This window comes from Pseudomonas sp. CVAP#3, assembly GCF_018986375.1.
In the GTDB taxonomy this organism is placed as follows: domain Bacteria; phylum Pseudomonadota; class Gammaproteobacteria; order Pseudomonadales; family Pseudomonadaceae; genus Aquipseudomonas; species Aquipseudomonas helvetica.
The window spans coordinates 339,277-515,556 of record NZ_JAHMSC010000002.1 but is presented as its reverse complement, the minus strand read 5'-3'; the positions used below and the strand labels follow the sequence as shown (position 1 = coordinate 515,556).

The window sequence follows — 176,280 nt, the reverse complement described above, 5'->3', positions numbered from 1 at the left end:
CCCGAGCGTTTTTTTGCTTACTTTTTTTAGGCGCTTGTAAAAAAAGTGAGTCGCCGTCAGGCGAAACCCTAAGCCGCCGTTACCGCAGGAATGGATATGTACACCTGCAGGAGATTGGTCGGCTGTCAGGCCGCCATCGCGGGCAAGCCCGGCTCCCACAATGGATTGATGTATATCTGCGAGAGATGGGTCGGCTATCAGGCCGCCAGGACCAAAAGATCGCAGCCTACGCTTGAGAGGTGGGCCCAAGCAGCAGCGCCTGCTCGCGATCACACAACCCCACGACATAATCCCACAACACCCGCAAGCGCACCGACTTGTGCAGCTCACGACGAGTACTGATCCAGTAACTACGCTGAATGCTTTCGGTCGGCAACAGCGGCACCAGCTCCGGGTCGTTACTGGCCATGTAACACGGCAGCACCGCAATCCCCAACCCCGAGCGCGCCGCCTGCTGCTGGGCAATCACGCTGGTGCTGTGAAACACCACCTGAGGGCTGCGGCAAAAACTGTTGAGGAACATCAACTCCTGACTAAACAACAGATCGTCGACATAACCGATCCACGCATGCCGAGCCAGATCTTCCCGGCTGCGCAACGGCGGCGAACGGTCCAGGTAAGCCTGACTGGCGTAAAGCGCCAAGCGGTAATCAGTGAGCTTGCGAGTGACCAGCATGTCAGCAGCCGGGCGCTCCAGATGAATACTGATCTCGGCTTCGCGATTGAGAATACTGACGAAACGCGGCACCGCCACCAGCTCCACTTCCAGCCCCGGATAGCGATCAAACAAACCCTGCATGCGACTGGCGAGAAACATGATCCCCAAACCTTCGGTCACCCCGACCCGAATCTTGCCCAGCGGCGCACTGGACTGAGTGATCTCCTCCTGTGCCAGTAAAGCCACGTTCTCCATGGCTTCAGCATGTTTGAGCAGCGCTTCACCAGCCGGAGTCAGCTGGTAACCCTGGGCTTGCTGGACGAACAGCGCGGTGCCGAGGCTCGTTTCAATCGCCTCGATGTGCCGCGCCACCGTAGCGTGGGTGGTTTTCAATCGCCGGGCGGCGGTCAGCAAGCGGCCGCTGCGTTGCAATTCGAGAAAAAACCGCAAGTCATTCCAGTCGAACATCAGCCTTCCTTGCATGCGTGGGAGTTGATCACTGTTTAAAAACGCACAGCAGCTGAGCAAAAACTAACATTCTTTTGCCGAAAACTAACAACTAGGATGGATCCCAATAAGAACAACACGCTGCGAGGTCATGGATGCAACCTGCCGTTGATGCATACGATTACATCGTGGTCGGCGCCGGGCCGGCCGGCTGCCTGCTGGCCAATCGGCTCTCCGCCAACCCGCAACACCGGGTGTTGCTGCTTGAAGCCGGCGGGCGCGATAGCTACCCGTGGATTCACATTCCGGTCGGTTACCTGTTTTGCATCGGCAACCCGCGCACCGACTGGTGCTTCAAGACCGAAGCGCAAACCGGCCTGCAAGGCCGCAGCCTGAGCTACCCGCGCGGCAAGGTGCTGGGCGGCAGCTCATCGATCAACGGCATGATCTACATGCGCGGCCAGGCTGGCGATTACGACCGCTGGGCCGCCGAAGGCAACCCTGGCTGGAACTGGAACGATGTGTTGCCGCTGTTCAAGCAAAGCGAAAACCATTTTGCCGGTGACTCGGCCTTTCACGGCGCCGCCGGGGAATGGCGCGTCGAGCGCCAGCGGCTGTCATGGCCGATTCTCGACGCCTTCCGCAGCGCCGCCGAACAAAGCGGCATCGCCAGCGTTGATGACTTCAACCAGGGCGATAACGAAGGCTGCGGCTACTTCCAGGTGAATCAGAAAGCCGGGGTGCGCTGGAATGCTGCCAAGGCCTTTCTCAAACCGGTTCGCCACCGTCCAAACCTTACCGTCCTGACCGGTGTCGACGTCGACCGCGTGCTGCTGGAAAACGGCCGGGCATCCAGGGTCAGCGCCCGCTGGCAAGGCCAGGAAAAAACCTTTGCGGCCCGTCGGGAGATCATCCTCAGCGCCGGTTCAGTCGGTTCGCCAAGCATCCTGCAACGCTCCGGCATCGGCCCAAGCAGTCTGCTCAAACGTCTGGGCATCGGCGTCGCCCACGAGCTCAATGGCGTGGGTGACAACCTGCAGGATCACTTGCAGTTGCGGCTGATCTATAAGCTGGAAAACGCCCGGACCCTGAACCAGATCGCCGGCAGCCTGTGGGGCAAAATCGGCATGGGCTTGCGCTATCTGTACGACCGCAGTGGCCCGCTGTCGATGGCCCCCAGTCAACTCGGCGCCTTCGCCCGCTCCGGACCGGAACAAACCTCGGCGAACCTCGAATACCACGTCCAGCCGCTGTCGCTCGAACGCTTTGGCGAACCCTTGCATGCGTTCCCGGCGTTTACCGCGTCGGTCTGCGACCTGCGCCCGCAAAGCCGTGGCCGCGTCGAGATTCGCTCGGCCGACCCGCAACAGCCGCCGCTGATTCAACCCAATTACCTGAGCCATCCCGAAGACCTGCGCGTGGCCGCCAATGCGATTCGCCTGACCCGGCGCATCGTTGCCACACCGGCCTTGCAGCCGTTCAACCCGATCGAATACCTGCCGGGCGCGGCCTTGCAAAGCGAAGAACAACTGCACGAAGCCGCCGCGCGCATCGGCACGACGATTTTCCATCCGGTCGGCACCTGCCGCATGGGCAACGATGCCGATGCCGTGGTCGATGCCCAGTTGCGGGTCCACGGTATTCCCGGCCTGCGCATCGCCGACGCATCGATCATGCCGCACATCACCTCGGGCAATACCTGCTCACCGACACTGATGATCGCCGAAAAAGCGGCGCAACTGATTCTCGCCGCATCGACCTGGAACGCTACCTCGGAAATAGAACGGGTCACCGAGCCGCACCTGTAGGAGCCGAGCTTGCTCGCGATGAACGATGACGCGGATCACCGGATACACCGCGTCGCCTGCATCGCGAGCAAGCTCGGCTCCTACGAGGACCGCGCAGTACCAGCAGGAGCAGCGCCAGCCCATACGGCCAGCGCTGACAGTGGAACAACAATAAATAAACACTGTGAGGGATACCGACATGTCAGAACAGGCTCAAGCCATCGCCGCAACGCTCAGCGCCGGCACCAGCAAGGAAACCCGGACAGTCATCTTCGCCTCGTCCCTGGGGACGGTGTTCGAATGGTATGACTTCTTCCTCTACGGCGCCCTCGCGGCGGTGATCAGCAAACAGTTTTTCGCCGGGGTCAATGACACCACCGCCTTCATCTTCGCGTTGATGGCCTTCGCCGCCGGTTTCATCGTGCGGCCGTTCGGCGCTCTGCTGTTCGGTCGACTGGGGGACATGATCGGGCGCAAATACACCTTCCTCGCCACGATCATCCTGATGGGCCTGGCAACCTTCTCCGTTGGCTTGCTGCCGACCTACGCCAGCATCGGCATTGCTGCACCGATCATTCTGGTGGTGCTGCGCATGCTCCAGGGCCTGGCACTCGGCGGCGAGTACGGTGGTGCCGCGACCTACGTGGCAGAACACGCGCCCGTCGGCAAACGCGGTTTCCACACCAGCTGGATTCAGTCCACCGCGACCCTCGGTTTGCTACTGTCACTGCTGGTGGTGCTTGGCTGCCGCTACTTCACCGGTGATCAGTTCGAAGTCTGGGGCTGGCGCATTCCGTTCCTGCTGTCGATTGTCCTGCTGGGCATTTCGACCTGGATTCGCCTGAGCCTGCACGAGTCGCCGGCCTTCTTGAAAATGAAAGAAGAAGGTAAGTCCTGCAAAGCACCGATCCGCGAATCCTTCGGTAACTGGGAAAACCTAAAAGTCGTGCTGATTGCATTGTTCAGCATCAACGCCGGACAAGCGGTGACCTTCTATGCCGCACAGTTCTATGTGCTGTTCTTCCTCACCCAGTTCCTGAAAATGGACCCGGCCCTGGCCAATACCTTGCTGATTGTCAGCGTGGTGATCGGCGCGCCGTTCTTCATTTTCTTCGGCTGGTTGTCGGACCGGGTCGGGCGCAAACCGATCCTGATGATTGGCCTGTTGCTGGCGACCGTCCTGTACTTCCCGATCTTCAAAACCCTGGCCCATTACGCCAACCCGGCCATCGACCGCGCCAGTCAACAAGCGCCGATCAGCGTGCTGGCCGATCCGGCCACCTGCACCTTCCAGTTCGACCCGGTCGGCAAGGCGCGGTTTGACAGCCCCTGCGACAAGGTCAAAACCTTCCTGGTCAAACAAGGCCTGCCTTACAGCAGCAAAGCCGCCCCCGCTGGCAGCGCGGTGCAGGTCAGCGTTGGCGATGTCACTATCGACGGTTACGACGAAGCTGCCCTGCGCGGTGCCGTGACCCTGGCCGGCTACCCGCAACAGGCGGACACCCAGCAGATCAATAAACCGATGATCGTTGTGCTGATCGTCGCGCTGATCATCATTTCGGCGATGTGCTACGGACCGCTGGCGGCGCTGATGGTCGAACTGTTCCCGACGCGCATCCGCTACACCTCGATGTCCCTGCCGTATCACATCGGCAACGGCTGGTTTGGTGGTTTCCTGCCGACCGTATCGTTCGCGCTGGTGGTCTACACCGGGGATATTTTCTACGGGCTGTGGTACCCGATACTGATCACCGGGGTGAGCCTGGTGGTGGGCATGCTCTGCTTGCGCGAAACCAAGGACGTGGACCTGGAGAAAAACTGACGGCATAAAAAAGTCCGCCCATGTTGGCCCTGGGCGGACTTTCATTTCACTGCACAGAACCGCATCGGCGGTTCCTGTCAGCAGAGTTTAGGCGACAATGTCCGTGGTTGCCGCCTGACCGACCGTTCCCACGGCAAAATCCACCGCACCGTGGCCGGTGAGATCGATATACAAACTGGTCTGGTTGGTCTGTGCGAAGTACGTCAGGATCGCGTCGCCAGCATGGCCGGTGAAGCCACTGACGAAGTTCAGCGTGGCGGCGCCGGACGCGAACTGCGCGATGCCTGACAGGTCGATCTTGTCCTCACCGCTGGTGAAATCCATGATCCAGTCTGGCGCGGTCATGGTCGAATCGGATGCCGCACCGAACACGAAGGTGTCCGCCCCTGCCCCGCCCCACAAGCTATCGCCGCCACCGCCGCCGTAGAGGATGTCGTTACCGGCACCGCCTTCGAGCAGGTTGGCCACCGCGTTGCCGATCAGCAGGTCATTGCCCGAACCACCGATAGCGTTTTCCAGGGTTACGCCGTGGGCGATGGACACGTTGCCGACCAGGCCGCCAACGTCAGAGAACGAGCCTTGGTTGAGGTTGATCTTCTGGTTCTGGCTGAAACCCGAGAAGTCCAGGGTGTCATTGCCGCCACCGTCCCACACCGAGAACACCACTTTGGAATCAGCCGACGTGGCGCTGTAGAAGTCACGACCGGTGTTGGATTTGAAGCCATAGACCGTATCATCGGCACGGGTCTCGAGGTTGGCACCGTAGAGTTTTTGCACCGCGACAATGTCGTCCATCAACGGTGCCGAGGCATACGCGCCGCTGCCATCCTTGCTGAAATCCTGACCGGTGTTGCTCTCGCTCCAGTAGCTCATCAGGCTGTAGCCGCGTGTGTCCTGAGCGTAGGTCACGTCGTTATAGGTCGGGTTGCCGCTACCCGCGTTATAGACGCCCGGATGGGACAGGCCCAGGCTGTGACCGATTTCGTGGGTCAGGGTCTGACGCCCATAGTTGTTGGTGCCCGGAGTCTCGTTGACCCGGTACTGATCGTTGATCAGGTACCAGGACTGACCGTCGTAGCTGCCGCCCGACGGCAAGTAGGCGAACGCCGTGCCACCGGTGCTGACATCGTAGTTACCGAAGCTCAGGTGCCCGTCACCGCCTGCGATCCCTTCCTTGAAGGTGACATTGGCCACGTCCGACCACGATTGCAGAGAGAGTTTCGCCTGGGCTTTCTGCAGATCGCTGAACTCGCTGAAATGACCCAGCTTGGTGTTGTAGTTCGCCGGCGCCGAAGTCATGAAGCTGAAGCTCAGTTCGACTTTGCCATTGCCGTCCGTATCGTGCCAGGACAGGTTTTTACGCAGAATCTGATCAGCCGCCTGATCCGCGGTGAACGACGGTTTGCCGTTAATCAGCTCAGCGCCACCGCGATCATACAAATGGCTGAAGGCATCGACCTGACTGTAGGCCGAACTGACCTGCCCTGAAGAAATGAGCGCTTTTGCTTTGGCCTGTGACATCACTTACGTCCTTGTTTCAAATAGTCGGTTCCGATAGACCACGGCGACCCCTTCGCGAGATCGTCCTATCACTCGCCCTGTTGAAGGCGTAACGAAACTGACACAGTTTGAAGCGGCGGGCCTATTGAATTTTTAGATAGCGGGCCGCTCAAGGGCGAAGCGTCATGCTCTTTTTTTGACCGGACTGACGGTACGCCCCTTCATCGCCAGCTGATTGACGTCTGCCCCCTGCAAGCGCGAGATAACAGGTTCAGCAATGTTCGAACAAGGGGAGTTCAACATGGTCAATGTCACCGTTTTGGCAGGAGATTTTCAACAAGGCGATAGCGAGTACCGTGAAGGGGCGTTGCAGTTGAAAACCCTTTTCAACCCTAACCAGGAAATCAAAGTGCGGCCCTCGGCATTCAAAACCCTGGAAGTAGCAACCGAGGACAGCGTGACCAACAAGGATGCGATTGGCTACAGCATCGCCGGCGCCATGCTGCTCGGCCCCATCGGGGCAATCGCCGGCTACCTGATGGCGGGCAAGGAGACCGAGATTACGTTCATCGCCACGCTCAAGGATGGTCGCACGCTGTTGGCGGCAACGGACAGCGATACTTACCGGGATATTTCCCGGCACATGAGTCATTGAGTTTTACACAGCAATCCCTTGTGCTCATGACACTACGAGTGAATGTCATGAGCACTTCGCGCTTTAACATCGATCACTATCGACTGCAATTATTCTGACAGTCCCTTCCGCACTGTCTTTATCTGTCTAATTCCTTAACAACATGGATTTAAGGTTGACGTCAGCGGCCTGCCTGAGTACATTGCCCGGGCCGGTAACTCAGGCCTTTTTTTCAACTCACAAAAGAATCCAATGGACACAGTATCTAGACGCTGTCTGGCTGATGCGTTTTCGCAGAGCTGGGCACTTAACCCAGAAAATGACGGGACTCGACTCCTCGGTCGGGTGAGCTGCGCTAGGGCTTGACGCTCCATCGTAACTTGCCTCTCCGGCGTCAGTCCGGTTGCGAGGCATGTTATGAACTTCAAATCTACTGTAATGCCAGGTGTACGCGCCTTCGCCTCGACGATGCGCGTAAAGCCTTGCCGTGAGCGCCCTGTAGCGACTCACTCGCCGTTCTCCTCCCCTTCTTTGCGCACTCAGGCTCAGCTGCGTGCCACTTGGCGCGTCTGCCCGTCGACCGGCCAACTTCAGCAACGCTGGAGCCTCGACGAAAGCCAGGAACCACCGAGTTGGTGCTTTGCGCACCTCCTGCAGCAGGCCAGCGTATGGCTCGGCCTGCACCTCGGGGCGCGCACTTTCAGTTGATCTGAAAGTACTTCCAAGGGTGTATAACCAGCGTTTTCCTTAATAAGGAATTCGGCAACTTTCTATTGCCTATTTAACACACAAACTTCATGGGGTTCGTTATGGACGAGGCCAGTAGTAGGTTCGCTGCATACCGTTTTTTATTGGGTGTGCAGCGAACGTTAAACACTAAAAAACACAACAACTTGAATCGATCGCTTACTTGCGACTCGACCTACATTCGCTCGCCTTTAATTAGCTGAGTTTGCAGTGTGTCGTGCCGCAAGACTGCGGCAGGAGCACACGCAATGACCCTTGTAAAAGATCCGAAAAAGCACGTCCGGGGCGCCACGAACGACGACACCAAGCTGTCGATGCGCGCCGCCCGGGAGGCGCAAAACGGCCTCGCGGTTACCCTCGCCAACGTCAAGACTTCCGCCGACGGCCTGACCGAACTCGATGCCGAAGGCCGCCTGCAACGCGAAGGTTTCAACGAAGTGGCCCATGACAAGCCGCCTCACGCCATCGTCCAGTTTCTCCAGGCCCTCAACAATCCGTTCATCTATGTGCTGCTGGCGCTGGCCGGCATCAGCTTCGTGACCGATTACTGGCTCCCGCTCCAGGCAGGCGAAGAAGTCGACCTCACCAAAGTCATCATTATCATGACCATGGTGTCGCTCAGCAGCCTGCTGCGGTTCTGGCAGGAACACCGCTCGGCCAAGTCGGCTGAAGCGCTCAAGGCCATGGTCCGCACCACCGCCACCGTGCTGCGTCGCGAGCAAATGGGCATGAAGCCCAAACTGCGTGAAGTGCCGATGCGTGAACTGGTGGCCGGCGACGTCATTCAGCTGTCGGCCGGTGACATGATCCCGGCTGACATTCGCCTGATCGAATCCCGTGACCTGTTCATCAGCCAGGCGGTGCTGACCGGCGAAGCCTTGCCGGTGGAGAAATACGACACCCTGGGCAACGTCGCACAGAAGTCCGCCTCAGCAACAGCCGCCGACCAGTCAAACTTGCTGGACCTGCCGAACATCTGCTTCATGGGCACCAACGTGGTCAGCGGCACCGCCCGAGCGGTGGTGGTCGCGACTGGCCCACGCACCTACTTTGGATCGCTGGCCAAAGCCATCGTCGGCTCACGGGTGCAGACCGCTTTCGACCGGGGAGTAAACAGTGTCAGCTGGCTGCTGATCCGCTTCATGCTGGTCATGGTGCCGATCGTCTTCCTGCTCAACGGTTTCTCCAAAGGCGATTGGGCTGATGCGCTGATGTTTGCCCTGGCAGTGGCGGTTGGTCTGACCCCGGAAATGCTGCCGATGATCGTCAGCGCCAACCTCGCCAAGGGCGCGATGGCGATGGCCAAACGCAAAGTCGTGGTCAAGCGCCTCAACGCGATTCAGAACTTCGGCTCGATGGACGTGCTCTGCACCGACAAGACCGGCACCCTGACCCAGGACAAAATCATCCTCGAGCACCACGTCGACATCAGTGGCCGGCGCGACGATTCGATCCTTGAACTGGCCTGGCTCAACAGCCATCATCAGAGCGGTCTGCGCAACCTGATGGACCAGGCGGTGGTGCAGTTCGCCGAGCGCAACCCGAAATTCAAGATGCCGTTCGCCTACAGCAAAATCGATGAGCTGCCGTTCGACTTCATTCGTCGGCGCCTGTCGATCATCGTCAAGGACAGCCGCGACGATCATCTGCTGGTCTGCAAAGGCGCGGTCGAGGAAATGCTGAACATTTCCAGCCACATCCACGAGAACGGTGTGGTAATTGCACTGGATGAGCAGCGTCGCAAAGCGCTGCTGGCGCGGGCCTTTGAGTACAACGAAGACGGTTTCCGGGTGCTGGTGGTGGCGACTCGCGAGATCCCGAAAGCCCAGAGCAAAAACCAGTACAAAACCAGTGATGAACGCGAGCTGGTGATTCGCGGCTTCCTGACCTTCCTCGATCCGCCGAAGGAAACCGCTGGCCCGGCGATTGCCGCGCTGCGGGACATGGGCGTGACCGTCAAGGTGCTGACCGGCGACAACGCCGTGGTCACCAGCAAGATCTGCCGCGAAGTAGGCCTGGAACCCGGCACGCCGCTGCTCGGGCAAGACATCGAGAAGATGGACGAGTCGACCCTCAAACTGCGGGTTGAAGAACGCACGGTGTTTGCCAAGCTCACGCCGCTACAGAAATCCCGGGTACTGAAGGCGCTGCAGTCGAACGGTCACACCGTCGGGTTCCTCGGCGACGGCATCAACGACGCCCCTGCCTTGCGTGATGCCGACGTCGGTATTTCGGTCGACAGCGGCACCGATATTGCCAAGGAATCGGCCGATATCATCCTGCTGGAAAAGAGCCTGATGGTGCTCGAAGAAGGTGTGATCAAAGGTCGCGAGACCTTCGGCAACATCATGAAGTACCTGAACATGACCGCCAGTTCGAACTTCGGCAACGTCTTTTCGGTGTTGGTGGCCAGTGCCTTCATCCCGTTCCTGCCGATGCTGGCGATCCATCTGCTGCTGCAAAACCTGATGTACGACATCTCCCAGCTGGCGCTGCCGTGGGACAAGATGGACAAGGAATACCTGCGCAAACCGCGCAAGTGGGACGCCAAGAACATCGGGCGCTTCATGCTGTGGATCGGACCGACCTCGTCGATCTTCGACATCACTACCTTCGCCTTGATGTGGTACGTGTTCTCGGCCAACAGCGTCGAAATGCAGACCCTGTTCCAGTCCGGCTGGTTCATCGAAGGCTTGCTGTCGCAGACACTGGTGGTGCACATGCTGCGGACGCAGAAGATCCCGTTCTTCCAGAGCACCGCGGCATTGCCGGTGATCCTGATGACCGGGCTGGTGATGGTGCTGGGCATCTACATTCCGTTCTCGCCACTCGGCACCCTGGTTGGTCTGCAACCGTTGCCATGGCAGTACTTCCCATGGCTGGTGGGCACTCTGCTCAGCTACTGCGTGTTCGCCCAGTTGATGAAGACCTTCTACATCCGCCGCTTCAAGCAATGGTTCTGATCGTCTGAACGCCACAATCCCTGTGGGAGCGAGCTCCCACAGGTTTTTGTGTTCGCCGCATCTTTACGCCGCAATCCGGCTTTCGGGCCATCAATAAATGAAACAGCAAAGGGAGAGTCCTCATGTCGGGAACTACTCTATTGATCAACCTCGCCGGCTCCATCGCACTGATGCTCTGGGGCACCCATATGATTTCTTCGGCGCTGTTGCGCGGCTTCGGCACGCCACTGCGCCAGTGGCTGGGGAAAAACCTCAACAACCGCTGGATGGCCTTGCTGTCGGGCGTCGGGATCACCGGCATTTTACAAAGCAGCACCGCTGTCAGCCTGATGGCCACCTCCTTCACTGCCGCCGGAGCCCTGGGCCTTGCGCCAGCGTTGGCGGTGATGCTCGGGGCCAATATCGGCTCGACACTGGTGGTGCAGTTGCTCAGCTTTGATATTTCGATCGTTACCCCTATCGTCCTGCTGGCCGGGTTCATCGTCTTCCGCCTGCGCGATGACTCCCGCTACGAGAGCGTCGGTTGCGCACTGATTGGCCTGGGCTTGATGCTGCTGGCGCTACGCATGCTCGGGTCGACGCTGGGAGAGGTCGAAGGCACGCCGATCTTCCATGCACTCATGCACAGCCTCGATGGCGACATGATCATTGCCTTGCTGGTGGCGATGCTGCTGACCTGGATCTGCCATTCCAGCGTCGCGGTGGTGTTGCTGATCGCCTCGCTCGCCGGCACCGGTCTGCTCTCGCCGGTGACCAGCATGGCGCTGGTGCTCGGCGTGAACATCGGTGGCGCCCTGCCCTCGGTGCTCAACGCCAGTTCCGCCGTGGCCCGGCGCTTGCCGGTCGGCAACCTGCTGGTGCGGGTCATCGGTGCGCTGGTGTGCTTGCCGTTCGTGCCGATGCTGGCTCAGAGCAGCCCGATTGCGGAGCTGACACCTGCGCTGCGGGTGGTTTGCTTGCACACCAGCTTCAATCTGCTGCTGGCGCTGGTGTTCATCGGCCTGACAGAACCGCTGGCGAAACTCTTGACCCGCCTGCTGCCGTCACCTGCGCGGGATGTCGATCCCGGCATGCCGCTCTATCTGGATGAATCCGGCCTTGCGGTGGCGAACATCGGCCTGTCCAACGCGGCGCGCGAAGCCCTGCGGCTGGCCGACATGCTCTCGGTCATGCTCAACCGCGTGCTGCAACTGTTCCAGACCTCGGACCAGCGCAATGCCGATGAGGTACGACAGATCGACCAGTCCCTGGACCTGCTGAGCGCGGCGATTCGTGCCTACCTGGCGGACATCGGCCAGGAAGGCATCAGTGACAGCGACGCCGACCGCTCGCAGGAAATCCTGATGTTCGTGATCAACCTGGAGCACGCCGCCGACATCCTGTCCACCAGCCTTGCGCAGTTGGCGGCGCGTCGACTGCGGCGCGGTGAAAACTTCTCGGCCTTCGAACTGGGCACGCTCTATCCGTTGCACAACGAGTTGCTGGAAAGTCTGAGCCTGGCGATTACCGTGTTTCTTCGCGAAGACCTTGCAACCGCCCACTATCTGGTCAACCGCAAGGAATCGGTAAGAAGGCTCGAAGCTGCGGCCAGCCGGGCACACTTTCGCGCCCTGCGCGAAGACAAAAGCGCCTGGGCCGAGTCCGGCGATATTTTTCAACGGCTACTGCGCGACTACCGACGCGTGCATCACCACATCGCAGCGCTGGCCTACCCGGTACTCGAACGCGCCGGGGAACGCGATATCGAGAGCAGTTACCTGGCGGATGTTCATCCGCAACCGTCTGACGACAAGGATGAACTGCCATGCGCGTCCTGATCTGTGCCGGGCGCTATTACGCCGATACCCGTACCTGCCGCCGGGTGCTGGAAGCCTTCCAGTGCCTGCACGAAGTGCGCGTACTGATCCACGGCGGCAATCAGTTTTTGGGCGGCGAAATCGAAGACTGGGCCCGGGAACTGGGCGCGAACATCGTGCGCTACCCCGCCAACTGGCAACTGCACGGCAAGCTGGCGGAGCGTCTGCGCAACAGCTTCATGCTGCAAGACAGCCGACCCGACATCGTCATTGCGCTACCCGGTGGGGAGGACACTGAAGAGCTGATCGCGCAAGCCAGGACGGCCGGCATTCAAACGCTGCAGATGAACGAAGGGTTTAACCCGCCTTAACTGTACATCCATACAGATAAAGGTTGATCCACGCCGCTGTACCCCGCATGCTGTGCACCTTCAAACCCTGATGACTGATGGTGGTTATGCGGCTGTTTCTCTGTGAAAAACCTTCCCAGGCCAAAGACATTGCGACCGTGCTCGGTGCCAGCCGGCGCGGCGACGGCTGTTGGCTGGGAACGGACGTCACAGTGACCTGGTGCATCGGTCACCTACTGGAAACCGCGCCGCCGGATGCCTACGACGCCCGCTATAAACGCTGGGTCCTGGAAGACCTGCCGATCATTCCCGAGAAGTGGAAGATGCTGGTCAAACCCAAGACCGCCAGCCAGTTCAAAGCAGTCAAACGGCTACTCGGCGAAGCGGATGAACTGGTAATCGCCACCGATGCCGACCGTGAGGGCGAGATGATTGCCCGTGAGCTGGTGGAGCATTGCCGCTATCGCGGGCCGATCAAGCGCCTGTGGCTGTCGGCGCTGGACGATGCCTCGATTCGCAAGGCCCTGGCGGCGCTCAAACCGGGTGCCGAAACCTTCAGCCTCTATCACTCGGCACTCGGGCGCTCGCGCGCCGACTGGCTGATCGGCATGAACATGAGCCGCCTGTTCACCCTGCTCGGGCGTCAGTCCGGCTATCAAGGCGTGCTGCCGGTGGGTCGCGTGCAAACACCGACCTTGCGTCTGGTGGTCGATCGCGACCGCAGCATCGCCGACTTCGTACCCGTAGCGTATTGGGCCATCGACGTACAACTGCTGCATGACAACATCCCGTTCACCGCCCAATGGCGCGCGGCACCGGATGTCTGCGACGAGCATGACCGCTGCCTGAATCAGGCGCTGGCCCAGGAAGCGGCCACAGCCATGCGCAACGCCGCCAGTGCGCGACTGGTCAAACTGCGCACCGAGCGGGTCCGCGAAGCCGCCCCGCTGCCGTTCGACCTTGGCACGCTGCAAGAAATCTGTTCGAAAAAACTCGGCCTCGGCGCCCAGGAAACCCTGGACGTGGCCCAGGCGTTGTACGAAACCCACAAGGTCATCACTTACCCGCGCAGTGACTGCGGCTACTTGCCGCTGAGTCAGCACAGCGAAGCACCGAGCATCCTCGCCGCCCTTGGGCGTGCCGACCCCAGCCTCGGCGAGTTGCTCAAGCACCTTGAGCCACAACGCCGGTCGCGGGCCTGGAACGACGCCAAGGTCAGCGCCCACCACGGGATCATCCCCACGGCGGCGGCGAAAAACCTCGAACGCCTGACCGGCAAGCACCGTGCGGTCTACACCTTGATCCGGGCGCGGTATCTGGCGCAGTTCCTGCCCAATCACGAATACGACCGCACCCAGGCTGACTTCGACTGCGCCGGGCAAGCCTTGCGTGCGGTGGGCAAACTGATCGTCGAGCCAGGCTGGAAGCGCGCACTCCCCGAAGCGTTGGCCCCGGCCAAAGGACGGGAAGCCCCGGCGCCGCAGATGCTTCCGGCATTGGCTGAAGGACGGGATTACGCCGTCGCCAATGTGACACTGAAAGACCTCTGGACCCAGCCACCCAAGCCGTTTACCGAAGGCGACCTGATCAAGGCGATGAAGAACGTTGCCAAACTGGTGGAAGATCCGCTGCTCAAGCAAAAGCTCAAGGACACCACCGGCATCGGCACCGAGGCGACCCGCGCCGGGATCATTCAGGGATTGCTGGATCGAGGCTATCTGATCAAGAACGGCAAGGCCCTGGCCGCCACACCGCCGGCCTTCAGCCTGATCGACGCCGTGCCCCGGGCCATCGCCGACCCCGGCACCACAGCAATCTGGGAACAAGCCCTGGACATGGTGCAAAGCAGCGAAATGAGCCTTGAGGAATTCGTCGCCAAACAAGCCGCCTGGATGAGCAAGCAGGTCGGTCGCTGCACCGGCCTGCGCCTGACCATCAGCGGCCCGGCAAGCCCGGCCGGCAAGGGTGCGGCGCCCTGGAAGAACAAACGTAAAACCGCCAAACGCAAAACCGCGCCCGCCACCAAGCGCAAAGCGAAACCGGCCCTGTAGGAGCACGGCTTGCCGGCGATGGCGATCTCACGAGCCCCATCGCTGGCAAGCCATGCTCCTACGACGGCGGGCGGTCGCTATCAGTTGCCCGCACACGTCTATTGAAAACGCAAAAAAACGAACAGCCAATTACAGGGTCGCGCCCGTAGCAGCTGTCGAGCCCGCGAGGCTGCGTTCGGCTCGGTCCGCGCTCGGGCGAAGCAGTCGTAAAATCAGGCAACACGTTTTTTCAGACGAACCGCGTATACAGGATTGGCGAGGACTTCGTCCGAACGCGGCCCGAGCCGAACGCAGCCTCGCGGGCTCGGCAGCTGCTACGGGTGTTTAAGCTTGCCTACGCAGCGCCGATCAGAGGCTACAACGCCTTGCGTCACGGCCTACACCTGCGCCAGAATCCGCCGGCTTGTGCGTATTGGCCCTCGCCTCTATTGTTTCCGTGTCACTGCCTATCAGTGATCGGGCTTGGCGGCTCGGTATTCAAAGCGCGCAACAGCGTCCCAACCATGATTGACGGCACTTTTTAGTGCCTGCTCTCCTGTGTCATGGCGGGTTGCCCAAGGATCCCTTCGGGGATACCGGCATTTTTGCGCTTTGAGCCGGTCCGCCAAACTTGTGTAACCCGCCACCTAATCTGCTTGGCGGCAGACGGTGGTAACTCACAATGACAAAGCGAGGTTCACCATGTTCAAAGCCACTCCGAATCCCCCCGAAACCGATCCGGTTTCTCCCTACGCCTCCCGCGATTCAAAAGAACTCCACGCCGCCGCACACCGTGCGCTCGATCATTACCTGGTGCTGCCTGAAACCAAGGCATTGTTAACCGACCGCCGTCCCGGCTGCATTTTCGTCATCGCCCCCGACGTCGACTCTGAAACCCTACTGGCCCACGCCTGCGAAACCCTCGCCTCGGCCAATGTCATGGCCAGCGATCTGGCGTTCGACCTCGAAGGCCCCAAACGCAATACCGCGCTGGCGATTCAACAGATGATTTCCCTGGCCGAGTTGGCGGTGAATCGGGCGCTGGATAGTTTCGATCAGCCAGAACCGCAGTAACTGATCAACAGGCTACGTTGCCTTTGCCTAATCAGGCATTTTCCCGCCGTCTACGCGTCTGAACAATCAAGGCGGGGGCGAAGTGCAACACGACCATCCGCACCAAGTGGTGGGACAGAATGAACACCACATTCAGCCCGCCACTGAACGCGACGATCGCGATGGTTTCGATTGCCCCTGGCATGTACGCCAACCATGAAGCCAAGGGATCGCTGCCCAGCAACCGCCCCGCTACCCCGGCAAACGCCGCGGCGACCAGCAACATCAGCGCAACAGACATCAACCCGGCACGGCCGTGGCGCACGAGCTCCGCCGGGGTAATGTCCTTGAATTTCGAGCCGATCAGCACACCGAGGATGACGGCGGCGGCATCAACGCTCCATGCCGGCATGTGGAAGCCGTGCAGATAACCCAGTTTGACGTAGACGCCGGTAGCGACAATCGCTGTGAGCATGAACGGTGCCGGGACGCCGATGCGCAACAGCAGACGCCCGAGCACCAGGCACAGGGCGACCAGCGACAACAGCGTCAGCACGGTATTGATGCCCAGCGGGCTGCTCTCGACAAGCACTGCGTCGACAGGCCCGGGAATGCAAAAACTGACCAGCATGGTGATCGACAACAGACGGACCAGGTGCACGACGATCACCTTGCTCGACGCCCGCTCGGACTCCAGCAAATCGAATACCGCCGCGAGTGCACCCGGGTAAACGGCCAGCAGCGAGTCCTTGAGGTTCCATCCCGACACTTTGCGCAGCCACAAACCCGCCGCGACAATCTGCGCTGTCAGGCACAGCAGCAACAAACCCAGGCTGGGCAACAGCGCGGCGACTGTCTGGCTGTCCCAGGCCTCGAACATCAGGCCGGTGGCGATCCCCAATACGATTTGCACGTAGCCAAGACCGAGCGGCATCCTCGGCGAAAATGGGCGGTTGCTGACGATCAAGGCGCTCGCAAGTATCGAGCCCAGCAACAGGCCATGCGGGACGCCGGCATACTGAAAACCAGTGCCCACCGCAGTGGCAATCAGCAAACACAGTAAGGTTTTCATAGTTTCTCAAGCGCCTATTGCTGACCGCGTCCCCCCTGCGGTAGGGGCGCCGATTGCGAAGATGTCGTTGCGAAGGTGGGGGCAGTAACGAGAACTGCACAGCGTTGTGCCGGCGCGAGTATAGACGCTTCCTTAAGCTGGAGTGCGGCGAAAAAACTCGCCTGGAACGGCTCTAACTCGGCTCGTAACTCGCCGATGAGCAGTGCAACTGACAGGTTAATACGCTACTTCGTGGCTCGCTGTAGGATGCTTCCGACAATGATGGGCGCGAGCGAAATCTGTCGAGAGCTATCGCAGGTCACAATGGCCTCACCGCGGCGTATCTGAATAACCGCAGCGTGGCCATCGCGAGCAAGCTTTGCTCCTACGGGGGAGGTGGTGTGTGGGCGATTTATTGGTTTTCGGGTTTAGAACACCGACCAGCCAATGCGCTGGCTCAGCAACTCCAGCGCCGCCATGCCGGCCAGCGAGTTGCCCGCCGGGTTCAACTCCGGCGACCAGACGCACACGGTGAAACGCCCCGGCACCACGGCCACGATGCCACCACCCACGCCACTCTTGCCCGGTAGACCGACGCGATAGGCAAAGTTGCCGGCTTCGTCATACAGACCGCTGGTGGCCATGATCGAGTTGACCTGTTGGGTCTGGCGCGCGGTGAGGATCTGTTCGCCGCTGTGCTTGCAGAACCCGTCATTGGCCAGGAAGCAGAAGGCCCGGGCCAGATCGACACAGCTCATGCGCAGCGCACAATGGCTGAAGTAGCTGCGTAGCACCGCTTCCACATCATTATGAAAGTTGCCGAACGATTGCATCAGATACGCCATGGCCGCGTTGCGCGCGCGGTGCTGGTACTCCGACTCGGCGACTTTGCTGTCGACCATCACCTGCGGATTACCAGACAACCGCCGCACAAAATCACGCATCGACAGCGCGGGTGCGGCAAAGCGTGACTGGTTGATGTCGCAGATCACCAGCGCCCCGGCATTGATGAACGGATTGCGCGGTCGACCGCGTTCGAACTCCAGCTGCACCAGCGAGTTGAACGGCTGGCCGGAAGGCTCGTGACCGAGTCGCTCCCAGATCGCTTCACCGGAATGCTCGATGGCCTGCACCAAGCTGAATACCTTGGAAATGCTCTGCACCGAAAACGGCGTGTGCGCATCGCCAGCGCAATACAGCTCGCCGTCATTGCCATACACCGCAATGCCCAACTGATCGGCCGGCACACTGCCCAGCGCAGGAATGTAATTAGCCACCTTGCCCTGTCCGATCAGGGGGCGAACCGTGTCAAGAATCTCGTTCAACAATGCTTGCATGCCGGGTTCCGAATTCACGCCCCGTACCACCGCGGGGACACAGACGCTAGACGTCACAAACGCACGTCAGAGCACAGTTTTTCGCTCAACTGCCAACCCCTCGCAGTAGACCGGATAACAACTATCCTGCATCGTGTGGCGAAACCCGGCAACCGGAGCGCTGACCATGTTCGACAGCCCCATCCGCGAACAGCTTGATCACCTGCAGAACCTGATGGCCGACCAGCCATTGCTGGTGCTTACGGGCGCGGGCATCAGCACAGCGTCGGGCATTCCCGATTACCGCGACACCGATGGGGTGCGGCGCGGCCGGCAGCCGATGATGTATCAGGAGTTCCTGAAAGCCCCCGAGTCACGCCAGCGTTACTGGGCACGGGCGATGCTCGGTTGGCCACGGGTTCGACAAGCGCGGCCCAATACCGCCCACGAAGCCTTGGCCACGTTGCAAGCGCAGCGGAAGATTGCCGGGCTGATCACTCAAAATGTCGACACCTTGCACGATCAGGCCGGCAGCCCGGACGTGATCGAGCTGCATGGCAGCTTGCACCGGGTGTTGTGCCTGGATTGCGGACAACGCAGTGACCGGGACTCGATCCAGCGCCTCATGGAAGCGCAAAACCCCTATCTGGCGGGTGTCGATGCGATTCAGGCACCCGATGGTGACACCCTGCTCGACCCGGCCTTCGAGTCGCACTTTCAAGTCCCCCGTTGCCCAAACTGCGAAGGTGAGCGAATGAAACCGGACGTGGTGTTTTTCGGTGAAAACGTCGCGCACGCCACCGCCGCCAAGGCCATGGCCGCTGCCGAACAGGCAGCAGGTTTGCTGGTGGTGGGGTCATCGTTGATGGCATTTTCGGCGTTTCGCCTGTGTCGGGTGATCGCCGACCGCGGCAAACCGCTGATCGCTATCAACCTGGGCAAGACTCGCGCCGATGAGTTGCTGGACATGAAAATCGAGGCGTCCTGCGAACAGCTATTGCCGCTGCTCGCAGAACGCCTGAGCCAATTCAGGCCATTTCTGCCTGTTTGACCGCGACCGCTTTCTTCTCCTCAAACCGATCCGCCAGGAACGGTGTGATGTCCAGCGGTAACGCTTCGTTGTTCACCAGCTTGTCGAGCAACACCCCAGTGATCGCCGAGGTCAGGATGCCGGTGCGGAAATGCCCGCAGGCATTGAGATAGCCTTGAACCCCTTTCATCGGCCCGAGAATCGGCAGCTCATCCGGTGAGCCCGGCCGCAAGCCTGCCCAGCAGCGCTTGAGATTGATGTGTTCAAGCTCTGGAATGCAGCGGATCGCGCCTTGCACCAACCCATAGATTTCCGGGTAGGTGGTGGTCACGTCGAAGCCTTTGTCTTCGGTGGTGCTACCGATCAGAATCTCGCCGTTGTCCTTCTGCGCCAGATAGCAATCACTGGTGGTCAGGCAACCGCGCAAGATCTTCGGCATGCGCTCGGTCAGCAAAATCTGACCCTTGACCGGATTCACCGGAATGCTGACGCCCGTGGCTTTCAGGCTGAGCTCTGCGGCCCAGGCACCGGCGGCGTTGATCAAGGTGTCGCAACGGAACTTGCCGGCCTCGGCAGTCTGCACCCCGACCACCCGCGAACCCTGGTGCAACACCTCAGTGACGTTGGTGTTGAAGTACAGGTCGACGCCATTCTGCCGGGCGCCTTCGGTGTAGGCGTCTGCCAGGCGGAACGGGCTGACCTGATGGTCGCAGAGAAACTCCAGCGCCCCGCGCGCTTCATGGCTGACGCTTGGCTCGGCCTCGCGCAGTGCGGCCTGATCGAGCCAGCGCACCTGATCGGCCAGGTGCGGAATGCAGGCGACGATATGCTCGGCGTACAAGCGGTCCTCATCGTCGTAGATCACGAACTTCAGCCCGGTCTTTTCGAACTTGAAATCCATGCCGTGGTTTTCCTGCAACTCGTGGTGCAGGTCCGGGTACATCGCATTCGATTGCAGGGCAAAGTCAAAGAACGAATCCGGCAGGATGTGTGGCGTGCTGGAATCAACCGCCACCGCCGCGCCCTGGGCTTCGCGTTTGCGGCTGGCCGACATCATGCGAAAGAAAATGACCCCGCAGCCCAGCCCCACCGACTCGCCAATCGCCCAGAGGCCACCGGCCGACGCACGGGTCGCGTTGCCGGGGCGCTTGGCGTCGATCAGTGCGACTTTCAGGTTTTTGCGTTTCGACAGTTGATAGGCGCAAGAAGCCCCGATCACACCGCCACCGGCAATTACCACATCGTAGAACTTACTCATGATTTAACGCATCCGTGCCGAGGTTCTGGAAAGCCGAAAAAGGAATCGGCTCGATGGGGAAACGCGGTCGCAACCAGCCCACATCCTGGCGCCCGGTGGCTTCACGCAAGCGGTCGCTGCAATAACCGACACACATCCGCCCCTGACAATCGCCCATGCTCACCCGCGTGCGCATTTTCAGGCTGGCCATGTCTTGAACGCCTTGGGACAGCGCCCGATCGATGTCCGCCCGGGTGGCGTTTTCGCAACGGCAGATCAGCGTATCGGCAGCCGGCAACGCGGTCTGTCCGGCACCGCGCTCGGTGTAGCGATCCACCGCCGCGCGAAAGCGCACGATGGATTTGAGTTTCGCCAGATAGCGCTCGCGCAAGTGCAGCGCCTTTTCGGTGCTCAGCACATCGCGCTGCACAAGGATCGACAGCGCAGCGATTCGACCGCTGAGCATCGCTGCCTCACCACCGCGAATCCCGCCCATATCTCCGGCCAGGTGAACGTGCGGTTCGCTGCTTTGCTGCCAGATATTGGCTGTAGCGCGCAGATAACCGTCTTCGCTGAAGCCATGCTCCAGGCCCATTTGCTGACTGAGCTGGGTACGCGGAATAAAGCCATAGCCCACCGCCAGGGTCTGCGCCGGCACCTGCTCGGCGCGACTCAGGTCTGGTTGCCAGTTGCTGGAATACGGTGCGACCGTCACGCTGCGTAACTCGCCCTCGCCTTGCGCCTCGACCACGCCCCAACTGTAGCGCATCGAGATTCGGTGCAGTTTCAGATAGGCGAGCATGCTCAGCCCGTCGAGGAACAATTGGGGTTTGTTCAGCAAGGCCAGGCTTTCCTTGGCGATCTTGCCGAACGCGCAGGCCTCGAACACACCGGCAACCTTCACCCCGCTGGCATGCAATTGGCAGGCAACCAGCGGTAACAACGGACCGGTACCGGCGATCACCACCGGGCTTTGCGGCTTGACCACGCCACTTTTGATTTGCAGTTGCAGACCGCCCAGCAGTATCACCCCCGGCAATGTCCAGCCGGGGAACGGTACGCTGCGCTCATGGCATCCGGCGGCGAGCAACAATTGCGGGTAGGTGATTTCCTGCACGCGTTCGTCAGCGTCCAGCATGACCAGCGCCCGAGTCCCTTCTGCACCGACAACCCGCGTGTTCAAACACACATCGATCAGTGCGCAACGGTCCTGAAAGTCACCATGCAGTTTGGCCAGGGACTCGGCGTAACGCGGTCCCAGATAGTCCAGTTGTACGCCGTCGCGCAACGGCCCGCGATACACCACGCCGCCCAACCGCGAAGCTTCTTCGAGCAAGGTGCAGTGCACGCCGTGTCTGGCCAGTTCAATGGCCGCCGCCATACCCGCCGGGCCACCGCCGACGATGACCGGATGCAGGCTCATAGTGCCTCCTGCTCGACAATGCGGTTGACCGCCGTTTCGACCCGCATGCCCGGCTGCACCTGCGTCTGGCAGGCGCGGCGTTTGTGCCGACCGTTGATTTTTACCAGGCAGCATTGGCACACGCCCATGCCGCAATAGGCCCCGCTGATCTGATCGTGATCGTTACGTGCGACCTGACGCACGCCGAGGGCTTGAATGACCGTCAACACGGTTTCGCCGATCGCGGCGCTGACCGGCTGGCCATTGAGTTCGATGGTCATATCTGCCCGCATAAGCGGCTGGATATCAAAGGTACGGTCTAGGCGTTGCATGGCAGTTTTCATCCGTGAAAAGTCATTAAGAGGTGTCAGCATCCTGCTGCAGTCGTGCAATGACGCAACATTGCTGCGCCAAGACAATGTAGCTGACGGTGCTACAAGGCCCTGAAACCTTTACGTTACGTGATATGCCAAAGCAAAATATTGATCCAGGCCAGTGAACCGTACCGCGCCTCCTTCTGTCACAGGCGATGAAAAGTCGTGTCTGTCTGAAGTCGATCTACCCTGCATGAAAGTTTTTTTAGAACCTTCGCCGGCATTTCTTGGCACACTGCCACTCGTGCATTTCACTTATTCTCAGGCAAGCCCCATGACCCGAATCCTGACCATTGAAGACGACGCCGTCACTGCACGGGAGATCGTTGCCGAACTGAGCAGCCACGGCCTGCAGGTGGACTGGGTCGCCAATGGTCGAGAAGGCCTGGCACGAGCGGTCAGCGGTGACTACGACCTGATCACCCTTGACCGCATGCTGCCGGAGCTCGATGGCCTGGCGATTGTCACCACCTTGCGAACCATGGGCGTGTCGACGCCGATTCTGATGATCAGCGCCCTGTCCGACGTCGATGAACGTGTTCGCGGTCTGCGCGCCGGCGGTGACGATTACCTGACCAAACCCTTTGCCACCGACGAAATGGCCGCCCGCGTCGAAGTCCTGCTGCGACGCCAGAACACCGTCAAGGACTACACAACGACGCTGCGCGTGGCCGACCTCGAGCTCAACCTGATCAGCCGCGAAGCCAGCCGCGGTGGACAGTTGCTGAGCCTGCTGCCGACCGAATACAAACTGCTGGAGTTTCTGTTGCGCAATACCGGGCAGATCCTCACGCGGATGATGATTTTCGAAGAGGTCTGGGGCTATCACTTCGACCCCGGCACCAATCTGATCGATGTGCACATCGGACGTCTGCGCAAAAAAATCGACCTACCGGGCCAACTGCCGCTGATACGGACTGTGCGAGGCTCGGGTTATGTCATTGCTGAACCCGTCTAAAGGCTGGCGCTCCTCCAGCAGCCGCTTGCTGGCGCTCTACAGTTCGCTGTTCGTGGTCTGGAGCGGCCTGCTCATGGGGGTGATGTATTACGAGGTTTCCAGCTACCTGGAGAACCTTGCCAAACATTCGCTTATGCAGCGCCAGCACCTGTTTTCACGCTTCCACGGTGATCAGCTGGATGAGGCGCTGATTGCCAGCATCACCTTCGACCAGCGCGGTATCGACGCCTACGGGCTGTTCGACGAACAGCATCGCCCCCTGCACGGGCTGATTCGCAGGATCCCCGCTGGCCTGCCACTGGACGGCAAGATTCATTCACTGGGCGACTGCGCCGATCCGGATGACGCCAGCCTGCCATCCGACAGTTGCGACGCGGTGGCGACCCACACGCTGGATGGCCGCTGGCTGGTCCTGGTGCGTGACAACGGTTCGTTGTTTGCGGTCACACGGATCATCCTGCATGCCCTGTTCTGGGGAGTCTCGCTGACCATCATCCCCGGCATCGCCGGTTGGCATTTGTTGCGCCGTCGGCCGTTACAACGGATTCGCGCCTTGCAGGCGAGCGCCGAAGCCATCGTCGCCGGCAACCTCAACCACCGTTTGCCGCTGTCCAGCCGCCGCGATGAGCTGGACATGCTTGCGGCCATCGTCAACGCCATGCTCGAACGCATCGAGCGCCTGGTGAACGAGGTCAAGGGGGTTTGCGACAACATCGCCCACGACCTGCGCACCCCGCTCACCCGGCTACGTGCGCAGCTTTACCGCATTCAACAGCAGGCCGTCGAAGGTTCTGCCGAGGCGTTGCAGCTGGATCAGGTGATCGCCGAGACGGACACCCTGATGGCGCGCTTTCGCGGGCTGCTGCGGATTTCCGAGCTGGAGGATCAACAACGGCGTTCGGGCTTTGTGCTGTTCGATCCATTGCCGTTGCTGCAGGAACTGTACGATTTTTACCTGCCGCTGGCCGAAGAAGGTCAGCTGACATTAAGCCTGCAAACGCCACACACCTTACCGGCGCTGACCGGCGACCGGGCGCTGTTGTTTGAAGCCCTGTCGAACTTGCTGAGCAACTCGATCAAATTCACCCCGGCGGGCGGTCAGGTCATCGTGCGGGCAATCGACAATGCCGGCAGCACACGTATTGAAGTACTCGACTCCGGCCCCGGCATCCCGGCGGACAAACGCACAGCGGTGTTTCAACGTTTCTATCGCGTCGACGACAACGCCAAGAACGGTGGCTTCGGCCTCGGCTTATCGATTGTCGCGGCCATCGTGAACCTCCACGGGTTCGCCCTGGACGTTGGCAGCAGCGAACTCGGCGGCGCCCGCCTGACACTCGATTGCCGCCAGCGGTTACTGCCCGCCGATTAGGCGACTACAGAAATACGATCAACGTTTGAAGAGTCTGAACCTGACGCTATGCTTGCGTTTCCACTTCCAGGGAGGTAACCGGCCATGACGTCCACATCCGCTCAATCACACTGCGCCCTATTGGTCATTGATGTACAAAACGACTTCACTCCCGGTGGCCGCCTGGCGGTACCCGAGGGCGACCGGATCATTCCCTTGATCAATCGCCTTGCCGGTCAGTTCACCCAGGTGATCATTGCCCAGGACTGGCATCCGGCCGGGCACGCCTCGTTCGCGTCCAGCCACCCCGGACGCCAACCCTATGATGTGATTGAACTGCCTTACGGCGCCCAGACCCTGTGGCCTGAACATTGTGTGCAAGCCACCACTGGCGCCGAACTGCACGCCGAACTGAACCTGCCACACGCCCAGTTGATCATCCGCAAAGGCTGTAACCCGGACATCGACAGCTATTCGGCGTTTCTGGAAGCAGACCGCACCACCCCCACCGGCTTGGCCGGGTACCTGAGGGAGCGCGGGATCGATACGGTGTTCATGGTCGGACTCGCGCTGGATTTCTGCGTGATGTTCTCGGCGCTGGACGCCCGCGCAGCCGGGTTCAATGCCACGGTGGTGCTGGATGCGTGCCGGGCGATCGACCTGAACGGCTCGCTGGCCTCGGCCATGGAGCGGATGGACCGGGCTGGGGTGGGGTTGATCACCGCTGCTGAAGTTTCTGTTTGAAACCCGACCTTGTGGTGAGGGGGCTTGCCCCCGTTGGCCGGTCCGCGTTCGGGCGAAGCAGTCGTAAAACTGCCGAATGCGGTGTGTCTGGAGAAATGCATTGGCAGGTTTTGGGGTCGCTTCGCGGCCCAACGGGAGCAAGCTCCCTCGCCACAAGGTCAGTGCAAGCTCGAGTTACCGTTGAGTGTCAGTAAAAGACCTGAGATCAAACCGGGGTCGGCAGCCACAACCGGAACCGCGCCCCGCCCAGCGGCGAGGTTTCGGCTGTCAGTGTGCCGGCCTGGGCTTCCAGGGCCCGACGGCTGATCGCCAGCCCCAGGCCAAACCCGCCCGTGGCGCGGTCGCGGCTGCGGTCCAGGCGATAGAAAGGCTCGAAGATCCGCTCGCGTTCGTCTTCCGGAATGCCGATGCCGTCATCGTCGACCCAGATTTCACACCCTTTTGCGCAGACCTGCACGCCGATCTGAATCCGTTTTTCGCAGTAGCGCATGGCGTTGCGCAGCAGGTTCTGGATCGCTCGGGCGGTCAGGCGCGGGTCGAGGCTGAAGCGTTCGAGTTGGCCATGCAGCAACACGTCGATGACGATGTCCGGCGACTCCAGTTCTTCATCGACACTGCCCAGAATGCTGTCGATGAACTCATCCAGCGACACGTCCACCTGCTCCGGCACCCGTGCCGGATTCTGCAGACGGCTGTAGGAAAGCAATTCCAGCACCAGCCCATCCAGTTCACGAATGTGTGCAACCAACCCCTGCAAACGCTCGCGGCTGGCGGCCGGCAAGTCGTCGGACAATGCCAGTGCCAGGCCAAAGTCCAGTCGGGTCAACGGCGTGCGCAATTCGTGAGACACCGCATTGAGCAAGTCACGTTGCTGATTCAGGAGGTTTTCGATATCGCCGGCCATGGTGTCGAAAACGTTGGCCAGGCTGCCGATGTTCGAACTCGGCGGGATCTGTGTGCGCTCGCTCAAATGGCCCTTGCCGAAGCGCTCGGCGGTATTTTTCAGACGCTCCAGATCGCGCCAGTGCGGTCGCAGCCAGATCAGCAGGCAAGCCAGCAGCGCAGCGCCGATCAGTACGTTGATGCTCCAGTACAACAAATTGACGTCCAGCGGATCCGGCGGCACCACCAGTTTCACCGACAGTTGCTGATCCAGCGGTGACACCGCCAGCGTGCGCCAGCCCCAGTCGCCTATGCGGATGACGTTTTCACCGCGCTCCAGACGCTCACGTTCGTAGGGTGTGAAATCCGCGTCGTCATTACGCACCAGTGCCACGTGCAACGGGCTGAAGTCCTGATCCAGCTGCGCCGCCAGGTGGGTCCATTGCTCGGTCGGCACTCCGTGAAACTGTTTGCTGATCAGCTTCTGCAAGCCTCGGGAGTGATCAAGGTTGTAGTTCACGAATCGCTCGTGAAAAACCTTGATCACCAGATCCGGGATGAAATAAATCGCCGCGCTAAAGGTGACGATGGTGATCAGGTAGAGGCGGATCAGAATGCGCAGCATGTTCAGCATTCCCACTCGGAGCGGCTGAACAGATAGCCCTTGCCCCACACGGTTTTGATCTTGCGCGCTTCGCCGGCGTGGTCGTCGAATTTGCGCCGCAGCTTGGAAATCGCCACGTCCACCGAGCGGTCGGTGCCGTTGAATTCAATGCCGCGCAGGCGTTGCAGGATCTGGTCGCGGCTGAGCACTTCACCGGCGTGGCGAGCCAGTACTACCAACAGGTTGTATTCGCCGCTGGACAGTTCGACCAACTGCTCGCGCCAGGTCACAGTGCGCTCCGACAGATCGATGCAGAGATTGCCCATGAGGATTCGGTCGCTGGCGGTCTGCGGCTCGTTCAGGCTGCTGCGCCGCAGCAAAGTCCGCACCCGCGCCAGCAGCACGCGCGGCTCGCAAGGCTTGGTGACGTAATCGTCAGCGCCCATCTCCAGGCCCAGCACCTGGTCATGACTATCGTCGCGGGCGGTCAGCATCAGAATCGGCAGAGCCGCCGAATCGGCGCGCAGCAAGCGACAGACCTGCAAACCATCGAGGCCCGGCAACATCAGGTCGAGGATCACCAGATCCGGCGGATCGACCCGCGCCCGTTCGCGCACATGGTCGCCACGGCTGATCACACTGACCTGATAGCCATTGCGTTCAAGGTAGCTGGCAATCAATTCAGAGAGTGCGGAATCGTCTTCGACCAGGAGGATGTTGGGCATGGGTGTTTCCAGGGAATGCAATGGTGACCAGTGGATCGCTATCGCGGGCAAGCCTTGCTCCTACGGACAGGGGGCGTTCGCAAATATTGCGTCCGGCTCGATACCTGTAGGAGCAAGGCTTGCCCGCGATCGACTGCGAAGCAGGCGCCAAGGATATACGCCCTCGCACAGGCATGAGTAAAACCCTTACACAATTTCACACAGCACCTACAAAGCTTCACCGCTACGCTCGTCCCCTCCCCGTAGGATGCCGGGGTCATTATTGGGGTATTTACATGTCAAAGAACCTGTTTGCGAAGCTCGGCCTGATTGCCTTGGCAATGACGCTGAGTGCGTGCGACAAGTCCTCCACTGCCGAAGAAACAGCGCCGCTGGCCACGGTCCGGATCGAAACCATCGAAGCCCGGCCACTGTCGATCAGCAGCGAGCTGAGTGGGCGGATCGCCGCGCCGCGTATCGCCGAAGTCCGCGCCCGGGTGGCCGGCGTGGTCCTGCAACGGACCTTCCGCGAAGGCAGCGACGTCAAACAGGGCGACGTGCTGTTTCGCATCGATCCGGCACCGTTCAAGGCTGATCTGGACAGCGCCCAGGCGGCGCTGCGCAAAGCCGAGGCCAATGCCTTTCAGGCGCGCTTGCAAGAGCAGCGTTATGCACAGTTGATCGAAGGCAACGCCATCAGCGGCCAGGATTACGACAACGCCCGCGCCGCCGTCCGGCAGACCGCCGCCGATGTCGCGGCCAATCAGGCCGCTGTGCAGCGGGCGAAACTGAACCTCGGTTACGCCACTGTCACCGCTCCGATTTCCGGGCGGGTTGGCCGTGCGCTGGTCACCGAAGGCGCGCTGGTCGGGCAGAACGAAAGCACGCCATTGGCACTGATCCAGCAACTGGACCCGATCCACGCCGACCTGACCCAGTCGACCCGTGAACTCAACGAGTTGCGCCGGGCGTTTCGTGCCGGGCAACTGCAACAGGTCGGCCAGGATCAGGCCAAAGCCACGCTGATTCAGGACGACGGCAGTCTCTACCCATTGCCCGGTAAGCTGCTGTTCGCCGACATCAGTGTCGACCCGGGCACTGGCCAGATCATTCTGCGCAGCGAGTTCCCCAACCCGGACCTCGACCTGCTGCCGGGCAGTTTCATCCGCGTGCGCCTGGAGCAAGCGGTGAATCAGCACGGCATCAGCGTGCCGCAACGGGCGATCCTGCGTGACAGCGCCGGTATTGCTCAGGTGCTGTTGCTCGACGCCGACGCCCGTGTCAGCCAGCAACCGGTGCAGCTCGGCCAGGTGCAGAAGGATCGCTGGATCGTCACCGGCGGCCTCAAGCCCGGCGACCGCATTGTCATCGAAGGCCTGCAGCACGCCCGTCCCGGCGAGAAAGTAGAAATCGACGACGCCCCTCTTCCCCTTGCCCAGGTCACCGGGCAGTAGGCAGGACGCAGACTTTATGCCGCAATTCTTTATCGACCGCCCGGTGTTCGCCTGGGTGGTCGCACTGTTTATCCTGTTGGCCGGCGCGCTGGCTATCCCGCAGCTGCCCGTCGCGCAGTACCCCAATGTTGCACCGCCGAAGGTCGAGATCTATGCGGTGTACCCGGGCGCCTCGGCGCAAACCATCGACGAAAGCGTGGTCAGTCTGATCGAGGGCGAGCTCAACGGCGCCGACCACCTGCTGTATTTCGAATCCCAGAGCAGCCTTGGCACCGCGACCATCACCGCCACCTTCCAGCCCGGCACCGATCCGGAAATGGCCCAGGTTGATGTGCAAAACCGGCTCAAGGTGATCGAATCACGCCTGCCGCAAGCGGTGACCCAACAAGGTTTGCAGGTCGAGAAAGTCTCGGCCGGTTTCCTGCTGCTGATCACCCTCACCTCCAGCGACGGCAAGCTCAATGACGTGGCGCTCAGCGATTACCTGGCGCGCAACGTGATGAACGAGATCAAGCGTCTGGACGGCGTCGGCAAGGCTCAGCTGTATGGCGCCGAGCGAGCCATGCGGATCTGGATCGACCCGCAGAAACTGATCGGTTTCAACCTGACCCCGGCCGACGTCAATGCCGCGATTGTCGCGCAGAACGCCCAGGTCTCGGCCGGCAGCATCGGCGACTTGCCGGCTCGCACCACCCAGGAAATCACCGCCACCGTGCTGGTGAAAGGTCAGTTGTCGACCCCCGAAGAGTTCGCCGACATTGTGCTGCGGGCCAATCCCGACGGTTCCAGCGTGCGCGTAGGCGACGTGGCGCGGGTCGAAATCGGCAGTCAGGAATACCAGTTCTCCACCCGCCTCAACGGCAAGCCGTCGACAGCGGTCAGCGTGCAGCTGTCGCCCGGCGCCAACGCCTTGAGCACTGCAACGCTGGTGCGCGAGAAGATGGACGAGCTGGCGCGCTACTTCCCGGCCGGCGTCGAATACAAGATTCCATACGACACCTCGCCGTTCGTCAAAGTCTCGATCACCAAAGTGGTTTACACCCTCGGCGAGGCGATGCTGCTGGTGTTCGCGGTGATGTTCCTGTTCCTGCAGAACATCCGCTATACGCTGATCCCGACGTTGGTGGTGCCCGTGGCGTTGATGGGCACCTTTGGCGTCATGCTGGCATTGGGTTTCTCGATCAACGTACTGACCATGTTCGGCATGGTGCTGGCGATTGGCATTCTGGTCGACGACGCTATCGTCGTGGTCGAGAACGTCGAGCGGATCATGGTCAACGAAGGCCTGTCGCCCAAAGAAGCAACGCGCAAGGCGATGAGCCAGATCACCGGGGCGATCATCGGCATCACCCTGGTGCTGGTGGCGGTGTTCATCCCGATGGCGTTCATGCCGGGCTCGGTCGGGGTGATCTACCAGCAGTTCTCGCTGTCGATGGCGACGTCGATTCTGTTTTCGGCGTTCCTCGCCCTGACACTCACCCCGGCACTCTGCGCCACGCTGCTGAAACCGATCGCCAAAGGTGAACATCATGCCAAGGGCGGTTTCTTCGGCTGGTTCAACCAGCGCTTCGAGCAGATGACCGAGGGTTATCAGCGCTGGGTGGTTTATGCGCTGAAACGCAGTGGTCGTTATCTGCTGGTCTACGGGGTGTTGTTGATCGGCCTGGTTTTTTGCTTCAGTCGCTTGCCGTCTTCGTTCCTGCCGGTCGAAGACCAGGGTTACACCATCACCGACATTCAACTGCCACCGGGCGCCAGCAAGAACCGTACGGTGCAGGTGGTCGAGCAGATCGAAGCGCACAACGCCACTGAACCCGGTGTCGGCGACAGCACAGTGATTCTCGGCTTCAGCTTCTCCGGCAGCGGCCAGAACGCGGCCCTGGCGTTTACCACGCTCAAGGATTGGTCGGAGCGAGGCAGCGATGACTCGGCGGCCTCGATTGCCAATCGCGCCAACATTGCCCTGAGCCAGATCAAGGACGCCGTGGCCTTCTCGGTGCTGCCGCCTCCGGTTGACGGTCTCGGTACGTCGAGCGGTTTCGAGTTCCGCCTGCAAGACCGCGGAGGCCTGGGTCATGCGGCGCTGATGCAAGCGCGCAGTGCCTTGCTGGCGGCTGCCGAGAAAAGCCCGATCCTGATGAACGTGCGCGAAAGTGCCCTGGCGGAAGCACCGCAAGTGCAACTGGAGGTCGACCGCAAACAGGCCAATGCCTTGGGCGTTTCCTTCGCCGATATCGGCAACGTGCTGTCCACCGCCGTCGGTTCGGCGTACATCAACGACTTCCCCAATCAGGGGCGGATGCAGCGGGTGGTGGTTCAGGCTGAAGGCGATCAACGCAGTCAGGTCGACGACTTGCTGAAGATCCACGTACGCAACAACGCCGAAAAAATGGTGCCGTTGTCGGCATTCGTCCAGGCCACATGGACCCAGGGCCCGGCGCAGCTGACGCGCTACAACGGTTACCCGGCCATCAGCATTTCCGGTGAGCCGGCACCCGGTCACAGCACCGGCGAAGCGATGGCGGAAATCGAGCGTCTGGTCGCCCAAGGCCCGGCGGGACTGGGTCAGGAATGGACCGGTCTGTCATTGCAGGAGCGCTTGTCCGGCAGCCAGGCACCGATGCTGCTCGGCTTGTCGTTGCTGATCGTGTTCCTGTGCCTGGCGGCGTTGTACGAGAGCTGGTCGATCCCGACCTCGGTGCTGCTGGTGGTGCCGCTGGGCGTGCTCGGCGCGGTGCTGGCGGTGACCTTGCGCGGAATGCCCAACGACGTGTTCTTCAAGGTCGGGCTGATCACCATCATCGGGCTGTCGGCGAAAAACGCGATCCTGATCATCGAGTTCGCCAAGAGCCTGTACGACGAAGGCCATGACCTGATCGAGGCCACGGTGCAAGCCGCACGCTTGCGTCTGCGGCCGATCATCATGACCTCGCTGGCGTTCATTCTTGGCGTGGTGCCGCTGGCGATTGCCACCGGCGCCAGCTCGGCGAGTCAGCAGGCGATCGGCACTGGCGTGATCGGCGGAATGATCACCGCGACGTTGGCGGTGGTGTTTGTGCCAGTGTTTTTTGTGGTGGTGATGAAGTTGGTCAGGAAACGCCAAGCTAAACCCTGAACCAGACACAACCTTGTGGCGAGGGAGCTTGCTCCCGCTCGGCCGCGCAGCGGTCGTAAACCAGTCTATGAGTTTTATCTGACGGATAGCGGCTGCTGATATTGGGACCGCTTCGCGGTCCAGCGGGAGCAAGCTCCCTCGCCACAATGGACCGCGCTGCGCTATGGTGGTTAAAACCTGTCCTATCGAGTGACCATGCCACACCTCCTGCGTACCCACCCTCGACTGACCGCCGCCGCCCTGCTGGGGGTAGCGGTCGGCCTCCTGGCTCCGGCCAGTTCGATCATCAGCAAAATCCTTATTGGCTGGAATGCCGGAGTCTGGACCTATCTGGTACTGATGCTCTGGCTCACCATCCGCGCGCGGGCCGATGATGTAAAACGCATCGCCGAAGTCGAAGATGAAAACGCCGGCATAGTACTGCTCATCGTCTGTATCGCGGCGATTGCCAGCCTCGCCACTATCACCCTGGAACTGGCCGGCAGCAAAGACCTGGAGACCAGCCGACGGCTATTGCACTACGGCTTCACCGGGATGACGGTGATCGGTTCGTGGTTGTTGGTCGGGGTGATCTTCAGCGTGCATTACGCCCGGCTGTTCTACACCTGGGATGGCAAGGAGCCGGCGCTGCGCTTTGCCGAAGGCTTGAAAAACCCCAACTATTGGGACTTCCTGTATTTCTCGTTCACCATCGGCGTGGCCGTGCAAACCGCCGATGTCGGGGTGGCCACACGCAGTTTGCGCAAGATCGTGCTGGCCCAGTCACTGATCGGTTTTCTGTTCAATACGGCCATCCTTGGCTTTTCGATCAATATTGCCGCGGGATTGTTCAGTTGATGAAAACTGCGCACTGCACTATTGAGCGCGTTGGGCGCGACCAATGACAGCGTTTTCATCAGCCCAAGCAGACTTCCCCCCCCCCAGCAAAGTCAAAGTATAGAAAACAGAGAGAGGTGTTAACCTCTCTCTGCTGTCTTGACCTGCATTGATTAAAGTGTTTACACCTCGTTGCAATACATGCCACCGCTCAACAGCCTAACTTCACGCACGAACATCTCCGACGAAACGGGCTGACCATTAACCCGCACGACATACCAGATTTTTATAACGCCATTGAGCATTCCTGACTCAAGGGGCGGCTGAATGGGTTTTATTTTAGTTGAATAGGGTTGAATGTTCAGCGTAAACACTTTCCCCGCTTCACTGCCGGTGATCGTGTAAGTCCCAAAGAACTGAGTGCCCTCAATGATCTCAAAGCCAAGACGATCATACGTACCGACTGAATGCACTTCGACAACGGAACCCTTTGGCATATAGGTGACATCGACAGGAACGGTCACCGTTAATTGAAGGTCTGCACCTGTACCGGTAAGACTGCGGCAGTTAATGATCTCCTTGCTGACACCATTATCAATAATTGTATAAGTGGGTGCCGATGGAGGCGAAAATTCGACTGCGGCTGCTGCATCAACGGTCACCACAGTTCTTTCCGAGCGAAACACATTCTTGCTTCCACCCCATTGAATAGTCCAAAAAGCATTGTGGTTGCCGGGACCTGCCTGTTCGATAACAAGCCAAGGCATTTCGTATGTAAGTTCTATCTCGGTACCAGTCAAAGGCAACGTGTAGATCAGATTTCCAGCGAACCAAAGTCCAACAGTCTCATTGCCTAGAACCACCCAAGGGTCACCAGGATTTTTCATCGGTGTCCGGATAGTGACCGGTTTGCCATGGTCCTCGCTCGTTATATGATTCAGTGTCCCGGAAGCCCCTCGAAGTTCGACATTGACCATCTGCGGGTTTATCAAGTCCGGTAGATTCGGGCTTTTTGGGCCGGCTTCCATAAAGTCAATATCAAACGTTAGCGTGGGGGACTGACGCGGCAATTCACTATCTCGTTTGAATTGATAGGACAGGTGTGCCTCATACAGTGTTTCATGATCAATAGGCAATTGCCTGATGACCAAGTAGCTGAGTGCGAACACCAAGGGACCTGGCCCCTCACCCACTGCCTGTTCTGCCACTGCAACATCATCAAGGTACAACAAGATCCGGTCCGTTGGGAGTGAGTGTTCTGGACGAGGAACGTAGCATCTCGGCGTTGGCTGAACCTTTTCTAAATCAAGCACGCCATCGAGCCCCAGTACCGGCAACGTGGGCGCTTGCAGCACTGGTTCAGGTCGACGCTTCACATCCAGGTAAGTGTGCAACGAAACCTTGCTGGCATTACCTACACTATCGGTAATAGAGTAAGCCACATAAAGGGGGCGGTCTGCACCCAGATATCCTTTGAACGTTTCAACAGGGATATTTACCAGCCCACTGTAATTCAAATACCCGGAAAACACTTCATTGGGGAGCGGAGAATCGGCGCCCGGCACAGTGTCAGAGATAGAAACCCGGATAAAATCACTCATCAAATAAAAAGGATAGCCGGTGTCTACTTCAAGTTCCAAGTGTGAATTATCTTCCAACCATCGTTCGTCGATGACCTGGTCAGGTGGCACATTTAGAAAGGCAGGCCTCACGGGCCGAATGTAGCCACCGTTATATTTACTTTGGTAAGGGGCATTGCGATCGATCCAATTGTCGAGTTCTTTTGAAGGGATATCGTTACCGGTATCGCCTGAAGTGACGATCAATTTCACTCTATAGTGAGTTGAGGCATTAGCCACATCATTATCAAGCAGTTCGGCACTCGGCAGAGCAAAATATTGAGGGTACCCTGCTGCAGTCGCTGGCAAATCCTGTTGAGGCCCTACATAAACAATGGACGGAAATGGCTTTCTCGGGTCAATCAAGTGTAATTCAGCAGTATCACCGGCATGATATTCATTCAGCGCCACCAACTTAACCACTACGTCCGACTGATCCAGAAGTACTTTAGGTAACAGTCCATTTTCGATCAGTCCATCAATCACTGGAGCCGGGTGCGGTTCCACCGAACCTGGAAATGGTTGGTGAAGATTCGGTGGTGCCTTTTCTTTAGCGGTCATTTCATTTTCTCCATAACAATTGAATTGATGCACGTCCGAACAGGACTTACTGGCGATCGCTCTTCAATAACAGGAAGTGACCCATTAGCCCTTTCAATAAATTAAACACCCGAACCCCGATACCGACTACTGTCAGATATGACAGGTTTAACGACCGCCGGTCGGTTTGCGTTTCACCGAGGTTTGCGACTGCACAAAAAACTCCATAAAAAAAGCCGCACTTCTATCGAAACGCGGCTTTCAAGAGTTAATCGCCCGTTACCACCTGAACTGCACACCCACCGTTCCGTCAATCAGCATCTCGATGTTATTGCCGTTCATATACCCGACCTCGGCGTGTGCGCTCCAACGATTTGTAAGCTTCATGGCAACCCCCGTTGCCACTTCAAAGCGCGACCCGGAAAGGTCATGATTGAACGCAGTGTCGTTGACCTTGTACTCATTGCTTCTGGAAAACTCATGGGCCAATGCTGCACGGACATAAGGCTGCAGCGTGCCACCGTTGGCCATCGGAATGTCACGACCTGCGGTCATCCCAGCCTTACCCACGAATGACCAGGTCCGGTCGCCCTTGGCGTGCATACCGTTGTCCAGGTCATAATCCTGGCCCTGAATGTAGGCGCTCGACCACCGAGTGAAGGGCTCGATGAAATAACCATCGTCGAGTTTGATATTCCGACCGAACTCCACGGAGCCGCTCACACCGGTGTTGCCATAATCACCCTTGGACTTCGTACCATCACTCATCGCCACGTAGGCCTTGTTCTCGAAGCGGTTGAGCTTGACGGTGCCATCGACGTAGTACCCGCTCACGTCATCCAGCCAGGTCAGGTAGCTGCCCACATAGTAGCTGTCGACGGTGCCCGAGGTGCCGTGGCTCAAAGCGATGTCCGACTTGCTATAGCCAGCCATCACGCCCAGCAACCATTGGCCGTCGCCAATCGGTGTATCGACACCCAACGCAAAACCTTGCTGCGTTTGCCGATAGCTATTGCCGTAGTCCCCTTCGACGTTGTACTTGCTGCCAAAGGCTCGGCTCCAGGCCCCCGACTTGCCGGTGTTGAAGCGCACCTCGCCCATGCGAGTGCGCAACGAGGCGTCTTCGGCTAACAGCACAGTGAGCGGCGCCTCAAACAAGGCACTGACGACCTGAGTGGAGGGGCTGACGCTGCGCTTGCTTGGATCGAGGAACCAGTATTTGCCAGCCGCATCCTGACTCAGCCCATAGGAATACGTACCCAGATCGACCGCGCCATCGGCATTGGCCAACTTGAACTGAGCATCGCCGTCTTGTATGCGCACCACGATGATGCGCTGACCACTGGCCGGATCGACGCCACTGCTGGTGATCAACAGTTGATGGTTGCCGGTAGCGGTATCGGTGACGTTCAGCAGATCGGTCTCACCCGTGGTGAAGTGGGTGCGCATGATAAACAGGCCGTCGCCCGACAGATGGGTGACGTCCAGTTGCTTGTAGTCATTGCCATTATCGGCACCAAACCTGACAGTGCCCTCTGTGTGCAGGTCACCGACCTGGCTCTTGCCGGTCATGGTCCATACAGATTGATGATCGATGCCGAGTGTGGCGACGTTCTCCAGGCGCCCGGTCAATAGAGAACCTTGCTGCAACTGAACATTCGCCGTACTACCCGACTCGGCGATCACGTCACCGGTCAGCGAGCCTTGATTGAAGTTCAGGTTCGCGGTGCTGTTGCCGGCCACCTGAACATTACCGTTCAATGCGCTACTGCCAACATTCATGTTGACCAGAGCCTGTCCCGTCACCTCCAGAATGGTGCCGTTACCCCCCTTGAGAGTGGAACCGTTGAGAATATCGATCTGCGTCGGGGCACTGTCCTTGCCGGCGTAATCGACAAGGATCGCCGAATCCGATCCACCGACCACACTCGAGTTGTCCAGAGCCACTGTATTAGGTTGAGAAACAACATTGGAATCCAGCCCGAGGAGCAAGCCATTCTGGCCGCCGATAATATGGCTGCCATTGCTGGCAGTGACGCTGCCATTGGTCAATCGAAGCCCGTAACTGCTGGCGCCAGTGCCTTGCAGCGTGGAATTCGAAAGCTTCAGCGTGCTGAGGCCGGTGACCCACGCCCCGCCCGTTTCGCCAGTGATCGTGCTGCCGCTCACCGTTGCTGTAGAGCCGATGTCGCCGCCCGCATTGCGGGCGATGCGCATACCCAATTCGTTACTGTTGATCGTGCTGTCAGTAATGGTTGCGACGCTGTCGATCAGTGTGACACCCGTATTGCCGTCAGCAGCGTTGACCGTCGTATTGACCAGATTGACCGTCGAGCCCTGGCGGGCCGAAATTTGTTGTGTCGTGCCTGCATTGACATTGAGCGTCGACTTTGTTGCGTCTATAGCAAAAGTCGACATACCGTCGACCGTTAACTCGGCGCCGCTGTAAAGCTCCCAATCCCGGGTCACCCCTGGCGCGCTGATTGTAAGGCTGGTGCCGTCCAGGCGCTGGGCGCTGGCATCGGGCGCGATCATCGACATAAGGGCCAGTGATGACATATTGAGCCCTATGACAACCGGGCTCAGGTTAAATAGTTGCGTTAACGACATAGTGAGGTATCCAGGTAATTATCTTTCCTTGAAGGAAAGATCCAGTAATTAGACAAGGGAGCTCTCGTCCCGGAATGCGCGGGAGACTACGTGCGTAAACGATTCGCGTATGTAGGACTTTTCATCAGTTCAATCAGACTTTTCCCTCTAGCAAGTCAGAACATAAAAAGCAGAGAGAGGTGCTGGCCTCTCTCTTTTTTTCCGGTCAGCTTTGATTGATGTGCTTATCTATCTTCACAATATACGCGAGAAGCCAAAAACCTTGCTTCACGCAAGAACACAAGTGACGGCGTGGATGTACCCTCAACCGGCGTTGTGTACCAGCAGCTGAAAGAACCATTATCTTGTCCAGACTCGAAGCTCGGCTGAATCGGTTTCAGCTTGTCCAAATAGGTTCGGACATACACTACAAACTTGTCATCGACCTCATTGCCCTGAATCGTGTACTGCTCTGAGAACTCGGTACCAAGGATGACCTCATGGCCCTCCCGATCTTTTGTGCCAACGGAGTGCACCGTAACAACCGTGTCTTTCGGCATCCAGAGCTTGTTGATAGGGATAGTCACTGCCAGCCGCTGATATAGGTCTTTACCCGACGCGCCCGGTGGCGCACTGTTTTTGACACTATTACAGTTAATGACATGTTTTTCGACGCCATTGTCCATGACCGGGGAGGTTTCTGCGGACGGAGCTGCAAAAACTACGACAGCCGCATCAACGGTAACTTTAGTGATTTCCGAAGTCAGAACATTGGCACTGCCTGCCACCTCAATAGTCCACCAGGCATCCTTGATACCAGTGCCTTCACTATCAATATCGCTCGGCGCTATATCATGCGTAAGTTCTGTCTCGGTACTGGTTAATGGCAACGTATAAACATTTTTTCCGTTGTACCAGAGCCGAGCAGTTTCATTGGCCATTATCTGAAAGAGGGGGTCGGTCATCAATGTTTTGATGGTGACATTTTCCTTACGATCCTCACTGGTTATATGATTTAACTTTCCAGACCCCCCTCTAACCTCGACATTTAGCATCTTCGGATTGGTCAAGTTCGGGTAGTCGGGGTGCGGCACACCGGCTATCGACCCATCAAAATCAAACGGGAAGTCAGGTGACGGAATCGGAGTATCAATCCCTCGTTTCAGGTCGTAAGAGAGTTTCGTCGAAATCACTTGATCACGATGGCCTGCCAGCTGTTTCAACTCCAGATAGGTGAGCAAGAACCGCATCGGGTTGGGCTCATCGCCTACCGTTTTCTCCGCCACTGGAATAGTGCCATCCAGAAGCAGCCGAATCTTGTCTCCAGGGAGGGCGTGGTCAGGATGTTTTACGTAAACATAAATTTTGAATTGAAGCGTTTTTAGATCAAGCACCCCATTTTTGCCGACGATCGGCATATCGAGTTCATGCAATACCGGCTTCACTTGCAATTCAACCGGAATGGAGACATGAAATGAAACCTTACTTTCGTTGCCCGCCCTGTCCGTAATTAAGATATTCACATAAATGGTGCCATCCTTCGAAACTTTATCTGCAAATTTATCAAGCGGGATATCCACCCGTCCATCAGCAGTTAAAACGTCGAAAAATACCAGATCAGCAAGCGGAGGGTCTTCCCCGGGCTCGGTGTTGGAGATCGCGACCGAATAACGATCAGTTACAGAGTAAAACGGATATTCGGTGTCAATTATTAATTTCAGAGGCAATTTCTTCGCTAGCCATGCTTCGTCAATGACAGCGGGCTCATCAATAATGGCAACCCTGGGAGGTCGAACGTAGCTAGCGTCAATCTTGCTCTGGTAAGGCGCGTAGAGATCGATGCTGAAATGGAGTTCATCTGTAAACAGATCATTAGCGCTGGAGCCATCGAAGATTTCCAACTTCACGTAGTAACGAGTTACCGGATCAAGCGGTTCATCGTCAAGCAGGTGAATTTTCGGCAGAGGCAAGTTGACAGGGTACTCTGCTTCGGTGGCTGGCAAGTTAATATAACCCCCAACATAAATCGGGGCCTCAGTTCCATTTTTATACAAGTATACTTTGGCCTTATCACCCGCATGGTAGTCTTTCAGTTTCTCTACCTTAATCGCCAGGTCTTTTTCCAGAAGTTTGCTAGGCAGTAGTCCATCATCAAATATCCCTTCAATCGTTGGAGCCGGGTGCGGATCCTCCGTATTTGGCAAACTGAAAAAGCGGCTCTTGTCACGAGCCTTCTCAGCAATTTGTTGGTTAGTCAGTTCCGGTGTCAGCTTTTCATTAGCAGTCATTTCACGTTCTCCATCACAGTTGAATTGATGCGCGTCCGAACAGGTGTTGTTGGGGACCGTTCTTCAATAACAGGAGGTGACCTGTTATGCCTGCAAGAAATTAAACGCCCTATCCCCAACACCGGCTACTGTCAGATCTGACAGGTCTGATGACCGCCTGTCGGTTTAATCCGACTTTTCCCACAACTTCCTTCGCCGATGAACTTGACGTTCACGCGCGCTTGGTGTTTTCTGAAACCGGTTTCAGCAGCAGCCACCACAACTCAAACAACAAGGCTTCATACCGTGACTACGTTTTCCGCCGCCCAGCGCGGCCGCGTCACCATGCTCGATGTTGCCGAGCACGCCAGGGTCTCGAAGGCCAGCGTGTCGCGTTTTATTGGCGAAGACCGGGCCTTGCTGTCCGAGGCCACTGCCAAGCGCATTGAGCAAGCGATCAGCGAATTGGGCTATCGCCCGAACCAGATGGCTCGCGGTTTGAAGCGCGGGCGTACCCGTCTGATCGGCATGCTGGTGGCCGATATCCGTAACCCCTATTCGATTGCCGTGATGCATGGCGTGGAAACCGCTTGCCGTCAGCACGGCTACAGCCTGGTGGTGTGCAACACCGACCGCGACGATGAGCAGGAACGCCAGCATCTGGCGGCGTTGCGCTCGTACAACATCGAAGGCTTGATCGTGAACACCCTCGGCCATCACCTCGATGAGCTGCGCGAGTTGCACCGAGAACTGCCGATGGTGCTGGTGGATCGCAAGGTCGATCTGCTGGACAGCGACCTGGTCGGACTGGACAACCCGGCGGCGGTTGAGATGGCCCTGGATCATCTTGAAGCTCGCGGCTATCGCGACATTGTGTTGGTCAGCGAACCCTTCGACGGCACCAGCTCGCGGGTTGAGCGGGTGAACAGCTTCAACGCGCAGATCGATCGGCGCAGTCTGCTGAGCGGTGCGGTGGTTGAGACCGGCAGCGAGCTGAACGCACAGCTGAAATCCTTCCTGGCTACACCCGGCCCCGGTCCGAAAGCACTGTTTTGCGCCAACGGTATTGCCGCGTTGGCCGGCACCCGCGCCTTGCGCGAGTTGGGTTGCAGGCTGTTTGAAGACATCGGCTTGATCGCCCTCGACGACCTCGACTGGTACCCGTTGGTGGGCAGCGGTATTACCGCCCTCGCCCAGCCGACGGCGGAGATTGGCGCGAGCGCGTTCGAGTGTTTGCTCAAGCGCTTGCGCGGTGATGACGGGCCGGCGCGAACGCTGGATTTTGCGGCGCGGTTGATTGAGCGCGGGTCTACTCGGCTGCGCTGAGACCTTGTGGCGAGGGAGCTTGCTCCCGCTGGGTCGCGAAGCGGCCCTAAACGGCTGACTGCGTTGCATCAGGCATAACCCATGTGCTGGTTTACGGCTGCTCCGCCCGAACGCGGACCGGCCGACGGGAGCAAGCTCCCTCGCCACAGGTTGTGAATGACAGCAAAAAAATTTGAACAAAAATGAAACCGGTTTCAGAGGTGCAAAACAATGAATAAATCACCCGTTTCCATCAGTCTTTCCAGCTACGGCGCCGAGCTGGTTCGCCAGCGTGGGCAGTTGAGTTTTGTCGAGTTGCTGGCCGCTGCAGGCGCTGATCGCATTGAGCTGCGTGAAGAACTGCTTACCCATGAAGTCGCTGCCGACGTGGCATTGACCATCGAACAAAGCGGCTTGGGCTGTGTGTATTCCTCGCCACTGGAACTGTGGCTGGCCGGTCAGTCGAAACCCAATCCGGAACTGGCAGACACCTTGAGCCGAGCACAGGCGTTTGGCGCCAAGTGGCTGAAAGTCTCGCTGGGTTTCTTCACCGACACTCACTCTCTACCGGCGCTGGCCCGGTGTCTGGCCCAAAGCCCGGTGCAGTTGCTGGTGGAAAACGACCAGACCCTGCACGGCGGACGCATCGAGCCGTTCCAACGGTTTTTCAACGCGATTGAAGCGCATGCGCTGCCGGTGCAGATGACCTTCGATATCGGCAACTGGCAATGGCAGGACCAATCCGCCGCCAGCGCCGCGCGCCTGCTGGGCCGGCATGTCGGCTATGTGCATTGCAAAGCGGTCCGTCGCCGTGCCGACGGCAAGCTGGTCGCCATACCGCCCTCGCTTGATGATTTGCACGAATGGGAACAGCACCTGCAGCACATGCCCCAAGGGGTGATGCGAGCGGTGGAATATCCGTTGCAAGGCGCAGACCTGGTGCAGTTGACCGCCGAGCATGTCGCCACCCTCGCCCGCCTGGGTCAAGCACGGCTGGAGAGCGCACATGTCTGAGATCGATATTCTGTCGTTTGGCGAAACCATGGCGATGTTTGTTGCCGAACAGAGCGGTGATCTGGCCGACGTTGCACAGTTCCACAAACGCATCGCCGGCGCCGACAGTAATGTCGCGATTGGCCTGTCGCGACTGGGGTTCAAGGTGTCCTGGCTGAGCCGGGTCGGTGCGGATTCGCTGGGCCGGTTTGTGGTCGACAGCCTGGAACAGGAAGGTCTGGATTGTCGCTTCGTCGAGACCGACCACGCGCACCCGACCGGTTTCCAGCTCAAGTCGCGTGCCGACGATGGCCGCGATCCTCACGTCGAATACTTCCGCCGGGGTTCGGCGGCCAGTCTTCTGTCCGTGCAGTCGATCGTGCCTGAACTGCTTGAAGCCCGACATCTGCACGCCACCGGCATTGTCCCGGCGCTGTCCGGGTCGGCACGCCAGATGTCTTTCGAATTGATGACGCGCATGCGCGAGGCCGGGCGCAGCGTCTCCTTCGACCCCAACCTGCGCCCGACGCTGTGGGACAGCGAACAGCAGATGATCGGCGAAATCAATCGCCTCGCCGCCTTGGCCCATTGGGTGCTGCCGGGCCTGAGCGAGGGACGTTTGCTCAGCGGTTTCGATGATCCGGCCGACATTGCGGCGTTTTATCTGGATCAGGGCGCCGAGGGGGTGGTGATCAAACTCGGCCCTGACGGCGCCTATTACCGCACCCAACACGATCAGGGTTTTGTACCCGGTGTGCCCGTGACTAACGTCGTGGACACGGTGGGTGCCGGCGATGGTTTTGCGGTCGGGATGATCAGCGCCCTGCTGGAGAACCTCAGTGTCCCGGACGCCGTACAGCGCGCCAACTGGATTGGTAGCCGCGCGGTGCAGAGTCGAGGGGATATGGAGGGTTTGCCCAAGCGCAGTGAATTGCTCCAAGGACTCACCCATCGTACCCACGCAGAGCGTGGGAACGAGATCAATCGTTACTGATTTTTTGAACCGTTACCTGTTGCGACAAAAACAACAAGCTCAGGAGCACTACCATGCAAACGCTGAACCTCGCCACCCGCCGCTGGTGGTACATCATGCCGATCGTGTTTATCACCTACAGTCTGGCGTACCTGGACCGCGCCAACTACGGTTTTGCCGCCGCCTCCGGGATGGCCGCCGACCTGATGATCACGCCGGGACTGTCCTCGCTGCTCGGTGCGCTGTTCTTTCTCGGGTACTTTTTCTTCCAGGTGCCGGGGGCGATTTACGCGCAAAAGCACAGCGTGAAGAAATTGATTTTCGTCAGCCTGATCCTCTGGGGTGGCCTGGCCACGTTGACCGGGATTGTCTCTAACGCCTACATGCTGGTCGCCATCCGCTTCCTGCTGGGGGTGGTCGAAGCCGCCGTGATGCCGGCGATGCTGGTTTACCTGTGCCACTGGTTCACCCGCGCCGAACGCTCGCGGGCCAATACCTTTCTGATCCTCGGCAACCCGGTGACCATGCTCTGGATGTCGGTGGTGTCGGGGTATCTGGTGCAGCATTTCAGCTGGCGCTGGATGTTTATCGTCGAAGGGTTGCCGGCGGTGCTCTGGGCATTTATCTGGTGGCGCCTGGCCGATGATCGTCCTGCCGACGCCAAATGGCTGAGCAACCGGGAGAAGCAAGACCTGCAAAGCGCCCTTGCCGCCGAACAGGTCGGGATCAAAGCGGTGAAGAATTACGCCGAAGCGTTCCGCTCCCCCAAAGTGATCATCCTGGCCTTGCAGTTTTTCTGCTGGAGCATCGGCGTCTACGGGTTTGTGCTGTGGCTGCCGTCGATCCTCAAACACGGTGCGCAGATGAACATGATCGAAGCCGGCTGGCTGTCGGCGCTGCCGTATCTGGCAGCGGTGATTGCGATGCTTGGGGTGTCCTGGGGTTCGGACCGGATTCAGCGGCGCAAACGGTTTGTCTGGCCGCCGTTGTTAATTGCCTCCATCGCGTTTTACGCCTCCTATGCCCTTGGCGCCGAACACTTCTGGTGGTCCTACGCGCTGCTGGTGATTGCTGGCGCCTGCATGTACGCCCCTTACGGGCCATTCTTTGCCATCGTCCCGGAGATCCTGCCAGCCAACGTCGCCGGCGGTGCCATGGCGCTGATCAACAGCATGGGCGCCCTCGGCTCGTTCGGCGGGTCGTATCTGGTCGGCTATTTGAATAGTTCCACCGGCTCGCCCGGCGCCTCTTACCTGTTGATGAGCGCGGCCTTGATGCTCTCGGTAGTGCTGACGATTTTCCTCAAGCCCGACGCCAGCGACCGGGCCCACCCCTCGCGTGCAACGGCCCGGCCCGTAGCGGCACATTCCTGAATTGAACAAGAGACTGATCGGATGAAAAAGCAGGTCGTGCTGTACAAAAAACTCTCTGCGCCACTCATGGCTCGCTTGCACGAACAGACCGAGGTGACGCTGATCGACAGCCTTGACGCCGAGGGCCTGAAACGGTTGCGCGAAGCGCTGCCCACGGCTCACGGTCTGCTGGGCGCCAGCCTGAAGCTGGACGCCGAACTGCTCGACCTGGCGCCAAGTTTGAAGGCCATTGCCAGCGTCTCGGTCGGCGTCGACAACTACGACATCGACTACCTGAACCGCCGACAGATCCTGCTCAGCAATACCCCGGACGTGTTGACCGAAACCACCGCCGACACCGGTTTCGCGCTGATTCTGGCGACGGCCCGGCGTGTGCTCGAGTTGGCCAATCTGGTGCGCGCCGGACAATGGAACCGCAACATCGGCCCGGCGCATTTCGGCACCGATGTACATGGCAAGACCTTGGGCATTATCGGCATGGGCCGCATCGGCGAGGCATTGGCCCAGCGTGGGCATTTCGGTTTCGGGATGCCAATTCTCTATCACAGCCACAGCGCCAAACCTGCAGTGGAACAGCGTTTCGACGCACAGTACCGCAGCCTTCCAGCGCTGCTGCAACAGGCAGATTTTATCTGCCTGACATTACCGCTGACCGCTGAAACCGAAGGATTGATCGGCGCCGAACAGTTTGCGCTGATGCGCCCGGAGAGCATTTTTATCAATATCTCCCGAGGCAAAGTGGTCGATGAAACGGCGTTGATCGAAGCGTTGCGCCAAGGGCAGATTCGTGCGGCGGGGCTGGATGTTTTCGAGCGTGAACCGCTGGCCTACGACTCGCCGTTGTTGCAGTTGAACAACGTGGTGGCGACCCCGCACATCGGCTCTGCGACCCACGAAACCCGCGAAGCCATGGCCCGGTGTGCCGTCGACAACCTGCTGGCGGCACTGGCCGGTGAGCGCCCGGCGAATCTGGTGAATGGCCAGGTATGGGAGACGCGCTAGCAGATCAAAAGATCGCAGCCTGCGGCAGCTCCTACGGAATCGTTATGTACGCGCTTGACGTAGGAGCTGCCGCAGGCTGCGATCTTTTGATTCATTGGTTAACGGTGGGCTTTCAGCAGCTCCGTTGCACAGCGCACGATTCGGCGGCAGGCTTCGGCCAGCCGCTGTTGGTCGAGCACCAGGCCAATGCGGATATGCCCCGCCGCACTGGGCCCGAACGCCTCACCGGCGAGCACCGACACGGCATAGCCTTCCAGCAGTTTCTCGGCGAACGCCTGCGCACCGACCCCGGTCTGGCGCACATCGACCATCACGAACATCCCGCCATCCGGAATGACCGGATTAATGCCCGGGCAATCGCTCAATCGCGCGCACACCAGATCACGCCGCGCACGGTACTCGTTGCGCATCAGCGCAAGCTCCGGCAAGTCAGCCTCCAGTGCCACACGCGCTGCGTTCTGCACGAAGTCGGGAATGCCAAAGAGCATGCACAGCGAAAGGTTCTCCAGGTGTTCAGCCAAGCGTTTCGGACCGATCACCCAACCGACCCGCCAGCCAGTCATGGCGTGGGATTTCGACAGACTGTTCACGGTCGCCGTGCGTTCGGCCATCCCCGGCAGGCTGGCCGGACTGATGTGCTCGCCTTCATACAACAGCTCGCTGTAGACCTCGTCGCTGATCAGCCACAGGTCATGCTTGACGCACAAACGCGCCAACGCCTGCCAGATCGCCAGCGACAGGCTTGCCCCCGAAGGATTGTTCGGACTGTTGAGCAGAATGGCGCGCGTCCTGGGAGTGATTCGTGCGGCGATGTCCGTCGGGTCAACGCGAAATCCGTTTTCCGGCCGCACAGCGATGGGTACCACCTTCGCCCCGCAGGCACCGAACACGCCTTCATAGGTCACGTACATCGGTTCGGCGACCAGTACTTCGTCACCCGGGTCGAGCAGGCATTGCACCACCGAATACACCGCACACTGCGCGCCCGGCAGCACCAGCACATGATCGGCATCGACCACCTGACCGCTGCGCCGGGCGTGACGACGGGCGATGCTGGTGCGCAGCGACCGCGTGCCGCGCACCTCCGAATAATGCGTATCACCGGCCAACAAGCTGTCGATGGCGGCCTGGACGATCGGTTTCGGCGTATCGAAATCCGGGTCGCCGACCGACAGCAGCAGGACATCGACGCCCTGCTCGCGCAACTCCAGCGCTCGGTAGTGAATCTGCCAGGCATCGGCTCCGTCGCCGGCGATTCGTTGGGTCAAGGCTGAATAGCGCATGTGCTTCTCCTGTCGCGCGAACTCCACATTCAACCCTATCTCAAATCACGAAACGCGCCACCATGGCATTCAAATCAACTGCCAGGCGCGACAACTCATGGCTGGCGGCGCTGGTCTGGTTGGCCCCTGCAGCCGATTGCGTGGCCAGATCGCGGATGTTCACCAGGTTGCGGTCCACTTCGCGCGACACCTGCGCCTGTTCTTCCGAGGCGCTGGCGATCACCAGGTTGCGCTCGTTGATCTGGTGGATCGACTGGGTGATTTGCTCCAGCGCCACGCCGGCTGCACGGGCCAACTCCAACGTTGTGTGCGTGCGCTGATTGCTTTGCTGCATGGAGTCGACCGCTTCGCCGGTGCCGTTTTGAATCCCGGCGACCATTTTTTCGATTTCCTGGGTCGATTGCGCAGTGCGATGCGCCAAGGCGCGGACCTCGTCTGCCACCACCGCAAAACCGCGTCCGGCTTCACCGGCACGCGCCGCTTCGATGGCAGCGTTAAGTGCCAGCAGGTTGGTCTGCTCGGCAATCGCCCGAATCACATCCAGCACCTTGCCGATATCGCGGCCCTGAGTGGCCAGACCTTCAATCATCAGCGAGGTGCTTTGTACGTCATGGGTCATGGTCTGAATGGCGTTGACGGTTTCTACCACGCGGTCGCGACCTTCACGGGCGGCCTGGGTCGATTGATTCGATGCTTCGGAGGTGGACACCGCGTTGCGTGCGACCTCTTCCACGGCGGCGGTCATTTCATTGACGGCGGTCGCGGCCTGTTCGATTTCGTTGTTTTGCTGTTGCAGACCGCGCGACGCTTCCTCGGTCACGGCGCTGAGCTCTTCTGCGGCAGCGCCCAGCTGATTCGCGGAACCGGCGATCTGTTCGATGGTTTTGCGCAAGTTGGCCTGCATGGTCGACAAGGCAGCAAGCAAACGCGCCGGTTCGTCCTTGCCATCGACTTCGATAGGCTTGGTGAGGTTACCGCCAGCAATCGACTCAGCGGCGGCGACCGCGCGGTTCAGTGGTGTAACGATGCTGCGGGTCAGCAGCCAGGCCAGCAACACCGTCACCAATGCGGCAAACACCGAAACCGCGATGATGCCGTTGGTAGCGAAAGAATATTGGTCGCCCGCTACAGCATCGGCCTCGGTTGCGCCCGCCTTGTTAATGTCGATCAGCTTGTTCAACTGCACACCCATCAGATCGGTACCGTCCTTGATCCGCGTATTGATCAGGTTGCGCAGGTCATCGATTTTGTTCTGCCGCGACAGCTCCATCATCTGGCTTTGGGCTTGCAGATAACTGTCCAGGGTAGCGGCAAAGGTTTTAGTCAGCGCCGTTTCTTCCGGGCCTGCTGGCAAGGCCTCATAGCCTTTCTGAGCTTGTCTGACTTTGTTGACCAGCTCATTGATGCGGGTTTCTGCTTCCTGCAGCCCGGCGGCCTCGCGATTGACCAGCACGCGAAACGACAGAATGCGCAAGCGCAGGACGTTCTCGGTGATGTTCCCAAGGAAGGCTACGCTGGGTAGCTGATTGCTTTCCATGTCGATGGAGGCCTGGCGGATGATCGACATGCGGTTCACGGCAAAGACGCCGAGCACGATCACCAGCAACGCAATGAAAGCAAAACCCAGGAACGCTCGAGGCGCGATATTCATATTACGTATGGACATAGGATGACTCTCGGGTGGTGAAGTCTTCGAGCATCCATGCAGTGAACGCTGGCAGGCTGGGGATCGTTCCCCGCATGCAGGTAGGCGACTTTGATTTGAGGGGGTGTGTGCGCCTATACCCTGTATCGGCAGGGCTTTAGGTTTTATGGAGGGTTGAGCGAAATATATTTCTGGACAGGACAAGTGTTTCACCCTTGAAACACTTGCTCTACCTGTGGCGAGGGAGCTTGCTCCCGCTGGGGCGCGAAGCGCCCCTTATAGGGCCGAACATTTCGTAACAGACGTATTGTGATGAAGGGCAATTACGGCGGCTTCGCCACCGAGCGGGAGCAAGCTCCCTCGCCACAATGGGCAGTGGTCAGCCCTTGCGAACCGCGATGCGCCAGACGCGGGCGATGTCCCGGGCGCGATCATGCAGCAGGCGCGGAGCGTCGGCGCAGGCTTGCTCCAGCGTCATCGGCCCGGACGCGAGGGCGAAGGCCGCGTCCACGCCATGTTCGTACATCTGCTGGTAGCCCTCGCCGAGCGTGCCGGCAATCACGATCACCGGCACACCCTGCTGTCGGGCGATACGCGCCACGCCAAACGGGGTTTTGCCGCGCAAGGTCTGGGCATCGAAGCGGCCCTCGCCGGTGATCACCAGGTCCGCACCACGTACCGCCTCGTCCAGGCCGACCAGATCGGCAACCACTTCTACACCGGCGCGAAATTGCGCGCCAAGAAACGCCTTGGCCGCAAAACCCAGACCGCCCGCGGCGCCACTGCCCGGTTCGTCACGCAGATCTTTTCCCAGCGCTTGAGCGCAGATCCCGGCGAAATGCCCAAGGGCCTGATCCAGTTGTTGAACCTGCTCGAGCGATGCACCTTTCTGTGGACCGAATATCGCTGAGGCACCATGAGGACCGCACAGTGGATTGTTGACGTCGGCGGCGATCTCGAAGCGCACGCTGGCCAGACGCGGGTCCATTTCACTCAGGTCGATCCGTGCCAGTTGCGCCAACGCCAGGCCACCCGGTTTCAATGTTTGCCCCTGGGCATCGAGCAGTCGTACGCCTAGTGCTTGCAACGCACCGGCACCTGCGTCGTTGGTCGCACTGCCGCCAATGGCCAGGATGATCCGCTGCGCCCCTGCATCGAGCGCCGCGCGGATCAATTCGCCCGTGCCAAAAGTGCTGCTGGTACACGCATCGCGCAGGCCCACCGGCACCAACTGCAAACCGCTGGCCTCGGCCATTTCGATAATTGCAGTGTGATTGTGGGGCAACCAGCCCCAGTGCGCGTCGACCTGTATGCCGAGCGGCCCCTGCACGCTGGCGCTGCGCAGCTCACCTTCGCAGGCAGCGAGAATCGACTCGACCGTGCCTTCGCCGCCGTCAGCCATCGGGCACTTGACCAGCGTCGCGTCCGGCCAGACCTCGGCCAGGCCCAGCGCAATGGCAGTGGCCACGGCTTCGGCACTCAGACTGTCCTTGAACGAATCGGGGGCGATGACGATTTTCATGTGAATTCTCCAGTTCCAATGGAGCCCATGCTGCCAGTTGATATGAACAATAACGCCGGTCCGTTGCACAAACGGCCATGAGGATTATTGTTCATTTCCACAAAACCCTGTGGGAGCGAGCTTGCTCGCGAAGACGGTGTATCAGTCACCATGGATATTGGATGTGATGGCCTCTTCGCGAGCAAGCCCGCTCCCACAGGGATTTATGTCGCTCACGGTTTGGCGTCTGTCTCGGGCAGCAATTGCACGCCCAGGTACAGCGCGAGCATGCCATCGAGGCGCAGCGGATCAACGCCGCTGAGTTCGGCAATGCGCTCCATGCGGTAACGCAAGCTGTTGCGGTGAATGCCCAACGCATCGGCACAGGCCTGGCTTTGGCCATCGTGTTCGCACCAGCTTCGTAACGTTGCCAACAGTTGGCCGTTGCTGTCCTTGGCGATGACTTTGCGCAGAGGCGTGAGCAACTCGTCCAGCGCATCGTCGTTGCGATGACGCCAGAGCATAACCGGCAATCGATAGCGGTTAAGTATCAGCAAACGGGTTTTCGGCAGCACATCGCGCCCATAGGCCAGCAAGTCACCGACCCGCCGATAGCAGCGGCGCAAGCCTTGCAAACCATCGGCCTGGCCCCCCACGGCGATGCGCAGAATATTCCAACCCAGGCCTTCGAGCTTCTCCAGCAAGCGCTCGTTCTCCACCGTTTGCGTGGTCGGCCGGCACCACAGCAACGACGACTTCGCGGAGCTCACGCACCAACTGTCGGGATAACGCAAGATCAGCCAGGCACTCAACGCCTCGGCGGTTTGCCCCGCGCCATGTTCCAGGCCCAACTCGAACAGATAAGGCGTGCGCGACAGCTGTGGCTTGAGGCCCATTTGCTGAGCTTCGTCGATCAGCCGCGGCGAATCCCCGGCCTCGCTGAGCAGCAACGCCAACAGGTCATCGCAACGCTGGCGACGCCATTGCTGCTCGGCCTGCTGGTTGCGCTGGCCGACCAGCATCTCGGCAGTCATGCGCACCAGTTCGGCATAGGTACGCAGTTGCTCGGGCTCACCGGTAATGCCCAACACGCCAATCAAACGCTGATCGAGCAGCAACGGCAGATTGATCCCCGGCTGCACACCTTTGAGGTGCACGGCGGTCTGCGCGTCGATTTCCACCACGCGCCCATTCGCCAGCACCAGTTGCGCACCTTCGTGCCGGGTGTTGATCCGCTCCGGCTCGCCACTGCCGAGGATCAGCCCCTGACTGTCCATGACATTGACGTTGTACGGCAGAATGGCCATCGCCCGGTCGACGATATCCTGCGCCAGGTCGTGATCGAGTTCGAACATGCGGCGTAATCCTTGAAAACGTGCGGCGATTGATTGTTCACCCGCACAGGCTGTTGGCGTAAACCCTGTGCTCAGGCACAAAGACATCCGCGTAGGGGTGACCGAGACTCTCCAGGCGATCAACGTTACCCTTGCCTCGCAAAAAATCATAATAAAGAGAGTCCCGCCATGTCACAGAGCGCCGCTGCCACCCTGGCCACCGATGACGACAAAAACGCCGTCTACAAGCGCGTTACCCTGCGCTTGATCCCCTTCATCTTTGTCTGCTACCTGTTCAACTACCTCGACCGGGTCAACGTTGGATTTGCCAAACTGCAGATGCTCGATGCGCTGAAATTCAGCGAAACCGTGTATGGCCTCGGGGCCGGGATCTTCTTCATCGGCTACGTGTTGTGTGGCGTACCGAGCAACCTGGCACTGAGCAGTTTCGGCCCACGGCGCTGGATCGCGCTGATGATGGTCACCTGGGGCATGCTGTCGACCTGCCTGCTGTTCGTCACCACGCCGACCGGGTTCTACACCTTGCGCCTGTTCACCGGTGCCGCCGAAGCCGGGTTCTTCCCGGGCGTGGTGCTGTACCTCTCGCAGTGGTTCCCGACCTTCCGCCGTGGTCGCATCATGGCGCTGTTCATGTCGGCGATTCCGGTCTCCGGCCTGCTCGGCAGCCCGTTCTCAGGCTGGATTCTCAACCACTTCGCCGCCGGCCAAGGTGGCCTCGCTGGCTGGCAGTGGATGTTCCTGCTGCAAGGCATTCCGACCATCACCCTCGGTGCGCTGGCGTTCTTCCTGCTCAGCGACAACTTCGCCAGCGCCAAATGGCTCAAGCCAGAAGAACGTGCCGTGCTCGAGGCGGATCAAGCCATCGATTGGGCCAGCAAACCGAAAACCGCCACCGATTCTCTGCTCGCGGTGTTCAAGAATCCGGCGATCTGGGCATTCGGGCTGATCTATTTCTGCATTCAAAGCGGTGTCTACGCGATCAACTTCTGGTTGCCGTCGATCATCAAGAACCTCGGTTTCGCCGATAACCTGGTGATCGGCTGGCTCAGTGCGATTCCGTACCTGCTGGCAGCCGTGTTCATGCTGATGGTGGGCCGCTCGGCGGACTTGCATAAAGAACGCCGCTGGCATTTGGTGGTACCGATGCTGATGGGCGCGATGGGTCTGCTGATCGCCGTGAACTTTGCGGCCAACCCGGCCATTGCAATTCTTGGCCTGACCATCGCCACCATGGGCGCCCTCACCGGTTTGCCGATGTTCTGGCCAGTGCCGACCGCCATGCTCAGCGCCGGCGCCGCTGCCGGTGGCCTGGCGTTGATCAACTCCATGGGGCAGATGGCCGGTTTCCTCAGCCCGTACCTTGTCGGTTGGGTCAAGGACAGCACCGGCTCGACCGATGCGGCGCTGTACCTGCTGGCGGGGGTGATTGTCGGTGGCAGCCTGTTGGCGCTGCGTATGACGCGCACGTTGCGCGCTTGATACCTGACAATCCCTGTGTGCGAGCCTGCTCGCGATAGCAGTTGATCGTTCCCACGCACGCGTGGGAACGCATCCAGTGACGCTCTGCGTCACAGCGGACGCAGAGCGCCCGGGGCGGCATTCCCACGCAGAGCGTGGGAACGATCATCAATCCCTGCGGGAGGGGTGTTCGATAATTCCGTTTGCCCCGTGCGGTTGTTCTGGTATTTGATTGAGCCTTTCCCACCGGTAAAAGGATTTCGCACATGACCTACCGCACACTGGGCCACTCCGGACTGCAAGTGTCCACCCTGACCCTCGGCACCATGATGTTCGGCGAGCAGACCAGCACCGAAGATTCGCTGCGGATCATCGAGAAGGCCTGGGATCAAGGCGTCAACTTCATCGACACGGCAGACGTATACACCGGCGGCCGCTCCGAGGAGATCGTCGGTGAAGCCATTGCCAGTCACCGCCATGAATGGGTGGTGGCTTCCAAGGTCGGTTTCGGTCCGGTCGACGGTGTGCCGAATCGCAGCGGGCTGAGCCGCAAGCACCTCTTCAATGGTATCGATGCCAGCCTGGCCCGCTTGGGCACCGACTATCTGGACATCTATTATCTGCACCGCGAAGACCACAACACGCCGCTGGAGGTCACGGTGTCGGCCATCGGCGACCTGATTCGCCAAGGCAAGATCCGTTACTGGGGCCTGTCCAACTACCGTGGCTGGCGTATCGCCGAAGTAATCCGTGTTGCCGAGAAGCTCGGCGTCGACAAGCCGGTGATCAGCCAACCGCTGTACAACATCGTCAACCGCCAGGCGGAAACCGAGCAAATCACCGCCGCCAACGCCTATGGCCTCGGCGTGGTGCCTTACAGCCCGTTGGCCCGTGGCGTGTTGAGCGGCAAGTACGCGCCGGACGTCACCCCGGACGTCAACAGCCGCGCCGGTCGTCAGGACAAGCGCATTCTGGAAACCGAATGGCGGGTCGAGTCGTTGCGCATTGCCCAGCAGATTCAGACGTACACCCAAGAGCGCGGCGTCGGCATCGTCGAGTTCGCGATCGCCTGGGTGCTGAACAACTCTGCCGTCAGCTCGGCCATCGTCGGTCCGCGCACCGAAGCCCAATGGGATGCCTACACCAAGGCCCTGGCGGTGAAGATCACCGCCGAAGACGAAGCCTTCATTGACTCGCTGGTGACGCCGGGGCACTCGTCGACGCCGGGGTTCAATGACGTGAGTCATTTTGTGTCGGGTCGTAAGCAGCGCAATACCTGAATCATTCCTATGTGGCGAGGGAGCTTGCTCCCGCTGGGCCGCAGGGCGGCCCCAAACCCAGGTATCGCGTTCTCACTGATGAACCGAGTTGCTTGGGTTGCGACAGCTGCGCAGCCGAGCGGGAGCAAGCTCCCTCGCCACAGGGTCAGCGTGCAGTCAGATGAACGATATTCTTTGAGCAATCCACGTTATCCTCTGCGCCCCTTGAATTACCGCCACGTCTCGCGAGGACAGTTTGTCTAAAGGTATTGCTCTATCGGTGACAGCCTCGGTGCTGTTCGCCGTCATGTATTTCTACACCTCGTTGCTGTCGCCCCTGAGCGGTGTGGAAATCTTCGGCTGGCGAATGCTGCTGACCGTGCCGTGCATGACCGTGTTCATGGTGGTTTCCGGCGAATGGCGGCGCGTGGTCGAGATCCTCCGCCGGGTGGGCAGCAAACCGGCATTGTTCGGTGGTCTGCTGGTTTCCTCGGCATTGCTCGGCGTGCAACTCTGGTTGTTCATGTGGGCGCCGCTGAACGGCCACAGCCTTGACGTTTCGCTGGGCTACTTCCTGTTGCCACTGACCATGGTGCTGACCGGGCGCATCGCCTATGGCGAACAGCTCTCGTACCTGCAAAAGGTCGCCGCGTTTTTCGCCACCCTCGGCGTGCTCAACGAGTTGTATCAGGTGGGCAGTTTTTCCTGGGCGACTCTCTTGGTGGCCATCGGTTACCCGACCTACTTCGTGCTGCGCCGGCGTCTGGCGTCGGACAACCTCGGTGGCTTGTGGCTAGACATGACGCTGATGCTGCCGGTGGCGTACGGGTTCGTGCACAGCGGTGAACAAGGCTTTGCAGTATTCGATCAACACCCGTGGTTGTCGCTGCTGATCCCGCTGCTCGGGGTGATCAGTGCTTCGGCGCTGGTGGTGTACATCATCGCCAGCCGCTTGCTGCCGTTCAGCCTGTTCGGGCTGCTGAGCTATGTCGAACCGGTGCTGTTGCTGGGGGTTGCATTGCTGCTGGGAGAAAGCATCAAGACGGGAGAATGGCTGACCTACATACCGATCTGGCTGGCGGTGCTGGTGCTGATGTTTGAAGGGTTCAAGCATTTGATGCGGCATCGCCGACCATAAGAGCAAAAGATCGCAGCCTTCGGCAGATCCTACGGGGTAAATGGATACCGGCGTAGGAGCTGCCGAAGGCTGCGATCTTTTGATCCAAAAAAAGCCCAGTCAGCAGCAATGCTGACCGGGCTTTTTCACATCTGGCGCAGATTACTCAGTCGAGAGCACGCCACGGCGAACCTGGTCACGCTCGATGGATTCGAACAGTGCCTTGAAGTTGCCTTCGCCGAAACCATCGTCGCCTTTACGCTGGATGAATTCGAAGAACACCGGGCCCATCAGGGTTTCCGAGAAGATTTGCAGCAACAGACGCTTGTCGCCCGCCTCGGACGAACCGTCCAGCAGAATCCCCCGCGCTTGCAGTTCGTTGACCGGCTCGCCGTGGTTCGGCAAACGGCCTTCGAGCATTTCGTAGTAGGTGTCTGGCGGCGCGGTCATGAAGCGCATGCCGATCTTTTTCAGGTGATCCCAGGTCTTGATCAGGTCATCGGAGAGGAAGGCAACGTGCTGGATACCCTCGCCGTTGAACTGCATCAGGAACTCTTCGATCTGCCCGGCGCCCTTGGACGATTCTTCGTTCAGCGGAATGCGGATCATGCCATCCGGGGCGGTCATGGCCTTGGAGGTCAGGCCGGTGTATTCGCCCTTGATGTCGAAGTAACGGATCTCGCGGAAGTTGAACAGCTTCTCGTAGAAGTTCGCCCAATACGCCATACGGCCGCGATACACGTTGTGGGTCAGGTGGTCGATGATCTTCAGGCCGGCCCCGACCGGGTGGCGGTCAACGCCTTCGATGAACACGAAATCGATGTCGTAGATCGAGCTGCCTTCGCCAAAGCGGTCGATCAGGTACAGCGGCGCGCCGCCGATGCCTTTGATCGCTGGCAGGTTCAGTTCCATCGGGCCGGTTTCGATATGGATCGGCTGGGCGCCGAGTTCCAGGGCACGCTTGTAGGCTTTTTGTGAATCCTTGACCCGGAACGCCATGCCGCACACCGATGGGCCGTGCTCAGCCGCAAAGTATGAGGCAACACTGTGAGGTTCGTTGTTGAGGATCAGGTTGATCGCGCCCTGGCGATACAGGTGCACGTCTTTGGAGCGGTGGGTCGCGACCTTGGTGAAGCCCATGATCTCGAAGATCGGCTCAAGGGTGTTCGGGGTCGGCGATGCGAGTTCGATGAACTCAAAGCCCATCAGGCCCATCGGGTTTTCGTATAAATCTGCCATGGTTGGCGCCTCATCATGATGCTTTTGGAATTAACGGAACGTTAGTTACAAGCACTGCTGAGAGCGGCGGGTGGCGCGCAGGAGATACCTCGCACACTGCGGGCGAGAAAATCACCGTAGATCAATTGGAACCCAAATATCTTCATTGTCGACCCAAGGCTCTTGCGGGCGAGGCTTCTGCTGCCAGAAGACGTTATTCTTATATGCGTAACCGGATTCTACACAGCGTAACAATGTTTGTCCGCCTTCTCTATAAAATCCCCCTTTTTGACGCAGGTGCAAGGGGTTTATTGCACAGGTAAATGCCCAGCAGAATCACCCCGCCTCCCAGGTACATCGCCCCACTCAACTGCTCGTCCAGCAACAGCGCGCCAAGTATCACCGCCGTCAGCGGATTCAGGGCGATGAACACCCCCGAACGGGTAGCGCCGATTTTAAGAATACCGTCGTAGTACCAAATGTAGGCCAGCGCCGAGCCGAGTACCCCCAGATAAAACAGACTCAACAGCTGCGTCAGCTGCAAATCGCCAAGGACCTCAAGACTCACTTCACCGCGCACGGCGCTGGTCGTGCACAACATCAATGTGCCCAGCACAATCGAGTAGGTCACGGTATGCAGCGGGCCCAACGCCTGGTTCAGACCTTTGGAAAACAATGAGTAGATGCCCCAACCCAACACGCAACCGAAAATCAGCAGATCACCGATCCAGCTGTTCGTGGCGCCGCCATCAAACACAGGCTGGTTGCGACTGACAATGACCACCCCTGCCCCAGCGATGCAGATCGCGATGCCTGCAATTTTGGCTCGACTCAAGCGCTCCTTGAACAGCAGCCACGACGCCAACCCGATGACGGCCGGATTCAACGCTACGATTAGCGATGCACGAGAGGCGTTGATGTAGTGCAAGCCGTAAAAGAAACACAGGTTGTAAAAGAAGATCCCGAAAAAACCCAATACCCCCAACTGCAACCACTGCCTGAAGGTCGGACGCATCAAAGGGATGCGCGCCAGAACCATAAACAACAGCAAGGCCAGGCTCGCCAGCAGAAAACGCAGGCTCGCCGTAAATAACGGACTGAGTGAGTCGGCGAGAAACCGCCCGGCAACGAAGGTCCCACCCCAGATCATGGTGACAGTGGCGAGTTTCAGGTAGACCGGAACATCTAAATCACGGGAGCCACTTTGGACAAGGCTTTTCATAAATCTCCACGCTAAGAAGGACGTTAGATAACGTATTCTTTGCGTAATGCCTGATCATCGTAAAATGAGTAAATACTCATGACCCTGACCCAACTCGAGATTTTTTCGCTGGTGGCCGAGCTGCACGGTTTCACCAGTGCGGCCAACCGCCTGGGCATCACCCAGTCGGCGGTGTCCCATGCCATTAAGTCGCTGGAGCAGGAACTTGGTGTCGAGTTGCTCAGACGGCATCAGGCCCACATCGAACTCAGCGATATCGGTCAACAATTGCTGTTGCGCGCCCGCGCGATGCTCGGGCTGGCCAGCACTCTACGCCAGGAAGCAGCGGATGCTCGCGGAATGAAACGTGGCACGCTGCGTATCGGTTCATTCGGACCGACCTCGTCGATCAAACTGCTGCCGAAGATTTTGCAGCACTACCGCGCGGCGTATCCCGAAATCGAAATCCACGTTGACGAAGGTCCGGACCGGCAAGTGCTGCAATGGCTTGAAGAGCGGCGTATCGACATCGGTTTTGTGGTATTGCCCGAGGAACGCTTTGATACTTTTGCGCTGGTGGAAGACCAGATGGTCGCGCTGATACCGGCTACTCATGAACTCGCCCGACGCGACAGCCTGAGCTTGAGTGATCTGTGTCACGACCCGTTCATTCTCACTGAAGCAGGCTCTTCGGAGCTGGTTTCGCACCTGTTCAGCGCTGCCCGGCTGACCCCGGACATTCGCTATCGCAGCTCGCAATTGCTCAGCACACTGGAAACCGTCAGCCGTGGCGATGCCTTGACGCTGGTCGCCGAACTTTCGCTGCCGAACGCGGAACAACCGCGCTACGTGAAAAGGCCCCTTAAACCACCGGTCAAACGTCAGGTTGGCCTGGCGGTGCTTGACCAGCGTCAGTCATCACCGGCGACCCTGTCGTTTATCAAGTTGGCCGTGAGTCTGAACTACCGTTGAAAAGCACAAAGCCTGTGCGCCATCTATCATGGCCCTTGTCTGTACTCTTTTTGAGAGGCAAGCCGTCGTCCTGCCTGCATTTGAGAGCCCTACTCTTCTGAGAGCCCTACTCCGACGCCGCAGGTTCCACACATGCCCTTGACCTTCAAAGCCCGCCGCACGCCACGGACTCGCAACCTCATCACGTTGTTGATCGGCTTGGTGCCGGTGGTGCTGGGCTTCGTCATTCTGCACATGCAAGCCGAACGGGTGCTGGAGCACAGCACCTACCAAACGGCTGAAGAAGCGGTGCGGCAATTCGATTTGATGCTCGATGACACCGCGCTGGCGGCACAAGAACTGCTGCCGCTGGCCGGACAGCCTTGCGCCGATGTCAAACTGGCCCTGCGCGAACAAGTCACGCGCCGGCCCTTCGTGCGTTCGACCAATCTTGTGTGGGACAACAACATATATTGCAGTTCACTATTTGGCGACTATCAGGCAGCGGTTGATCCTGGCGAGTACACACAAGGCAAGTTGTGGTTGATGAACGGCAACCCGGTCACACCCAATACCGCGGTGCTGGTGTATCGCCTCAGCGAAGGCAAGCAAGGCGCCCTGACCGCCCTTGACGGCTATCACCTGAGCAACGTCCTGCGGCTGATTGGTCGCCAGACTCTACTGTTACTGCAAGTCGGCCCCCACTGGTTATCTACCGATGGCCAGGTCCACGAGGGCGCCCTGTCTGTATTGCCGGTAGCCCGAAGCAACCTTGCGTCTTCGCGGTATGCCTTTGAAGTAGAGGCCGGTTTTCCCGAGGGCGAAGTCTGGCGCTACATGAAAAGCGAATACCCGCCGCTGTTCAGCCTGCTGATCTTCTTTGGGGTGATTGCCGGGGCCATTGGTCATTGGCTGCAGAAGCGCTCCTCATCACAGACTCATGAACTGCAACGGGCACTGGAAGCCAATGAGTTCATTCCTTACTTCCAGCCTGTGGTTCACGGTGACAGCAAAGAGTGGGCAGGCGTCGAGGTCCTGATGCGCTGGCAACACCCAAAAGAAGGCCTGGTGCGTCCGGACCTGTTCATTCCATTCGCCGAGCATTCCGGATTGATCGTGCCAATGACCCGCTCGTTGATGCGCCAGACTGCCGCGTTGCTCGCCCCGCATGCGCCTGTGTTCCATGAGCGCTTTCACATCGGCATCAACATCACCGCCAGCCACTGCCGTGACCTTGCGCTGGTAGACGATTGCCGCGAGTTTCTCGCCTCCTTCCCGCCCGGCAAGGTTGCACTGGTTCTGGAGCTGACCGAGCGCGAGCTGATCGAACCCAACGCCATCACCCTTCAATTGTTCGAACAGTTACATGCGTTGGGGGTGATGATTGCGATCGATGATTTTGGCACGGGGCATTCTAGCCTGGGCTATTTGCGCCAGTTCAATGTGGACTTTCTGAAAATAGATCAGAGCTTTGTGGCGATGATCGGTGTTGATGCCTTGTCCCGTCACATACTCGACAGCATCATCGAACTCTCGGCCAAGCTGGACCTTGGTATCGTTGCCGAAGGTGTCGAAACCCTCGAACAGAGTGATTATCTTGCCCGTCACGGGGTGAACTTCCTGCAAGGCTACCTATTTGGACGACCGATGCCGGGCGCCGATTTCATTATTGCGTTGAACAGCCATTAATTAGCCACTTTGCGCGTTCCATGGACATCCTCAACAAAAGGATCCACGCCGCAAATTGCATCAAACAGCAACGTGCGTTACATCATGAAAAAGACGTGATTTACTCTGAGCGAATTAACTACTACAATTTTTCTTGCCTGCACAAGATTGACAGGTGAGCCATTAACACCGAGTCGCTACAAGGCTCTTGGCTTATAGCTTTGTTGGCGGTTGGTATCAGCCAAACACACTATTGGAGTAAAGATATTGTCCAGACTCGCTGAATTTCGTGCCGCTGAAAAGGCCCTTCAAGAACAGCTCGCGCAGCTGGAATCGCTGAAGAACGACGCCGGGCTCAAGAAAGAAATCGAATTCGAAGAAAAGCTCCAGGGGCTGATGAAAACCTACGGCAAGAGCTTGCGCGACATCATCGCCATTCTCGACCCGAACCCAAAATCCGGCCTGCTGCAGGCCGCCGCACCTAAAACTCGCCGCGCCCGCGTGGTCAAGGTTTATCAAAACCCGCACACCGGTGAACTGATTGAAACCAAGGGCGGCAATCACCGTGGCCTGAAAGCCTGGAAGGAACAATATGGTGCAAGCACCGTTGACTCCTGGCTGCGCACTTAAGCTTTCCTGCGCCCCCCAAAAGCCCTGCCTGTGCAGGGCTTTTTTATGCTCACCTATACTTAATGCAACGATGATCGTCGATCTAGTTGGAAACGCCGGCCAAATACCATGGGCATCCGGTACAACTTTCTGCTTAATCCCTTTGGGTATTAAACAATACCCTTCGGCACGGCTAACGTGCAGACATCGCGCACTACTAAAGTCTCAAACTGTTTCGCGCACTGCGTATTTCATCCTGACTTGCGGCATAAGCCTCGGCTTGGCCTGCGTAGGAAAAAACATAGGCCTTATCAGCATCTAGCGCTGCGACTAATGTTTGCGACAACACATGTCGTCCATTCTGGGTGACCGTACAGGTGGTTTCCAGCGCTTGCAGCCTGCTCAATGTAGCGGGATGAATTTTGTTGCAAACACTTTGATAGCCGCCCTGAAAAAAATCCTTTTGCACGGACTTGCGCATTTCCAGCAGCACACCTTGCAAATTGACTTCATGCCCAGGCTCAACCTGGCTCATGGTCAACTCCATGACCAGGACCGGATCACCGTTTGCGTCGTTTTTCACCGCCCGCTGCCTTGAAACCCTGGGCGGTGTTTGAGTTGTCGCCTCCTCTTGTGGCAATACTTGCACTGCCCAGCCGCTGGGCCAGGTAATCTCGGGAAGCACAGTCTCGGCGCGGGCAACAGCCGAAAACAGGCAGGTCAAAACAAGCAGGTAGCGATACGATCGAAACATTGCACTCAACACTGACGGGGCGAACGTTAAAGTCTGAGCCCCACCACGCCGCCAGGCAATAGCTGAAGGTTTTGCTTTGGTGCAATACACCGCCTTGCGTATTATTGGCGTACTGCAAGCAAGCCTCATCAACTGCAAGCCAAGGGACAGCTCTTGTCTTGAGCGCCGTTTGCCCCACTTATTTTCCGGAGGGCCCATGAGCCTGCACGAACTGAACACCTTCCCCGGCGTTACCGCCCAACCTGACACCGCCACGCAGCAATTCGTCTTCAACCACACCATGTTGCGGGTCAAGGACATCACCAAGTCGCTGGATTTCTACACGCGCATCCTCGGCTTTACGCTGGTGGAAAAGCGCGATTTCCCGGAAGCCGAGTTCAGCCTGTATTTCCTGGCGCTGGTCGATAAGAACCAGATCCCGGCCGACGCCGCTGCACGCACCCAGTGGATGAAATCGATTCCCGGTATTCTTGAGCTGACTCACAACCACGGCACCGAAAACGATGCGGATTTCGCCTACCACAATGGCAACACCGACCCTCGCGGCTTCGGTCATATCTGCATCTCGGTGCCAGACATTCGTGCTGCTTGCGAGCGCTTCGAAGCCCTGGGCTGCGATTTCCAGAAACGCCTGAACGACGGCCGCATGAAGAGCCTGGCCTTCATCAAGGACCCGGATGCGTACTGGGTTGAGATCATTCAGCCGGCACCGCTGTAAAAAATCACCGACACTGATCGTTCCCACGCTCTGCGTGGTAATGCCTCCTGTGACGCTCTGCGTCACGCTTTTTGGGACGCGGAGCGTCCCGGGCTGCATTCCCACGCAGTGTGGGAACGATCATGCGCAAGACACAAAAAACCCCATGATCACTCATGGGGTTTTGTGCTTTCAGCGTTGGCGTTTATGCAGGCGCAGAGGTGCGAATCAGGTGATCGAAGGCACTCAGCGATGCCTTGGCACCCTCGCCTACCGCAATCACGATTTGCTTGTACGGCACGGTCGTTACATCGCCGGCGGCGAACACACCCGGTATCGAGGTCTCGCCACGGTTATCGACGATGATCTCGCCGCGCGGCGACAGCTCGACGGTGCCCTTGAGCCAATCGGTGTTAGGCAGCAAACCGATCTGCACGAAGATCCCTTCCAGCTCGATGCTCAGCGCTTCGCCTGACTGACGATCCTTGTAACGCAAGCCGTTGACCTTCTGCCCATCGCCGGTCACTTCAGTGGTTTGTGCACTGGTGATCACGGTCACGTTCGGCAGGCTGTGCAACTTGCGCTGCAACACCGCATCGGCACGCAACTGCACATCGAACTCCAGCAACGTGACATGGGCGACAATACCCGCCAGGTCGATGGCCGCTTCGACCCCCGAGTTACCACCACCAATCACCGCAACGCGCTTGCCTTTGAACAGCGGGCCGTCGCAGTGCGGGCAGTACGCCACGCCCTTGTTGCGATATTGCTGTTCGCCCGGGACGTTCATTTCACGCCAGCGAGCACCGGTCGCGAGGATCACGGTCCTGGCTTTCAGTGAAGCGCCGCTGGCGAACTGGATCTGGTGCAGCTCGCCGTTTTTGCCCGGCAGCAGTTTGTCGGCGCGTTGCAGGTTCATGATGTCGACGTCGTATTGCTTGACGTGTTCTTCCAGCGCGACGGCGAGCTTCGGCCCTTCGGTCTCCTGTACCGAGATGAAGTTCTCGATCGCCATGGTGTCCAGCACCTGACCACCAAAACGCTCGGCTGCAACGCCGGTACGAATGCCTTTACGGGCGGCGTAGATTGCTGCCGAAGCACCGGCTGGCCCACCACCGACGACCAGTACGTCAAAGGCGTCTTTGGCGCTGATCTTCTCGGCCTGACGCTCGATGGCGCTGGTATCGATCTTGGCGATGATTTCTTCCAGGCCCATGCGTCCCTGACCAAAGTTCACGCCGTTCAGGTAAACGCTTGGTACGGCCATGATCTGACGATCATTGACCTCGTCCTGGAACAACGCGCCGTCGATGGCAACGTGACGGATGTTCGGGTTCAGCACCGCCATCAGGTTCAGCGCCTGGACCACGTCCGGGCAGTTCTGGCACGACAGCGAAAAGTAGGTCTCGAAGTTGAACTCGCCTTTGAGCGAGCGGATCTGTTCGAGCACCTCGATACTGGCCTTCGAAGGGTGACCGCCGACTTGCAGCAAGGCCAGCACCAGCGAAGTGAATTCGTGGCCCATGGGGATACCGGCGAAACGCAGGTTGATATCGCTTCCCGGGCGGTTCAACGAGAACGACGGCTTGCGCGCATCGGTACCGTTGTCGAGCAAGGTAATCTGCTGGGAAAGACTGGCAATGTCTTTGAGTAACGCGAGCATTTCCTGGGATTTCGCACCGTCGTCGAGGGAGGCGACGATCTCGATCGGCTGGGTGACCCGTTCCAGGTATGACTTCAACTGAGCTTTAAGATTGGCATCCAACATACGGGCGATTTCCATGCTTTATACGGTAGAAAAAACAACGCCCGAGCGAATCTCGCCCGGGCGTTTTTGAGGGCGGTGCGGCTTACGTGTTTAAGAGCTCATCGCCCTCAATCGACTCACAGACTCAGATCTTGCCGACCAGGTCCAGGGACGGAGCCAGGGTGGCCTCGCCTTCTTTCCACTTGGCTGGGCAGACTTCGCCCGGGTGAGCGGCAACATACTGGGCAGCCTTGATTTTGCGCAGCAGCTCGGAAGCGTCACGACCAACGCCGCCATCGTTCAGCTCGACGATTTTGATCCGGCCTTCAGGGTTGATCACGAAGGTGCCACGGTCTGCCAGGCCGACTTCTTCGATCAGTACGTCGAAGTTGCGGGAGATCACGTGGGTCGGATCACCAATCATGGTGTACTTGATTTTTTCGATCGCAGGCGAAGTGTTGTGCCATGCGGCGTGGGCAAAGTGGGTGTCGGTCGACACGCTGTAGATTTCTACGCCCAGCTTCTGGAACGCATCGTAGTTGTCAGCCAGGTCTTCCAGCTCGGTTGGGCAAACGAAGGTGAAGTCGGCCGGGTAGAAGAACACTACAGACCATTTGCCTTTCAGATCGGCGTCCGACACTTCGACGAATGCGCCGTTTTTGAATGCGGTAGCGTTGAACGGTTTTACTTGGCTGTTGATGATAGGCATCGTTGACTCTCCGTCAGGGTTGAAAAGTTGATGAGGTGAATCCTACCCAGTCGATCGTCTGATGGCTCATTGGCAAACCTGATGCCGCTAATTGGTTTTCGCTATTAACCAGCACTATTAATAGAAGAAAACCGTATTTATCTGGCAACAGGCTGGCGTCCGCCACAAAGGCGGAGCCAGACACCGCTGTAGAGACACCGAAGGACGATTAGCCCGCCACCGGCGTGCGCATGGTGACGAATTCTTCGGCAGCAGTAGGATGCACGCCAATGGTTTCGTCGAAATCGCGCTTGGTGGCGCCAGCCTTCAAGGCAATCGCCAGGCCCTGAACGATCTCGCCCGCTTCCGGGCCGACCATGTGGCAACCCAAAACCTTGTCGGTCTTGGCGTCCACCACCAATTTCATCAATGTGCGCTCCTGGCACTCGGTCATGGTCAGCTTCATCGGCCGGAAACGGCTTTCGAAAATCTGCACCTCATAACCTTCTTCCCTCGCCTGCTCTTCACTCAGGCCAACGGTGCCGATGTTCGGCAAGCTGAATACCGCCGTGGGAATCATCTTGTAGTCGACCAGACGATACTGCTCAGGCTTGAACAGCCGACGCGCCACCGCCATGCCTTCAGCCAGGGCTACCGGTGTCAGCTGCACGCGACCGATCACATCACCAATCGCCAGAATCGATGGCTCAGCGGTTTGATACAGCTCGTCGACTTCGACAAAGCCTTTCTTGTCGAGCGTGACCTTGGTGTTCTCCAACCCCAGGTTGTCGACCATTGGACGACGCCCCGTGGCGTAGAACACGCAGTCCGCCTGCAACTCGCGACCATCCTTGAGGGTCACGTTCAAACTGCCATCAGCCTGCTTTTCGATGCGCTCGATGTCGGCATTGAATTGCAGGTTCATCCCGCGCTTGGTCAGTTCCTCCTGCAAATGCTTACGCACCGAGCCGTCGAAGCCACGCAGGAACAGCTCACCGCGATACAGCAAGGTGGTTTCGGCGCCCAGCCCGTGGAAAATCCCGGCGAACTCTACGGCGATATAGCCGCCACCGACCACTAGAACGCGCTTGGGCAGCTCTTTGAGGAAAAACGCCTGGTTTGAGCTGATGGCGTGCTCATGCCCCGGAATCTCGGGGATCTGCGGCCAGCCGCCGGTGGCAATCAGAATATGCTTGGCGGTATGGCGCTCGCCGTTGATCTCGACTTCATGCGGGCCAACGATTTTGGCGTGGCCTTCATGCAAGGTTACGCCGCTGCCGACCAGCAGATTGCGGTAGATACCGTTCAGCCGATTGATCTCGCGATCCTTGTTGGCGATCAGCGTTGCCCAATCGAAATTCGCCTCGCCCAACGACCAGCCAAAGCCCTGCGACTGCTCGAAGTCTTCGGCAAAATGCGCCCCGTAAACCAACAACTTCTTCGGCACGCAGCCAACGTTGACGCAAGTCCCGCCCAGATAGCGGCTCTCGGCCACTGCCACTTTCGCGCCGAAACCTGCTGCGAAACGTGCTGCTCGTACACCGCCGGAACCGGCGCCAATCACATAAAGGTCAAAATCGTAGGCCATTTTCAATCTCCTCGGCAGGCCACAAGCATACCCGCTGCAGCTTTCTCGGTCAGCGCTGCGAATGACATGGGGCCGGAAAACGAAAAAGCCACCCGAAGGTGGCTTTTCAGAACAAAACAGCGAAGCGCTTTTAGTAAGCCTTGCCGGTCTTGTAGAAGTGTTCGAAGCAGAAGTTGGTCGCTTCGATGTAGCCTTCAGCGCCACCGCAGTCGAAACGCGTGCCTTTGAACTTGTAGGCAATCACGCAACCGTCTTGCGCCTGTTTCATCAGGGCGTCGGTGATCTGGATCTCGCCGCCTTTGCCTGGCTCGGTTTCTTCGATCAGCTTGAAGATGTCCGGGGTCAGGATGTAACGACCGATGATCGCCAGGTTGGATGGAGCATCTTCCGGCTTTGGCTTCTCGACCATGTTGCGGACACGGTACAGGTCATCACCGATCAAGTCGCCAGCGATCACGCCATATTTGTGGGTTTCCTGCGGGTCGACTTCCTGGATCGCGACGATGGTGCAACGGTACTGTTTGTACAGTTTGACCATCTGGGTCAGTACGCCGTCGCCGTCCAGGTTGACGCACAAGTCGTCCGCCAGCACGACCGCGAACGGTTCGTCACCGATCAATGGACGGCCGGTCAGAATCGCATGACCCAGGCCTTTCATTTCGGTTTGACGGGTGTAGGAGAACGAGCACTCGTCGAGCAGTTTACGGATGCCGACCAGATACTTCTCTTTGTCAGTACCCTTGATCTGGTTTTCCAGCTCGTAGCTGATGTCGAAGTGGTCTTCCAGGGCGCGTTTGCCACGACCGGTCACGATGGAGATTTCTGTCAAACCAGCGTCCAGCGCTTCTTCAACGCCGTACTGGATCAGTGGCTTGTTCACCACCGGCAGCATTTCTTTAGGCATGGCTTTAGTCGCTGGCAGGAAGCGAGTACCGTAACCGGCTGCTGGGAACAAGCATTTCTTGATCATAAAAGTCCTTAAAAGGGCTGTGTGTACGAGTTTCGGCGCAGTCTAATCAGCCGGCGAGCACCTTACAATGCCCCACACTGGCTAACCGATGCCATCATAGAGAAATATTCCGGCGGATAGTTCCGCAACGACGCAGATTAGCCTCCAAGCCAAGGCGTACGGAACAACGCAAAGACTTCACTTTAGACCAGTGAACGCGCCGGGGCACGTTTCCAGTTATCATTGCGCGATTGAACCAGCCAACGAGGCAGATAGATGTCGGCAGCAAAAAGCGTAAACGGTTACCTGATCAATCAAGCCAAAGATCGCCAGTGGTGGGTCGACAGCGTCAGCGGCGAAAACATCGCCGGGCCTTTCCCCACGGAAGCGTTGGCGATTGAAGTCGCCTCGGTGCTGCAAGACACCCCGCCTGCACCCAAGCGGCGCGGCGCCAAACCTGAGTAACACCGCCCTCGAAAGAGCCCTGCTAACGCGCAGGGCTTTTTTGTGTTTGTCTGTACCGAAATGGTTGTTCGCTATAGCATCCGGCTTCAGGGCGACTCGCGCCCCTTACACACTGTTCACTCGATGACGACCCAAACATGAAAAAATATCTGGCTCTGATTGCGGTGCTGGCCTTGAGCGGTTGCGCTACTGCATCCAAAACCTATCTGAATAACGGCGAGCAAGGCCTGTCGATCGACTGCTCGGGTGAAGCCAACTCCTGGGCCAAATGTTATCAAATGGCTGACGATTCCTGCGCTGGAACCGGCTATCGGATCATTGGCACCGATGGCACGCCAGCCACCAAGGAAAGCGACAAGACCCTGGGCGTCGACGTTGGCAACTACAAGAGCCGCAGCGTCGTAGTGGTGTGCAAGTAACCGGCAAGACGCTATGGCCGCTACATGTGAATTTCGGCGAATTTGATCCCGAGCCCTCGTACTGTCTCGATCAAATCATCCAGCCGACTAAATGATTCGACCTCGTCGTTTTCATCCACCAGGAAATAGCTGCGCCCTGCACTTTTCTTGAAGAACACAATCCACTCCCCGGAGTTTGCCGGGTTTTGAATCACATGCGTCGCAGAGATGTGCCCCTCTGCATGCCGCTCTCTTACTTGCTCTCGCTTCATTGACCACTCCAGAAATGACAGTGCCGCCCAAGCCCGAGGCTGGACGGCACTCCTGCTGATTGACGACAGTTTATCGGACGATACGGTCAATCAGCCAATTTCAAATTCAGCGAGCGAGAGGGAATCGCCGAAAAAACTATGAGCCAGAAATGCATTTGTTGGCCGCATCCTGCACATCTCCAGGCCGAATTGGCACATTGGACATGCTTTCGTGGAGCTTGATGCTACTTCCGCCGGATCGCTCTTCGATGTCAAACACCGCAGACGGACTCGCAGACAGTTTTCCTGCAACAATGACCCGGACACCATCCTTGTTGTAGGGCTCCATTTGCACAGCCCCTCGGGTACTGGCCAAATGTTTGGCCACACAGTCGGCGTACGCTTGAGGTTTTTTCCCCGAGATCACATTCATGGTCGGCAGCGTCTGACTAATGTCCGAGACAGTCGCGCAACCACTCATCGCCAACGCCAGTACCAAAACACCCCGCTTCATACGAATCCTCCCTTAAAGACCCTCCGACAGCGCAAATACTGTTTTTCTCCGGAGACCGCTGCTTTATCACCCATAAAAACCCGAATAGCTGTTTTTAATTGTCAAAGCGCCTCGCGGTAGCCCAATAATAAACCGTTCGGGCTGATAAACTGCGCCATCGCCCATGCTATCGTTTTGATTTTGTAGAAAAAGCCCTTCTGGAGGCGCCCCCATGAAATTTATCCACCAGCGCGAGCACCTCAATGAAGATGACATCGTCGTCATTCAATGCTCCCAAATGTGCAACATCCGCTTGATGAACGACGCCAATTTTCGCAGCTTCAAGAACGGCGGCCGCCACACTTACCACGGCGGCGCGTTTGACACCTTCCCTGCGAAAATCACCGCGCCAAGCACCGGCTTCTGGAACATCACCATCGACACGGTCAACCGCCGGCCGATCAGCGTGACCCGCAAACCGACCCTGACCCACTCGATCAAAATCATCCGCCGGTCCAGCTCGAAACTCAGCTGAAACCCCGGCCCGCACTGCGACAGACAGGTACGACCGTGGCCCAAACGACCAAGTACGTCATCAAATACAAACTCAACGAAGAACGCCGCTTCGATTTCGCCCAGCTTGAAACCGGCACCGAAGAAGAAGCCAAAGCCGCACTCGCAGCAATTCACGGCGACTTGTCCGGGATCAGCGATATAAAGGTCAGCAAAGCGCTGTAACCCCTGGCACAACCACTCCGGAGTTCGACCGCAAGCACCGGAGTGTCGCCCACCTTCGTACTCCCCAGACTGGCACACCTCAACCTTGAGTTCAGGAGCCGGACATGTCCATTTCTTTGCCGCACAACACCTCGGTAGCGCGTTATATCGACGGTGTCCGTGCAATAGGCGAACAGCCTCTGATCTCGCGTATCAATGCACTGGATTGGCCTTCCCTGGAGCAAGACCTCGACCGGGACGGCTGCGCGACAATCAAAGGACTGCTCAGCCCTGAACACTGTGCAGACCTCAGCGCGCTCTACGCTCAGCCTGCACTTTTCCGCTCGCACGTGATAATGGCCCGACATGGTTTCGGGCGTGGCGAATACAAGTATTTCAGATACCCGCTGCCGGATATCGTTGCTTGCCTGCGCGGCACGCTCTACCCAAGGCTTGTCCCGCTGGCCAATCGCTGGAGTGAACGGATGGGCTTGCCCGGCCGCTTTCCCTCGGAGCACGCCGCCTTCCTGCAACGTTGTCATGACGCGGGACAGGAGCGCCCTACGCCACTGTTGCTGCAATATGGTCCGCAGGACTACAACTGTTTACACCAGGATCTGTATGGCGAGCACGTGTTCCCACTGCAAGTGGCGATTCTGCTGTCCGCTCCCGGCGAAGATTTTACCGGCGGCGAATTCGTGCTCACCGAGCAGCGGCCACGGATGCAATCACGGCCCATGGTGATGAGCCTGGAAAAAGGCGATGCGCTGATTTTTGCCGTGCATCAGCGCCCGGTCAAAGGTGTTCGCGGCGATTACCGGGTGAACCTGCGCCACGGTGTCAGTCGCCTGCACAGCGGCAAACGGCATACCCTTGGAGTGATCTTTCACGATGCGCAGTAAAGCGATGCCTCCAATCACCTTCGAGCTGTTTGCCGATGAAGACCGGCAACCGGCCAGAACCGAGCAAATCGGCGAACAGTCTTTCGTTCTCCGAGGTTTCGCCCTGCCCTGGGTGGTGCAATTGCTGCCGGCGCTGGAGAAGATTCTACTGGCCGCACCGTTTCGGCAGATGGTCACCCCTGGCGGTTTCACCATGTCCGTCGGCTTGAGCAGTTGTGGCACGCTGGGCTGGACCACCGATCGCAGCGGCTATCGCTACACTCGCATCGATCCCGTCAGCGGCCAGCCCTGGCCGGCGATGCCCGAGGTCTTTCGGGAACTGGCACAGGCCGCCGCACGAGCAGCCGGTTTCCATCACTTTGAGCCCGATGCCTGCCTGATCAACCGATACCTGCCGGGCGCCAAGATGTCGTTGCATCAGGACAAGGATGAACGGTCCTACGATCCGCCGATTGTTTCGGTGTCCCTCGGGCTGCCGGCGATGTTCCTGTTCGGGGGCTTTGAGCGTAGCGACAAAAGCCAGCGAGTGCCGCTGTTTCACGGTGACATCGTGGTCTGGGGCGGCGTGGATCGCTTGCGTTATCACGGCGTGCTGCCGCTCAAGGAGGGTCATCACCCACGACTGGGCGGACAGCGGATCAACTTCACGTTCCGCACGGCGGGATGACATCCCGAATTTGACCGCAAGCGCCGGAGTGTCCTCAGCGCCCACACTCGCTAGGCTCCGTACGAATGAACCTTCTACCGGTACCCTCCATGACCACTGCCAAACCCACCACAGAGCAAGATCCCCGTTGGTCCGCGGTGCTGGCGCGCGACCCGCGCGCTGACGGCCAGTTTGTCTACGCGGTGAAAACCACCGGGATCTATTGCCGCCCGAGCAGCCTGGCGCGATTGCCGAAACCGGAAAACGTCGAGTTTTTCGACACCGAGGAACAGGCTCAGGCTGCCGGTTATCGCCCGAGTAAACGCGCTGCAACAGACCAGACTCATCTCGCCGCGCAACACGCCGCACTGGTCGCCGCAGCCTGCCGGCAGATCGAGGCTGCCGAGACATTGCCCAGCTTGAACGAACTGGCAGAGACCGCACTAATGAGCGCTTTCCACTTTCATCGGGTGTTCAAGGCTGTCACCGGCCTGACGCCCAAGGGCTATGCCACTGCGCAACGTTCACGCAGGGTTCGTGAACGCCTGGAAGTCGCCGGCTCGGTGACCGACGCGCTGTATGAGGCTGGCTTCAATTCCAACAGCCGCTTCTACGAGTCCGCCGATCATCTGCTTGGCATGAAGCCCAGCGACTACCGCGCCGCCGGCCAGAACACCGACATCCGGTTTGCCGTCGGCCAATGTTCATTAGGGGCGATTCTGGTGGCGCAAAGTCAACGCGGGGTGTGCGCGATCCTCTTGGGGGACGATCCCCACGCGCTGGTCTGCGACCTTCAAGACCGGTTCCGCCAGGCCAACCTGATTGGCGCCGACCATGACTTCGAACAGCTGATTGCCAAGGTGGTGGGCTTCATCGAAGCCCCGGCGCTTGGCCTGGACCTGCCGCTGGATGTGCGCGGCACGGCGTTTCAGGAGCGGGTGTGGATGGCGCTGCGAGATATTCCGGCAGGCAGCACCGCCAGCTACGCCGAAATAGCCCAGCGCATCGGCGCGCCAAAAGCCTTCCGTGCCGTGGCCCAGGCCTGCGGTGCCAACAACCTCGCGGTGGCCATTCCCTGCCATCGGGTGGTGCGTAGCGATGGCGATCTCTCGGGCTACCGCTGGGGGGTGGAGCGCAAGCGTCAGTTGCTTGCGCGTGAAACCCAACCTTAGGCTCTGTACGAAAACTGCCTGCGCGTCGACCAGGCTGCGTTAAAAACAGGCTCGGAATGCTCATTTAGGGACCTAAACTCCGCTTCCTCGCCTGTTTTTGCCTTGCCTGATCGCCGCTCGGCGAGTTTTCGTACAGACCCTAGAAAATGCCGATGTGTACGGCGACTGACTCAGGGCCGGTATAGGCTTCGAAATCGGTGGCAAATCGGCGTTTGACCTGTGGGTTGGCCTCAAAATACGCCCAGACCCTGCCCCACGCCTCGATCACACTGCCCGGCATCGCTCCCTTCGCCTCGAAAATCAGGTACTGGCCACCTTGCACCTCAATGGTTTCGTAACCGGGGGCGGCTTCATTGACCGCCACCCCGGCCATCACATCGAAAGATCCCGAGGCATCGGACTCATAGTGGGAGTACACACCGTAAGCCGGTGAGTCCGGTTGCTTATTGCCAATCTTGTCAAACAGCCCTTCGACAAAAAAACGCTGCCACATCGGACCGATTCTGGCGGTAGCTGCCTGCTGCTCAGCACTGTTGAGCGTACGCACACGCAATCCCGATACGCGGAATGGTGAAATCTCAAGTTGTTTCAAATCCATGGAACAGTTCCTCCGTCGTTAACGATTCACATCCACCACAAGCGGCCACCATGCCATTGGCGTGAGCGCTGGCACAACCGAACGCTACAACTTTGTTGCGCTCGGCATCTGCGCCTAAAGGCCACTGGCCTTGTGACGCTGACTCCTGCTACAAAAGCCGCTCTTGTCATGAGGAGGACGTTGCGATGAACCAGTGGCCTGACACCCGTATTCTTGATCTGCTCGGCATTGAATTGCCGATCATCCAGGCTCCCATGGCCGGCGCCACCGGATCGGCCATGGTCATTGCGGCCAGCAATGCCGGCGCCCTGGGCTCAATGCCCGCGGCCATGCTCAGCGTCGAACAGTTGCGCGAAGAGCTGAAGGTCATCCGGCAACACAGCCAGCGCCCATTCAACGTGAACTTCTTCTGCCATCAACCACCCGTGGCCGACGAGCAACGCACTCAGCAATGGAAAAACCTGCTGGAGCCTTATTACCGCGAATTGGGTGCAGACTTCGACGCACCGACACCGGTTTCCAACCGAGCACCGTTCGATGCCGCAGCCTGCGCAGTAGTCGAAGAGTTCTGTCCGGAGGTGGTGAGTTTTCACTTCGGCCTACCGGAAAAATCCCTGCTGGAGCGGGTCAAAGCCACAGGCGCGAAAGTCCTGTCTTCGGCAACTACCGTCGATGAGGCAATCTGGCTGGAACAGCATGGTTGCGACGCGATTATCGCCATGGGCTACGAGGCCGGAGGCCATCGCGGGATGTTTCTCAGCGATGATCTGAACAGTCAGGTCGGCACCTTTGCCCTGGTACCGCAGATCGTCGATGCCGTCAGCGTACCGGTGATCGCGGCGGGCGGGATCGGCGATGCACGCGGAATTGTCGCCGCCTTCGCTTTGGGGGCCTCGGCAGTGCAACTGGGCACCGCCTACCTGTTTACCCCGGAAGCCAAGGTCAGCGCGTCCCATCACCGGGCCTTGCGCAGCGCCAAGGAAAGCGAGACGGCGCTGACCAATATTTTCACCGGGCGTGCGGCGCGAGGCATTCTCAATCGGGTCATGCGCGAACTTGGCCCGATCAGCCCGCAAGCACCGGCCTTCCCGCTGACGGGCGGAGCGCTGATGCCACTGCGTGCCAAGGATGAAGCGGACTTCAGCAACCTATGGGCCGGGCAAGCCCTGCGGCTCGGGATTGAATTACCGACTGCAGAATTGACCCGACGCCTGGCTGACGAGGCGCTGGCATTGATGGCGCGTCGATAGCGCAAAAAAAATTGTATACAATTTTCGCCCGAGGAAAGCCGGTGAGTTCCGTTCGTCGCCATTTCGCTATATATTCCGATATATAGCGTTTTGCTTCAGCCCCGGCGCAGTCGACTGACAACAACACACTGCCCGCCTCACTTGCACCTCGGAGCCGCTTCATGACTATTCGTGCCTCACGTTTTGCCCCCACTTGCCTGGCATCCTTGCTCGCCGTGTTCGCGTTTGGCTCAGCCCACGCAGATGAAGTCCAGGTTGCGGTCGCGGCCAATTTCACCGCACCGATCCAGGCCATTGCCGCCGATTTCGAAAAAGACACCGGGCACAAACTGGTTGCCGCCTATGGCGCGACTGGCCAGTTCTACACCCAGATCAAAAATGGTGCGCCGTTCGAAGTGCTCCTGTCGGCTGACGACAGCACCCCGCAAAAACTCGAGAGCGAAGGCGACACGGTCAAAGGTTCGCGTTTCACCTACGCCATTGGCACCCTGGCACTGTGGTCGGCCAAGGACAGTTACGTTGACGCCAAAGGCAAAGTGCTCAGCGACAACACCTATCAGCACCTGTCGATCGCTAACCCGAAAGCCGCCCCTTACGGTCTCGCGGCCACCCAGGTATTGGCTAAACTGGGCCTGACCGACAAGGTCAAAAACAAGATCGTCGAAGGCCAGAACATCACCCAGGCCTACCAGTTCGTCTCCACCGGCAATGCGGAAATAGGCTTCGTCGCCTTGTCGCAGATCTATAAAGACGGCAAAGTCACCGGCGGTTCGGCGTGGATCGTTCCAGCCGACATGCACGACCCGATCAAACAAGACGCAGTGATCCTCAACAAAGGCAAAGACAACCCGGCCGCCAAGGCACTGGTTGCTTACCTCAAAGGGCCTAAAGCCGCTGCCGTCATCAAGTCCTACGGTTACCAACTCTAAATGACGCTATCGAGTGCCGACTTTTCCGCCATCTGGCTGACCCTCAAGCTGGCCTCCCTGACGACGGCCATCCTGCTGGTCATCGGCACTCCGATTGCGTTGTGGCTGTCGCGCACCCGCTCCTGGTTGCGCGGGCCCATCGGCGCCATCGTCGCCCTGCCCCTGGTGCTGCCGCCGACGGTGATCGGCTTCTATTTGCTGCTGACCCTCGGTCCTAACGGGGTCATCGGCCAGTTCACCCAGGCACTGGGGCTGGGCACGCTGACGTTCAGTTTTGCGGGGCTGGTGATCGGTTCGGTTATCTACTCGATGCCCTTTGTCGTCCAGCCACTGCAGAACGCCTTCTCGGCGATTGGTCCGCGTCCGCTGGAGGTGGCCGCCACCTTGCGCGCCAACCCTTGGGACACTTTTTTCAACGTGATATTACCGTTGGCCAGGCCAGGCTTTATCACCGCGGCCATTCTCGGCTTCGCCCATACCGTCGGTGAGTTCGGCGTGGTGCTGATGATCGGCGGCAATATCCCGGACAAAACCCGGGTGGTGTCGGTGCAGATCTACGATCATGTCGAAGCCATGGAATATGGCCAGGCCCACTGGCTGGCCGGGGCGATGCTGGTGTTCTCGTTCCTGGTATTGCTGGCGCTGTACTCCAGCCGCAAAACCAAAGCCGGCTGGAGCTGATCGATGACCTCAACGATTCACGCTCGCCTGAAACTGAGCTACCCGGATTTTTCCCTGGACGTCGACCTGCACCTGCCCGGCCGCGGCGTCACGGCGCTGTACGGTCATTCCGGCTCGGGCAAAACCACCTGCCTGCGCTGCATCGCCGGACTGGAAAAGGCCGAGCAAGGCTTTATCCAGATCAATGATGAAATCTGGCAGGACAGCGACAAAAAACTCTTTGTCGCCCCGCACAAACGGGCGCTGGGTTATGTGTTTCAGGAGGCCAGTCTGTTTCCCCATCTGTCGGTGCTGGCCAACCTGGAATTTGGCCTGCGGCGCATTCCACGCCAGCAACGCCGGGTCGACATGGCCCACGCCACCGAACTGCTGGGAATCAGCCACTTGCTCGACCGTCATCCACAACACCTCTCGGGCGGCGAGCGCCAACGGGTCGGTATTGCCCGGGCGTTGCTCACCAGCCCGAAACTGCTGTTGATGGACGAGCCACTGGCCGCGCTGGACTCGCAGCGCAAAAGCGAAATCCTGCCGTACCTCGAACGGCTGCACGACGAACTGGAAATCCCGGTGTTGTACGTCAGTCATTCGCAGGATGAAGTCGCTCGGCTGGCCGACCACATTGTCCTGCTGAGCTACGGCAAAGCCCTGGCGAGCGGTCCCATTGGCGAAACGCTGGCGCGGCTCGACCTGCCACTGGCCTTGGGCGACGACGCCGGCGTAGTGATTGAGGGTCAGGTGACGGACTACGACACCCATTACCAACTGCTGACCCTACAACTGCCCCGCAGCCAATTGAATGTGCGGGTCGCGCATTCGCCTATGGCCGTGGGCAAGTTGTTGCGTGTCAAAGTCCAGGCTCGCGATGTCAGCCTGAGTCTTCAGGGCGGTGAACTGAGCAGCATCCTCAATCGCCTGCCAGTGACGGTCACCAGCGAAATTTCCGCGGACAACGCCGCCCATGTGCTGGTACGCCTGGACGCTGCGGGAACACCGTTGCTCGCGCGCATCACCCGCTATTCCCGCGATCACTTGCAACTGCATCCCGGCCAGCAACTATGGGCGCAAATCAAGGCGGTGGCGGTCCTCGCGTAATCGGCTGAGGCGCGCAACAAGACCATAAGCGTTGTAAGGGGAAAGTCTATTGAGCTAGGCTAGCCGCCTCTCCCCTATGCCGGATGACCTTTCGACGTGAACAACTAAGCCTTTCAAAAATGTATGCGCAACAAGCTGCCGCCGGCACTTGTTGGTCTTTTCGACATTTTTTGGAGGTGCCATGACTCACGTCACGCGTCTGCCTGCGCTCGTAACCCTGAACCAACTGTCCTATCAGCTCGCCAATGGCGAAACACTGTTCGACTCCCTGAACCTGCACTTCGATCATCGTCCCACCGGTATTGTTGGCCGTAACGGCACGGGTAAATCGGTGCTTGCCCGACTGATTGCCGGCGACTTGACGCCCGCTTCCGGCACACTCAGCCGCTTTGGCAGCGTCGCCTATGTGGCGCAAGAGCCGATTGCGATCAGCGGCCAGAGCGTTGCGCAAGCGGCGGGTATCGCCGAGACACTCGATGCGCTCGCCCGGCTGGCCAGCGGCAGCGCATCCACCCAAGACCTTGAACAGGCGGCTGAACGCTGGGATCTGCCCGAACAATTGCGCCTGTTGTTCGATGAAGCCGGCCTGCCAGAGCTGACGGCGCAACACCCTATGGACGCCCTCAGCGGCGGCCAACGCGCCCGCATCGCACTGATCGGCGCATTTCTCAGCCAGGCCGATTTGCTGGTGCTGGATGAACCGACCAACCATCTGGATGCTGACGGCCGCCGCTGGCTAATGGACCGGCTCGACCACTGGCGCGGAGGGGTGATCGTGGTCAGCCATGATCGAACGCTGCTCAACAGCCTTCAACGCATCGTCGAACTCAGTGCACTGGGTGTGCAGGTCTTTGGTGGCAATCATGCGGCTTACCTTGAGCAGCGCGAAGTCGAGCAAGCTGCGGCGCATGCAGCCCTTGAGCACAACCGCACCCTGCGCAGTCGCGAGCTGAAACGGCTACAGCGCGAACACGACACCATTCAGCGACGCGCCGCCGGATCACGCAAAAACGCTGAAACCGCCAACGTCTCACGCTTCGAACGCGCCAGGATGAAAGGTGCGGCCACCGAGATCATGGGCCACGTACGTCATGCGCATCAGGCCCACAAATCAGCGATGAATGAGCAGGTACGGGAGGCCAACGCGCGGGTTCTATCGTCAGATCCGGTGCTGATGACGTTGCCGGGAACCGCTGTGCCGGCCAACCGACAGGTGATCACACTTATCGACGCGCAACTGCCCTGGCTGGCACCCGAGGCGCCAGCGACATTCCTCACTATTTCACTTGCAGGCCCTGTGCGCATTGCGCTCAGTGGGCCGAACGGCTGCGGAAAATCCACCTTGCTGAAAATGCTCGCAGCGCACTGCAACCCTGTCAGCGGTGATTGCCTGACCCACGTGCCCAATGCTTACCTTGACCAGCGACTGGAGTTGCTCGATCCAGAACGCTCCATCGTCGAGCAGTTGAACCTGCTCGATACACCGCTATCGGAAGGCTCGGTGCGCAGCCGGCTGGCCCAGCTGCAACTGGACGCTGTGCGGGTGAACGTGCCGACTCGCCTGCTCAGCGGTGGCGAACGTCTGAAAGCGGCTATTGCCATCGCGTTATGGCGAGAAAACCCGGCCCAGTTGCTGTTGCTTGACGAGCCGACCAATCACCTCGACCTTGCGTCTGTGCAAGCGCTGGAACAGGCATTACGCGACTTTCCCGGAGCGCTCATTGCAGCCTCCCATGACACCGAATTCCTGCAGGCCCTGGCGCCCACCCATACCTTGCACTGGCAGCCTACGGGGTGGGACCTGCAATGCGTCGAAGCGCGGTTTTCGCCTTGAATCAAGCGACAAACATCACAAGCCGTTTTTGCACCTTTTCAACTTGCTTCTATAGTTGATGTGTACACGATTGGAGCATCAGTGACGCCATGGAAGACATATTCGTTGTGAAACGTTGCAACAAGACTATCGTCCAGGGTCGCCGTGCGGGTGAAGTGTCTCATCAGCAGCCGATTGCAGCGGTCTGGTACCGAATTGCCGATACTCGCACCGGCGGCGGCTTTATCGGCGACGGTTATGAGCGTATGGAAGATGCCATGAAGGAGTGCCGACGGCTCAATGCCGCCAGCTCACGGAGTTCGCGTAAAGTCTGAAACGCAGACTGCACACGGCTCCGCTGCCATTGGCATTGCGGGTCTATACTGATTCCAGCTGAAGGATCGGCGACCTCATCGGCAAACGCTCGCTCCCGGCGAGCGTTTTGTTGCTCGATCAAAAGCTTCTCTGATACGGAGGTGTTTCTCATGTCCGAAAAAGAGTCCATCACTACCTTGCTGACCCTGCTCGACTCACGTCAGGCGCGCTTGGCGGCTGCCTGCAAGGAAATCGCCGACTGGGTCGATATCCATGGCGGCCACCCCACCGCGATGAAAATTCGCGACCGCCTGCAAGACATCGAGAAAGATGCCCCGCTGATTCAGAACGCGCTGACATCACTCAAACCTGTCGACCGGCCACTGCCTCGATTCCGCTAAGCAAGTCCCGGCTCATACGCTGAAGTCGGGACTCGCCAGGGATCGGCAGCACACCAATACGCTGTTTTTCAGAGTTGATCCCGAGCTATACCGCTGCGAATACGCAGAATATCGGCGAGCACCGCCAAGGCGATTTCCGCAGGTGTCTTGCTGCCCAGATTAAGCCCGATCGGCGCGTGAATACGTGCCAGCTCAGCTTCGCCCAAACCACCGATACGCCGTAAACGCTCAAAGCGCTTTTGCGAGGTTTGCATCGAGCCCATCACACCGATGTAAAATGCCTCGGTGCGCACCGCTTCCATCATGGCCAAATCGTCGATGCGCGGATCGTGGGTCAGCGCCACCACGGCGGTATCGCTGTGACAGCCGCCATCGGCAATGAACATCGACGGCAACTGGCGACGAATCTCCACGTTCTCAAGGACCACACCCTCGAGAACCTCATCGCGCGGGTCGCACAGAATCACCTCGAAACCCAGCCCCACCGCAAACTCGGCGCATGCCTGGGCCACGCTGGAATAACCGGCGAGCAACAAGCGTTGGGCCGCACCGACACGCACACGCACCCGGTCGATTTCCCGTTCGATACGCGGCCCGTGTTCACGGTCAACCAGTAGACTGCGTGCGCCGCTGGCCAGATTCACTTCGCGAATCAAACGACGCTGCCCCAGCAACGCGGACTCCAGTTCGCGCAGATGGGCTTGCACCTCGCACTCAGGTTCAAGCTTTTCCACCAACACGTCGAGTAACCCGCCGCAGGGCAGCTTTATCGTGGAGTGCGGATCATCGCCTTCGCCGTAACGCACCACCGAAACGGCGTCGAGGAACGCCCCTTCAGCCATGCGCGCCAGAAAGTCGTCCTCGACGCAGCCGCCCGACAACGAGCCAATCCATTGCCCGCTGTCGTTGACCGCCAACATCGAGCCCGGCGCACGAGGCGCCGAGCCGTAGGTGCCGAGCACGCTGCAGAGCCATACACGCTGACCAGCGCTGGACCAGGCCAACGCTCGCCGAACCACTTGCAGGTCAAGATGCTGCATATCAGTGTGCCTTGTGCTCAACGGGAGCATCTGCCTTCAATTGCTCGATCTGGCCGATCAGCAGATCAGCCGGTTGACCGCCCCAGGCCTGACGCAAATAGCTGATCAGGTCCGTCATTTGTTGATTGCTCAACTTGTCGGCGAAACCCGGCATCGGTTGCATGCGCTCGAAGCCGGCAAATTTTTGCTCGCCAATTCCGTCTTCAATCACCCGCAACAGGTTGCGTGGATCTTCAAGGCGCAACGTGGTGTTGCCTTGCATCGCCACCGCGATGTGCGGCTTACCTTCACCGTTGACGCCATGGCAACCGGCGCAAACGTTCAGGTAATCCTGACGGCCGCGCCGAGCGCTTTCGGTCATTTTGTCCAACGGCACTTCGCTCAACACCCGCGCTTGCGGTGGCGGGTCGCCGAGCAGGAAAGTCGCCATGGACGCCAGGTCCGGCTCATTGAGGTTCTGGGTGCTGTTATGGAACACCGGGAACATCTCGTTGAACATCGTACCCTGAGCGCTCATGCCGTGCTTGAGGAAGGAGCTCAGGTCCTGATGCGTCCAGCCGCGTGCCGCCAGATCGTTGGCGAGCAAGCTTGGCGCCAGATAGCCATTGAGCAGGCCGCCGGTCAAGCGTTTGTCTTGCTGCATCGCGCCGGGCAAACCACGCGGCGTGTGGCATTCGCCACAGTGGCCGAGCACGTCGACCAGGTACTGGCCGCGTTTCCAGTCTTCACTTTTGCCTTCAGCCGGCGTCAGTTTCACGTCCTTGCCGTAGAGCATGTTCCAGCCCATCAACCCCAGACGTACGTTGAACGGAAAGCTCAGGCGGGTGACCGGTGCAGCACGGTTGATCGGCGCGACCGTCTGCAGGTACGCGTGAATGGCGTCGGAGTCTTCACGCGGCATCAAGTGATACGAGGTATACGGCATTGCCGGGTACAGGTTGGCGCCATCACGACGCTTGCCTTCGGTCAGCGCGGCAAAGAACTCATCATCGCTGTACAAACCAATGCCGTGGTCCTTGTCCGGGGTGATATTGGTGCCATAAATGGTGCCGAACGGTGACACGATCGGCAGGCCGCCCGCATAAGGCGCGCCACCGGGTGCAGTGTGGCAAGCCATGCAGTCCGCCGCCCGCGCCAGGTATTCACCGCGCTTGATCTGCTGCTGATCGGCCGCCTGGGCCTGCTGGATCGCCACCAGCGAAACGGCCAGGCCAACCGCCGTGCCAAGGCTGGAAAGTAGTCGCTTCATGCTTAACCCTCCTTGACCAGGCCGAGATCGGTCAGTACTTGGCGCGTGGCGCTGTAATAGCGCACGTAGCCGGTACAGCGGCAAATGTGGTGGCCGAGGCTGTCTTCGATGACCGCTTCCAGCTGGCTCTTGCTGATCGGCTGACGCTGGAGTTTTTCCACCAGCACGGTCGCGGCGTTGACGAAGCCCGGGGCGCAATAGCTGCACTGGAAGGCGAACTCGTCGACGAAGCGTTGCTGGATCGGGTTCAGTTCGGTGACCTTGCCACTTTCATCGCGGCGCGCATGGCCTTCGATGGTGCGGACTTTCTTGCCCTCGAAGTAATGCGCGCCGGTAATGCAGGTGCGTACTTCTTCACTGGTGCCGTCGGGGTTGTCGACAATCACCACGCAGGCGTGACAAATGCCCTGGCCACAGCCCAGGCGCGAGCCGGTGAGGTTTCGGTATTCGTGCAGATAGTCGATCATCGGCAGATCATCAGGGACCTCGACGGGACCGACGGATTGACCATTGAGGGTCATTTGAAGCGGACGGTTAGCCATTGAGGGCCTCCTTGATGCGTGCTGGAGTGATAGGCAGGTCACGGACCCGTTTGCCGATTGCGTGGGCCACGGCGTTGGCGATGGCGCCCACCACCGGAATCATCACCACTTCGGCGATGCCCTTGGACGGGTCGCTCGGCGACAATGGCGGAAGGATTTCCGAGGTCTGCGTCCAGACCGCGACGTCCTTGGCGCGCGGCAAACGGTAACGGTTGAAGTTCCAGTCACCCTCCCCCGGTCCACCTTCGTACAGCGGCATTTCTTCCAGCAGCGCGTGACCAATGCCCATGGCGATCCCACCCTCGAGCTGGCCCTTGACCAGTTCCGGCACCAGCACCCGGCCACATTCAAGCCAGGAGTGATGGTTGAGGACTTTCACCTCGCCCGAGCCCTTGTTCACTTTCAATTCAACCAGCGTCGCCACGGGGCTGTAATAGGTCACCGCCGCGTTGTTCAACTGGGTCGTCGGGTAGGCAATATTCTGCCGATCCAGCAGGTGGAAACCGGCGCTGTTCATCTGCGCCTTGATCGCGTTCGGCGCACCGTCGCCATACTTCACGGCGAGACCGTCGAGAGGTAGACGCTCGCGCACGCCATTGATGCTGTACTCGGCCTCGGCCCAGCTCCAGCGGTTGAAACCGTGCACCGTCGCGCCAGTCACCAGACCGCGCTCATGGGCACGTTTGGCCAGCACCGCAAATGGCAGCGGTTCCATGCCGTTGGCGGTCAATTTGCCGTCCACCCAATGCGCGTCTTCGCGGCGCAGCACATACGGGTTGGCCTGACCACCGAACGGCCCCTGACGCCAGATTTCGACGGCGGCCGGCCACAGACCGTGGTTGAACAGCACGCGCGCCGCTTCACGGGTGGCGTGGCTGAAGTAGTAAGCGGAGTTGGTCGCCGACGACGCCGAGGCAATCTTGCCGACCCAGCGCGGATTGCGCAGCACGGCATCCTGCTCAGCCTGGCTCATGAGGTACGGGTTGCCGCTACTGGTCAGTTGCAGCTCTTTCCATTCGGTTTCGCCAGTCTTCACTTCACTGGCCGGGTTGCCGAGGAAATCGGCGACCACCAAGGCCTGGGAAGTAGACATGCCGGTACCGATCTCGATGCCGATGTGGCGCAGCGTGATATGTCCTTCGGCGGTGAATTCGACACTTGCCATCGGCGCTTCGGAACCGGTGCCGAAGTCTTTCTGGCAGATGGCGAAGCCAATGCCGTACCAGTTATCCGGGTCCTTGGCGTCCTCTTGTTTTTTCAGTGCGTGACGGTTTTTCCAGAGTTCGTTATCGGCTGCCTTCTCAAGAATTTCATGCAGGCGCAACGCACCTGCCGGCACTGCGCCCTGGGTGTTTTTCATCCCTGACAGCAGCGCGTTTTTCTTGCGCAGGTCGATCGCATCGATACCCAGACGATCAGCGATTTCATCCACCATCATCTCGGTGGCGGCCATGCTTTGCAGGGTGCCGTAGCCACGCATGGAGCCGGCTTCAACGCCGCGCGAGTGGTACGCGGTCACTTGCAGATCGTTCTGCGGCATGTAGTAAATCGACTGCGCAGCCGTCGCACCAACCGCTGCCACCGAAGGGCTGTAGTTGATTCGGCCACCGCCGTCGATGGACATGTCCGCACGGAAAATCTTGAAGCTGTGATCCTGTTTGTCGACGGCCAACTGGTAACGGATGTCGAACGGATGACGCTTGATGCCGCTCTGGAATTGCTCGTAACGGTCGTTGGCCAGACGCACAGGCACACCGGCGCCATACAACGCCGCCAAGGCTGCGTAGTAGACAAAAATGTTGTGGTCTTTGGAACCGTAGCCAACGGTGTAGCCAGGGTGCATGTTCAGCGTGCTCAAGCCGAAACGCGACGGCGCGATCATCTTCGCGGTTTCAGTTGCGGCCTCTAGCGGGCACTGGGTGGCGACAACAAAATGCAGGGTCCTGGTCGCCGGGTCGTACCAACCATTGCCGTTGTCCGGCTCCATTGCGGCCGGTTCAATCGACGGCGTCTTGTAGCGTTCGTCGAAGACCATCCAGCCTTCTGGCGGGTTTTCCAGTTGCTGTTTCATGCGATCGGCATAAAACAGGCCACGTTCGGTCAGGTTGCCATGCAGGTTTGGCTGGGCGTTCCAGACTGGACGTCGTTCGCGAATCATCGGGAACAGGATCGAGTCCTTCAGGCTGGCGAACTCGTCTTCATCCGCCGAGGTTGCCCCACCGACCCGCACATAACGGAAACTGCCATAAGGATCGCGCGTGTAATACGGAGCCTCGGCGCCGTAGCGGATCGCTTTGTCGTTGAACTTGAGTTTGTTCTTGGCCTGGCGGAAACGCTCGAAGTCGTTCCAGATCAGGATCGCTACCGGGTGGCCGATGAACATCGGCACCTTGCCGGCTGGCAGCAGCGGATCGGGCGCGTGGTCTTCAGGGAAAACGATGCCGTCCTTATCCAGGTCTTCAGCAGTGACGATGCGATCCGGCTGCAGTTCGGCCCCCAGCAACGACAGGTCGAAACCGTCATAAATGCGATCGGCGCGAATGGTTTTGAGCAGCATCGCGTGGCCTTGTTGCTGCGGCCAGCCCGGCATGTCCTTGGCGCGGATGTCGCGGGCAAATACCTTGCTGCCGCACACCTTGGACAATGAGTCGTTGCGCATGCGTGGCTTGCCGTGGTTGCCGAGCCATTGCTCGGACGGGACGGTCACGCTGTTTTCCATCAAGGCAGCCAATGCCTGGGAGCTGAGCGGGGTCAGCGTCACGCTGACGCCAGCGATCAACCCGCCCTGCAGGAAGGAGCGCCGGGATATATCACGGTTGGACATGGATCATCCTCTGGACGGTTATGAATTCCGCCCATGTCGTTATGGTGTACAGGGAAATCTCAGGTCTCAGGAACCCTCCTGACGATACGAAGGGCTGAAAAGCCGAAAAGCTGACCTAGTGGTTAACTTTATCGAATTTATCAGGCCTCGGCAAAAGTAATAAATAGAGACTCATTGGAGAGCCTGTCGACGAATGGACAATATTGAGGACGAAAAAAAGCCCGCATGCGGGCGGGCTTGAAGGGGATATCTCAAAGGAGTCAGGTCAATCTAGGCTGGTAAGGGTGAAGACTTCGTGAAAGGGTTGTCATGGTTACGGAAATATCGTAGTCCTCCCAAGGAAGCCTATGCCTTATCAACGCCCCTCACTGTGTCTTTTTCGTCTCGCCCCTTTACTCCATTTTTTACTCACCGACTTGCGAATGGGTTCAAGAAGAAAGAACAGTACATAGCCCGAGAGGACGAGCGCGAGATCGATCCATGATTCAGCAATGGGGCCTACGAAGTATTCAATGCAGTATTTAGCAACGAACAGCAACGCAATGCCGCCAAGCACCATCAATATGAGCACTGCAAAATCTGAAAGCCTTTCCTTCAACTGGGTATATCTCCTGACTCTGTGCGGCAACCTCATGTGAGACGCCTGGAAATATCCATTGCTCCGAAAAATCTGCAATGATGCCGCAGAGCCAACCTGGCAGCCCTGAGCGAGCTGTAATGGCGACCCGCGCTTATTCAAGGTGAATTCGATGAGACTTCACTTCACTCGCGTAGAGGGCCAGCCGTTCTTCGGCGGTCTCCAACACCTGACACGTCTTCAGCAATGACTGGGCATCGACCTCATTACCTGTCTGTCTCAGCCGCTCGGCAATGGCTTTGAGCTCCACCGCCGACCATCGTAAATCAGACGCAAGATTCTGGAAGTCGCTGCGCAGTTCGTGCTCGGGTTTGTTGAGTAACATGGCAATTCCCTCCGCGTCACGGCATCACTCGATGCGACGCTCTGAAAATCGTTTCCACTGCAAAAGACTTGATAACCCTCTTGTGCACTGGATGCAACTCCCGGATTTGGTATCTCGCTTGCGCGGCGAATCAAGCCTGCCGCCAGATCATTCGGCACAAGCCCAATCGTCGGACTGCGACTTGACCTGATCGTTGTCTCAGCCTGCGAATGCTCTACGGCCGGCTTTCAACTCAGTACGCAGCTCGCCGATAAAATTGGCGATCTCCCGGACACTGGTCAGCTTCGCCGTCGACACGCCAGTGATCAGCAGTGCAACACGTCCGGATTCGGGATCGACAATCGTGACCCTCAACGATCCCTCGGGATTCACCGTGCAGGTGCACGAGAGTGGATAGAAACCGGACTCCACAATCTGGCAAAGCTGAAGAAGAGGAAACATGGCATTCCGTCCATGGGGGGATAGTGTGCGGGAGTGTTACCTAACCTTTACAGATTAGCCGCCCCCGGCAAAAACGAACGGATTAAGCTCAAAGTGTTGGGTATTTCGCACTTTGTAATCGTGCGCCCCCCCCTGAAACGGGCCCCCGTAAACCATCTAGACTCCAACGCAGAAGTGCTGAAGTTTCCCGCAAGTATTAGCCCTTGATAGCGAGCCACTCCCACCCAAATACCGAGTACACAAATCATGTGTGAATCCTGTGATTCAAGCTCCACGCCGGAGGCAGACGGACGGCGTCGTTTTCTCCGGCTTGCAGGACTAGGCGCCAGCGCCCTGCTGCTTGCCGGTGTGCTGCCTGACAGCATCGCCCAGGCCGCAGAGAAAAAGGCCTCGCCTCCAAAACCACAAAATGCGATCAGCCCCGACAAGGCCCTTCAACGCCTGATCAACGGTAACAAGCGATATATCAACGGCACCTCAAAGACACACGACTTCAAGGCCGAGCGTGAAGCCTTGGTCACCGGCCAGAACCCGTTCGTAGCAGTATTGAGTTGTGCTGATTCGCGCATTGCCCCCGAGTACGCGTTCGACACGGCCCGTGGCGACCTTTTTGCGGTGCGTGTCGCGGGCAACTTCGTCACGGAGGAAGGCCTGGCAAGCCTGGAATACTCGGTCCTGGTGCTTGGCGCACCACTGATTCTGGTGCTGGGGCATGAAGACTGCGGCGCACTCAATGCCGGCATCAAGGCAACAAAGGACAGTGCGGTTTTCCCCGGTCAAATCCAGAAACTGACTGACGCACTGAGGCCCTCTATCGAGAAGGTACTCAAGGATCCGGGAAATCTTCTCGAGAACGCGACCGTGCAAAACGTCAAAGACACGGTAAACAACCTCAAGAAAGCCTCACCTGTGCTGACTGAAGCGCTGAGCAAGGGCACATTGAAAGTTGTCGGGGGCATCTATCGCCTGGCCAGCGGCAAAGTGGATCTGATTGCCTGATTCGCAAGATGCATCTCACCCAACGGTGAGATGCATGGCTTGTACTTGCTGGCGAGCACCACTTAGAGGGGCCTGGCTTTATCGTGCAGTGTTTCCAGCTCGCTCTCGACCGCGCTTTGAACATCCTTCCACTTTTTCGGATTATCTGGCTGGAGCTCGTCGCGGTCCTGCCGTGCTTCACCTGAGCGGCTTGGCTCAGCTGGTTTTTTAATACGTGGTACTTGCGGATCGGTCTTCATGGCTCACCTCTCGTACGCCTTGCAGTCGATACGTATTAGAAGTTTAGAAACGCTCCATGTTCAAAACCAGTACCAGCCAGCGGCAAATTTCAGGCAAAAAAAAGCCCAAGCAGCTGATGGACGCTTGGGGCTTAAAAATGCGTAAACCGTGGTAGGTGAACACGGACGCGATAATAGCTCACCACTCGAGATGTAACAAGATATTTACATCTTTTTTCACACAAAAAATCACCTAAGTCCTTAAATAACCACACTTTCTAAAGGTCGCAGCTCGTACATCGCTACTTCAGCGAGAGCTTGGCGCTATTGAAATGCCCTCGCTCGCATCACCGTAAATTCGAAAATGCCTTACTTCTCCGGCATCCATGGTCGTTACCACCTCGCGTAAGGAAATGCCTAACGAACACAGACCGTTACCCTTCAGGTCTTCTCCTGCGCCGACAAAGACTTCCCCGGGTTTGGTGAAAAATCTTGCTCCTTCACCAGGTCCCACTCGCGCAACAAAATCACCGTTCACATAAACACCGATGTAGCAGGCCGAACCCAGCAAACCGCCATCACGCGTCACAAAAATCGTTCCGCTGTTTCCCTCGATGGGTTGCTGAAACGCAAAAACCCGATCACTTGGAACCCGAGCGGCTTTTTCTGCTGGAACTGGAGAAGTCATGCACCCTGAAATGAATAAAAAGGCTGCAACCCCTAGCAAAATCCGCATGTTGAGCCCTCGTAAATCTAAGCCAAGGCTTTATCACCGGCGAGCGAACAGGATGGGTCCCGGGATCGGGATCCCATGACTGAATGCATGACAAAGAGTATAGATGTCGGGGATGAGGACCTGATCGTCTGCCGTGGCTGGCCAGGATTATTTCTACGCCGTTTATCGCCCGCTCGGGCCGCTCAACATCCATTGCATGAACGCGCCGGAAGACAATGGGACAGAAAAGAAATACCCCTGCCCGACCTCATAACCTTGCGATCTGAGAATGTCGCGCTGGGCAGCATGCTCAATGCCTTCAGCAACAACGTGCAAGGAAAGCCCCTTACCAATACCGATAACGGACTCGCTTAATGCACGGCAGGAAGCATCGTGCTCCAGGTCATCAACAAAACTCTTGTCCAGTTTCAGCTCACTGATCGGCAACCGCCGCAAGTACCCCAGGCTGGAATAACCCGTGCCAAAGTCATCGATCGCCAAACGCACACCCAAGGCATGCAGGTCCTGGATGGTTTGCTCTGAACCAGGGCTGTTGCAAAGCAATACGCCTTCCGTCACCTCCACGCACAAATCGGCGGGCTGCAATTTACATCGGCGCAATTGCTCGGCGATCAGCCCCACCAGATTCAGATTGTGAAAGTTGATCGGTGACAGATTGATCGACATGGACGGGACCACGAATCCTTGCTGGCGCCACTGCGCCAATTGCCCGCTGGCCTCTTGCAATATCCACTGGCTCAACTCATTGATTAACCCGCACTCCTCGGCCAAGGGGATGAATCGCATTGGAGAGATACTGCCCAGTGTTGGGTGTTCCCAGCGTGCCAGCGCCTCTACGCCGACAAGACGCCCGCTCCTCAGATCGACTTGTGGCTGATAAACCAGCTGAAGAGCATTGTCAGCCAGGGTCACACGCAACGCCGTCTCAAGTATCAAACGTTCCTGAGCGATCTTGTTCATCTCTTCGAGAAAAAAACTGAAGCTGCCACGGCCGGTACGTTTGGCCTGGTACATCGCAATATCGGCGCAATGCAGCAGGTTTTCCATATCCTGCCCGTCAACTGGAAACATGCTTATACCGATACTGGCCGACAGGACCACGGAGGTGCCGGCTATATTGGCCGCAATACTCAAGGTCATCTTCAGCCGCTCGAGAAAGGTCGTGACCTGCGTGGCATTCATCCTTGGAAGCACCAGAACGAACTCATCGCCGGATAACCGCCCGACAATGTCCGACTCCCGGAGCACGCTGCGTAGCCGTTGCGCCACGACTTGCAGCAACTCGTCGCCCGAAGCATGCCCCAGCGCATCATTGACCTGCTTGAAGCGGTCCAGGTCGACAAACAGTACCGCCAGTTCAGCCTGCTCCTGAGCAACTTCGGCAATGGCGCGGTCCGCTTGTGCCAGCAAAAAACTGCGATTGGGCAAGCCGGTCAACGCATCATAAAACGCCATTCTTCGAATGGATTCACGCGCCTCTTCCCGCTCGAGTGCCAACATGCACAGGTGCGTTCCCGCCGTCACCAGGTGAGCATGCAAGGTATCGGGACCGCGACATTCCCTGAAATAGAGTGCAAAGGTGGCAGCGATCCGCCCTGCTCCGTTGCGCACAGGAATAGACCAGCACGCTCGCAAACCCGACTTTTCGGCCAGAGACTTGTAATCCGCCCAGAGCGGATCATGGATGATATCCGTCACCAGAACCGGTTCGCCCCTGTAGGCCGCTGTCCCGCAAGACCCGGCAACAGGACCTATCGGTAACCCCTCGATCGCTCTCGAGTAATCAGTCGGCAAACCAGGGCTGGCCAGCGGGTGCAGAAATCCTTCCGGGTCCACGCTCAGGATCGAAACGATGACTTCTGGCGCGATGCGTTCGATCTCCTGACACATCAGGGTCAATACGCTTTCCAAAGAATGCTCTTTCAAAAGAGCCCCTATCACCTTGTCCTGTAACACCTCGTGCAGCTTGGACCGGGTGATGTCAGTCAGCACTATGACGATGTTGTCGACCTTCCCTTGAGCATCGAACACGGGGGTCGACGAAATATGCACCCACAACCGTTGACCATTACGCTTGCTGATCAGCGCACTGGCTTCACTGGGTTCACCACGCAGGACTCTTTCCAGCACCGCTTGCGCACGCGTTTCGGCCTGAATATCGGAGACAAAGAACATCAAAGGCGACCGTCCGATGACCTCCTCACGGGAATACCCGAGCAATCGAATGAGCCCGTCATTGACATAGATGAGACGCGCATCGGCGTCGACAATACAGGTGGCAGAACTGGTGATGTTGACCGACATCGACAGCAACCGGTGTTCGATATCTTTCAGGCGCGTCTGTGTCACATCCTTGAGGAAGGCCGCATAAAGGATTCGGCCCTGCAAGGTGATTTTTGAGATCGACATCGCGCCCCAACGCTCCTCACCATCCTTGCGCGTGATATGGATATCCCGGCTAGCGCCTATGATCTTGTTGACCCCGGTCTCCCGGTTTGCGCCGACATAACCGTCATGGTGGGGACGGATGACGTGAGGAACCAATCTATTGACGTTGCTTCCCAGTATTTCTACACGGGAACACCCCCAAAACTGTTCGGCAGCCGCATTGAAAAACACCACGTTGTTCTGGTCATCAATGACCACCACGGCATCGACAGCCTGCTCCAGTGTTTGCACGAAAAAGTCTTCTGCCTCTTCGCCGCTCGCCAGTCTGACTCTCGTGTCCATAATCGCCACTTTCCCAATGCCACCACGGCCCGCCATCCCTGGCTACGTGTGAGGCGTCATAAGAACCTTCAGAACAGGAAGGGGCCTACCATCGGAGCAACGCACACTACTGTTTCTATATCGAAGGGCGGGATTTATTCACTCTAGTCGCACCCATACGTCACTGCGCCCTTGGCTTGAAATCACAGGATAGCCTCGAAGTGACTGACCGACCGATCCAGTCCACCCGTACGACGCCCGAAAACGAGAAAGCCCAGCATCAGGCTGGGCTTTCTCGATTTCAGATCGACTCAATGAAGCTGACGCTGCCTCTGTAGCTCGGTCTTCAACCAGAGGCTTGCAGGTTGTACGCCTGCTGGACATCGCACTTCATAGAGGCTGCCACTCATGCTGCTTTTAGTGGCCGCCAGATCGATGAAGTCTTCTGTACTGCTGATCATGTTCTTGCCTTCGAGATAGTTCAGCTTTTTCTCCAGATGCGCCCGAGCCTGGGAGCCCGGATATTCGCTTCCGTTACGCACGAACCGACACTCACTGTGTTCGACAAAATCCAGCAAGCTCTTTATCTCTTGAGCGGCTTGAGGTGTGGTTTGAGCCTGGGCATTGGTCATCATTACGATCAGACCAATACCCGCCGCCATCAGCCATTGGCTGACGGGGCGAACCGTCCTTGCTGTCAGAGTCTGCATGACCTTTCCTCGTCCCGACCAGGTCTCAAGCATCAATCGTCTCTGTCGTCATGATCACGTTTGTGGTACCGACCTTCGCCCTGATCATTGTCACGACGCTCGTATCCACGGTCATCATGGCGATCATAACGACGGTGATACTCACGACCACGGTCGTGATCTCGACCGTACCCCTCTCCATCTTCCCAGTAAGGCCAGCAGCCTCCCAGCAGGAGAGAGCTTGAAATGGCCAGGATCATTATCGCTGTGCGCTTCATATGAACATCCTAAAAGCAAGGGTCAGTGCTATGGAGAAGGAATGTCGCTATCCGCAAGTTTAGTCTGGAGAGCGTTCAACCATAGATACGACCATCAAGCGGATCAATGATTCATTAGTGAGAGACGACACATTAAAAAACCAGATCCGGTGATCATCAAGTCTTATTGATTTCAGGGTCGTTACCGGTGCGCCTCGCGATTTCGATCCCCCAGTCCAGCGCGTCTTCCATGTCCAGCAGATGCGGTTTTGGGTCGTGGTCCTCAAAGAGGGCTGTGCCGTCAGGCTGGTAAACACCGATGAACATCTGCAACGAGCCGTCCCTCAGAATCTTGGCCCTGACCTCAATCTTGCGTCCGTTCGAAAGCGTTTCCGAGTGGATCATATGGCGCTCAGTCATGGCTGCATCCCTCTGGTGGTTGATAGTCGAGTAACCCGCACTAAAAAGCCGCCCTGTGCGGGGTTTTTGTTGCTCCTGTGTAAACCCTCGACGACGCGCCATTATCGCAGGTCGAACTTTGGCTTTGCCGCGCCCTCTACAGTTGTAGTGCTCCATCTTGAATGATGCGACGAGAGCAGCTTGGCGACAGGAAGCAACAACGCACGTTTCAAAATGCTCAATAGTCAAAATAGCAGTCTGAACACAAAAACCACTTATTGAGGTCCACAGCATGCGAATCACACTGCTTACCCTTGCTCTTGGTGCCCTGATCACACAAGGAGCAATGGCCGCTGGAGATGGCACCGCAGCCGTTGGCGGAGGCCTTGGCGGCGCACTGGGCAACATAGCCGGTCAGCAAATGGGCGGAAGCACCGGTGCAGCGATCGGCGCGGGTGTAGGGGGTGCTGCAGGCAGCGCTGTCGCTGCGCCGAGGGGCAACAAAACCAACGCCGCGATCGGCGGTGGGCTCGGGTCGGCGGGTGGTTCGGTGATTGGTCATCAGTTGGGTGGCTCAACCGGCTCCACCATTGGCGCAGGTCTTGGCGGTGCCGCGGGCGGTGCACTCGGCAATAACCTGTCCGGCGATAACCGCAATCACGACTCAGAGGGCAGAGGTCACAACGGTAAACACCATCATAAATACAAGAATAAGTACAAACACGATTAAACGGTTGAGTTGACGTGCACGTTCAAGCCCGATCTCGTGTCGGGCTTTTCCCTTCGACCCCGTCATACCTTTGTCACACCTGCCAAGCATACTGGGACCAGCCAAAAGGATTTGGCCCCATCTCCAGAAAATACGCCAACCCCCGTAGAGACTCCTTTCTTTGCCGGGATCGCTCCACCCGCGGCTATTTGCTATACGACGCCCTCCAGCCGGCAGTCCATGAGACTGCCGGGCTCGACACAAATCTATCCTGGCTCTGCTACATCGAACTTATGCACGGCGATACTCTTGTGCCTGATGATAGTCACCGTAGTAACGCCCACGATCATGTCCGCGACGGTCATGGTCATGCCAATACGGCCAGCAACCGACAAGTAACAACGCCGCTGACACCACAAAAATCAAAGCAGTTGTGCGTTTCATTTGATCATCTCCGGGCAGGCCCGTGCCTGACGTTATAGTTGTTTGATGTCCTCATATTGAGGAGGTTCAAAACACCCGGTTGCTGAAGACCCCACCCCACTGAATTGAAACCGGTCACTCATCCGCCTTGAAGTCCCCGAACTCGTGGGGCAGCTCCATCCAGGCATCAAGGCATGCGATCTGCCGCGCTACAGCCGCATCCCATTCCGCGCCTATAGCCCTGTTCTCACGCATCATTTTGTGGACGGCGACCGTAGCTTCTTCATATTCATGATGAACCTCTAACGCTTTCGCCAAAAACTCTTCTTGCCGGTTCATAGGAGCGCTCCAAGGACAGGTAAAAAGTATTGACCCGCAACCACTGGTGCGCCAATCGGCAAGAAGTCGTACATCGGATGTGTCTGTCGGCCCCCGCGAGCCGGCGAGAAGGTTTTTGGGTGAGAGGGTCAAGCGGCCGAAAAGAAGAGGGATCAATGAGCCCAATGCACTGGTGCGCGAGCAGTTGGCCAAAGTCGCAGCTACTTTTCCCTGTATCGGCAATCAGACTCATTGATCGTTGCCCAGCTCAATGTTGGGCGATTTCCATTTAGCCAAATGGAGATGCATGAGCACGCCGACAGCGTGCTATGCACTATTTTTTTAACAAAGCAGCTTCTGCACGTCTAATAACCTTTTACCCCGCCCTTATAGGCTCAGGAAATATCCCCACGCCCGCCGGTTGTCACCGAATCTAAAGCTGACTTTTACGTAGGTCCATCCGGACCGGACTCGACACTGCCAGCCACCGGCTACCGGTACATGGGTTATAAGAACGCAGATGGAAGTCTCAACGCTCATGCGCAGAAGACCATCGACACCCAGGAAGCCCTGGTTTTGACAAATTCGGTACTGGATACGCTGCGACAGAAGCTTTTCAGGTTCGAGCGCCTAAACACGTTGCTGCAGCCGATCCGTCTCCAGCGTGGAGTGATGGCCGTCTGCGCTTGAAGTTCGACACATTGCAGCGCTACAAGGACGAAACGCCGAACGTTAGTGTTCCGCACGAGTTAGGTGGCACCGGCCCGAATTTGGAGCCTTTCACCAAGGCCTACCCTGAGTACGGTACCGGTGGTTCAAGGCAACTTATTCCAAAACCGGGCGATCCCACTTACATTAAAATCGATGAAGTCGCTATTTTGCCGGAGAAATAAAAGTGCTGACCGACCAGCAGGCCCGCTTATCGCTCAAGGAATTGATTCATAAATACCTGAAAGGCAAAGATCCTGAGCACGATCGCCTGATCGAGATAGTTGAGGATCCTTCGCGCCAAGTGCCCATCAGAGGAGTACTTGAGCACATTAGAAAATTCAACAATGTGCAATTTACGCAACTAGAACTGGACCTGATCGACGAGCTTTTATACGCGTATGGGTAAGTCGATCTGTTATTAATAATCCTCCTGCGCGCAAAATTCACATGGCCTCTTTGAGTGCTTTCCACCTCCTTGGGTTCTTTCTGGCCAGTCCCCGTGGAAAGGGCAAATTCGCGAGCCGGGCGGCAATATGAGGATGTATCAAAACCAACTCGCTTTAGAGGCGGCCCTCATGGAGCTGGCGCTTCAATCCGAGGAGCAAAGGCTAACCGAGGTCGGCGAAAATATTCGTGGTGCGTTGTTTACGATCGAAGAGAGTGCGGGTCACCTTAAACAAGGTTTGGCGAAGCTCAAGAATAAAGGCCTCTGATCCAAGCTTTCGCTGATTTCGCGCCCCCCATTTGAGCGGCCGCATTTGCCGGGGAACGGATGACCAGACAATTGCTCTCATTCGCGGCCTCGCAGGACGAAGTACCTGGAGGACTAATCCAAATCCTGTTTCGCTCGACATTTCGGGTAGGCGCTGCAGCCCCAGAATCGCTCTCCTGCTCTATCGCCTGTCTTACGGATACGAATTTCGAAAGCGCTTCCACACCGCGGGCAACTGCGTTTCGCGAACGGGTCGTTTCGCTGTTTCAGGCGCTGTACATGCTCGTAATGGGTAGTGAGCGTACTGTCCCTCTTCCGGCTCTCCAGCGCCTTCACCATTACACTCACCTGCGCTTCGTTAAACACAGGCCGCTGAAAGGACTTGATATAGCGGATACAGCTGACGCCTTGGGTGACATTGTCCGGCATGACGGTCTTGAAGCTACTGCCGCCGACGAAGGCGATTACAGAATGGATGTGCTCGGGCGGAACGCTGAGCAGCGCTTCTAGTGCCTTCAAGTGCCTTCAAGTGCTTGTAATTCTGCCGCAGCGGGTTCTGGAACCTGAAGCGATGCCGGAAGATCTGCTGTGTCCACTGGGCCTGGCTCTCACCTCTGAAGATCCAGCCGCCCATGTTTTTCGTCTCCAGCACGAAAATGCCAAAAGGTGACAGGAACACATGATCGATCTGGGTAGTGCCATCGGGCGTATCCAGTGTGACGTTGTGCAACCGGCGGTAGACCTGACCATCCAAGCCATAGTGGGCGAATGTCCGCACCAGCCGCTCACCAAACCAGCCCTTGAACCAGGGTGTCTTGATGATGATGACCAGGAGCAACAATGGCAGCAGCCACTTCAGCATGTCGAATAGCGGCTGGAGCATCACAAAAATATTCATCGCGTCCTTTGCGTGTCGAACGTGTGTGAGTACACCGGATGAGGCTACTCCTTCACCCTTTTGATCCTTTCTAGCTTAGGCGAAGTAACCGGCGTCTGCTTTCGGCCCTGGCGGTGTAAAAAAGTTTTAAAGCAGGTTTTGACAATCCGAACTGGAACGAAAATCGCGCTTCTACACAATCTTTTGCGTCTGCTGAATTAACCAAGCGCTGGCAGATTTTACGTAGCGACGCAGGCTTCAAAACGGCGCCTGCGTATTTACACAACCAGGGAAAAACGGCCTGTCACGACGGGCGAAAAACGACCAGAAGTAGCCATTCATACCCCCCAACCTATGCAGAGATTCGATTTACTGGGAAGTTTCCGTCAAGCAAACGCCCCACCTTTTCCAAAATCGAATGTCCGGTTTCATTAGACCACTACAGAGTTCTGAATGGCGCTAGGGAGTTACTTGGCGCGGTAGTAGTGATATAGGCCGCGCAGCTTGTTCCGGGCTAGCCATATGATCACCATCAATATCCAAAACAGAGTTAACAGTTGGCCTAGGGCTACGGCCGGCGGCAGTTGTAAGCAGAGCAGGAAACCGATAATCAACGCGCCGTAGGCCGTCAGGCGATAGTTGAACAGCAACAACAAGGCCGGGATTAGCGCACTGGCCAAGGTGATACCGAGGATTTCCTGCATCTGATGGAACAGTATGTCGCGGCCCAGCGAAGTGCTCGTATCAATGGGGGTCAAAATGAACGTGAGGCGCAGGTAGAGGCGGACTAACGCATTGAGTACCAGACTCACCAGTAACAACAATGCCAAATTTTTTATCTTGGGCCACACTTTCATTGATTCGACCTTGAACAAGAGAGAGAAAAGCCGCCGATCATATCAGGAGCAAAACTCAACTGTAATCGATGGGCACAGCACCGTCATGGAGGTAGCGCGTCAGCGCTATCCAGCGTTTGAGGCTGTAATCCAACGCCTTGTCTATGGCGCCGTCCAGATTGGCGAGGGCCTTATTGATGTCCGGCTCAGCGGTAGAGCGTGACGGAGCCGTGTAACGTTACCCAGCAACTGAACGGATCGGCAGGCTTCGCGATCGAGCGCACGAACCACATGAAGCCCTGTTGCAAGTTGGTCTTGGCCAGAGCCAACAGCCGCGGATCAACACCTTCAATCTGGCCGATCTGCTTGAACAACTCGCCGGCGTCAGCTTCAAGCGCCTTGATGGAGTTCATCCCGTCGATTTCAGATTGAGTCAGGTTAAGGGAGGCGAAGGCCAGAAGACATTCGCGGAACGATTGGCGATACTGTTACGCCATCATCCATGAAAAGGAATTCGCTTATGAAGCGTATTTTTGCACTTTCGCTTCTCACACTCTCCCTCACCGCTTGCGATAAACCGGCAGAAAATACCAGCCAGACAAACCAGGTGTCCGCGCAGTGCTCCAAGGATACCGATTGCAAAGGCGACCGCATCTGTGAGAGTGGCCAGTGCACTAGCCCGAACACACAAACAAGTCTCACAGCTAATCCAAAACCTCCTGTGAATTTAACCCCACCAGCACCCAGCATCGCTTATCAGCCAATACTGATCTTGGGTGAAAAAATTGGCCCATTTACCATCAGCGGCCATGAAATCAACTACCAGTCTCGCGCTGGCGTCATGGATATCATGGGGCAAGTGATCGACGAGCCCGAGTACGCTACCTATGTTGGGATCGAAAAAGCCTACGCATTTGGCCCCAATAAATTCGTATTAGTCATCTCTACAGGCGAAGGCGGCAACTGCTGTCCTGCCACGACCTACGCCGTGAGCTTTGATACCCAAACAGAATCTGTCGACGGCAAGACATCAATTGACGGCTGCTCGGAAACAGTTGACTCACTGGCTGATGGGAACAAGCTCATCATTAAGAAAGAGGGTGCATCCACCGAGGTGTACAACGGTTTAGTCAAATAAAGACGAAACCCAAATGAAAAACCCGGCACAGTGGCCGGGACACTCAACGCCAACGGAAAGGCGGCCGGCAGCGCCACTCAGCAGGATGCCGAATCGGGCCTGCTGGTTGTGCACGGCACGCAAGATCCTGGAGTCAGCAACTCAACAGCCTTTGCGCTTGGCCGAAACAACGGCCAGGAAAACGCAGTGCTGGCTTTCAGCTGTAAAGACCACGGCGCAGACGCTGGGGCGATATCGCCAACACTTCGGGCAATGAATCACTCCGGAAGCCACGCGAACGCCGACGGCATGAAAGTCCGCCAGGCGAAGAAAAGCAAAGCCGGGTACGTCTGCGACGCCGACGGCCCGCGATACAAGGCGATCGGGAACAGCAAGGCGGTCACCGTCGTGCGCTGGATAGAGATGCGGACTCTTCGGCAGATCGAAGGCTGACGATGCCGGAAAATTGGCATCGGTCACTTTAAGATGGGCATGTAGTGGTCAACTTATCTCGGTTTCCTGAGCTGTTGGATACCGCTGGACCGACCCACCCTCACCTATTGCTTGATCTCTCGACTATCAGCTGATGAATTGATGCCTCGGGCTGGGAAATAGACGGCACTTGGCCGGACCTGGATTGAATCACCAGGTACTGCTGTGTGCGGGCCGTATGAAAACCCGATTCGCCTTCTCCATTTCTTCAAGTAGCTGTCGGCTCACAGAATAACGTCCGCAAGCAGGGCATTTGAACTCATAAAAGTTGCCTACTGGAAAAGCTTTATCGGAGCTCCCACTACATACAACACAGACAGCGATGCTCATAACCACCTCCTTGCGAATGACCATTCAACTGTAGCTGATCCCTGCTCGTGAAAAGGCACTGCTCAGCGCAATTTGGAACTACGCCAGGGACAAGGGTTACACATCCCTGGCCAACCCCTGCGCTGGCATCAAGGGCAATAAAGAGACGGGGCGGGACACATACGTCGAGGATGAGCTCTTCAAGCGTGTGCACAACAAGGCTGATGCCGGCCTGCAAGACGCCATGGACTTGGCTTATCTGACCGGTCAGCGGGTGACCGACACGCGACTGATGAACGAACGGGATGTCCGCGACGGCCAAATTTGGGTGCTTCAGGGAAAAACAAAGGCCAAGCGACGAATTGAGGTAACCGGTGAGCTGAAGGTTTTGATTGATCGAATCATGTCCCGAAAAACAGAACACAAGGTCCGCTTGACGCGGCTGATCGTTACAGAGGATGGCACACCAATGACAGTGGCGATGTTGCGGAGAAGGTTCGATTTGGCCAGGGAAGCCGCCGGTGTTGCGAAGTCTGAATTTCAGATGCGGGATTTACGCGCCAAGGCAGGTACGGATAAAGCTCAATCGAGTGGTGACATCATGCAGGCGAGAGATCAACTTGGGCATACGACCGTGGTTATGACAGAGCAATACATCCGAAATCGCCTGGGCAAAAAAGTTACGCCAACCAAGTGAATTGCGGACCAACTCCAAAATAGCGGACCAGAAACAAACAAGGGCTTGCATCAGCTTTCGCCCGCAAACCCTTGATATATATGGTGCCGAAGCCGGAATCGAACCGGCACGCCCTTACGAGCGGGGGATTTTAAGTCCCCGGAAAAAGCTATATAAACCGGTGTTTACAGCATGTTTTCCGTTCCGCAAACATGCTGTTTTCACATGCATAAGAGCCCCGGTTTGCGCGGGGTCTCAAATAATTGCGGAACGGAAAAAGCCCCGTAAATACAACGTTCGTGAACGCCTTACCCAGGAACCAACACCCATGGATTATGCCGATTTTGCATGCTGCCGAGCATTGGCCTGTTTGCGCTCAGGGCACCACCATGTCAAGGTGACCCCTAGATCTACGCAAGCCATTGATACTAAAGGGAAAACTATCGATTTTCACGAGATGCAAAACAGCCACATCACCCTATAAGAATCAATAACTTAGCGTTGTATATTCCTACAGTAGTTGATCAGTTTTGCCCCGTCATAACCTTGGCTACCTTCGCCAGATTAGCAGCCTGGCGCCCGACATTTTCAAAGCACTTATCCTGCTCCGCCATCTCAAGCTTCAAGCAGCTGAATGCGTTTTGCTGCACCTGTTGATTAGCGGAATAGAATTTGTAGCAAAACCCCGCCACTGCGATCAAAACGATTACGTACAAAATTTTACCCATGACAGCTTCCTTTTTTGAAGGCAGCAAAATTACCCTAAATACCCTCAAAAAAGAAGGCCATATAGTGGCACTCTCATTGCCCCCCCTTCCCGCCTTGGCGTCCTGCCGACCGAACACAATCACACACCCCTGCACCACCACGACTGTGCATAGAGGCAGCCGTCGACCTCTTCCAGACCGCTCATCGTAAAAGCGTTTGTGGCTATGCCGGACATAAACGCATCGATCAGCGCGGGCAACGGATCGGGGGTCAAGCGGCATCACCCGCCTTACCCTGGCGATATCACTCGTCCGATTCATCAGAGCGCACATCTCGTTGTTCACATTGATATCACCTCGCAGCGGCACGTCCGCGTGTATCTCCTTCCATGGTCTGGCGACACCTTTCTCTCTCATTCGCGTAATCAGGAAGTACATGGCTCAACCAATACTGGATATAAAAACAGTATCGTAAGTCTAGGGGCCGGATTCTCAATACCCTCCAGATGGATGGTCAGCGATTCACCTCTCTGACGTACGCCTGGCACGCAGACAGCGCAATCAATCCCCGGTCACCATCGTCGGTGATTCCGATAATTCGTTGAGCATGCGCTGGGTCAAGTTGGGCGCGTGTTCCTCCATGAACCACGCCGCCGGCGCCGGTAGCGGCTGGCACTGCGCAACCACTGGCTGGATCCGCTGCGTCGATGAGGACTGACAGCCGTAGATCGGCAGTAGCAAGGCGATCGCGCAGGCGAGCCTGGTCTTTTTGAGCATGGGTCAAAACCTCGTGGTGGGTTTGGTCACTGGCCGCCAGGCGCTGCTCGAGCGCCTGGCGTTTGTCTTGCTCGGTGCGCTGCTGGGTTGCGGCGGCCTGGGTCAGTTGACTCAGCGTCTCGCCGCGAATCCTCGCCTGCTCTGCTAACTGCCGGCCGTAGCGCCAGTCCTGCAGCTGCCAAGCCAATGCCGCCGCAGCGCCAGCCACAATGGCCAGCGCTGCAACGACACCGGCCAGCTTCCACACCGAGGCATTCACAGCAGAGCCCTGCGCAGCCCTTCCTCGAACACGGCATCCGGATATGGATTCCTGCCGTTTTCGTGAACGATGATCCCAAGCATCACCGCGCGCAGGGTCGCCGGGTTCTTGATATTGATCACGTCGTTCGGCTGCACGCCCAGGCGCTTAGCGATCGCGGTGATGTAGGCCTCGGTGTTGTTCTCGTTTCCGGGCGCCCAGCGGGTGACAAACTCGCGAGGGGTGTCGATACCTTGGCCACCGACACCGGGCATACCGTCTTTACCGCGGTAGTTGATCAGCAACTTACCCAGGGCACGGATACCATTCCCGGCGGCGTCGAAGCGGGCGAACCGCTTCTCGATAGCCGGGTCTGGCTTCAGCTGGCCCTGCCATTGGTTGACCGGGTTGTAGTCAATGTTTCCGGGGTTTCGGTTGCGCACTCCGCGCGTTTCGGTGGTGATCATGCTTTTCTCCAGGCACAAAAAAGCCCGCGGCTTGGCGGGCTATTCAAATCGATAAGTTTGTGAATTTATCTTGAAAAAATATAATCCCCTCTTTGATCAACTACGAATTCTCCATAGGTTAGCGGCACGAGATTGTCTGCTCCGACTTTAGAAACCTTGAAGCCTTTTTCCTGAAAGAATTCGGCAATCTCCGCGCCTATCCCTGGGCGCATAACAGACTCGGCCATGACCTTTTCGTATTCCATCAGGAACCGTACATTCGGAAACTTATTAATTGTTTGGACACAGCCTTCGAGGACGGTGTATTCGAAACCTTCTACGTCGATTTTCACAAGGTCTGGGGTTAATCCTGCACGCTCAACAAGGGAATCAAGAGTGATGGTATGAACATCAATTTTTTCAAGCGTGCCATGGAATTTTTCGAGGATTTCTTGAGATACCTTGAGCCCTGACATAGCCGGGTGTTCTGCAAAATATTCGAACGTAACCGTGGCGTCGTCAACATTTGAAACCGCAACTTGCGACAACAATACTCGATCAAGCAACCCGTTTATCTCAAGATTCTGACGAAGCATCTCCATTGTGACCGGATGTGGTTCAACAGCAAATACACGACCGGTCTCTCCTACCAATGCTGCTGCAAATAGAGCATGTAACCCAATATTTGCGCCGATATCGATGAACGTAGCGCCAGCTGTAAGTTCGCGCCGAAGCTCTCTGCGTACAGGTGTCTCCCATTCTCCGTGCTCGAGAAGATGGAGCGTCATGAACGGTTCGTTAGGATCTACATATAAGCGATGCCCATCATTTGTGTGAATGAACGTTTTCCCTCCTACCGGGAACGACAGAGGCATACGCCATTTGAAATAGAAGCTCAGTTTCTCGTCGAGTCTGGACTGTAGAAGCCTATCTATCTGGCCCAGATCAGGCACTAGTACAGTTGACTTTTCTTTTCGCAGGTCTGCCAGCAGGCTTTTTATTTCATTCAGGTCAGCGCTCATCTCCGCCCTCAACCTGCTTAGCCCAATTGCTTTGTAAAACAGGTTTCTGATCGACCTAAACATTTCTATTCCTTGTGCTGGGTGGCTTCTAGGGATTTATCCGATCTAGAATAATCGATTTGCTCGGATGCCTGCTACAGAGCGCGCCTGCACCTGCCACCTATTGATCAGCTTCCTACTGGAGGATTCGGCCACACGATGTCAGTGGTTGGCCGGTGTCGTACTTGCTTAGGTACTGATCGCCGCCGAGTTCGCGCACCCACTGGAACTGACCAGACTCATGACCGACCTAAGCGATGAGGGCCGCCATGTGCAGCCGAGTGTTGATCTGGTATTACTCCATGGCCAGGTTCATGGCAGATGCAAAAACGCCCGCTTGGCTGCGGGCGTTCGGGAGGATCTGCAGCAGCTACTGAGCGGTGATAGGCATGACTTTCTCCAAGCAGACCTCTCTCAATCTGCAGGTCATCAATATAAATCATAGATATTTATTCGTTCGGGACGACAGGCCAATCAATGGTGGTCGGGTAGTCGGCTTGCTCGGGCAGGCGGTTCAGCGCCACCCGGTATTTCTTCCAGGCCTTGAGCAGTGCCATGTCGGTGTCGGTTGCCTCGTCGATGTCCACCGCATCCTGTAGCGGAGCGATCGCGTAGTCAGCGGCTGAACGGCGGCGAGCGATCTCCCTGGTAGCGGCGGTCAGCCGCTCAGCCGCCAGCGCAGCATCTTTCATCGGCTTCGTGATCAGTCGAGACCAGTCGATGCTCATGCGCCGCCCTCAACTGGTGGTTGGATTGCCTGGAGCGGCTGCGGAAGCACTACCGGGCCATCTGGCACACTCACCAAGTCTTCTGGAAATTTCTGCTCAGGACTGGCATTAGAGCCATTCGGAAGCGCGATAGTAATTATCAGTTCTCCATCATCCATTTTTTCGACATCGGAGCGAAACCACGCACTGGTTATCGCGGAAACTGGCAATGTGTCGCCACTGCCCATTGGGGAAAAGTCGAAGTATTCGCCATTAACACTCAGGGCGTCTCCAGCCTTTATCATATACAGCTCGATTCCAATATTTGCGTCTGGCGAAAGTTTGATACGCATTAAAACCATCTCCCAACTGCGATATAGTGAATATTAAAGCTTGTGATTCCGCGAGATGCCAAGTCGGCAATAAAGCAGCCAGGCCAAGATATATTAGATGGCTCGGCCACTCCAATTAACCACCCAGTACCTGCGTATCCGTTACTGACAGTTAGCAACATATCGATTACCGGAGCAGTTGTGAAAGTTCCGGCATATGCCTGTACTGGCACGCCACTAGTGATGAATGCCGCCCCCCACGAGATGTTTGGGGTAAGGGCGAAGTTGACAATTCTCGTGCAAATCATTGCGCCGTCAACAAGCTTTACGTAGCTCCCGTTGGCGTTGGTGCCGCGTTCGATAACAGCGCCGGTTGGAACCCCGGAGGCTTGGGAAACCGTACCGAGCACGTTGGAGCGCTTGTAGTTAACGAGATCAGCGGCATAAAGCTCGTCGAAGTTGCTGTTGATCTTTATGTTTGCACTGCGCGGCGTATCCCCGCCAATCCCTGTAGGTGGTGTTCCGAGATTGATTGCTTGCTTGCCCATGGTGTTACCTATTTGCAGTCGATAAAAAGCCCGCACTGGGCGGGCTCGATTTGAATTCAGATCGTTAAGCGTTGATCTTGGCGAACATCGCCGGCATGAAAAACGCTGTTGGGTTTAAGAACCCATCGGTGACCGCGTACAGCGTGCCGTTCGAAAAGTCCCAGAGCGTTTTCACCAGTCGGCCGGCAGCAGCCCCCGTCACCATATTCATACCGAAGGTATTGATCAGCAGGTACTCGTTCTCGGGGAAGTTGAACGGGACCGTGTAGAAAATCTTTGTACTGCCGGTAGACGAGGTTTCGTACCGCTGATAGGTCCAGTTTTGAAATGCCCTAGTAAACAGCACCGACGGCGTACCGGAATCGAACAGCAGCTTGGACGAGCCGTCCCACAGTCGCAGCCCGAACTGCGCTACCGGCTGTGCGCCGAAGGTGGCCGCGAAGTACCGACCGTTGGGCTGATTGGTTTTGTCGTCATAGGCGCGAACGTAGAAGCCGGTCCAGTTTCCAGCAGAGCCAATCACCTGCATGGCGGTAAGCCCGCCGATACCACCGGTGTCCGGACGGCAGAACACCAGCGGCGGCTCGACACTGGTGATGACTCGGGGAAAGTACGTCGTCGAGCCCAGCCCAGACTCTTGAGTTGGCGCGTAGCGACCGCTGCAAATCCAGCACAGCCGGGCATATTCAGAGTCAATAACGACTTGATTGCCGTTGTTAATGAACGAAAGACCGTAGCTCATTATGCAAACCTTATGACCATCAAACGCATGGTTCCGCGAGCGGCGAGACTGGCGGCAAACGTTCGCGTGTGGTTGTAGACCCGCGCGACGTCCGTCAGCATTTCCGTCTCAAACTGAAAGTCCAGGGTCGAGTTATACGGCCCCGTCGGAACCACCATCGCGACCGAGTTGGAGGCGTTGCAGCCAGGTACAGAAAAATCCTGATTGCCCTTGTTCGTCGTCGGGAAGGTCACGGTGATCGATAGCACGACACGCATCGTGAAGGAGTTTTCGTCAATCTGGAGAGCCCCGTCGCCGCCCCAAACTCGCATTCCATAAGCCATATCTCACCCCAGATATCCAAGACGCACGCGCAGCACGTTGTTGGCGTCGTAAACCGAAACGTTCCACGAGTTGATAACCAGCCGCCCCTGACCGGGAACGACACCATTGATTTCCAGCGTCCCGTCCTTGTTGAGAATCCAGCCCTGCACACCGGCGATATAGTTGACCGAGCTGATGTAGCTGCCGATCTTGGCGTTGGTGATGGTGCCGTCCGCAATGAACGCCGAACTTATGAATGTCTGGCCGTTTTGCACCACGAACGGCGCGGAGGCAGGACCTCCAGAAAGCCCGCTCACTACCGCGAACCGGTCGGCTTGTACCAGGAACTGACTTTGCAGCCCGGCGGGACCGTTCTCGATGCCAAGGCCGAAACCTGCAACCACATAGCGCCCGTTCGAATCGATCTGCATCTTCACCGACCACATGGCCGAGGCCTTGCCTTCAAGATCCACTTGAGCCTGGCTGACCTGCTGAACGACCGCGCTGTTCTCGTTGAGCTTCACCTGAACAGTCTCGATCTTTTTGCCGGTCGCAATACCGTCCTCGATGCGAGCGGACTGCTCGGACCAGACGCCGACCATGGCCTGGATGGAGCCGGCATAACCCTCGGTGTCGCCCGCCATGGTCGGGTTCACCTGGGCGAACACGCCGTCGACCTTTTCAGAGATCGCCGATACCTCGCCAGACACAACCTGAATACGGTTGTTGACCGAACCGGGCAATCAGGTTGATGCGGTCGCCGAGGTGCTTGCCCAGGGCTGAATCAGTGACCTGGCCATAGAAGTACTTCTCATACTCGCTCTGGTCCGAGCTGGCCTGGCCATTGACGCCAATCCCGGTCGGATACCACGGCCCAATGTTGCCGGTGCGATCCACCAGCCGCGCCCAGAAAAAGAAGCTCGCACCCGCGAGGATGTTTTGCAGTTCGTGCGAAGCCTGCGGATAGGCGAAGTCACCAAGCTTGGCGGCGTCATCCCGCGAAGCGGTCTTGCTGTACCAGATTTCCGTACGCTGCGTGTCCTCGGCGCCAGCGGGGAACCCCCAGTTCAGGCGGATGCCATAGACCAGGCTGGTTGGAATCAGGTGCGTGACCGCCGGCGGCAAACCTTCCTTGCCCTTGAGCTGGGTCAGGTTCGAGCTCTTCCAGATCGACGAAATGTCGAAGGCACTCACCGCCCGCACCCGGGCCAAGTAGGCGCCAGCATAGATGCCTACCACGCCGACGCTGGTCATGCCGGTGCGCTGCAGCTTGATCCAGTTGCCGCTGTCCTTGCGCCATTCAACGTCATACCCAACAGCACCGTTTACCGCAGGCCAGGTGATGGTCATGGTGGCGACAGCGATGCCCTGCGAAACAACAGAGTTCGACGTGACCGTAACGCTGGCCGGTGCCGGCACCACGGTGATCGGGATCACGCTGATCGGCCGCTCCTCCAGGCGCGCGCCGGTGTCGATGTGCGCAAACTTGCTCGGGTCATACTGGACGGCCGAGATTTCGAAGACACCCGGCTCCGGTCGCGACACACTGGTGACCCGGTACAGCGGAATGGCCAAGTCGTCAGCGTCCAGTGCCCACACCAGTTGCGGCTCCGGCGCCGCCGAATACGCGACGGTCACCGTCACCTTCCGACCACTGACCAGTTGCACCGTCCGGCCCTCACACTTGCCGTTCGGCAGATTGAGAATCAGTCGGTCACCAGCCTTGGCCTGGGTGTCGCGGTCTAGTGTGATGACCCGGCCGTTCACTGCCGAGATCCGCCCGCCGACAGCGCGGCCGGCCAGCAGCTCGTCCGCCACGGGAATGACGTAGCCCGGTAGCGGGATGCGACCGTCGAGGCCGACCTTGAAGGAAATGCCGCGGTCCTTGGAGTTCGTCAGTAGCGCCCACTTGCCGCGGCGCTGTGCCTCCGACTCGCGGGTGCAGCCGATCGCGCTGATCTCCAGCGGATTGTCGCCGTAGCGACGCTGCAGCTTGGTATCGGTCACCGCGGTGACATCCGTGTCGTAGTTGTTCGCCGGGTTGTCGTAGCTGATCAGGGCGCGGCTGTACCGGGTACGCTCCGACGCGCTCGAGTAGGTGAACTTGCCGTCGATGACGTTCGCCCGGGTATAAGCAAAATCGAAGTCGGTCGCGCGCGGCATGTCGGACAGGGTGAAGACCTGGCCTTGAGCCCAGTAGGTCATGCCGCGGTAAATGGCCGAAATGTCGCGCAGCAGCGACCAGGCGTCAGCCTTGCCCTGCAGATTCAAGTTGCAGATGAAACGCGGCTCCTGGCCACCCTTCCCATCCGGTACCAGTTGGTCGCAGCACTGGGCGATCCGGTACAGCTCCCACTTATCAACCTGCCAGGGTTTGATGCGTCGGCCGAGGCCGAAGCGGTCGTTGACGGTGATGCCATAGGTGACCCAGGCAGGGTTATCGGTCCAAGCCAACTTAAAAGTGCCGTCCCAGATACCGGTGTAACTTCGAGTCTCCGGATCGTAATTGCTCGGCACCTGCCACTTACGCGCTAGGCAGTCGACAGTCACCGCCGGGACGCTGCGGAACTGCTCAGCCGAGAACTCGATATAGAGCAGCGCGGTGTTCGGGTACCGCAGCTTCGCGTCGATCACCTCGGTAAAACCGGCGATCTGCATGGTGTCGGCGATTTTGTTGTTGTTCTGGTTTGGCGTTATGCGAGTTACGCGGATCAGCCAACCACTGGCGGCTGTGGGCAGATCGATGCGACGCGTGCGCTCGTAGAGGCTGGTGGTCTTGCCGTCGACCGCCTCGTTCAGCACCTGCTGATAAGCACCACCGTCGGTAGCCAGCTCGACCTTGTACTCGATCCGGTAACCGTTGATGTTGCTCTCGGAATCCACCGATTGCAGCATTGGCCAAGCAAAGCGCAGGCGCACGGCCGATAGCTCGGTGTTGCTGATCGCCCGAACCCACGGTGTGCCGCTGCGCAACTCAATACCCAGCAAGGTTTCGTTTTCGATAGAAGGGATACCCTGGATGTAGCCCTGTTCGACGGAGCCGCTACGGTACTCCCACTTCACGTTCGGGAAGTTCATGTTGCCCTGTGGATCTTGTAACGGCGTGTTGTCCAGGTAGATGTCCTGCGCCGTAGGCTGGCCGGCGAATTCACCCTCGCCCATCGCAATCAGGATCTTGTACATCGCCACCGAGCGTAGGCTGTCCGGCGCTTCGGTAGTGGTCTTTGGCTTGTCCGATCCGCCCTTGGCACCGTAGATGTCGAGCTGTTGTGCTGCGCCCATGCGTTTCTCCAGGCAAAAAAATACCGCCTCTTGGGCGGTTGCAGTGATTGGTGAGTTGGCTACATCTGGTCTTCGGCGTAGATCGCGGCACTGATGATTGCGCCGCCCCAGCGGCGCTTGCCGATGCAGAGCGGTACCGGGTTGCCGGATGCCGTGGTGTTCTTGGCGCTGCCGAAGGCGTAGCCGGGAGTGTTTTCAGGAGCGGCGCTGGTCTTCAGGCCGTTGGGTTGAGGGCTGAGCATTTGAATTACACCGCCGGCGACCATGCCTACACCAGCCGCCATCAATCCAGGCCCAGCGGCGCCCGCAAAAAATGAGGCGACGATCAGGACTGCTCCGACGATGGTTTGAAGAATCCCAGCTCGCTTACTGCCGGAAACAACTGGGGCGATGCGAATGTCACCAGTGCCACCATAGCCCAACTCTTTCTCCTCAAGATTCTTCGAGCCCCGAAAGACGGCAAACTCCAGGCCTCTGGACTTTGCATTGGAAATGAATCGTTCAAATCCGGGAATTTGAATACAAAGTGCTTTTATTGCTTCGCTGGGTGATCTCACGGCCAATCTGAAGGAGCGGCCAAATTGCCGTAGCTGTCCATAAAGTAAAATCGTAGTCATCGGTTGGTATTCAGTAGCAAGTGCGGCCATTGCTTTTCTCCAGGCGTAAAAAAACCGCCGGTAGGCGGTTTGTCTTTATTATCAGTTAGAGGCAGCGGCGAACTGCATCTTCTATCGCACCTCGCCCCACCATTTTTGACCACGGCATGCGTTGATACAATGCGACCTTGCTTCCCTTGCCAGATCTGCCGATCTCAAGCACTTCGTCTGTCATCATGTCTGTCGCGACAATCAGGCGATACCCATCCTCTGTTTCAGACATGGTCGAGGTTGAGCGCTCCTCCTGCCACTTTGGGAATACGCAAAGTGCGTACTGTTTCGGTGTCTTGCTGCTGCTTGAGTTGATCGTGGGATCATTTTTTTTCAAATCGCCGGGCGTCGAACACCCCGCCAGCATCGCCACAACCAAAGCCCCTACGAACAATTTCATGCAATCCACTCCCTTAATTACTGTAATTGTTCATAAACATACCGGTTGTTTGATGGCGTAGGCTTTGTGTACGCATCCTGCCAGTCCCGAGCATAGGAAGGGAAATTCTCAATCCTTGAGATTTGCCAGTAGCTTGATGTGTCTTTCCGCTCAAGTGTATACCGGTATTGCTCTCCCAACTCTTTGGCCTCTCGATCTCTATCGCCAAGTTCTGCCCCAGGCTCTGGCGGGGTGGAGTTTTTGATCACGGCCATAACCACTGCTCTGGTATCAGACTCAATTTTAACCTTGGTAATTTTTCGGTCAAACGACAATAGGTCGTCGATGCATACTTTCCCGATAGGAAGATCGCTCGAAGCCAGAGATTTTAATTTCTCGATCGTAGGACTTTTCAACCTCTCATACTCATAACAGGCTTCACGGTCAAGGAGCATGCCTGCGTCTTTGACTGACCACCATGACTTAACCGCCGCATCAGGGGAGTTGGTAGCTATTACGACCTCTTCTGCCTGCTTCGTGGCATTAACGAGCCCCTCCGATCGTTTCCCCTCGTCAAGACAGCCAGCCAACAGCACCACCGCCAAAGCTCCTATTAACAATTTCATATCGTTCCCTCGTTGAGATTTGGCGAGACTGTAGCACTGAGGGGTAGGATGCAAAAAGAATCGCGAACAACCTCAGCGTGCTTTCAACCGAGCAAGGGAACATGAATCAAACTCTTGAGCTGGAAATCAACGGCGCACCTCCGGACCTAACCGGCCTGGTATGCGACTCCTTCATCTGCGAGTCATTTGCCTGTGATGGGAAAGTGATCGCCCCGGCGAACGTGAGTCACATCAGTTTCGGTGGTCGGCTGCACAGAGCCTATTTTGATTGCGGCATTATCTTCTGGCGATCCTCCTCAACACCACCCGAGCCCTGGATCGATCCGGAGGAAGGCTGGAATTACCCACATATAGATGTGGGTGCTCTCGCAGGAGTTGTGGGAGTCGCGTTAAGCGAATACGTCATGGCACCCACCGCCACCGGAAGCACCATAGCATTTCACTTTACAAATGGTGTGCAGATCAAGCTAGAGGACGTTAACGATGAAACCCATTTCAGTGTGCTTTGAACGTTGCTCGCTGACTATTGACGCTGAAAGCGCAAGCCTGTCCAGGCATCCAGCATGGATGGAATACCAGTAGCACTCAGCCACCCCCGGATAGTAGCCTCCTGCCTTCACATGCATCGGAAGCAAGCAAATGGCAAAAGGTGACATTCTCAAAGCGGCCCTCGCGATCACTCATAAAGGCCCTCATAGAAAGGCTGCAATTCGATCGGCAATTTACAAAGAAATGGATCAGTTCACGGCCAACGGATCGCTTCCACCCAGTTTGGACGCCCCTGAGATCTGTGATTTTCTGGCTCCAATTGATCGTCACCTCACGCAGGACGATGAAGACCAACTCAATACATTTGCCGACTTTCTGACAGATGTCGATACCAATCCAACTGTACGTCCTGGCTACAGGTTGATGGCTGAAAAGCTCTGTAAAGACTTGGGGCTCTAAGAACTTCTTTTTCCCAGTCCTTTGCCTGCAAGCCCAAGGACTGGGATTGCGCCAATTTCGGCGCGGATAGGACCCGACCGAGCCGCAGAAACAACAAAGCCCAGCACTAGACTGGGCTTTTTCACGTCTGATCAAGTCAGCTACTTCTGAGCAGGCTCTGTATGGAAGGCGGTATATGGCAAAAATAACGTATCGGCGACCATGCTGAATGGTAGGTCGATCACTGCCAACGGTACCAGGGCGCGCAAGACTCCAGCGCTTTCGTCCGTTGTGGCCTTGATCAGCTCAATATCAGTGGAAGATCCGCAATAGGGGTGAGCGCCGCAGCGTGGGCGATCACCAAAGGTTTCGGAAAAAGTCGAGCACCCCGCCAGCAACGCGACAGCCAACGCTCCTACGATCAATTTCATGTCGTTCCCTCGTTGAGATTTGGCGAGACTTTAGCATCAACGAAGGAGTAGGAGATGCGTCAGCGCGAACTCCCAATGCATCCACCTATCATTGAGAGCTTTCGGTCGTGCTGTTCTGAAGTTGCTAACCGAAACCAACTGATCTCTGTCAGAACAGATCAAAGCACTTGTGACCACTAATCTTGAATCACCCCCAAGAGAACTCTTAGCATCCATGGAAGCTAAGAGTTGATCTAATTGACCTACAAACGGACCTCTCCTGTTTCCATCCCCGCAGCTTTTTGAACCCTGCAAGCAAAGTTATGTATCGAATGATTAGAAATCGCATTACCTTTCTGTATCAGACTGTAACGCACCCCTCTGATTGTGGGATTGATATCCGAGGGGCGCACAAAGACACTTGTGAACGATCTTAATATAGCCAACCCCTCTCCACGCTCATAAATCCTATCGATAAAAAGCCCAGCTTTATTTGCATCCCTAGTTGTTTTATCCACACTAAAGAAGCCTGTAACTGGTGATGGGTCGAAGGCGTAAACCTGCGTAACCTTTAAATTCACACTTGAGCCTGGCAATGCATAAGCAAATTGCTGAGCCAGCCCACCACCCAAAGAGTGCCCCACCGAGATAAACCTGGCTTCATTTAGCCACTTATAGTCATCCCCCTTCATCCTCCTAGATACTTCCTCTACAAAAGCCGGCGCAAGCTGCTTGACTAGAACTGTATATTCATCATCAAATTTAAATGTGAACCAGCGAAAATTTGATAACCAATCTTTGCCACTCTTAGCCTCCGTACCACCGAATGCAACCACTATCTCTTGTAACTTCCTATTCTCCCAAACCTCTGTCCTGAGGTGAGAGTTTCGCATCATAGAATCTAGGTGCCCGCCCGGGATGGGAAAGTCCTTCCAGCGCTTCCAATCATGCTTTTCGAGGACTTGATCGGCATCTGTCCCTGTACAAATTTCTTTTGACGCGCCATCTACTGCCCTTGCATATGCAGCATCCGATAGCCAAGCGTACTGCCAATGCTTAACAGCCTCTGCTCGGTTCGGCACAGGGTTACCAAGGAGTCTGTGGCCCGGCTCCCGGACAGTAACTTCTTCTGGCCCTTGGTTAAAGGCTGTACACCCAACCAAGAGCAATGACATCAATAACGCCCTCCAGCCTTTCAACACTAAAATATCTTGCATCACGCCTCCTTCGCCCCTACCAGTCCTAAAATTAATAGCGCCCTAGCAATTAGACTTAAACCTTAAAACTCAAGATAGATACAAGACGAAGAACCCGTACACGTCAAGCTTTAAAAAACAAGCATCAATTCATATTTAGCACTCAACATTATTCCGAAATATTACAACTTACCACCACCAAAAAAAGCAACATAAAATCTTGTAAGTAAAAATCATTCATCATCGTTTCTCTTTTGAGAAACACTCACAACCAGCAAACTTTCACTCTCACATCTCCATGAACGCCTAGCATTGCTCTTTGGGCGAAACATTTAATAACCCAATAGATTGACAGGGAGTCTGGAATAAACTTCTTTGTGCCTGAGGATTAGGCGTGTTCGATCCAGCCAAGGCCCACCAAAAACGATGATCTCTGAAGGCCGCCCGTAGAGGTGGTGCAGCAGGAAAGGACCTGGTCCGAAGGTCACGGCATCTTCATCCGGCAAAGCTGGATCGGCACCGAGGAATATCCCGGCGTGGTTCGGGTGAACCGTCCGCCCGACTTCCATCACGACCATGTCGCCGCGCTGCGGCTGATCGACTCGATAGAACCCAGCCGCCTCATAGTTCGCCTCGTACAGACTGGCGTTGTCGGTGCTTTCCCACCAGCCGTCGGCCCGCGTGAAGGCTTCGAACTCCAGCCCCCACTCGCGCTTGTACCAGTCAGCGCAGACCTGCCAGCAATCCCAGGCGCCATGCACGAACGGACGATTAAGTAGCGGCGTGCTGCCGGTCGGGACGATGGTGCGCAGATCTGCTTCGGGCCAGCTCAGAATGTGCCAAGGCAAGGCCGTGGCCTCGCACATGGCCAAGTCATGCGGTGACGGTCGGCTGGTAGCGTCCGGATGCGAGTGAACGATGCCGATTACTTCACCCAGGTCTTCCGCCGCGGCGTAGTCCTCCGGATCAAGCCGGAACTCCTCACTGGGTTCGGTCGCGATGTTGCGGCACGGGAAGTACTGCTGCTTTCGTCCAATCGCCAGCACCAGGCCGCAGCACTCTTTCGGGTACTCGGCTGCCGCATGAGCCTGGATCGCACTCAAGATATGTTTGTGCATGCTCAGCTCCGAGCGATCAGGGACACGGCGGGGAAACCACCGTGCGGGAGTTGGTTGTTCTGGCCAAAGCGCAACTTGCAGGACTTCAGGCCGCCCTTGCACTGATCCTTGCTCGGGTCATCCGTAGGGTTGTCGTCGTCATCAAACATCAGTGCACCGGTGTAGCCGCAATTCGGTCCGCGGTAACCGCCAGTCATGGCCCAGTGGCAGAAGGTCGTCATCTGCCGACCGGGTAGCCCGTGGTTATCGATCTCGCCCGGCGAGGACAGCTCCCACTGCACGACCTCCCCGTCTTCGCCGGTCTTCTGGTCGATGTACCAAATTTCCAGCGCTTCCTGCGTCGGGTCGGCGGTCGGGTTGCCCTCGGGGAAATTCGCCGCGTCCAGGTACTGGGCCAGCGTCTCGCGAACCGTCAGCTGAAACTTCAGCAGGTCCTCGAAGGCTAGACACAGCGCGGTAATGCGTCCGTTGACGTTGCCCGCGCTGAAGGTTGGGCGCGTGGCGGTGCCGTTGCTGTCCGCGCCAATGCCTTCGATCTGCACCGGCCAGGCTGCGTACTCGTTGCCTTGCCACCAAATCGATTTCGCTGGCAACTCATCCGGCGAGCCGGCATAAGCCAAGAGCTCTTCCGGTGTGTGCGGGATTGCGTGAGCGTGAAAGCGCAGAACGTCGGCGCCGTATTCGGTACCGTCGATTTCAAACAGCCGCACTTCCCCGCCGGGCTCCAGTTTCTGGATGTCCGTGATTAATACCATCAGGGTTTCCCTTAAGGGTGAAAGGTTTGTTCGAAGGTAGCGGTCAGCGTGTACGCCGCGCCGCCCTTGTGGATGGGCTGATAGCCGTTGCATTTGTAGAGGCCGAGTTCGCCGAGTGGCGGCGTCCAGAGAAAGGCTTTTGCGCCTTGATGGCGATCGAGGAAGGCCATGATTTCCTTGATCCGCACCGCGGTGCCGGTGTGGCTGATGGGCCAGGACTGCATCTTGTTGTTGATGCCGTCCGAAACAGTCTGGCCATAGCCATCGCCGAATTGCTTGGTGCGAACGCGCTGTTTGATCTCACCAGCGGCACCCTTTTCGATCTGCCAAGTGAATGTCTCGAGTGCCATGTATTGTCCTTTCGTGGGTAGACTCTTCGGAGTAGCCTCGACTGACCACTAGAGGGAGCGCCAAATGCAAATTCGGATTCGATCTGTCAGTCATAACCCAGACTTAGAGCCCGAAATATTCTCGGTCCGCCTACTGCTGGACCCTGATGAAGGCTACGAGGGCATCTTTATGGGAGAGGCCACCGTGACTATCCCGTTTGACTCCAGCCTGACCTTTTCTCAAATTGAGGAAAAAGCCATAGCTGAAGCCAAAAGAGTCCTTTGAACGGCGTTTTTGCGGGCGTCAGCCACCCTTTATTGCAGTACGGATTCGCCCGCCCTGCCCCAAGTCCTTGCGCATTTTCTGCTCGTAGACTCGCTCGATCATCGGCGCGATTGTCTTGGCGAAGTCGTCTGCTGCAGCACTTTGCGAATCACTGGAGGCATCGGTACCGCCGTCGCTGGAAATGTTCACCACAACGTTTATCTGCGTTGCCGTCGCCCCACCGCCGCCCATTGCCGCGATGCTCGGCCCACCACCAGAAGTCAGCGGCGTCACGCTACCGCCCTCGGCGCCGGTCATCAGGTAGGACCTGCCGCCCTGACTGAACAACTCCGGCCCCTTCTCGTTCACTTCGTACAGCGTGTTCGGATCAACACCACCACCCGAAGCTCGGCCACCACCGAAGGTCACCGTGGCGGAGCTGGCATCAAACTGACTGCCGAAGCTCTGCGCGCCAGCCTCTGCACCGCCGGCCGTTGCAGCACCTGTTGCGCCAGTACCACTGCCGGTGAAGTAACTGATGCCAGCGCCGACCAAACTACTCAGCAACGCCGAGCTGGCCTGCCGCGCAGCAATCCGCGCCATGTCCGCCAAAATCGACTTGGTGAAATCAGCGAACGACAGCTTCCCAGTCATGGCGAAGTTGACGACCGCGTCTTCCATCGAACTGAAGGCGTTGCCGAACAGGCTACGAGGCTCAACTGGTCAACGCAGTGATCACCACCTGCGCGCCGGTGCTCGATCGCCTGCATTACGAATGGTACGGCGCATGGGAAAAGGTGATAGGCAAATTCACCATCAAGACTGGCGACAAAGGCGAGTACCGGGTGCCTGGCTGGGTGCTGGCTGATGAGGAAGGCTTGGGCGTGAAGGTCTGGGCCACGTTCCGCGGTGAGGATGAGCCCCGCGTGCTGGAGTTGCTGCTGGCACAGGCTCGCACCCGCAACAGCACGCTCTGGGCCGATGATCCCCGCCAGCAGCTGGCCTACCTCGCCACCAAACGCTGGTCCCGCCTCTATTGCCCCGACGTGATCCTTGGCGTGTACAGCCCCGACGAACTCGAGGAAACAGCGCCGATCATCCGCGACGTTTCGCCGGCGAAGACCCGGGGCACCGCCGAGCTTCCGCCCTACCCCGAAGAAAAGCTCACCGAGAACCTGCCGAAATGGCAGATCGCGGTCGACGCCGGCAAGTCTTCCCCTGGCCATCTGATCGCAACCGTCAGCAGCAAATTCACCCTGAGTGAAGAGCAGATCGAAAAGATCAAGGCCCTCGCACCGATTGAAGGAGAGCAAGAATGAAAATCCATAACGTCGCTCAGGGCTCCGAAGCCTGGCACGCGCTCCGCGCTAACTACTTCACAGCCTCCGAGGCGCCGGCGATGATGGGCGCGTCCAAACAGATGAAGCGCACCGAACTCCTCCACGCCAAGAAGACCGGCCTCGACCGCGACGTGTCGTGGTGGGTGCAGAAATACCTGTTCGACAAGGGCCATGAAGCCGAAGCCATGGCGCGGCCGATATTGGAAGCGCGGAACGGCGAAGATCTGTTCCCTGTTGTCGGTACCGAGGGTGACCTGCTCGCCTCGCTCGACGGTTGCACCATGCTCGGTGAAACGCTGTTCGAGCACAAAATGTGGAACGAGCAGCTCGCGGCCGACGTGCAGGCCGGCACTCTTGATCCGCACTATTACTGGCAGCTCGAGCAGCAACTCCTGGTGAGCGGCGCGGAGAAAGTGATCTTCGTTTGTTCCGACGGCACTGAGGACAATTTCGTATCGATGGAATACGCGCCAGTACCGGGTCGCGCCGCAACACTCATTGCCGGGTGGAAGCAGTTCCAGGCTGACTTGCTCGACTTCACACCAGCCGAGGTTCTGCCTGAGGCCGTAGGCAAGACACCTGAAAGCCTGCCTGCCCTACGCATCGAAGTCACCGGCATGGTTACCGCCAGCAACCTGGAGCAGTTCAAGGCTCACTCGCTGGCCGTGTTCGACTCGATCAATACCGACCTACAGACCGACCAACACTTCGCTGATGCAGAGAAGCCGCCGACTACGTATTCCTGTTCAACGACGTCCAGCAACTGGTGCTCAAAGCCAATGACGACCTGGTCGCGCTGATCAAGGTGCGGATCTCGGAGCATCAAAAAGCCGAGGCCGCCAAGGAAGAGACGCAGCGCGAGCGGATTCGTACGGAAGAGCTGCAGCGGATTGCGGATGAAACCAAACCGGTCATCGAGCCGGCACCTGTACAGCCAGCACCGACGTCTTCCCTGGTTAAAGCTGCTCCAGCGGTTGCCGCAATTGCGAAGCCCGCAGTGACCACAGCAAAGTCGGTGACCTACCGAGCGGAAGTCACGGACCTGGAAGCCCTGGTGCACGCCGTTGCCGGCGGACTCGCGCCGCTCAGCATGCTGACCGTGAACCGGGAAGCGCTAGATGCCCTGGTTGCTCAGCAAGGTTCGCTATTCAGCATGGCCGGCGTAACCCTGGTGAACGCCGCGGCATGAGCAGGATGAAGCGAGCAGTAAATCAACGACGCCGGCAGCCTTGGCTGGGCCTGCCGGCCAGCGGAATCAGGGAGGTAGGCCATGGCAGCGGATGGAAAGACGCGATCTGCCAAGGTGGCATTGAAGCGGAAGGCAAAGCAGGAAGTGGAGTTGCGCCACAAAGTGCGCCACGGCATCACGCAGATGCTGGCCGACCTGATGATCTGGAACGAGATCGAGGAAGCTGGCGAGGCGTTGCAACTGCTGATTTTGAATGCTGATCCGGTTGCGGCTCTTTCGCAGGCCGCCACTGAGCTTCCGCCGTCACCACATGGATTGATCCGACATCACGTCAGGCCTGGTGCTCTCGATCAGCTGAATGAGATTGCCAAGAGCCTGCACGGGGACAGCCAGAAGCATGTGATTGAGCTGCTAATTCTGTGTGCGCATGCGGCCGGGCCGGAAAGCTCTGCCAAGTATCTACGCATTCCGCGACACGAAATCGTATTTAGCGAAAACGTGGCGCGCAAGTTCGAAGAAGCCAGTAGGGCCGAACTAAGGCGCGACCCTGGCGACTAAACATTGACGAAAGGCTTAGTCCCGTTGAGCTCTTTCTTTCTTGATTTTGGCGACCCATCCGTTAACAACATCAGCAAATTCCAGCAGTTCGTCTTCGCTCATAGACATGTTTGGATGAAATTTTTCAGCGGTCCATTCGGCCCTGATGTCAAATTCCAATTCACTCGTCAGCTGATTTCGTTTCTCAATGAATTCGATCATCCGATTTTTGTATTTGGGTGAGCGAAGGTCGATTTCCACATACTCCAGTTCTTCGCCCCAGTGCTCGTGGTTTCCCTTTTTGATCATTTTTTCAATCCTATTGATGAGCGCTTATGAATTAGGCGCTATATCGAACCTCATCTAAAACCAAATTGCCACCACCCCGCTGTCGCATCCGATCACGGAGGGTGGCGCGCGAAAGAAGAACGCCATAACGCGTCTTGCTAGCGGCGAGGCCACTCCTTCACATCCTTTTTAGATGGATCGTCGAGGGCTGGGTCAGTTTTCCTAAACACCCCCTTAACCAAACCGTAAGCCGTTTTGAGATCATTTAGAACGGTGATTGCATGGCCTTCGTTGAAGTTTTCTCTCAAATCAGCTTCAGCCATGTCGATGAGCGCATTGATGTCCGCGCCCTTATCAAGAAGGGCTCTGATCAAAGCGCAAAGGGCTTTCTCTTTGTTGTCCGCAAGTGATTGGAACGCTTTCTCTCGAAAATCTGAAGGCAGTTCAGACATAACACATCTCCTCCGGCTCCATGCCGGTCACCCGTAATACCCCAACAAAAACCAAATTGCCACCACCGGTCACGGAGGGCGGCGCCTACCCGAGGTAATCGCAATGCCCGTTCTCCACAGCGTGATCCACAAGATCGACAAGAAGCCTGACGGTAACCCGGCCATCTTGCACCGCAGCGCCGGCGAGCTGGTCGAAAACCAGGTGCGGGACGAACTGATTAGCCAGTTCAACGAAAGCTACAACGCCAAGCCCGGCAAAGGCTGGGGCTTCTTCCATGCCGAATCCGGCGCTCACCCATTCAGCGGCTGGCTCAGCAACTACCTGGCCGGTACCGAAGACTTCATGGAGTTCAGCAACATCGCGGTCGAGCATCTGCAAAAGCTCATGGAAGAATCCAATCTGACCGTCGGCGGAAATGTCCTCTTCTGCCACTACCGACAGGGCATGACCGATTACCTGATCATCGCCCTGGTCCAGGAAGCAGAGGCCGTAGTCATGACTGACGGTCTCACGCTGCAACCGATCCGGCGTCTGGATCTCGACAGCATCTTCCTCGCGGCTCGGATCAATCTGTCCGAATGGAAAAACAACCCGGCCTCGAAGCAGTACGTGTCGTATCTCAAGGCGAAGAAAGGTCGTCGCGTCACTGAATACTTCCGCGACTTCATCGGTGTGCAGGAAGGCATCGACGGACCAGGCGAGACCCGCACCCTGCTCAAAGCCTTCAGCGACTTCGTTGAAAGCGAAGACCTCGGCGAGGAATCGGCCCGCGAGAAGACCGACACGCTGGTCAGTTATGCCATGTCCAAGGCCAAGCTGGGCGAGCCGATCACGCTCGATGAACTGTCCGAAGTGCTCGACGACGATCAGCCAAAGGCGTTCGCCGAGTTCGTCCTGGGTAAGGACTACGGCCTCTCGGCTTCAATCCCGCCGGACAAGAAGACCCTGAACAAATTTCGGCGCTTCACCGGCCGCGCCGATGGCCTGTCGATCAGCTTTGACCAGCACCTACTGGGCTCGAAGGTCGAGTTCGACGAAGCCGGCGGCACGCTGACGTTGCGCAAATTGCCCACCCAGCTCACCGACCAGCTCAAGCGCGCCAGCGCCTGACACCAAGTCGCGCGTGGCGCACTTGAAAGAGCGGGCGCGCGTTGATTACCTGAGGCGGGTAGCGATGTAGTTAAGGTAATCAACTGCCTCAGACTTCTGCTCTGGGCCTCCAGGGCCATCACTTCCCAGCAGCGACCCTTGGGCCTTTTCGATCAGATAGTCTTTTGGAGCACCTGGTGAGCTTTTCAGAACGGCGATCAATAGGTGTTCCAGTGCGTCTATTTGTGCCTGGTTGCTCATCTCACTCTCCTTGATCCGGCTCCATGCCGGGCCAACAAGCAATAGCCCACAAACTCACTTCACGCCAGCCGGCGAGGCAGGCGTCTGCCTGGAGATAACCCATGAGCATTCCAGCAAATGCATTGAGTGACGAAGAGTGCCTGCACTACGCGGCGCTCGACCCGGCGGCCGCCGCCGAACTGACCCGCCGATTCACCTCGCAGAGCATCGACCCGAGCGCCGAGCGTGAAGAGCTGCGTGAAGACATCCGCCGCCTCGAAAGCCAGGCGAGCGATGACGAAGACGAACTCGAAAATCTTCGCGATGGTGCCGGCGAGGCCTGCATTTGGATCAAGCGAGCAATGGACCCGGATGAGCGGGAGCTGTCACTGAACGCGCTGCTGCAAAAAGCGCTCGACTGCCTGGAGTGATGCCATGAGCACATTTGCAGTATTCGGAATGAATGAGCACTTCGCCCGCGAAGAGGCGAAGCGGAAAGTCCGCGACTTCAAAATCAAGGATGGCCGCCGGATTGAGCTCTCGATGAGTCAGTGGCTCCAGGCGGTCGAGGATCGCGTCGTCAAGATCATGGATGGCAAACGCATCGCCCAGCTCAGCAGCATGTTCGATGCCCCACAGTACGCCGCTGACTATGCAGAGCGTATTCGCAAGTTGGGGCGCTGCCGGGACGTCATCATCAGGGCGAAGATCAAGCTGCCGCAGAACGATGTGCGGAAGAAGTCGCCCACCAAGCTTTCGTGGATGGACTATTCGCCGGAGTCGACTGCGGCCGCCTGACCCACCCTCACCTATTGCGCTGAATGGTCTGTAAATAGGTCAATCGCCTGCCTGAAGGTAGCAAGCTCAATTATCTGCCGCAAGCAAATAACAACCTCAAGCTTCTGCTTGTCGTCGGGTATTCCTATTCGCTTCAGCATCGCTCGGGCGTCTTCCTCGATCGCCGCGAGTGCATCGATATCGCTTTGCAATCTCATGTCAGTCTCCCGTCAGGCTGCATCGAACATAAACCAATACCTCACTTCAACCAATCACGCCGCCTTGGAAAAGCATGACTGTATGTCGCATCCCATTTATTGCTGAGGCGGAAACCAAAGACCAGTGCCGTCCGTATATCCATTTCCATTCTGAGGCTGGTAAGTGTACTGCTGCTGATAGGGGTTAAAATCCTGTTGTTGATACGGATTAAAATATTGCGGGTAGTAAGGATTAAAATGCTGCTGAGGCTCTAAATATTCTACGCCCTCATCATCCTCATAGTTTTCTTGGGCGGTGTAATACGCAACCATATTCAACACCAAAGTTAACCCCGCCTCAGTTACCATCGGCCGATTATTACTTGCGTGATCAGAATTACTCGCCGCAATGAAAGAAGTATTGGGTCCTTCAAAAACTTTACGCGCATCCGTCACAAAATTTTCAGTAGTTCGCCATGCAAGGGGGCCGCTTACTTGATGCCCCCACAAAGACACTCTCTCTGGAGATCGTTGCGTTGTTAGCGTCAGCCATTTGGAACTCCCACCTTCAGTGGATATACAAAGAAATGGCCTGACACCAATGGTCCCCACCCCCTCTGGATCAGATACAGCCTGATCGGTAATGAGTGCCTCGCCGTCTAAGTAGGCAACGCAACCAGCAACAATTTCGTGCACTCCTAGCGGCATAATTGGCTCCTTTCAGTCCTTGATGATCGGAGCTTTAGGAATAGTTCACATCTGGGACAAGTGCCAACTCCTTAAATAATTTTTAGCGATTATCGAACGGCAAAAACAGCCCTAATGACGAGGATCGCTGACGTAACCCCACGAAACACCTTCACCGCCTCATCAGTCCCATCAGCGGACTCCTGAAGGCTGCAGTCGGACTTCTCCAGCTCTCACACAACCAGCACCGCTATCTGCTTCTCGGTATCCGAAAGCTCTTTCAGCAACACCACCAATTCAGAGCCCAATTACTCACCACGCTACCAGGCGAGGAATCCCCATGCCCACAGAAAACAACCCGGCCGAGCCATTGCCGAGCTTGGCGACCGGCGCCGCCCTCAATTCAGCGACTTGGACTGACTTCGTCGAACGTCTTCGCTATGACTGCAACGGCGCCGGCGTTAAATGGCACCACACAGCGGCCGCGCTTTTCACCGTCCAGACCAAGCGCATCGATTATGGCTTTGAGATTGATTACGCCGAGGGAAGGGTCGTGACTCTGGAGGATCGGTCGTGGTTCAGCCCCAAGGAATACTGGGACGACCTAGACGACGAGGAGCGTGCCGAGCTTGATGAGGCCTTGCAGGCCGACCGCGAGTGCGGGTTCATGGATATGGACGAGGATGATCAGTGGGAATACCTATCCGAGTGCGATAGTCACACCGTCACAGGCTGGAACCATCGCTGGGAAATCGTGAACAGCCACTTCACCAAGGACGCCGCCGAGGCCTTCATCCGGCGTAAAAAGCACGACCACGGCAAGATGCGCGTCTATGTCGAATCCCAGTATTACGCCTGGGAGTTCGAAGCCATCAAATCAGCAATCCTCGACGGCACGCTGACCTACACACCGAAGCCGGTTCCGAATGCCCATGATCTGGTATCGATGGAGGCTGTATGAGTAGATTCAATTTTTGCGACTGTCCTGCTGGGTTTTCCACTGCACCTGAACGCCACGCACCTGACTGCCCTGGGCGATCCGGAGCCGGCTAAGCGCCAACTCCCGTGCCGGCCACCTACAAGGCGCCCGCTGCCCCGGCGTTCGAACCGAACTACGAGCGCATGTTTCTCAATGCCATTTGCTGCTTGGCTGAAATCGACAAGGCTCTGGGTGTGACCGATGAAACCCACATCATCGGCGGTTCAGCGGCAGCACTCAGCGAGATCCAGAATTTAAAGGATGCGAGTCAGCGAACCGCCGCCGAGCGTGATGCCCTGCAGCTGCGCCTGAACGCTGCGGATCAGCGGATTGATGAGCTGACCTCGTGTGATAACGAGCAGACGGCGTTGATGCCGGTGGATCGCAGTTATGACGTGCGCGCCAAGCAGATCCTTGCGTTCAACACCTGCAAGCAGGGTGGCGGTGATTTGGATGATGCGCTCGGCGCCGCGTACAAAGCAGCGCTGCGGCATACGCCTCACCCAGACATGACCGCGCAGCCGGCGCCGAAAGGCTTCTGCAGGGACTACCAAAATTGCGAGTGCGGCGGCGATGCCCAAGGCGTGATTGAGACGTGTGACAACTGGGTGAAGACATGAGCCGATTCATTCGCCGCAAGTTCGAGGGGTGGCTGATCCTGCTGGCCGCCAAGATCCTGAGCGGCCGCAACGTCCACCGCTCCGCCGTGGTGTCCCGCCGCGACAACAACGCCATATATGGAATGGCCGAGTCGCTCGAAGCCATCGCCAAGCGCATCAGCAAAAACTACCCGTAACTCCCTCCCCCCTTCAAAGTCAGCCGCTATAGCGGCAAGGACGAAGTCATGCCTGAAGAAATTGTTTTGATCCAGCCAGCCCCCGTCGTCCGCGATGAAATGGGTTCGTTTCAGCATCCGGATATGCCCGACTTCGACGAGGGCGACGGTGAAAAGTGCAAAGCGTGGGTAGCAGAACAGGGCTTGCAGTTCGTGATGGCAAGCCTTGAGTACGCCGACGAGGCGATTGCCGATCGCTACTTCGAATCCGGCGATCCGGACTACAGCTACTGGGAACCTGACCGCCCCGAAGGTGAGCATTGGTTCTGTCTCGCGATTCACGACACCGACGACGGCCCTGTCTGTTGGTGGGCGCGGCGAGAGCCGCTTGCTCATCCGCTCACCGAACTACGCAACCAAGCGGTAGAGGAATGGCTTGAAGGCGTAGCAGTCGATCAAGGGCCGGAAGCGGCGGAGAAATGCAAAGAAATTCTCCTGAAGTGCGGATATTGCACCCAGGTGACGCCATGACTGACATCAAAGAACGGCCGATCCTATTCTCGGCCCCGATGGTGCGCGCCATCCTGGAAGGCCAGAAGACCGTCACGCGGCGGGCAATGAAGATTCAGCCAGATGACGACGCCAGCATCACAGTTGAGACCTACAACGTAGCCGTAACGAATCGGCACGGCGGACAGGAAGCAGGGCCCGAGGTGTTCGGGGCCTGGTGGCGTGACGGTGAGTCTGGTTGCAAATGCCCATACGGCAAACCCGGCGACCGACTGTGGGTGCGCGAGACTTGGTTCTGTGATCACTTCGAGGTCATGCGCGGCCCCTACCTCAAACCGGATGACTTGGACATCGGCGCGGCGCGCGACGACGGCACGCTGGTCTACGCCGCCGACGGGCTGACGCCTTACGAACTAGAGCAGCCAGCCTGGAAGCCAAGCATCCACATGCCGCGCTGGGTCAGCCGTATCCCGCTGGAGATCACCGACGTCCGCGTCGAGCGGTTGCAGGACATCGATGAGGAACAGGCCCAGGCAGAAGGCATCGGCGACCACGAATTCTGGTGCCGCCAGCCGTACGACCAGGACGGCGCGCCAACATGCGACTGCGACAGCATCTCCTACGAAGAGTCGTTCCAGCGACTGTGGAATTCCACTGGCGGCAACTGGGACGCCAACCCGTTTGTCTGGGTCGTCGAGTTCAAGCGGGCGACCCCATGATCGCCCTCGCCTACATGGCCTGGCTCATCTACACGGGGCCACGATGATGAACCTGAAAATCGAAGTGATCCCAGCTTCACAACTTAACTCCCACGTTGACGGCATGAACAAGGCAGCCCGCGAATGGACCGATCAAGCGGCGCGTGGTGAATGCGGGTGGATCTGCTCTGACTGCTGCATGTCTGATCCAAAGGGCATGCCTGATGAATGCTTCTGCGACGACCCGTGGTGCACTGAAATCATCCAGCGAGACAAGCGTCACGCAATGAAATCTGGAAACGAGCCAGATTAACCCCTCTTCCACCTACCAGCCTGCCGGTGAACGGCGGGCAAGAAATAGTGTTCGCCCTGCACACATGACCTCGCCATCCGTGGGCCGGTAAAGAGTCATGTGGCTGGGTGAACAGCTGAAACGATACACCAACCAATTTAGACCTTCAAAGCTATATATACGGCCTGCCGGTGAACGGCGGGCGAGGAATCGTTATGTCCGCACTGAACCGCTTCCATGAAACAGCGAGCGATGCGCTGGAGAAGATCAGCGCCAGCCTCCCGGTCGGCGCCAAGCTTTGCCTGACCATCTACACCCCGGAAAAACCAGAACTCGACATCCTACTGCAGGACAAAGGCCTCGACCTGGACGAAGTGGTTTCGACCTTGCGTCGATGCGGCCTCAGCATCGACGGCGACAACGCCTACAAGCGCGACCTGTGCGACTCGATTGTCGGGGCGATGGTATTCGGCGCGCAAAACAGCAACCCGCCGCCACCTGGTCAATGGCAGCAACGTTTCTGGGAAATCGCCCGAGGTGAAGCCGCTGCCCGCGAAGAACTGGTCGCGGCACTGAAACTCACTCGAGAGAACCTGCGCGCCTGCCAAGGAACCATCCATCTGGCCGGCGGGTTCGACCCGGCCTATGTGAACGATGCCCAGGCTGCGATGAAGATCGCAGACACCGCGCTCGCCAAGTTCGCCCAATAACCACCTTCTGCCGCCACGCGCGGCATAGAGAACAAACATGAGCTCAATCGAATTCCTCGAGCATCAAGAGGTGTGCGATCTGACCGGCGCACGGACCAAAGCCGGCCAGGTTGCGGTGCTACGCCAGAACGGCATTCGACACACCATCAAGCGTAACGGCTGGCCATGCGTCACCACGGCTGCCCTGATCGCATCGAACTCCCAGCAACCGAAAGAAAGAATGTCTTGGCAACCAAGTAAGGCGGGATAAATGGGACGCAAGCCTTCAAAATCGGGGAGCATGCCGCGCTTCAGAGTGCGGCGGCGCGATGACAGGGTTTATTACTACTACGACCTGGGCGGTAAACCACGGACAGAGATCTCGCTGGGCACGGATTACGGTCTGGCGATCCTCGAGTACGCCAAACTCGAAAAAGATCGCGCCTCCAGCACCGCTGCAAAATCAGTACTCACCTTCAGCTACGTCGCCGATCGCTATATGGAGGAAGTCGTTCCGACAAAGGCGCCCGCTACCCAGAAGGACAATGCCCGAGAGCTGAAGCAGTTGCTGTCGTTCTTTAATGATCCACCGGCACCACTTGAAGCCATCGAGCCTCAGCATGTGCGGCAATACCTGCGGTACCGTGGAAAAACTGCGCCAGTGCGAGCCAATCGTGAAAAAGCACTGCTAAGCGCGATTTGGGACTTTGCCAGGGAGACTGGCTACACAGCGCTCGCCAATCCCTGCTCCGGAGTGAAAGGCAATCGCGAGACAGGGCGAGACATCTACATCGAGGACGACCTGCTCCTCCGTGTATGGGAGCACGCCGACCAGCCGCTGAAAGATGCCCTGGATCTGTTCTATCTCACCGCGCAGCGGATCGCCGACACCTTGAAGATGGATGAGCAACATATCCGGGCGGAGCAGTTGTGGATCCAGCAAGGCAAGACAGGCGCAAAGCGGCGGATTGAGGTAGTGGGTGAATTGAAAGCTCTGCTGGAAAGGATCGAGCTAAGGAAGGCTGACTGCAAGTTCAAGTCGACTAAGTTGATCGTCATGGAAAACGGAAAACCGATGACCGCAAGCATGTTGCGATCTCGTTTTGATAAAGCGCGGGAGTCTGCCGGAATTGAGAAAGCGCTATTTCAGATGCGCGATCTTCGGGCCAAGGCGGCCACCGACAAAGAAGAGTCAACGGGGAATATAAGGGAAGCGCGCGACCAGCTCGGACATACCACAATCGGCATGACAGAGCAGTACATCAGGTTGCGCAAAGGGATGAAGGTCACACCAACAAAATGACCGATTGCGGAACATGTCAAAAATTGCGGAACAAAAACGACAAAGGCCTGCATGAGAAATATCACGCAAGCCCTTGATAAATATGGTGCCCGAAGCCGGAATCGAACCGGCACGCCCTTACGAGCGGGGGATTTTAAGTCCCATGCGTCTACCAGTTTCGCCATTCGGGCGGTAGCGCGGTGAAGCCTTCAAGAACAATCAAATGAACGATCAATCTTTTTGGTGCGGTGCAGCAGGGGAAGAAATATATACACCCCTTCCCCTCTAAGCAAGTTCGCTGACGTCAAATTCAAGACAAAATCTTGCTGTCTACTGAAAATAAAAAAGCTCCGTAAATCAGTGATCTACGGAGCTATTTATAGTGGAGGCCGAGGTCGGAATCGAACCGGCGTAGGCGGATTTGCAATCCGCTGCATAACCATTTTGCTACTCGGCCCCAAACGTCCGATGCCTTAAAAACAACATCAAACGCATAAAAACTGGAGAGGGAAACTGGATTGCTATCTGTTTCCAACCCTTTGATATCTAAAGGGTTTTTCTCGTTCCTGAATCAGGAATGGACGCAATTCTGGACGTGTTCGCCGGGCATGTCAAGAACAGGAAGAAAAAAATTCTATAGCCCCCTACCGAGTGCACTCCACAGCCGGGCAGACGATATCACGGGGCAATGCGCCCACGAGCATCACTACTGGATATTTCGCCATTCGTACCTACGCTGATTCGCGAGGGATCCAGGTTTCTGGCGGGCTGTGGCTGAGTGAGGTACGACATCGACACGGATGATGCCGGACTTACCACTAAGGCGACCTGAATAAAACGTTTCAACCCATGGAGTAAAAATATGGACCTATCCAGAAACTTGCTTTTCGGTGTTGCCTTGACCGGCCTGCTGCTCGGCGGTTGTACCTCAAAAGTGACACAGAAGGAACAATACTCAGGGTTTCTTCCCAACTACAGCAACCTGCAAGAAGTCACCACCCCCAGCGGCGAGAAAGCCATGCGTTGGGTGACGCCTTCCTGGAACCCGAACGCTTACAACACGGTGGCCTTCAAGCGACTGGAACTGTACCCGGCCCCCAAGCCCAATGAGCGAGTCAACCGCCAGACGCTGGATCAGTTGCAAACTTACATGACGGACAGTGCCAAGAGCACACTGAGCCAGAAGTACCGTGTAGTGCCAAACGTTCAGTCGGCCCCTGCCGGTTCTCGCGTCCTGATCGTACGCGCCGCGATTACCGGGGTCACGGCTTCTAACGAAGGCATGAAATGGTATGAAGTGGTTCCGGTTGCGGCCGCGATAGGTGCGACTCAGGCGGCCACCGGTCACCGCGACCAAGACACCGAGTTGTACATCGAAGCCGAGATGATCGATGCGAGCAACGGCCAAACCGTGGCTAAAGTCGCTCGCAAGGTCTTCGGTGAACAGTTGAAAAATACAAGCCAGCAGGTGACTGCTAACGACTTCAAGGCGGCACTGAAGAAACTGACCAGCGACATGCAGGCATTCCTTCGCTAACAACGGGGGTAAAACGCCGACTCAGTTCACGGGGGCTGAGTCGGCGGTTGTTACAGATACCAACGGTACTCGCGCGCACTGATCTCCTGCAGGAAGGCCAGGTGGTCCTGGCGCTTGTTCTCGCAGTACACATCAACAAACTCCGCCCCCAAACCCTCACGCAGCTGTGGCTGATGCTGCATGGCACGCACGGCCTCGAGCATTTCCAGCGGAAAGTCGATCCCGCTGTTGCGGTCTTCATTGAGCGCTGCAATCGGTTCGCGACCGACTTCCAGCCCCTGCTCCAACCCCACCAGGATCGCTGCCAGCACCAGATAAGGGTTGGCATCCGCGCCCGCCAGGCGATGCTCGATACGCAGATTTTTCGAATCCGAATCGGGAATCCGCACGCACGCATCGCGATCCTCGAAACCCCAGCTGGCGCGTGTCGCCGCGTTCACCGTGCCGCCCAAACGACGCAGCGCGTTCTGGTTCGGCGCGAAGATCGGCATGCAATGCGGCAACAGCTCCAGACAACCAGCCACCGCATGCCGCAGCGCCTGTTGTTGGTTGGCCACCAGCAGGTTTTTACCCTCAGCGTCATAGAGGCTGACATGCACATGCATGCCGCTGCCCGGATGCTGCAAGTAAGGCTTGGCCATGAAACTGGCGCGGTAACCGTGCTTGAGCGCGACGCCACGGGTGCTACGGCAAAACAGCGCCGCCCAGTCGGCAGCGCGCAGGCCGTCATCAAGATGACCGAAGTTGATCTCGAACTGGCCCGGCCCAAGTTCGGCAGTGATCACCGTGGTATCGATGCCTTGCGCCCTCGCCGCTTCGACCATTTCATCGAGCACTGGCGAAAAGCGTGACAGCCGCTCGATGTGCATGTTTGGCTGGTCATCGGCATCGTCCGACAGCTGATCGCGGGGGAACTGCGGCTGCCCTTCACGCAACTGTTTATCGAACAGATAGAACTCCAGCTCGAACGCCACTACCGGATAAATACCTTTACCCCGCAACCGCTCCAACACCTGCGCGAGGACCTCGCGGGGCTCGAAGACGATTGGCTTCTCGGTGCCGTCCGAGGTGATCAGCATCTGACCCAGTGGCTTGGATTCCCAGCTCACCGGCTTGAGCGTGCCTGGCACCAGGCGCCGCAGAGCATCCGGGTCGCCGTCGTTAAAACAGTAGTCGCCGATTTTGAACAGCCCACCCTGCACGCCCAGTAATACGCAGTTCTGCGGCAGCTTGAGGGCGCTGCCGGCAGCCACCTTTTCGAGCATTTCTATCGGATAGCGCTTGCCGTAGAAATGCCCGGGAATGTCCAGGGAAATCAGGTCGACATAGCGCACCTCGGGGTAGCGTTGGCGAAAAGCACGAACCTCAGCCAGCAGATCAGAGCAGGCAGCATCCATCGTTGTTGTTCCTTTTATTGTTATCAGGTGTAAACCCAAAGCACTCGCGTGAGCTGGTCAGTGAGGTTGCCGTAGCGACAGCGCGTGTGACTGTCGAGCTGAAAACTGTCGCCGGCCTGCAAGGTGACCGGCTCGTCGTCATCGCCCAACCACAGCGTCAATGCGCCTTCCAGCACGTAGCCGCCCTGCTCGGAGCTGTCGCTCAAGTGCCGCTCGCCACTGCTGGCGCCGGCCTCCAATTGGCTCTCGAGCATCGAGAACGAGGCCCTGATCTTCGGCGAGACCAGAATGTCGGTAATCCCGTTGGCGTAGTACAACGTGCGGCGCTCATCCGGGCGGGTCACCCAAGGCAACACCTTGGGTTTCGGCAAGCTGTAAAAGTAGGTGGTTGGCACGCCGAGGGTTTCACTGATCGCGGTCAGGTCTGCCACGGTCGGCCGTGACAAGCCACGTTCGACTTGCGAAAGAAAGCCCACGGAACGGTCGATTTTGTCGGCCAATTCCTTAAGGGTGTATTTCTTGTGCTTGCGCAGATCGTGGATCAGGATCGCCAGCGCGGCGATTTCTTCTTGCTTGTTCATGCCAGTAATTCCGGAAGATGACTCATCAAATGCTGTCGCGCAGTCGGTACCAGGCCTTGCCGATCGCTTCCAATGGCGCTGCCAGGTATTTACCGCCGGGAAAGCTGTCATTACGCAATCCCTGGTACAAGGCCAGCTCGTCCGGCTGACCGAGAATCGCATCGGACACGGCGCGAGCCCCCGCCAATGTTGGAAGCACGCCATGCCCGGAATAACCCTGTAGCCAGTAGAGATCGCCGCGCCGGCCAATGTCGGGGGTGCGCTTGAGGGTCAGGTCGATATGCCCGCCCCAGGCAAACTCCAGCTCGACACCCTTGAGCTGCGGGAAGACCCGTTCCAGATAGGGCCGTGTCGCGGCGGCGATGTCTTTGGGCATCCCGCCCAGATAGGTGCAGCCGCCACCGAACAACAAGCGGTTATCCGGTGTGCGACGGAAATAATCGAGGACAAACTGGTTGTCGGTGACACAGACATTACTCGGCAGCAGCGCGTTGGCTTGCTCGGCAGTCAGCGGCACGGTGGCCACCTGATAAGTGCCCACCGGCAGCACGCAACTGGCCAGGTCAGGATCGAGTTGATCAAGATAGGCATTGCACGCCAGCACCTGGACATTTGCCCGAATACTCCCGCGCTCGGTAGTCACCAGGTACTGATCGCCTTCTTCGCGATAGCTCAGCGCTTTGCTCTGCTCAAAGATGCGGCCGCCAGCACGCTCGATGGCTGCGGCCAGGCCAAGCGCCAGCTTCAATGGATTCAGATGGCCGCCTTCGGGGTCATAGAGCCCCGCCTGATAACGCTCGCTGGCGACCCACTGCGGTAACTGCTCACGCGCTATGAATTGCAGATCATCGTGACCCCACATGTGACTCGCCTCGTGTTGCCACTCTGTCAGGAGACTGACCCGACGCGGCATGACCGACGTCCACAAGTGGCCGGGTCGATAATCGCAGTCGAAACCATGGCGCGCAGGCAACTCGCGCAGCTCCTGCGCCGCCCAGCGCATGCCGTCCCACAAGCGCCGCGCGCGTTCATGACCCAGCGCAGCCTCCAGGGGCGGCATGTCACACGACCAGCCGAGAATCGCCTGCCCACCATTGCGCCCCGAGGCAGCCCAGGCAACGCGACTGGCTTCCAATAACGTCACACGCTTGCCAGCCAAGGCCAGGCGCAACGCGGTATGCAGACCGCTGAAACCAGCACCGATGATCAGCACCTCGGCAGTGTGTTCACCTTCCAATGCGGCTCGGTTCAACAGGCGATCAGCGCAACTGTGGGCGTAATAGCTGGCGACATGCTGCGAGGACTGCTGAAACATTCGGGCACCCATGAAATTATGTTTTTATAATTTCATGAAAAACTACAGAATAAATTTCATGAGCGCAACACCCAGCCCATCCCTCGCAGACCGGATGACCCGTAAGGGTTTACGACTGCTACGCAGCCGAACGCAGCCTCGCAGGCTCGACAGCTGCTACGGAGTGCGTGCTGGTCTTACTGTTTTATTCTCGCGCCAGCCGCTCAAATAGCGCCGAATGCTCTGGAAACAGCTCGTTGAGCCTGTGCCGACTGCCCAATTGCATATCCGCAAAATCAAACCCTGGCGAAACGGCTTCACTGATCAGGCCGTAAGCGGCCGGTCCAGCCACGAGCTGCGAAGCCTTCCAGACACCGCCCGGCACATGCAATTGCAGACACTGCCCGGCGGTGACGTCATTGCCCATCTCCACGGTTTTCAACGTGCCGTCCGGGTAAATGAGGAAGTACTGAATCGCATCGCCCAGGTGGTAGTAGTGAACGATGTCGGATCTGTTCAAATGAAAGTGGCCGACGGGAGACGCAGCCGTCAGCAGGTAATAGATCGAGGTCATCGCATAACGCCGACCACCTGCAATCTCGACCATGGGCTGGTGATCAGACTGAAAGGTCCGGCGGTAATAACCGCCTTCCACATGGGGTTCCAGGTCGAGTGCAGCGACGATGTCCTGGGTGCTGGGAGTGTGTCTGTCGGGTTTGCTATCCGTCATGTTAAAGACCATCAGTCAGGTGGAGTCGCGACAGTTTGCATAGCGTGTAACGCAGCGCAAGCGCTCCTTGGAGCGTAGATGGAGGGTGCCGATGGGCAATCGATTTCACTGCTTTACTGTAAGGGTCGAGCCCACCAAACGGGGCCGCAGTTTCACTGACGCTCCCCCGCCGCTACCGACGCCAACGGAAAATCCCGCCCCGGAGAGTTGTCATGTCCCTGCACAACGTCGCCCGCTTTACCGACCTTCGTGAAGACCGCGGTACTCGCGTTGAAATCGGCTCACTGAAGATCGTGCTGTTGCGGGCCGGCGAACGGGTCTACGCCTATCAGGGCGAATGTCCGCACGCGCAGGCGCCGCTGGACGAAGGTATTGTCTGCAATGGTCGGCTGATTTGCCCATGGCACAAGGCGATGTTCACGGTCGAGGATGGCCGGTTGTGCGAACCGCCAGCGCTGAATGGCCTGACCCGCTATCCGGTCAAAGTCGTCGATGGCGATGTACATGTGGACGACCAGCCCCTTGCCCCTATCGAAGTGAATCGTGCCCCTGATTCACGCTGCTTCGTGATCGTCGGTGCAGGCGCTGCGGGCACAGCGGCAACAGCCGCCCTGCGTGAACACGGCTTTGCCGGTCGCCTGGTGTTGATCGATCGCGAAACGGACCCCGGCTATGACCGCACGGTACTGAGCAAATACGTTCTTGCCGGGGAAATGTCCGTCGAAGAAACGCCACCGCTGCTCGATGAACGCTTTTACAACGAACAGCACATCGAGCGGGTTCAAGGTGAGGTCATCCGTCTCGATGTCGCCGCCAAAAGGGTTTCCCTGGGTGACGGGCGCACCTTCGACTACGACGCCGCGCTGCTGGCCAGTGGCGGCGAACCCAGGCCACTTTCGGTGGACGGTGCGCATCTGCACAACATCCTGGCGCTGCGCTCGCGAGCGGACGCCGAGCGCATTCTGCACATCGCAAAACCCGGTGCCCGGGTGGTCATCATCGGTGCCAGCTTCATCGGCCTGGAGTCGGCATCGGCCTTGCGCCGCCATGGCCTGGAAGTCAGCGTCGTCGCGCACCATGAAACACCGTTCAGTACGCTGTTCGGTGAGCGCATCGGCCTGGCGATTTTGTCCCTGCACGAAGACAATGGCGTGGTCTTTCATGCCAATACCCAGCCAAAGGCGTTCGAGGGCCAGGACAACGTCGAGGCCGTTCTGCTCGAGAATGGCCAACGACTTCCCGCCGACCTGGTACTGATCGGCATCGGCGTCAACCCGGTCACCAACCTGCTCGAAGGTGTTGAGCTGGACGATGACGGCGGGTTACCGGTAAACGAGGGCATGTGCGCTGCGCCAGGACTGTGGGCTGCCGGCGACATCGCCTCCTTTACCTTGCAAGGTTTCCCCACACGCATCGAGCACTGGCGCCTGGCCCAGCAGCAGGCGCGGATCGCCGCGCAAAACATGCTGGGCGCTGATACACACTATGTGGATGTACCGTTCTTCTGGACATATCACTTCGACAAGACCTTCGAGATGCTCGGTCACGCCGACCAATGGGACCGAATTGTCTTCGAAGGCAACCCCGAGCAATACGCCTTCATCGCGTTGCTGTGCAAGGGCGAACAGGTCGAGGCGGTGGTCGCCTGCGAATATTCGCGGCAAATGGCGCTGCTGGCCGAGCGGATGAAACAGCCGTTGCTGCGCGAGGAAGCCTTGCAGATCATTCGGCGAATTGCCGCTCAGGAAGGCTGAACAGTCACAATTAAACGATGCTCTTATTGGAACTATCGTACTTAATTACCCGTAAATTAAACAATCATACATATTCATTATCAATGGCGATAAGAACTCGACCTGCTTATGAGAAAAGAACCCAGCACACTTCCCCTCATCGCCAATCCTGATAACAAACAGCCAACTCCCAAACCCATCGCTATCAATAAAATATTATTAACAATTTATCAGCCGTACTAGCCCATTGCCCATTGCATATTTATCAACGCCTGCTTAACTGCAAAAACTGCTGATGACAGCAGTATTCGCACAACCACGGAAGGAATCGTTATGAGCAATGCAACTGGCCATAGCATGCCCCCTTATGGGGTGGCCATCCAAAGCGCGATCAAGGCAGGCAACCTGCCGCAAATGAAAACATTGTTGAAACAACGCGATACATCCAAGCCAGAAGCCAAAGAGCTAAGTGCCGCTTACGAGAAGTTGGCAAAGGAAGTCGCACGCCTGGAACAGCACTAAGCGCTGTTTCCGCTCCCCTATTGCAATGGAGGCAATAATTATGTCTGGTTCTTCTCAGCAATCTGTCGGTTTATTCCCACTCTGCTATCGAATTGGTACTCAGCAACCGGGCGCACAAAGCCTGGCACTCAATCTGCTGGTCTATACACCTGAGCAAACCGTAAGCGGTACTGCCGCAATCACTCAGGCAACCAACCCGCCACTGGATGTGCATTCCGATGTTTGGGGTGAGTACACCTACATGACGGTCATGAAACCCGGCGTCAGCAAAATCCTCATCACCGCTCAAGGCAACCAAGGTGGCCCAGGTTCGAACTCCATCGTGAATTTCAAGTTGCATCTGGTGGTCGGTAGCGACTGGAAAGAAGGCATCGCCAACTACGAGTACTTCAATGGTCAGCGCTGGGTGAAGGTCAGTGCGCCCGCCCATCTCGTCGAGTCGGTGTCCTCCAAAGCCTATTTACTGCCATTGGAACCGGGCCCGGTAATCCTGCCGTATCCGCCGATCATGCCGCTGTACGCCGCGCCGATTCAGAGTGCCATTGCCAGCGGTGACCTGGCCCAGATGAAAAATCTGGCGAGCCTTGCCAAACAACAACTGGACCAGCAACCCCAGTTGCAGAGTGCACTTGAGGCCGCCAAGGGTGAAATCAGCCGGCTGGAACGCCGCTGACCGGCAACTGAATGTGCCTGGCTTGTCCTGAATACAAATTAAGGGAGTTGCACCATGTCAATTGGACTTTTTCACACGCGCCTCAACGTTTCCAGCTCGCTACTCGGCGCACCGGTTTTGACCCTCGATCTGCTGGTGGACACCGTCAACAAAAAAGTCAGCGGCGTTGCGAGCATTTTTCAAAGCACCTACCCCCCTGTCAATTTCCGTGCCCGGGTTTGGGGTAGTTACTCCGAGGCCAAACTGACCCCTGAGACGGAAAACCACATCATCCTCAGCCTGGATGGCAGCCCAAGCGGCCCTACCAGCAATATCGCCCAGACCTTCGACCTGCGCGGCATTCTAGGCGCCGATTGGGCCAGCGGTTTTGCCGACTACAAGTACTACGATCAAGACCACTGGACGACAGTCAGACACGCGGCTGTCAGCCAGGCCCCGGCTCAGCACCCGGAGCATCCGTCACATGCGCACCCGCTCTACGCCGTCGCTGTTCAGCAAGCGCAAGCCAGCGGTGACCTGGCGCAGCTGAAAACCGTGGTGAGCCAGGGCGAACAGCAACTGGCCAACAGCGGCGCCTTGCGCAGCGCACTGGAGCAGTTGCAGGCAGAAATCACCCGACTGGAAGCACGCTAACCGGCAATGCCCGGGCTGGGTCAGATCACCACTGACCGAGCCCGGGACTTTTCAACCCCAGAGGTAAATCCACTCGCGCCGTTGATGCTAAGGAAGGCGCGAACACTTCGATGGATTCGTGCCGCGTACGTGTCTGTGCGCAAGGATTTCCCATGTCAGACAATCGCCCCGCCCGCTACCTCAGTGAAACCGACCTCAAACGTTACGTGCCGGTCCATGTGGTCTGGGAAATCACCCTGGCCTGCGATCTCAAATGCCTGCATTGCGGCTCCCGAGCAGGCCATCGACGCCCGGATGAACTGAACACCCGGGAATGCCTGGATGTCATCGATTCCCTGGCGGCACTTGGCACCCGCGAGATCACCTTGATCGGCGGTGAGGCCTATTTGCGCAAGGACTGGACTCAACTGATCCAGGCTATCCACAATCACGGCATGTATTGCGCAATACAAACCGGTGGACGCAACCTGACGCCGGCAAAAATGCAGGCTGCAGTGGATGCCGGGCTCAATGGCGTCGGTGTTTCGCTGGATGGACTGGCCCCATTGCATGACGCCGTGCGCAATGTTCCGGGCTCGTTCGACAAGGCTATCGATACCCTGCGACGCGCCAAACAGTCGGGGCTTGCCGTGAGCGTCAATACCCAGATCGGCGCGGCCACCCTGCCCGATCTGCCCGATCTGATGGACTTGATCATCGAACTCGGCGCCACCCACTGGCAGATACAGCTGACGGTTGCCATGGGCAATGCCGTCGACCATCCAGAGCTGCTGTTACAGCCCTATCAACTGCTTGAAGTGATGCCGTTGCTGGCACGCCTTTACCGCGAGGGCGTCGATCGCGGCCTGCTGATGAACGTAGGTAACAATATTGGTTACTACGGCCCTTATGAACACATGTGGCGTGGCTTCGGTGACGAGCGCGTGCACTGGAGCGGCTGCGCGGCCGGGCAAACCGTGCTGGCACTCGAAGCCGATGGCACCGTCAAAGGCTGTCCTTCATTGGCAACGGTGGGCTTTTCGGGTGGCAACGTGCGCAACATGAGCCTGCACGATATCTGGCACTACAGCGAAGGCATGCACTTTGGCCGCCTGCGCGGTGTCGACGATCTGTGGGGCTACTGCCGAAGCTGCTACTACAACGATGTCTGCCGAGGCGGCTGTACCTGGACCTCACACTCCTTGCTCGGTAAACCCGGCAATAACCCCTACTGTCACTACCGCGCGCTGGATCTGCAGAAAAAGGGACTGCGCGAACGAATCGTCAAACTCGAGGATGCCGCGAAAACCTCCTTCGCCGTCGGACGTTTTGACCTGATTACTGAACGCATCGACACCGGCGAGAAGGTCAACAGCGTCAGCGACAGTGGCCAGGTGATCAAACTGGCCTGGGCGAACCAGGGCCAGAAATCGCCTGACGAAGGACGTATTCCGCCGCAACTGGCGCTGTGTCGGGGTTGCTTGCAGTACATCCATGCACACGAAGTGACCTGCCCTCACTGCGCCGCCGATGTCGCCGCCGCAGAAGCCAAGCACCAGGTCGACCGCGCCCGGCAACAAACCATCCTCAATACGCTGACCGGCCTGCTGGGATTGCCGCAAAGCAACTTGATGTAGCGAGGCCTGAATACCAGGGGGCGCACCGCCCCCTGCGATCTTTTGTCAGCAAGTCATAACGCTCGCCCGCAGCAAACAAAATCATCTAAAAAAACCACACCTGTCAGCCATAATTAGCACCCTGCTACTCGATAGCTGAACATCTTTTCCCAAGGTTTTACCCACGCGGGCATGCTGGAACCAATAGTGCCCTTTCCCTCTGCGTTCCTGGAGCTGACGATGAAAATCAATCCCTACCTGATCTTCAACGGTGATTGCAAAGCAGCCTTCACGTTCTACGCGCAATGCCTGCAAGGCACCCTTGAAATGATGATGACCTTCGGCGAGTCACCGGCTCGCGACCAAATTCCGGCGAGTTGCCATGACCTGATCATGCATACCCGGCTGGTGGTCGGCGACCAGGTCCTCATGGGCTCCGACACCACACCTGAGCGGCCCTACCACGGCATCAACGGTTGCTCTGTTTCGCTGAATGTCACCAGCATCGCTGAAGCCGAGCGAATTTTCAGCGCACTGGCGGACCGGGGCACCATCCAAATGCCGCTGGAGGCGACGTTCTGGGCCGCACGCTTCGGCATGCTGGTTGACCGTTTCGGGGTGCCATGGATGGTCAATTGCGAAGCCGACAAGTAAAACGCTATTCGATGAGTGCAGTGCTGTTCACTTAAGCCGGTGTTTCAGGCACAACCGCAGTTGTGGCGAGGGAGCTTGCTCCCGCTGGGGCGCGAAGCGGCCCTGAATTGGGCCTGCTACGCAGTCCAGCGGGAGCAAGCTCCCTCGCCACAGATACTTCTCAGACATCGAGGCGCTTGCTTTGGAACCTCGCCCGGTAACGCCCCGGACTCTCACCGGTCCATTTCTTGAACGCCCGATGGAACGCGCTGGGCTCCTGAAAACCGATCTGCTCGGCAATCGCGGTGATGCTCGATTGGCTCTGGCGCAGTTGTTCAAAGGCAACACCGCGGCGTACTTCGTCTTTGATCTCCTGGAATGAACAGCCTTCACGCTCCAGTTTTCGGCGAACGGTGCTGGGGCTCAAATGCTGTTCGAGCGCAAACGCCTCCAGGGTCGGCCATTGGCTGTAATGGCTGTTGCGCAAACGCTGATGAACCTGCGATGCCAGGCCATGCTGGTTACGGAAACGAATCACCAGCCACTGCGGTGCACTGCGCAAAAATGCCTTGAGTGAAGCAAGGTCCTGAACCACCGGCAATTGCAGATAACGGCTGTCGAACTCGATCTCGGTACGCTCGGCGCCAAAGGTCAGGTTGGCACCCCAGAGCATTGAATCATCATTGAGCGACAACCGCTCATGACGAAAGTCTGCACGATCGATGGGAATGCGCCGCCCGCCCAGCCAGCACAGCAGACTGATCATCAACACCAGGAACGTCTCTTCACCGAAGTGCGCGACGTCGCTGTTTTGCGCCTGAGTCTGCAAGCTGATGACTGCACGCTTGCCACGCACTGTTAACGTGCCGCGAAAGTCTCGCAGGAACAGGCCGAAATTGGCCAGGCACTGACGCATGGCTTTTTCCAGCGTCGGCTCCTGAATCAATGCCCGACAGATCAAGGCGAAACTGCCCGGCGGCATGCCGTGGGAGTCCAGCTGAAAGAACTCGTCGTTCAGCTCACGAATCTGCACCAGCCATAACGCCGCAAAAGCACTGGCCGGCACCCGTGCCGTAGGCTGATCCATCAGTGCCGGATCGATTCCCACCTGTTCGAGTACCGACCGCAGACGCTGCGGATTTTCACGCAGGGCATGGATCATTGGATACATGAAGTAGACCGCCACCGAATCCGTTTCCCGCATGTGCTCGTCTCTCTCCTCAGCATCTGAAAGTGGCAAAAAACGCCATCACCGTTGAACAGTTCCGGCATAGGCCAGCGGCGTTGCTGATTCTAGACTCGTACCCAACAAAAAAGACCTCTTTCAGGAAAACCACATGAACCCTTCCGATATTTTTGTTGTGAGCGCGGTCCGTTCTGCCATCGGCAGTTTTGGCGGTTCACTCAAGGATGTGCCGCCTATCCAGTTGGCAACCGACGTGTGCCGCGCAGCCATTGAACGTTCAGGCCTGGCGCCCGAACTCATCGGTCATGCGGTGATGGGGCATGTGATCCCGACGGAGGCGCGCGACGCCTATATTTCACGGGCCGTGGCGATGAATGCCGGCCTGCCGAAAGAGACCCCGGCCTTCAACGTCAACCGTCTCTGCGGTTCGGGTCTGCAGGCGATTGTCAGTGCGGCACAAAGTCTGATGCTCGGGGATGCCGGGGCAGCGCTGGCCGGTGGCGTCGAATCCATGAGCCGTGGTGCCTACTTGTTGCCACAGGCGCGCTGGGGTGCACGAATGGGCGACATTCAGGGCATCGACTACATGCTCGGCGTGCTGCAAGACCCGTTTGCCGGCTTCCACATGGGCATCACCGCAGAAAACATCGCCGAGCACTACGGCATCTCCCGTCAGACCCAGGATCAACTGGCGCTGCTCAGCCAGCAGCGTGCTGCCCGGGCGATTGCCGAAGGACGTTTTGCCGGGCAGATCGTGCCGATCGAAGTGGCGAGCCGCAAAGGGACGGTTTCGTTTGCGACGGATGAGCATGTACGGGCAGAGGTCAGCTTCGAGCAATTGAGCGGCATGAAACCCGCGTTCAAAAAAGACGGCAGCGTCACCGCCGGCAACGCCTCTGGCCTCAATGATGGCGCTGGCGCGCTGATCATGGCCACCGGGCAAGTTGTCCAGGAACAAGGCCTCAAGCCGATGGCCCGACTGGTGGGTTATGCCCACGCCGGCGTTGAGCCGTCGATGATGGGACTTGGACCGATTCCCGCCACCCGTCTGGTGCTCAAACGCGCCGGGCTGACCGTGGCCGACCTTGATGTGATCGAGTCCAACGAAGCCTTCGCGGCCCAGGCCTGCGCCGTGGCGCAAGAACTGGGCTTCGATCCCGAGAAGGTCAACCCCAACGGTTCGGGCATCTCGCTGGGCCATCCAGTGGGCGCCACCGGCGCAATCATCGCGACCAAGGCCATTCACGAACTGCATCGGATTCAGGGACGTTATGCCCTGGCAACCATGTGCATTGGCGGCGGCCAAGGCATTGCCGTGCTGTTCAAACGGGTTTGACGGGAAGGACATGAAGATGAATCTGCAGAACATTGGCGTCATCGGCGCCGGCACCATGGGCAACGGCATTGCGCAAATCTGCGCACTGGCCGGTTTCAACGTGACCTTGCTGGACATCTGCGAAAGCGCCCTGCAAAAAGCGCTGGCGACCGTGGGCAAGAACCTCGACCGGCAAGTCGCCAAGGCGTCGTTGACCGAGGAGCAAAAGCTCGCAGCATTGGACAAGATCCGCACCAGCACCGACTACAGCACCCTGCACAATGTGCAGTTGGTGATCGAGGCCGCAACCGAAAACCTCGAACTGAAACTGCGGGTGTTGCAACAAATCGCCGCTCAGGTCAGCGCCGACTGCGTGATTGCCTCCAACACCTCATCGCTGTCGATCACCGAGCTCGCCGCCAGCGTCAGTTCGCCGGCGCGTTTCATCGGCCTGCACTTCTTCAACCCGGTGCCGGTGATGGGGTTGATCGAAGTGATTCGCGGCCTGCAAACCAGCGACGCCACGCACACCCTGGCCCTGGAACTGGCGCAACGCCTGGGCAAGACCGCGATCACCGCCGGTAACCGTCCGGGCTTTGTGGTGAACCGGATTCTGGTGCCGATGATCAACGAAGCGATCCTGGTGTTTCAGGAAAGCCTGGCCAGCGCCGAAGACATCGATGCAGGCATGCGCCTGGGCTGCAACCAGCCGATAGGTCCGCTGGCGCTGGCCGACCTGATTGGCCTGGATACCTTGCTGGCGATCATGCAGGCCTTCTACGACGGCTTCAACGACAGCAAGTACCGCCCCGCTCCGCTGCTCAAGGAAATGGTCGCAGCCGGTTACCTGGGGCGCAAGAGCGGCCGTGGTTTCCATACCTATGGCTGAGCGTTGCTCACGCTTTGCCGAGAGCCGGGACAAGGCCCTGGAGCTGTTCGCCAGCAAGGGTTTTGGCCAGGTCGGCATGCGTGAGCTGGCAGCGTTCCTGGGGCTTGCCCCAGGCTCTCTGTATCACCATTACCCGAGCAAGCAGCACTTGCTGCTCGACCTCATCGAAGAATTTTATGAGGAACTGCTGGCAACCCTCGGACGCCTCGAGCGACAGTCGCGAGACCTGCGCGGCAGCCTGAAAAACGTCATCCATGCACACCTAAACCTGCATCGGGAAATGCCCCGGCATTTTCGCCTGGTGGAGCGCGACAGCGGTTGCCTGAACGAGGATCAGCAAGTGCATGTTCGGCAGTTGCAGGAGCATTACGAACGGCAATTGCTGATGATCCTCTGTCCCTCGCCCCGATTCAGTGAACAAGGATTACTGGCTGCCGGACACACCATTGCCAGCATGCTCAACAGCGCACCCAGCTGGCTGACGCTGCACCCGCTGGAGGATCGGGAACGCAACGAACTGCTGGAGAACCTGCTGACCGGGGCCATTGCAGGTTTACTGGCCCATACCTCCTGCGATCTGCCAGCCCTTCAGACAATAGATCCACTCACGGCGCCTCCGTCCTGGGCACGACTCGGCTAAGCTGAAAGCTCCACCGGAGGATTTTCCAATGTGTGGAAGACTTTCGCAGTACCGAGGCATCCACGACTTCGTCGCGGCGCTGAGCATGCCCAATGCCCTGGTCAATACTGTGGGCGACCAGCCTTTGGGTCTGTACAACGTCTCGCCATCGACCCAGGTCGCGCTCTTCCACCTCGAAGGCGAAACCCTGCACGCTGACCGGGTACGCTGGGGATGGCGACCAGCCTGGTCGAAAGACAACTCCGTGCCGATCAATACCCGGGTCGAAAAAGTTGCACACGGTTCGTTCTTCCGGGCGATCTGGCCGCACCGCGCCATCGTGCCCATCGATAACTGGTTCGAATGGGTTTATGAAGGCGGCCCGAATAAACAGCCTTACCTTATCCGGCGCCGGGATCGCGCGCCTATACTTTGCGCGGCCATAGGTCAGTACCCTGCAGGTGGTCGGGAACCGAAGAAGGACGATGGTTTTGTGATTTTCACCGCAGACAGTGGCGGTGGCCTGGTCGATCTGCATGATCGGCGACCGGTGGTGCTGTCGCCGGAGTTGGCCCGTGAGTGGCTCAACCTGGCGATGCCCAAGGAGAGCGCCGAGCAGATGGTGCTGCACCAGGGCGAGCCTGCCGAAACCTTCGAGTGGTTCAAGGTGGATATGGCGATCGGCAACGTGAAAAACCAGAGATCGGATCTCATCACGCCGATCGGCAAGATCATCAGTGGCGATCAAAAAAGCAATGGCTGATCGGGTGGCGACACCGTGGTTTCTCGACTAGGATTTTCGCGATATGGAAACGCGTCGCGCTGTTAGCGAACACTTGGTCTGGGAGACGAAAATGAACCCGATTCGAATGGCCGAGCGGACCTATCGCACTTGGTCCAGCCCGATCCTGCTTGAGCTCAAAGAGAGGGAACATCAGCTGCAACCTTCAGACCGCCAGGCACTCGAAAACGTACTGGTGGAAAGAAGACTTCTGAACACTGGCAATCCTGCCGGCAAGGATCGACGCAAACCTAAGTCGACCGATAACGCCTGACAAAAGAGCCCGCTATAAGCGGGCTCTTTTTCGATTGCGGTAGCTGGAAGAAAGGCCGACAGACTCATCCAGATGCTCGCCTCACTGTGTATTGGAAACGGGTTTCGTTCTGGATGCACCGGCGGGCAACGACGCGGCGTAAGCCAGGGCTTCTTCGCGGCTGCCAAAGGACCCGAGCCGGTCGTTACGGGTACAGACTTTCCAGAGACCGCTGTTGACGCTGACCACTTGATAACCGTTCATCTGCATTTTGCTAAGCATCGGAGCACTCATAGTCACCTCCATTCAAGTACAGACAGTCCGAACCTAACTTACACCCGGTTTGGCGTTCTGTGGGCTCAATAGGTTGAACGGTCGAATGATCCGAGGCGTACATATGAAACATCTTTCACGGTGATTTCGACGCTTAGCGCATATATTCCCCGCCGCTCATTCAAGAAACTTTCAGCCCGCCTCCTCCCGCGGGCTTTTTTTTGCCCAGCAGAAGCGCCAGTCTAAACCGCCGCAAAAATATCCTTCATCGCCGCGTACTGCAGCAGCATGATAGTTTTCGCGTCGACTATCTGCCCACTGTAAAACGCCTCGAGTGCCTCATCGAACTTCAGCTCCAGCACCTCAAGGTCCTCCGTTTCAACCTCCAGCCCACCACCCGATCCGACGCGTGAAGCAGCATCATATTCAGCGATAAAGAAATGCAGTTTCTCGGTCACTGACCCCGGACTCATGTAGGCCTCGAATACCTTCTGTACATCGTGAACGCGATAGCCCGTTTCCTCCTCCGCTTCGGCGCGAATGCGCTCCTGCGGCGAGGCGCCTTCCAGCAACCCCGCAGCCACTTCAACCAGCAAGCCGTCATGACCGTTGACGAAGACCGGCAACCTGAACTGGCGGGTCAGTACGATGGTTTTTTGCGCGCGATTGAACAGCAGAATGGCGGCACCATTGCCACGGTCGTAGACCTCACGGGTTTGTCGCTGCCAAACGCCATTGTTGCGCAGGTAATCGAAGGTGATTTTCTTGAGCAGATACCAGTCGTGGGACAGCACCTGGGACTCGATGATGTTGACGCGCTCAGCCGTGTTCGACATGACAATCCATCCTTTTTGTTGTCAGAGGGCGTCATGGTATTCCATCGTCGCTGTGGCCGCAGCGACGGCAGATACAAAAAAAGCCCGGCATCGCTGCCGGGCTTTCAGCTCTAATCCTTTAGAACCTGTTAGGTATCACTCTACGAGCGAGGCCTTACTTGAAGTCCACATCGAAGGCTTGATAGAAGGCGTTGCCGGTGTTGGCGACAATCCACAGCAGCACAATGACATGATGGCCTTTTTTGCCTGCTGGCAACTTCACTTCATGTTCGACTTTGGCTTTGAGTTCGCTGCTGTGCGCGTAATAAGGCACCTGGGTGTAGAAGTCTTCCGCAAACGGTTTGGCCTCGAGTTGCGCACGGCTGATGCGCTGTTTCGGGTCCCAGCCATCCTTGGTGATGAACCAGCTGTAGCCGCGGGTGGTATGAGGTGCGGTGTACTGCCAGGTGACATGAAAGACCTGGCCCGGGTTCACGTTCAGCAGTGGCCAGGTGAATGGACGATTGAGCTTTTTGCTCATTTCCTCGTTGGTGAAGTTGATGCAATCACGAGCATCAGCCTTGCCGCCGCTGAGGATGAAACCATCAGCCGGTGGTGCGACGCTGTCGCTGTCCGTCTGATACGGTGCGGGGAAAGGCCCGGCGGTCAGTGACGGGAAATTCTTTCCGCCTTCCATTTCGTTGACCTGCCACCCTTCCAGGAGACCGACCTCCATAGCGACAGAACCGCGGCTGGCAGGAGTCGTGACGCGACCATGTTTGAGTTGCGGTTGGGTTTGTGGCTTGTTCATTTTTTCACTCCGTTGATTAAGAACGTTCCTTCCTGAGGAACGCTTTCAACCTAACCGAATGACAGATGAAGTCCATGGCCGCTTTTTTCGCGTTCCAATCGCGCTTTTGAGCCGAACCCAATAAATGCTGGTTATCCATACAGTTAAATGTATGAATTCGTACGTTGAGACTGGCAAAAGTACTACAACACAGTCCCGCAATCGGGACGATTCCCATCAGGACGGCTACGCGTCACTGGTATTCACTTCGTTAACAACACGCGGTAGTCTCGGTATCGATTGCCCAAAAACCGTTACAAGGACGTCACGAATGAAACTGCGCATCGAGTTATCGCACAACCCGCTACCCGAAGAACGCCAGGCGATTATCAACCCCCTGCGCGCCTACAACATCGCCCATGCCGGCGAAGGTCACTACCAGGAAATCGCCCTGCTGGTTCGTGATGAACAGAGCGACGAAATTCTCGGCGGGCTCTACGCAAAACTGTTTTACCAATGGATGTTCATCGACTTGTTGTCAGTGCCCGAGCAGGCACGCGGCCAAGGCACCGGCTCACGGCTGATGCACATGGCCGAAGAGCTGGCGCGGGAGAAGAACTGCATTGGAATCTACCTCGACACCTTCGAATTCCAGGCACCGGAGTTTTACAAGAAGCTGGGGTTTACCGAGATTGGGCAGATTGCCGATTACCCGCCGGGCAGCAAGCGCTTCTTTTTTCAGAAACGCCTGACGGCCACCGAGCCAAACACCTGACGCTCACTGACTCACAGACAGGTTGCCAGTGCCGCCAGTCGACGCTTGGCAACCCAGTTGTCCTGAGTGGCGTAGTACTTCAATGCGCCGCCTTGTACGTCAATGAAGGCCTCGGCCGAACGGGTGTAAACGGTGAATCCGCCAGCTTCGCCGGGTTGCAGGTAACCGCTGGCGTCGACACCGAACACCGCCTCGTCCTGCCAGGCAAACTGCACGCACTGGGCGACGACCAGATCAGGCTTGCTCGAGGCGAGCGTCTTGTAGGGGCTCTGGGAGCGCGCTTCTTTCATCGTCGATCCCGCGCAACCCGCCAGCAACACGCCAGCCAGCGCCACCATCAAAATACGCATTGTGTTTCCTTATTCGCAAAACGCTGACTGTATCACCGCAAGCGGCTACTCCGAAGCGCCAGGCAAGGTTCTTCCTCATGGCGCCGCTCTGCTTTACTTTATATAGATAGCGACAGCCCGCGCCGATTCGCGCACCCTGTCGCGCCATAATTGGCGCGTCGCGCTAAGCAACTTCTTCTGGAAAGCCCATGACCCCCAATGCCGAGTTCTACAAACCTTCCACCGACTACGCCGACAAGCTGATCAGCCAGATCGGTCAGACCCCGTCGTGGATCGCCAAACGCATCGGCGTGACCGACAAGCGCATTCGCTACATCCTCGATGGCGAAAGAACCGTCAAAGGTGAAACCACGCCGATCCAGATGACCTACACCGAGCAGTTTGCACTTGAGTGCCTGGCCGCCGAGGCCAAAGCCAACAAGAAAAAGACCTCCTGACCCGCGTCAAGGCAAATGCCCTCAAGACGCGCATACTTTTCCTTTGACAAGGACGGTCCATGGCCCCAATCGACTCGCAGCACGAACTGGCGCTGCAACGTTTTCTCAATGCACGACCGGCGTTACGCGAAGAACTCGATCACCTGAATCCTCTGGCTGCCCAGGCCAAAGGCGAAACCATGGTGCAATATCGCAACGAACGGCTGCATGAAGCCTACGAGGCGGAGGCCGAGCGTCTGGGCCTGTTTGCCTGGGAATTGACGTTGCAATTGACCGTGGCCACTGTTGAGGACTATGAAGCCCAACGGCTGGAGGTGCACAAGGAAGTGGCGCAAATGGCCGGCATGGACTGGAAGGAATATCGCAAACTGCAGGGTCTCGAGAGTTGACGAATGCTGCCGTCTTCACCTAATCGCGCCCATACACCGGGTCTGTTGCATGTGCAGAAATGGCGCGGCCGGATCGGTATGTTGCTGGTGGCGAGCCTGTCAGTGCTGGCTGGCATGACCGACGCTATCGGCTTTATGGCCACCGGCGACTTCGTCTCCTTCATGAGCGGCAACACCACTCGCCTGGCGGTAGCGATCAGCGGCGCAGATCTGGGCATGACCTTGCGGTTGCTGGTGCTGGTCGCCATGTTTGTCGTCGGTAACGCCTTGGGCATTGTAGTCAGCCGATTCAGCGGCCGACGCGCCCTGCCCTTGATGCTGTGCGTCGCTGCCCTGTTGTGCGGCGCCGCTGCATGGCCATTCGAGGCTAAATTTCCGGCGTTGCTGGCAGCGGTCATCGCCATGGGGATGCTCAACGCCGCCGTCGAACAGGTCAACGGCTTTCCGGTCGGGTTGACCTATGTCACCGGTGCCCTGTCACGCTTTGGGCGCGGTCTGGGACGCTGGTTGCTCGGCGAACGCCGCAATGGCTGGCGGGTGCAACTGATCCCCTGGACCGGCATGTTTGCCGGCGCCGTCCTGGGCGCAGTGCTCGAACACCATCTCGGCCTGCAAGCCCTGTATGCCAGCGGTCTGCTGGCCGGCGTGCTCGGCGCTATTTCACTGAAGATTCCGCGGCGCTGGCAGATGGGCTATATGCCGCGCTGAATCGCCCTTCGCCGCACCGGCGATAAAGCTTTATCATGGCCGCAGATTTGTTGTCAGAGTTCACCATGAAGTTCGCCATTGCGCTGTTTTCCGCCGCACATGCGCCCTCCTCGCGCCGCGCCCTGCTGTTTGCTCAGGCAGCGCTGGCCGGTGGGCACGAGATCGTGCGGCTGTTTTTCTACCAGGACGGCGTTTACAACGCGTCGAGCAACGTCGTTACGCCACAGGATGAGCAGGACCTGGCACTGCAATGGCGCAACTTCGTCAGCGAGCACCAACTCGACGGCGTAGTGTGTATTGCTGCAGCCTTGCGTCGCGGTGTGCTGGATGAAGCAGAAGCCAGGCGTTATCAGCGCACGGCAATCAATGTCAGCGCACCGTGGGAATTGTCCGGGCTCGGGCAGTTGCACGATGCGGTGCAAGATGCCGATCGCCTGATCTGTTTTGGAGGGCCATGAAACATGCCTAAATCCTTGCTGATTATCAGCCGGCAGGCACCCTGGTCTGGCCCAAGCGCCCGTGAAGCGCTGGATATCGTACTCGCCGGCGGCGCCTTCGATTTGCCGATCGGCCTGCTGTTTCTCGATGACGGCGTGTTCCAGCTCGCCACCGGGCAGGACGCCAAAGCCGTGCAACAAAAAGACCTCAGCGCCAACCTGCAGGCGCTTGGGTTGTTTGGTATAGAAGACCTGTACGTGTGTGGCGACAGCGCAACCGCACGCGGCCTGGTGCCGACGGCCTTGAGCCTCGACCCGTTGCAGGTGCTGGCTGCTGAGCAAATCTCGGCTGTTATTGACCGTTATGACCAAGTGATCACCCTCTGATGTCGACTTTGCATGTGTTGTCTCACTCGCCGTTTACCGATAACCGGCTGACCAGTTGCCTGCGCGTGCTGGGTGCGAGCGATGCCGTTTTGCTCAGTGGCGATGCGGTCTACGCCTTGCAGCCCGGCACCGCGCCACTCTGTGCACTGCAAGCACGCAGCGAAACCTTACGCCTGTTCGTCCTCGACGAAGATGTTCAGGCTCGCGGCCTGCAAGTGCCCGACTGGGTCAAAAGCGTCGACTATCCGGCCTTTGTCGAACTGTCGATTCACTACGACAAGGTCAACAGCTGGTTATGAATTCGCTCACCGTAGGCGCTCGTCGCATCGATCTGGACAAGGACGGTTACCTGGTTGATCTGGGTGACTGGTCCGCCGAAGTCGCCACCGCGCTGGCGGCCGCCGAAGAACTTGAGCTGAGCCCCGAACACTGGGAAATCCTTGAGCTGCTGCGTGGGTTTTATCAGGAGTTCCAGCTGTCGCCGGCCACTCGCCCGTTGATCAAATACACCGCGCTGAAGCTGGGCCCGGACAAGGGCAACAGCCTGCACCTGAACCGATTGTTCAAAGGCACTCCCGCCAAACTTGCCGCCAAGCTGGCGGGCCTGCCCAAACCGACGAATTGTCTATGACCGATTTCGCCCCACTGATCACTGAAACACCTGCCGAACACCCTTTCGCGCAGTTCGTGCGGATTCTCGGCAAAGGCAAACGCGGCGCCCGCAGCCTGACCCGCGAAGAGGCCCGCGAGGCCATGGGCATGCTGCTCGACGACAAGGTCGAGGACACTCAACTCGGTGCCTTCCTGATGCTGTTGCGGCACAAGGAAGAAAGCCCGGAAGAGCTGGCAGGTTTCACCGAAGCCTTGCGCGAGCGGTTGAACGCGCCAGCGCTGGGTGTCGATCTGGACTGGCCAACCTACGCCGGCAAGAAGCGCCACCTGCCGTGGTACCTGCTAGCGGCCAAGTGCCTGGCGCAAAACGGTGTGCGGATCCTGATGCACGGCGGCGGCGCGCATACCGCCGGGCGTCTGTACAGCGAGCAACTACTCGAGCAATTGCAGATCCCGCTGTGCCGTAACTGGCAACAAGTGGGTGAGGCGCTGGAGCAAGGCAACCTGGCGTTTATCCCGCTGGGCGACTGGGCGCCGCAACTGCAACGGATGATCGACCTGCGCAACACCCTCGGCCTGCGTTCGCCGATCCACTCGCTGGCACGGATTCTCAACCCGTTGGGTGCGCGCTGCGGCCTGCAAAGCATCTTCCACCCCGGCTATCAGGGCGTGCACCGCGACGCCAGCGGCTTGCTGGGCGATAACGCGATCGTGATCAAGGGCGATGGCGGTGAGATCGAGATCAACCCGGATGCCGATAGTCACTTGTACGGCACCACTGGCGGTGAGAGCTGGGATGAGGAATGGCCACAGCTATCGGCGCAACGTCACGTCAAACCGGCGAGCCTGGACCCTGAACACCTGAAAGCCGTATGGCGCGGCGACGTGGTCGACAGCTATCCGCAAATGGCGCTGATTTCGACCATGGCCCTGGCTTTGCGCGGCCTCGGGACGCCGCGTGATGAAGCCTTCGTCAAGGCTCAGCAGTTCTGGGATGCTCGCAACAAATCTATTTAATCGATCATAAACGCTCAACCTTTGCGCTTTTTGTTCGAAGGGATCGGAATAGACTCAACTCCAACATTTAACGACTTTGGAGTTCAAGATGGGTTTGCTGATTGAAGGGCAATGGCGTGATCAGTGGTACGAAAGCAGCAAGGACGGCGCGTTCCAGCGCGAACAAGCGCAGCGCCGTAACTGGCTGACCGCCGACGGCAAACCCGGCCCCAGCGGCGAAGGCGGCTTTCCTGCACAAGCCGGCCGTTATCACCTCTATGTCTCGCTCGCCTGTCCCTGGGCGCATCGCACGCTGATTCTGCGCAAGCTCAAAGGCCTGGAAGGCCTGGTCGATGTGTCGGTGGTCAGCTGGCTGATGCTGGAAAACGGCTGGACCTTCGACAAAGCCTTCGGCTCCACTGGCGACAAGCTCGACCACCTCACATTCATGCACCAGCGCTACACTGCCGATACTGCCGACTACACCGGCCGCGTAACGGTGCCAGTGCTGTGGGATAACCTGCAAAAACGCATCGTCAGCAACGAATCGGCGGAAATCATCCGCATGTTCAACAGCGCCTTCGACGGTCTGACCGGCAATGGCCTGGACTTCTACCCGCAACCTTTACGCGCTGAAATCGATGAGCTGAATGCACGGATTTATCCAGCGGTGAACAACGGCGTGTATCGCGCCGGGTTTGCCACCTCGCAAACAGCCTATGAAGAGGCGTTTGATGAGTTGTTCAGTGAGCTCGACTGGCTGGAAAACCGACTGGGCCAGAAGCGCTATCTGGCGGGTGAATACCTGACCGAGGCGGACATTCGCCTATTCACCACGCTGATTCGCTTCGACGCGGTGTATTACAGCCACTTCAAGTGCAACCTGCGGCGGATCGCCGATTACCCGAACCTGTCGAACTGGCTACGCGAGCTGTATCAGTGGCCAGGGATTGCCGACACCGTGGACTTTGCCCATATCAAGGGGCATTACTACGCGAGCCATCGCACGATCAATCCGACCGGCATTGTGCCGAAGGGACCGGCGCAGGATTTCACCATCGCACATGATCGGGAGCGGTTGAGCGGGAAAGGGGTTTGGCGCAAGGCCTAGGTGCTGAACTGAAACCCGGCCGTGACAACGATCAATTGTGGCGAGGGGGCTTGTCGGAACGCCGCACCGCCCCGCTCGGTTGCGAAGCAGCCGCAAAACCGGAGAGTGCGGTCTATCAGTAAGACCGCGGTCATTGGTTTTAGGGCCGCTACGCGCCCCAGCGGGGCGGTGCGGCGTTCCGACAAGCCCCCTCGCCACAGTGTTCAGACTTGCGACTGGGCGCCTTCAAACCATGCGAGTTTCTCGCGAAGTTGCACCACTTCTCCCACGATCACCAAGGTCGGCGCATGCACTTCATGCTCCGCCACCAGCTGTGGAAGGTTGGCCAGCGTGCCGGTGAAAACCCGCTGATTCGGCGTCGTGCCCTGCTGGATCAACGCCGCCGGTGTGTCCGCCGAACGACCATGCCTGATCAATTCTTCGCAGATGATCGGCAGTCCCACCAGCCCCATGTAAAACACCAGGGTTTGCGCGGGCGCGACCAGATCGCTCCACGGCAGATCCGAGGTGCCGTCCTTCAGGTGGCCGGTGATAAAACGCACCGACTGCGCGTAATCACGGTGGGTCAACGGAATTCCGGCGTAGGCCGCGCAACCGCTGGCGGCGGTAATGCCCGGCACGACCTGGAACGGAATGCCATGGGCCGCCAGTTCTTCGATCTCTTCGCCACCACGACCAAAGATGAACGGATCACCGCCCTTCAACCGCACGACACGCTTACCCTGCTTGGCCAGGTCGACCAATTGCTGGTTGATCTGATCCTGAGGCACCGCGTGATCGGCACGTCGCTTGCCGACATAGATCCGCTCGGCATCACGACGGCACAGTTCAAGAATCGCCGGTGCCACCAGACGGTCATACAGCACCACATCGGCTTGCTGCATCAGCCGCAAGGCGCGGAATGTCAGTAGATCCGGATCACCCGGCCCCGCGCCGACCAGATACACCTCACCCGGAGCGTTGGGGGATTGGCCGTTGATTTTCGCCAGCAGCAAACGTTCGGCTTCAGCGCCCTGCCCGGCCAGTTGACGATCCGCGATCGGCCCCTGGAACACCTCTTCCCAGAATGCCCGACGCTGCTGCACATCCGGGAACAGACCTTTGACCTGGTTGCGAAAGCGCGCCGCCAACCCGGCCAGCTGACCATAAGTCGAAGGAATCCAGGTTTCCAGTTTGGCGCGGATCAACCGCGCCAGCACCGGCGCATCGCCGCCGCTGGAAACCGCAATCACCAATGGCGAACGGTCGACGATCGCCGGGAAGATCACGCTGCACAAGGCCGGCGCGTCCACCACGTTGACCGGCACGCAGCGCCGATGAGCATCTTTGGAGACTTGCGCATTCAGCGGTTCGTCGTCGGTAGCGGCAATGATCAGCCCGCAGCCGTCGAGGTCCGACTCACGGTAGCCGCGCAACACCAACTCGCCGCCACTGCTCTGCACCAGCTCACTCAACTGGGCTTCGATCTCAGGTGCAACGACCCGCAGCAGCGCGCCGGCGTCGGCCAGCAGACGGGATTTGCGCAAGGCAATCTCCCCTCCACCGACGACCAACACACGACTGCCGCGCAGGTTGTGAAACAGCGGCAGAAATTCCATTTAGCCGATGACCTCAAGGCCGCCCATGTACGGCTTGAGCACGGCTGGCACGCGGATCGAACCGTCGGCCTGCTGATAGTTCTCCAGCACCGCCACCAGGGTACGACCGACCGCCAGACCGGAACCGTTCAGGGTGTGGACCAGCTCAGGCTTGCCGGTTTCCGGGTTACGGAAACGTGCTTGCATGCGACGGGCCTGGAAATCGCCGCAGTTGGAGCACGACGAAATTTCACGGTATTTGCCCTGGCTCGGAACCCACACTTCCAGGTCGTAGGTCTTGACCGCGCTGAAGCCCATGTCGCCGGTGCACAGGGCCAGGGTACGGTATGGCAGTTCGAGCAGTTGCAGGACTTTCTCGGCGTTGGCGGTCAGGCTTTCCAGCGCTTGCATCGAAGTCGATGGCTCAACGATCTGGACCATTTCGACCTTGTCGAACTGGTGCTGACGAATCATCCCGCGGGTGTCACGCCCCGACGCACCGGCTTCGCTGCGGAAGCACGGGGTGTGGGCGACGAACTTGATCGGCAGCTGTTTGGCGTCGATGATTTCGCCAGCCACGATGTTGGTCAGCGACACTTCCGCGGTCGGGATCAGGTACAGATCGGCTTCGCCTTCGCGGCTGATCTTGAACAGGTCTTCCTCGAACTTCGGCAGTTGACCGGTGCCCTGCAAGGCCGGCGCCTGAACCAGATAAGGCGTGTAAGCCTCTTCATAGCCATGCTCGGTGGTGTGCAGGTTGATCATGAACTGCGCCAGTGCGCGGTGCAGGCGGGCAATCGGCCCACGCAGCAGGGAGAAACGGGCACCGGACAGCTTGGCCGCGGTTTCAAAGTCCAGCCAGCCGAACTTCTCGCCCAGCGCGACGTGATCCTTGATCTCGAAGTCGAAGGTGGTCGGCGTGCCCCAACGGCGCACTTCGACGTTACCGTCTTCGTCGGAACCAATCGGCACCGACTCGTGTGGCAGGTTAGGAATGTTCAGCAGGATCGAGTCCAGTTCGGTCTGGATCTCGTCCAGCTCGACTTTGCCGATACCGAGCTCGTTCGCCATGCGCTCGACGTCTGCCATCAACGGCGCGATGTCTTCCCCGCGCTGCTTGGCCTGACCGATGGATTTGGAGCGCGCATTACGTTCAGCCTGCAGTGCTTCAGTGCGGGTCTGGACGGTCTTGCGCTGTTCTTCCAGCGCTTCGATGCGCGCAACATCCAGGCTGAAGCCGCGGGATGCCAGGCGGTCCGCTACGTCCTGAAGGTTGCTACGTAACAGTTTGGAATCGAGCATGTCGGTCTCTCGTTTATCAAAGTTTGGTCAAGGATAGGCCAGCCCACGTCGCGAGCAGCCCGCCGAATACGCTGATTGCCGCGTAGCCCAGGGCCAGCGGTACTTGCCCGCTTTCGAGCAAGCGCACCGTATCCAGTGAAAAGGATGAAAAAGTCGTCAGGCCACCAAGGAAGCCCACCATCAACCCGGCACGCACCTCAATCGGCACTTCCGGGCGCAACATAAACAGGCCGTACAAAAAGCCGATCAACAGGCAGCCAACGATATTAACGGTCAGCGTAGCGGTATAGAAGTGCCGCGGCCAATTCGCGTTGATCCAATTGCCGGTAGCGAAACGTAATAAGGTGCCGGCAATACCGCCGACGGAGACCGCAACGATCAAGGGAATCAAGGTTTTCTCCGCTGTTTGGGACTCAGGCGGTCCAGCTGGGCGAGATGATTGAGCTTCTCGCCGATCTTCAATTCGAGGCCACGTGGTACCGGACGATAGAACGACTGCGGCTCCAGTTCCTCCGGGAAATAATCTTCGCCGGCCGCGTAAGCGTCCGGTTCGTCGTGGGCGTAACGGTATTCGTCGCCGTAACCGAGTTGTTTCATCAACTTGGTCGGGGCATTGCGCAAATGCAGCGGGACTTCCAGCGAGCCATGCTCGGCAGCGCTGCGCATGGCGGCTTTGAAGCCCATATAAACCGCGTTGCTTTTCGGCGCACAAGCCAGATAGGTAATCGCTTGCGCGACCGCCAACTCACCTTCGGGGCTGCCCAGCCGCTCCTGCACATCCCACGCCGCCAGGCACAGGCTCAAAGCGCGCGGATCGGCATTGCCGATGTCTTCGCTGGCCATGCGCACTACGCGCCGGGCCAGGTACAACGGATCGCAGCCACCGTCGAGCATGCGCGCGAACCAGTACAGTGCGCCGTCCGGATTGGAACCACGCACCGATTTGTGCAGCGCAGAGATCTGGTCGTAAAACGCTTCGCCGCCCTTGTCGAAACGTCGCCGGGTGTCGCCAAGCAGGCTTTGCAGCAGCTCGACGCCGATTTCCGTGCCGTCTTCGGCCAGGTCGGAGGCGTTCTCCAGCAAGTTCAGCAGACGCCGGCCGTCACCGTCAGCGGCGCTGAGCAGCATCTTAAAACCGTCATCGCCGAGGCTTAACTGACGCTTGCCCAGGCCGCGCTCTTCGGTCAACGCCCGCTGCACCAGTTTGTGCAGCGCGGTTTCGTCGAGGCTCTTGAGCACGTAGACGCGCGCACGGGACAGCAGTGCGTTGTTCAGTTCAAACGACGGGTTTTCGGTGGTCGCGCCAATGAAAATCAGCGTGCCGTCTTCGACGTATGGCAGAAAGGCATCTTGTTGCGACTTGTTGAAGCGATGGACTTCGTCGACGAACAGAATGGTTCGGCGGCCATATTGCCCGGCCTGCTGCTTGGCGACTTCCACCGCCTGGCGGATCTCCTTGACCCCGGCCAGCACCGCCGAGACCGTTTCGAAGTGCGCATCCGAGACTTCCGCGAGCAGTCGTGCCAGGGTGGTTTTACCCACGCCCGGCGGCCCCCAGAAAATCATCGAGTGCAAGGCACCCTGCTCCAGCGCCTCGCGCAACGGCTTGCCGCGGGCCAACAGGTGTTCCTGACCGACATACTCCTCCAGGTTGGCCGCACGTAAACGGGCGGCTAACGGCTGAGCTATCGGGGCACTGCGAAACAGGTCCATCACGTAGGGTTAAAACCTCGGATTATTACGTGGCTCTCAAGTCTGGCGAACACCCTGTGGCGAGGGAGCTTGCTCCCGCTGGGGCGCGAAGCGGCCCTAAAAATGGGACTGCTACGCAGCCCAGCGGGAGCAAGCTCCCTCGCCACAGGTTATGTGTGTGCTGCACCTTCCCTTGAATGCCCAGCACTGGGTTACTGCTGCTCTTTATTCTTGAATCACATCGGCACCCTTGGGGATGTCGAACTTGAACTTGGAGGCCGGAATCGGCTCGTTGGCCTTGACCCCGGTGAACAGGATGTTGGTGCGCTGACCGACGCTGTCGATCATCTGCATGTCATTGACCATACCGTTGCGGAACGACAGGCGCAGGCTGTCGAACAGCGTGTCCTTGGTCTTGGGCTTGAGCGTGAAGTCGATCACGCCGCCGGCTTCCTTGGACGTAATGGCGAAGCTCTGGCTGATTTTCGACACATCACCGGACAGCAACAATGCTGGAGTCTGGGTCAGGCGCTGATCAAGGTTCTTGATGGTGACCTGTTGCAGGTCCGGGTCCCACAAGGAAACCTTCTTGCCATCCGACACCATCAGCTGTTCTTGCGGTGCATCAGTGTGCCAGTAGAACAGGCCCGGACGCTGCAAGGACATTTCGCCAGCGGTTTCCTGCAACTGAGTACCGCTACCGTCGAGGGTCAGCTGAGAGAAACGTGCGGTCAGGGTCTGCGACTTTTCGAGCAACTGAGTCAGACGCGCCACGTCCTTGTCATCGGCGTGAGCCGAAAGCGTGGTTAAAGCCAGTACCGGCAGCAGCAACATGCGGATAAGACGCATGGGAGTCCTCTTTGATATTCGTTTGAATGGCGTGCCGCGTGATTTCACGCGGCACCGGTCAGTCGCGCATAGGGCCTGGTGCAAGCACTTCGCGCGAGCCGTTGGTATTCATGGAGGTCACGACCCCGGCCATTTCCATGGCTTCGATCATGCGCGCAGCGCGGTTGTAGCCGATCTTCAGCTTGCGCTGAACCGCAGAGATCGAGGCGCGGCGGCTTTCCAGCACGAACTGCACCGCTTCGTCATAGAGCGCGTCGGTTTCCGCATCATCGTCGCCGCCACCGCTGCTGCCTTCAAAGCCACTGCCCGCCTCTTCGACACCGTTGAGGATGTCGTCGTTGTACTCCGGTGCACCACGCAGTTTCCAGGCTTCAACCACCCGGTGAACTTCATCGTCGGAAACGAACGCGCCGTGAACCCGAATCGGCAGACTGGTGCCCGGTGGCATGTAGAGCATGTCACCGTGACCCAGCAACTGCTCGGCACCACCCTGGTCGATGATGGTTCGCGAGTCGATCTTGCTCGATACCTGGAACGCCATACGGGTCGGAATGTTGGCCTTGATCAGACCGGTGATCACATCCACCGACGGACGCTGGGTCGCAAGGATCAAGTGAATACCGGCCGCACGGGCTTTCTGGGCGATCCGTGCGATCAGCTCTTCAACCTTCTTGCCGACGATCATCATCATGTCGGCGAATTCGTCGACCACCACCACGATAGTTGGCAGCTTGGTCAGCAGCGGAGCTTCGTCGTGAATGCTTTCGCGGTTGTACAACGGATCCGTCAGCGGCGTACCGGCTTCCTGCGCCTCCCTGACCTTCTGGTTGAAACCCGACAGGTTACGCACGCCCATCTTCGCCATCAGCTTGTAGCGGCGCTCCATCTCGGCCACGCTCCAGCGCAACGCGTTGGCAGCGTCCTTCATGTCGGTAACCACCGGGCACAGCAGGTGCGGAATGCCTTCGTAGATCGACAATTCAAGCATTTTCGGGTCGATCATAATCAGCTTGGCGTCTTCCGGACCCGACTTGAACAGAATCGACAGAATCATCGCGTTCACGCCCACCGACTTACCGGAACCGGTAGTACCGGCCACCAGCAGGTGAGGCATTTTTGCCAGGTCGACGATGATCGGCTTACCGCCGATGTCGTGACCCAGGGCCAGGGTGACCGGGGACTTGGCGTCATCGTATTCCGGCGTCGACAGCACTTCAGAGAAACGCACGATCTGCCGGTCTTCGTTGGGAATCTCGATGCCGACTGTGGTCTTGCCGGGAATCACTTCCACCACCCGCACACTGGTCACTGCCAGCGAGCGCGCAAGGTCTTTGGCCAGGTTGGAGATACGGCTGACTTTTACCCCGGCCGCCGGTTGAATTTCGTAACGGGTAATCACCGGGCCCGGGTGAATCGAATCCACCGAGACTTCGACGCCGAATTCCTTGAGTTTGATTTCCAGCAAATGGCCAACGGCAGCCAGCGACTCAGGCGAATAGTTGAGCTGTTTCTTTTCTGCCGGATCGAGAATCGAGATCGGCGGCAAGGTGCCTTCGACCGCGCTGTCAACGAACAGCGGCGCCTGTTTCTCTTTTTCGACGCGTTTGCTTGGAGGCGGAGCTTTCGGCGGTGCTGGAGCAATCACCGGCGGAACCTGCTTCTCGCGCTCGGACATGTGCTTGCTCAGGGCCTGCTCACGCTCGATCAGGCGTTCCTTGACCTTGGCTTGCTCGCGCTTGTCGGTCACGGTCGGAGCCACGACTTCGTGCACCCGATCGTCGACTTCACGCAATTGTGCAACCAGTTGCTTGCGTTCGGTGCGCGCAGCCCACCAGCGATTGGCAGCCCCCTGGAACAGTTCGAACAGGTCGAGGGTGATCTTGCCGGTGACGTCCATCACCTTGAACCACGAGAGGTCGGTGAACACGGTCAGGCCGAACAAAAACAGCGCGATGAACATCAGGGTGCTGCCCTGGATATTCAGCGCGTTCTTTGCCAGATCGCCCAGGCTTTCACCCAATGCACCGCCGGCGCCGGCCGGCAAACCGGTCGGGGCGTGGAAATGGATATGCGCCAGGGCTGCGCCCGACAGCACCAGAAACACCAGACCTATCAGGCGCCAGGAAAACAGCCAGCCGCTCCACTGCCACGGTTCGTGGCGCTGGCGGAAGATCTGGTAAGTCTTGATCGCCAGCAACAGCGGGAAGATATAGGCGAAGTAACCCAGCACCATGAACAGGATATCGGCGCTGTAGGAGCCGGCCGGACCGCCGAAGTTCTGTACATCGTCGATTTTGCTGTTATGACTCCAGCCCGGATCGTCCTTGCCATAGGTCAGCAAGGCCATCATCAGGAACAGGCACAAGGCACCGATGGCGATCAGTGCACCTTCCTTGAGCCGGTAGTGCAGATGCTGACGCCAGAGTGGAACTACTGTTTTAGGTGCTGCGGTGGATTTCTTCAAAACGCGTCTTTTCCTGCGCCTGTAGCGCGTCCAACTGTTGATTGACTACAAAAAACTGCCCACTCCGGGCAGGTAACAAAGTTAACGGGCGCAACAGAGACTACTTTTAACACTCTGACATCGAAATCTGAAACCGTCGGAGATGCCGAAGACAGCGATCTTTTATAACGAAGATTTCGGAACATCCTGATACAGACCGGCATTGTACGGGTTTGCCCGCACGATGCCACGCCAGAGCAGCTAAGGTGTAGCATAGCCAAAAGTATGTTGCGCGCGCTTCAATTTGAGCATGCATTCTCTTTTGTGACAAAGGCTTATGAGGTGTTTTTATGAGCGAAGCTAAGCATTCACGCCTGATCATTCTGGGTTCCGGCCCTGCCGGTTACAGCGCCGCCGTTTATGCCGCTCGCGCCAACCTCAAGCCGACCGTTATTACGGGCCTGCAAGCCGGCGGTCAATTGACCACCACCATTGAAGTCGACAACTGGCCAGGCGATGTTGAAGGCCTGACCGGCCCGGTGCTGATGGAACGCATGCAAAAACATGCCGAGCGTTTCGACACCGAGATCGTCTACGACCACATTCACACCGCAGAGTTGCAGCAGCGACCGTTTCGCCTCACTGGCGACAGCGGCACCTACACCTGCGATGCACTGATTATCGCGACCGGTGCTTCGGCACAATACCTGGGGCTGCCTTCTGAAGAAACCTTCGCCGGCAAAGGCGTTTCTGCCTGTGCCACCTGCGATGGTTTTTTCTACCGCAATCAGGTGGTCGCAGTGATTGGCGGTGGCAACACGGCCGTTGAAGAAGCGCTGTACCTGGCCAACATCGCCAAGGAAGTGCATCTGATTCATCGTCGCGACAAACTGCGCTCAGAGAAGATTCTTCAGGACAAACTGTTCGAGCGTGCCAAAAATGGCAACATTCGCCTGCACTGGAACCAGAACCTTGAAGAGGTATTGGGCGATGCCAGCGGCGTAACCGGTGCACGCCTGCGCGACAGCCTGACCGGCGCGATGAAAGACCTGGAGCTGACCGGCGTATTCATCGCCATCGGCCATAAACCCAATACCGACCTGTTCCAGGGTCAGCTGGAGATGCATAACGGCTACCTGCGAGTCCGGGGCGGCAGCGAAGGCAATGCCACCGCCACCGAGATCGAAGGGGTGTTTGCCGCCGGCGATGTGGCCGACCACATCTACCGTCAGGCGGTGACTTCCGCGGGCGCCGGCTGCATGGCGGCACTGGACGCTGAGAAGTACCTGGACGACAACTGATAAGACATTCATTGCGGCAGGCCAATGCCTGCCGCTGCCCTCCCCTTCTGCAAGCCTGGATACCATGCTGACCTGGTTACAACGCGACTCCCTGAAATTCCCGCCGCTGGAAAAAGCCATGCGCGACCCCAACGGCCTGCTTGCCGCTGGCGGCGACCTGAGCGCCGATCGGCTGATCCAGGCTTACCGCCACGGTTGTTTCCCGTGGTTTTCGGAGGGCCAACCGATCCTCTGGTGGTCGCCGGACCCACGCACCGTATTGTTTCCCGACGAATTGCATATTTCTCGCAGCCTCGGCAAGCTGTTGCGCCAAAAGCGTTACGACGTGACGTTCGATCAGGACTTCCCGGCCGTCATACACGCCTGCGCAGCTCCGCGGGAGTACGCCGATGGCACCTGGATCACCGAAGCGATGCAAACCGCCTACATGGAACTGCACGCTCGCGGATACGCCCACTCGGTCGAGGTCTGGGACCAAGGGGTGCTGGTGGGCGGGCTCTATGGCCTGGCCATGGGTCGGCTGTTTTTCGGTGAGTCGATGTTCAGCCGCGCAGACAACGCCTCCAAGGTCGGCTTCGCCACGCTGGTCAACCACCTCAAGGACGCCGGTTTTGTGTTGATCGACTGCCAGATGCCAACCGGTCATCTGCACAGTCTGGGTGCCCGGGCGATCCCGCGCCGAGAGTTTGCTGGCTATCTCCAGCAACACCTTGATCAACCCTGCCGCGCCCCATGGGTTTGCTGAGCGACTTTTGCGCTCGTGGCTTACACTTAATTGAACAGCTATTCCCGAGGGTTGATTCATGACCGAGTTGGCGCGCCTCAAGTTCTATGCCACTCAGCCCCACTCTTGCAGCTATCTGCCCGATGAACAGGCCACCACGCTGTTCCTCGACCCTAGCCAGCCCATGGATGTGCATGTCTATGCAGACCTGTCGGAAATGGGTTTTCGTCGCAGTGGCGATCACCTGTACCGGCCGCATTGCCAAAATTGCAATGCGTGTGTGCCTGCGCGCATTCCGGTTGCACAGTTTTCGCCAAACCGTCAGCAAAAACGCATTTTCAAACGCAACGCCGACCTGCAGGTTCGCCCGGCCAAACCGGGTTTCAGCGAAGAATATTTCGACCTTTACCAACGCTATATCGAACAGCGCCACGCCGATGGCGACATGTACCCGCCCAGCCGCGATCAGTTTTCGACCTTTCTGGTCCGCGACCTGCCGTTTTCGCGTTTCTATGAGTTCCGCCTCGAAGGCCGTCTGCTGGCGGTCGCCGTGACGGATCTGCTGCCCAACGGCTTGTCGGCGGTCTACACCTTCTATGAGCCCGAAGAAGATCGCCGCAGCCTGGGGCGTTACGCGATTCTCTGGCAGATCAACGAAGCCCGCCGCCTGGGACTGGACGCGGTTTACCTCGGATACTGGATCAAAAACTGCAAGAAAATGAACTACAAGACCCAATATCGCCCCATAGAGCTGCTGATTAATCAGCGCTGGGTGGTACTGAACTAGGTTCAGCCCTAAAGCCCTTGGCTTAAACCCCACTTTTCGGGCACAATGCACGCCGCTTTTGCCTGGCGCAGTTGCACCGGGCCATTCATTGGATACCGAGGGCTTTACTGCATGTCGAAAGAAGACAGCTTCGAAATGGAAGGCACTGTCGTCGACACCCTGCCCAACACCATGTTTCGTGTGGAGTTGGAAAATGGGCACGTCGTAACCGCGCATATTTCCGGCAAGATGCGCAAGAATTACATTCGTATTCTTACCGGTGACAAAGTGCGCGTCGAGCTGACGCCCTATGATTTGAGCAAAGGGCGGATCACTTACCGCGCTCGTTAATCAAGTCAATACAAAACGCCCGGCTCTGCCGGGCGTTTTTGTTTGTCTGGGGTTTGATGGCTTCTTTAGTTTTGGGGGCATATCCGTTGCTGCGGTTGGGGCTGCTGGCGGTTTCGCTTTTACAGCGACTCACTTTTCCAGACGCCGAAAAGTAAGCAAAAGGCTTCGCCCCGGCGTACGGCACCTCGCCAGGGCTCGGTGTTCCCTCGCTACGGTGCCCATCAGGGGGCATCGCCTACGGTCTGCTTCGCGACGACCTCCTCTCGATGTGTTCGACTTCGTCGAACGGCGCTACGCGCCTACCCCCTGATGGACACCTACGCTCGGCCTGCCGATGGGGCGAAAGATCAAAAGCAGATCAAGATCAAAAGCCAAAGCCAAAGCCAAAGCCAAAGCCAAAGCCAAAGCCAAAGCCAAAGCGTTTTGTAGCCCCAATGTAATTCGAGTACATCCACCAAAAACCGATCAACAGTCAGACCGCCATCGCAGGCAGCCTTGCTCCCACAGGGAACTTGATCATTCCCACGCCCTGCATCAGCTCACGAATCGTGACGCAGAGCGTCACAGGATGCATCCCCACGCTGAGCGTGGGAACGATCCGCGCTCTCACCACTCAGGCCGACCGGAAGGTCGCCGTGCTTTGCTGTTGATCTTGATCCACCCGCCCCGTCGGGAGGCCGAGTGGAGGTGTTCATCAGGAGGTTGGCGCGCAGCGCCGTACGGCGCAGCCGGACACATCGAGAGGAGGTCGTCGCGAAGCAGACCGTAGGCGATGCCTCCTGATGAATACCGTAACGAGGGAACGCCGAGCCTAGGCGAGGTGCCGTACGCTTGGGGCGAAGCCTTTTGGTTCCTTTTTGGCGTTTGAAAAAGGGACTCGCTGTAAGAGCGAAACCGCCAGCCGCCGTTACCGCAGCAACGGATATACACCCCCAAACCCAACCCCAACCCCAACCCCAACCCGCAGACAGCAAAAAGGCGCCATCAGGCGCCTTCTGCTTTAAAGCAACAGCAACAACCGTCAGGCCATTTCAGCAGTAGTCTCAAAGTCGAAGGTCAACTCGCCATCCTTGATGTCGATGTGCACCACACCGCCATGCTCGGCCAGTTCGCCAAAGAGAATCTCCTCCGCCAGCGGACGCTTGATCTTGTCCTGGATCAAGCGCGCCATTGGTCGCGCACCCATGGTCGCATCATAACCACCGGCCGCCAGCCAACTGCGTGCAGCGTCAGTGACCTCAAGCAGTACACGCTTGTCTTCCAGCTGCGCCTGCAGTTCGGTAAGGAACTTGTCCACCACGCTTTTGATGACCTCGTGACTGAGGCGACCAAACTGGATAATGGTGTCCAGACGGTTACGGAATTCCGGCGTGAAGCTCTTCTTGATCACTTCCATCGCGTCGGACGAGTGATCCTGATGCGTGAAGCCAATAGAAGCCCGAGCTGCGGTTTCGGCACCGGCGTTGGTCGTCATGATGACGATCACGTTACGGAAATCCGCCTTGCGCCCGTTGTTATCGGTAAGCGTACCGTGATCCATGACCTGCAACAGCAGGTTGAAGACTTCCGGATGCGCCTTCTCGATTTCATCGAGCAACAGCACGCAGTGAGGCTGCTTGGTGATCGCTTCAGTCAGCAGGCCGCCCTGATCAAACCCGACGTACCCTGGAGGTGCACCGATCAAGCGCGAAACGGTGTGGCGCTCCATGTATTCGGACATGTCGAAGCGAACCAGTTCGATCCCGAGCGCCTTGGCCAGTTGCCGGGCCGCTTCGGTTTTACCGACACCCGTAGGGCCGGCAAACAGGAACGAACCGACAGGCTTGTCAGGCGACTTCAGACCCGCACGGGACAGCTTGATCGCGGTCGACAAGGAATCGATCGCCGCATCCTGGCCAAACACCGTCAACTTCAGATCGCGCTCAAGGTTACGCAGCAACTCTTTGTCGGAGCTGGTGACGTGTTTTGGCGGAATCCGCGCGATCTTCGCCACGATGTCCTCAACCTGAGGCACTTCGATGCGTTTCACACGCTTCTCGATCGGCTGCAGACGCTGATAGGCGCCCGCCTCGTCGATAACGTCAATGGCCTTGTCCGGCATGTGCCGGTCATTGATGTAGCGCGATGCCAGTTCGGCAGCGGCGCGCAGGGCTTCATCACTGTATTCGATATTGTGATGGAGTTCGAAACGCCCCTTGAGACCGCGCAGGATACCAATGGTGTCTTCGACCGAAGGCTCCGACACATCGACCTTCTGGAAGCGCCGGGCCAGAGCACGGTCTTTCTCGAAGATTCCACGGAACTCCTGGAACGTGGTCGAACCGATGCAACGGATATCACCCGACGACAGCAGCGGCTTGAGCAGGTTCGAAGCATCCATGACGCCACCGGACGCAGCGCCCGCACCAATAATGGTGTGGATCTCGTCGATGAACAGGATCGCCTGTGGACGTTTTTTCAGCTCATTGAGCAACGCCTTGAAGCGCTTCTCGAAATCGCCACGGTACTTGGTCCCAGCGAGCAACGCGCCCAGATCGAGCGAATAAACCACGCTATTGGCCAACAGATCAGGTACCTGATTGTCGACGATGCGCTTGGCCAGACCTTCGGCAATTGCGGTTTTACCCACGCCTGCCTCGCCGACCAGCAACGGATTGTTTTTACGCCGGCGCGCCAGAATCTGCGCGACACGCTCAACTTCCATTTCACGCCCTACCAACGGGTCGATACGGCCCTGGCGTGCAAGTTCGTTGAGGTTGCTGGCATAAGCATCCAGAGGATTGCCTGAAGAAGAAGACTCACCGCCCTCGTCGTCCTGCATATCTTGCTCACCTTCAGAGTGTTCGCCATGCCCTGGCACTTTCGAAATGCCATGAGCGATGTAATTGACGACATCTATGCGTGCAACGCTCTGCTGTTTCAGCAGGAACACTGCCTGACTCTCTTGCTCACTGAAGATTGCGACCAGCACGTTGGCGCCAGTCACTTCGCGTTTGCCCGAGCTCTGTACATGAAAGACAGCACGTTGCAGTACACGCTGGAAGCCCAGGGTTGGCTGGGTTTCGCGATCCTCGTCATGAAGGGGGATCAAAGGCGTGGTGGAGTCGATGAACTCCTGCAGGTCATGCTTGAGTTTGTCGAGGTTTGCGCCGCACGCACGCAATACGGTGGCGGCCGCCTCATTATCCAATAGAGCCAACAGGAGGTGTTCGACGGTCATGAATTCATGACGTTTCGAACGCGCCTCCTTGAAGGCGAGATTGAGGGTGACTTCGAGCTCGCGGTTTAACATAGCTTCACCTCATACCCAAGTGGTCGGCGTTAACCGTCCTTCTCGATTTCACAGAGTAGCGGATGCTGGCTTTCCCTGGCGTACTGGTTGACCTGCATGGCCTTGGTCTCGGCGATGTCGCGGGTAAACACTCCACATACTGCCCGTCCTTCTGTGTGAACGGCCAGCATGACCTTGGTCGCCAGCTCGCGATTCAGGTTAAAAAACACCTCGAGCACTTCGACGACGAAATCCATCGGTGTGTAGTCATCATTGAACAAAACCACCTTGTACATCGGCGGCGCCTGTAACGCAGGCTTAGCCTCCTGTACAGCAATGCCTGCTGAATCGTCGTCGTGTAAATCAGGGCGATCCTGATTGAATGTTAGTCGAATCTGGCTGATAGCATGCATGGAAAGAAAGGTTCGTTAGTTGAGCTGAATACAGTGGTGGGGGCGGCCCCAGAGCTTTTCAACCCCGACTGCTTGGTCACCTTGACTATCGGCAAATCAGTGTTACAACCAATAGAGCCCACGGTGGGTAAAAAAGGTCCGCACAGCCAACCCCATTTCAGGGTTGATGCGGATTAACTGGATGATACTCCAGTGATGGAGTCTGTTGCAGAGGGATATGAGCATGGCTAGCGGTAAGGTCAAGTGGTTCAACAATGCCAAGGGATATGGCTTCATCAACGAGGACGGCAAGGACGAAGATCTCTTTGCCCACTACTCGGCCATTAAAATGGACGGCTACAAGACCTTGAAAGCAGGCCAACCCGTGAGCTTCGAGATCATCCAGGGTCCCAAAGGCCTGCACGCGATCAACATCGATTCAGCTACAGTAAAGGCCAATGCGCCCGCGCCGGCAATGACCGTCCAGCACGAGACTGTGTTGAGCTGATACCACCAAACTTCCAGACATAAAAAACCGGCCGACTCAATCATTTGAGTCGGCCGGTTTTTTATTTAGCGCAAATCAGCTTACATGTGCGAAATCAGCGCATCGCCGAACGCGGAAGAAGACAGCAGTTTGGCGCCTTCCATCAGACGTTCGAAATCATAGGTCACGGTCTTGGCCGAGATTGCGCCGTTGGTGCCCTTGATGATCAGGTCGGCCGCTTCGGTCCAGCCCATGTGACGCAGCATCATTTCAGCAGACAGAATCAGCGAACCCGGGTTTACCTGGTCCTTGCCGGCGTACTTCGGTGCAGTGCCGTGCGTGGCTTCGAACATCGCCACGGTGTCGGACAGGTTGGCCCCTGGCGCGATACCGATACCACCGACTTCAGCCGCCAGGGCGTCGGACAGGTAGTCGCCGTTCAGGTTCAGGGTCGCGATCACATCGTATTCAGCCGGGCGCAGCAGGATCTGCTGGAGCATGGCGTCGGCGATGGCATCCTTGACGATGACGTTCTTGCCGGTTTTCGGGTTCTTGAACTGCATCCACGGGCCGCCGTCGAGCAGGGTTGCGCCGAATTCTTCAGCGGCCACTTCGTAGGCCCACTCTTTGAAGGCACCTTCGGTGAACTTCATGATGTTGCCTTTGTGGACGATGGTCAGCGAATCGCGATCATTGTCGACTACGTATTGCAGGGCCTTGCGTGCCAGGCGCTTGGTGCCTTCCAGGGAAACCGGCTTGACGCCGATACCGCAGTTCTGGTCGAAACGGATCTTGGTGACGCCCATTTCTTCTTTAAGGAACTTGATGACCTTGGTCGCTTCCGGCGAACCGGCCTTCCACTCGATACCGGCGTAGATGTCTTCCGAGTTCTCGCGGAAGATCGTCATGTCGACGTCGCCAGGCTTCTTGACCGGGCTAGGCACGCCTTCGAACCAGCGTACAGGACGCAGGCACACATACAGGTCGAGTTGCTGACGCAGAGCAACGTTGAGGGAGCGGATACCACCACCGACCGGAGTGGTCAGCGGGCCCTTGATGGAAACCACGTAATCCTTGACTGCGTCCAGAGTTTCCTGAGGCAGCCAGGTGTCCTGATCGTAAACCTGAGTCGCTTTTTCCCCGGCGTAGACTTCCATCCAGGAAATTTTGCGCTCGCCGCCGTAAGCCTTCTTAACAGCAGCATCGACAACCTTGATCATGACCGGGCTGATATCAACGCCGATACCATCACCTTCAATGAAAGGGATGATCGGGTTGTTAGGAACATTGAGAGAATGGTCTGCATTGACGGTGATTTTGTCGCCGACTGCTGGAACCTGAATCTTCTTGTATCCCATGCTGAACTCCATTGTTTGGATTGAACATCTGGCTTCGTCCGAGCGTACCCCAGTTAAATCGGCACGCAAACCCTATGTTCCATCCATCTGCCGCAAAGCTGCACAGTTCGCGACGTACAAGTCTGAAAGCAAAGGGAAAAGCGCCAAACTCAAGCACGGTGGACGACTCTACGCCGCACGCACGCCTGCGACCTTTAGACCAATGGACGAGATTCGTTGCATATGAACCATCGGCAGATTGCCAGCTACCTATGTATAATGCCGCCGCTGACCGCAGGGTCACGCAGGCAAGCCTCTCTATTACGAGACTTTCCGCTCGGACTGTTACCGCAGTCCACCCGCTTGACGCTCGACTGATGCACCCAACATCACCGCGAAGAAACCTCGACATTCGGCTCATGGATGACTTTGAACGAACGCGCTTACCCGGCGCCCCTCGAGTTTCTGCGCACGCTTTAGCAAAGAAGAGAGTTAATCCGAATATGCCCAACCGCTCGAAGATCATCTACACCTTCACCGACGAAGCCCCAGCCCTCGCCACCTATTCACTGTTGCCTATCGTAGAGGCCTTCACCGCCTCCGCTGATATCGCCGTGGAAACCCGCGATATCTCTCTTGCAGGGCGCATCCTGGCCAGCTTCCCCGAGCAATTGGGTAATAAAGCCGTAGCCGACCACCTCGCCGAACTGGGCGCGCTGGCTGTCACGCCTGAAGCCAACATCATCAAACTGCCGAACATCAGCGCTTCGGTTCCGCAACTGCAGGCCGCGATCAAAGAACTGCAAGCCCAGGGCTATGCACTGCCGGACTACCCGGAAACCGTCACCAGCGACGCTGACAAGGACGCCAAGTCCCGTTACGACAAGATCAAGGGCAGCGCGGTAAACCCGGTTCTGCGTGAAGGCAACTCCGATCGCCGCGCGCCACTGTCGGTCAAGAACTACGCTCGCAAGCACCCGCACAAAATGGGCGCCTGGGCAAAAGACTCCAAGTCTCACGTCGCTCACATGAGCACCGGCGATTTCTACGGCAGCGAAAAAGCTGCCCTGATCGACGCCGCTGACGCCGTGAAAATCGAACTGATCGCTCAAGACGGCACCACCACCGTCCTGAAAGAAAAAACCACCGTGCAAGCCGGTGAGATCCTCGATTGCGCCGTAATGAGCAAAAACGCCCTGCGCAGCTTCATCGCCGCAGAAATCGAAGACGCCAAGCAAAAAGGCGTTCTGCTGTCGGTTCACCTGAAAGCCACCATGATGAAGGTCTCCGACCCGATCATGTTCGGCCAGATCGTTGCCGAGTTCTATAAAGACGCCCTGGCCAAGCACGCTGACGTGTTGGCACAGATCGGCTTCAACCTGAACAACGGCATCGGCGACCTGTACGCCCGCATCAAGGCATTGCCTGCCGAGCAGCAAGCGGCGATCGAAGCGGACATCCAGGCGGTCTACGCCGTTCGTCCGTCGCTGGCGATGGTCAACTCCGACAAAGGCATCACCAACCTGCACGTGCCGAGCGACGTTATCGTCGACGCCTCGATGCCAGCCATGATCCGTGACTCCGGCAAGATGTGGGGCACCGACGGCCAGCTGCACGACACCAAGGCCGTGATCCCGGATCGCTGCTACGCCACCATCTACCAGGCGGTGATCGAAGACTGCAAGCAACACGGCGCCTTCGACCCAACCACCATGGGCAGCGTGCCAAACGTTGGCCTGATGGCGAAAAAAGCCGAAGAGTACGGCTCCCACGACAAGACCTTCCAGATCAAGGCAAACGGCGTGGTTCGCGTTTCCGACAGCGCTGGTCGCACTCTGCTGGAGCAGTCGGTTGAAGCCGGCGACATCTTCCGCATGTGCCAGACCAAAGACGCGCCGATCCAGGACTGGGTCAAACTGGCCGTCAACCGTGCTCGCGCAAGCGCAACGCCGGCGATCTTCTGGCTGGACCCAATGCGCGCCCACGACGGTGTAGTTATCGAGAAAGTTCAGGCCTACCTGAAGGACCACGACACTTCCGGCCTGGACATCCGCATCATGTCGCCAGCCGACGCGATGGCCTTCACCCTGGCCCGTACTCGCGAAGGCAAGGACACCATCTCGGTGACCGGCAACGTACTGCGCGACTACCTGACCGACCTGTTCCCGATCATGGAGCTGGGCACCAGCGCCAAGATGCTGTCGATCGTTCCGCTGATGAATGGCGGCGGTCTGTTCGAAACCGGCGCTGGCGGTTCGGCACCGAAGCACGTTCAACAGCTGTTGGAAGAAAACTTCCTGCGCTGGGATTCCCTGGGCGAGTTCCTGGCCCTGGCCGCTTCCCTTGAGCACCTGGGCGTGACGTACAACAACCCTAAGGCGCTGGTGCTGGCCAAGACCCTGGACCAGGCCACCGGCCAGTTCCTGGACAACAACAAGTCGCCATCGCGCAAAGTCGGCAACATCGACAACCGCGGCAGCCACTTCTACCTGGCGCTGTACTGGGCTCAGGCCCTGGCTGCCCAGACTGAAGACGCAGCGCTGCAAGCGCAGTTCAGCCAACTGGCGAAAACCCTGGCCGAGAACGAGGCGACCATCGTTGCCGAGCTCAACGCCGTTCAGGGCAAGCCAGTCGACATCGGCGGTTACTACCACGCCGACGCCGAGCTGATCAGCAAGGCCATGCGCCCAAGCAACACCTTCAACGCGGCGATTGCTGCGCTGGTTTAAGGTTGTAAGGATGCAAAGAAGCCCCGGCCCCGTGCCGGGGTTTCTGCTTCCAGCCTTCACACATTTTTATCTGTGGAGCCCGGACCATGTTTCAACATTAAAATCGAGGAAACTTCATGGATTGGCTACCCCACATCACCGTCGCCACCATCGTCGAAGACAACGGCCGTTTCCTGATGGTCGAAGAGCTCAAGGCCGGACGCGCGGTACTCAATCAACCGGCCGGGCATCTGGACCCGAACGAAACCCTGACCGAAGCCGCCATTCGCGAAACCCTCGAAGAAACCGGCTGGGACGTCGAAGCCACTGGCGTAGTAGGTATCTACCTCTACACCGCTCCAAGCAACGGCGTGACTTACCAGCGCGTGTGTTTTGCCGCCAAAGCGTTGAAACACCACCCCGATTATCAACTCGACGACGGCATCGTCGGCGCAAAATGGCTGACGCGCGACGAACTCCTTGCGCACCGCGAGCACTGGCGCAGCGAGCTGATTATTCGCTGTATCGACGATTACCTGAGCGGTAAACTCTTCAGTCTCGAACTGATCCGCCCTTCTCTTTAGCCTTGCAGGCTCGGGCCTGATAGAATCGCGTCCTTTTTCAAGACACTCATTAAATCCCTATGCGTGATCCAGCCCCTTCTGACACACAAAAGAAGCGCGTCATTGTCGGCATGTCCGGCGGCGTGGACTCTTCCGTTTCCGCCCTACTGCTGATCGAGCAGGGTTATCAGGTGGAAGGCCTGTTCATGAAGAACTGGGAAGAGGACGACGGAACGGACTACTGCACCGCCATGGACGATCTGGCGGATGCTCAGGCCGTGTGCGACAAGATTGGCATCAAGCTGCACACCGCCAACTTCGCCGCCGAGTACTGGGACAACGTGTTCGAGCACTTCCTGGCCGAATACAAGGCCGGCCGCACGCCGAACCCGGACATCCTGTGCAACCGTGAAATCAAGTTCAAGGCGTTCCTCGACTACGCCATGATGCTCGGCGCCGACCTGATCGCCACCGGCCATTACGTGCGCCGTCGCGACATCGATGGCCGTACCGAATTGCTCAAAGGCCTGGACCCGAACAAGGACCAGAGCTACTTCCTGCACGCCGTGGGCTTTGAGCAGATCGCCAAGACCCTGTTCCCGGTCGGCGAACTGGAAAAACCCGAAGTTCGCGCGATTGCCGAGAAACACGCCCTGGCCACCGCGAAGAAGAAAGACTCCACCGGTATCTGCTTTATCGGTGAACGACGCTTCAGCGACTTCCTCAAGCAATACCTGCCGGCACAGCCGGGCGAAATCAAGACCACCGAAGGTGAAGTGATCGGCCGCCACCACGGCCTGATGTACCACACCATCGGTCAGCGTCAGGGCCTGGGCATCGGCGGCTTGAAAGACGCCAGCGACGAGCCGTGGTACGTGCTGATCAAGGACCTGGAACACAACGAGTTGATCGTTGGCCAGGGCAATGACCATCCTTGGCTGTTCTCCCGCGCCCTGCTCGCCTCGGACATCTACTGGGTCAACCCGGTCGACCTGAGCTCGCCGCGCAAACTCACGGCGAAAGTCCGCTATCGCCAGAGCGACCAGCCTTGCACCCTGGAAAAAACCGCCAACGGCTACCGTGCCACCTTCGATGACCCGCAGCGCGCGGTCACCCCTGGTCAATCGGTGGTGTTTTACGACGGTGAGATCTGCCTCGGTGGCGGTGTCATCGAAGTCGCCGAACCCTGGAGCAGCAAGGATTCGCGCGCATGAGCCCGACTCAGGAGCAACTGACAGCGCTTGGCGGCGTGTTTCTCGCCGCCGTGCTGGTCGACAAGATTGCCAAGACCGGCCAGGTCAGCGAAGCCGGCCTGACCTGCATGCTTGGCAGCTTGTTGATCATCGACCCCAAGGACACGCTGGAGGTCTACGGCGGCGACGATATCAATCTGCGCGAAGGTTATCGCGCGCTGATCGGCGCCCTCGAACGCGACCCGAGCACCTTGCAGCGCGAACCCCTGCGCTATGCCCTGTCGATGCTCGGTCTTGAGCGGCAACTGGCCAAGCGCGGCGACATGCTTGAAGTGATTGGCAAGCGCTTGCCGCAGATTCAGTCCCAGGTCGAGCATTTCGGCCCGGCCCACGAAAACGTGATCGCCGCCTGTGGCGCGCTATATCAGGACACCTTGAGCACCCTGCGCCAACGCATTCAAGTGCACGGCGACATGCGCAACCTGCAGCAGCCAAGCAATGCCTCGAAGATCCGCGCCCTGTTACTGGCCGGCATCCGCTCGGCGCGCTTGTGGCGGCAGTTGGGCGGTCATCGCTGGCAGTTGGTGATCAGTCGCCGCAAACTGCTCAAAGAGCTTTATCCGCTGATGCACAGCAGCTGATCTGCGCCTGCAATACTGATTTTTAGCCTGTAACGCGTAAGACGCTGGTCAGTTGGCAACGGACCGGCGGATTTTTTTCATGTATGATACGCGCCCCATTTCGTTGCCCGACTGTCCGAGAACACCCCATGCAGCTCTCTTCGCTCACTGCGGTTTCCCCTGTTGACGGCCGCTACGCCGGCAAAACCCAGGCCCTGCGCCCAATTTTCAGCGAATACGGTCTGATCCGTGCTCGCGTCCTGGTTGAAGTGCGCTGGCTCCAGCGCCTGGCCGCTCATCCTGCCATCAGCGAAGTGCCGGCGTTCTCCGCCGAAGCTAACGCCGTGCTGAACACCCTGGCGGAAAACTTCTCTCTGGAACACGCCGAGCGCGTCAAAGAGATCGAGCGCACCACCAACCACGACGTTAAAGCCATTGAGTACCTGCTCAAGGAACAGGCGGCCAAGCTGCCTGAACTGGCCAACGTCAGTGAATTCATCCACTTTGCCTGCACCAGCGAGGACATCAACAACCTGTCCCACGCCCTGATGCTGCGCGAAGGCCGTGATGACGTGATGCTGCCGCTGATGCGCCAAACCGCCGAAGCCATCCGCGAGCTGGCCATCCGCTTCGCCGACGTACCAATGCTGTCGCGCACTCACGGCCAGCCGGCTTCGCCGACCACCCTGGGCAAAGAACTGGCGAACGTGGTTTATCGTCTGGAGCGTCAGATCGCTCAAGTCGCTGCCGTACCGCTGCTGGGCAAGATCAACGGCGCCGTCGGCAACTACAACGCTCACCTGTCGGCTTACCCTGAGATCGACTGGGAAGCCAACGCCCGCGCCTTCATCGAAGACGAGCTGGGCCTGGGCTTCAACCCGTACACCACGCAGATCGAGCCGCACGACTACATCGCCGAGCTGTTCGATGCGATCGCGCGCTTCAACACCATCCTGATCGACTTCGATCGCGATATCTGGGGCTACATCTCCCTGGGCTACTTCAAGCAGCGCACTATCGCTGGCGAAATCGGTTCCTCGACCATGCCGCACAAGGTCAACCCGATCGACTTCGAAAACTCCGAAGGCAACCTGGGCATCGCCAACGCACTGTTCCAGCACTTGGCGAGCAAGCTGCCGATCTCCCGCTGGCAGCGCGACCTGACCGACTCCACCGTACTGCGCAACCTCGGTGTCGGCTTCGCCCACAGCGTGATCGCGTACGAAGCAAGTCTCAAGGGAATCAGCAAGTTAGAGCTCAATGCTCAGAAGATTTCTGCGGACCTGGACGCGTGCTGGGAAGTTCTGGCCGAGCCAATCCAGACCGTGATGCGTCGCTACAACATTGAAAACCCGTACGAAAAGCTGAAAGAACTGACGCGCGGCAAGGGCATCAGCCCTGAAGCGTTGCAGACTTTCATCGATGCACTGGACATGCCTGCCGAGGCAAAGGCCGAGCTGAAAAAGCTCACCCCGGCCAATTACATCGGCAACGCCGTGGCACAAGCCAAACGCATCTGATCGACCGCTTGACCCTTTGAGACGCCCGGCAGCGCCGGGCGTTTTTATTCCCGTCTGAAAAGTGCTTTTTTTCAATAGGTTACACATGAATCCTGATACTCCTCTTCAACTTCTGGGCGGCATCACGGCACGGGAATTCCTGCGCGACTACTGGCAGAAAAAACCACTATTGATCCGCCAGGCAATCCCTGACTTCGAAAGCCCGATCGACGCCGACGAACTGGCCGGTCTGGCGCTGGAAGAAGAAGTCGAATCGCGCCTGGTCATCGAGCACGGCGAGCGTCCCTGGGAACTGCGTCGCGGCCCATTCGCCGAAGACGAATTCAGCAAGCTGCCGGAACGCGAGTGGACCCTGCTGGTGCAGGCCGTCGACCAGTTCGTGCCGGAAGTCGCCGAACTGCTGGAAAACTTCCGCTTCCTGCCGAGCTGGCGCATCGACGACGTGATGATCAGCTTTGCCGCCCCGGGCGGCAGCGTCGGCCCGCACTTCGACAACTACGACGTGTTCCTGCTGCAAGGCCACGGCAAGCGCAACTGGAAAATCGGCCAGATGTGCGATTCCGACAGTCCACTGCTGCAACATGCCGACCTGCGCATCCTCGCCGACTTCGAAGCCACTGACGAGTGGACCCTGGAACCGGGCGACATGCTGTACCTGCCGCCGCGCCTGGCCCACTGCGGCGTGGCCGTCGACGACTGCATGACCTACTCGGTCGGCTTCCGCGCCCCAAGCGCCGCCGAAGTGCTGACCCACTTCACCGACTTCCTCAGCCAGTTCCTGCCTGACGAAGAGCGCTACACCGATGCCGACGCACAGCCAGCGATCGACCCGCACCAGATCCAGCATGATGCGCTCGACCGCTTGAAAAGCCTGCTGGCCGAGCACATGAGCGACGAGCGCCTGTTGCTGACCTGGTTCGGCCAGTTCATGACCGAGCCACGCTACCCGGAATTGGTGGTTGGCCCGGAACTGGAAGAAGACGATCTGCTGAGCAGCCTTGAACAAGGCGCCGTGCTGATTCGCAACCCAAGCGCGCGCCTGGCCTGGTCCGAAGTCGACGACGACCTGCTGCTGTTCGCCAGCGGCCAGAGCCGTTATCTGCCGGGCAAACTGCGCGAACTGCTGAAAATGATTTGCGCCGCCGATGCGCTGCACGTCGACAACCTTGGCCAATGGCTGAGCGATGAAGACGGCCGCAACCTGCTGTGCGAACTGGTCAAGCAAGGTAGCCTGGGATTTGCCGATGAATAAAATTCGCGTACGTGTCGCAGACTGGCAAAAGGATATCGCCGAGATCCGGCGCATTCGTGAAGCGGTGTTCATCGCCGAGCAATCCGTTCCGCCTGAACTGGAATGGGATGCCGACGACGCAA

181 protein-coding genes, 3 tRNA genes and 9 pseudogenes (1 of these 193 only partly in view) are annotated in these 176,280 nt (G+C 58.1%); 102 read left to right on the top strand and 91 right to left on the bottom strand.

Annotated features, from left to right (window positions below; translation table 11 throughout):
* Nucleotides 1–226: 226 nt before the first annotated feature.
* Nucleotides 227–1,126, bottom strand: coding sequence for a LysR family transcriptional regulator (locus tag KRR23_RS06105; RefSeq protein ID WP_216741763.1), 900 nt, complete (start codon nucleotides 1,124–1,126; stop codon nucleotides 227–229).
* A gap of 134 nt (nucleotides 1,127–1,260) precedes the next feature.
* On the opposite strand from KRR23_RS06105, the gene KRR23_RS06100 reads away from it, so the two are divergent.
* Nucleotides 1,261–2,913 carry a GMC family oxidoreductase gene (locus KRR23_RS06100; RefSeq protein ID WP_216741762.1) on the top strand — a complete coding sequence of 551 codons (1,653 nt, stop codon included), beginning with the start codon at nucleotides 1,261–1,263 and terminating at the stop codon, nucleotides 2,911–2,913.
* 178 nt (nucleotides 2,914–3,091) lie between these two features.
* Nucleotides 3,092–4,714 carry an MFS transporter gene (locus KRR23_RS06095; protein ID WP_216741761.1) on the top strand — a complete coding sequence of 541 codons (1,623 nt, stop codon included), beginning with the start codon at nucleotides 3,092–3,094 and terminating at the stop codon, nucleotides 4,712–4,714.
* Nucleotides 4,715–4,801: 87 nt separating this feature from the next.
* On the opposite strand, the gene KRR23_RS06090 is transcribed toward KRR23_RS06095, so the two are convergent.
* On the bottom strand, nucleotides 4,802–6,235 hold the full coding sequence (locus tag KRR23_RS06090) for a serralysin family metalloprotease (RefSeq protein WP_216741760.1): 1,434 nt from the start codon (nucleotides 6,233–6,235) through the stop codon (nucleotides 4,802–4,804).
* 280 nt (nucleotides 6,236–6,515) lie between these two features.
* Here KRR23_RS06090 and KRR23_RS06085 point away from each other — a divergent pair, with 280 nt between their 5' ends.
* The 7 genes from KRR23_RS06085 to KRR23_RS06060 all read left to right on the top strand — a co-directional run bounded on the left by KRR23_RS06085 (nucleotide 6,516) and on the right by KRR23_RS06060 (nucleotide 15,808).
* Complete coding sequence (locus tag KRR23_RS06085; RefSeq protein ID WP_216741759.1) at nucleotides 6,516–6,869, top strand: hypothetical protein; 354 nt, start codon at nucleotides 6,516–6,518, stop codon at nucleotides 6,867–6,869.
* A 396-nt stretch (nucleotides 6,870–7,265) separates the two neighbouring features.
* Nucleotides 7,266–7,556 carry a hypothetical protein gene (locus tag KRR23_RS29040; RefSeq protein WP_253911939.1) on the top strand — a complete coding sequence of 97 codons (291 nt, stop codon included), beginning with the start codon at nucleotides 7,266–7,268 and terminating at the stop codon, nucleotides 7,554–7,556.
* A gap of 287 nt (nucleotides 7,557–7,843) precedes the next feature.
* Nucleotides 7,844–10,558 (top strand): magnesium-translocating P-type ATPase, encoded by a 2,715-nt coding sequence (gene mgtA, locus KRR23_RS06080; RefSeq protein WP_216741758.1) that lies wholly within the window; start codon nucleotides 7,844–7,846, stop codon nucleotides 10,556–10,558.
* 122 nt (nucleotides 10,559–10,680) lie between these two features.
* Nucleotides 10,681–12,375 carry a Na/Pi cotransporter family protein gene (locus tag KRR23_RS06075; RefSeq protein WP_216741757.1) on the top strand — a complete coding sequence of 565 codons (1,695 nt, stop codon included), beginning with the start codon at nucleotides 10,681–10,683 and terminating at the stop codon, nucleotides 12,373–12,375.
* Complete coding sequence (locus tag KRR23_RS06070; protein ID WP_216741756.1) at nucleotides 12,363–12,725, top strand: DUF2493 domain-containing protein; 363 nt, start codon at nucleotides 12,363–12,365, stop codon at nucleotides 12,723–12,725. The genes KRR23_RS06075 and KRR23_RS06070 overlap by 13 nt, the downstream gene beginning before the upstream one ends.
* 86 nt (nucleotides 12,726–12,811) lie before the next feature.
* On the top strand, nucleotides 12,812–14,755 hold the full coding sequence (locus tag KRR23_RS06065) for a DNA topoisomerase III (protein WP_216741755.1): 1,944 nt from the start codon (nucleotides 12,812–12,814) through the stop codon (nucleotides 14,753–14,755).
* 681 nt (nucleotides 14,756–15,436) lie between these two features.
* Nucleotides 15,437–15,808 carry a DUF6124 family protein gene (locus tag KRR23_RS06060; protein WP_216741754.1) on the top strand — a complete coding sequence of 124 codons (372 nt, stop codon included), beginning with the start codon at nucleotides 15,437–15,439 and terminating at the stop codon, nucleotides 15,806–15,808.
* A gap of 31 nt (nucleotides 15,809–15,839) precedes the next feature.
* On the opposite strand, the gene KRR23_RS06055 is transcribed toward KRR23_RS06060, so the two are convergent.
* Both KRR23_RS06055 and glsB read right to left on the bottom strand, forming a co-directional pair.
* Nucleotides 15,840–16,859, bottom strand: coding sequence for an AbrB family transcriptional regulator (locus tag KRR23_RS06055; RefSeq protein ID WP_216741753.1), 1,020 nt, complete (start codon nucleotides 16,857–16,859; stop codon nucleotides 15,840–15,842).
* Between the two features lie 407 nt (nucleotides 16,860–17,266).
* On the bottom strand, nucleotides 17,267–18,175 hold the full coding sequence (gene glsB, locus KRR23_RS06050) for a glutaminase B (RefSeq protein WP_123424814.1): 909 nt from the start codon (nucleotides 18,173–18,175) through the stop codon (nucleotides 17,267–17,269).
* Between the two features lie 166 nt (nucleotides 18,176–18,341).
* On the opposite strand from glsB, the gene KRR23_RS06045 reads away from it, so the two are divergent.
* Nucleotides 18,342–19,205, top strand: a complete 864-nt coding sequence (locus tag KRR23_RS06045; RefSeq protein ID WP_216741752.1) for an NAD-dependent protein deacetylase — start codon at nucleotides 18,342–18,344, stop codon at nucleotides 19,203–19,205.
* Here the strand turns inward: KRR23_RS06045 and hcnC are convergent.
* From hcnC to hcnA, 3 genes are read right to left on the bottom strand one after another with little or no spacing between them, the layout of a single operon-like run.
* The gene (hcnC, locus tag KRR23_RS06040; protein WP_216741751.1) at nucleotides 19,183–20,442 is read right to left on the bottom strand and encodes a cyanide-forming glycine dehydrogenase subunit HcnC; all 1,260 of its coding nucleotides are present in this window, start codon (nucleotides 20,440–20,442) and stop codon (nucleotides 19,183–19,185) included. The two genes, KRR23_RS06045 and hcnC, sit on opposite strands and share 23 nt — an antisense overlap.
* The gene (gene hcnB, locus KRR23_RS06035) at nucleotides 20,435–21,844 is read right to left on the bottom strand and encodes a cyanide-forming glycine dehydrogenase subunit HcnB (protein ID WP_216741750.1); all 1,410 of its coding nucleotides are present in this window, start codon (nucleotides 21,842–21,844) and stop codon (nucleotides 20,435–20,437) included. Before hcnB ends, hcnC begins: the two co-directional genes overlap by 8 nt.
* Nucleotides 21,841–22,155 carry a cyanide-forming glycine dehydrogenase subunit HcnA gene (gene hcnA / locus KRR23_RS06030; protein ID WP_216741749.1) on the bottom strand — a complete coding sequence of 105 codons (315 nt, stop codon included), beginning with the start codon at nucleotides 22,153–22,155 and terminating at the stop codon, nucleotides 21,841–21,843. The genes hcnB and hcnA overlap by 4 nt, the downstream gene beginning before the upstream one ends.
* A gap of 316 nt (nucleotides 22,156–22,471) precedes the next feature.
* On the opposite strand from hcnA, the gene KRR23_RS06025 reads away from it, so the two are divergent.
* The 3 genes from KRR23_RS06025 (at nucleotide 22,472) to pncA (ending at nucleotide 25,250) form a co-directional block, all read left to right on the top strand.
* Nucleotides 22,472–23,155 (top strand): response regulator transcription factor, encoded by a 684-nt coding sequence (locus KRR23_RS06025; protein WP_103316361.1) that lies wholly within the window; start codon nucleotides 22,472–22,474, stop codon nucleotides 23,153–23,155.
* Entirely contained in the window at nucleotides 23,133–24,527 is a 1,395-nt protein-coding gene (locus tag KRR23_RS06020) for a HAMP domain-containing sensor histidine kinase (protein ID WP_216741748.1), read from the top strand. Before KRR23_RS06025 ends, KRR23_RS06020 begins: the two co-directional genes overlap by 23 nt.
* 84 nt (nucleotides 24,528–24,611) lie before the next feature.
* Nucleotides 24,612–25,250, top strand: a complete 639-nt coding sequence (gene pncA / locus KRR23_RS06015; RefSeq protein ID WP_216741747.1) for a bifunctional nicotinamidase/pyrazinamidase — start codon at nucleotides 24,612–24,614, stop codon at nucleotides 25,248–25,250.
* 205 nt (nucleotides 25,251–25,455) lie between these two features.
* Here pncA and KRR23_RS06010 read toward each other — a convergent pair whose 3' ends face one another.
* Nucleotides 25,456–26,757 carry an ATP-binding protein gene (locus KRR23_RS06010; protein ID WP_216741746.1) on the bottom strand — a complete coding sequence of 434 codons (1,302 nt, stop codon included), beginning with the start codon at nucleotides 26,755–26,757 and terminating at the stop codon, nucleotides 25,456–25,458.
* A gap of 2 nt (nucleotides 26,758–26,759) precedes the next feature.
* On the bottom strand, nucleotides 26,760–27,461 hold the full coding sequence (locus tag KRR23_RS06005) for a response regulator transcription factor (protein ID WP_054597698.1): 702 nt from the start codon (nucleotides 27,459–27,461) through the stop codon (nucleotides 26,760–26,762).
* A 275-nt stretch (nucleotides 27,462–27,736) separates the two neighbouring features.
* Here KRR23_RS06005 and KRR23_RS06000 point away from each other — a divergent pair, with 275 nt between their 5' ends.
* The 3 genes from KRR23_RS06000 (at nucleotide 27,737) to KRR23_RS05990 (ending at nucleotide 32,846) form a co-directional block, all read left to right on the top strand.
* Nucleotides 27,737–28,894: an efflux RND transporter periplasmic adaptor subunit gene (locus KRR23_RS06000; protein ID WP_216741745.1), complete on the top strand. Its 1,158-nt coding sequence runs from the start codon at nucleotides 27,737–27,739 to the stop codon at nucleotides 28,892–28,894.
* A 16-nt stretch (nucleotides 28,895–28,910) separates the two neighbouring features.
* Nucleotides 28,911–32,009 carry an efflux RND transporter permease subunit gene (locus tag KRR23_RS05995; protein WP_216741744.1) on the top strand — a complete coding sequence of 1,033 codons (3,099 nt, stop codon included), beginning with the start codon at nucleotides 28,911–28,913 and terminating at the stop codon, nucleotides 32,007–32,009.
* 195 nt (nucleotides 32,010–32,204) lie between these two features.
* Nucleotides 32,205–32,846 (top strand): DUF1345 domain-containing protein, encoded by a 642-nt coding sequence (locus tag KRR23_RS05990; protein WP_216741743.1) that lies wholly within the window; start codon nucleotides 32,205–32,207, stop codon nucleotides 32,844–32,846.
* Between the two features lie 161 nt (nucleotides 32,847–33,007).
* Here KRR23_RS05990 and KRR23_RS05985 read toward each other — a convergent pair whose 3' ends face one another.
* From KRR23_RS05985 to KRR23_RS05975, 3 genes are all read right to left on the bottom strand, one after another.
* A complete protein-coding gene (locus KRR23_RS05985; protein ID WP_216741742.1) occupies nucleotides 33,008–35,005 on the bottom strand; it encodes a hypothetical protein in 1,998 nt (665 codons plus the stop codon).
* A gap of 258 nt (nucleotides 35,006–35,263) precedes the next feature.
* The gene (locus tag KRR23_RS05980) at nucleotides 35,264–37,543 is read right to left on the bottom strand and encodes an autotransporter outer membrane beta-barrel domain-containing protein (RefSeq protein WP_253911938.1); all 2,280 of its coding nucleotides are present in this window, start codon (nucleotides 37,541–37,543) and stop codon (nucleotides 35,264–35,266) included.
* 275 nt (nucleotides 37,544–37,818) lie between these two features.
* Nucleotides 37,819–39,861: a hypothetical protein gene (locus tag KRR23_RS05975; RefSeq protein WP_216741740.1), complete on the bottom strand. Its 2,043-nt coding sequence runs from the start codon at nucleotides 39,859–39,861 to the stop codon at nucleotides 37,819–37,821.
* A 285-nt stretch (nucleotides 39,862–40,146) separates the two neighbouring features.
* Between KRR23_RS05975 and KRR23_RS05970 the strand changes: the two genes are divergently transcribed.
* From KRR23_RS05970 to KRR23_RS05950, 5 genes are all read left to right on the top strand, one after another.
* Nucleotides 40,147–41,166, top strand: a complete 1,020-nt coding sequence (locus KRR23_RS05970) for a LacI family DNA-binding transcriptional regulator (RefSeq protein ID WP_367880643.1) — start codon at nucleotides 40,147–40,149, stop codon at nucleotides 41,164–41,166.
* 210 nt (nucleotides 41,167–41,376) lie between these two features.
* A complete protein-coding gene (locus tag KRR23_RS05965) occupies nucleotides 41,377–42,159 on the top strand; it encodes a sugar phosphate isomerase/epimerase (protein ID WP_216741739.1) in 783 nt (260 codons plus the stop codon).
* Complete coding sequence (locus tag KRR23_RS05960; RefSeq protein WP_216741738.1) at nucleotides 42,152–43,132, top strand: sugar kinase; 981 nt, start codon at nucleotides 42,152–42,154, stop codon at nucleotides 43,130–43,132. The genes KRR23_RS05965 and KRR23_RS05960 overlap by 8 nt, the downstream gene beginning before the upstream one ends.
* A 53-nt stretch (nucleotides 43,133–43,185) precedes the next feature.
* The gene (locus KRR23_RS05955; RefSeq protein ID WP_216741737.1) at nucleotides 43,186–44,484 is read left to right on the top strand and encodes an MFS transporter; all 1,299 of its coding nucleotides are present in this window, start codon (nucleotides 43,186–43,188) and stop codon (nucleotides 44,482–44,484) included.
* Nucleotides 44,485–44,505: 21 nt separating this feature from the next.
* Nucleotides 44,506–45,486, top strand: a complete 981-nt coding sequence (locus tag KRR23_RS05950) for an NAD(P)-dependent oxidoreductase (RefSeq protein WP_216741736.1) — start codon at nucleotides 44,506–44,508, stop codon at nucleotides 45,484–45,486.
* 98 nt (nucleotides 45,487–45,584) lie between these two features.
* Here the strand turns inward: KRR23_RS05950 and KRR23_RS05945 are convergent, their stop codons facing one another.
* From KRR23_RS05945 to KRR23_RS05930, 4 genes are all read right to left on the bottom strand, one after another.
* On the bottom strand, nucleotides 45,585–46,769 hold the full coding sequence (locus tag KRR23_RS05945; RefSeq protein WP_216741735.1) for a pyridoxal phosphate-dependent aminotransferase: 1,185 nt from the start codon (nucleotides 46,767–46,769) through the stop codon (nucleotides 45,585–45,587).
* 40 nt (nucleotides 46,770–46,809) lie between these two features.
* A complete protein-coding gene (locus tag KRR23_RS05940; protein WP_216741734.1) occupies nucleotides 46,810–48,435 on the bottom strand; it encodes a methyl-accepting chemotaxis protein in 1,626 nt (541 codons plus the stop codon).
* A 358-nt stretch (nucleotides 48,436–48,793) separates the two neighbouring features.
* The gene (locus KRR23_RS05935; RefSeq protein WP_216741733.1) at nucleotides 48,794–49,936 is read right to left on the bottom strand and encodes a glycerate kinase; all 1,143 of its coding nucleotides are present in this window, start codon (nucleotides 49,934–49,936) and stop codon (nucleotides 48,794–48,796) included.
* Nucleotides 49,937–50,148: 212 nt separating this feature from the next.
* A complete protein-coding gene (locus KRR23_RS05930) occupies nucleotides 50,149–51,270 on the bottom strand; it encodes a sugar diacid recognition domain-containing protein (RefSeq protein WP_216741732.1) in 1,122 nt (373 codons plus the stop codon).
* A 168-nt stretch (nucleotides 51,271–51,438) separates the two neighbouring features.
* On the opposite strand from KRR23_RS05930, the gene KRR23_RS05925 reads away from it, so the two are divergent.
* The 3 genes from KRR23_RS05925 (at nucleotide 51,439) to rarD (ending at nucleotide 55,125) form a co-directional block, all read left to right on the top strand.
* On the top strand, nucleotides 51,439–52,749 hold the full coding sequence (locus tag KRR23_RS05925) for an MFS transporter (RefSeq protein WP_216741731.1): 1,311 nt from the start codon (nucleotides 51,439–51,441) through the stop codon (nucleotides 52,747–52,749).
* 245 nt (nucleotides 52,750–52,994) lie between these two features.
* Complete coding sequence (locus KRR23_RS05920) at nucleotides 52,995–54,008, top strand: aldo/keto reductase (protein ID WP_216741730.1); 1,014 nt, start codon at nucleotides 52,995–52,997, stop codon at nucleotides 54,006–54,008.
* A 235-nt stretch (nucleotides 54,009–54,243) separates the two neighbouring features.
* On the top strand, nucleotides 54,244–55,125 hold the full coding sequence (gene rarD, locus KRR23_RS05915; RefSeq protein ID WP_216741729.1) for an EamA family transporter RarD: 882 nt from the start codon (nucleotides 54,244–54,246) through the stop codon (nucleotides 55,123–55,125).
* A gap of 141 nt (nucleotides 55,126–55,266) precedes the next feature.
* Here rarD and hppD read toward each other — a convergent pair whose 3' ends face one another.
* Nucleotides 55,267–56,343, bottom strand: a complete 1,077-nt coding sequence (gene hppD / locus KRR23_RS05910) for a 4-hydroxyphenylpyruvate dioxygenase (protein WP_216741728.1) — start codon at nucleotides 56,341–56,343, stop codon at nucleotides 55,267–55,269.
* 250 nt (nucleotides 56,344–56,593) lie between these two features.
* Complete coding sequence (locus tag KRR23_RS05905) at nucleotides 56,594–57,544, bottom strand: DMT family transporter (protein ID WP_216741727.1); 951 nt, start codon at nucleotides 57,542–57,544, stop codon at nucleotides 56,594–56,596.
* 78 nt (nucleotides 57,545–57,622) lie between these two features.
* On the opposite strand from KRR23_RS05905, the gene KRR23_RS05900 reads away from it, so the two are divergent.
* The 3 genes from KRR23_RS05900 to KRR23_RS05890 all read left to right on the top strand — a co-directional run bounded on the left by KRR23_RS05900 (nucleotide 57,623) and on the right by KRR23_RS05890 (nucleotide 60,772).
* Nucleotides 57,623–58,495, top strand: a complete 873-nt coding sequence (locus tag KRR23_RS05900) for a LysR family transcriptional regulator (protein WP_216741726.1) — start codon at nucleotides 57,623–57,625, stop codon at nucleotides 58,493–58,495.
* Between the two features lie 132 nt (nucleotides 58,496–58,627).
* A complete protein-coding gene (locus tag KRR23_RS05895; protein ID WP_216741725.1) occupies nucleotides 58,628–60,163 on the top strand; it encodes an EAL domain-containing protein in 1,536 nt (511 codons plus the stop codon).
* Between the two features lie 246 nt (nucleotides 60,164–60,409).
* Nucleotides 60,410–60,772 (top strand): histone-like nucleoid-structuring protein, MvaT/MvaU family, encoded by a 363-nt coding sequence (locus tag KRR23_RS05890; RefSeq protein WP_216741724.1) that lies wholly within the window; start codon nucleotides 60,410–60,412, stop codon nucleotides 60,770–60,772.
* A gap of 196 nt (nucleotides 60,773–60,968) precedes the next feature.
* Here KRR23_RS05890 and KRR23_RS05885 read toward each other — a convergent pair whose 3' ends face one another.
* Complete coding sequence (locus KRR23_RS05885; RefSeq protein WP_216741723.1) at nucleotides 60,969–61,505, bottom strand: DUF4946 domain-containing protein; 537 nt, start codon at nucleotides 61,503–61,505, stop codon at nucleotides 60,969–60,971.
* A 196-nt stretch (nucleotides 61,506–61,701) separates the two neighbouring features.
* On the opposite strand from KRR23_RS05885, the gene gloA reads away from it, so the two are divergent.
* Complete coding sequence (gene gloA, locus KRR23_RS05880; protein ID WP_103316383.1) at nucleotides 61,702–62,223, top strand: lactoylglutathione lyase; 522 nt, start codon at nucleotides 61,702–61,704, stop codon at nucleotides 62,221–62,223.
* A gap of 184 nt (nucleotides 62,224–62,407) precedes the next feature.
* On the opposite strand, the gene ahpF is transcribed toward gloA, so the two are convergent.
* The 4 genes from ahpF to galU all read right to left on the bottom strand — a co-directional run bounded on the left by ahpF (nucleotide 62,408) and on the right by galU (nucleotide 67,195).
* On the bottom strand, nucleotides 62,408–63,970 hold the full coding sequence (gene ahpF, locus KRR23_RS05875) for an alkyl hydroperoxide reductase subunit F (protein WP_216741722.1): 1,563 nt from the start codon (nucleotides 63,968–63,970) through the stop codon (nucleotides 62,408–62,410).
* 124 nt (nucleotides 63,971–64,094) lie between these two features.
* Nucleotides 64,095–64,658 (bottom strand): alkyl hydroperoxide reductase subunit C, encoded by a 564-nt coding sequence (ahpC, locus tag KRR23_RS05870; protein ID WP_216741721.1) that lies wholly within the window; start codon nucleotides 64,656–64,658, stop codon nucleotides 64,095–64,097.
* 208 nt (nucleotides 64,659–64,866) lie between these two features.
* The gene (gorA, locus tag KRR23_RS05865) at nucleotides 64,867–66,225 is read right to left on the bottom strand and encodes a glutathione-disulfide reductase (protein ID WP_054597723.1); all 1,359 of its coding nucleotides are present in this window, start codon (nucleotides 66,223–66,225) and stop codon (nucleotides 64,867–64,869) included.
* Between the two features lie 130 nt (nucleotides 66,226–66,355).
* Nucleotides 66,356–67,195, bottom strand: a complete 840-nt coding sequence (gene galU, locus KRR23_RS05860; protein ID WP_019690034.1) for a UTP--glucose-1-phosphate uridylyltransferase GalU — start codon at nucleotides 67,193–67,195, stop codon at nucleotides 66,356–66,358.
* Between the two features lie 255 nt (nucleotides 67,196–67,450).
* On the opposite strand from galU, the gene KRR23_RS05855 reads away from it, so the two are divergent.
* Together KRR23_RS05855 and KRR23_RS05850 are read left to right on the top strand one after the other, a co-directional pair.
* Nucleotides 67,451–67,639 (top strand): hypothetical protein, encoded by a 189-nt coding sequence (locus KRR23_RS05855; RefSeq protein ID WP_054597725.1) that lies wholly within the window; start codon nucleotides 67,451–67,453, stop codon nucleotides 67,637–67,639.
* A gap of 137 nt (nucleotides 67,640–67,776) precedes the next feature.
* Complete coding sequence (locus KRR23_RS05850) at nucleotides 67,777–68,058, top strand: hypothetical protein (protein WP_054597726.1); 282 nt, start codon at nucleotides 67,777–67,779, stop codon at nucleotides 68,056–68,058.
* 20 nt (nucleotides 68,059–68,078) lie between these two features.
* Here the strand turns inward: KRR23_RS05850 and KRR23_RS05845 are convergent, their stop codons facing one another.
* Together KRR23_RS05845 and KRR23_RS05840 are read right to left on the bottom strand one after the other, a co-directional pair.
* Complete coding sequence (locus KRR23_RS05845) at nucleotides 68,079–68,309, bottom strand: hypothetical protein (protein WP_054597727.1); 231 nt, start codon at nucleotides 68,307–68,309, stop codon at nucleotides 68,079–68,081.
* A 136-nt stretch (nucleotides 68,310–68,445) separates the two neighbouring features.
* On the bottom strand, nucleotides 68,446–68,802 hold the full coding sequence (locus KRR23_RS05840; RefSeq protein WP_216741720.1) for a hypothetical protein: 357 nt from the start codon (nucleotides 68,800–68,802) through the stop codon (nucleotides 68,446–68,448).
* Nucleotides 68,803–69,013: 211 nt separating this feature from the next.
* On the opposite strand from KRR23_RS05840, the gene KRR23_RS05835 reads away from it, so the two are divergent.
* The 5 genes from KRR23_RS05835 (at nucleotide 69,014) to ada (ending at nucleotide 72,218) form a co-directional block, all read left to right on the top strand.
* Nucleotides 69,014–69,316: a DUF1883 domain-containing protein gene (locus KRR23_RS05835; RefSeq protein ID WP_019690029.1), complete on the top strand. Its 303-nt coding sequence runs from the start codon at nucleotides 69,014–69,016 to the stop codon at nucleotides 69,314–69,316.
* A 35-nt stretch (nucleotides 69,317–69,351) separates the two neighbouring features.
* Nucleotides 69,352–69,519 carry a hypothetical protein gene (locus tag KRR23_RS05830; protein ID WP_216741719.1) on the top strand — a complete coding sequence of 56 codons (168 nt, stop codon included), beginning with the start codon at nucleotides 69,352–69,354 and terminating at the stop codon, nucleotides 69,517–69,519.
* 104 nt (nucleotides 69,520–69,623) lie between these two features.
* Entirely contained in the window at nucleotides 69,624–70,400 is a 777-nt protein-coding gene (locus KRR23_RS05825) for a 2OG-Fe(II) oxygenase (RefSeq protein WP_253911937.1), read from the top strand.
* On the top strand, nucleotides 70,390–71,067 hold the full coding sequence (gene alkB, locus KRR23_RS05820; RefSeq protein WP_216741718.1) for a DNA oxidative demethylase AlkB: 678 nt from the start codon (nucleotides 70,390–70,392) through the stop codon (nucleotides 71,065–71,067). The genes KRR23_RS05825 and alkB overlap by 11 nt, the downstream gene beginning before the upstream one ends.
* A gap of 89 nt (nucleotides 71,068–71,156) precedes the next feature.
* Nucleotides 71,157–72,218: a bifunctional DNA-binding transcriptional regulator/O6-methylguanine-DNA methyltransferase Ada gene (ada, locus tag KRR23_RS05815; RefSeq protein ID WP_216741717.1), complete on the top strand. Its 1,062-nt coding sequence runs from the start codon at nucleotides 71,157–71,159 to the stop codon at nucleotides 72,216–72,218.
* A gap of 139 nt (nucleotides 72,219–72,357) precedes the next feature.
* Here the strand turns inward: ada and KRR23_RS05810 are convergent, their stop codons facing one another.
* A complete protein-coding gene (locus KRR23_RS05810; protein ID WP_216741716.1) occupies nucleotides 72,358–72,816 on the bottom strand; it encodes a GyrI-like domain-containing protein in 459 nt (152 codons plus the stop codon).
* Nucleotides 72,817–73,001: 185 nt separating this feature from the next.
* On the opposite strand from KRR23_RS05810, the gene KRR23_RS05805 reads away from it, so the two are divergent.
* The 7 genes from KRR23_RS05805 to KRR23_RS05775 all read left to right on the top strand — a co-directional run bounded on the left by KRR23_RS05805 (nucleotide 73,002) and on the right by KRR23_RS05775 (nucleotide 79,297).
* The gene (locus KRR23_RS05805; protein WP_216741715.1) at nucleotides 73,002–74,066 is read left to right on the top strand and encodes a nitronate monooxygenase family protein; all 1,065 of its coding nucleotides are present in this window, start codon (nucleotides 73,002–73,004) and stop codon (nucleotides 74,064–74,066) included.
* Between the two features lie 161 nt (nucleotides 74,067–74,227).
* A complete protein-coding gene (gene modA, locus KRR23_RS05800) occupies nucleotides 74,228–74,995 on the top strand; it encodes a molybdate ABC transporter substrate-binding protein (RefSeq protein WP_253911936.1) in 768 nt (255 codons plus the stop codon).
* Nucleotides 74,996–75,676, top strand: a complete 681-nt coding sequence (gene modB / locus KRR23_RS05795; protein WP_123583489.1) for a molybdate ABC transporter permease subunit — start codon at nucleotides 74,996–74,998, stop codon at nucleotides 75,674–75,676. It begins immediately after the preceding gene.
* A 3-nt stretch (nucleotides 75,677–75,679) separates the two neighbouring features.
* Nucleotides 75,680–76,768 carry a molybdenum ABC transporter ATP-binding protein gene (gene modC / locus KRR23_RS05790; protein ID WP_216741714.1) on the top strand — a complete coding sequence of 363 codons (1,089 nt, stop codon included), beginning with the start codon at nucleotides 75,680–75,682 and terminating at the stop codon, nucleotides 76,766–76,768.
* 181 nt (nucleotides 76,769–76,949) lie between these two features.
* A complete protein-coding gene (locus KRR23_RS05785; RefSeq protein ID WP_216741713.1) occupies nucleotides 76,950–78,602 on the top strand; it encodes an ABC-F family ATP-binding cassette domain-containing protein in 1,653 nt (550 codons plus the stop codon).
* Between the two features lie 89 nt (nucleotides 78,603–78,691).
* Nucleotides 78,692–78,916, top strand: coding sequence for a hypothetical protein (locus KRR23_RS05780; RefSeq protein WP_216741712.1), 225 nt, complete (start codon nucleotides 78,692–78,694; stop codon nucleotides 78,914–78,916).
* A 150-nt stretch (nucleotides 78,917–79,066) separates the two neighbouring features.
* Nucleotides 79,067–79,297 carry a hypothetical protein gene (locus tag KRR23_RS05775; RefSeq protein WP_054597737.1) on the top strand — a complete coding sequence of 77 codons (231 nt, stop codon included), beginning with the start codon at nucleotides 79,067–79,069 and terminating at the stop codon, nucleotides 79,295–79,297.
* A 68-nt stretch (nucleotides 79,298–79,365) separates the two neighbouring features.
* On the opposite strand, the gene KRR23_RS05770 is transcribed toward KRR23_RS05775, so the two are convergent.
* The 7 genes from KRR23_RS05770 to KRR23_RS05740 all read right to left on the bottom strand — a co-directional run bounded on the left by KRR23_RS05770 (nucleotide 79,366) and on the right by KRR23_RS05740 (nucleotide 86,355).
* A complete protein-coding gene (locus KRR23_RS05770; RefSeq protein WP_216741711.1) occupies nucleotides 79,366–80,337 on the bottom strand; it encodes an XdhC family protein in 972 nt (323 codons plus the stop codon).
* 1 nt (nucleotide 80,338) lies between these two features.
* The gene (locus KRR23_RS05765) at nucleotides 80,339–81,586 is read right to left on the bottom strand and encodes a cytochrome c (protein ID WP_216741710.1); all 1,248 of its coding nucleotides are present in this window, start codon (nucleotides 81,584–81,586) and stop codon (nucleotides 80,339–80,341) included.
* Between the two features lie 2 nt (nucleotides 81,587–81,588).
* Nucleotides 81,589–82,128 carry a (2Fe-2S)-binding protein gene (locus tag KRR23_RS05760; protein ID WP_216741709.1) on the bottom strand — a complete coding sequence of 180 codons (540 nt, stop codon included), beginning with the start codon at nucleotides 82,126–82,128 and terminating at the stop codon, nucleotides 81,589–81,591.
* Nucleotides 82,121–84,952 carry a xanthine dehydrogenase family protein molybdopterin-binding subunit gene (locus tag KRR23_RS05755; protein WP_216741708.1) on the bottom strand — a complete coding sequence of 944 codons (2,832 nt, stop codon included), beginning with the start codon at nucleotides 84,950–84,952 and terminating at the stop codon, nucleotides 82,121–82,123. Before KRR23_RS05755 ends, KRR23_RS05760 begins: the two co-directional genes overlap by 8 nt.
* 355 nt (nucleotides 84,953–85,307) lie before the next feature.
* Nucleotides 85,308–85,586, bottom strand: coding sequence for a hypothetical protein (locus KRR23_RS05750; RefSeq protein ID WP_253911935.1), 279 nt, complete (start codon nucleotides 85,584–85,586; stop codon nucleotides 85,308–85,310).
* Between the two features lie 97 nt (nucleotides 85,587–85,683).
* Nucleotides 85,684–85,914, bottom strand: a complete 231-nt coding sequence (locus KRR23_RS05745; protein WP_054597742.1) for a hypothetical protein — start codon at nucleotides 85,912–85,914, stop codon at nucleotides 85,684–85,686.
* A gap of 198 nt (nucleotides 85,915–86,112) precedes the next feature.
* Nucleotides 86,113–86,355, bottom strand: a complete 243-nt coding sequence (locus KRR23_RS05740; RefSeq protein ID WP_216741707.1) for a DUF1652 domain-containing protein — start codon at nucleotides 86,353–86,355, stop codon at nucleotides 86,113–86,115.
* Between the two features lie 246 nt (nucleotides 86,356–86,601).
* On the opposite strand from KRR23_RS05740, the gene KRR23_RS05735 reads away from it, so the two are divergent.
* A complete protein-coding gene (locus KRR23_RS05735; RefSeq protein WP_216741706.1) occupies nucleotides 86,602–87,354 on the top strand; it encodes a carbonic anhydrase in 753 nt (250 codons plus the stop codon).
* A gap of 62 nt (nucleotides 87,355–87,416) precedes the next feature.
* On the opposite strand, the gene KRR23_RS05730 is transcribed toward KRR23_RS05735, so the two are convergent.
* The 6 genes from KRR23_RS05730 to KRR23_RS05710 all read right to left on the bottom strand — a co-directional run bounded on the left by KRR23_RS05730 (nucleotide 87,417) and on the right by KRR23_RS05710 (nucleotide 92,383).
* Nucleotides 87,417–87,593, bottom strand: a complete 177-nt coding sequence (locus KRR23_RS05730; RefSeq protein ID WP_216741705.1) for a hypothetical protein — start codon at nucleotides 87,591–87,593, stop codon at nucleotides 87,417–87,419.
* Between the two features lie 286 nt (nucleotides 87,594–87,879).
* Nucleotides 87,880–88,308: a hypothetical protein gene (locus KRR23_RS05725; protein ID WP_216741704.1), complete on the bottom strand. Its 429-nt coding sequence runs from the start codon at nucleotides 88,306–88,308 to the stop codon at nucleotides 87,880–87,882.
* A 162-nt stretch (nucleotides 88,309–88,470) separates the two neighbouring features.
* A complete protein-coding gene (locus KRR23_RS05720; protein ID WP_253911934.1) occupies nucleotides 88,471–91,038 on the bottom strand; it encodes an EAL domain-containing protein in 2,568 nt (855 codons plus the stop codon).
* Between the two features lie 290 nt (nucleotides 91,039–91,328).
* The gene (locus KRR23_RS05715) at nucleotides 91,329–91,727 is read right to left on the bottom strand and encodes a DUF5329 domain-containing protein (RefSeq protein ID WP_054598359.1); all 399 of its coding nucleotides are present in this window, start codon (nucleotides 91,725–91,727) and stop codon (nucleotides 91,329–91,331) included.
* 32 nt (nucleotides 91,728–91,759) lie between these two features.
* Complete coding sequence (locus tag KRR23_RS29035; RefSeq protein ID WP_253911933.1) at nucleotides 91,760–91,984, bottom strand: hypothetical protein; 225 nt, start codon at nucleotides 91,982–91,984, stop codon at nucleotides 91,760–91,762.
* Between the two features lie 156 nt (nucleotides 91,985–92,140).
* Entirely contained in the window at nucleotides 92,141–92,383 is a 243-nt protein-coding gene (locus KRR23_RS05710; protein ID WP_216741702.1) for a hypothetical protein, read from the bottom strand.
* A gap of 271 nt (nucleotides 92,384–92,654) precedes the next feature.
* Here KRR23_RS05710 and KRR23_RS05705 point away from each other — a divergent pair, with 271 nt between their 5' ends.
* Nucleotides 92,655–93,092, top strand: coding sequence for a glycine zipper domain-containing protein (locus tag KRR23_RS05705; protein ID WP_216741701.1), 438 nt, complete (start codon nucleotides 92,655–92,657; stop codon nucleotides 93,090–93,092).
* A 270-nt stretch (nucleotides 93,093–93,362) separates the two neighbouring features.
* Here KRR23_RS05705 and KRR23_RS05700 read toward each other — a convergent pair whose 3' ends face one another.
* Nucleotides 93,363–93,515 (bottom strand): hypothetical protein, encoded by a 153-nt coding sequence (locus KRR23_RS05700; protein ID WP_216741700.1) that lies wholly within the window; start codon nucleotides 93,513–93,515, stop codon nucleotides 93,363–93,365.
* 114 nt (nucleotides 93,516–93,629) lie between these two features.
* Complete coding sequence (locus tag KRR23_RS05695; protein WP_216741699.1) at nucleotides 93,630–93,833, bottom strand: hypothetical protein; 204 nt, start codon at nucleotides 93,831–93,833, stop codon at nucleotides 93,630–93,632.
* Between the two features lie 665 nt (nucleotides 93,834–94,498).
* On the opposite strand from KRR23_RS05695, the gene KRR23_RS05690 reads away from it, so the two are divergent.
* The 3 genes from KRR23_RS05690 (at nucleotide 94,499) to KRR23_RS05680 (ending at nucleotide 95,236) form a co-directional block, all read left to right on the top strand.
* Nucleotides 94,499–94,705, top strand: a complete 207-nt coding sequence (locus tag KRR23_RS05690) for a hypothetical protein (protein ID WP_216741698.1) — start codon at nucleotides 94,499–94,501, stop codon at nucleotides 94,703–94,705.
* 2 nt (nucleotides 94,706–94,707) lie between these two features.
* Nucleotides 94,708–94,929 carry a hypothetical protein gene (locus KRR23_RS05685; RefSeq protein WP_216741697.1) on the top strand — a complete coding sequence of 74 codons (222 nt, stop codon included), beginning with the start codon at nucleotides 94,708–94,710 and terminating at the stop codon, nucleotides 94,927–94,929.
* Between the two features lie 127 nt (nucleotides 94,930–95,056).
* The gene (locus KRR23_RS05680) at nucleotides 95,057–95,236 is read left to right on the top strand and encodes a hypothetical protein (protein WP_253911932.1); all 180 of its coding nucleotides are present in this window, start codon (nucleotides 95,057–95,059) and stop codon (nucleotides 95,234–95,236) included.
* Nucleotides 95,237–95,349: 113 nt separating this feature from the next.
* Here the strand turns inward: KRR23_RS05680 and KRR23_RS05675 are convergent.
* The 4 genes and pseudogenes from KRR23_RS05675 to KRR23_RS05660 form a co-directional block, all read right to left on the bottom strand.
* Nucleotides 95,350–96,133 (bottom strand): annotated as a pseudogene (locus KRR23_RS05675) (NERD domain-containing protein).
* A 446-nt stretch (nucleotides 96,134–96,579) separates the two neighbouring features.
* A complete protein-coding gene (locus KRR23_RS05670) occupies nucleotides 96,580–96,969 on the bottom strand; it encodes a hypothetical protein (RefSeq protein WP_216741696.1) in 390 nt (129 codons plus the stop codon).
* A gap of 58 nt (nucleotides 96,970–97,027) precedes the next feature.
* Nucleotides 97,028–97,108, bottom strand: a pseudogene (locus tag KRR23_RS29365) (hypothetical protein); the annotation flags it as partial.
* A 46-nt stretch (nucleotides 97,109–97,154) separates the two neighbouring features.
* On the bottom strand, nucleotides 97,155–97,406 hold the full coding sequence (locus tag KRR23_RS05660) for a hypothetical protein (RefSeq protein WP_216741786.1): 252 nt from the start codon (nucleotides 97,404–97,406) through the stop codon (nucleotides 97,155–97,157).
* A gap of 62 nt (nucleotides 97,407–97,468) precedes the next feature.
* Between KRR23_RS05660 and KRR23_RS05655 the strand changes: the two genes are divergently transcribed.
* The 3 genes and pseudogenes from KRR23_RS05655 to KRR23_RS05645 all read left to right on the top strand — a co-directional run.
* On the top strand, nucleotides 97,469–98,086 hold the full coding sequence (locus tag KRR23_RS05655) for a hypothetical protein (RefSeq protein WP_216741695.1): 618 nt from the start codon (nucleotides 97,469–97,471) through the stop codon (nucleotides 98,084–98,086).
* 30 nt (nucleotides 98,087–98,116) lie between these two features.
* Nucleotides 98,117–98,518 (top strand): annotated as a pseudogene (locus tag KRR23_RS05650) (DNA cytosine methyltransferase); the annotation flags it as partial.
* 415 nt (nucleotides 98,519–98,933) lie between these two features.
* A pseudogene (locus KRR23_RS05645) lies at nucleotides 98,934–99,563 on the top strand (tyrosine-type recombinase/integrase); the annotation flags it as partial.
* 81 nt (nucleotides 99,564–99,644) lie between these two features.
* Here the strand turns inward: KRR23_RS05645 and KRR23_RS05640 are convergent.
* The 15 genes and pseudogenes from KRR23_RS05640 to KRR23_RS05575 form a co-directional block, all read right to left on the bottom strand.
* Nucleotides 99,645–99,750, bottom strand: a tRNA-Leu gene (locus tag KRR23_RS05640).
* A 316-nt stretch (nucleotides 99,751–100,066) separates the two neighbouring features.
* Nucleotides 100,067–100,270: a hypothetical protein gene (locus KRR23_RS05635; protein WP_216741694.1), complete on the bottom strand. Its 204-nt coding sequence runs from the start codon at nucleotides 100,268–100,270 to the stop codon at nucleotides 100,067–100,069.
* A gap of 493 nt (nucleotides 100,271–100,763) precedes the next feature.
* Nucleotides 100,764–101,285, bottom strand: a complete 522-nt coding sequence (locus tag KRR23_RS05630) for a lysis system i-spanin subunit Rz (RefSeq protein WP_216741693.1) — start codon at nucleotides 101,283–101,285, stop codon at nucleotides 100,764–100,766.
* On the bottom strand, nucleotides 101,282–101,731 hold the full coding sequence (locus KRR23_RS05625; RefSeq protein WP_216741692.1) for a structural protein P5: 450 nt from the start codon (nucleotides 101,729–101,731) through the stop codon (nucleotides 101,282–101,284). The genes KRR23_RS05630 and KRR23_RS05625 overlap by 4 nt, the downstream gene beginning before the upstream one ends.
* A 65-nt stretch (nucleotides 101,732–101,796) precedes the next feature.
* The gene (locus KRR23_RS05620) at nucleotides 101,797–102,732 is read right to left on the bottom strand and encodes an FkbM family methyltransferase (protein WP_216741691.1); all 936 of its coding nucleotides are present in this window, start codon (nucleotides 102,730–102,732) and stop codon (nucleotides 101,797–101,799) included.
* 211 nt (nucleotides 102,733–102,943) lie between these two features.
* Nucleotides 102,944–103,141, bottom strand: a pseudogene (locus KRR23_RS29030) (glycoside hydrolase family 19 protein); the annotation flags it as partial.
* A gap of 79 nt (nucleotides 103,142–103,220) precedes the next feature.
* Nucleotides 103,221–103,499 (bottom strand): tail fiber assembly protein, encoded by a 279-nt coding sequence (locus tag KRR23_RS05615; protein ID WP_216741690.1) that lies wholly within the window; start codon nucleotides 103,497–103,499, stop codon nucleotides 103,221–103,223.
* Nucleotides 103,496–103,831, bottom strand: a complete 336-nt coding sequence (locus KRR23_RS05610; protein ID WP_216741689.1) for a hypothetical protein — start codon at nucleotides 103,829–103,831, stop codon at nucleotides 103,496–103,498. Before KRR23_RS05610 ends, KRR23_RS05615 begins: the two co-directional genes overlap by 4 nt.
* Nucleotides 103,831–104,358, bottom strand: a complete 528-nt coding sequence (locus KRR23_RS05605) for a hypothetical protein (RefSeq protein ID WP_216741688.1) — start codon at nucleotides 104,356–104,358, stop codon at nucleotides 103,831–103,833. The genes KRR23_RS05610 and KRR23_RS05605 overlap by 1 nt, the downstream gene beginning before the upstream one ends.
* 64 nt (nucleotides 104,359–104,422) lie before the next feature.
* Nucleotides 104,423–105,100, bottom strand: a complete 678-nt coding sequence (locus KRR23_RS05600; protein ID WP_216741687.1) for a hypothetical protein — start codon at nucleotides 105,098–105,100, stop codon at nucleotides 104,423–104,425.
* Nucleotides 105,100–105,423, bottom strand: coding sequence for a hypothetical protein (locus KRR23_RS05595; protein WP_253911931.1), 324 nt, complete (start codon nucleotides 105,421–105,423; stop codon nucleotides 105,100–105,102). Before KRR23_RS05595 ends, KRR23_RS05600 begins: the two co-directional genes overlap by 1 nt.
* Nucleotides 105,424–105,426: 3 nt before the next feature.
* Nucleotides 105,427–108,685, bottom strand: a pseudogene (locus KRR23_RS05590) (host specificity protein J).
* A 59-nt stretch (nucleotides 108,686–108,744) separates the two neighbouring features.
* The gene (locus KRR23_RS05585) at nucleotides 108,745–109,332 is read right to left on the bottom strand and encodes a tail assembly protein (RefSeq protein WP_216741686.1); all 588 of its coding nucleotides are present in this window, start codon (nucleotides 109,330–109,332) and stop codon (nucleotides 108,745–108,747) included.
* Between the two features lie 55 nt (nucleotides 109,333–109,387).
* Nucleotides 109,388–109,732 (bottom strand): hypothetical protein, encoded by a 345-nt coding sequence (locus tag KRR23_RS05580; RefSeq protein WP_216741685.1) that lies wholly within the window; start codon nucleotides 109,730–109,732, stop codon nucleotides 109,388–109,390.
* 17 nt (nucleotides 109,733–109,749) lie between these two features.
* Nucleotides 109,750–110,337: a hypothetical protein gene (locus tag KRR23_RS05575; protein ID WP_216741684.1), complete on the bottom strand. Its 588-nt coding sequence runs from the start codon at nucleotides 110,335–110,337 to the stop codon at nucleotides 109,750–109,752.
* Nucleotides 110,338–110,438: 101 nt separating this feature from the next.
* Between KRR23_RS05575 and KRR23_RS05570 the strand changes: the two genes are divergently transcribed.
* Complete coding sequence (locus KRR23_RS05570) at nucleotides 110,439–110,846, top strand: hypothetical protein (RefSeq protein WP_216741683.1); 408 nt, start codon at nucleotides 110,439–110,441, stop codon at nucleotides 110,844–110,846.
* Nucleotides 110,847–110,976: 130 nt separating this feature from the next.
* Nucleotides 110,977–111,285 carry a hypothetical protein gene (locus KRR23_RS05565; RefSeq protein WP_216741682.1) on the top strand — a complete coding sequence of 103 codons (309 nt, stop codon included), beginning with the start codon at nucleotides 110,977–110,979 and terminating at the stop codon, nucleotides 111,283–111,285.
* Between the two features lie 140 nt (nucleotides 111,286–111,425).
* Here KRR23_RS05565 and KRR23_RS05560 read toward each other — a convergent pair whose 3' ends face one another.
* From KRR23_RS05560 to KRR23_RS05540, 5 genes are all read right to left on the bottom strand, one after another.
* On the bottom strand, nucleotides 111,426–111,695 hold the full coding sequence (locus tag KRR23_RS05560) for a YceK/YidQ family lipoprotein (RefSeq protein WP_216741681.1): 270 nt from the start codon (nucleotides 111,693–111,695) through the stop codon (nucleotides 111,426–111,428).
* A 242-nt stretch (nucleotides 111,696–111,937) separates the two neighbouring features.
* Nucleotides 111,938–112,891, bottom strand: coding sequence for a DUF2974 domain-containing protein (locus KRR23_RS05555; protein ID WP_216741680.1), 954 nt, complete (start codon nucleotides 112,889–112,891; stop codon nucleotides 111,938–111,940).
* Nucleotides 112,892–113,202: 311 nt separating this feature from the next.
* Nucleotides 113,203–113,988: a C40 family peptidase gene (locus KRR23_RS05550; RefSeq protein ID WP_216741679.1), complete on the bottom strand. Its 786-nt coding sequence runs from the start codon at nucleotides 113,986–113,988 to the stop codon at nucleotides 113,203–113,205.
* A gap of 2 nt (nucleotides 113,989–113,990) precedes the next feature.
* Nucleotides 113,991–114,743, bottom strand: coding sequence for a phage minor tail protein L (locus KRR23_RS05545; RefSeq protein WP_216741678.1), 753 nt, complete (start codon nucleotides 114,741–114,743; stop codon nucleotides 113,991–113,993).
* 11 nt (nucleotides 114,744–114,754) lie between these two features.
* A complete protein-coding gene (locus KRR23_RS05540) occupies nucleotides 114,755–115,093 on the bottom strand; it encodes a phage tail protein (protein WP_216741677.1) in 339 nt (112 codons plus the stop codon).
* A 64-nt stretch (nucleotides 115,094–115,157) separates the two neighbouring features.
* Between KRR23_RS05540 and KRR23_RS05535 the strand changes: the two genes are divergently transcribed.
* Nucleotides 115,158–115,358, top strand: a complete 201-nt coding sequence (locus KRR23_RS05535) for a hypothetical protein (RefSeq protein WP_216741676.1) — start codon at nucleotides 115,158–115,160, stop codon at nucleotides 115,356–115,358.
* An 18-nt stretch (nucleotides 115,359–115,376) separates the two neighbouring features.
* Here the strand turns inward: KRR23_RS05535 and KRR23_RS05530 are convergent, their stop codons facing one another.
* A complete protein-coding gene (locus KRR23_RS05530) occupies nucleotides 115,377–116,018 on the bottom strand; it encodes a phage tail tape measure C-terminal domain-containing protein (protein WP_216741675.1) in 642 nt (213 codons plus the stop codon).
* A gap of 23 nt (nucleotides 116,019–116,041) precedes the next feature.
* On the opposite strand from KRR23_RS05530, the pseudogene KRR23_RS05525 reads away from it, so the two are divergent.
* From KRR23_RS05525 to KRR23_RS05515, 3 genes and pseudogenes are all read left to right on the top strand, one after another.
* Nucleotides 116,042–116,656: pseudogene (locus KRR23_RS05525) on the top strand (RecT family recombinase); the annotation flags it as partial.
* A pseudogene (locus tag KRR23_RS05520) lies at nucleotides 116,653–117,866 on the top strand (YqaJ viral recombinase family protein). The pseudogenes KRR23_RS05525 and KRR23_RS05520, both read left to right, overlap by 4 nt.
* An 81-nt stretch (nucleotides 117,867–117,947) precedes the next feature.
* Complete coding sequence (locus KRR23_RS05515) at nucleotides 117,948–118,424, top strand: hypothetical protein (RefSeq protein WP_216741674.1); 477 nt, start codon at nucleotides 117,948–117,950, stop codon at nucleotides 118,422–118,424.
* 15 nt (nucleotides 118,425–118,439) lie between these two features.
* Here KRR23_RS05515 and KRR23_RS05510 read toward each other — a convergent pair whose 3' ends face one another.
* Both KRR23_RS05510 and KRR23_RS05505 read right to left on the bottom strand, forming a co-directional pair.
* Nucleotides 118,440–118,712 (bottom strand): hypothetical protein, encoded by a 273-nt coding sequence (locus KRR23_RS05510; RefSeq protein WP_216741673.1) that lies wholly within the window; start codon nucleotides 118,710–118,712, stop codon nucleotides 118,440–118,442.
* A 137-nt stretch (nucleotides 118,713–118,849) separates the two neighbouring features.
* Complete coding sequence (locus KRR23_RS05505; protein WP_216741672.1) at nucleotides 118,850–119,143, bottom strand: hypothetical protein; 294 nt, start codon at nucleotides 119,141–119,143, stop codon at nucleotides 118,850–118,852.
* A 103-nt stretch (nucleotides 119,144–119,246) separates the two neighbouring features.
* Here KRR23_RS05505 and yejK point away from each other — a divergent pair, with 103 nt between their 5' ends.
* Entirely contained in the window at nucleotides 119,247–120,254 is a 1,008-nt protein-coding gene (yejK, locus tag KRR23_RS05500; RefSeq protein WP_216741671.1) for a nucleoid-associated protein YejK, read from the top strand.
* 45 nt (nucleotides 120,255–120,299) lie between these two features.
* Here the strand turns inward: yejK and KRR23_RS05495 are convergent, their stop codons facing one another.
* Complete coding sequence (locus tag KRR23_RS05495) at nucleotides 120,300–120,494, bottom strand: hypothetical protein (RefSeq protein WP_216741670.1); 195 nt, start codon at nucleotides 120,492–120,494, stop codon at nucleotides 120,300–120,302.
* A gap of 101 nt (nucleotides 120,495–120,595) precedes the next feature.
* Here KRR23_RS05495 and KRR23_RS05490 point away from each other — a divergent pair, with 101 nt between their 5' ends.
* On the top strand, nucleotides 120,596–120,904 hold the full coding sequence (locus KRR23_RS05490) for a hypothetical protein (RefSeq protein ID WP_216741669.1): 309 nt from the start codon (nucleotides 120,596–120,598) through the stop codon (nucleotides 120,902–120,904).
* Nucleotides 120,905–120,908: 4 nt separating this feature from the next.
* Nucleotides 120,909–121,271 carry a hypothetical protein gene (locus KRR23_RS05485; RefSeq protein WP_216741668.1) on the top strand — a complete coding sequence of 121 codons (363 nt, stop codon included), beginning with the start codon at nucleotides 120,909–120,911 and terminating at the stop codon, nucleotides 121,269–121,271.
* A gap of 11 nt (nucleotides 121,272–121,282) precedes the next feature.
* On the opposite strand, the gene KRR23_RS05480 is transcribed toward KRR23_RS05485, so the two are convergent.
* Both KRR23_RS05480 and KRR23_RS05475 read right to left on the bottom strand, forming a co-directional pair.
* Nucleotides 121,283–121,468, bottom strand: a complete 186-nt coding sequence (locus tag KRR23_RS05480) for a hypothetical protein (protein WP_216741667.1) — start codon at nucleotides 121,466–121,468, stop codon at nucleotides 121,283–121,285.
* A gap of 96 nt (nucleotides 121,469–121,564) precedes the next feature.
* Nucleotides 121,565–122,155 (bottom strand): hypothetical protein, encoded by a 591-nt coding sequence (locus KRR23_RS05475; protein ID WP_216741666.1) that lies wholly within the window; start codon nucleotides 122,153–122,155, stop codon nucleotides 121,565–121,567.
* A gap of 319 nt (nucleotides 122,156–122,474) precedes the next feature.
* On the opposite strand from KRR23_RS05475, the gene KRR23_RS05470 reads away from it, so the two are divergent.
* From KRR23_RS05470 to KRR23_RS05430, 9 genes and pseudogenes are all read left to right on the top strand, one after another.
* Complete coding sequence (locus KRR23_RS05470) at nucleotides 122,475–123,095, top strand: hypothetical protein (RefSeq protein WP_216741665.1); 621 nt, start codon at nucleotides 122,475–122,477, stop codon at nucleotides 123,093–123,095.
* Between the two features lie 104 nt (nucleotides 123,096–123,199).
* Nucleotides 123,200–123,733, top strand: a complete 534-nt coding sequence (locus KRR23_RS05465) for a hypothetical protein (RefSeq protein ID WP_216741792.1) — start codon at nucleotides 123,200–123,202, stop codon at nucleotides 123,731–123,733.
* Entirely contained in the window at nucleotides 123,730–123,909 is a 180-nt protein-coding gene (locus KRR23_RS05460; RefSeq protein WP_216741664.1) for a hypothetical protein, read from the top strand. Before KRR23_RS05465 ends, KRR23_RS05460 begins: the two co-directional genes overlap by 4 nt.
* 48 nt (nucleotides 123,910–123,957) lie before the next feature.
* Nucleotides 123,958–124,269: pseudogene (locus KRR23_RS05455) on the top strand (hypothetical protein); the annotation flags it as partial.
* Between the two features lie 146 nt (nucleotides 124,270–124,415).
* Entirely contained in the window at nucleotides 124,416–125,117 is a 702-nt protein-coding gene (locus tag KRR23_RS05450) for a hypothetical protein (protein ID WP_216741663.1), read from the top strand.
* Nucleotides 125,118–125,160: 43 nt separating this feature from the next.
* Nucleotides 125,161–125,409, top strand: a complete 249-nt coding sequence (locus KRR23_RS05445; RefSeq protein ID WP_216741662.1) for a hypothetical protein — start codon at nucleotides 125,161–125,163, stop codon at nucleotides 125,407–125,409.
* A gap of 194 nt (nucleotides 125,410–125,603) precedes the next feature.
* Nucleotides 125,604–126,098 carry a hypothetical protein gene (locus KRR23_RS05440; protein WP_216741661.1) on the top strand — a complete coding sequence of 165 codons (495 nt, stop codon included), beginning with the start codon at nucleotides 125,604–125,606 and terminating at the stop codon, nucleotides 126,096–126,098.
* Nucleotides 126,099–126,135: 37 nt separating this feature from the next.
* A complete protein-coding gene (locus KRR23_RS05435; RefSeq protein WP_216741660.1) occupies nucleotides 126,136–126,348 on the top strand; it encodes a DUF4224 domain-containing protein in 213 nt (70 codons plus the stop codon).
* Nucleotides 126,349–127,380: a tyrosine recombinase XerC gene (locus tag KRR23_RS05430; protein WP_216741659.1), complete on the top strand. Its 1,032-nt coding sequence runs from the start codon at nucleotides 126,349–126,351 to the stop codon at nucleotides 127,378–127,380.
* 83 nt (nucleotides 127,381–127,463) lie between these two features.
* Here the strand turns inward: KRR23_RS05430 and KRR23_RS05425 are convergent.
* Nucleotides 127,464–127,550, bottom strand: a tRNA-Leu gene (locus KRR23_RS05425).
* 192 nt (nucleotides 127,551–127,742) lie between these two features.
* Nucleotides 127,743–127,816: transfer RNA gene (locus KRR23_RS05420), tRNA-Cys, on the bottom strand.
* Between the two features lie 405 nt (nucleotides 127,817–128,221).
* Between KRR23_RS05420 and KRR23_RS05415 the strand changes: the two genes are divergently transcribed.
* Nucleotides 128,222–128,896 (top strand): DUF3313 domain-containing protein, encoded by a 675-nt coding sequence (locus KRR23_RS05415; RefSeq protein ID WP_216741658.1) that lies wholly within the window; start codon nucleotides 128,222–128,224, stop codon nucleotides 128,894–128,896.
* A 50-nt stretch (nucleotides 128,897–128,946) separates the two neighbouring features.
* On the opposite strand, the gene KRR23_RS05410 is transcribed toward KRR23_RS05415, so the two are convergent.
* The 4 genes from KRR23_RS05410 to KRR23_RS05395 all read right to left on the bottom strand — a co-directional run bounded on the left by KRR23_RS05410 (nucleotide 128,947) and on the right by KRR23_RS05395 (nucleotide 132,898).
* On the bottom strand, nucleotides 128,947–130,293 hold the full coding sequence (locus KRR23_RS05410) for a glutamine synthetase family protein (RefSeq protein ID WP_216741657.1): 1,347 nt from the start codon (nucleotides 130,291–130,293) through the stop codon (nucleotides 128,947–128,949).
* Nucleotides 130,294–130,316: 23 nt separating this feature from the next.
* The gene (locus KRR23_RS05405; RefSeq protein ID WP_019689871.1) at nucleotides 130,317–130,874 is read right to left on the bottom strand and encodes a helix-turn-helix domain-containing protein; all 558 of its coding nucleotides are present in this window, start codon (nucleotides 130,872–130,874) and stop codon (nucleotides 130,317–130,319) included.
* 25 nt (nucleotides 130,875–130,899) lie between these two features.
* Entirely contained in the window at nucleotides 130,900–132,189 is a 1,290-nt protein-coding gene (locus KRR23_RS05400; protein WP_216741656.1) for an FAD-binding oxidoreductase, read from the bottom strand.
* Between the two features lie 184 nt (nucleotides 132,190–132,373).
* Nucleotides 132,374–132,898, bottom strand: a complete 525-nt coding sequence (locus KRR23_RS05395) for a cupin domain-containing protein (protein ID WP_216741655.1) — start codon at nucleotides 132,896–132,898, stop codon at nucleotides 132,374–132,376.
* A 212-nt stretch (nucleotides 132,899–133,110) separates the two neighbouring features.
* Here KRR23_RS05395 and KRR23_RS05390 point away from each other — a divergent pair, with 212 nt between their 5' ends.
* The 6 genes from KRR23_RS05390 to KRR23_RS05365 all read left to right on the top strand — a co-directional run bounded on the left by KRR23_RS05390 (nucleotide 133,111) and on the right by KRR23_RS05365 (nucleotide 138,708).
* Nucleotides 133,111–134,652, top strand: a complete 1,542-nt coding sequence (locus KRR23_RS05390; protein WP_216741654.1) for an FAD-dependent oxidoreductase — start codon at nucleotides 133,111–133,113, stop codon at nucleotides 134,650–134,652.
* Nucleotides 134,653–134,964: 312 nt separating this feature from the next.
* On the top strand, nucleotides 134,965–135,153 hold the full coding sequence (locus KRR23_RS05385; protein ID WP_216741653.1) for a DUF1843 domain-containing protein: 189 nt from the start codon (nucleotides 134,965–134,967) through the stop codon (nucleotides 135,151–135,153).
* A 40-nt stretch (nucleotides 135,154–135,193) separates the two neighbouring features.
* Nucleotides 135,194–135,826: a DUF1842 domain-containing protein gene (locus KRR23_RS05380; protein ID WP_216741652.1), complete on the top strand. Its 633-nt coding sequence runs from the start codon at nucleotides 135,194–135,196 to the stop codon at nucleotides 135,824–135,826.
* A gap of 54 nt (nucleotides 135,827–135,880) precedes the next feature.
* Entirely contained in the window at nucleotides 135,881–136,459 is a 579-nt protein-coding gene (locus KRR23_RS05375; RefSeq protein WP_216741651.1) for a DUF1842 domain-containing protein, read from the top strand.
* Between the two features lie 152 nt (nucleotides 136,460–136,611).
* A complete protein-coding gene (locus KRR23_RS05370; protein WP_216741650.1) occupies nucleotides 136,612–138,075 on the top strand; it encodes a GDL motif peptide-associated radical SAM/SPASM maturase in 1,464 nt (487 codons plus the stop codon).
* Nucleotides 138,076–138,294: 219 nt separating this feature from the next.
* Entirely contained in the window at nucleotides 138,295–138,708 is a 414-nt protein-coding gene (locus KRR23_RS05365) for a VOC family protein (RefSeq protein WP_216741649.1), read from the top strand.
* 160 nt (nucleotides 138,709–138,868) lie between these two features.
* Here KRR23_RS05365 and KRR23_RS05360 read toward each other — a convergent pair whose 3' ends face one another.
* The gene (locus KRR23_RS05360) at nucleotides 138,869–139,891 is read right to left on the bottom strand and encodes an AraC family transcriptional regulator (RefSeq protein WP_216741648.1); all 1,023 of its coding nucleotides are present in this window, start codon (nucleotides 139,889–139,891) and stop codon (nucleotides 138,869–138,871) included.
* 133 nt (nucleotides 139,892–140,024) lie between these two features.
* Here KRR23_RS05360 and KRR23_RS05355 point away from each other — a divergent pair, with 133 nt between their 5' ends.
* The 5 genes from KRR23_RS05355 to KRR23_RS05335 all read left to right on the top strand — a co-directional run bounded on the left by KRR23_RS05355 (nucleotide 140,025) and on the right by KRR23_RS05335 (nucleotide 143,751).
* A complete protein-coding gene (locus KRR23_RS05355) occupies nucleotides 140,025–141,209 on the top strand; it encodes an acetyl-CoA C-acyltransferase family protein (protein WP_216741647.1) in 1,185 nt (394 codons plus the stop codon).
* Nucleotides 141,210–141,225: 16 nt separating this feature from the next.
* Nucleotides 141,226–142,077 (top strand): 3-hydroxybutyryl-CoA dehydrogenase, encoded by an 852-nt coding sequence (locus KRR23_RS05350; protein ID WP_216741646.1) that lies wholly within the window; start codon nucleotides 141,226–141,228, stop codon nucleotides 142,075–142,077.
* Nucleotides 142,064–142,717, top strand: coding sequence for a TetR/AcrR family transcriptional regulator (locus tag KRR23_RS05345; RefSeq protein WP_216741783.1), 654 nt, complete (start codon nucleotides 142,064–142,066; stop codon nucleotides 142,715–142,717). Before KRR23_RS05350 ends, KRR23_RS05345 begins: the two co-directional genes overlap by 14 nt.
* A 28-nt stretch (nucleotides 142,718–142,745) precedes the next feature.
* Nucleotides 142,746–143,459: an SOS response-associated peptidase family protein gene (locus tag KRR23_RS05340; RefSeq protein ID WP_216741645.1), complete on the top strand. Its 714-nt coding sequence runs from the start codon at nucleotides 142,746–142,748 to the stop codon at nucleotides 143,457–143,459.
* Between the two features lie 91 nt (nucleotides 143,460–143,550).
* Nucleotides 143,551–143,751: a hypothetical protein gene (locus tag KRR23_RS05335; RefSeq protein WP_216741782.1), complete on the top strand. Its 201-nt coding sequence runs from the start codon at nucleotides 143,551–143,553 to the stop codon at nucleotides 143,749–143,751.
* Between the two features lie 81 nt (nucleotides 143,752–143,832).
* Here the strand turns inward: KRR23_RS05335 and KRR23_RS05330 are convergent, their stop codons facing one another.
* From KRR23_RS05330 to KRR23_RS05320, 3 genes are all read right to left on the bottom strand, one after another.
* Nucleotides 143,833–144,024, bottom strand: a complete 192-nt coding sequence (locus KRR23_RS05330; protein ID WP_216741644.1) for an SPOR domain-containing protein — start codon at nucleotides 144,022–144,024, stop codon at nucleotides 143,833–143,835.
* Nucleotides 144,025–144,245: 221 nt separating this feature from the next.
* Nucleotides 144,246–144,839, bottom strand: a complete 594-nt coding sequence (locus KRR23_RS05325) for an NUDIX domain-containing protein (protein ID WP_216741643.1) — start codon at nucleotides 144,837–144,839, stop codon at nucleotides 144,246–144,248.
* 154 nt (nucleotides 144,840–144,993) lie between these two features.
* Complete coding sequence (locus KRR23_RS05320; RefSeq protein ID WP_216741642.1) at nucleotides 144,994–145,629, bottom strand: lytic polysaccharide monooxygenase auxiliary activity family 9 protein; 636 nt, start codon at nucleotides 145,627–145,629, stop codon at nucleotides 144,994–144,996.
* Nucleotides 145,630–145,939: 310 nt separating this feature from the next.
* Here KRR23_RS05320 and KRR23_RS05315 point away from each other — a divergent pair, with 310 nt between their 5' ends.
* Complete coding sequence (locus KRR23_RS05315; protein WP_216741641.1) at nucleotides 145,940–146,383, top strand: N-acetyltransferase; 444 nt, start codon at nucleotides 145,940–145,942, stop codon at nucleotides 146,381–146,383.
* Nucleotides 146,384–146,394: 11 nt separating this feature from the next.
* Here KRR23_RS05315 and KRR23_RS05310 read toward each other — a convergent pair whose 3' ends face one another.
* Entirely contained in the window at nucleotides 146,395–146,733 is a 339-nt protein-coding gene (locus KRR23_RS05310; protein ID WP_216741640.1) for a hypothetical protein, read from the bottom strand.
* A 188-nt stretch (nucleotides 146,734–146,921) separates the two neighbouring features.
* On the opposite strand from KRR23_RS05310, the gene KRR23_RS05305 reads away from it, so the two are divergent.
* From KRR23_RS05305 to KRR23_RS05265, 9 genes are all read left to right on the top strand, one after another.
* Nucleotides 146,922–147,170, top strand: coding sequence for a hypothetical protein (locus tag KRR23_RS05305; protein ID WP_019689854.1), 249 nt, complete (start codon nucleotides 146,922–146,924; stop codon nucleotides 147,168–147,170).
* Nucleotides 147,171–147,229: 59 nt separating this feature from the next.
* Complete coding sequence (locus KRR23_RS05300; protein ID WP_216741639.1) at nucleotides 147,230–147,559, top strand: DUF6388 family protein; 330 nt, start codon at nucleotides 147,230–147,232, stop codon at nucleotides 147,557–147,559.
* 3 nt (nucleotides 147,560–147,562) lie between these two features.
* Complete coding sequence (locus tag KRR23_RS05295) at nucleotides 147,563–148,267, top strand: YoaK family protein (protein ID WP_216741638.1); 705 nt, start codon at nucleotides 147,563–147,565, stop codon at nucleotides 148,265–148,267.
* Between the two features lie 65 nt (nucleotides 148,268–148,332).
* Nucleotides 148,333–148,725, top strand: coding sequence for a sulfurtransferase complex subunit TusD (gene tusD / locus KRR23_RS05290; protein WP_024264676.1), 393 nt, complete (start codon nucleotides 148,333–148,335; stop codon nucleotides 148,723–148,725).
* Nucleotides 148,726–148,728: 3 nt separating this feature from the next.
* Nucleotides 148,729–149,091, top strand: coding sequence for a sulfurtransferase complex subunit TusC (gene tusC / locus KRR23_RS05285; protein WP_216741637.1), 363 nt, complete (start codon nucleotides 148,729–148,731; stop codon nucleotides 149,089–149,091).
* The gene (gene tusB, locus KRR23_RS05280) at nucleotides 149,091–149,390 is read left to right on the top strand and encodes a sulfurtransferase complex subunit TusB (RefSeq protein ID WP_216741636.1); all 300 of its coding nucleotides are present in this window, start codon (nucleotides 149,091–149,093) and stop codon (nucleotides 149,388–149,390) included. The genes tusC and tusB overlap by 1 nt, the downstream gene beginning before the upstream one ends.
* Nucleotides 149,387–149,722: a TusE/DsrC/DsvC family sulfur relay protein gene (locus tag KRR23_RS05275; RefSeq protein WP_054597834.1), complete on the top strand. Its 336-nt coding sequence runs from the start codon at nucleotides 149,387–149,389 to the stop codon at nucleotides 149,720–149,722. The genes tusB and KRR23_RS05275 overlap by 4 nt, the downstream gene beginning before the upstream one ends.
* A 14-nt stretch (nucleotides 149,723–149,736) precedes the next feature.
* A complete protein-coding gene (locus KRR23_RS05270; protein WP_216741781.1) occupies nucleotides 149,737–150,720 on the top strand; it encodes a glycosyl transferase family protein in 984 nt (327 codons plus the stop codon).
* A gap of 88 nt (nucleotides 150,721–150,808) precedes the next feature.
* Complete coding sequence (locus KRR23_RS05265; RefSeq protein WP_216741635.1) at nucleotides 150,809–151,810, top strand: glutathione S-transferase family protein; 1,002 nt, start codon at nucleotides 150,809–150,811, stop codon at nucleotides 151,808–151,810.
* Between the two features lie 203 nt (nucleotides 151,811–152,013).
* On the opposite strand, the gene cysG is transcribed toward KRR23_RS05265, so the two are convergent.
* The 6 genes from cysG to ftsK all read right to left on the bottom strand — a co-directional run bounded on the left by cysG (nucleotide 152,014) and on the right by ftsK (nucleotide 159,694).
* The gene (cysG, locus tag KRR23_RS05260) at nucleotides 152,014–153,408 is read right to left on the bottom strand and encodes a siroheme synthase CysG (protein ID WP_216741634.1); all 1,395 of its coding nucleotides are present in this window, start codon (nucleotides 153,406–153,408) and stop codon (nucleotides 152,014–152,016) included.
* Nucleotides 153,409–154,689: a serine--tRNA ligase gene (gene serS, locus KRR23_RS05255; RefSeq protein ID WP_216741633.1), complete on the bottom strand. Its 1,281-nt coding sequence runs from the start codon at nucleotides 154,687–154,689 to the stop codon at nucleotides 153,409–153,411. It lies immediately after the preceding gene.
* Nucleotides 154,690–154,705: 16 nt separating this feature from the next.
* Nucleotides 154,706–155,080, bottom strand: coding sequence for a fluoride efflux transporter CrcB (gene crcB, locus KRR23_RS05250; RefSeq protein ID WP_216741632.1), 375 nt, complete (start codon nucleotides 155,078–155,080; stop codon nucleotides 154,706–154,708).
* Nucleotides 155,077–156,402 carry a replication-associated recombination protein A gene (locus KRR23_RS05245; RefSeq protein WP_216741780.1) on the bottom strand — a complete coding sequence of 442 codons (1,326 nt, stop codon included), beginning with the start codon at nucleotides 156,400–156,402 and terminating at the stop codon, nucleotides 155,077–155,079. The genes crcB and KRR23_RS05245 overlap by 4 nt, the downstream gene beginning before the upstream one ends.
* A 204-nt stretch (nucleotides 156,403–156,606) precedes the next feature.
* Nucleotides 156,607–157,230: an outer membrane lipoprotein chaperone LolA gene (gene lolA, locus KRR23_RS05240; protein ID WP_019689841.1), complete on the bottom strand. Its 624-nt coding sequence runs from the start codon at nucleotides 157,228–157,230 to the stop codon at nucleotides 156,607–156,609.
* A 58-nt stretch (nucleotides 157,231–157,288) separates the two neighbouring features.
* The gene (gene ftsK, locus KRR23_RS05235; RefSeq protein ID WP_103316443.1) at nucleotides 157,289–159,694 is read right to left on the bottom strand and encodes a DNA translocase FtsK; all 2,406 of its coding nucleotides are present in this window, start codon (nucleotides 159,692–159,694) and stop codon (nucleotides 157,289–157,291) included.
* Between the two features lie 329 nt (nucleotides 159,695–160,023).
* Between ftsK and trxB the strand changes: the two genes are divergently transcribed.
* From trxB to infA, 4 genes are all read left to right on the top strand, one after another.
* Complete coding sequence (gene trxB, locus KRR23_RS05230; RefSeq protein WP_216741631.1) at nucleotides 160,024–160,974, top strand: thioredoxin-disulfide reductase; 951 nt, start codon at nucleotides 160,024–160,026, stop codon at nucleotides 160,972–160,974.
* 64 nt (nucleotides 160,975–161,038) lie between these two features.
* Nucleotides 161,039–161,719, top strand: coding sequence for a leucyl/phenylalanyl-tRNA--protein transferase (gene aat / locus KRR23_RS05225; protein ID WP_216741630.1), 681 nt, complete (start codon nucleotides 161,039–161,041; stop codon nucleotides 161,717–161,719).
* Between the two features lie 58 nt (nucleotides 161,720–161,777).
* A complete protein-coding gene (locus KRR23_RS05220; RefSeq protein WP_123583605.1) occupies nucleotides 161,778–162,485 on the top strand; it encodes an arginyltransferase in 708 nt (235 codons plus the stop codon).
* Between the two features lie 111 nt (nucleotides 162,486–162,596).
* Complete coding sequence (gene infA / locus KRR23_RS05215; RefSeq protein WP_002553999.1) at nucleotides 162,597–162,815, top strand: translation initiation factor IF-1; 219 nt, start codon at nucleotides 162,597–162,599, stop codon at nucleotides 162,813–162,815.
* 1,021 nt (nucleotides 162,816–163,836) lie between these two features.
* Here the strand turns inward: infA and clpA are convergent.
* Together clpA and clpS are read right to left on the bottom strand one after the other, a co-directional pair.
* Nucleotides 163,837–166,107 carry an ATP-dependent Clp protease ATP-binding subunit ClpA gene (clpA, locus tag KRR23_RS05210; RefSeq protein ID WP_054597844.1) on the bottom strand — a complete coding sequence of 757 codons (2,271 nt, stop codon included), beginning with the start codon at nucleotides 166,105–166,107 and terminating at the stop codon, nucleotides 163,837–163,839.
* A 29-nt stretch (nucleotides 166,108–166,136) separates the two neighbouring features.
* Complete coding sequence (clpS, locus tag KRR23_RS05205) at nucleotides 166,137–166,499, bottom strand: ATP-dependent Clp protease adapter ClpS (protein WP_015094394.1); 363 nt, start codon at nucleotides 166,497–166,499, stop codon at nucleotides 166,137–166,139.
* Between the two features lie 223 nt (nucleotides 166,500–166,722).
* Between clpS and cspD the strand changes: the two genes are divergently transcribed.
* Entirely contained in the window at nucleotides 166,723–166,986 is a 264-nt protein-coding gene (cspD, locus tag KRR23_RS05200; RefSeq protein ID WP_216741629.1) for a cold shock domain-containing protein CspD, read from the top strand.
* Between the two features lie 80 nt (nucleotides 166,987–167,066).
* Here the strand turns inward: cspD and icd are convergent, their stop codons facing one another.
* The gene (gene icd, locus KRR23_RS05195; RefSeq protein WP_071550691.1) at nucleotides 167,067–168,323 is read right to left on the bottom strand and encodes an NADP-dependent isocitrate dehydrogenase; all 1,257 of its coding nucleotides are present in this window, start codon (nucleotides 168,321–168,323) and stop codon (nucleotides 167,067–167,069) included.
* A gap of 482 nt (nucleotides 168,324–168,805) precedes the next feature.
* Between icd and KRR23_RS05190 the strand changes: the two genes are divergently transcribed.
* From KRR23_RS05190 to KRR23_RS05160, 7 genes are all read left to right on the top strand, one after another.
* A complete protein-coding gene (locus KRR23_RS05190; protein ID WP_216741628.1) occupies nucleotides 168,806–171,031 on the top strand; it encodes an NADP-dependent isocitrate dehydrogenase in 2,226 nt (741 codons plus the stop codon).
* 116 nt (nucleotides 171,032–171,147) lie between these two features.
* Nucleotides 171,148–171,594, top strand: a complete 447-nt coding sequence (locus KRR23_RS05185) for an NUDIX hydrolase (protein ID WP_216741627.1) — start codon at nucleotides 171,148–171,150, stop codon at nucleotides 171,592–171,594.
* A 59-nt stretch (nucleotides 171,595–171,653) separates the two neighbouring features.
* Nucleotides 171,654–172,787 carry a tRNA 2-thiouridine(34) synthase MnmA gene (gene mnmA, locus KRR23_RS05180; RefSeq protein ID WP_216741626.1) on the top strand — a complete coding sequence of 378 codons (1,134 nt, stop codon included), beginning with the start codon at nucleotides 171,654–171,656 and terminating at the stop codon, nucleotides 172,785–172,787.
* Nucleotides 172,784–173,407: a high frequency lysogenization protein HflD gene (gene hflD, locus KRR23_RS05175; RefSeq protein ID WP_216741625.1), complete on the top strand. Its 624-nt coding sequence runs from the start codon at nucleotides 172,784–172,786 to the stop codon at nucleotides 173,405–173,407. The genes mnmA and hflD overlap by 4 nt, the downstream gene beginning before the upstream one ends.
* A 128-nt stretch (nucleotides 173,408–173,535) precedes the next feature.
* Nucleotides 173,536–174,906 carry an adenylosuccinate lyase gene (gene purB / locus KRR23_RS05170; RefSeq protein WP_103319869.1) on the top strand — a complete coding sequence of 457 codons (1,371 nt, stop codon included), beginning with the start codon at nucleotides 173,536–173,538 and terminating at the stop codon, nucleotides 174,904–174,906.
* A gap of 85 nt (nucleotides 174,907–174,991) precedes the next feature.
* On the top strand, nucleotides 174,992–176,158 hold the full coding sequence (locus KRR23_RS05165; RefSeq protein WP_054597852.1) for a cupin domain-containing protein: 1,167 nt from the start codon (nucleotides 174,992–174,994) through the stop codon (nucleotides 176,156–176,158).
* On the top strand, nucleotides 176,151–176,280 hold the beginning of the coding sequence (locus tag KRR23_RS05160) for a GNAT family N-acetyltransferase (RefSeq protein WP_216741624.1). Its footprint extends 293 nt past the window's final position; the window shows 130 of its 423 coding nt (coding positions 1–130); it begins with the start codon at nucleotides 176,151–176,153; the stop codon falls past the right edge of the window. The genes KRR23_RS05165 and KRR23_RS05160 overlap by 8 nt, the downstream gene beginning before the upstream one ends.

Coding starts and splice junctions, on each gene's coding strand:
- KRR23_RS05935 (WP_216741733.1), bottom strand. CDS start 49,936: ATGAAAATCGTCATCGCCCCCGATTCGTTCAAGGACAGTCTGAGTGCC.
- KRR23_RS06065 (WP_216741755.1), top strand. CDS start 12,812: ATGCGGCTGTTTCTCTGTGAAAAACCTTCCCAGGCCAAAGACATTGCG.
- KRR23_RS05495 (WP_216741670.1), bottom strand. CDS start 120,494: ATGAGCAACCAGGCACAAATAGACGCACTGGAACACCTATTGATCGCC.
- glsB (WP_123424814.1), bottom strand. CDS start 18,175: ATGCAAGCATTGTTGAACGAGATTCTTGACACGGTTCGCCCCCTGATC.
- gloA (WP_103316383.1), top strand. CDS start 61,702: ATGAGCCTGCACGAACTGAACACCTTCCCCGGCGTTACCGCCCAACCT.
- KRR23_RS05730 (WP_216741705.1), bottom strand. CDS start 87,593: ATGAAGACCGATCCGCAAGTACCACGTATTAAAAAACCAGCTGAGCCA.
- KRR23_RS06075 (WP_216741757.1), top strand. CDS start 10,681: ATGTCGGGAACTACTCTATTGATCAACCTCGCCGGCTCCATCGCACTG.
- KRR23_RS05715 (WP_054598359.1), bottom strand. CDS start 91,727: ATGCAGACTCTGACAGCAAGGACGGTTCGCCCCGTCAGCCAATGGCTG.
- KRR23_RS05435 (WP_216741660.1), top strand. CDS start 126,136: ATGAGCTCAATCGAATTCCTCGAGCATCAAGAGGTGTGCGATCTGACC.
- KRR23_RS05460 (WP_216741664.1), top strand. CDS start 123,730: ATGAGCCGATTCATTCGCCGCAAGTTCGAGGGGTGGCTGATCCTGCTG.
- KRR23_RS05655 (WP_216741695.1), top strand. CDS start 97,469: ATGAAGCGTATTTTTGCACTTTCGCTTCTCACACTCTCCCTCACCGCT.
- KRR23_RS05365 (WP_216741649.1), top strand. CDS start 138,295: ATGAAAATCAATCCCTACCTGATCTTCAACGGTGATTGCAAAGCAGCC.
- KRR23_RS05335 (WP_216741782.1), top strand. CDS start 143,551: ATGAACCCGATTCGAATGGCCGAGCGGACCTATCGCACTTGGTCCAGC.
- KRR23_RS05615 (WP_216741690.1), bottom strand. CDS start 103,499: ATGAGCATCGACTGGTCTCGACTGATCACGAAGCCGATGAAAGATGCT.
- KRR23_RS05975 (WP_216741740.1), bottom strand. CDS start 39,861: ATGACTGCTAATGAAAAGCTGACACCGGAACTGACTAACCAACAAATT.
- KRR23_RS05755 (WP_216741708.1), bottom strand. CDS start 84,952: ATGTCCAACCGTGATATATCCCGGCGCTCCTTCCTGCAGGGCGGGTTG.
- KRR23_RS05760 (WP_216741709.1), bottom strand. CDS start 82,128: ATGGCTAACCGTCCGCTTCAAATGACCCTCAATGGTCAATCCGTCGGT.
- KRR23_RS05410 (WP_216741657.1), bottom strand. CDS start 130,293: ATGGATGCTGCCTGCTCTGATCTGCTGGCTGAGGTTCGTGCTTTTCGC.
- KRR23_RS05570 (WP_216741683.1), top strand. CDS start 110,439: ATGAATCAAACTCTTGAGCTGGAAATCAACGGCGCACCTCCGGACCTA.
- KRR23_RS05695 (WP_216741699.1), bottom strand. CDS start 93,833: ATGAACCGGCAAGAAGAGTTTTTGGCGAAAGCGTTAGAGGTTCATCAT.
- KRR23_RS06045 (WP_216741752.1), top strand. CDS start 18,342: ATGTTCGACAGCCCCATCCGCGAACAGCTTGATCACCTGCAGAACCTG.
- alkB (WP_216741718.1), top strand. CDS start 70,390: ATGCGCAGTAAAGCGATGCCTCCAATCACCTTCGAGCTGTTTGCCGAT.
- KRR23_RS05185 (WP_216741627.1), top strand. CDS start 171,148: ATGGATTGGCTACCCCACATCACCGTCGCCACCATCGTCGAAGACAAC.
- KRR23_RS05785 (WP_216741713.1), top strand. CDS start 76,950: ATGACTCACGTCACGCGTCTGCCTGCGCTCGTAACCCTGAACCAACTG.
- KRR23_RS05625 (WP_216741692.1), bottom strand. CDS start 101,731: ATGATCACCACCGAAACGCGCGGAGTGCGCAACCGAAACCCCGGAAAC.
- KRR23_RS05725 (WP_216741704.1), bottom strand. CDS start 88,308: ATGCGGATTTTGCTAGGGGTTGCAGCCTTTTTATTCATTTCAGGGTGC.
- KRR23_RS05825 (WP_253911937.1), top strand. CDS start 69,624: ATGTCCATTTCTTTGCCGCACAACACCTCGGTAGCGCGTTATATCGAC.
- KRR23_RS05450 (WP_216741663.1), top strand. CDS start 124,416: ATGACTGACATCAAAGAACGGCCGATCCTATTCTCGGCCCCGATGGTG.
- KRR23_RS05315 (WP_216741641.1), top strand. CDS start 145,940: ATGAAACTGCGCATCGAGTTATCGCACAACCCGCTACCCGAAGAACGC.
- KRR23_RS29040 (WP_253911939.1), top strand. CDS start 7,266: ATGAACTTCAAATCTACTGTAATGCCAGGTGTACGCGCCTTCGCCTCG.
- KRR23_RS05190 (WP_216741628.1), top strand. CDS start 168,806: ATGCCCAACCGCTCGAAGATCATCTACACCTTCACCGACGAAGCCCCA.
- KRR23_RS05925 (WP_216741731.1), top strand. CDS start 51,439: ATGTCACAGAGCGCCGCTGCCACCCTGGCCACCGATGACGACAAAAAC.
- KRR23_RS05165 (WP_054597852.1), top strand. CDS start 174,992: ATGAATCCTGATACTCCTCTTCAACTTCTGGGCGGCATCACGGCACGG.
- KRR23_RS05750 (WP_253911935.1), bottom strand. CDS start 85,586: ATGAGGTTGCCGCACAGAGTCAGGAGATATACCCAGTTGAAGGAAAGG.
- KRR23_RS05600 (WP_216741687.1), bottom strand. CDS start 105,100: ATGAGCTACGGTCTTTCGTTCATTAACAACGGCAATCAAGTCGTTATT.
- KRR23_RS05265 (WP_216741635.1), top strand. CDS start 150,809: ATGGGTTTGCTGATTGAAGGGCAATGGCGTGATCAGTGGTACGAAAGC.
- KRR23_RS05945 (WP_216741735.1), bottom strand. CDS start 46,769: ATGCGCTATTCAGCCTTGACCCAACGAATCGCCGGCGACGGAGCCGAT.
- KRR23_RS05510 (WP_216741673.1), bottom strand. CDS start 118,712: ATGATCAAAAAGGGAAACCACGAGCACTGGGGCGAAGAACTGGAGTAT.
- KRR23_RS05555 (WP_216741680.1), bottom strand. CDS start 112,891: ATGCAAGATATTTTAGTGTTGAAAGGCTGGAGGGCGTTATTGATGTCA.
- KRR23_RS05920 (WP_216741730.1), top strand. CDS start 52,995: ATGACCTACCGCACACTGGGCCACTCCGGACTGCAAGTGTCCACCCTG.
- KRR23_RS05375 (WP_216741651.1), top strand. CDS start 135,881: ATGTCAATTGGACTTTTTCACACGCGCCTCAACGTTTCCAGCTCGCTA.
- KRR23_RS05325 (WP_216741643.1), bottom strand. CDS start 144,839: ATGTCGAACACGGCTGAGCGCGTCAACATCATCGAGTCCCAGGTGCTG.
- KRR23_RS05805 (WP_216741715.1), top strand. CDS start 73,002: ATGAACCAGTGGCCTGACACCCGTATTCTTGATCTGCTCGGCATTGAA.
- modC (WP_216741714.1), top strand. CDS start 75,680: ATGACCTCAACGATTCACGCTCGCCTGAAACTGAGCTACCCGGATTTT.
- KRR23_RS05965 (WP_216741739.1), top strand. CDS start 41,377: ATGAATAAATCACCCGTTTCCATCAGTCTTTCCAGCTACGGCGCCGAG.
- KRR23_RS05245 (WP_216741780.1), bottom strand. CDS start 156,402: ATGGACCTGTTTCGCAGTGCCCCGATAGCTCAGCCGTTAGCCGCCCGT.
- ahpF (WP_216741722.1), bottom strand. CDS start 63,970: ATGTTGGATGCCAATCTTAAAGCTCAGTTGAAGTCATACCTGGAACGG.
- KRR23_RS05340 (WP_216741645.1), top strand. CDS start 142,746: ATGTGTGGAAGACTTTCGCAGTACCGAGGCATCCACGACTTCGTCGCG.
- KRR23_RS05680 (WP_253911932.1), top strand. CDS start 95,057: ATGAGGATGTATCAAAACCAACTCGCTTTAGAGGCGGCCCTCATGGAG.
- KRR23_RS05480 (WP_216741667.1), bottom strand. CDS start 121,468: ATGAGATTGCAAAGCGATATCGATGCACTCGCGGCGATCGAGGAAGAC.
- KRR23_RS05390 (WP_216741654.1), top strand. CDS start 133,111: ATGTCCCTGCACAACGTCGCCCGCTTTACCGACCTTCGTGAAGACCGC.
- KRR23_RS05400 (WP_216741656.1), bottom strand. CDS start 132,189: ATGTTTCAGCAGTCCTCGCAGCATGTCGCCAGCTATTACGCCCACAGT.
- KRR23_RS05810 (WP_216741716.1), bottom strand. CDS start 72,816: ATGGATTTGAAACAACTTGAGATTTCACCATTCCGCGTATCGGGATTG.
- KRR23_RS06090 (WP_216741760.1), bottom strand. CDS start 6,235: ATGTCACAGGCCAAAGCAAAAGCGCTCATTTCTTCAGGGCAGGTCAGT.
- KRR23_RS05535 (WP_216741676.1), top strand. CDS start 115,158: ATGCAAATTCGGATTCGATCTGTCAGTCATAACCCAGACTTAGAGCCC.
- KRR23_RS05900 (WP_216741726.1), top strand. CDS start 57,623: ATGACCCTGACCCAACTCGAGATTTTTTCGCTGGTGGCCGAGCTGCAC.
- KRR23_RS05385 (WP_216741653.1), top strand. CDS start 134,965: ATGAGCAATGCAACTGGCCATAGCATGCCCCCTTATGGGGTGGCCATC.
- KRR23_RS05305 (WP_019689854.1), top strand. CDS start 146,922: ATGACCCCCAATGCCGAGTTCTACAAACCTTCCACCGACTACGCCGAC.
- KRR23_RS05275 (WP_054597834.1), top strand. CDS start 149,387: ATGAATTCGCTCACCGTAGGCGCTCGTCGCATCGATCTGGACAAGGAC.
- yejK (WP_216741671.1), top strand. CDS start 119,247: ATGCCCGTTCTCCACAGCGTGATCCACAAGATCGACAAGAAGCCTGAC.
- hcnA (WP_216741749.1), bottom strand. CDS start 22,155: ATGCAACGCCTAGACCGTACCTTTGATATCCAGCCGCTTATGCGGGCA.
- ahpC (WP_216741721.1), bottom strand. CDS start 64,658: ATGCCTATCATCAACAGCCAAGTAAAACCGTTCAACGCTACCGCATTC.
- KRR23_RS05955 (WP_216741737.1), top strand. CDS start 43,186: ATGCAAACGCTGAACCTCGCCACCCGCCGCTGGTGGTACATCATGCCG.
- KRR23_RS05330 (WP_216741644.1), bottom strand. CDS start 144,024: ATGAGTGCTCCGATGCTTAGCAAAATGCAGATGAACGGTTATCAAGTG.
- KRR23_RS05565 (WP_216741682.1), top strand. CDS start 110,977: ATGGCAAAAGGTGACATTCTCAAAGCGGCCCTCGCGATCACTCATAAA.
- KRR23_RS05490 (WP_216741669.1), top strand. CDS start 120,596: ATGAGCATTCCAGCAAATGCATTGAGTGACGAAGAGTGCCTGCACTAC.
- KRR23_RS05370 (WP_216741650.1), top strand. CDS start 136,612: ATGTCAGACAATCGCCCCGCCCGCTACCTCAGTGAAACCGACCTCAAA.
- KRR23_RS06000 (WP_216741745.1), top strand. CDS start 27,737: ATGTCAAAGAACCTGTTTGCGAAGCTCGGCCTGATTGCCTTGGCAATG.
- KRR23_RS05545 (WP_216741678.1), bottom strand. CDS start 114,743: ATGGTATTAATCACGGACATCCAGAAACTGGAGCCCGGCGGGGAAGTG.
- KRR23_RS05905 (WP_216741727.1), bottom strand. CDS start 57,544: ATGAAAAGCCTTGTCCAAAGTGGCTCCCGTGATTTAGATGTTCCGGTC.
- KRR23_RS05475 (WP_216741666.1), bottom strand. CDS start 122,155: ATGCCGCTAGGAGTGCACGAAATTGTTGCTGGTTGCGTTGCCTACTTA.
- KRR23_RS05560 (WP_216741681.1), bottom strand. CDS start 111,695: ATGAAATTGATCGTAGGAGCGTTGGCTGTCGCGTTGCTGGCGGGGTGC.
- KRR23_RS05960 (WP_216741738.1), top strand. CDS start 42,152: ATGTCTGAGATCGATATTCTGTCGTTTGGCGAAACCATGGCGATGTTT.
- clpS (WP_015094394.1), bottom strand. CDS start 166,499: ATGCATGCTATCAGCCAGATTCGACTAACATTCAATCAGGATCGCCCT.
- KRR23_RS06005 (WP_054597698.1), bottom strand. CDS start 27,461: ATGCCCAACATCCTCCTGGTCGAAGACGATTCCGCACTCTCTGAATTG.
- tusB (WP_216741636.1), top strand. CDS start 149,091: ATGTCGACTTTGCATGTGTTGTCTCACTCGCCGTTTACCGATAACCGG.
- KRR23_RS05835 (WP_019690029.1), top strand. CDS start 69,014: ATGAAATTTATCCACCAGCGCGAGCACCTCAATGAAGATGACATCGTC.
- pncA (WP_216741747.1), top strand. CDS start 24,612: ATGACGTCCACATCCGCTCAATCACACTGCGCCCTATTGGTCATTGAT.
- KRR23_RS05885 (WP_216741723.1), bottom strand. CDS start 61,505: ATGTTTCGATCGTATCGCTACCTGCTTGTTTTGACCTGCCTGTTTTCG.
- KRR23_RS05995 (WP_216741744.1), top strand. CDS start 28,911: ATGCCGCAATTCTTTATCGACCGCCCGGTGTTCGCCTGGGTGGTCGCA.
- aat (WP_216741630.1), top strand. CDS start 161,039: ATGCTGACCTGGTTACAACGCGACTCCCTGAAATTCCCGCCGCTGGAA.
- KRR23_RS05295 (WP_216741638.1), top strand. CDS start 147,563: ATGCTGCCGTCTTCACCTAATCGCGCCCATACACCGGGTCTGTTGCAT.
- KRR23_RS05775 (WP_054597737.1), top strand. CDS start 79,067: ATGTCCGAAAAAGAGTCCATCACTACCTTGCTGACCCTGCTCGACTCA.
- infA (WP_002553999.1), top strand. CDS start 162,597: ATGTCGAAAGAAGACAGCTTCGAAATGGAAGGCACTGTCGTCGACACC.
- modA (WP_253911936.1), top strand. CDS start 74,228: ATGACTATTCGTGCCTCACGTTTTGCCCCCACTTGCCTGGCATCCTTG.
- KRR23_RS06105 (WP_216741763.1), bottom strand. CDS start 1,126: ATGTTCGACTGGAATGACTTGCGGTTTTTTCTCGAATTGCAACGCAGC.
- KRR23_RS29035 (WP_253911933.1), bottom strand. CDS start 91,984: ATGAAGCGCACAGCGATAATGATCCTGGCCATTTCAAGCTCTCTCCTG.
- cysG (WP_216741634.1), bottom strand. CDS start 153,408: ATGGAATTTCTGCCGCTGTTTCACAACCTGCGCGGCAGTCGTGTGTTG.
- KRR23_RS05585 (WP_216741686.1), bottom strand. CDS start 109,332: ATGGCCGCACTTGCTACTGAATACCAACCGATGACTACGATTTTACTT.
- hppD (WP_216741728.1), bottom strand. CDS start 56,343: ATGGCAGATTTATACGAAAACCCGATGGGCCTGATGGGCTTTGAGTTC.
- clpA (WP_054597844.1), bottom strand. CDS start 166,107: ATGTTAAACCGCGAGCTCGAAGTCACCCTCAATCTCGCCTTCAAGGAG.
- purB (WP_103319869.1), top strand. CDS start 173,536: ATGCAGCTCTCTTCGCTCACTGCGGTTTCCCCTGTTGACGGCCGCTAC.
- tusD (WP_024264676.1), top strand. CDS start 148,333: ATGAAGTTCGCCATTGCGCTGTTTTCCGCCGCACATGCGCCCTCCTCG.
- KRR23_RS05620 (WP_216741691.1), bottom strand. CDS start 102,732: ATGAGCGCTGACCTGAATGAAATAAAAAGCCTGCTGGCAGACCTGCGA.
- KRR23_RS05705 (WP_216741701.1), top strand. CDS start 92,655: ATGCGAATCACACTGCTTACCCTTGCTCTTGGTGCCCTGATCACACAA.
- KRR23_RS05770 (WP_216741711.1), bottom strand. CDS start 80,337: ATGCAGCATCTTGACCTGCAAGTGGTTCGGCGAGCGTTGGCCTGGTCC.
- KRR23_RS05710 (WP_216741702.1), bottom strand. CDS start 92,383: ATGACTGAGCGCCATATGATCCACTCGGAAACGCTTTCGAACGGACGC.
- KRR23_RS05990 (WP_216741743.1), top strand. CDS start 32,205: ATGCCACACCTCCTGCGTACCCACCCTCGACTGACCGCCGCCGCCCTG.
- KRR23_RS05445 (WP_216741662.1), top strand. CDS start 125,161: ATGATGAACCTGAAAATCGAAGTGATCCCAGCTTCACAACTTAACTCC.
- hflD (WP_216741625.1), top strand. CDS start 172,784: ATGAGCCCGACTCAGGAGCAACTGACAGCGCTTGGCGGCGTGTTTCTC.
- KRR23_RS05720 (WP_253911934.1), bottom strand. CDS start 91,038: ATGGACACGAGAGTCAGACTGGCGAGCGGCGAAGAGGCAGAAGACTTT.
- KRR23_RS05470 (WP_216741665.1), top strand. CDS start 122,475: ATGCCCACAGAAAACAACCCGGCCGAGCCATTGCCGAGCTTGGCGACC.
- KRR23_RS05845 (WP_054597727.1), bottom strand. CDS start 68,309: ATGAAGCGAGAGCAAGTAAGAGAGCGGCATGCAGAGGGGCACATCTCT.
- KRR23_RS05550 (WP_216741679.1), bottom strand. CDS start 113,988: ATGCACAAACATATCTTGAGTGCGATCCAGGCTCATGCGGCAGCCGAG.
- trxB (WP_216741631.1), top strand. CDS start 160,024: ATGAGCGAAGCTAAGCATTCACGCCTGATCATTCTGGGTTCCGGCCCT.
- KRR23_RS05320 (WP_216741642.1), bottom strand. CDS start 145,629: ATGAACAAGCCACAAACCCAACCGCAACTCAAACATGGTCGCGTCACG.
- hcnC (WP_216741751.1), bottom strand. CDS start 20,442: ATGAGTAAGTTCTACGATGTGGTAATTGCCGGTGGCGGTGTGATCGGG.
- KRR23_RS05740 (WP_216741707.1), bottom strand. CDS start 86,355: ATGTTTCCTCTTCTTCAGCTTTGCCAGATTGTGGAGTCCGGTTTCTAT.
- KRR23_RS05350 (WP_216741646.1), top strand. CDS start 141,226: ATGAATCTGCAGAACATTGGCGTCATCGGCGCCGGCACCATGGGCAAC.
- KRR23_RS05575 (WP_216741684.1), bottom strand. CDS start 110,337: ATGAAATTGTTAATAGGAGCTTTGGCGGTGGTGCTGTTGGCTGGCTGT.
- KRR23_RS05580 (WP_216741685.1), bottom strand. CDS start 109,732: ATGAAATTGTTCGTAGGGGCTTTGGTTGTGGCGATGCTGGCGGGGTGT.
- KRR23_RS05985 (WP_216741742.1), bottom strand. CDS start 35,005: ATGACCGCTAAAGAAAAGGCACCACCGAATCTTCACCAACCATTTCCA.
- KRR23_RS06055 (WP_216741753.1), bottom strand. CDS start 16,859: ATGAAAACCTTACTGTGTTTGCTGATTGCCACTGCGGTGGGCACTGGT.
- KRR23_RS06025 (WP_103316361.1), top strand. CDS start 22,472: ATGACCCGAATCCTGACCATTGAAGACGACGCCGTCACTGCACGGGAG.
- KRR23_RS05380 (WP_216741652.1), top strand. CDS start 135,194: ATGTCTGGTTCTTCTCAGCAATCTGTCGGTTTATTCCCACTCTGCTAT.
- KRR23_RS05895 (WP_216741725.1), top strand. CDS start 58,628: ATGCCCTTGACCTTCAAAGCCCGCCGCACGCCACGGACTCGCAACCTC.
- KRR23_RS05540 (WP_216741677.1), bottom strand. CDS start 115,093: ATGGCACTCGAGACATTCACTTGGCAGATCGAAAAGGGTGCCGCTGGT.
- KRR23_RS05980 (WP_253911938.1), bottom strand. CDS start 37,543: ATGTCATCACTGGCCCTTATGTCGATGATCGCGCCCGATGCCAGCGCC.
- lolA (WP_019689841.1), bottom strand. CDS start 157,230: ATGCGTCTTATCCGCATGTTGCTGCTGCCGGTACTGGCTTTAACCACG.
- KRR23_RS06095 (WP_216741761.1), top strand. CDS start 3,092: ATGTCAGAACAGGCTCAAGCCATCGCCGCAACGCTCAGCGCCGGCACC.
- KRR23_RS05735 (WP_216741706.1), top strand. CDS start 86,602: ATGTGTGAATCCTGTGATTCAAGCTCCACGCCGGAGGCAGACGGACGG.
- ada (WP_216741717.1), top strand. CDS start 71,157: ATGACCACTGCCAAACCCACCACAGAGCAAGATCCCCGTTGGTCCGCG.
- KRR23_RS05855 (WP_054597725.1), top strand. CDS start 67,451: ATGTCGGCAGCAAAAAGCGTAAACGGTTACCTGATCAATCAAGCCAAA.
- KRR23_RS05485 (WP_216741668.1), top strand. CDS start 120,909: ATGAGCACATTTGCAGTATTCGGAATGAATGAGCACTTCGCCCGCGAA.
- KRR23_RS05700 (WP_216741700.1), bottom strand. CDS start 93,515: ATGAAACGCACAACTGCTTTGATTTTTGTGGTGTCAGCGGCGTTGTTA.
- KRR23_RS05360 (WP_216741648.1), bottom strand. CDS start 139,891: ATGCGGGAAACGGATTCGGTGGCGGTCTACTTCATGTATCCAATGATC.
- mgtA (WP_216741758.1), top strand. CDS start 7,844: ATGACCCTTGTAAAAGATCCGAAAAAGCACGTCCGGGGCGCCACGAAC.
- KRR23_RS05940 (WP_216741734.1), bottom strand. CDS start 48,435: ATGTCCATACGTAATATGAATATCGCGCCTCGAGCGTTCCTGGGTTTT.
- KRR23_RS05515 (WP_216741674.1), top strand. CDS start 117,948: ATGGCAGCGGATGGAAAGACGCGATCTGCCAAGGTGGCATTGAAGCGG.
- KRR23_RS05850 (WP_054597726.1), top strand. CDS start 67,777: ATGAAAAAATATCTGGCTCTGATTGCGGTGCTGGCCTTGAGCGGTTGC.
- KRR23_RS05605 (WP_216741688.1), bottom strand. CDS start 104,358: ATGGGCAAGCAAGCAATCAATCTCGGAACACCACCTACAGGGATTGGC.
- KRR23_RS05440 (WP_216741661.1), top strand. CDS start 125,604: ATGTCCGCACTGAACCGCTTCCATGAAACAGCGAGCGATGCGCTGGAG.
- KRR23_RS05745 (WP_054597742.1), bottom strand. CDS start 85,914: ATGTTACTCAACAAACCCGAGCACGAACTGCGCAGCGACTTCCAGAAT.
- KRR23_RS05670 (WP_216741696.1), bottom strand. CDS start 96,969: ATGAAAGTGTGGCCCAAGATAAAAAATTTGGCATTGTTGTTACTGGTG.
- KRR23_RS06020 (WP_216741748.1), top strand. CDS start 23,133: ATGTCATTGCTGAACCCGTCTAAAGGCTGGCGCTCCTCCAGCAGCCGC.
- KRR23_RS05405 (WP_019689871.1), bottom strand. CDS start 130,874: ATGAACAAGCAAGAAGAAATCGCCGCGCTGGCGATCCTGATCCACGAT.
- KRR23_RS05220 (WP_123583605.1), top strand. CDS start 161,778: ATGACCGAGTTGGCGCGCCTCAAGTTCTATGCCACTCAGCCCCACTCT.
- KRR23_RS05840 (WP_216741720.1), bottom strand. CDS start 68,802: ATGAAGCGGGGTGTTTTGGTACTGGCGTTGGCGATGAGTGGTTGCGCG.
- KRR23_RS05530 (WP_216741675.1), bottom strand. CDS start 116,018: ATGGAAGACGCGGTCGTCAACTTCGCCATGACTGGGAAGCTGTCGTTC.
- KRR23_RS05505 (WP_216741672.1), bottom strand. CDS start 119,143: ATGTCTGAACTGCCTTCAGATTTTCGAGAGAAAGCGTTCCAATCACTT.
- KRR23_RS05765 (WP_216741710.1), bottom strand. CDS start 81,586: ATGAAGCGACTACTTTCCAGCCTTGGCACGGCGGTTGGCCTGGCCGTT.
- KRR23_RS05355 (WP_216741647.1), top strand. CDS start 140,025: ATGAACCCTTCCGATATTTTTGTTGTGAGCGCGGTCCGTTCTGCCATC.
- serS (WP_216741633.1), bottom strand. CDS start 154,689: ATGCTCGATTCCAAACTGTTACGTAGCAACCTTCAGGACGTAGCGGAC.
- hcnB (WP_216741750.1), bottom strand. CDS start 21,844: ATGAGCCTGCATCCGGTCATCGTCGGCGGTGGCCCGGCGGGTATGGCG.
- modB (WP_123583489.1), top strand. CDS start 74,996: ATGACGCTATCGAGTGCCGACTTTTCCGCCATCTGGCTGACCCTCAAG.
- KRR23_RS06060 (WP_216741754.1), top strand. CDS start 15,437: ATGTTCAAAGCCACTCCGAATCCCCCCGAAACCGATCCGGTTTCTCCC.
- KRR23_RS05595 (WP_253911931.1), bottom strand. CDS start 105,423: ATGGCTTATGGAATGCGAGTTTGGGGCGGCGACGGGGCTCTCCAGATT.
- KRR23_RS05780 (WP_216741712.1), top strand. CDS start 78,692: ATGGAAGACATATTCGTTGTGAAACGTTGCAACAAGACTATCGTCCAG.
- KRR23_RS06100 (WP_216741762.1), top strand. CDS start 1,261: ATGCAACCTGCCGTTGATGCATACGATTACATCGTGGTCGGCGCCGGG.
- KRR23_RS05415 (WP_216741658.1), top strand. CDS start 128,222: ATGGACCTATCCAGAAACTTGCTTTTCGGTGTTGCCTTGACCGGCCTG.
- KRR23_RS06085 (WP_216741759.1), top strand. CDS start 6,516: ATGGTCAATGTCACCGTTTTGGCAGGAGATTTTCAACAAGGCGATAGC.
- KRR23_RS05395 (WP_216741655.1), bottom strand. CDS start 132,898: ATGACGGATAGCAAACCCGACAGACACACTCCCAGCACCCAGGACATC.
- tusC (WP_216741637.1), top strand. CDS start 148,729: ATGCCTAAATCCTTGCTGATTATCAGCCGGCAGGCACCCTGGTCTGGC.
- KRR23_RS05635 (WP_216741694.1), bottom strand. CDS start 100,270: ATGGGTAAAATTTTGTACGTAATCGTTTTGATCGCAGTGGCGGGGTTT.
- KRR23_RS05310 (WP_216741640.1), bottom strand. CDS start 146,733: ATGCGTATTTTGATGGTGGCGCTGGCTGGCGTGTTGCTGGCGGGTTGC.
- KRR23_RS06070 (WP_216741756.1), top strand. CDS start 12,363: ATGCGCGTCCTGATCTGTGCCGGGCGCTATTACGCCGATACCCGTACC.
- KRR23_RS05300 (WP_216741639.1), top strand. CDS start 147,230: ATGGCCCCAATCGACTCGCAGCACGAACTGGCGCTGCAACGTTTTCTC.
- KRR23_RS05950 (WP_216741736.1), top strand. CDS start 44,506: ATGAAAAAGCAGGTCGTGCTGTACAAAAAACTCTCTGCGCCACTCATG.
- icd (WP_071550691.1), bottom strand. CDS start 168,323: ATGGGATACAAGAAGATTCAGGTTCCAGCAGTCGGCGACAAAATCACC.
- KRR23_RS06010 (WP_216741746.1), bottom strand. CDS start 26,757: ATGCTGCGCATTCTGATCCGCCTCTACCTGATCACCATCGTCACCTTT.
- KRR23_RS05930 (WP_216741732.1), bottom strand. CDS start 51,270: ATGTTCGAACTCGATCACGACCTGGCGCAGGATATCGTCGACCGGGCG.
- cspD (WP_216741629.1), top strand. CDS start 166,723: ATGGCTAGCGGTAAGGTCAAGTGGTTCAACAATGCCAAGGGATATGGC.
- mnmA (WP_216741626.1), top strand. CDS start 171,654: ATGCGTGATCCAGCCCCTTCTGACACACAAAAGAAGCGCGTCATTGTC.
- galU (WP_019690034.1), bottom strand. CDS start 67,195: ATGATCAAGAAATGCTTGTTCCCAGCAGCCGGTTACGGTACTCGCTTC.
- gorA (WP_054597723.1), bottom strand. CDS start 66,225: ATGGCCTACGATTTTGACCTTTATGTGATTGGCGCCGGTTCCGGCGGT.
- KRR23_RS05430 (WP_216741659.1), top strand. CDS start 126,349: ATGGGACGCAAGCCTTCAAAATCGGGGAGCATGCCGCGCTTCAGAGTG.
- KRR23_RS05610 (WP_216741689.1), bottom strand. CDS start 103,831: ATGCGTATCAAACTTTCGCCAGACGCAAATATTGGAATCGAGCTGTAT.